The organism is Mycolicibacter terrae, assembly GCF_010727125.1.
Classification (GTDB): Bacteria; Actinomycetota; Actinomycetes; order Mycobacteriales; family Mycobacteriaceae; genus Mycobacterium; species Mycobacterium terrae.
In genome coordinates this window covers 4,171,978-4,401,648 of sequence record NZ_AP022564.1, presented here as the reverse complement: position 1 = coordinate 4,401,648, position 229,671 = coordinate 4,171,978, and the positions used below count along the sequence as shown (strand labels likewise).

Annotated in this window: 215 protein-coding genes, 3 tRNA genes and 5 pseudogenes (2 of these 223 cut by a window edge); 108 read left to right on the top strand and 115 right to left on the bottom strand. The window is 68.2% G+C overall.

The features are described 5' to 3' along the window. Positions 1-752: the 3' portion of a L,D-transpeptidase gene (locus G6N23_RS20830; protein WP_162291761.1), read on the top strand. The gene continues 16 nt to the left of window position 1, outside the view; 752 of the gene's 768 nt are visible here — the last part of the coding sequence; its start codon lies beyond the left edge, outside the window; its stop codon occupies positions 750-752. 30 nt (positions 753-782) lie between these two features. Here the strand turns inward: G6N23_RS20830 and G6N23_RS20825 are convergent, their stop codons facing one another. From G6N23_RS20825 to G6N23_RS20810, 4 genes are all read right to left on the bottom strand, one after another. Further along, positions 783-959: a hypothetical protein gene (locus tag G6N23_RS20825; RefSeq protein WP_157997556.1), complete on the bottom strand. Its 177-nt coding sequence runs from the start codon at positions 957-959 to the stop codon at positions 783-785. Positions 960-1,326: 367 nt separating this feature from the next. Continuing rightward, positions 1,327-4,848 (bottom strand): carboxylic acid reductase, encoded by a 3,522-nt coding sequence (gene car, locus G6N23_RS20820; protein WP_085260085.1) that lies wholly within the window; start codon positions 4,846-4,848, stop codon positions 1,327-1,329. A gap of 159 nt (positions 4,849-5,007) precedes the next feature. Further along, positions 5,008-7,074, bottom strand: a complete 2,067-nt coding sequence (locus G6N23_RS20815; RefSeq protein WP_095174084.1) for an SGNH/GDSL hydrolase family protein — start codon at positions 7,072-7,074, stop codon at positions 5,008-5,010. A gap of 146 nt (positions 7,075-7,220) precedes the next feature. Next, a complete protein-coding gene (locus tag G6N23_RS20810) occupies positions 7,221-8,015 on the bottom strand; it encodes a rhomboid family intramembrane serine protease (RefSeq protein ID WP_085260086.1) in 795 nt (264 codons plus the stop codon). 40 nt (positions 8,016-8,055) lie between these two features. On the opposite strand from G6N23_RS20810, the gene G6N23_RS20805 reads away from it, so the two are divergent. After that, the gene (locus G6N23_RS20805; protein WP_235687125.1) at positions 8,056-8,706 is read left to right on the top strand and encodes a class I SAM-dependent methyltransferase; all 651 of its coding nucleotides are present in this window, start codon (positions 8,056-8,058) and stop codon (positions 8,704-8,706) included. An 11-nt stretch (positions 8,707-8,717) separates the two neighbouring features. Further along, a complete protein-coding gene (locus tag G6N23_RS20800; protein ID WP_372508890.1) occupies positions 8,718-9,179 on the top strand; it encodes an Rv1352/Rv1906c domain-containing protein in 462 nt (153 codons plus the stop codon). Between the two features lie 35 nt (positions 9,180-9,214). On the opposite strand, the gene G6N23_RS20795 is transcribed toward G6N23_RS20800, so the two are convergent. The 4 genes from G6N23_RS20795 to G6N23_RS20780 form a co-directional block, all read right to left on the bottom strand. Beyond that, a complete protein-coding gene (locus G6N23_RS20795) occupies positions 9,215-9,568 on the bottom strand; it encodes a DUF732 domain-containing protein (protein WP_085260089.1) in 354 nt (117 codons plus the stop codon). After that, a complete protein-coding gene (locus G6N23_RS20790) occupies positions 9,565-10,923 on the bottom strand; it encodes a PPE family protein (protein ID WP_235653466.1) in 1,359 nt (452 codons plus the stop codon). Before G6N23_RS20790 ends, G6N23_RS20795 begins: the two co-directional genes overlap by 4 nt. Further along, entirely contained in the window at positions 10,920-12,179 is a 1,260-nt protein-coding gene (locus tag G6N23_RS20785) for a PPE family protein (protein WP_085260090.1), read from the bottom strand. The genes G6N23_RS20790 and G6N23_RS20785 overlap by 4 nt, the downstream gene beginning before the upstream one ends. A gap of 139 nt (positions 12,180-12,318) precedes the next feature. Further along, complete coding sequence (locus tag G6N23_RS20780; protein WP_234808533.1) at positions 12,319-12,936, bottom strand: TetR/AcrR family transcriptional regulator; 618 nt, start codon at positions 12,934-12,936, stop codon at positions 12,319-12,321. 123 nt (positions 12,937-13,059) lie between these two features. On the opposite strand from G6N23_RS20780, the gene G6N23_RS20775 reads away from it, so the two are divergent. The 4 genes from G6N23_RS20775 to G6N23_RS20760 all read left to right on the top strand — a co-directional run bounded on the left by G6N23_RS20775 (position 13,060) and on the right by G6N23_RS20760 (position 18,618). After that, positions 13,060-13,506, top strand: coding sequence for an MmpS family transport accessory protein (locus G6N23_RS20775; protein WP_234808534.1), 447 nt, complete (start codon positions 13,060-13,062; stop codon positions 13,504-13,506). Then, a complete protein-coding gene (locus G6N23_RS20770; RefSeq protein WP_085260092.1) occupies positions 13,503-16,457 on the top strand; it encodes an MMPL/RND family transporter in 2,955 nt (984 codons plus the stop codon). Before G6N23_RS20775 ends, G6N23_RS20770 begins: the two co-directional genes overlap by 4 nt. 84 nt (positions 16,458-16,541) lie before the next feature. Beyond that, complete coding sequence (locus G6N23_RS20765) at positions 16,542-17,954, top strand: NAD(P)/FAD-dependent oxidoreductase (RefSeq protein WP_095174085.1); 1,413 nt, start codon at positions 16,542-16,544, stop codon at positions 17,952-17,954. After that, entirely contained in the window at positions 17,947-18,618 is a 672-nt protein-coding gene (locus G6N23_RS20760; protein WP_085260094.1) for a maleylpyruvate isomerase family mycothiol-dependent enzyme, read from the top strand. Before G6N23_RS20765 ends, G6N23_RS20760 begins: the two co-directional genes overlap by 8 nt. Before the next feature lie 115 nt (positions 18,619-18,733). Here the strand turns inward: G6N23_RS20760 and G6N23_RS20755 are convergent, their stop codons facing one another. Beyond that, on the bottom strand, positions 18,734-19,576 hold the full coding sequence (locus G6N23_RS20755) for an LLM class flavin-dependent oxidoreductase (protein WP_085260095.1): 843 nt from the start codon (positions 19,574-19,576) through the stop codon (positions 18,734-18,736). A gap of 17 nt (positions 19,577-19,593) precedes the next feature. Further along, positions 19,594-21,051, bottom strand: a complete 1,458-nt coding sequence (locus G6N23_RS20750) for an aldehyde dehydrogenase family protein (protein ID WP_085260096.1) — start codon at positions 21,049-21,051, stop codon at positions 19,594-19,596. Between the two features lie 107 nt (positions 21,052-21,158). Between G6N23_RS20750 and G6N23_RS22195 the strand changes: the two are divergent. Together G6N23_RS22195 and G6N23_RS20740 are read left to right on the top strand one after the other, a co-directional pair. Beyond that, a pseudogene (locus G6N23_RS22195) lies at positions 21,159-21,412 on the top strand (SRPBCC family protein); the annotation flags it as partial. Further along, on the top strand, positions 21,412-22,032 hold the full coding sequence (locus tag G6N23_RS20740) for a TetR/AcrR family transcriptional regulator (RefSeq protein WP_085260097.1): 621 nt from the start codon (positions 21,412-21,414) through the stop codon (positions 22,030-22,032). The pseudogene G6N23_RS22195 and the gene G6N23_RS20740, both read left to right, overlap by 1 nt. Here the strand turns inward: G6N23_RS20740 and G6N23_RS20735 are convergent. Further along, positions 22,001-22,945 carry an oxidoreductase gene (locus tag G6N23_RS20735; protein ID WP_085260098.1) on the bottom strand — a complete coding sequence of 315 codons (945 nt, stop codon included), beginning with the start codon at positions 22,943-22,945 and terminating at the stop codon, positions 22,001-22,003. The two genes, G6N23_RS20740 and G6N23_RS20735, sit on opposite strands and share 32 nt — an antisense overlap. A gap of 51 nt (positions 22,946-22,996) precedes the next feature. On the opposite strand from G6N23_RS20735, the gene G6N23_RS20730 reads away from it, so the two are divergent. Further along, entirely contained in the window at positions 22,997-24,223 is a 1,227-nt protein-coding gene (locus G6N23_RS20730; protein WP_085260099.1) for a cytochrome P450, read from the top strand. A gap of 81 nt (positions 24,224-24,304) precedes the next feature. Here the strand turns inward: G6N23_RS20730 and G6N23_RS20725 are convergent, their stop codons facing one another. Both G6N23_RS20725 and G6N23_RS20720 read right to left on the bottom strand, forming a co-directional pair. Then, a complete protein-coding gene (locus G6N23_RS20725; protein WP_085260100.1) occupies positions 24,305-24,808 on the bottom strand; it encodes an SRPBCC family protein in 504 nt (167 codons plus the stop codon). A 37-nt stretch (positions 24,809-24,845) separates the two neighbouring features. Then, positions 24,846-26,609, bottom strand: a complete 1,764-nt coding sequence (locus tag G6N23_RS20720) for an N-acyl-D-amino-acid deacylase family protein (protein WP_085260101.1) — start codon at positions 26,607-26,609, stop codon at positions 24,846-24,848. 81 nt (positions 26,610-26,690) lie between these two features. On the opposite strand from G6N23_RS20720, the gene G6N23_RS20715 reads away from it, so the two are divergent. The 4 genes from G6N23_RS20715 to G6N23_RS20700 all read left to right on the top strand — a co-directional run bounded on the left by G6N23_RS20715 (position 26,691) and on the right by G6N23_RS20700 (position 31,577). Then, positions 26,691-27,293 carry a TetR/AcrR family transcriptional regulator gene (locus G6N23_RS20715; RefSeq protein WP_085260102.1) on the top strand — a complete coding sequence of 201 codons (603 nt, stop codon included), beginning with the start codon at positions 26,691-26,693 and terminating at the stop codon, positions 27,291-27,293. Then, on the top strand, positions 27,280-28,419 hold the full coding sequence (locus tag G6N23_RS20710) for an epoxide hydrolase family protein (protein WP_085260103.1): 1,140 nt from the start codon (positions 27,280-27,282) through the stop codon (positions 28,417-28,419). Before G6N23_RS20715 ends, G6N23_RS20710 begins: the two co-directional genes overlap by 14 nt. Positions 28,420-28,473: 54 nt before the next feature. Continuing rightward, positions 28,474-29,235: an SDR family NAD(P)-dependent oxidoreductase gene (locus G6N23_RS20705; RefSeq protein WP_197701535.1), complete on the top strand. Its 762-nt coding sequence runs from the start codon at positions 28,474-28,476 to the stop codon at positions 29,233-29,235. Positions 29,236-29,327: 92 nt separating this feature from the next. After that, positions 29,328-31,577, top strand: coding sequence for a molybdopterin-containing oxidoreductase family protein (locus G6N23_RS20700; protein WP_085260105.1), 2,250 nt, complete (start codon positions 29,328-29,330; stop codon positions 31,575-31,577). Here the strand turns inward: G6N23_RS20700 and G6N23_RS20695 are convergent. Genes G6N23_RS20695 through G6N23_RS20685 form a run of 3 tightly spaced genes read right to left on the bottom strand, consistent with a single transcriptional unit; the run spans position 31,471 to position 35,209 of the window. Next, positions 31,471-34,305 (bottom strand): MMPL/RND family transporter, encoded by a 2,835-nt coding sequence (locus G6N23_RS20695; protein WP_085260106.1) that lies wholly within the window; start codon positions 34,303-34,305, stop codon positions 31,471-31,473. The two genes, G6N23_RS20700 and G6N23_RS20695, sit on opposite strands and share 107 nt — an antisense overlap. Further along, a complete protein-coding gene (locus G6N23_RS20690) occupies positions 34,302-34,745 on the bottom strand; it encodes an MmpS family transport accessory protein (protein ID WP_085260107.1) in 444 nt (147 codons plus the stop codon). The genes G6N23_RS20695 and G6N23_RS20690 overlap by 4 nt, the downstream gene beginning before the upstream one ends. Then, complete coding sequence (locus tag G6N23_RS20685; RefSeq protein WP_085260108.1) at positions 34,742-35,209, bottom strand: hypothetical protein; 468 nt, start codon at positions 35,207-35,209, stop codon at positions 34,742-34,744. Before G6N23_RS20685 ends, G6N23_RS20690 begins: the two co-directional genes overlap by 4 nt. 147 nt (positions 35,210-35,356) lie before the next feature. Between G6N23_RS20685 and G6N23_RS20680 the strand changes: the two genes are divergently transcribed. From G6N23_RS20680 to G6N23_RS20670, 3 genes are all read left to right on the top strand, one after another. Beyond that, positions 35,357-35,935, top strand: a complete 579-nt coding sequence (locus tag G6N23_RS20680) for a TetR/AcrR family transcriptional regulator (protein ID WP_085260109.1) — start codon at positions 35,357-35,359, stop codon at positions 35,933-35,935. After that, positions 35,932-36,369, top strand: a complete 438-nt coding sequence (locus tag G6N23_RS20675; RefSeq protein WP_085260110.1) for an Rv1443c family protein — start codon at positions 35,932-35,934, stop codon at positions 36,367-36,369. The genes G6N23_RS20680 and G6N23_RS20675 overlap by 4 nt, the downstream gene beginning before the upstream one ends. 134 nt (positions 36,370-36,503) lie before the next feature. Beyond that, positions 36,504-37,685: an acyl-CoA dehydrogenase family protein gene (locus G6N23_RS20670; protein WP_085260111.1), complete on the top strand. Its 1,182-nt coding sequence runs from the start codon at positions 36,504-36,506 to the stop codon at positions 37,683-37,685. A gap of 12 nt (positions 37,686-37,697) precedes the next feature. On the opposite strand, the gene G6N23_RS20665 is transcribed toward G6N23_RS20670, so the two are convergent. The 5 genes from G6N23_RS20665 to G6N23_RS20645 are packed head-to-tail and all read right to left on the bottom strand — an operon-like array spanning position 37,698 to position 43,263. Beyond that, positions 37,698-38,972 carry an amidohydrolase family protein gene (locus G6N23_RS20665; RefSeq protein WP_085260112.1) on the bottom strand — a complete coding sequence of 425 codons (1,275 nt, stop codon included), beginning with the start codon at positions 38,970-38,972 and terminating at the stop codon, positions 37,698-37,700. A gap of 12 nt (positions 38,973-38,984) precedes the next feature. Continuing rightward, on the bottom strand, positions 38,985-40,313 hold the full coding sequence (locus G6N23_RS20660) for an amidohydrolase family protein (RefSeq protein WP_234808535.1): 1,329 nt from the start codon (positions 40,311-40,313) through the stop codon (positions 38,985-38,987). Continuing rightward, positions 40,267-41,481, bottom strand: a complete 1,215-nt coding sequence (locus tag G6N23_RS20655; RefSeq protein ID WP_085260114.1) for an amidohydrolase family protein — start codon at positions 41,479-41,481, stop codon at positions 40,267-40,269. The genes G6N23_RS20660 and G6N23_RS20655 overlap by 47 nt, the downstream gene beginning before the upstream one ends. 4 nt (positions 41,482-41,485) lie before the next feature. Continuing rightward, positions 41,486-42,289: an acetoacetate decarboxylase family protein gene (locus tag G6N23_RS20650; RefSeq protein ID WP_085260115.1), complete on the bottom strand. Its 804-nt coding sequence runs from the start codon at positions 42,287-42,289 to the stop codon at positions 41,486-41,488. Then, positions 42,286-43,263 (bottom strand): SDR family NAD(P)-dependent oxidoreductase, encoded by a 978-nt coding sequence (locus tag G6N23_RS20645; RefSeq protein ID WP_234808536.1) that lies wholly within the window; start codon positions 43,261-43,263, stop codon positions 42,286-42,288. Before G6N23_RS20645 ends, G6N23_RS20650 begins: the two co-directional genes overlap by 4 nt. 66 nt (positions 43,264-43,329) lie before the next feature. Here G6N23_RS20645 and G6N23_RS20640 point away from each other — a divergent pair, with 66 nt between their 5' ends. Next, positions 43,330-44,220: an IclR family transcriptional regulator gene (locus G6N23_RS20640; RefSeq protein WP_085260117.1), complete on the top strand. Its 891-nt coding sequence runs from the start codon at positions 43,330-43,332 to the stop codon at positions 44,218-44,220. Between the two features lies 1 nt (position 44,221). Here G6N23_RS20640 and G6N23_RS20635 read toward each other — a convergent pair whose 3' ends face one another. Next, positions 44,222-44,974 (bottom strand): SCO6745 family protein, encoded by a 753-nt coding sequence (locus tag G6N23_RS20635; protein WP_085260118.1) that lies wholly within the window; start codon positions 44,972-44,974, stop codon positions 44,222-44,224. Between the two features lie 139 nt (positions 44,975-45,113). Between G6N23_RS20635 and G6N23_RS20630 the strand changes: the two genes are divergently transcribed. The 5 genes from G6N23_RS20630 (at position 45,114) to G6N23_RS20610 (ending at position 52,069) form a co-directional block, all read left to right on the top strand. Then, the gene (locus tag G6N23_RS20630; protein WP_085260119.1) at positions 45,114-46,598 is read left to right on the top strand and encodes a cytochrome ubiquinol oxidase subunit I; all 1,485 of its coding nucleotides are present in this window, start codon (positions 45,114-45,116) and stop codon (positions 46,596-46,598) included. 28 nt (positions 46,599-46,626) lie between these two features. Next, positions 46,627-47,667 carry a cytochrome d ubiquinol oxidase subunit II gene (cydB, locus tag G6N23_RS20625; RefSeq protein WP_085260120.1) on the top strand — a complete coding sequence of 347 codons (1,041 nt, stop codon included), beginning with the start codon at positions 46,627-46,629 and terminating at the stop codon, positions 47,665-47,667. An 80-nt stretch (positions 47,668-47,747) separates the two neighbouring features. Further along, positions 47,748-49,337 (top strand): thiol reductant ABC exporter subunit CydD, encoded by a 1,590-nt coding sequence (gene cydD / locus G6N23_RS20620; protein ID WP_234808547.1) that lies wholly within the window; start codon positions 47,748-47,750, stop codon positions 49,335-49,337. Continuing rightward, positions 49,324-50,988: a thiol reductant ABC exporter subunit CydC gene (gene cydC, locus G6N23_RS20615; protein ID WP_085260122.1), complete on the top strand. Its 1,665-nt coding sequence runs from the start codon at positions 49,324-49,326 to the stop codon at positions 50,986-50,988. The genes cydD and cydC overlap by 14 nt, the downstream gene beginning before the upstream one ends. Before the next feature lie 52 nt (positions 50,989-51,040). Then, entirely contained in the window at positions 51,041-52,069 is a 1,029-nt protein-coding gene (locus tag G6N23_RS20610; protein ID WP_085260123.1) for a fused (3R)-hydroxyacyl-ACP dehydratase subunits HadA/HadB, read from the top strand. On the opposite strand, the gene G6N23_RS20605 is transcribed toward G6N23_RS20610, so the two are convergent. Continuing rightward, complete coding sequence (locus G6N23_RS20605) at positions 51,996-52,637, bottom strand: TetR family transcriptional regulator (protein ID WP_085260124.1); 642 nt, start codon at positions 52,635-52,637, stop codon at positions 51,996-51,998. The genes G6N23_RS20610 and G6N23_RS20605 overlap by 74 nt on opposite strands. Positions 52,638-52,693: 56 nt before the next feature. Here G6N23_RS20605 and G6N23_RS20600 point away from each other — a divergent pair, with 56 nt between their 5' ends. Continuing rightward, positions 52,694-53,188 carry a hypothetical protein gene (locus G6N23_RS20600; RefSeq protein WP_085260125.1) on the top strand — a complete coding sequence of 165 codons (495 nt, stop codon included), beginning with the start codon at positions 52,694-52,696 and terminating at the stop codon, positions 53,186-53,188. Then, positions 53,185-54,054, top strand: coding sequence for an alpha/beta fold hydrolase (locus G6N23_RS20595; RefSeq protein ID WP_085260192.1), 870 nt, complete (start codon positions 53,185-53,187; stop codon positions 54,052-54,054). Before G6N23_RS20600 ends, G6N23_RS20595 begins: the two co-directional genes overlap by 4 nt. Before the next feature lie 3 nt (positions 54,055-54,057). Here G6N23_RS20595 and G6N23_RS20590 read toward each other — a convergent pair whose 3' ends face one another. Then, on the bottom strand, positions 54,058-54,552 hold the full coding sequence (locus G6N23_RS20590) for a nuclear transport factor 2 family protein (RefSeq protein ID WP_085260126.1): 495 nt from the start codon (positions 54,550-54,552) through the stop codon (positions 54,058-54,060). Then, a complete protein-coding gene (locus G6N23_RS20585; protein ID WP_085260127.1) occupies positions 54,549-55,415 on the bottom strand; it encodes an LLM class F420-dependent oxidoreductase in 867 nt (288 codons plus the stop codon). The genes G6N23_RS20590 and G6N23_RS20585 overlap by 4 nt, the downstream gene beginning before the upstream one ends. Positions 55,416-55,532: 117 nt before the next feature. On the opposite strand from G6N23_RS20585, the gene G6N23_RS20580 reads away from it, so the two are divergent. Then, entirely contained in the window at positions 55,533-56,381 is an 849-nt protein-coding gene (locus G6N23_RS20580; RefSeq protein ID WP_085260128.1) for an SDR family NAD(P)-dependent oxidoreductase, read from the top strand. Further along, positions 56,362-56,976 carry a TetR/AcrR family transcriptional regulator gene (locus G6N23_RS20575; RefSeq protein ID WP_085260129.1) on the top strand — a complete coding sequence of 205 codons (615 nt, stop codon included), beginning with the start codon at positions 56,362-56,364 and terminating at the stop codon, positions 56,974-56,976. The genes G6N23_RS20580 and G6N23_RS20575 overlap by 20 nt, the downstream gene beginning before the upstream one ends. Before the next feature lie 162 nt (positions 56,977-57,138). On the opposite strand, the gene G6N23_RS20570 is transcribed toward G6N23_RS20575, so the two are convergent. From G6N23_RS20570 to G6N23_RS20540, 7 genes and pseudogenes are all read right to left on the bottom strand, one after another. Then, positions 57,139-57,876 (bottom strand): DUF1906 domain-containing protein, encoded by a 738-nt coding sequence (locus G6N23_RS20570; RefSeq protein ID WP_372508891.1) that lies wholly within the window; start codon positions 57,874-57,876, stop codon positions 57,139-57,141. A gap of 65 nt (positions 57,877-57,941) precedes the next feature. Continuing rightward, positions 57,942-58,538, bottom strand: a complete 597-nt coding sequence (locus G6N23_RS20565) for an HD family phosphohydrolase (protein WP_085260131.1) — start codon at positions 58,536-58,538, stop codon at positions 57,942-57,944. A gap of 43 nt (positions 58,539-58,581) precedes the next feature. Beyond that, a complete protein-coding gene (locus G6N23_RS20560) occupies positions 58,582-59,502 on the bottom strand; it encodes an LLM class F420-dependent oxidoreductase (protein WP_085260132.1) in 921 nt (306 codons plus the stop codon). A gap of 33 nt (positions 59,503-59,535) precedes the next feature. After that, a complete protein-coding gene (locus G6N23_RS20555; protein ID WP_085260133.1) occupies positions 59,536-60,357 on the bottom strand; it encodes an SDR family NAD(P)-dependent oxidoreductase in 822 nt (273 codons plus the stop codon). A 33-nt stretch (positions 60,358-60,390) separates the two neighbouring features. Then, positions 60,391-60,592: pseudogene (locus G6N23_RS20550) on the bottom strand (aldehyde dehydrogenase family protein); the annotation flags it as partial. A gap of 85 nt (positions 60,593-60,677) precedes the next feature. Next, the gene (locus G6N23_RS20545) at positions 60,678-61,661 is read right to left on the bottom strand and encodes an acyl-CoA thioesterase (protein WP_085260134.1); all 984 of its coding nucleotides are present in this window, start codon (positions 61,659-61,661) and stop codon (positions 60,678-60,680) included. 87 nt (positions 61,662-61,748) lie between these two features. Beyond that, positions 61,749-62,600: a carotenoid biosynthesis protein gene (locus G6N23_RS20540; protein WP_095174087.1), complete on the bottom strand. Its 852-nt coding sequence runs from the start codon at positions 62,598-62,600 to the stop codon at positions 61,749-61,751. Positions 62,601-62,675: 75 nt separating this feature from the next. Here G6N23_RS20540 and G6N23_RS20535 point away from each other — a divergent pair, with 75 nt between their 5' ends. Next, positions 62,676-63,473, top strand: coding sequence for a DUF1906 domain-containing protein (locus G6N23_RS20535; RefSeq protein ID WP_085260136.1), 798 nt, complete (start codon positions 62,676-62,678; stop codon positions 63,471-63,473). 47 nt (positions 63,474-63,520) lie between these two features. On the opposite strand, the gene msrA (G6N23_RS20530) is transcribed toward G6N23_RS20535, so the two are convergent. The 8 genes from msrA (G6N23_RS20530) to G6N23_RS20495 all read right to left on the bottom strand — a co-directional run bounded on the left by msrA (G6N23_RS20530) (position 63,521) and on the right by G6N23_RS20495 (position 69,734). After that, a complete protein-coding gene (gene msrA / locus G6N23_RS20530; protein WP_085260137.1) occupies positions 63,521-64,051 on the bottom strand; it encodes a peptide-methionine (S)-S-oxide reductase MsrA in 531 nt (176 codons plus the stop codon). Further along, positions 64,048-64,539: a peptide-methionine (R)-S-oxide reductase MsrB gene (gene msrB, locus G6N23_RS20525; protein WP_085260138.1), complete on the bottom strand. Its 492-nt coding sequence runs from the start codon at positions 64,537-64,539 to the stop codon at positions 64,048-64,050. Before msrB ends, msrA (G6N23_RS20530) begins: the two co-directional genes overlap by 4 nt. A 37-nt stretch (positions 64,540-64,576) precedes the next feature. Next, complete coding sequence (locus tag G6N23_RS20520) at positions 64,577-65,347, bottom strand: SDR family NAD(P)-dependent oxidoreductase (RefSeq protein WP_085260139.1); 771 nt, start codon at positions 65,345-65,347, stop codon at positions 64,577-64,579. 155 nt (positions 65,348-65,502) lie between these two features. Beyond that, positions 65,503-66,261, bottom strand: a complete 759-nt coding sequence (locus tag G6N23_RS20515) for an SDR family oxidoreductase (protein ID WP_085260140.1) — start codon at positions 66,259-66,261, stop codon at positions 65,503-65,505. A gap of 65 nt (positions 66,262-66,326) precedes the next feature. Further along, on the bottom strand, positions 66,327-66,485 hold the full coding sequence (locus tag G6N23_RS20510) for a hypothetical protein (RefSeq protein WP_157997557.1): 159 nt from the start codon (positions 66,483-66,485) through the stop codon (positions 66,327-66,329). Continuing rightward, positions 66,482-66,979 carry a YkgB family protein gene (locus G6N23_RS20505; RefSeq protein WP_085260141.1) on the bottom strand — a complete coding sequence of 166 codons (498 nt, stop codon included), beginning with the start codon at positions 66,977-66,979 and terminating at the stop codon, positions 66,482-66,484. The genes G6N23_RS20510 and G6N23_RS20505 overlap by 4 nt, the downstream gene beginning before the upstream one ends. Before the next feature lie 151 nt (positions 66,980-67,130). Then, positions 67,131-67,598, bottom strand: coding sequence for a DUF5709 domain-containing protein (locus G6N23_RS20500; protein WP_085260142.1), 468 nt, complete (start codon positions 67,596-67,598; stop codon positions 67,131-67,133). Positions 67,599-67,757: 159 nt separating this feature from the next. Next, the gene (locus G6N23_RS20495) at positions 67,758-69,734 is read right to left on the bottom strand and encodes a winged helix-turn-helix domain-containing protein (protein ID WP_234808548.1); all 1,977 of its coding nucleotides are present in this window, start codon (positions 69,732-69,734) and stop codon (positions 67,758-67,760) included. A 671-nt stretch (positions 69,735-70,405) separates the two neighbouring features. Between G6N23_RS20495 and G6N23_RS20490 the strand changes: the two genes are divergently transcribed. The 6 genes from G6N23_RS20490 to G6N23_RS20465 all read left to right on the top strand — a co-directional run bounded on the left by G6N23_RS20490 (position 70,406) and on the right by G6N23_RS20465 (position 76,760). Beyond that, positions 70,406-71,854 (top strand): MFS transporter, encoded by a 1,449-nt coding sequence (locus G6N23_RS20490; RefSeq protein ID WP_085260144.1) that lies wholly within the window; start codon positions 70,406-70,408, stop codon positions 71,852-71,854. A gap of 212 nt (positions 71,855-72,066) precedes the next feature. Next, the gene (locus tag G6N23_RS20485) at positions 72,067-72,987 is read left to right on the top strand and encodes an NADP-dependent oxidoreductase (protein ID WP_085260145.1); all 921 of its coding nucleotides are present in this window, start codon (positions 72,067-72,069) and stop codon (positions 72,985-72,987) included. Positions 72,988-73,028: 41 nt separating this feature from the next. Next, positions 73,029-73,463, top strand: coding sequence for a cupin domain-containing protein (locus G6N23_RS20480; RefSeq protein WP_085260146.1), 435 nt, complete (start codon positions 73,029-73,031; stop codon positions 73,461-73,463). A gap of 38 nt (positions 73,464-73,501) precedes the next feature. Further along, complete coding sequence (locus G6N23_RS20475; RefSeq protein ID WP_085260193.1) at positions 73,502-73,954, top strand: hypothetical protein; 453 nt, start codon at positions 73,502-73,504, stop codon at positions 73,952-73,954. Between the two features lie 328 nt (positions 73,955-74,282). After that, positions 74,283-74,936 carry a sigma-70 family RNA polymerase sigma factor gene (locus G6N23_RS20470; RefSeq protein WP_372508889.1) on the top strand — a complete coding sequence of 218 codons (654 nt, stop codon included), beginning with the start codon at positions 74,283-74,285 and terminating at the stop codon, positions 74,934-74,936. Positions 74,937-75,260: 324 nt separating this feature from the next. Continuing rightward, positions 75,261-76,760: a bifunctional phosphatase PAP2/diacylglycerol kinase family protein gene (locus tag G6N23_RS20465; protein ID WP_085260195.1), complete on the top strand. Its 1,500-nt coding sequence runs from the start codon at positions 75,261-75,263 to the stop codon at positions 76,758-76,760. A gap of 7 nt (positions 76,761-76,767) precedes the next feature. On the opposite strand, the gene G6N23_RS20460 is transcribed toward G6N23_RS20465, so the two are convergent. Next, a complete protein-coding gene (locus G6N23_RS20460) occupies positions 76,768-78,147 on the bottom strand; it encodes an acyl-CoA dehydrogenase family protein (RefSeq protein ID WP_085260148.1) in 1,380 nt (459 codons plus the stop codon). 129 nt (positions 78,148-78,276) lie between these two features. Then, a complete protein-coding gene (locus tag G6N23_RS20455; RefSeq protein ID WP_085260149.1) occupies positions 78,277-79,257 on the bottom strand; it encodes a PE-PPE domain-containing protein in 981 nt (326 codons plus the stop codon). A gap of 224 nt (positions 79,258-79,481) precedes the next feature. On the opposite strand from G6N23_RS20455, the gene G6N23_RS20450 reads away from it, so the two are divergent. The 3 genes from G6N23_RS20450 to G6N23_RS20440 are packed head-to-tail and all read left to right on the top strand — an operon-like array spanning position 79,482 to position 83,111. Continuing rightward, a complete protein-coding gene (locus G6N23_RS20450) occupies positions 79,482-80,462 on the top strand; it encodes a PE-PPE domain-containing protein (RefSeq protein WP_165758683.1) in 981 nt (326 codons plus the stop codon). 44 nt (positions 80,463-80,506) lie between these two features. Continuing rightward, positions 80,507-82,024 carry a serine hydrolase domain-containing protein gene (locus G6N23_RS20445; protein WP_173675053.1) on the top strand — a complete coding sequence of 506 codons (1,518 nt, stop codon included), beginning with the start codon at positions 80,507-80,509 and terminating at the stop codon, positions 82,022-82,024. A 58-nt stretch (positions 82,025-82,082) separates the two neighbouring features. Continuing rightward, positions 82,083-83,111: a CobW family GTP-binding protein gene (locus G6N23_RS20440; protein WP_085260151.1), complete on the top strand. Its 1,029-nt coding sequence runs from the start codon at positions 82,083-82,085 to the stop codon at positions 83,109-83,111. A 32-nt stretch (positions 83,112-83,143) separates the two neighbouring features. On the opposite strand, the gene G6N23_RS20435 is transcribed toward G6N23_RS20440, so the two are convergent. Next, entirely contained in the window at positions 83,144-84,082 is a 939-nt protein-coding gene (locus G6N23_RS20435; RefSeq protein ID WP_085260197.1) for an alpha/beta fold hydrolase, read from the bottom strand. A gap of 153 nt (positions 84,083-84,235) precedes the next feature. Here G6N23_RS20435 and G6N23_RS20430 point away from each other — a divergent pair, with 153 nt between their 5' ends. Both G6N23_RS20430 and G6N23_RS20425 read left to right on the top strand, forming a co-directional pair. Then, entirely contained in the window at positions 84,236-85,198 is a 963-nt protein-coding gene (locus G6N23_RS20430; RefSeq protein WP_085260152.1) for a PE-PPE domain-containing protein, read from the top strand. 563 nt (positions 85,199-85,761) lie between these two features. Then, a complete protein-coding gene (locus G6N23_RS20425) occupies positions 85,762-86,190 on the top strand; it encodes a Rid family hydrolase (protein WP_085260153.1) in 429 nt (142 codons plus the stop codon). A gap of 13 nt (positions 86,191-86,203) precedes the next feature. Here G6N23_RS20425 and G6N23_RS22650 read toward each other — a convergent pair whose 3' ends face one another. Continuing rightward, on the bottom strand, positions 86,204-87,511 hold the full coding sequence (locus G6N23_RS22650; RefSeq protein ID WP_095174091.1) for a PPE family protein: 1,308 nt from the start codon (positions 87,509-87,511) through the stop codon (positions 86,204-86,206). Positions 87,512-87,903: 392 nt separating this feature from the next. Here G6N23_RS22650 and G6N23_RS20415 point away from each other — a divergent pair, with 392 nt between their 5' ends. The 3 genes from G6N23_RS20415 (at position 87,904) to G6N23_RS20405 (ending at position 90,556) form a co-directional block, all read left to right on the top strand. Next, on the top strand, positions 87,904-88,743 hold the full coding sequence (locus G6N23_RS20415) for a Cof-type HAD-IIB family hydrolase (protein WP_085260154.1): 840 nt from the start codon (positions 87,904-87,906) through the stop codon (positions 88,741-88,743). Next, positions 88,740-89,303 carry a DUF421 domain-containing protein gene (locus G6N23_RS20410; protein WP_085260155.1) on the top strand — a complete coding sequence of 188 codons (564 nt, stop codon included), beginning with the start codon at positions 88,740-88,742 and terminating at the stop codon, positions 89,301-89,303. Before G6N23_RS20415 ends, G6N23_RS20410 begins: the two co-directional genes overlap by 4 nt. A gap of 311 nt (positions 89,304-89,614) precedes the next feature. Next, positions 89,615-90,556: a LysR family transcriptional regulator gene (locus G6N23_RS20405; protein WP_085260199.1), complete on the top strand. Its 942-nt coding sequence runs from the start codon at positions 89,615-89,617 to the stop codon at positions 90,554-90,556. Positions 90,557-90,619: 63 nt separating this feature from the next. Here the strand turns inward: G6N23_RS20405 and G6N23_RS20400 are convergent, their stop codons facing one another. The 12 genes and pseudogenes from G6N23_RS20400 to G6N23_RS20345 form a co-directional block, all read right to left on the bottom strand. After that, positions 90,620-91,024, bottom strand: a complete 405-nt coding sequence (locus G6N23_RS20400) for a GNAT family N-acetyltransferase (RefSeq protein WP_085260156.1) — start codon at positions 91,022-91,024, stop codon at positions 90,620-90,622. A gap of 63 nt (positions 91,025-91,087) precedes the next feature. Continuing rightward, positions 91,088-92,326, bottom strand: a complete 1,239-nt coding sequence (locus G6N23_RS20395; protein ID WP_085260157.1) for a thiolase family protein — start codon at positions 92,324-92,326, stop codon at positions 91,088-91,090. A gap of 540 nt (positions 92,327-92,866) precedes the next feature. After that, positions 92,867-94,243 (bottom strand): replicative DNA helicase, encoded by a 1,377-nt coding sequence (gene dnaB, locus G6N23_RS20390; protein ID WP_085260158.1) that lies wholly within the window; start codon positions 94,241-94,243, stop codon positions 92,867-92,869. Between the two features lie 484 nt (positions 94,244-94,727). Beyond that, a complete protein-coding gene (rplI, locus tag G6N23_RS20385; RefSeq protein ID WP_085260159.1) occupies positions 94,728-95,186 on the bottom strand; it encodes a 50S ribosomal protein L9 in 459 nt (152 codons plus the stop codon). Between the two features lie 32 nt (positions 95,187-95,218). Continuing rightward, a complete protein-coding gene (rpsR, locus tag G6N23_RS20380) occupies positions 95,219-95,473 on the bottom strand; it encodes a 30S ribosomal protein S18 (protein ID WP_019736050.1) in 255 nt (84 codons plus the stop codon). A gap of 32 nt (positions 95,474-95,505) precedes the next feature. Next, entirely contained in the window at positions 95,506-96,027 is a 522-nt protein-coding gene (locus G6N23_RS20375) for a single-stranded DNA-binding protein (protein ID WP_173675054.1), read from the bottom strand. 77 nt (positions 96,028-96,104) lie between these two features. Further along, positions 96,105-96,395 carry a 30S ribosomal protein S6 gene (rpsF, locus tag G6N23_RS20370; protein ID WP_085260160.1) on the bottom strand — a complete coding sequence of 97 codons (291 nt, stop codon included), beginning with the start codon at positions 96,393-96,395 and terminating at the stop codon, positions 96,105-96,107. An 86-nt stretch (positions 96,396-96,481) separates the two neighbouring features. Continuing rightward, positions 96,482-98,098, bottom strand: coding sequence for a glycosyltransferase family 87 protein (locus G6N23_RS22735; protein WP_085260161.1), 1,617 nt, complete (start codon positions 98,096-98,098; stop codon positions 96,482-96,484). Continuing rightward, positions 98,095-100,477 (bottom strand): annotated as a pseudogene (locus G6N23_RS22730) (transglycosylase domain-containing protein). The gene G6N23_RS22735 and the pseudogene G6N23_RS22730 overlap by 4 nt, the downstream one beginning before the upstream one ends. Continuing rightward, a complete protein-coding gene (locus tag G6N23_RS20355; protein WP_157997559.1) occupies positions 100,459-100,596 on the bottom strand; it encodes a hypothetical protein in 138 nt (45 codons plus the stop codon). Before G6N23_RS20355 ends, G6N23_RS22730 begins: the two are co-directional and overlap by 19 nt. 62 nt (positions 100,597-100,658) lie before the next feature. Then, complete coding sequence (locus G6N23_RS20350) at positions 100,659-103,229, bottom strand: transglycosylase domain-containing protein (RefSeq protein WP_372508888.1); 2,571 nt, start codon at positions 103,227-103,229, stop codon at positions 100,659-100,661. Next, on the bottom strand, positions 103,147-103,572 hold the full coding sequence (locus tag G6N23_RS20345; protein ID WP_041319268.1) for a DUF5318 family protein: 426 nt from the start codon (positions 103,570-103,572) through the stop codon (positions 103,147-103,149). Before G6N23_RS20345 ends, G6N23_RS20350 begins: the two co-directional genes overlap by 83 nt. 118 nt (positions 103,573-103,690) lie before the next feature. Here G6N23_RS20345 and G6N23_RS20340 point away from each other — a divergent pair, with 118 nt between their 5' ends. From G6N23_RS20340 to G6N23_RS20300, 9 genes are all read left to right on the top strand, one after another. After that, positions 103,691-104,527: a DUF1707 SHOCT-like domain-containing protein gene (locus G6N23_RS20340; RefSeq protein WP_085261234.1), complete on the top strand. Its 837-nt coding sequence runs from the start codon at positions 103,691-103,693 to the stop codon at positions 104,525-104,527. A gap of 128 nt (positions 104,528-104,655) precedes the next feature. Continuing rightward, positions 104,656-105,198, top strand: a complete 543-nt coding sequence (locus tag G6N23_RS20335; RefSeq protein ID WP_085261228.1) for a PadR family transcriptional regulator — start codon at positions 104,656-104,658, stop codon at positions 105,196-105,198. 75 nt (positions 105,199-105,273) lie between these two features. Then, a complete protein-coding gene (locus tag G6N23_RS20330; protein WP_085261227.1) occupies positions 105,274-106,365 on the top strand; it encodes an inositol-3-phosphate synthase in 1,092 nt (363 codons plus the stop codon). A gap of 40 nt (positions 106,366-106,405) precedes the next feature. Beyond that, positions 106,406-107,290, top strand: coding sequence for an Rv0045c family esterase (locus tag G6N23_RS20325; protein WP_085261233.1), 885 nt, complete (start codon positions 106,406-106,408; stop codon positions 107,288-107,290). Between the two features lie 5 nt (positions 107,291-107,295). After that, positions 107,296-108,090 (top strand): LLM class F420-dependent oxidoreductase, encoded by a 795-nt coding sequence (locus tag G6N23_RS20320; RefSeq protein ID WP_372508887.1) that lies wholly within the window; start codon positions 107,296-107,298, stop codon positions 108,088-108,090. 169 nt (positions 108,091-108,259) lie between these two features. Next, complete coding sequence (locus G6N23_RS20315; RefSeq protein ID WP_234808633.1) at positions 108,260-109,927, top strand: ABC transporter substrate-binding protein/permease; 1,668 nt, start codon at positions 108,260-108,262, stop codon at positions 109,925-109,927. Positions 109,928-109,938: 11 nt separating this feature from the next. Then, positions 109,939-110,670 (top strand): amino acid ABC transporter ATP-binding protein, encoded by a 732-nt coding sequence (locus G6N23_RS20310; RefSeq protein ID WP_085261225.1) that lies wholly within the window; start codon positions 109,939-109,941, stop codon positions 110,668-110,670. A gap of 56 nt (positions 110,671-110,726) precedes the next feature. Next, complete coding sequence (locus G6N23_RS20305) at positions 110,727-111,239, top strand: MarR family winged helix-turn-helix transcriptional regulator (protein ID WP_085261224.1); 513 nt, start codon at positions 110,727-110,729, stop codon at positions 111,237-111,239. Beyond that, complete coding sequence (locus tag G6N23_RS20300; protein WP_085261223.1) at positions 111,239-111,904, top strand: SDR family oxidoreductase; 666 nt, start codon at positions 111,239-111,241, stop codon at positions 111,902-111,904. The genes G6N23_RS20305 and G6N23_RS20300 overlap by 1 nt, the downstream gene beginning before the upstream one ends. Position 111,905: 1 nt before the next feature. Here G6N23_RS20300 and G6N23_RS20295 read toward each other — a convergent pair whose 3' ends face one another. Then, positions 111,906-113,042: an adenylate/guanylate cyclase domain-containing protein gene (locus tag G6N23_RS20295; protein ID WP_085261222.1), complete on the bottom strand. Its 1,137-nt coding sequence runs from the start codon at positions 113,040-113,042 to the stop codon at positions 111,906-111,908. Positions 113,043-113,062: 20 nt separating this feature from the next. Then, positions 113,063-115,948 carry a leucine--tRNA ligase gene (gene leuS, locus G6N23_RS20290; protein WP_085261221.1) on the bottom strand — a complete coding sequence of 962 codons (2,886 nt, stop codon included), beginning with the start codon at positions 115,946-115,948 and terminating at the stop codon, positions 113,063-113,065. Between the two features lie 185 nt (positions 115,949-116,133). Here leuS and G6N23_RS20285 point away from each other — a divergent pair, with 185 nt between their 5' ends. Both G6N23_RS20285 and G6N23_RS20280 read left to right on the top strand, forming a co-directional pair. Continuing rightward, positions 116,134-117,051 carry an LpqN/LpqT family lipoprotein gene (locus G6N23_RS20285; protein ID WP_085261231.1) on the top strand — a complete coding sequence of 306 codons (918 nt, stop codon included), beginning with the start codon at positions 116,134-116,136 and terminating at the stop codon, positions 117,049-117,051. A gap of 24 nt (positions 117,052-117,075) precedes the next feature. Continuing rightward, positions 117,076-117,513: a hypothetical protein gene (locus G6N23_RS20280; RefSeq protein ID WP_085261220.1), complete on the top strand. Its 438-nt coding sequence runs from the start codon at positions 117,076-117,078 to the stop codon at positions 117,511-117,513. Between the two features lie 25 nt (positions 117,514-117,538). On the opposite strand, the gene G6N23_RS20275 is transcribed toward G6N23_RS20280, so the two are convergent. After that, positions 117,539-118,144, bottom strand: a complete 606-nt coding sequence (locus G6N23_RS20275) for a YqgE/AlgH family protein (protein WP_085261219.1) — start codon at positions 118,142-118,144, stop codon at positions 117,539-117,541. 129 nt (positions 118,145-118,273) lie between these two features. Here G6N23_RS20275 and G6N23_RS20270 point away from each other — a divergent pair, with 129 nt between their 5' ends. Together G6N23_RS20270 and G6N23_RS20265 are read left to right on the top strand one after the other, a co-directional pair. Further along, on the top strand, positions 118,274-119,581 hold the full coding sequence (locus G6N23_RS20270; protein ID WP_095174095.1) for an MFS transporter: 1,308 nt from the start codon (positions 118,274-118,276) through the stop codon (positions 119,579-119,581). Continuing rightward, positions 119,568-120,341 carry a TIGR03084 family metal-binding protein gene (locus G6N23_RS20265; protein WP_085261217.1) on the top strand — a complete coding sequence of 258 codons (774 nt, stop codon included), beginning with the start codon at positions 119,568-119,570 and terminating at the stop codon, positions 120,339-120,341. The genes G6N23_RS20270 and G6N23_RS20265 overlap by 14 nt, the downstream gene beginning before the upstream one ends. An 89-nt stretch (positions 120,342-120,430) precedes the next feature. Here the strand turns inward: G6N23_RS20265 and G6N23_RS20260 are convergent, their stop codons facing one another. From G6N23_RS20260 to G6N23_RS20250, 3 genes are all read right to left on the bottom strand, one after another. Continuing rightward, positions 120,431-121,303: a PE-PPE domain-containing protein gene (locus G6N23_RS20260; protein WP_095174300.1), complete on the bottom strand. Its 873-nt coding sequence runs from the start codon at positions 121,301-121,303 to the stop codon at positions 120,431-120,433. Positions 121,304-121,642: 339 nt separating this feature from the next. After that, positions 121,643-122,173: a pullulanase gene (locus G6N23_RS20255; protein WP_085261216.1), complete on the bottom strand. Its 531-nt coding sequence runs from the start codon at positions 122,171-122,173 to the stop codon at positions 121,643-121,645. 25 nt (positions 122,174-122,198) lie between these two features. Then, positions 122,199-123,653 (bottom strand): CCA tRNA nucleotidyltransferase, encoded by a 1,455-nt coding sequence (locus G6N23_RS20250; RefSeq protein WP_085261215.1) that lies wholly within the window; start codon positions 123,651-123,653, stop codon positions 122,199-122,201. A 130-nt stretch (positions 123,654-123,783) separates the two neighbouring features. On the opposite strand from G6N23_RS20250, the gene G6N23_RS20245 reads away from it, so the two are divergent. The 8 genes from G6N23_RS20245 (at position 123,784) to G6N23_RS20210 (ending at position 134,401) form a co-directional block, all read left to right on the top strand. Continuing rightward, positions 123,784-124,581, top strand: coding sequence for an NUDIX hydrolase (locus G6N23_RS20245; protein ID WP_275991140.1), 798 nt, complete (start codon positions 123,784-123,786; stop codon positions 124,579-124,581). Positions 124,582-124,667: 86 nt separating this feature from the next. Further along, positions 124,668-127,001 (top strand): hypothetical protein, encoded by a 2,334-nt coding sequence (locus G6N23_RS20240; protein WP_170310056.1) that lies wholly within the window; start codon positions 124,668-124,670, stop codon positions 126,999-127,001. After that, the gene (murJ, locus tag G6N23_RS20235) at positions 126,998-130,396 is read left to right on the top strand and encodes a murein biosynthesis integral membrane protein MurJ (protein ID WP_085258883.1); all 3,399 of its coding nucleotides are present in this window, start codon (positions 126,998-127,000) and stop codon (positions 130,394-130,396) included. The genes G6N23_RS20240 and murJ overlap by 4 nt, the downstream gene beginning before the upstream one ends. A 65-nt stretch (positions 130,397-130,461) precedes the next feature. Next, complete coding sequence (gene sigM / locus G6N23_RS20230; RefSeq protein WP_085258882.1) at positions 130,462-131,082, top strand: RNA polymerase sigma factor SigM; 621 nt, start codon at positions 130,462-130,464, stop codon at positions 131,080-131,082. Positions 131,083-131,089: 7 nt separating this feature from the next. Continuing rightward, the gene (locus tag G6N23_RS20225; RefSeq protein ID WP_234808450.1) at positions 131,090-131,620 is read left to right on the top strand and encodes an RsmA family anti-sigma factor; all 531 of its coding nucleotides are present in this window, start codon (positions 131,090-131,092) and stop codon (positions 131,618-131,620) included. A gap of 81 nt (positions 131,621-131,701) precedes the next feature. Beyond that, positions 131,702-132,688, top strand: a complete 987-nt coding sequence (trxB, locus tag G6N23_RS20220; protein ID WP_234808449.1) for a thioredoxin-disulfide reductase — start codon at positions 131,702-131,704, stop codon at positions 132,686-132,688. Further along, entirely contained in the window at positions 132,685-133,023 is a 339-nt protein-coding gene (gene trxA, locus G6N23_RS20215) for a thioredoxin (protein WP_085258880.1), read from the top strand. Before trxB ends, trxA begins: the two co-directional genes overlap by 4 nt. Positions 133,024-133,180: 157 nt before the next feature. Continuing rightward, positions 133,181-134,401: an N-acetylmuramoyl-L-alanine amidase gene (locus G6N23_RS20210; protein ID WP_085258879.1), complete on the top strand. Its 1,221-nt coding sequence runs from the start codon at positions 133,181-133,183 to the stop codon at positions 134,399-134,401. Between the two features lie 52 nt (positions 134,402-134,453). Here G6N23_RS20210 and G6N23_RS20205 read toward each other — a convergent pair whose 3' ends face one another. The 9 genes and pseudogenes from G6N23_RS20205 to rpmH all read right to left on the bottom strand — a co-directional run bounded on the left by G6N23_RS20205 (position 134,454) and on the right by rpmH (position 140,866). After that, positions 134,454-135,236, bottom strand: coding sequence for an acetyltransferase (locus tag G6N23_RS20205; RefSeq protein ID WP_085258878.1), 783 nt, complete (start codon positions 135,234-135,236; stop codon positions 134,454-134,456). Positions 135,237-135,463: 227 nt separating this feature from the next. Continuing rightward, complete coding sequence (locus G6N23_RS20200; protein ID WP_085258877.1) at positions 135,464-136,474, bottom strand: ParB/RepB/Spo0J family partition protein; 1,011 nt, start codon at positions 136,472-136,474, stop codon at positions 135,464-135,466. A 28-nt stretch (positions 136,475-136,502) separates the two neighbouring features. Continuing rightward, a complete protein-coding gene (locus tag G6N23_RS20195; protein ID WP_372509017.1) occupies positions 136,503-137,615 on the bottom strand; it encodes a ParA family protein in 1,113 nt (370 codons plus the stop codon). Next, positions 137,501-138,220 (bottom strand): annotated as a pseudogene (gene rsmG, locus G6N23_RS20190) (16S rRNA (guanine(527)-N(7))-methyltransferase RsmG); the annotation flags it as partial. The pseudogene rsmG and the gene G6N23_RS20195, both read right to left, overlap by 115 nt. A gap of 70 nt (positions 138,221-138,290) precedes the next feature. Continuing rightward, a complete protein-coding gene (locus tag G6N23_RS20185; RefSeq protein WP_095174304.1) occupies positions 138,291-138,851 on the bottom strand; it encodes a Jag family protein in 561 nt (186 codons plus the stop codon). A 72-nt stretch (positions 138,852-138,923) separates the two neighbouring features. Beyond that, entirely contained in the window at positions 138,924-140,033 is a 1,110-nt protein-coding gene (gene yidC / locus G6N23_RS20180; RefSeq protein WP_085258874.1) for a membrane protein insertase YidC, read from the bottom strand. Next, on the bottom strand, positions 140,014-140,349 hold the full coding sequence (yidD, locus tag G6N23_RS20175) for a membrane protein insertion efficiency factor YidD (RefSeq protein ID WP_095174306.1): 336 nt from the start codon (positions 140,347-140,349) through the stop codon (positions 140,014-140,016). The genes yidC and yidD overlap by 20 nt, the downstream gene beginning before the upstream one ends. Then, the gene (rnpA, locus tag G6N23_RS20170) at positions 140,328-140,705 is read right to left on the bottom strand and encodes a ribonuclease P protein component (RefSeq protein WP_085258872.1); all 378 of its coding nucleotides are present in this window, start codon (positions 140,703-140,705) and stop codon (positions 140,328-140,330) included. The genes yidD and rnpA overlap by 22 nt, the downstream gene beginning before the upstream one ends. 17 nt (positions 140,706-140,722) lie before the next feature. Beyond that, entirely contained in the window at positions 140,723-140,866 is a 144-nt protein-coding gene (gene rpmH / locus G6N23_RS20165; RefSeq protein WP_019735309.1) for a 50S ribosomal protein L34, read from the bottom strand. 613 nt (positions 140,867-141,479) lie between these two features. Here rpmH and dnaA point away from each other — a divergent pair. From dnaA to G6N23_RS20120, 9 genes are all read left to right on the top strand, one after another. Continuing rightward, the gene (dnaA, locus tag G6N23_RS20160; protein ID WP_085258871.1) at positions 141,480-142,952 is read left to right on the top strand and encodes a chromosomal replication initiator protein DnaA; all 1,473 of its coding nucleotides are present in this window, start codon (positions 141,480-141,482) and stop codon (positions 142,950-142,952) included. A gap of 534 nt (positions 142,953-143,486) precedes the next feature. Further along, on the top strand, positions 143,487-144,683 hold the full coding sequence (gene dnaN / locus G6N23_RS20155; RefSeq protein WP_085258870.1) for a DNA polymerase III subunit beta: 1,197 nt from the start codon (positions 143,487-143,489) through the stop codon (positions 144,681-144,683). A 38-nt stretch (positions 144,684-144,721) separates the two neighbouring features. Beyond that, positions 144,722-145,882: a DNA replication/repair protein RecF gene (gene recF / locus G6N23_RS20150; protein ID WP_085258869.1), complete on the top strand. Its 1,161-nt coding sequence runs from the start codon at positions 144,722-144,724 to the stop codon at positions 145,880-145,882. Beyond that, positions 145,879-146,427 (top strand): DUF721 family protein, encoded by a 549-nt coding sequence (locus G6N23_RS20145; protein WP_085258868.1) that lies wholly within the window; start codon positions 145,879-145,881, stop codon positions 146,425-146,427. Before recF ends, G6N23_RS20145 begins: the two co-directional genes overlap by 4 nt. Before the next feature lie 254 nt (positions 146,428-146,681). After that, entirely contained in the window at positions 146,682-148,697 is a 2,016-nt protein-coding gene (gene gyrB / locus G6N23_RS20140) for a DNA topoisomerase (ATP-hydrolyzing) subunit B (RefSeq protein WP_085258867.1), read from the top strand. A gap of 42 nt (positions 148,698-148,739) precedes the next feature. Beyond that, positions 148,740-151,235: a DNA gyrase subunit A gene (gyrA, locus tag G6N23_RS20135; RefSeq protein ID WP_085258866.1), complete on the top strand. Its 2,496-nt coding sequence runs from the start codon at positions 148,740-148,742 to the stop codon at positions 151,233-151,235. A gap of 55 nt (positions 151,236-151,290) precedes the next feature. Next, positions 151,291-152,157, top strand: a complete 867-nt coding sequence (locus tag G6N23_RS20130) for a DUF3566 domain-containing protein (RefSeq protein WP_085258865.1) — start codon at positions 151,291-151,293, stop codon at positions 152,155-152,157. A 72-nt stretch (positions 152,158-152,229) separates the two neighbouring features. Beyond that, positions 152,230-152,303: transfer RNA gene (locus G6N23_RS20125), tRNA-Ile, on the top strand. Between the two features lie 13 nt (positions 152,304-152,316). Further along, a tRNA-Ala gene (locus G6N23_RS20120) sits at positions 152,317-152,389 on the top strand. Positions 152,390-152,397: 8 nt separating this feature from the next. On the opposite strand, the gene cwsA is transcribed toward G6N23_RS20120, so the two are convergent. Beyond that, positions 152,398-152,826 (bottom strand): cell wall synthesis protein CwsA, encoded by a 429-nt coding sequence (gene cwsA / locus G6N23_RS20115; RefSeq protein WP_085258887.1) that lies wholly within the window; start codon positions 152,824-152,826, stop codon positions 152,398-152,400. A 40-nt stretch (positions 152,827-152,866) separates the two neighbouring features. Between cwsA and G6N23_RS20110 the strand changes: the two genes are divergently transcribed. Continuing rightward, entirely contained in the window at positions 152,867-153,415 is a 549-nt protein-coding gene (locus tag G6N23_RS20110; RefSeq protein ID WP_095174099.1) for a peptidylprolyl isomerase, read from the top strand. A 10-nt stretch (positions 153,416-153,425) separates the two neighbouring features. On the opposite strand, the gene G6N23_RS20105 is transcribed toward G6N23_RS20110, so the two are convergent. Both G6N23_RS20105 and crgA read right to left on the bottom strand, forming a co-directional pair. Next, positions 153,426-153,770, bottom strand: a complete 345-nt coding sequence (locus G6N23_RS20105; protein ID WP_234808448.1) for a PH domain-containing protein — start codon at positions 153,768-153,770, stop codon at positions 153,426-153,428. Positions 153,771-154,006: 236 nt separating this feature from the next. Then, positions 154,007-154,288 (bottom strand): cell division protein CrgA, encoded by a 282-nt coding sequence (gene crgA / locus G6N23_RS20100; RefSeq protein ID WP_085258862.1) that lies wholly within the window; start codon positions 154,286-154,288, stop codon positions 154,007-154,009. Between the two features lie 92 nt (positions 154,289-154,380). Between crgA and G6N23_RS20095 the strand changes: the two genes are divergently transcribed. Further along, complete coding sequence (locus G6N23_RS20095; RefSeq protein ID WP_085258861.1) at positions 154,381-155,136, top strand: DUF881 domain-containing protein; 756 nt, start codon at positions 154,381-154,383, stop codon at positions 155,134-155,136. Between the two features lie 31 nt (positions 155,137-155,167). Beyond that, positions 155,168-155,884: an aminodeoxychorismate/anthranilate synthase component II gene (locus tag G6N23_RS20090; RefSeq protein ID WP_085258886.1), complete on the top strand. Its 717-nt coding sequence runs from the start codon at positions 155,168-155,170 to the stop codon at positions 155,882-155,884. A gap of 15 nt (positions 155,885-155,899) precedes the next feature. On the opposite strand, the gene pknB is transcribed toward G6N23_RS20090, so the two are convergent. The 7 genes from pknB to G6N23_RS20055 form a co-directional block, all read right to left on the bottom strand. Then, positions 155,900-157,774, bottom strand: a complete 1,875-nt coding sequence (gene pknB, locus G6N23_RS20085) for a Stk1 family PASTA domain-containing Ser/Thr kinase (protein ID WP_085258860.1) — start codon at positions 157,772-157,774, stop codon at positions 155,900-155,902. Next, a complete protein-coding gene (locus G6N23_RS20080; RefSeq protein ID WP_085258859.1) occupies positions 157,771-159,000 on the bottom strand; it encodes a protein kinase domain-containing protein in 1,230 nt (409 codons plus the stop codon). The genes pknB and G6N23_RS20080 overlap by 4 nt, the downstream gene beginning before the upstream one ends. Beyond that, positions 158,997-160,475: a D,D-transpeptidase PbpA gene (gene pbpA / locus G6N23_RS20075; protein WP_085258858.1), complete on the bottom strand. Its 1,479-nt coding sequence runs from the start codon at positions 160,473-160,475 to the stop codon at positions 158,997-158,999. The genes G6N23_RS20080 and pbpA overlap by 4 nt, the downstream gene beginning before the upstream one ends. Beyond that, a complete protein-coding gene (locus tag G6N23_RS20070) occupies positions 160,472-161,881 on the bottom strand; it encodes a peptidoglycan glycosyltransferase RodA (protein WP_085258857.1) in 1,410 nt (469 codons plus the stop codon). Before G6N23_RS20070 ends, pbpA begins: the two co-directional genes overlap by 4 nt. Further along, a complete protein-coding gene (locus G6N23_RS20065) occupies positions 161,878-163,344 on the bottom strand; it encodes a PP2C family protein-serine/threonine phosphatase (protein ID WP_085258856.1) in 1,467 nt (488 codons plus the stop codon). Before G6N23_RS20065 ends, G6N23_RS20070 begins: the two co-directional genes overlap by 4 nt. Continuing rightward, positions 163,341-163,808, bottom strand: coding sequence for an FHA domain-containing protein FhaB/FipA (locus G6N23_RS20060; RefSeq protein WP_085258855.1), 468 nt, complete (start codon positions 163,806-163,808; stop codon positions 163,341-163,343). The genes G6N23_RS20065 and G6N23_RS20060 overlap by 4 nt, the downstream gene beginning before the upstream one ends. Positions 163,809-163,950: 142 nt before the next feature. Beyond that, complete coding sequence (locus tag G6N23_RS20055) at positions 163,951-165,474, bottom strand: FHA domain-containing protein (protein ID WP_085258854.1); 1,524 nt, start codon at positions 165,472-165,474, stop codon at positions 163,951-163,953. Between the two features lie 247 nt (positions 165,475-165,721). On the opposite strand from G6N23_RS20055, the gene G6N23_RS20050 reads away from it, so the two are divergent. Continuing rightward, a tRNA-Leu gene (locus G6N23_RS20050) sits at positions 165,722-165,804 on the top strand. Positions 165,805-165,949: 145 nt separating this feature from the next. Here G6N23_RS20050 and G6N23_RS20045 read toward each other — a convergent pair. Continuing rightward, positions 165,950-166,669 (bottom strand): SDR family NAD(P)-dependent oxidoreductase, encoded by a 720-nt coding sequence (locus G6N23_RS20045; RefSeq protein ID WP_085258853.1) that lies wholly within the window; start codon positions 166,667-166,669, stop codon positions 165,950-165,952. A gap of 64 nt (positions 166,670-166,733) precedes the next feature. Continuing rightward, complete coding sequence (locus tag G6N23_RS20040; protein ID WP_085258852.1) at positions 166,734-167,345, bottom strand: TetR/AcrR family transcriptional regulator; 612 nt, start codon at positions 167,343-167,345, stop codon at positions 166,734-166,736. A 130-nt stretch (positions 167,346-167,475) separates the two neighbouring features. On the opposite strand from G6N23_RS20040, the gene G6N23_RS20035 reads away from it, so the two are divergent. From G6N23_RS20035 to G6N23_RS20015, 5 genes are read left to right on the top strand one after another with little or no spacing between them, the layout of a single operon-like run. Then, on the top strand, positions 167,476-168,840 hold the full coding sequence (locus tag G6N23_RS20035; protein ID WP_085258851.1) for a flavin-containing monooxygenase: 1,365 nt from the start codon (positions 167,476-167,478) through the stop codon (positions 168,838-168,840). After that, complete coding sequence (locus tag G6N23_RS20030; protein ID WP_085258850.1) at positions 168,837-169,757, top strand: alpha/beta hydrolase; 921 nt, start codon at positions 168,837-168,839, stop codon at positions 169,755-169,757. Before G6N23_RS20035 ends, G6N23_RS20030 begins: the two co-directional genes overlap by 4 nt. 9 nt (positions 169,758-169,766) lie before the next feature. Next, positions 169,767-171,374 carry a fatty-acid--CoA ligase FadD1 gene (gene fadD1 / locus G6N23_RS20025; RefSeq protein WP_085258849.1) on the top strand — a complete coding sequence of 536 codons (1,608 nt, stop codon included), beginning with the start codon at positions 169,767-169,769 and terminating at the stop codon, positions 171,372-171,374. Continuing rightward, positions 171,371-172,147: an SDR family NAD(P)-dependent oxidoreductase gene (locus G6N23_RS20020; protein WP_173674998.1), complete on the top strand. Its 777-nt coding sequence runs from the start codon at positions 171,371-171,373 to the stop codon at positions 172,145-172,147. Before fadD1 ends, G6N23_RS20020 begins: the two co-directional genes overlap by 4 nt. Positions 172,148-172,151: 4 nt before the next feature. Then, entirely contained in the window at positions 172,152-173,177 is a 1,026-nt protein-coding gene (locus G6N23_RS20015) for a zinc-binding dehydrogenase (protein WP_085258848.1), read from the top strand. 3 nt (positions 173,178-173,180) lie between these two features. Here G6N23_RS20015 and G6N23_RS20010 read toward each other — a convergent pair whose 3' ends face one another. Together G6N23_RS20010 and G6N23_RS20005 are read right to left on the bottom strand one after the other, a co-directional pair. Continuing rightward, a complete protein-coding gene (locus G6N23_RS20010) occupies positions 173,181-174,167 on the bottom strand; it encodes a pirin family protein (protein ID WP_085258847.1) in 987 nt (328 codons plus the stop codon). A gap of 48 nt (positions 174,168-174,215) precedes the next feature. After that, a complete protein-coding gene (locus G6N23_RS20005; RefSeq protein WP_085258846.1) occupies positions 174,216-174,632 on the bottom strand; it encodes a WhiB family transcriptional regulator in 417 nt (138 codons plus the stop codon). A 152-nt stretch (positions 174,633-174,784) separates the two neighbouring features. Here G6N23_RS20005 and G6N23_RS20000 point away from each other — a divergent pair, with 152 nt between their 5' ends. The 5 genes from G6N23_RS20000 (at position 174,785) to G6N23_RS19980 (ending at position 178,497) form a co-directional block, all read left to right on the top strand. Further along, positions 174,785-175,570 (top strand): helix-turn-helix domain-containing protein, encoded by a 786-nt coding sequence (locus G6N23_RS20000; RefSeq protein WP_085258845.1) that lies wholly within the window; start codon positions 174,785-174,787, stop codon positions 175,568-175,570. Continuing rightward, on the top strand, positions 175,557-176,387 hold the full coding sequence (locus G6N23_RS19995; protein ID WP_085258844.1) for a C40 family peptidase: 831 nt from the start codon (positions 175,557-175,559) through the stop codon (positions 176,385-176,387). The genes G6N23_RS20000 and G6N23_RS19995 overlap by 14 nt, the downstream gene beginning before the upstream one ends. Positions 176,388-176,510: 123 nt before the next feature. Further along, positions 176,511-177,809: a DUF4226 domain-containing protein gene (locus G6N23_RS19990; protein WP_085258843.1), complete on the top strand. Its 1,299-nt coding sequence runs from the start codon at positions 176,511-176,513 to the stop codon at positions 177,807-177,809. Between the two features lie 47 nt (positions 177,810-177,856). Next, the gene (locus G6N23_RS19985) at positions 177,857-178,171 is read left to right on the top strand and encodes a type VII secretion target (protein WP_085258842.1); all 315 of its coding nucleotides are present in this window, start codon (positions 177,857-177,859) and stop codon (positions 178,169-178,171) included. Further along, the gene (locus tag G6N23_RS19980; RefSeq protein WP_085258841.1) at positions 178,171-178,497 is read left to right on the top strand and encodes a DUF2694 family protein; all 327 of its coding nucleotides are present in this window, start codon (positions 178,171-178,173) and stop codon (positions 178,495-178,497) included. The genes G6N23_RS19985 and G6N23_RS19980 overlap by 1 nt, the downstream gene beginning before the upstream one ends. Here the strand turns inward: G6N23_RS19980 and G6N23_RS21495 are convergent. Beyond that, on the bottom strand, positions 178,494-178,652 hold the full coding sequence (locus G6N23_RS21495) for a hypothetical protein (RefSeq protein WP_170310053.1): 159 nt from the start codon (positions 178,650-178,652) through the stop codon (positions 178,494-178,496). The two genes, G6N23_RS19980 and G6N23_RS21495, sit on opposite strands and share 4 nt — an antisense overlap. Positions 178,653-178,796: 144 nt before the next feature. Between G6N23_RS21495 and G6N23_RS19975 the strand changes: the two genes are divergently transcribed. Together G6N23_RS19975 and G6N23_RS19970 are read left to right on the top strand one after the other, a co-directional pair. Next, positions 178,797-180,200, top strand: a complete 1,404-nt coding sequence (locus tag G6N23_RS19975) for a DUF5631 domain-containing protein (protein ID WP_085258840.1) — start codon at positions 178,797-178,799, stop codon at positions 180,198-180,200. Positions 180,201-180,249: 49 nt separating this feature from the next. Further along, positions 180,250-180,567 carry a DUF2710 family protein gene (locus G6N23_RS19970; RefSeq protein WP_085258839.1) on the top strand — a complete coding sequence of 106 codons (318 nt, stop codon included), beginning with the start codon at positions 180,250-180,252 and terminating at the stop codon, positions 180,565-180,567. Positions 180,568-180,586: 19 nt separating this feature from the next. Here the strand turns inward: G6N23_RS19970 and eccA are convergent, their stop codons facing one another. The 12 genes from eccA to eccB all read right to left on the bottom strand — a co-directional run bounded on the left by eccA (position 180,587) and on the right by eccB (position 197,494). Beyond that, on the bottom strand, positions 180,587-182,386 hold the full coding sequence (gene eccA / locus G6N23_RS19965; RefSeq protein WP_085258884.1) for a type VII secretion AAA-ATPase EccA: 1,800 nt from the start codon (positions 182,384-182,386) through the stop codon (positions 180,587-180,589). A gap of 102 nt (positions 182,387-182,488) precedes the next feature. Further along, positions 182,489-184,048 (bottom strand): type VII secretion protein EccE, encoded by a 1,560-nt coding sequence (eccE, locus tag G6N23_RS19960; protein ID WP_085258838.1) that lies wholly within the window; start codon positions 184,046-184,048, stop codon positions 182,489-182,491. Next, complete coding sequence (gene mycP / locus G6N23_RS19955; protein WP_095173653.1) at positions 184,045-185,727, bottom strand: type VII secretion-associated serine protease mycosin; 1,683 nt, start codon at positions 185,725-185,727, stop codon at positions 184,045-184,047. Before mycP ends, eccE begins: the two co-directional genes overlap by 4 nt. After that, complete coding sequence (eccD, locus tag G6N23_RS19950) at positions 185,712-187,310, bottom strand: type VII secretion integral membrane protein EccD (protein WP_085261210.1); 1,599 nt, start codon at positions 187,308-187,310, stop codon at positions 185,712-185,714. The genes mycP and eccD overlap by 16 nt, the downstream gene beginning before the upstream one ends. A gap of 5 nt (positions 187,311-187,315) precedes the next feature. Continuing rightward, positions 187,316-188,332, bottom strand: a complete 1,017-nt coding sequence (locus G6N23_RS19945; protein WP_095173655.1) for a MinD/ParA family ATP-binding protein — start codon at positions 188,330-188,332, stop codon at positions 187,316-187,318. 94 nt (positions 188,333-188,426) lie between these two features. Further along, on the bottom strand, positions 188,427-189,275 hold the full coding sequence (locus G6N23_RS19940; protein WP_085261212.1) for an ESX secretion-associated protein EspG: 849 nt from the start codon (positions 189,273-189,275) through the stop codon (positions 188,427-188,429). A 143-nt stretch (positions 189,276-189,418) separates the two neighbouring features. Continuing rightward, complete coding sequence (locus tag G6N23_RS19935) at positions 189,419-189,706, bottom strand: WXG100 family type VII secretion target (protein ID WP_019738416.1); 288 nt, start codon at positions 189,704-189,706, stop codon at positions 189,419-189,421. A gap of 41 nt (positions 189,707-189,747) precedes the next feature. Then, complete coding sequence (locus tag G6N23_RS19930; protein WP_085261213.1) at positions 189,748-190,065, bottom strand: WXG100 family type VII secretion target; 318 nt, start codon at positions 190,063-190,065, stop codon at positions 189,748-189,750. Positions 190,066-190,179: 114 nt separating this feature from the next. Next, positions 190,180-191,370: a PPE family protein gene (locus tag G6N23_RS19925; RefSeq protein ID WP_095173657.1), complete on the bottom strand. Its 1,191-nt coding sequence runs from the start codon at positions 191,368-191,370 to the stop codon at positions 190,180-190,182. Positions 191,371-191,373: 3 nt separating this feature from the next. Then, positions 191,374-191,676: a PE domain-containing protein gene (locus G6N23_RS19920; RefSeq protein WP_019737594.1), complete on the bottom strand. Its 303-nt coding sequence runs from the start codon at positions 191,674-191,676 to the stop codon at positions 191,374-191,376. Positions 191,677-191,778: 102 nt separating this feature from the next. Beyond that, positions 191,779-195,990, bottom strand: a complete 4,212-nt coding sequence (gene eccCa / locus G6N23_RS19915; RefSeq protein ID WP_085262289.1) for a type VII secretion protein EccCa — start codon at positions 195,988-195,990, stop codon at positions 191,779-191,781. A 4-nt stretch (positions 195,991-195,994) separates the two neighbouring features. After that, positions 195,995-197,494 carry a type VII secretion protein EccB gene (gene eccB, locus G6N23_RS19910; protein ID WP_085262288.1) on the bottom strand — a complete coding sequence of 500 codons (1,500 nt, stop codon included), beginning with the start codon at positions 197,492-197,494 and terminating at the stop codon, positions 195,995-195,997. 114 nt (positions 197,495-197,608) lie between these two features. Between eccB and G6N23_RS19905 the strand changes: the two genes are divergently transcribed. Next, positions 197,609-198,679 carry a DUF4226 domain-containing protein gene (locus tag G6N23_RS19905; protein ID WP_234808699.1) on the top strand — a complete coding sequence of 357 codons (1,071 nt, stop codon included), beginning with the start codon at positions 197,609-197,611 and terminating at the stop codon, positions 198,677-198,679. 92 nt (positions 198,680-198,771) lie between these two features. Beyond that, a complete protein-coding gene (locus tag G6N23_RS19900; protein WP_085262287.1) occupies positions 198,772-199,137 on the top strand; it encodes a hypothetical protein in 366 nt (121 codons plus the stop codon). 269 nt (positions 199,138-199,406) lie between these two features. Here G6N23_RS19900 and G6N23_RS19895 read toward each other — a convergent pair whose 3' ends face one another. Beyond that, complete coding sequence (locus G6N23_RS19895) at positions 199,407-200,372, bottom strand: hypothetical protein (protein ID WP_085262286.1); 966 nt, start codon at positions 200,370-200,372, stop codon at positions 199,407-199,409. Continuing rightward, positions 200,369-201,064, bottom strand: coding sequence for a DUF5631 domain-containing protein (locus tag G6N23_RS22175; protein ID WP_085262290.1), 696 nt, complete (start codon positions 201,062-201,064; stop codon positions 200,369-200,371). The genes G6N23_RS19895 and G6N23_RS22175 overlap by 4 nt, the downstream gene beginning before the upstream one ends. Positions 201,065-202,084: 1,020 nt before the next feature. Here G6N23_RS22175 and G6N23_RS22170 point away from each other — a divergent pair. Continuing rightward, a complete protein-coding gene (locus G6N23_RS22170) occupies positions 202,085-202,519 on the top strand; it encodes a hypothetical protein (RefSeq protein WP_133055501.1) in 435 nt (144 codons plus the stop codon). Between the two features lie 301 nt (positions 202,520-202,820). Here G6N23_RS22170 and G6N23_RS19880 read toward each other — a convergent pair whose 3' ends face one another. Beyond that, entirely contained in the window at positions 202,821-203,297 is a 477-nt protein-coding gene (locus G6N23_RS19880; RefSeq protein ID WP_085262291.1) for a hypothetical protein, read from the bottom strand. 460 nt (positions 203,298-203,757) lie between these two features. Here G6N23_RS19880 and G6N23_RS22755 point away from each other — a divergent pair. Together G6N23_RS22755 and G6N23_RS22160 are read left to right on the top strand one after the other, a co-directional pair. Then, positions 203,758-203,811 (top strand): annotated as a pseudogene (locus tag G6N23_RS22755) (hypothetical protein); the annotation flags it as partial. 434 nt (positions 203,812-204,245) lie between these two features. Then, entirely contained in the window at positions 204,246-204,764 is a 519-nt protein-coding gene (locus G6N23_RS22160) for a hypothetical protein (RefSeq protein ID WP_234808697.1), read from the top strand. On the opposite strand, the gene G6N23_RS19865 is transcribed toward G6N23_RS22160, so the two are convergent. Then, on the bottom strand, positions 204,747-205,736 hold the full coding sequence (locus tag G6N23_RS19865; protein ID WP_095173660.1) for an IS481 family transposase: 990 nt from the start codon (positions 205,734-205,736) through the stop codon (positions 204,747-204,749). The two genes, G6N23_RS22160 and G6N23_RS19865, sit on opposite strands and share 18 nt — an antisense overlap. A 193-nt stretch (positions 205,737-205,929) precedes the next feature. On the opposite strand from G6N23_RS19865, the gene G6N23_RS19860 reads away from it, so the two are divergent. Beyond that, the gene (locus G6N23_RS19860) at positions 205,930-206,073 is read left to right on the top strand and encodes a hypothetical protein (protein WP_157997497.1); all 144 of its coding nucleotides are present in this window, start codon (positions 205,930-205,932) and stop codon (positions 206,071-206,073) included. Between the two features lie 71 nt (positions 206,074-206,144). Here G6N23_RS19860 and G6N23_RS19855 read toward each other — a convergent pair whose 3' ends face one another. Continuing rightward, positions 206,145-206,498 (bottom strand): VOC family protein, encoded by a 354-nt coding sequence (locus G6N23_RS19855; protein ID WP_085259218.1) that lies wholly within the window; start codon positions 206,496-206,498, stop codon positions 206,145-206,147. A gap of 57 nt (positions 206,499-206,555) precedes the next feature. On the opposite strand from G6N23_RS19855, the gene G6N23_RS19850 reads away from it, so the two are divergent. Beyond that, positions 206,556-207,473: an alpha/beta fold hydrolase gene (locus tag G6N23_RS19850; protein WP_085259217.1), complete on the top strand. Its 918-nt coding sequence runs from the start codon at positions 206,556-206,558 to the stop codon at positions 207,471-207,473. Here G6N23_RS19850 and G6N23_RS19845 read toward each other — a convergent pair. Continuing rightward, positions 207,470-208,426: a dipeptidase gene (locus G6N23_RS19845; protein ID WP_085259216.1), complete on the bottom strand. Its 957-nt coding sequence runs from the start codon at positions 208,424-208,426 to the stop codon at positions 207,470-207,472. The genes G6N23_RS19850 and G6N23_RS19845 overlap by 4 nt on opposite strands. Positions 208,427-208,480: 54 nt before the next feature. Between G6N23_RS19845 and G6N23_RS19840 the strand changes: the two genes are divergently transcribed. After that, a complete protein-coding gene (locus G6N23_RS19840) occupies positions 208,481-209,086 on the top strand; it encodes a GNAT family N-acetyltransferase (RefSeq protein WP_085259215.1) in 606 nt (201 codons plus the stop codon). A 9-nt stretch (positions 209,087-209,095) separates the two neighbouring features. On the opposite strand, the gene G6N23_RS19835 is transcribed toward G6N23_RS19840, so the two are convergent. The 5 genes from G6N23_RS19835 to G6N23_RS19815 all read right to left on the bottom strand — a co-directional run bounded on the left by G6N23_RS19835 (position 209,096) and on the right by G6N23_RS19815 (position 215,091). Beyond that, positions 209,096-210,214 carry a nitronate monooxygenase gene (locus tag G6N23_RS19835; protein ID WP_085259214.1) on the bottom strand — a complete coding sequence of 373 codons (1,119 nt, stop codon included), beginning with the start codon at positions 210,212-210,214 and terminating at the stop codon, positions 209,096-209,098. 90 nt (positions 210,215-210,304) lie between these two features. Further along, positions 210,305-211,765, bottom strand: coding sequence for an alkaline phosphatase family protein (locus G6N23_RS19830; RefSeq protein WP_085259213.1), 1,461 nt, complete (start codon positions 211,763-211,765; stop codon positions 210,305-210,307). Positions 211,766-211,771: 6 nt separating this feature from the next. Beyond that, on the bottom strand, positions 211,772-213,175 hold the full coding sequence (locus G6N23_RS19825) for an alkaline phosphatase family protein (protein WP_085259212.1): 1,404 nt from the start codon (positions 213,173-213,175) through the stop codon (positions 211,772-211,774). Positions 213,176-213,336: 161 nt separating this feature from the next. Then, positions 213,337-214,380: a glycoside hydrolase family 183 protein gene (locus G6N23_RS19820; RefSeq protein ID WP_085259211.1), complete on the bottom strand. Its 1,044-nt coding sequence runs from the start codon at positions 214,378-214,380 to the stop codon at positions 213,337-213,339. A 3-nt stretch (positions 214,381-214,383) separates the two neighbouring features. Beyond that, positions 214,384-215,091 (bottom strand): TetR family transcriptional regulator, encoded by a 708-nt coding sequence (locus G6N23_RS19815; protein ID WP_085259210.1) that lies wholly within the window; start codon positions 215,089-215,091, stop codon positions 214,384-214,386. 69 nt (positions 215,092-215,160) lie between these two features. On the opposite strand from G6N23_RS19815, the gene G6N23_RS19810 reads away from it, so the two are divergent. Both G6N23_RS19810 and G6N23_RS19805 read left to right on the top strand, forming a co-directional pair. Further along, positions 215,161-216,216, top strand: a complete 1,056-nt coding sequence (locus G6N23_RS19810; RefSeq protein ID WP_085259209.1) for a ferredoxin reductase — start codon at positions 215,161-215,163, stop codon at positions 216,214-216,216. Between the two features lie 15 nt (positions 216,217-216,231). After that, positions 216,232-217,353 carry a fatty acid desaturase family protein gene (locus G6N23_RS19805; protein WP_085259208.1) on the top strand — a complete coding sequence of 374 codons (1,122 nt, stop codon included), beginning with the start codon at positions 216,232-216,234 and terminating at the stop codon, positions 217,351-217,353. A 13-nt stretch (positions 217,354-217,366) separates the two neighbouring features. Here G6N23_RS19805 and G6N23_RS19800 read toward each other — a convergent pair whose 3' ends face one another. Continuing rightward, positions 217,367-217,579, bottom strand: coding sequence for a TOBE domain-containing protein (locus tag G6N23_RS19800; protein ID WP_064856373.1), 213 nt, complete (start codon positions 217,577-217,579; stop codon positions 217,367-217,369). A 46-nt stretch (positions 217,580-217,625) separates the two neighbouring features. Next, positions 217,626-218,234 carry a TetR/AcrR family transcriptional regulator gene (locus tag G6N23_RS19795; RefSeq protein WP_085259207.1) on the bottom strand — a complete coding sequence of 203 codons (609 nt, stop codon included), beginning with the start codon at positions 218,232-218,234 and terminating at the stop codon, positions 217,626-217,628. A 108-nt stretch (positions 218,235-218,342) separates the two neighbouring features. Between G6N23_RS19795 and G6N23_RS19790 the strand changes: the two genes are divergently transcribed. Together G6N23_RS19790 and G6N23_RS19785 are read left to right on the top strand one after the other, a co-directional pair. After that, positions 218,343-219,683: a cytochrome P450 gene (locus G6N23_RS19790; protein WP_085259206.1), complete on the top strand. Its 1,341-nt coding sequence runs from the start codon at positions 218,343-218,345 to the stop codon at positions 219,681-219,683. 28 nt (positions 219,684-219,711) lie between these two features. Continuing rightward, entirely contained in the window at positions 219,712-220,158 is a 447-nt protein-coding gene (locus G6N23_RS19785; protein WP_085259205.1) for a PaaI family thioesterase, read from the top strand. A gap of 25 nt (positions 220,159-220,183) precedes the next feature. On the opposite strand, the gene msrA (G6N23_RS19780) is transcribed toward G6N23_RS19785, so the two are convergent. Both msrA (G6N23_RS19780) and G6N23_RS19775 read right to left on the bottom strand, forming a co-directional pair. Beyond that, the gene (gene msrA, locus G6N23_RS19780) at positions 220,184-220,687 is read right to left on the bottom strand and encodes a peptide-methionine (S)-S-oxide reductase MsrA (protein ID WP_085259204.1); all 504 of its coding nucleotides are present in this window, start codon (positions 220,685-220,687) and stop codon (positions 220,184-220,186) included. Positions 220,688-220,805: 118 nt separating this feature from the next. Next, complete coding sequence (locus G6N23_RS19775; protein ID WP_085259203.1) at positions 220,806-221,918, bottom strand: alpha/beta hydrolase; 1,113 nt, start codon at positions 221,916-221,918, stop codon at positions 220,806-220,808. Positions 221,919-222,103: 185 nt separating this feature from the next. Between G6N23_RS19775 and G6N23_RS19770 the strand changes: the two genes are divergently transcribed. From G6N23_RS19770 to G6N23_RS19760, 3 genes are read left to right on the top strand one after another with little or no spacing between them, the layout of a single operon-like run. Next, complete coding sequence (locus tag G6N23_RS19770; protein ID WP_085259202.1) at positions 222,104-222,610, top strand: nuclear transport factor 2 family protein; 507 nt, start codon at positions 222,104-222,106, stop codon at positions 222,608-222,610. Continuing rightward, on the top strand, positions 222,607-223,629 hold the full coding sequence (locus tag G6N23_RS19765; RefSeq protein ID WP_085259201.1) for an NAD-dependent epimerase/dehydratase family protein: 1,023 nt from the start codon (positions 222,607-222,609) through the stop codon (positions 223,627-223,629). Before G6N23_RS19770 ends, G6N23_RS19765 begins: the two co-directional genes overlap by 4 nt. After that, entirely contained in the window at positions 223,626-224,021 is a 396-nt protein-coding gene (locus G6N23_RS19760; RefSeq protein ID WP_085259200.1) for a DUF427 domain-containing protein, read from the top strand. Before G6N23_RS19765 ends, G6N23_RS19760 begins: the two co-directional genes overlap by 4 nt. Here G6N23_RS19760 and G6N23_RS19755 read toward each other — a convergent pair. Then, the gene (locus tag G6N23_RS19755) at positions 224,018-224,407 is read right to left on the bottom strand and encodes a nuclear transport factor 2 family protein (protein ID WP_085259199.1); all 390 of its coding nucleotides are present in this window, start codon (positions 224,405-224,407) and stop codon (positions 224,018-224,020) included. The genes G6N23_RS19760 and G6N23_RS19755 overlap by 4 nt on opposite strands. A gap of 64 nt (positions 224,408-224,471) precedes the next feature. On the opposite strand from G6N23_RS19755, the gene G6N23_RS19750 reads away from it, so the two are divergent. Next, positions 224,472-225,386, top strand: a complete 915-nt coding sequence (locus G6N23_RS19750; RefSeq protein WP_085259232.1) for a DNA-3-methyladenine glycosylase family protein — start codon at positions 224,472-224,474, stop codon at positions 225,384-225,386. On the opposite strand, the gene G6N23_RS19745 is transcribed toward G6N23_RS19750, so the two are convergent. Then, on the bottom strand, positions 225,373-225,963 hold the full coding sequence (locus G6N23_RS19745; protein ID WP_085259198.1) for a TetR/AcrR family transcriptional regulator: 591 nt from the start codon (positions 225,961-225,963) through the stop codon (positions 225,373-225,375). The two genes, G6N23_RS19750 and G6N23_RS19745, sit on opposite strands and share 14 nt — an antisense overlap. A 114-nt stretch (positions 225,964-226,077) precedes the next feature. Between G6N23_RS19745 and G6N23_RS19740 the strand changes: the two genes are divergently transcribed. The 4 genes from G6N23_RS19740 to G6N23_RS19725 form a co-directional block, all read left to right on the top strand. After that, on the top strand, positions 226,078-226,743 hold the full coding sequence (locus G6N23_RS19740; RefSeq protein ID WP_085259197.1) for a TetR/AcrR family transcriptional regulator: 666 nt from the start codon (positions 226,078-226,080) through the stop codon (positions 226,741-226,743). 63 nt (positions 226,744-226,806) lie between these two features. Further along, a complete protein-coding gene (locus G6N23_RS19735) occupies positions 226,807-227,742 on the top strand; it encodes a class I SAM-dependent methyltransferase (protein ID WP_085259196.1) in 936 nt (311 codons plus the stop codon). Between the two features lie 78 nt (positions 227,743-227,820). Continuing rightward, a complete protein-coding gene (locus tag G6N23_RS19730; RefSeq protein WP_085259195.1) occupies positions 227,821-229,203 on the top strand; it encodes an aldehyde dehydrogenase family protein in 1,383 nt (460 codons plus the stop codon). A 40-nt stretch (positions 229,204-229,243) separates the two neighbouring features. Beyond that, positions 229,244-229,671, top strand: the start of a protein-coding gene (locus G6N23_RS19725; RefSeq protein WP_085259194.1) for an SDR family oxidoreductase. The gene runs 436 nt beyond the window's last position; 428 of the gene's 864 nt are visible here — the first part of the coding sequence; it begins with the start codon at positions 229,244-229,246; the stop codon falls past the right edge of the window.

The window sequence follows — 229,671 nt, the reverse complement described above, 5'->3', positions numbered from 1 at the left end:
GGGGAATATTGGCGATGGCCGGCTCGGTGGCCCTGGTGATGGGGGCGTCCACCGGTATCAGCCAGGCGGCGCAGACAACGCCGGCACCGGGATTCGCCGTCGCGGCGATCGAGCCGGCGGCCGGTGCGGTGGTAGGGGTGGCCTACCCGGTGATCGTGCGGTTCGCCGGGCCGGTCAGCGACCGGGCGGCCGCTGAGCGCGGCATCCACATCGCCGAGTCCGGAAAGGCGTCGGGGACGTCCGCCGGCCATTTCGAGTGGGTCAGCGACGATGTCGTCCAGTGGGTTCCGGACGGCTACTGGTCACCGCACAGCAAGATCAGCGTGGACGCCCACGGCATGTCGACGGGATTCGAGACCGGTGACGCGGTGCTGGGGGTCGCCGACATCTCCGATCACACCTTCACCGTCAGCATCAACGGCGAGACCGTGCGGGTGATGCCGGCATCGATGGGCAAGCCCAAGCGCCCCACCCCGATCGGTTCGTTCACCGCATTGTCCAAAGAGCGCAACGTCAAGTTCGATTCGCGCACCATCGGCATCCCGCTCAATGACCCCGAGGGTTACCTGCTCGACGGCCAGTACGCGGTTCGGGTCACCTGGAGCGGTGTCTACGTGCATTCGGCGCCCTGGTCGGTGAACTCGCAGGGCTACTCGAACGTCAGCCACGGCTGCATCAACCTCAGCCCGGACAACGCGGCGTGGTACTTCGACACCGTGCACATGGGCGACCCGATCGTCGTACAGGCCTAGGCGATCCCTGGCTGCGGTGTTGCGCAGCGGTCAGCAGGCGCCCAGCACCGCCGTCGGCATGTGCGCCACGTAGCGTTCGGCACGCTGCTGCGGGCTCATCTCCAGCGGAGCGCCCAGGTGGCGCAACCGGCCGACCACGCGGCGGCTAGCCTGGCGGACCGCCGAGCCGTGAATCGTCGAAATACGGTGGGTGAGAACAAAAGCCATGATTTTCTCCTGCCGGGACGCCCGACACGACCCATCCGGGTCGGCGGAATTCGCGGTTCAGGCCGCGGCGGAGACGCCGGGGCCGGTGAGGGACAGACGAACCATCGAACACGGATACGGACCGTCGCTGGGACTCACTTCGCCCTCACCTCCTTCCGGCCAAGACATACGGGGATGTCGACACATTCCCCACCATGGTGGCATCGAATCCCGCGACCGTCAAACGCTGGTCGGATCGGGCACCGGATTGCGATTGCCCGATAGGCCACTGCCGCAACAGTTTCGGCCTGATTAATCGAAGGCAATCGTCACGCAACGCAAACGGTGACGGGCCGAAACAATCGGCCCGCCACCGTGACACGCGAGACTAGAGCAGCCCCAGCAGCTCCAGGTCGGTGACGTACTTGACGATCACTGCCGGCGTGACATGCGGAATGTCATGGTCAGCACCGATCTCGGCCGCCTGCACGGCCGCCCGGAAGCGATCGGTCGGTGCGATCGACCCGCAGATCGCCGGCTGCGGCTTCTGGTAGTTGTGCAGCAGCGGCAGCAGGGATGCCTGCCGCTGCCGCTCCGGCAGCGCGCGCAGGGTGGTCTCGAACCGCTGCAACCAATCGCCGTAGTCGGCGATCCGCCGAATCGGGTAGCCGGCCTCGATCAGCCAGTCCACGAACTCGTCCATGCCCACGCCGTCGTCGTAGGGGTTCATCACGTGGTAGGTGGCGAACCCGTGGCCCGCAGCGGCGGCCAACGTGGTGGACGCCTCGGCGATGAACTCCACCGGCAGCCCGTCGTAGTGGGACCGCGGCCGGTTGCCGTCGGCGTCCAGCTCGTAGAACGAACCGGGTGCGACACCGGCGGCGACCAGACTGAACATCATCCGGGTGAACATGTCCGGCAGGTTGAGCTGGCCGGCGTAGCCGGTGTCGGCCAGGATCATGTCGCAACGGAATACCGCGACCGGCAGGCCGCACAGGTCGTGCGCCTCGGCCAGCAGCACCTCGCCGGCCCACTTGCTGTTGCCGTAACCGTTGGCGTAACCGTCGTTGATCGCCCGCACCGGGCTCATCACCCGCACGTCGGCGTCCTCGGTGAAGCTGCCCGGCGGGATCTGGTCGCCGACACCGATGGTGGAGAAATAGGTGAACGGCTTGATCTTGCCGGTCAGTGCGACCCGGATCAGCTCGGCGGTGCCGACGGCGTTCGGCCCGAACAACTCGCTGTAGGGCAGCACGTGGTTGACCAGCGCCGCCGGGTCGACGATCACGTCGACGGTGTCGGCCAACCGCTGCCACACGTGTTGCTCCAAGCCGAGATTCGCCTCGCCCTTGTCGCCGGCGATGACTTCCAGGTGCTTGGCGGCCAATTCGGTGTAGCGGGCCAGCAGCTTCGCATCGCCACTGTCGAAGACACCGTCGAGGCGGCGGCGGGCATCCGCATCCGACTTCGCCCGCACCAGGCAGATGAGCTTGCCGCCCACCGGCGCCAACCGCTCCAACCACTCAAGCGCCAGGTAGCGCCCCAGGAAGCCGGTGGCCCCGGTCAGCAACACGGTGCGCACCTGCTCGGACGGGCCGGGCAGTGCCGGTGCCGCCGCCAGGGTGGCCTCGTCGAGGAACTTGTCCAGGGTCAGGTCGGCGACGGCCACCTCGACGGCATCCCGGCCGTGCACCGAGGCGAACGTCGGCCGCTTCGACCCGATCCGCTGCTCCTGCACGTACGCCGCGATCGACGCCAGATCGCTTGCCGGGCTGACGATCACGCCGACCGGGACGTCGACGTCGAAGATGTCGCGCAGCAGATTGCCGAAGGTCAGCGCCGACAGCGAGTCCCCACCCAGGTCGGTGAAGTGGGCGTCGGGGGCCAGGTCAGCGGCCGATGCGCCCAGCAGTGCGGCGGCGGCCCGGCTGATGGTCTCCAGCGCCGGACGCTGCGCACCGTGGTGACGCAGTTCGCTCAGCTCGTTGGCCTGCCCCTGCGTCAGCTCGGCGTAGAGCCGCTCGAGGCGACGACCGTAGTGCGCCTTCAGCTTCGGCCACGCCAGCTTGCGGATGCCGGTGAGCAAACCGTTCTCCAGGGTGAACGGTTCGGTCTCGACGAGGAAGTCGCGCGGCACCTCATAGGACTGCAGGCCGGCGTCCTTGGCCACCTGCTGCAGCGACTCGGTGATCGCCGCCTTGAGCTCGGCGGGAACATCGAAGCGCTGCTGTGCTTCTGAGGTGGGCACCACGACGGCCAGCAGGTAGGGCTGAGCACTGTTGCCGTAGACGTAGATCTGGCGCACCAGCGGGCTGTTGCCGAACTCCGCCTCCAGCTTCGCCAGGGTGACGAACTCGCCCTGGGCCAGCTTGAGCACGTTGTTGCGCCGGTCGACGTAGACCAACTGGTCGGGGCCGACCTCGGCGACGACGTCGCCGGTGCGGTAGTAGCCGTCGGCGTCGAACACCTCGGCGGTGATCTCCGGGCGCTTGTAGTAGCCCGGGAACAGGTTCTCGGTCTTGAGCAGCAGCTCGCCGCGCGGGTGCGGCTTGTCGGTGCCGAAATAGCCCAGTTCGGGCACGTCGACCAGCTTGTAGTCGAGCACCGGCGGCCGCTGCACGACGCCGTCGGAGAGCACCATGCCGGCTTCGGTGGAGCCGTAGCCGTTGAGCAGGTGCAGCCCGGTGAGCCGCTCCACCCAATTGCTCAGCTCGTCGGAGATGGGCGCGGAGCCGGTCATCGCGTAGATGCACCGCCCGCCGAGCAGATCGCGGTGCATCCGCGCCAGCACGTCGGCCTCGGCGGCCGGATCCCCGTCAAGACCGTCGACCTCACTCTGGAAGTGCTGGTAGAGCATCTCCCAGATCCGGGGCACGAAGTTCAGCTCGGTGGGCCGCACCAACGCCAGATCCTCCAGGAAAGTGGAGAGATCGCTACGGGCGCTGAAGTAGGCGGTGCCGCCGTTGCCGAGGGTGCCGTAGAGGATGCCGCGGCCCATGATGTGGCTCATCGGCATGAAGTTGAGCGTGATCGAGGCGGCGGTCGGGACGAACCAGTTCCTGGCCGACCGGACCCACATCCGCTCCACGTTGCTCTGCGGGTACATCGCACCCTTGGGTGCGCCGGTGCTGCCGGAGGTGTAGACCAGCAGGGCCAGCGGGTCGGTCCCCGCGCCGGAGTCGTGGGCGGGCAGGCCCGCCGGGTCCGCCGGGGACAGAGTCCGGCCGCGCGTGAGCATATCGGCCAGCGGCTCGACGGCGACCTCGAGGCGGGCCAGCTGCGCGCGGGCGCCGGCCAGTGCGTCGCGGTGATCGTCAACCTGCTCGTGGTAGTCGAAGACCACCAGGCGGGTGGGGGCCGGACCGGCCCGCACCAGCTCAACCGCGTCGGCCAGCGAGTCGACGCTGGCGGCGATGACACGGGGTTCGGTCTCGGTCACGATCGGGGTCAGGGCGCTGACCGCCGCGGAGGTCTGCAGCGGCACCGAGACCGCACCGATCTGGCCCAGTGCCACGTCGATGACGGTGTAGTCGACGCTGGTGAAACCCAGCACCGCGACCCGGTCTCCGGGCCGGACGGCCGCGGCGACGAGGGCGGCGGCCAGGGCACGGACCCGTTCGGCCAGCTCGGTGTAGGTGATGGTGTCGTAACGGGGCTGCAACTGCGCGACGGTGCGGCCGGTTGCCGGGTCGACGACGAAGTCGACGGCTCGCTGGCCCAGCGCGGGCCGGTCGGCGTAACCGGTCAGGATGGTCTGCACGAGCTGCGGCAGCCGGAGGCCGGGCTGGGCGGCGGCGTCGGCGACGGCTTGGTCGGGTTGGGCGGCGGCGAATTGGGGGTCGGTGGCGGCCAGTCCGGCAAAGCGGTGGGCCTGCTGGTCGTCTGAGTCAAATGCGGTAGCGGTAGTCATAAAAGGAACCTCTGAAGAAATAGCTCGGAGAAGTGGTTTTCAAGGGGCGCGACGCTGCGCTGATAAATACTACGTTAGCAAAACTAAATTAATTCCCGCATCCCTGAGCTGCTGTGACGTTGCCCTCAGCACGTGAGTCGAGCCGGTTTGCCGGCCGGGTCAGCTGATCGATTCCTCCAGCCACGGCAGCAGCCACTTCACCCCTTCGGGAGTGAGGTGAATGCCGTCGCTGCGCACCCTGATGCCGTCGACCTTGGCGGTGTAGGCGCCGTTCGGGCCGAGCTTCTTGTTCAAGTCCATCAGTGTCACGGCTTCGCGCCCGGCGACCACCCGGCGCAGCAGGGCGTTCCAGCGGTCGACGCGCTTGGGGTCGTCCTCGGGCCACAGGCTGCCGTCGGGCCGCTCCCCGTAACGGCTGTAGGGCACGGTCGTCACCACGACCCTGCTGCCGGCGGACTCCAGCACGTCGAGCGCGTGCCGCAGCTCCGCGGTCAGGTAGGCGTCGAACGTCGGGTCACCGATGCGGGTCCACTGGCCCTCGTTGACCCGGTCCACGGTCTCCCAGCGGCCGGCGAACAGCAGCACCACGTCGGGCTGGTCGGCTTTGACCTGTCGCGCCCACCGGGCCGGCCACCCGTCGCATTCGCGTCCCTGATCGATGGTCTTGCCGGCCCAGCGGTACGGCCCGGCCCGCACGATGCTGCAGCCGACGACGGTGTGGTCGATGAAGTCGTAGCCGGGGGTGGGCGGCAGGTAGTGCATCACGGTCCACCCGATCGAGTCGCCGAACACCGAGACGGTGCGCGGCCGATTGGGGTCGTGGCGCACCGGCGCCGGGCGCTTGCGACCCGGCGGCGACGGTGACACCGCCGCGGCCGCCGCCACATCCGGGGTCAGGCCGGTCTCGGCGGTGGGCCGCTCGACAACCGGGACCACGAACACCGTGACCGCCACCGCGGTGGCGCTCACGGCGGCCCCGAGCGGCAGCAGTGAGACCTGCGCCGGCCGCCAGCGGCGGATCGGCTCCTCGATCACCCACCAGGACACCGCGGCCAGCAACAGTGTCACGGCACATCGCACGACGAACAGCGGCCATCCCGACCACCCGGTGCGCTCGCCGTTGAGCACCAGAAAGACCGGCCAGTGCCACAGATACACGCCGTAGGAGATCGTCCCCAACCACACCAGTGGAGTCCAGGCCAGCGCCCGTCCCACCGGCCCGTCCTGGTGCAGCGCGACCGGCGCGATCACCGCGATCGCGGCGACGGCGACGATGGTCAGCAGGCCGCCCTGGAACTCCGCGGCGCTGCCGGTGGCGCGGTGCGACGCCATCGCCAGCACGGCCAGCCCGGCCAGCGGCAGCAGCCGGGCGACCCAGCGGCCCCGGCGGGAGCGCACCACCGACCAGCCGGCGGTCAAAGCGGGCCAATCCCCCACCAGCAGCGCGGCTGCGGCGGCGCCGATCAGCAGCGCCTGCGCACGGGTGTCGGTGCCGAAGTAGACGCGGTCGCGGGTGGCGCCGAAGGCGGGGGAAGCCAGTACCTCGGCTGCGGTCGCCGATGCCGCGGCCCCGGCGCTGGCCAGCAGAAAGACGGTCAGGCGCACCCCGCCGACGGTCGCCAGCCGGCCGCGGCGCCGGGCACGGAACGCCAGCAGCAGGGCGATCGCGATGAGAAGAAGGGGCCAGAGGAAGTAGTACTGCTCCTCGACGCCCAGCGACCAGGTGTGCTGCAGCGGCGACGGGGTGCCCGCCTCGGTGAAGTAGTCGGTGTGCTGGGCGACGAACCGCCAGTTGGCCACCCAGAAGAACGCGGCGACGGCGTCCTCACGCAGACCCACCACCGCGTCAGAGGGCAGCAACTCGTGGGCGATCGCGACGGTCAGCACCATCAGCACCAGGGCGGGCAGCAACCGTCGGCCGCGGCGGATCCAGAAGGCGCCGAGGTCGATCCGTCCGGTCCGGTGCAGCTCGTCGATCAGCAGCGAGGTGATCAAGAATCCGCTCAGGACGAAGAACAGGTCGACGCCGATGAACCCGCCCGACAACCCCGGGATGCCGCCGTGGTCGGCCAGCACCAGCGCGACGGCTATCGCGCGCAGGCCATCGAGGGCGTGAATGCCCGGCCGTCGCCGCTCCCGCCGAATCCGGTCCGCGGCGCGTGCCGTGGTCAACCGGGCGGCACGCGGGGCCGGCGCAACCCAGCGGGATTTGCCCGAGGTGCGCATCGAGGTGGCCCGGCGAGTCCGGCTCCCGTCCGGTCGACTCATCTCATCCTGGTCGCCGTTGGCGCCGATTGGTCGATCCTCTCGCTGGTGGACCACCGAAAGCTTAGGGGGCGAGCAGGCGTCGGTCCGGGAGGACACGCTCGAGGTCAGGAGACCAATTCGGCAGTGCGCCACCAGATCAGCGCAACGAACAGCACGAGCAGCGCGATGCTGGCCAGGGCTTGGATCCGGTTGCGGCGCGCCGGTGCGGGATACACGTAGGCGCAGGCCACCAGCAGCCCGGCGATCAGCCCGCCGACGTGCCCCTGCCAGCTGATCCGCGGGATGGTGAAGGTGAAGACCAGGTTGATTCCGATCACCGCGACAACCCAGCCGACGTCCATCCGCAGCCGTCGGCCGACGACCAGCGTCGCGCCGAACAAACCGAAGATGGCGCCCGAGGCGCCGGCGGTGGCGGTGTCCAACGGCGCCAGCAGATAGACCGCGACGGAGCCGCCCAGTGCGCTGAGCAGGTATAGGGCGATGAACCGTGCCCGGCCGAGCAGACCCTCCAACGAGGGCCCCACGACATACAGCGCCCACATGTTCAGCAGCAGGTGCATCGGGCCGTAGTGCAGGAACGCCGACGTCAGCAGCCGGTAGATCTGACCGTCGGCCACCGCCGGTGACCAGAGCACCAATTCGGAGTCCAGTCGGCCCGACGACATCTGCGCAATGAAGGCCAGCACGTTCAGCGCGATCAGCCCATAGCTGACCACCGGTGCCCCCGAGGCGCTCCGGACCAGCGGGCGGGTCCGGCGCTGAGCGGCGCCCTCCTGCGCACAGTCCACGCAGTGCTGCCCGACGGCGGCGCCGCGCATGCAGTCGCCGCAGATGTAGCGCCCACACCGGATGCAGCGCAGCGCGGTGGCCCGGTCGGGGTGCCGGTAGCAGACGGTCATGCCTACACCTTCTCATCGAACCGGCGGTAGATTTCACGCCGTGGCAACCCCGATCCCGCGTAGAGGCCTCAACGACGCGATCACCCGGTTCTGGAGCTGGGCAGCGCCCGCCTATGACGCCCACTACCTGCAACGTTGGGTCTACCGACCGGCCCAGGACGAGCTGATCGCCGCGCTGCGATCCCGTCAGCCGGCCCGGGTCGCCGACATCGCCTGCGGCACCGGCATCCTCGCCGACCGCATCGAACGCGAACTTCGGCCCGCCGCCGTCTACGGGGTGGACATGTCCGCCGGCATGCTCAACGAGGCCCGGGCGCGCTCGACGCGGGTGCAGTGGCTGACCGGACCCGCCGAACACCTCCCCTTCGAGGACGGGACGCTCGACGCGGTGGTGACCAGCTCGGCCTTCCACTTCTTCGACCAGCCGGCGGCGGTGGCGGAGTTCTATCGGGTGTTGGCGCCGGGCGGGCTGGCGGCGGTCACCGCGCTGAGCCCACGCCACCCCGTTCCGCTGCGCCGGCTGTTGGGCGGCCGCTGGAATCCGGCGCACCAGCCGACGCCGACCGAGATGCGCACGCTGTTCACCGGCGCCGGGTTCACCGTCGCCGACCAGCACCGGGTGGCTCGGCCGGCGTGGACGCTACTGGTGTCGGACCTGATCACGGTCGGCATCAAGCCGTCCGGTCGGTAACCTCGCGTGGTATGAGACCGATGAAGCCGGCCGGGACGGTGACCGCCATGCTGGCTGTCACGCTGGCCGCGGCGTGGACGGCCGGCGGGGTGGCCGGAGCCGAGCCGACTCCCCCGCCCACGCCCACGCCCAAACAGGTGATCGACACCGACGGCACCTTCGCCGTCGGGACCGACATCCTGCCGGGCACCTACCGCTCCGACGGGCCGCGGGATGGTAATGCCTGCTACTGGCGCCGGGTCAGCAGCGGCAAGACCGTCGACAGCGCGATGACCAAGAAGCCGCAGGTGGTGCTGATCGAGCCGACCGACACCGCATTCCGGACCGACCGCTGCGCCCCCTGGCAACTGACCGAATGCCCACCGACCTGTGCGCCGGTACCCCAGCAGTCGGCGGGCCTGCCCGACGTGCTGAAGGGCTTCGTGCCGCAGCCCCGGCCGGCCACTCCCTCGCCCGCTCCCAGCGGCGGGTAGCCGGCGAGGACTCGTTCAAGGCAGGTCGCGGGCCGTCATTTCTTGATGAGCTGGTGCGGGCAATAGGTGGTCGCCGCGATGGCGGCGAACTGCGCCGCGCCGTCGGTGGTGAAGCCCGGGTTGTTGGCTTTCAGGTCGGAGATCACCTGCAGGGCGGGTTCGCCCCGGTCGACGAGGCCGCAGACCGCGTGGGCGGCCTCGATGGCCTGACCGGAGTTGCTGTAGGTGATTCCGGCGGCAAGCAGCGATTGCAGGAAGGCGGCATTGTGGACAGCGCCGCCCGCATCTTGGGCGTCGGGGGCGGCGCCGGGTTCCGGGTCGGCGTTCCCGGGAGCGGCCCCGGCCAGGCAGAGGCCGACCGCAACGGCCAGCGCCGGTAGCGATCTCACGGGATTGCCGTCGTCGCGGCGACGGAGCCGGCGGCCCCGGAGGCCCCGGAGTCCCCGGGGGCCTTTTTCAGATGCACCGCGTGGAACCCGGGCTTCTTCGACAGTTCCTCGAGCAGGTCGTCGAGGCCGGCCTCGTCGATCTGCCAGTGCTGGACGCTGTCCTTCTGCTTCTGCAACTGGGCGATGACGCGGTCGAGCTGAACCGGGGCCTGACCTTTAGCGCTCTTGGCGGACCCGCCCCGGACATTGGCGCCGTTGATCAGCTGCGAACCGGGAGCACCCAGCGCCCCACCGGTCAATGCGCCCAATGCGGCCGGGTTCAGCAGACCGCTCGCCCCGGCCATCGGTGCCGCGGCGGTGCCGGCCGCCGGCAATGAGGTCGCGGCCAATCGGATGGCGGGGGTGGCGGTCGCCCAGCCCTGGGGCACCGACAGCGCACCGACCGAAGGCGCGGTGCCCACCCCGGCCGTGACAGCCCGGATCATCCCGGCGGAGGCCGCCGACTTCGCACCGCCGCGCAACCCGGCGCCCACGGCGTTCATCCCGTTCCCGCCCAGCCCCGCTATCTCTCTCCCGCCCAGCCCCGCTATGTCTCTCCCGCCCAGCCCCGCCCCGAGCGCGGACTTGGGGACCTCCGGCAACAGCGCCTGCGGCTTGTAGAACGTCTTGAACTGGACCATGCCGAAGTTGGGCGCACTCAGCACGAAGTTGCCGAGGCCGCCGAACTTCATAACTCCCCCGAGGGTGCTGAACAGGCCCTCGTAGATTGCGCCGATGTCGGACGCATCGCCGGCCGCGGCGATGCCCGGCTCGGCCGGGCCGGCCGAGTTGGTGGCCTGCGGCGGCGAGGCGAACGGCGTCAGCCTGGCGGCGGCCATGGCGGCGGCCTGGTAGGCGAACATCGCGCCGGCGTCCTGCGCCCACATCTGCGCGTACTGGGCGTCGGCGGCCGCGATCGCCGCGGTGTTCTGGCCGAAGGTGTTCGTCGCCAGCAGGGCTGCCCGAACGCTGCGGTTGGCCGCGATCACCGGCGGCGGCACCACCGCGGCCAGCGCCACCTCGAACGCGCTCGCCGCGGCCCCGGCCTGCACCGCCGCCTGGGTGGCCTGCGCGGCAGCGGTCGACATCCAGTCCACGAAGGGCGTCGCCGCGGCGATCATGGCCGTCGCCGAGGTGCCGACCCACGACTCGGCGGTCAGGGCGGTGAGCACCGCGCGGTAGGAGGTCGTCGCGGAGTGCAGCTCGGCGGCCAGCCCCTCCCACGCTGTGGCCGCGGCCAGCAACGATTCGGCGCCCGGGCCGGCATACACCTGGCCGGAGGTGACCTCGGGAGGTATCAGAGCGAAATCGATCACGGCGTGACTCCATCCTCGGGCACCGGGATGACCAGGATGGTGGCCGTGGTCAGGGCCTCGGTGTCGGGCGCCTTGTCGAGCACCCGGGCGGCGCCGCCCGCGACGGACTGCACCGCGGTGCCCCCGACGGCGCGGCCGGCCAGGCTCGACAGCGCCATCTCGTTGAACATCGCGCTCGATGAGCCCTCGACGGCGAACGCCGAGGCGCTGGAACCGACCGAGCTGCCCGACAGCACCGCCGGCAGAGCCTTGCCGGACGGCGCCGAGGTGGACCAGCTCGCCGGTACCGACAGCGACCCGACCAAACTCGCCTGCCCGGTGCTCGCCGCCACGGTGGTGGCCCCGGCGGTCAGTGGCGCCTGGTAGGAGATGTACCCACCCGAGAGCGGCCCCAGGGCACCGGTGATCGGGGCCGGACCGCCGAGCAGGCTGGCCACACCGGGCGGGTTCTGGGCCAAGCCCACGAGCTGCCCGGCGATCAGCCAGCCGCTGCCGAGGTTGGCGAGGTGACCCAGCGGCGAGTACGGCCCCACCAGATCGCCCAGAAACTTGGCGAAATCCTTGAGGCCGGACCCGATATCGGGCGCCGTCACCTGCGCCGGGGACGAGGTGAAGTCGCTCAGCGCCCGCGGCACCGCCGACAGCAGCTGCGAGACCTTCGACGGTGCGGCCGAGGCCGTCCGGGCCCCGGCCGCCTCAGCGGCGGTGACCAGCTGGGTCGAATCCGTGGTCACGTCGGCGGTTTCCGGAGCCGGGTCGAACACGCCGAGCTGGGTGGCGGCCGCCGCCGAGCCCGCGTAGCCGTACATGGCGGCGGCGTCCTGCGCCCACATCTCGGCGTAGAGGGCCTCGGTGGCCGCGATCGCCGGGGTGTTCTGGCCCAGCAGGTTCGTGGCGACCAGGCTCACCAGCAGACTGCGGTTGGCCTCGATCACCGGCGGCGGAACGTGGGCGGCGAAGGCGGCCTCGTACGCCGCTGCCGCCGAGGAGACCTGGACGGCGGCGTGCTCGACGCGCGTGGCGGTGACACCGATCCACTCCGCATACGGGGTGGCCGCCGTGGCCATCGCCATGGCGGACGGCCCGTGCCAGGTACCGGCCAGGTCGGCGATCACCGAACGGTAGGCCGCGGCCGCGGTGTGCAACTCGCCGGCCAGCGCCTGCCACGCGGCGGCGGCGGCCAGCAGCGGTCCGGGCCCTGCTCCGGAATACATCAGGCCGGAATGGACCTCCGGCGGCATCGCTCCAAAATCCATCTCACCGGCCTCTGCACGTGGACAATATGGCCAGCAAAGTGGCCAGGAGATGAATCTAGGGTGACTCGCTGGAAGGTGGTTGGGAGCATCCTGTGAGCGATTTGCCGCCGGGTGTGGGGGCGATCACATCTGTGCGGGCTCAGGTGGGGCCGGCGTCGGTCAGTAATAGGGTCGCGGCGTCGACCAGCGTTCGGATCACCTCGTCGGTGCTGAAGTCACTCAGCCACAGATTCGGGGCGTCGCTGCGGTGCAGCATGGCGACGCCGTGCAGTGCCACCGACAACGCGGCGGCGATCCGGTCGGAGTCCGGGTCCGAATCCGAAGCCGGTGCTTGTCCCCGGCAGGCCAGCAATCCCCGAGTCACCACGGCGAGCGCCTGGCGCGCGGCCGGCGGCGCGTGGCCGTCCTGGGTCATCAGGGCGTAGCGCAGCGGATGGCGTTGCGCGAACGACACGTACACCCGACAGCCGATCAGCAGGCGCTCGCGGGGATCGGTGGCCGCCTGAATGTGCTCGGCGATCTCCTCGGAAACCTGCACCCAACTCGACTCGGCGACGGCCTCGAGCACCCGGTCCCGGTCCTCGAAGTGCGCATAGACCGACGGCGCGGCGATACCCGCCTCCCGGGCGATGCGCCGCAGCGAGACCTCACCCTCACTGTCCGCGCCATCGATCACCCGGGCGGCCGCGGCCAGGATCTCCTCGCGCAGCAATGCGCCGTGACCTCGCATATTGCGCCGACGAGTGGTACTGGGCACGTGCTCATCCTAACGACCGTTAGTTCTGCGGCCACTGCGTGCTGGACAACATCGCCGACGCCGGTGTGAGCCGCCACAATTTAACTTTACAGGCGTTTCCTTATGGTCGTAAGGTTAGCGGCCATGAGCGCAATGCGAAAGCTCCGGGCGCCCCTGGAGCGGCTGTGGATCGTGCTGGTGATCGTCCCCGTCGCGGCGGTGGGCGCACTGGTCATCTACCGGTTCCATGGCATCTTCGGCGCCGATCAGTCGGCGGCAGCCGCCGGCGCGGGCGGCGAGATCGTGTCCACCGTCGCGAAGTACGTCACCTACGAGATCTACGGCCCCCACGCCACTTCGGGGATGGTCAGCTACGTCGACGAACGCGCCCAGCCGCGGGAGGCGACGTTCGACTCCCTGCCGTGGTCGCTGACGTTGACCACGACGCAGCCGAGCGTGTTCGCCAATGTCATGGCCCAGGGCGACGGCGACGAGCTGGGCTGCCGGATCACCGTCAACGGCGAACTACGCGACGAGCAGCGGACCGGCGGCCACAGCGCGGCGACCTTCTGCGTGGTGAAGGCCGCATGAGCGGCCAGCACAGCACGCCGCCCCCCGGAGCCAAGCCGCCGCTGTATCCGCGGCTGATCCGTGCCCTGGCCGTCCCGATCATCCTGTTCTGGCTCGCCGCGGCGGCCGCGACGAACCTGCTGGTGCCGCAGCTGGAGGTCGTCGGAGCGCGCAACGCCGTCTCGCTCTCGCCGCAGGATGCGCCGTCGGTGATCGCGATGAAGCACATCGGGGAGAAGTTCGGCGAGTTCAGCTCCGATTCGGTGCTGATGATCGTGCTGGAGAGCGACACCGAACTGGGCCAGGACGCCCACCGCTATTACGAGCGGCTGGTGGCGACCTTGCAGGCCGACACCGCGCACGTCGAGCACGTGCAGGACTTCTGGGGCGACCGGGTCACCTCGGCGGGATCGCAGAGCGAGGACGGCCGGGCCGCCTACGTGCAGGTGCACCTCGCGGGGAACCAGGGCTCGGCCCGGGGCGTCGAGTCGGTCGACGCGGTGCGCACGATCGTGGAGGACTCCGATCCCCCGCCCGGCCTGCGCTCCTACGTGACCGGCCAGGCCGCCCTGGTCGCCGACACCAACGAGGCCGGCGATGCCTCGATGATCAAGATGACCGGGATCACCCTGGCCGTCATCACGGTGATGCTGCTGGTGGTCTACCGCTCGATCGCCACCACCGTGATCGGACTGCTCGTGGTCGTCACCGAGATGAGCGTGGCCCGCGGGCTGATCGCGGTGCTGGCCAACTTCGGTGTCTTCGCGATCTCCACGTTCGTGGTCAGCATCCTGACCGCGCTGGCCATCGCGGCCGGAACCGACTATTGGATCTTCCTGATCGGGCGCTACCACGAGGCCCGCAGCGCCGGCGAGCATCCCGAAACCGCCCAGCGCACAACGCTGTCCAGCGTCAGTCACGTCATCCTGGGTTCCGGGCTGACGATCGCCGGTGCGATGCTGTGCCTGCATTTCACCCGGCTGAACTACTTCAACACGCTGGCGGTGCCGTGCGCGCTGGGTATGTTCACCATCCTGGCGATGGGGCTGACGTTCGCGCCGGCGGTGCTCGCGGTCAGCAGCCGGTTCGGCCTGCTCGATCCCAAGCGAACAACTCAGACCGGCGGCTGGCGCAAGGTCGGGACCGCCGTGGTGCGCTGGCCGGCACCGATCCTGGCCGCCGCCGCCGCCGTTGCCGCTGTCGGCGTTCTGGTGCTGCCGGGCTATCAGACCAGCTACGACAACCGGCACTACATCCCGTCCGACGTGCCGTCCAATATCGGCTACGCCGCAGCGGAGAAGCACTTCAGCGCGGCGCGGATGAACCCCGACATGCTGATGGTCGAAGCCGATCACGACATGCGCAACCCGCGCGACATGCTGGTGCTGGATCGCATCGCCCGCAACATCTTCCGGGTTCCCGGCATCGAACGGGTGCAGAGCATCACCCGTCCGCTCGGTCCGCCGATGGAACACGGCTCGGTGCCGTTCCAGATCAGCGCCCAAGGCGTCACGATGGCCGAGAACCTGCAGTTCCTCAAGGCCCGCCTCGACGACACCCAGACCATGGCCGATCAACTCTCCTCGATGGTCGCGGTGATGGATCGCCTGCACGGCCTGACCGTGCAGCTGTCCGACGCCACCCACGGCACCGACCAGGCCACCCATGACATGGAAGGAACCATGGCCGAGGTGCGCGACCGGATCGCTGACTTCGACGACCAAGTCCGGCCGCTGCGCAACTATTTCTATTGGGAACCGCACTGTTTCAACGTCGGTGTGTGCAACGCGTTCCGGTCGATGTTCGATGCCACCGACGGGTTCGACAAGCTGGCGGAGAACACCACCGCGCTCGCCGATCAGCTGGACCGGGTCGACGGCATCACCCCGGAGATCGCCGCCCAGATCCCACCGATGATCGCGATCACCACCAACATGCGCGATCTGATGCTGACCATGCACAGCAGCTTCAGCCAGGTGGTCACCCAGCTGGAGCAGATGACCGACACCGCCGCGGTGATGGGCCAGGTGTTCGACGACGCGAAGAACGACGATATGTTCTACCTGCCACCGGAAGCCTTCGACAGTCCCGACTTTCAACGCGGGATGGCGTTGATGATGTCACCGGACGGCCAGGCCGCACGCATCCTGATCACCCACGACAGCGATCCCGCGACGGTCGAGGGCATCTCGCACGTCGGCGCCGAACTGCAAGCCGCCAAGGAGGCCGTCAAGGGCACCCCGCTGGCCAAGGCGAAGTTCTACCTCGGCGGCACCGCGGCCACCTACTCCGACATCCAGACCGGTGCCCACTACGACCTGCTGATCGCGGCGATCGCCGCCATCGTGCTGATCTTCGTGGTGATGCTGCTGATCACCCGGGCACTGGTCGCCTCGATCGTGATCGTGGGAACCGTGGTGCTGTCACTGGCCTCCTCGTTCGGATTGTCGGTATTGTTGTGGCAGTACGTGTTCGGCATCGAGCTGCAGTGGCTGGTGATCGCGATGAGCGTGATCGTGCTGCTCGCGGTGGGCTCGGATTACAACCTGCTGGTGGTCTCCCGGATGAAGGAGGAGATCGGTGGCGGCGCCAAACCGGCCCTGAAGACGGGGCTGATCCGTGCGATGGGCGCCACCGGCAAGGTGGTGACGGCGGCCGGGATGGTGTTCGCGTTCACCATGATCGCGATGATCGCCAGCGACCTGCGTTCGGTCGGCCAGATCGGCACCACCATCGGGCTGGGCCTGCTGTTCGACACCTTCATCGTCCGCAGCCTCATCACCCCGTCGGTCGCGGCGCTGCTCGGGAGGTGGTTCTGGTGGCCGATCAACGTGCACCGGCGCCCGGCCCCCACCCGCGCCGATTCCCCCGTCTCCCCTGTCCCCACCGAGCGTGAAGCCAGCTTCACCCCCGGCGCCCAACCCGAAGGCTCCTTGACGTCCGCGCCGACAGCCCCGCTCCCGGCAGGCTAAGAATCTTACTGTTACGCCAAGATACTCTTATTTTTCTTAATTTGTCTGTATCGTGGGTCCCTTGCGTCGGGAGAGGGGCTTGCCTTGGGCGAAACGAAGTCGTCTGCGGTCGTGCTGGGAGCCGGGATGGCCGGGCTACTGGCGGCTCGGGTGGCAGCGGAGTTCTACGACTCCGTCACGGTGGTGGACCGCGACCGGCTGCCCGATCATCCGGCCCACCGACGGGGGGTGCCGCAGGGCCGGCACCTGCACAGTGTCCTGTCCCGCGGCACCGGCATCCTCGGTGAACTGTTTCCCGGAATCCTCGATGACTTCGCCGGCGCCGGCGCGGTGGTCATCGACGACGCCGACCTGTCCGGACGGTATGCCCGGATCGGCCGTCACGAGCTGAACCGGACCGGCAGGCTCGCCGATCCCGGGGCGCTGGCGATCTACAGCGCCAGCCGGCCGTTCGTGGAGTTTCACGTCCGGCAGCATGTCGACAGGCTCGGCAACGTCGCATTTCTCGACGGCCACGATGCGGTCGAGCCGGTGCACGACCGCAACATCGTCACCGGCGTGCGAATCAGGAATCAACGCAACCGCCTCACGCAGGTTCTGCACGCCGATCTCGTCGTCGACGCGACGGGCCGGGCGGCCCGGACCGCCGAGTTCCTGGCCGGCCACGGCTTCGGCAGCGTGCCCGAACAGCGCCTCGATGCCAATTGGGGCTACTCCAGCCAGTTGCTGCGCATCCCGCCGGACCGGCTCACCGACCGGATGGTCTTCGTCAACCCCGGCCGGCCCGCCCCGGTGTTGCTGCTGATGGCCTACGAGCACGACACCTGGATGCTGGCTATCGCCCGCTACGGCGACCATGGCGCTCCCCCAGCCGATTTCAGCGCGATGCTGGCCGCGGCCAAGCAGGTCCTGCCCGCTGGCATCATGGCCGGCTTGCGCGACGCCACACCGGCGGGCGACATCGCGGTTTCCCACGACACCGGTGCACTGTGGCACCGCTACGACCGGATGCCGCGCTTCCCCGCCGGTCTGGTGGTGATCGGCGACGGACTGTGCCGGCTCAACCCGCTGCACGGCCAAGGCATGACGGTGGCCGCGCTCGAGGCGCTCGCACTGCGCGACTGCCTGCGCGACGGCGGATCAGACCTGCCGCGGCGGTTCTTTCGGGCTGCCGCCGACGAAATCGCGCCGGTCTGGGCGGCGAACGTCGCCAACGATTCGTCATCGGATCGCCGGCACCCGGTACGCCACCGGCTGAGCGGGTGGTTCGCCGATGCGGCGGGCACGGCCGCCAGCCGCGACATCACCGTCACCGAGCGCTTCCTTCGGGTGCGCAACCTCGTCGACCCGCCCTCGGGGCTGCGTGATCCGGTACTGCTGTGGCGGATCCTGCGGGCCAACCTGCCGGGCGCGCGGCGTACCGCCCGATGTGCTTTGGCCCGAACACCATTGGGCACACTGGCTCCGGTACGCACTGCAGGAGGTTCCCATGCTTGACGCGATCTACCGTGCCGCCCGCGGCCGGATCGGGGTGTTGGCCGCCGAACTCGGCGACCACCAGCTGCGCACCCCGGTTCCGGCGACGCCCGGCTGGACGGTGCACGACGTGCTGGCCCACCTGGTCGGTGGTGCCGCCGACGCGTTGGCCGGCCGGCTCGACGGCGCGCCGGGGGATTCTTGGACCGCGCGGCACGTCGCCGAACGTCACGACCGCGCGGTCGACGAGCTGCTCGCCGAGTGGGAGCGCGCGGCCCCGGCGGTCGAATCGGGTCTGCCTGAGCAGTTCACCGGTCCGAATCTGGCCGCGGACGTCATCTGCCACGAAGCGGACCTGCACGAGGCACTGGGTTTGCCGCGAACCGACCGCGAACACTGGCAACCGTTCCTGGACGTGCTGGGAAACCTGCCCGGCCGGCGGCTGCGTGACACCGCCACCCTGGTGATCAGCGACGAGCTGGGGCAGCAATGGCGTTGCGGCTCGGGCGACTCCGTCACGATGGTGCGCGCCGACGGATATGAGCTGCTGCGCGGCTTGTTCAGCCGGCGCTCCCGCCGTCAGATCGCCGGATGGGACTGGTCCTCCGAACCATCGGCGCAACTCGTGGACGGCTTCGGCGTCTTCGGCCACCGCGACGACGACCAGCCGATCCCACGTACCTGACCTCACACGGCGCACGAGGTGAGCCGCGGCGGGGAGAACGTCAGGTCGCCGCACTCCTGCGAGCCTGGCGGCACCGCGCACGAAGGTGCGCCGGGAGATGGATTTGGTGGGGACGTCATTCCCCGAGTGCGGTAATCACTCTCTCACCGAATTCTGCGATCGTCTCCGGCGCAGCGAAATCGGAGAACCATACGTAGAACCGCTGTGCGCCCTGGCGGCGCAGGCCGGAGAAGTAGTCGACCAGTTCGTCCGCGCGGCCACAGACCAGTCCGGGGCCGAGCTGGCTGAACCGGCGATGCGCCTTGGCGGTCACCGTCTCGGCATCAGCGCTGTCCCCGATGAAGCCGACCATCTGCTGCACCGAAGCCCGCGCCGAGCCGACCTTGGGCAGCAGATCCGGTAGTTCGTCGACGTGGGTCGCCGGCAGATTCCACCAATCCGCATGGCGGGCCACCAATCCCAGCATCCGCGGGCCGCGCCCGGCCAGCAGCAGCGGGATCGGGTTGCTCGGCGTGGGCAGCTGGGTGTCGTCGCCACCGGCCCAGTAGCGCTTGACCGCGGTCACCGTCTGTTCCAGGGCGCTGACCCGCTGGCCGGCGGTCGGTGCACCGAGCCCGAAACGGGACAGCTCGTCGGGCATCGACCCCGATCCCAGACCGAGCTCGAAACGCCCACCGGAGGCCTCGGCCAGCGTCACCGCCTGCTTGGCCAGCACGGCCGGATGCCGGAACGCATCGCAGAGCACCAGATGTCCGATCCGCAGCCGCTCGGTACGGGCGGCGACCCAGGTGGCGATCGTCATCGCCTCCCAGATCGGGGCGTCCGGGTCCATCGGGGTTTCCAGGTGGTCGAGGAAGGCCACCCCGTGGAAGCCACTGGTCTCGGCGGTGCGCGCCCGCAGCACGATGTCGTCGATGTCCAGCCTGCTCTGCGGCAGGAACAGGAACCACTCGGCCATGGTGAGCGCCGTCGCCTCTACAGCGCCGTCCAGATGGACTTGGTCTTCAGGTAGGCGTCGATGCCCTCGTAACCGAACTCCTTGCCAACGCCGGACTGCTGGAAACCGCCGAACGGCACGTTGTGGTCGAACGTCAACTGGCAGTTCAGCCCCACCATGCCGGCGTTGAGCCGCTTGCCCAGGTTGTGCGCGCGGGCCACGTTCGTGGTCCATGCGGTGGCGGCCAGACCGTAGCTTGTGTCGTTGGCCATCGCCACGGCTTCGTCGTCGTCGTCGAACGGCAGGATCGTGACGACCGGACCGAAGATCTCCTCCCGATACAAGCGGCTGGTCGCGGGGTCGACGCCGGTGACCACGGTGGGCTTGACGAAGTAGCCCTTACGGTCCAGCCGGTAGCCGCCGCTGACGATCTCGACGCCTTCCTGCTTGCCCTGGTCGATGTAGCCCAGCACGCGGTCGAGTTGCTTCTGGCTGACCAGCGGGCTGATCATGGAGCCCTCGTCCTTGGGACCGCCCAACACCAGGTTGTCGCCGATCATCGCGATGCCGGCAACCACGCGTTCGTAGACGCTGCGCTCCACGAAGATTCGCGAGCCGCACACACAGCCCTGCCCGGAGTGCACGAAGATGCCCATCGAGGCCATCATGATCGCCATGTCCAAATCGGCGTCGGCGTAGATCAGCACCGGGGACTTGCCGCCCAGCTCGAGGGTGACCTTCTTCAGGTTGTCCGCCGAGTCACGCATGATCTGCTTGCCGACCTCGGTCGAGCCGGTGAAGGCGACCTTCTCCACGTCGGGGTGCGCGGTGATGGCGGCGCCGGCGGTGGCGCCGTAGCCGATCACGAAGTTGGCGACGCCGTCGGGCACCCCGGCTTCGGCGATCATCTTCTCCAGCAGCACCGCTGACAGCGGCGTCTCCTCGGCCGGTTTGATGACGCTCGAGCAGCCCGCCGCCAGAGCCGGCGCGATCTTGGCGCAGGCGTTGAACAGCGGGCCGTTCCACGGGTAGATCAAACCGACGACGCCGTACGGTTCCTTCTGGGTGTAGGTGTGGAAATTGGCGTGCGTGCTGTTGACGCCACCTTCCATCTGCACCTGGTAGCTGGTGCCGTTGAGCTTGGTGCACCAGCCGGCGTAGTAGCGGTAGAACTCCGCGCAGGTGGACACGATCATCTCGGTCTGGGCCGGCGGCATCCCGGCGTCCAGGGATTCCAGCTCGGCGAACTCCTGGGCGTGCTCGTCGATCAGATCGGCCAGCTTCCACAGCACCTTGGCGCGCTGGCGGGCCGGGATGTCGGTCCACACCCCGGACTGGTAGGCGGCCTTGGCGCGGGCGACGGCCTCGTCGACGGCTTCCGAGCCGGCGTCGCGGAACTCGGTGATCTGCTCCTCGGTGGCCGGGTCGATCACCGGGATCACCTCGCCGGTGCCGGGGCGCTTCGCCAGATCATCGATTACCGACTGCAGTGCCATGGTGGACCCTTCTAACGACAGCGGAGGTGTGCTGTGCATCTGCTTAGCACCCGGCGTGCGGTCGGGTCAACAGTGAGACATTCTATTCATCATCTGTAAAGGTGTCGGACGGTGAACGGATCTTCACCTGGCAACTCGCCATCGCGACGCGGCCGACGCTGTGGGTCGTCAGCTCGGTCGGGCGCCTCGGGCACGACCGCAACGGCAACGGCGGGATGGACGGGCGTATCACGGTCCAGTCGCACTTCACCCGGCCCGCTTCTTCCGAGCGGACAACCCGGCCAGGATCGACGACTACCACGCCGCGTCGATTACGGTTCCGGCTATGGATCGACGCCGACCCCGGCCGGGGAGGTTCTGATGCGTACCCGCGGTTGGGGCGGCGATGTGCCGGCCAGCGACGAGGAGGCGGTCGCGCGGATCCTCGAAGCGACCCGGCGCACCATCGACGAGCGCGGCGAGCAGACCAGCATCGCCGACGTGGCCCGCACTCTCGGCGTGACCCGCCAGACCGTCTACCGCTACTTCCCCAGCACCGAGGAGTTGTTGTCGGCCACCGCGATCGACGGGGTCGGGGACTTCCTCGATCAACTGGCCGCGGCGCTGGCGGGGATGACCGATCCCGGGGACGCGGTCGCAGAGGGTGTCGCGCTGACCCTGGAACGACTTCCCGACGACCCCTACGTCGGCCTGTTGCTGCGCGCTCAACAGCCCAGTGCCTTCGCCGTCACCGTGACCACCGACACCGGCCGCGCCTTCGGACACTCACTGCTCGAGCGACTGGACGTCGACTGGACCGGATTCGACAGCCAAGCCGTCGACGACATCATCGAGATGGTGCTGCGCACCTTGCAGTCGTTCATCCTGGCCCCACTGCCCGCTCCGGGGGAGGAGTTGCGGCGCCTGCTGCGCCGTTGGATCGCGCCGGCGGTGACCGCCGCGCGCGGCGCTAGGAAGGTTCGCGGGTCAGCGGGTAGGTGACGCCGGTGAGGTCTTCGGCGATGTTCCAGAGCCGCCGTTGCGCTTCGACGTCGTGGGCTCGCCGCGCGGCTTGGACCAGCACCGGCGGGCCGATCTGCTCGAAACGCCCACCGGGACCGTAGAACTGGCCGCCCGCGGCGGCCGGGTCGGTGGCCGCCCGCAACATCGGCAGCGCCCCGTCGGCGGGATCCTGGGTGAACCAGCCCGTCAGATACCGGAAGCGGCGGTTGAACACCCAACGGACCGACGGCGACTGCTCGCGCAGGATCCCCGTTCGGCAGCCGCCGGGGTGCGCGGCCAGCGAGATCGCCGTGCTGCCCGACGAATCCAGCCGTCGCTGCAGTTCGTAGGCGGCCATCAGCTGGGCGAGCTTGGACTGCGTGTAGGCCACCGCCGGGGTGAACGACTTCTCCAACTGCAAGTCGTCGAACGCGATCCGGCCGCCCCGGCTGGTTTTGCTGTTCACCGCGATGATTCGCCCCGCGGTGGACGCGAGAACGCAGTCGAGCAGCAGTCCCGTCAGAGCGAACGACCCGAGGAAGTTCGTGCCGAAGTCGCCCTCGAAGCCGTCGACGGTCACCTGCCGCGTCTGGTGCATGACACCGGCGTTGTTGACCAGGATGTCGATCACCGGATGGCCGGCCCGCAACTCCTGCGCGCAGGCACGCACCGATGCCAGGTCGCTGACATCCAGGTGAACCACGTCGATCCGCGCGTTCGGGACGGTCCGGAGTATGTCGTGGCGGGCCGCGGCGGCCGCGTCGACGTTGCGGCAGGCCAGCACGACGGTGGCCCCCAGCCTCGCCAGTCCACGGGCGACCTCCAGGCCGACACCGGTGTTGGCCCCGGTCACGACGGCTGTCCGGCCGCGCTGCGGCGAACCCTGCGCCAAGGTCCATTCGATGGCACTCACACGCCGAACAATAGACGGGACACCGTGATTTATGTGTATGGTCCTGACTTGATGCACGACGACATCGACCTGACCGACCTGGACCGATTCACTTCCGGTTTCCCACACCACGTGTTCGACGTGCTGCGCCGCGAATCTCCGGTCTGGTTCCATCCCGCCACGGCCCACTCCCCCGGCGGCGAGGGATTCTGGGTACTGAGCCGCTACGCCGATATCGTCGCCGCGGCCACCGACAACGAGACCTTCTCCTCAGAGACCGGCGGCGGGCGGGACGGTGGCGGCAGCACGCTGGAGGACATGCCGCTGGGTTTCGCCGTCGGCGCACTGCTGAACATGATGGACGATCCGCGGCACGCAAAATTCCGAAAGCTGCTGATGCCCAGCATGACTCCGCGGGCACTGCGCGGGATCGAGCAGGATCTGCGGCAGCGCGCGGTGACGATCGTGGACGCCGCGCTGACCAAGCGGGAATGCGACTTTCTGGTCGATGTCGCCGCCGAGCTGCCACTGCAGGCGGTCGCGGAGCTGGTGGGCGTCCCGCAGGAAGATCGCCATGAACTGATGAACTGGGCCAATGTCACCCTGGACTACGAGGATCGCGAAGTCGGCGAGGTCAACGACCGGTTGGTGCAGGCCCATACCCGGATGCACACCTATGGGGCCGAGCTTCTGGAACGCAAGCGCGCCCAGCCCGCCGATGACCTGTTGTCGGTGGTGACGCACGCGGTGATCGACGGTGAGCCGCTCACCGCCAACGAGCAGCAGATGTTTCTGAGCCTGATGATCGCCGCGGGCAGTGAGACGACGCGTAATTCGATCGCCATCGGCATGTCGGCGCTCAGCGCGCATCCCGAGGCGTGGGAACGCTTGCGGCGGGATCGGACACTGCTGCCGGTGGCTGTCGAGGAACTGCTGCGCTGGGCTTCGTCGACACCGTACAACCGGCGGACCGCCACCCGCGATGTGCAACTGCACGGCCGGCAGATCCGCGCCGGCGACAAGGTGAGCCTGTGGTGGGCCTCGGCGAACCGCGACGAGTCGGTCTTCGCTGATCCCTACGCCTTTGATATTTCCCGGAACCCGAACCCGCACTTGACGTTCGGTCGCGGTGTGCACTTCTGCCTCGGATCGACGCTGGCCCGCCTCGAGATGCGGGTGATCTTCGACGTGCTGCTCGATCGGGTGGGCGCCGTGACCTTGACCGGCCCGATCGAATACGTCCGCAGCAATAAGCACGCCGGTGTCCGGCACATGCCGGTCACCATCGAACCGCGCTAGCGATTCAGACGCCGAGCGTGCGTGTCTGCACACGACACGCCGACATCGGGCGTACAACGACGCACGCTCGCGTCCACGGTGTTACGCGCCCGGCGCAGTCGCGAACCGCCTGTCGGTGTAGCGGCGCAGGTTGGACAGGAAGCGGCGAAAAGCCAGGTTCATCAGCGGGCCGCTCAGCGGGGCGAACAGCTTTGCCGGGCCGGTCAGCCGGTTGGCCAGGGTCCAGGTGAGCCGGCAGCCCTGCGCCGTCGGTTCGATGCGGTAGTCCTCGACGAAGACCGCCAACGCTGAAGTCGAGCTCTCATTGAATCGAAATGCCATGTGCCGTGCCGGTTCCCATGCCAGGAATTCTTCGTTGCCGACGATGCCGCCGCGCATGTCGACGAGGCGGGTGGTGCCGACGCCGTGCGGCTCGGGGCTGGTCCAGGTCACGTTGGTGATGACGCTGGCCCAGCGCGGCCAGGCGTCGGCGTCGGCCAGCACCTCCCACACCTGCTCGGGAGTCACGGCCAGATCCACACTGTTGCTGAACCGTTGCGGCGCCTGGTCTATGAACCCGAGATCAACTCGCTCGCAGGGAAACATCCGGGACAACGGACTTCCTTTCTGTGCTTCTGGCGATTCAGCGCGCCCCGCGCACGAGGCGTCCCGGGCGGGCGCCGGTATCGGCGCCGTGGCGCCGGGTGACGGCACCGCTGACGATCGTGGCAACATACCCGCTCGCTCCCTGCAGCAGGCGCCGCCCGCCGGCGGGCAGGTCATAGGCCATCCGGGCCGGGTGCAGGCTCAGTGCTTGCATGTCGATCACGTTGATGTCGGCCTTCTTGCCGATCTCGATGACACCGCGATCGTTCAGCCCGAACAGCTGCGCGGTGTCCCGGCACTGCTTGCGCACCACATACTCCAGCGGCAGCTTCTCGCCGCGGTGCCGATCACGCGCCCAGTGGGTGAGCAGGAACGTGGGATAGGAGGCGTCGCAGATCAAACCGCAGTGCGCACCGCCATCGGAGAGTCCCAGCACCCCGGCGGGATGGGTGAGCATCTCGCGGATGGCGTCATGGTTGCCGTCGGCATAGTTGAAGAACGGCAACATCAGCATCGCGCCGGCGTCGTCCTCAAGCATCAGGTCATACAACGTCGACAGCGGATCCTCACCCCGCGCCGCGGCGATCGCGGCCACCGAGCGATCCGGTGTCGGCTCGTAGTCCGGCGGGTCTCCCAGGTCGTAGATGCGGTGCAGCGAGTGCTGCACCAGGGCGAACATGCCGTCGAACTGCAGGGAGGTGTCGACGGGGAGATCCTCTTCGGAAAGGATTGCGGCCTTGACGGCCGGCTCGGCAAGCCGCTGCGCCAGCTCATCTCGGCTGCACTGCTCCTTGAGCCGCCGGTAGGTCGGGCGGTGGGTGAAGCCGTGATGCCCGGGGAAGCCGAGCAGCATGCCGAACGGCCGGGCGGCGATCTGCGGATACAGCGCGCTGCCGGCCTGATGGGCGGCGGCGGAGATGTCGAGCTGTTCCCGCCACAGATTCGGGTCGGCGTCGACCTGGATCAATGCGAAGGACAGCGGGCGGTCGATCTCGGCGCCGAGGCGCTGCATCCACTCGAGCTCCTTCTTCGGCGCGATGATGTCCTCGCCGGCAGCCCCCTGCGGAGCCAGCTCGAACACCGCCTGACCCCCGGCCGCCATCGCCCGGCCCAGGCCGAACAGTTCGTCTTCGGCGGCGAACGTGCCCGGCACCGGCTCACCGTCCATCGCCCGGTGCGCCAGCGTCCGGGACGTCGAAAAGCCCAGTGCCCCGGCCTCGATCGCTTCCTGTACCAGTGCGCTCATCGCGGCGATATCGTCGGGTGTGGCCGGCTCGTTGCGCGCGCCGCGATCACCCATGGCGTAGGCGCGGATCGCCCCGTGCGCCACCTGACTGCCGACGTCGACGGCGAAGCTTTGGCGGTCGAGCGCATCCAGATACTCCGGATAGCTCTCCCACCCCCAGGTGATGCCTTCGGTCAGCGCGCTGCCCGGGATGTCCTCGACACCCTCCATCAACTTGATCAGCCACTCCTCGCGGCCCGGCCGGACCGGGGCGAACCCGACTCCGCAGTTGCCGCTGACCACCGTCGTCACGCCGTGCCCGCTGGACGGGTCCAGCAGGCTGTCCCAACTCACCTGCCCGTCGTAGTGGGTGTGGATGTCGACGAATCCCGGTGCGACGACGCGACCGGTGGCGTCGATCGTCTCGGCTGCGGCACCGGTCAGGCCGGGATCATCGGCTCCGGTGCGGCGCTGCAGCGCCACGATCTTCCCGTCCCGGATGCCGACATCGGCCGGGTACCGGTCGGCTCCGGTTCCGTCGACGACGGTGCCACCGGTGATCGCGAGGTCATACACAGCCGTCTCCTTCGATCGTGATACCGAACGCGCCCAGCAAAGTTGTTGATCAATTTGTACACATTTCGATAATGTGTGCAAGTGCCTGGCGAAGCAGGATCTCGAACTCTTCCATCGCCGCTGCTCACCGCGGCGACCGACACACTGCGCCACCTCGGGCCCCGTCGCTTCAGCCTCACCGCCGTCGCCGAGGCGGCGGGCGTGTCACGAGGCACGGTGCACAACATCTTGGGGACCCGTGACGCCGCCATAGCCGCGGCGCTCGACCACCTGTCGGCGGCGTTCATCGAGACCATGGCTGCCGAGGTCAACGAGCAGCAGACCCTGGCCGAGCAGGTCGCGGCCGCCGCGGTGCTGATTTCGGCGCACCGCCGCAGCTCGGCGGCCGAACCACGCGCGATCAATCAAAGCGTGCTGGTGCTGCTGCTGGAACACGGCGGCGAAGAGTTGATGCGGCGCTCCGTCGGGCTGTGGACGCCACTGGTCCGCGCCGCGCAACGTAGCGGCGAAGTCAGCGCCGCCCTCGACGCCGGCCGCGCCGGGGAATGGATCGTGCGGATGCTGTTCAGCTTCGAGTTGCTCCCGCCCATGCGGGTTAATCTGGACAGTCCCCGAGCGGTGCGTCGCTTCGTGTGCGAGCACATCGTCAACGGACTGAGCGGAGGCCACCGTGACCCATCCTGAACCATTGCTGCTCGCCGTCGACGATGCCGAGCTCGATGACCTGCGCCGTCGGCTCGCCGGGGCTCGCTGGCCGACCGAGATCGATGGAGCGAACTGGGATTACGGCACCGACCAGGGATTCCTCAAGTCTGTGGTCGACCACTGGCTGCATCACTACGACTGGCGCCGGGTCGAATCCGAGGTCAACGCGGTCGGCTCCTTCGTCACCGAGGCCGCCGGGCAGCGGGTGCATTTCCTGCATGCCCGATCGGAGGATTCGAACGCCATCCCGCTGGTGCTGACCCACGGCTGGCCTGGCTCGATCGTCGAGTTTCTCGACGTAATTCCGCTGCTGCGTCGACGATTCCACGTTGTGGCCGTCTCGATGCCCGGATACGGATTCTCCGGGCCCACCCGACAGCGCGGGGTCGACTCCGCAGCGGTGGCGGCTGCGGTCGCCGACGTGATGGCGCAACTGGGCTACCACCGCTATGTCGCCCAAGGCGGCGACTGGGGCGCCATCGTCACCCGCCACCTCGGCGAGCACTACTCCGACCGGGTCGCCGCCATCCACACGAACATGCTTTTCGCGTCACCCGATCACAACGACCCGGAGCTGCTGGCCGCGATGACCGAGACCGAACAGGCCGCGATTGTTGCCGCAGCACAACGGATGACCGACGGCATGGCCTACCTGAATCAGCAATCCACTCGCCCGCATTCGCTGGGGTTCGGCCTCGACGACTCGCCGGTGGGCCTGGCCGGCTGGATTCTGGAGAAATTTCACGCCTGGTGCGACACCCGGGATGGGATACCGATCAGCACCGATCGGCTCATCGACAACCTGATGTTCTACTGGCTGACCGCGACCGCTACCTCGGCGGCGCGGCTGTACTGCGAATCCGCCCGCGCCGGCAACGGTGCGCTGAGCAAGTGGGCCGGCCGAGTCGAGGTGCCCACCGGATACGCGGTGTACCCCTACGAGATCCTGCAGACACCGCGGGCCTGGGCCGCGCATCGCTACAACCTGGTCCACTACAGCGTCGCAGATCGTGGTGGGCACTTCGCCGCGTTCGAACAGCCCGCGATCTTCGCCGCCGACCTGGCGGCGTTCGCCGATGTGCTCCTGGAACGGCAGGTGTTTTAACCGAGCGCCGAGCTCCGGGGAGTGGTTTGATGCCCTATGCCTCGTTTGACGTCGTTGAGCCGTTCGGTTGCGGACAAGGTGGTCGTGGTGACCGGGGCCGCCAGCGGCATGGGCAGGGCAACCGCCCACCTGCTCGCCGATGAGGGCGCGGTGGTCGGTGTCGTCGACCGTGCCGCCGACGGGCTGGCGCGGGTGGCCGACGAGCTCCGCGACGCCGGCGCCCGGTTCCACGCCGTGGTCGCAGACGTCGGCACGGCCGAGGGCCCCGCAGCTGTCCTCGGCGAGATTCGTGAGTCTCTGGGCGCCATCGACGGTCTGGTCAACAACGCCGGGGTGAGCCTCCCCGCGCCGGTGGACAGCGACGACTTCGAGGGCGTGTGGGCCACCACGATGGCGATCAACCTGACCACCTACGCCCGGTTCGTCCGCGCCGCGCTGCCTGATCTGCGCCGGGAGGGCGCCGGACGGATCGTCAACGTGGCGTCCACCGAGGGTCTTGGCGCTACCGCCGGAATCGCGCCGTACACGGTCGCGAAACACGGCGTGATCGGTCTGACGCGGTCGCTTGCGGTGGAACTCGGCCCGACCGGGGTGACCGTCAACTGTGTGTGCCCGGGCCCGATCAACACCGGCATGACCGCCGCCATCCCGGACGAACAGAAGGCGGTCTTCGCTCGCCGGCGCACAGCGCTGCGCCGTTACGGGGAGCCCGAAGAGGTCGCGCATGCGACGCTGTCGCTGCTGTTACCGGCCGCCTCGTATATCACCGGAGCGATTCTCGTCGCCGACGGCGGACTCACGATCCGCAATGCGTGAAAGGCGTCTCGGGCCGAAGTGCTGCGCATGATAAGCACTGTGCTCATTCGTATTTGACGGACACGCGCCCGGTGCTCGGGCACCATGGCGGCATGGCAGCAACCCCGTCTTCGCGGACGGTGCACACCTTCTGCAGGTACTGCTTGGCCTCCTGCGGCTTGGAGGTGACGGTCGAGGATAACCAGGTCCGCAAGATCTCCGCCGACAAGCACAATCCGCACAGCTGGCACGACTTCTGCGCCAAGGGCCGCACCGCCAATGAGCTGGTAGAACATCCGCGCCGGATCCTGCGGCCGATGCGGCGGGTGGGCGACGCCTACGTCGAGGAGACCTGGGACGTGGCGATCCGCGACATCGCCGCGCGGATGAACGCGCTGCTCGACGCGGGCGGGCCCGACACGATCGGCACCTACTACGGCAACCCGTCCGGGCACTCGTCGTCGAACGTGGTGTTCATGAACGCCTGGATGGACGCCGTCGGCACCCGCAGCCGCTACGCCGTCGGCTCCGTCGATCAGAACGCGCTGCATGTGGTGGCCGAGGCGATGTACGGATCGGCACTGATGGTGCCGGTCTCCGACGTCGACAACTGCGACTACTTCCTGCTGGTCGGCACCAATCCAGCGGTGAGCGGCTGGAACTGGCTGGAGACGGTTCCCGACGGCTGGCGCCGCGCGCTGACCCGCCAACAGGGCGGCGCCACCATCGTGGTGGTCGATCCGTTTCGCACGGAGTCCGCGGAGAAGGCCGACGTTCACCTGGCGGTGCGGCCGGGTCAGGACTGGGCGCTGCTGCTGGCGATGGTGAAGGTGATCCTCGACGAGGGTCGCGAGCACCGGCGCGACTGCGCGGAGCTGGCGACCGGTGTCGCGGAGCTGCGTCGGCTGGTGGCCGGTGCGGATCTGGATGACTTGGCTGACCGGTGCGGGATCGACCGGGACCTGATCGAGCGCACCGCGCGGGATTTCGCCGCCGCCGCCGGCGCGATGGTGGTCACGCGCACCGGAGTCTCACAACACGCGGCGGGCGCCGTGGGCGAATGGCTCGGCCAGGTGCTCAACGTGATCACCGGCCGGATGGACCGCCCGGGCGGGCGTCGCTTCGAACCCGGCTATTTCGACGCACTGAAACTGGCCGAACTGGCCAAGACGAAGCCTCACGTCAGCCGGCTGGCAGGACGCGAGATGGTGGCCGGAGCGCATGCGTTGGCGGAATTGCCCGACGAGATCACCACACCGGGCCGCGGGCAGATCAAAGCAATGCTGATCAACTGCGGCAACCCGGTGGTGTCGGGCCCGGACGGGGCCAAACTCGACAAGGCGCTCGCCCAACTGGACCTGCTGGTCGTGATCGACCTCGTACAGCGCGAGAGTCACCGGCACGCGCACTGGCTGCTGCCCGCGGTGCACTGGCTCGAGCGCAACGACCTGCTGGCGTTCACCAGCAATATGCACGACCAACCGTTCGTCCAGTACGGCGCGAAGGTCATCGAGCCGCCGCCCGATGTCCGGCAGGAGTGGGAGATCTTCGTCGACCTCGCGATCGCGATGGGTAGACCACTGTTCGGGGCCAAGGGGCTCAACGGGTTCATCAAGGCGACACGGCGGGTGGCGGCGGTGACGGGTCGACCCGCGCTGGCGTTCGGTCCGCACTGGCTCGACCGCCTTATCGTACGGATGTCGCGGAAGGTCAACGGCCGCAGGATTACCTGGCGTGACCTGATGGCCCACCCGCACGGAATCGTGCTGGGTCCGCGGGAATTCGGCCACTTCAAGGACGCGTTGCGGACTGACGACAAAATGGTGCACGCGGCGCCGCCCGAGTTCCTGGCGCGGGCACGGGAATTGCTTGCCGAGCCGAATTCCTCCGCACCGGAGGGCTTCCCGTTCCAGCTGGGGAATCGGCGCAATCGGCATTCGATGAACTCCTGGCTCAACGAGCTGCCCGGACTGCACCGCTCCGGTAAACGCAACGACGTCCTGATCAACGCCGAGGACGCCGCCGCCGTCGGCATCGGCGAGGGTGACCGGGTGCGGGTGTTCTCCTCGGTCGGTGCGGTCGAACTGATGGCGACGCTGTCCGACCGACCGCGGCGCGGCCTGGTGATCATCGACCACGGCTGGGGCTCGCGGATCTTCGACCCGCGGGGTGGCCGGGCATCGGAGTCGTTCGGCGTCAACCGTAATCTGCTGGTCGACGGCGCGAGCCTCGATCCGCTGTCGCAGACGTCGCCGCTCAGTTCGTGCTACGTCGGGCTGGAACGGCTCGCAGCGGCCGCTGACGCACGATCGTCGGCCACCAGAACCACGGCCCGTAGATCCGCACCAGGCAGGGCACAATGAACGACCGCACGATCAAGGTGTCCAGCAGCAGTCCGATGCACACCGTGGAACCCAGCTGGCCAATGGTCCGCAGATCGCTGGTGAGCATGGCCAGCATGGTGAACGCGAACACCAGGCCCGCCGACGTCACCACGCCGCCGGTGCTACCCAGTGCCCGGATCAGGCCGGTATTCAACCCGGCGCCGAGTTCCTCTTTGAGCCGGGCGATCAGCAGCAGGTTGTAGTCCGAGCCGACCGCCACCAGGATGATGAACGTCAGCGGCAGAATCAGCCAATGCAGGTGCAGGCCGATCAGATGCTGCCAGATCAGCACCGACAACCCGAACGCCCCAGCGTAGGAGAACGCCACAGTGCCGGGAATCACCAACGCCGCCACCAGGCTTCGGGTGATGACCAGCATGATCAGGAAAATCAGCACGAAGGCCGCGATCGCGGCGATCAGCAGATCCGACCGGGCATACTGCGCGATGTCGGAGTTGTTCGAGCCGGAGCCGCCGATGTAGATCTTCGCCCCGGCCAGTGAGGTCTCCTTCAACGCGATCTTGATCGCGTCGGGGAACCTCTCGACATGCTCGATGCCCTCGGGCCCCATCGCGTTGCCCTCATGGGTGACGATGAATCGGGCGGCCTTGCCGTCCGGGGACATCATCAGCTGCATCCCGGTCTTGATGTCTTCGTTGTCGAACGCCGGCCGCGGTATATAGAAGAAGTCATCGCTGCGGGAGGCGTCGAAGTCATTGCCGACGTTGATCATGTCGTCGAAGGTCTGGTCGGTGTTGCTGGCCTGAATACTGCTGGGGCCGTAGGTGTTCACGATCAGCGCCCGCAGGGCGATCTGGTCCTCGGCCATGATGTTGAGCTGGGTGACCATCTGCGGCAGCAGGGTGTCGACCACCTCCAGGGACGACACCGCGTCTTTAATGTTCTCTGCCAGTTTGTCGACGCTGTCCATCATCTCCCACAGCGATCGGAACGCCCAGCAGACCGGGATGTCGTAACAGTGTGGCTCCCAATAGAAATAGCTGCGGATCGGCCTCATGAAGTCGTCCAGATTCGAGATGTTCTCATCCATCTGTTCGGTGAGTGCCTGCATCTGTTCCATCGTGAGGACCGTGGAATGCATCTCGTCGGCCAGCTTCTGGGTCAGCGCGATGGTGGTCTGCAGCACCTCGACGGTGTGCCCCATGATCTGCGCCTGCTGGTCGGTGTTGGCGTTCTGCTCCCGGGTGAACGGCAACTGCTGGCCGTTGGCGCTGCCCTGCACGGTGAACAGGTAGGGCAGCGACGCGTGTTCCAGCGCGCGGCCCATGGGCCTGGTGATGCTCTGCACCATCGCGACACCGGGCAGCCGGATCAGAGCTTTGGCCACCCGGTCCAGCGAGACGAAGTCTGCCGAGTTGCGCATGTCGTGATCCGACTCGACCATCAGCATCTCGGAGAACAGCTTGCTCCTGGCGAAGTGCCGATCTGCCGCGGCGAATCCCTGATTGGCAGCGGAATCGCGCGGCTGATAGGTGCGGTCGTCGAAGCTGACCTGATAGGTCGGCACGAAGACCGCCCCGGCCGTCACCACGGCGGCGCTGGCGGTCAGGATCGGCTTGGGCCAGCGCACCACGGAGGTGGCGATCCGGCGATACAGCCGCGCCTTGACCTGCTGGCGGGGATCGAACAGCCCGATCAGGCTGCCCACGCTCAGCACCGCGGGCCCGAGCGTCAGCGCCCCGGTGACCGTCAGCACCATGCTGATCGCCACCGCCGGCCCCATGGTGTTGAAGTAGTTCAGCCGCGCAAAGCTCAGGCAGAACGCGGCGCCGGCGATGGTGAGCCCGGAGCCCAGGATCACGTGCGACACCCCGCGGTAGGCGGTGTAGAACGCGTCCTCGCGGCTTTCGCCGTTCAGTCGCGCCTCGTGGTAGCGGCCCATCAGGAAGATGCCGTAATCGGTTCCGGCGCCCAGGGTCAACGCCACGACCAAGTTCACCGCGAACGACGACAGCTGGATGAAGCCGAAGTGCCCGAGGGTCGCGATGACCCCCTTGGCGGCCAGCATCAGGATCAACACCCCGAACAGCGGCACCAGCATGGTGACGTAGGACCGATACACCAGTAGCAGCATGAAGATGATCAGGAAGATCGTGGCGATCGTGATGTTGTTGAGGCTCCGGTTGGCGGTCGCCACGGTGTCGGCGGCCAGCGGCGCCGCACCACTGACATAGACACTCAGGCCGGGCGGCGGGTCAGAGCTGTCGACGGTGTGCCGTACCGCCTCGACCGACTCGTTGGCCTGCAGCTGGCCGATGTCGCCGGCCAGCCGCAGCAGCACATAGGCGGCCTTGCCGTCGAGGCTCTGGGCGCCGGCCGCGGTGATCGGCTTGCCCCAGGTGTCCATGACGTACTGGACGTGGTCGGTGTCGGCCTGCAGCGTGCGCACCAATGCGTCGTAGTAGAGGTGGTCGGCGTCCCCCAGCTGGTGATCGGCCTCCAGCACCAGCATCGTCATGCTGGTCGAGTCGGACTCCTGGAACTTCTCACCGATCGCCAGCATCGCCTCCTGCGAGGGCGCATAGGTCGGGACCATCGGACCGGCGAGTTCTTCTGCCACCCGCTCCACCTGTGGCACAAAGGTATTCGTCACCACGGCCAGCAGCGCCCAGAAGATGATGATCGGGATCGCCAGCAGGCGGACCAGCCGGGCCGCGAGCGGGCGGGTCGCGTGATGCCGGCTCATGCGGACTTCACCCGGCAGGTGATGTCGGCATTCGCCCGGGTGTTGGTGTGCTCGTCACGGACCACGTCATTGACCAGGATCCGGCAGCCGACGAAGTCGCCGCGCACCTGCGCCGAGATGCTGCCGGAGACCACCGTGAGCATCGTCGTCTCCTGATGTGTCCAGGGCAGGGCGTCCAACTCGACGGTGTGCGGGTGCCCGTCGATGTCGAGGTAGGAGAGCAAGGCACCTTCCCCTGCCGAGCCGAACACCTCGTAGGTGAGCTTCTTCGGGTTGAACTGTTCGGGAGCCTGGGGCGGATTGACCGTCAAAACCGGCCCCGGAGCCGACATCTGGTGAACCTTCCACATGCCCAGTGCCCCTACGCTGAGCGCGATCAGCGCGACCAGCGGCATCCAGACGCGCGCCAACAGCGGCCGGCGCGGCGAACGCTGACTCATTCGGTTTCCTCTTCGGCTTCGGCAGCCGCCGGCAGGTGCTTCTTCAGCTTCGCCGCCCGCAGTAGCTGAGCGGTCACGTTGAACGAGCCGAGCATCGGGATCACCCCGAGGAAGGTGCGCTGCGACGGGGTGGCGCCGTGCAGCTGCTCCAGGCTGCCCAGCACGTAGAAGCAGCCCAGCGAGAAGATCGCGGCGGGAATGCAGAAGGCCAGCGGAGATCGCTGATCGGTGATGACGCGGGTGGCGAACTCCAGCTCGTGGGCGGACAACGGCTCACGCGTGCGCACCTTGGTCAGCACCGCCTTTCGGGCGCCGAGTCCTTCGCTGATCGGCAGGGTCGGCCGATTCCGCAATCGCCGGATGTAGAGGAACACCCCGGTCGCGAACGACACCAGCGCCACGAAGGCGAGGACGGCCAGGTCGCCGAACAGCTGCCAGTTCGTGCCGAACACATTCCAATTCATCCCCGAGATCCGCCCCTGCCTGTGACCCCCACGGTGTACGTGACCGCAGCCGTTAGTGGACTTAAACATCCGACGCTGGAGACTATACGTCTATTAATCGGACGTCAATGTCCTATAAATGGACGTGTGTAGGGCTATCATCGTGGGATGGACGTCGACTGCCGGGAGCTGACCGGCGCGCAATCACGCACCCGAGCGGCGATCCTCGAGGCCACGGCATCCGTGCTCGCCCGAGACCGCACTGCCACGCTGCCCGAGATCGCCGCGGCCGCCCAGGTCGCGCGTTCGACCCTGCACCGCTATTTCGCCGACCGGGACCGGCTGATCTACGAGGCCACCCTGGATTCGATCCGCGTGATCGGCGACATCCTCACCGCCGCGGCCACCGCCGAGGGGCCAGCGGTCGATGCGATGCGCCGCGTGATCACCACTTTGGCCCCCGAGGGCGATCGGATCGTATTCCTCTTCGCCGACCCTGCGGTACTGCGGGACATCCCGGCCGAGCAGCTGCCGAACTCCGCACGGGTCCTCGACCTCATCCGCCGCGGCCAGCAAGAAGGCGCCTTCGATCCCGGGCTGCCCCCGGAATGGATTCGGATCGCGCTGTTCGGCCTGCTGGTCAAGGCCTGCAGTGAAGCGGCGCACGGCGCCGTGCCGCGCCACAGCATCGTGCCGTCGCTCATCCGCATCTTCGAGCGCGGCGTGGCGGCGGACTCGCCGTCATGAGCACCGTTGCGCTCAGCACCGAGCTGCCGATCTCAGCGCAGCGCGCCGCGGCCCTGGCGCGCAAACCGGCGTTGATGCAGTTCGTCCTCGCCCCGCTTCTCACCATGCCCGCGTTGAGGGCCCCCGACCGCCTCGAGGTGGGAACCAGCGCGTCGGCACGGTTGTGGTGGTTCGGCGTCCTGCCGGCCTGGACTCATCACATCGAGATCAAAGAGCTTGACGACCTGATGATCTACACCAACGAGCGCGGCGGTCCGGTGCGCACCTGGAACCACCGCCTCACCTTCACTCCCCTCGACGAGCATCGCTGCCGCTATACCGACGAGATCGAAACCGACGACGGCGTCAAGGGATTGGGCACCCGACTGTTCATCCGGGTGTTATTCGGCCACCGGCACCGCCGCTGGCGCACCCTCGCAGCCATCCTCGCTTGACCGATCCGCACCCACCACGGCGGGAGTGTCGATCACCCGACGTGGTGGCCTTTTCCAGACACCGATCGCCAACGGTGTCATCATCACCTGAAGCAGACCATCGGTTTTCAGTCCACAACGGTAAGGACGACGACATGGGCGAGCGGGTAATCGACCGGCTGATCGACATCGCCGACCAGTTGCGCGAGCAGGCCGGCGAGGCGGAGAAGATCGGCCGGCTGACCGATCAGACGGTCAAGGCGATGAAGGACGCGGGCTCGATCCGCCTGTTGCAGTCGGCCAAGCACGGCGGGTATCAGGCGCATCCTCGCGAGTGGGCCGAGACCGTGATGGCCACCGCGGCGCTGGACCCCTCGGCGGGCTGGGTCACCGGTGTGGTCGGCGTGCACCCCTACCAGCTGGCCTACGCCGATCCGCGGGTCGGGGAAGAGGTGTGGGCCGACGACGTCGACACCTGGATGGCCTCGCCGTATGCGCCGCAGGGGGTGGCCACGCCCGCAGATGGTGGCTACCTCTTCAACGGCCGGTGGCAGTTCAGTTCCGGCACCGACCACTGCGACTGGATCATTCTCGGCGCCATGCTCGGCGGTGCCGACGGTATCCCGGTCATGCCACCGGCCATTCTGCACATGATCCTGCCCCGCAGCGACTACGAGATCGTTGACGACTCCTGGGATGTGGTGGGGCTGCGCGGAACCGGCTCCAAGGACGTCATCGTCAAAGACGCGTTCGTCCCCAGCTACCGCACGATGGACGGCCTCAAGGTGATGGACGGCAGCGCCCAGCGGGACGCCGGCATGACCGACCCGCTGTATCTGATGCCGTGGTCGACGATGTTCCCGCTCGGCATCTCCTCGGCGGTCATCGGCATCGCCGAAGGTGCGCTGGCCGCACACCTGGACTATCAGCGGGCACGTGTCAGTGCCACCGGGACCGCGATCAAAGACGACCCCTACGTGATGTATGCGATCGGCGAGGCGGCCGCCGATATCAACGCCGCCCGTCAGGAACTGCTGGCCAACGCCGATCGGATCTATGACATGGTCGCCGCCGGCAAGGAGGTCGACTTCGCAGATCGCGCTGCGGGGCGCCGCACCCAGGTCCGTGCGGTGTGGCGTGCGGTGGGCGCCGTCGACCAGATTTTCGCCCGCTCCGGCGGCAATGCATTACGGATGGACAAACCGCTGCAACGGTATTGGCGCGACGCGCATGCCGGGCTCAACCACGCGATCCATGTGCCGGGAACCACCTTCCACGCCTCCGCGCTGAGTTCCCTGGGCATCGCGCCGGAGGGTCCCTTGCGGGCCATGATCTGAGCGCGGCGACACCTACTCGCGGGCCGGGGCCAACCGCTTGAGGGCCAGGCCACCCTCGAATGGCCGATAGCCGAACGCGGCCGGCGCTCGATAGCCGGTGTCGCCCAGCGGTGTTGCCACCTCGGTGACCGAAGGTCCGATTTCGGCGGCGACCGGCGCCAGGGCGTCAAGGTCGAAACGGTACAGGCGCCCCGCGTTTCCACCCAGGATCTTGCGGCATTCGTCCTCGGTCCGGTCGTGTAATGCCCAGCGGAGGGCCAGCTTGGAGTGCGGCGAGAAACCCTCTTCGTGCGGATAGTCGCTGCCCCACATGATGTGCTCGGCCCCCAGGTAATCGATCATCGCCGCGTCATAGGGGCCGAGCTCACTGGCCAAATAGCAGTTTCTCCGGGCGTATTCGCTGGGCATCAGCGACATTTCGTCGACCGATGACCCGCCGAACATCCCGTAGGTGCGATTGTTCGCCTCGGACTTCATCGTGGGCACCATGGCGTCGAGCACCATCAGTTGCTGCTGCACCCACAGGGTGCCCTGCTCGGTCGGTACGAATCGCAGTGTCGGGTACCGCTCGAAGACGCCGGCGAGAATCAGGTGGCTCAGCGTGCGCTGCGCCCACAGCGCCATCTCGGTGATCAGCACCGCGTTGGAGGCCGGCTGGTCCATCGGCATCTCGGGGCTGCCGGCTCCGGCGTGCTGCACCACGGTCAGGTCCAGTTCCGCGCAGAGTTCCCAGATCGGGTCATACCGGGTGTGAAACAGCGGGGCCACGTGCGGGTCCCCCGGCGATACTGGCGGAATCAGGACGCCGCCGAAGCACGCCTGCTCGGCGCCCCAACGAATCTCCTTGAGCGCCAGCTCGATGTCGTTGGGAAAGATCTGTATCAGGCCGCGTCGCCGGGCCGGCGCCAGCGCGCAGAAGTCGACCTGCCAACGATTGTGGGCCTGCACGCCGGCCCAGCGTTTCTCGAAGTCGGCGGGTGTCCGCGGCAGGCTGATGGTGATGTTGGGTGTGGTCGGGAAGAACGGCGGAACGGTGTTGGGCAGCAGCACCTCCGCAGCGACCCCGTCGGCGTCCATGTCCGCGATCCGCAGCTCGTGGTCCCAGTTCCGGTTGGCGGTGGCGACGATCAGGTCGTCGAACGGGCTGCTGTAGCTCTTGGCCCAGGCGTCGAACTCGTGGTGCAGCGCTGCGGGCAGATACGGTTTGTAGTCGTAGAGATCGGCTCCGGCGTGGGTATCGGTGGAGATGACGACGTACCGATCGATGGTGTCCCAGGTTCGGGTCATGGCACTCACTCCTCAGTTCTGTACTAGGTCGGGGATCGGCTCCGCGTCGGTCAGCCAGTGCCTCCCGGCCAGGCGGGCCGCTTCCCACTTGGGGATGCTCACCGCATCGTCCTGGCCGAGGTCCTCAGGCGTGGGCCCGATGCGCTCGGCCAGCGGGGCCAGGGCACCCAGGTCGAAGTGGTACAGCTCGGCCGCCGCCAGGCCCAGCATCTGGCGGGTCTCGTCAACCGGAATGTCCCAGAAGGAACGCCGCAGCCAATCACGGGTGTGCGGCCACGTCCCCTCCGGGTGAGGAAAGTCGTTGCCCCACAGCAGGTTGGAGACGCCGATCTCGTAACGTCGGGCCAGTTCCCGGCGCTCGGTGGTGGTGGCCCCGATGAAGCAGTTCCGGTCGAAGTAGGCCGACGGCGGCATCGTCAGGTCGCCCTCCATCTGGTGGCTCATCTTCTTGGCCGAATGCTCACGCAGAAACCGGGTGTCCATCAGCCAGAGCAGATCGTTGGCCCAGAACGCGCCGCATTCGGTGACGCCCCAGCGTAGGCCGGGAAAGCGCTCGAACACCCCCGACCACAACGCGAACCACAATGGCCGGGCGCCCCACCAGCGCACCTCGGTGACGTAGATGCCCAGGTGTCCGCCGTACTCCTCCTGCGGGGCGGGCCCGGAGTGGGTGTGCACGGGCATCTGCAGATCCTGGCAGGCCGCCCAGACCTTGTCGTAGCGCCGATCGTGGTAGGGCGGATAGCCGACCCAGCGTGCCGGGATCAGAATCCCGCCCCGCAGACCGGATTCCGCCGCGCGGGTGATCTCGGCGACCGCCGCGTCGACGTCCGCCAGGATCGGCACGACGGCGACCCCGGCCCGTCGCTCGGGGCTGTGGCTGCACAGTTCGGCCAGCCAGCGGTTGTGGGCCCGTGCTCCGGCCATGGCGCGCCCCGGGTCGAGGTCGCCGGACTGGCCCAGACCGGCCCCGAACGGGGCCCCGGCCACCCCGGTCACCGCATCGGCGTCGGGGAAGATGACCTCGCCGACCACCCCGTCGCCGTCGAGTTCCCGGTCCCGCAGCGCCACGTCCCATCCGCCGGCGATTCCCTCACCATGCTCAGAGAACCACTCCTGGGCGAACTCCTCGTCGATGAATCCGCCGGCCTGCGCCGCGGCGGTCTTCTCGGCCAGGTATGTCTCGAAGTCCTCGCGGTATTCGGGGTCGACGTATTCGCGGTAGCGCTCGGTCGGGAGTTCGGCGTGGGTGTCGGCGGAGATGATGAGATACGGGTCCACAATTAACCTTTCGCTACCAGGTACGGATCGGGTCGGGCTCGAAGACGGTGCTGCTCGCATCGGCGGGTACCTCGGCCAGCGGCTCGGAGACCTCGGCCACCGTCGGGCCGATTCGGTCGGTCAACGGCGCCAGGGCGGCCAGGTCGAAGCCGTAGACGGCCGCCGCGTTGCCGCCCACCATGGCCGCCACTTCGGCAGGCGGCACACGGGCGAAGGTGTGGCGCAACGCTTCCCTGGTGTAGGGGGCGGTTCCCTCATAGTGCGGGTAATCGCTTCCCCACATGATCTTCTCGACGCCGATGGCGTGGCGTTCGGCGCACTCGACGGGCCGCATGAAGCTGGCGCCGACATAGCACTGCCGGGACCAGTACTCGCTGGGCTGGTGGCTCAGCGAGCCGGCCGTGGGCCCGGCGAAGCGGGCGATCGCCGAGCCGGCTCGCGCGTACCGGGCGGCCGCGACGTCGAGCGAATCCAGCGTCGCCGGAATCCATCCCGCGCCCTGCTCGGTGAAGACCACGGTGAGGTCCGGGTGACGGTCCAGGGCGCCGCTGAAGATCAGGTGCCACAGCGCCCGATGCGCCCACCAGTGGGTCTCATACACCCACACCGCGAACGAGCTGCCCCACCCGTCGATCGGGGACGGTCCGGCGTTGCCGCCGTGATGATTGACCACTACCCCGGCCTCGTCGCAGGCCGCCCACAGCGGCGCCCAGTGCTCGGCGTAGAGCGGGGGGATGCCGGTACCGGGGGCGACCCCGGGCAGCAGCACACCGCCGCGCAGCCCGAGTTCGGCGATCTGCGCGATTTCGGCGACGGCTTGGTCGAGGTCGCCGAGCAGGATCTGGCCGACTCCGGCGCGCCGCTCGGGTGACAGGGAGCAGAAATCGGCCAGCCAGCGATTGTGTGCGCGCAGGCCGGCCCAGCGCAGTTCGAGCTCGCGGGCGGTCTCCGGCGGTGGAGCGGCCAGGCTCCCATGCGGAAAGAACGGCGGGACCGTGTTGGGGTAGACGACCTCGCCGGCGATGCCTTCGACGTCCAGGTCGGCGTTGCGGCGGTCGCTGTTCCAGTTGCGGTCGGCCTCGGGCTCGGTGAGGTCGCCGAACGGGTTCACGTATGCCTGTGCCCAGCTGTCGAATTCGTCGCGGTAGGCCGGATCGAGGTATTCACGGTAGTCCAGCAGATCGGCACCGGCGTGGCAGTCGGCCGAGATGACCGTGTAGCGGTCCATGCGCTTACGCCCGCATCGACTCGGGCCTGGGGGCGGCGAGCAGCGCCACATCGTCGTAGCGCTGGTGCACGTACGGCAGCAGCCATTCGGCCGGCACCCGCTGAGCTATCCTCCCCACCTGGACGGTGCGGCGGCGACACCAGGTGATCGACCGGATGTCCCGGATCACGATGTCGGCCACCGGATCCAGCGGCGACTCCCCCAGCGTGCAGGTGCCGTCGACGATCTCCAGTGACTCGTAGTGCCGGTGGTATTCGCCGTAGACGAGGTGGGGGTCGGTGATGCCGCTGCCGTCGGGGGCACGCAGGAACTTGAAGTAGAACTCGATGTTGACCTGATCGGGCGGCAACTCGCCCGGGCCCGTCACCCGGCCGTTCACCTGGATGAGGTGGTGGCCCAGCCGCTGCACGCCCGCGCTGATGTTCGCACCGTCGCGCTCCACCTCGATGTGGGCCAGTTTCTTGGGCTCGCCGAAGGTTTCGCGCCCGCCGGTGACGGATTGTTCGGTGGACTGGGGCATGAACAGCGGATAGTCGCCCTCGATACCGTCGTGCCGGGCGGTCACCGAGAACACCGCGGACCCGAACGGCGGTCTGCCCTCCAACCGGACCCGCTGCAGCTGGACACGCACCAGCGGTTCGGCGGCCGGCTCCAGCGGTCGGGGCAGCACGGCCGCGACGATCTCCGGATCGGTGAGGTAGGTGACGGTCACCGCCTCGGTGGCGATCGGCGCCGTGGTGGCATCTATCTCGTGGTCGACCCGCTCCTCGGGTGGACGAGGGCCATAGCGGACTGTGGTGGTACTCAACGCTTTCCTCCTTCTTCCCCCGCGTTCTGGGCATGCCGGCTCAGGACGTCGACCAGGTAGTCGGGCTCACCGCGACCGAGGATCGACGCCGCCTTGGCGGCCACGATCTGATCGGAGGCGGTGGGCGGGCCCATCATCCAGAAGCGATCCGCCTGGATGCCCTCCACGACCTGGTCGGCGACGGTTTCGAGCGGGGCGAACTCGACTTGCGCGCCGGCGGCCTCGAAGCGGGCCACCACACTGGCCAGGGTCGCCTCGGGTGTTCGGCGTCGCTGAGTCGCGGCGTAGCGCTGCGGGCGGTGCCGCCACGACTCCCAGATGCCGGTGTTCAAGAAGCCTCCCGGGAACAGGACGTGTGCGCGTACCCGCGTCCCGGTCATCTCCAGGTGGCTGTAGAGGCTCTCGGTCAGGCAGAGCACCGCGGCCTTGGTCATCGGGTAGACCGCTGTGGCCGGCCCGCCCATGGCGCCGCGGGCGATCGGCGCGAATCCGCCGTTACCCGAGCAGGTGTTGACGAGGTGTCCCTCGCCCTGCTCGAGCAGGATCGGCACGAAGGCCTTGATGCCGTGGACGACGCCCAGGACGTTGACGTCGATGCCCCAGCGCCAATCGGCCAGGTCGTGCTCCCACATATAGCCCTCGGACACCGCCCCGGTGCCGGCGTTGTTGCACACCACGTGCACCGCGCCGAAGCGAGCGAGCGCCTCGGCGGCCAGCGACTCGATCGAGGAGTAATCGGTGACGTCGGTGACCACCCCCACGGCCTCGATGCCCTCGTCCTGCAGGTCCCGGGTCGCCTCGTCCAGCGGTTCGGCGAGGACATCGGCGAGCACCACCTTCATGCCCTCGCGGCCGAACCGCCTGCCCAGGGCCCGGCCGATGCCACCGGCTCCTCCGGTCACCACCGCCGTCTTGCCTCGAAGCTGCGTCGCCGTCCCTGTTGCACCTGTGGCCTGCGTAGACATTGTGACCATCGTCACATGGTCGCGGATACCACCGCAAGGAGTCGCACTATGCGCCTACCGGGCTACGGTTCAGCTATGGCCCCGCGCCCCTCTCCGCAGACCGAACGGGTGGTGAACCTGTTCGATCACCTGGCGGGTCCGGGGAACAAGGGCATGACGCTGGCCGAGATCTCGCGCCGGTTGAGCGTCCACAAGGCCAGCTGCCACTCGATGCTGGCCGAACTGCTCCGGGCCGGCTGGCTGCTGCGCGACCCGGTTCGCAAGACCTACCACCTCGGCCCCGCCCTGGTTCGGCTCGGCCGAGAGGCGGCCGAGAGCTATCCGGCCCTGGTGTTGACCCGCTCGGCGATGGCCGAGCTGTCGGCGGCCACCGGCGCGCACTGCGTCGCCTTCTCGGTCAGCGATGACTACTCCACCGTCGTCGATCAGGTTCGCAGCCCTCAGGGCGGCGGTCACCCGATGCCCATCGGCACCCAGTTTCCGCACCGTCCGCCCTATGGGGCGTCGATCGCCGCCTGGTCCGGGGCGGGCGTCCGGGATCGGTGGCTCGCCGCCCTGCCCGCGGACGTGCGCGATCGCTACCGCCAGGCCCTGAGCGCCGCCGAACAACGTGGCTATGCGGTCGGGCTGCACATTCTGCCCGACCTACGCCTGCAGGAACTGGCGTTGATCGTGCGCAGCGCCGAGGTTCGTTCCACCCGCCTGAGCCAACTTGCGCAGGCCTTGACCGACGAACTGATCCACACCGAGGACTGGTTTCCGGTCAACCTGGCCCCCGACCGCACCTACGCCGTCAGCCACATCGACTCCCCCGTCCTGGGGCCGGGATCCCGCGTGGCGCTGATGCTGAGCCTGGTTCCCAGCGCCGATCCGATGAGCGGCGCCGCGATCACCCGGCTGGGGACGCAGCTGCATTCGGTGACCCGCGGGCTCAGTGCCGCCCTGGCCGCTGAACCGCCGGGCTAAGTCAGGCCGGAACGGCGGCCTGCAACGAGGCCAGCGCGTCGGTGCTCAACCGGGCCAGCTCCCCGGCTTCTTCGGCGGTCAGGGCGGCTGCGAACAGTTCCGCCATGCGGCGGTTGGTCTCCTGTTCGATCTGGTCGTAGCGATCCTTCTTGTCGGCGCCGTCGGCGAAAGGCTCGGGCCAGCCGAACATCGCGGCGTACTGCGGTCCCTTATTGAGCATGTGCGCCTCGATCGGGGCGATGCCGGAGATGGCGAGCGCGTTGAAATGCACGCCGGCCCGCAGTTCACGCAGGATGAACATCACCTGCAGCGCCCGTCCCGCAGCGTCGTCGGCCAGCGGCATCGCACGCCAGCCGGCGAACAGGGGCAGCCCCGCGATCGGTGAGGCTGCGATGACCTTCTCGCCCAGCGCGGCGATCCGATCCAGCCCCTGCGCACCGGACAGGTACTTACGCCCGAACTCGGCCGTCTGGGCCCAATACTGTTGCGCTGCAGCGGCAGCGCCGCGCACCGCGACGCCTTCGTCCCACATCGCGCCCAGCGCGGTCGGTTCGAACACGGCGAACACCGCACCGACGGCGGCACCCGTGGCCTCGCCCAGCACTCCGCCGCGTCCGGCGACGTACCCGGCCAGCGGGTTCTGATAGCCCGCGGCGATGCTGTCGGCGAAGGTCTCCGGGTGCAGCATGAACACCGCGACGGCCTGTTCCATCGCCGTTCCGGTGGCAGCTGCCGACGTCTCGATGTCGCTCATGGGTTCGGCTCCTTTTAGGAAAGTCTCGTCACGGGTCACCGCCCCGGATCCTAACTGCCTCGATATAGAGCTAGTACCGCCGCGCCATAACTACTACACTCTGTCGTAGCATCGGCTCCGCAGCTCCGGGAGATCGCCCATGGACGTCGTCGACGTATCGCGGTGGCAATTCGGGATCACCACCGTCTATCACTTCATCTTTGTGCCGCTGACCATCGGTTTGGCGCCCTTGGTCGCGGTCATGCAGACGGTGTGGGTGCTCACCGACAACGTCGCCTGGTATCGGCTGACGAAGTTCTTCGGCAAGCTGTTCCTGATCAACTTCGCCCTCGGGGTGGCCACCGGGATCGTGCAGGAATTCCAGTTCGGGATGAACTGGAGCGAATACTCGCGGTTCGTCGGCGACGTGTTCGGCGCTCCGCTGGCGATGGAGGGCCTGGCCGCGTTCTTCTTCGAATCCACGTTCATCGGCCTGTGGATCTTCGGCTGGGGCCGGTTGCCGCGGGCGGTGCATCTGTTGTGCATCTGGATCGTCGCCATCGCCACCAACGTGTCGGCGTTCTTCATCATCGCCGCCAATTCGTTCATGCAGCACCCCGTTGGCGCGCACTTCAATCCGGAGACCAACCGCGCCGAATTGGACAGCATCATGGCGCTTTTCACCAACAACACCGCCCAGGCCGCCCTGTCGCACGCGGTCGCCGGCGCATTTTTGACCGCAGGAACGTTCGTCGCCGCGGTGGGCGCCTGGTGGATGGTGCGGTCGCGGGCCGGGGTTGCGGCGGGCGGCGGTGGAGCGCAAGCCGCCGGTGTCGACGCGGCCACCATGTATCGCCCCGCGACCATCCTCGGGTGTTGGGTTGCGCTGATCGCCGCGGCCGGACTGTTCTTCACCGGCGACATTCAGGGCAAGCTGATGTTCGTCCAGCAGCCGATGAAGATGGCTTCGGCGGAGTCGTTGTGCGACACCGCCACCGACCCGGATTTCTCGATCCTGACCGTCGGCCGGCAGAACAACTGCGACCATCTGACCCGGGTGATCGAGGTGCCCTACGTGCTGCCGTTCTTAGCCGAGGGCCGGTTCAGCGGGGTTTCACTCGAGGGGGTCCGCGACATCCAGCAGCGCTACGAACAGCAGTTCGGGGCGGGTGACTATCGGCCGAACCTGTTCGTCACCTATTGGTCGTTCCGCGCGATGATCGGCCTGCTGCTGGTGCCGGTGGCGTTCGCGCTGGCCGCGCTGTGGCTGACCCGCCGCGGCCGGATCCCGAATCAACGCTGGTTCTCCTGGCTTGCGCTGCTGACCATCCCCACCCCGTTTTTGGCCAACAGCGCGGGCTGGGTGTTCACCGAGATGGGCCGCCAGCCCTGGGTCGTGGTCCCCAACCCGACCGGCGATCAGAACGTGCGGCTCACCGTCGCCGAAGGGGTGTCGGGCAATTCCGTCGGCGTGGTCGTCACCTCCCTGGTGATGTTCACGTTGGTCTACGCGGTGCTCGCGGTGATCTGGTTCTGGTTGATCAAGCGTTACGTCGTCGAAGGGCCGCAAGAACACGACGCCGAACCCGCGCCGCCGGCAGCGCCCGCCGACGACGAGGTCGCGCCCCTGTCATTCGCCTACTGAAGCCGCCGCAGCGAAAGGAGACCTCGCGATGGACCTACACCAGGTGTGGTTCGTACTGGTCGCGGTGCTGTTTCTCGGATTCTTCGTGCTGGAGGGCTTCGACTTCGGGGTGGGGATGCTGATGACGCCGTTCGGCCGGGTCAGCGCCGGCGATCCCGAGGCGCATCGGCGCGCGGCGCTGAACACCATCGGCCCGGTCTGGGACGGCAACGAGGTCTGGTTGATCACCGCCGGCGGCGCGATGTTCGCCGCGTTCCCGGGCTGGTATGCGACGGTGTTCTCCACGCTGTACCTGCCGTTGCTGGCGATCCTGTTCGGCATGATCGTGCGCGCCGTGGCGATCGAGTGGCGCGGCAAGGTCGACGATCCGAAGTGGCGGGCGTGGGCGGATTTCGGGATCGCCGCCGGGTCCTGGCTGCCCGCGATCCTGTGGGGGGTGGCGTTCGCGGCTCTGGTCCGTGGCCTTCCGGTGGACGCCGAACATCATGTTCGGTTGGCGTTTGGCGACGTGATCAACGCCTACACGCTGCTGGGCGGGCTGGCGACCGGCGGGCTGTTTCTGTTCTACGGCGCGGTGTTCACCGCCCTGAAGACCGCCGGCGCGATCCGTGACGATGCCCACCGCTTCGCGGGCCGGTTGGCGCTGCCGGTGACCGCATTGGTCGCCGCCTTCGGGGTGTGGACCCAGGTGGCCCACGGCGCCCGCTGGACCTGGCTGGTGCTGGGGCTCGCCCTCATCGCCCAACTGGTAGCGGTGCTTCTGGTGTGGCGCCGGGCATCCGACGGCTGGGCGTTCGCCTGCACCGCGCTGGTGGTTGCGGCGGTGGTGGTCTTGCTGTTCGGCGCCCTGTACCCGACCCTGTTGCCCTCCACCCTGGATCCGCAGTGGAGCCTGACGATCTACAACGCGTCGTCGACTCCCTACACGTTGAAGATCATGACCTGGGCGGCGGTGATCTTCGCCCCGCTGGCGATGGTGTACCAAGGCTGGACGTATTGGGTGTTCCGGCAACGTATCTCGGCAGAACAGATCCCGCCGTCCATCGGGTTGGCCAGGCAGGCGTCCTGACCGGCGGGACGTCCCGGGCCCCACTGGACCCGCGGCTGTGGCGGGCCTCGACGGAGGTGCGCCGCTTCCTGGCCGCCACGGTGGGCTGCGGCGTGGTGATTACGGGTTGCGCGATCGCCTCGGCGATCCTGCTGGCGCACATCGTGTCTCAGGTGATCACCGATCCATCCACCCGCAGCGTCGCACACTGGGTACCACTGCTGGCGGCGCTGGGACTGCTGTGGACGGCGCGCACCGTCGCACAGTGGGCACAGGCCCGCGTGGGTCAGCGCGGGGCCGGCGCGGTGATCGCCGAGCTGGCCGGGCAGGTGCTCGCCGCGGTCACCGCGCGCTCCCCTCGCCGGCTGGCCGCCGAACGCGACGCCGCGGCGGCCGTGGTCACTCGGGGGCTCGACGGGTTGCGCCCCTACTTCACCGCCTATCTGCCCGCGCTGCTGTCAGCAGCGGTCCTGACCCCGGCCACCGTGGTGGTGATCGCCTGCTACGACCGACGAGCGACCCTGCTCGTCGCGATCACCTTGCCGCTGATCCCGGCCTTCATGGTGCTGATCGGCCTGGCCACCGCGGACCGATCGGCGGCCGCCCTGGCGGCCATGACGACGCTGCAGGCGCGGCTGCTGGACCTGATCGCCGGAATCCCCACGTTGCGTGCGCTCGGCCGCGCCGCCGGGCCTGAGCACCGCATCGCCGAGTTGTCCGCCGCCCACCGCCGATCCACGATGGCCACTTTGCGGATCGCGTTCCTCTCGGCGCTGGTGCTCGAACTGCTGGCCACCCTCGGCGTGGCGGTGGTGGCCGTGAGCATCGGCCTGCGGCTGGTGTTCGGCGAGATGAGCCTGACCGCCGGCTTGACGGTATTGCTGCTGGTGCCCGACGTGTACTGGCCGCTGCGCCGCATCGGGGTGGAGTTTCACGCCGCCCAGGACGGGCGCGCCGCCGCGGAGAAGGCGTTCACGCTGATCGGTGAACCGATCCGGCGCACACCCGGACACCGGGTCGTGACGGCGCGCGGAGCGGAGATCCGCCTCGACCGGCTCAGCGTGGCCGGCCGGGACGGTGCCGCGCCCGCCGACCTGACCGCGGTGATCGAGCCCGGCCGCGTCACGGTGCTGACCGGTGCCAACGGCGCGGGAAAGAGCACGACGCTGGCGGCCGTCGCCGGGCTGACGGTGCCCACCGCGGGACGTGTCACGGTGTCCGGTACCGACATCGCCGATCTCGACCTGCCGGCGTGGTGGCGACAGCTGTCCTGGCTGCCGCAGCGTCCGGCACTCATCCCCGGCAGCGTCGCCGACAACCTTGCCCTGTTCGGGGAACTCGTCGATGCCCAGGCCGCCTGCGCGGCAGCCGGATTCGATGCAGTCGTCACCGAACTGCCCGACGGCCTGCACACCGGGTTGGGGCGCGGCGGTGTCGGGATGTCGTTGGGCCAGCGGCAGCGACTGGGGCTGGCGCGAGCGTTGGGGTCGGCGGCGCCGGTGCTGCTGCTCGATGAGCCGACCGCCCACCTGGACGCCGCTACCGAACAGCGGGTGCTGACGGCCCTGGTTCAGCGCGCCCGCGCCGGGTCGACCGTGGTCGTGGTCGCCCACCGCGCGCCGGTCCTGGCCATCGGCGATCGGGTGATCACGGTGCGCGCCCAGGCGGGTGAGGCCGATGCGGCGCGCTGATCTCCTACGGGCCGCCTGGGGGCTGCTGCGACCGCGGCTGCCCCGGCTGCTGCTGGCCGGGGCCCTGGGGGTGCTGTCGCTGTGCAGCGCGCTCGCGTTGGCCGGGGTCTCGGCCTGGCTGATCACCCGCGCCTGGCAGATGCCGCCGGTGCTGGACCTGACGGTCGCGGTGGTTGCGGTGCGGGCGCTTGCGATCTCCCGTGGCGTCTTGCACTACTGCGAGCGACTGGCCGGCCACGACGCTGCGCTGCACGCCGCAGGGACGGCGCGCGCGCAGATCTATCGGCGTCTGGCCCACGGGCCGGTGAGTGCCGCGGCCCGATTGCACACTGGCGAGCTGGTGACACGGGTGGGCGCCGATGTCGACACATTGGCCGATGTCCTGGTGCGCGCCCTGCTGCCGGTCGGGGTGGCGGCCGTGTTGGGCGTGATCGCCACGGCGGCGATCGCAGTGATCTCGCCGGCGGCGGCCGCGGTGTTGGCGGGTTCTCTGCTGGTCGCCGGGGTACTGGCGCCGTGGCTGTCGGCGCGGGCCGCCGCCGCGCAGGAAGACCTGGCCCGCCAACACCTTTCCGAGCGCGACGTCTCATCGATGTTGGCCCTCGACCACGCTCCCGAGCTGCGGATCGCCGGGCGCCTGCCCGGGGTCATCGCCGAATCGCAGCGCCGGCAACGGGCCTGGAGCACGGCGATGGACACCGCCGCGCGGCCGGCCGCCATGGCCGCCGCGATGCCCACCGCCGCCGTCGGGGTCAGCGTACTGGGCGCGCTGGTGGTCGGGATCGGGCTCGCCGACGCCGTCGCACCCACCACCCTGGCGATTCTGATGTTGTTGCCGCTGTCCGCGTTTGAGGCCACCACCGCCCTGCCGGCCGCCGCGATCCAGCTGACTCGTTCGCGGATCGCGGCGCAGCGACTGATTGACCTGGCCCCACCGGACGCATCCGTGGTGGCCGGCCCCGAGGCGGCGCTGGCTTCCGCAGCGACGCGGCGATTGTCGGTCGATGTGCGCTTCGGCCACCGCGAGGACCGCGCGATGCGGGTTGCGCTGGAACTGGCGCCCGGGGACCGGCTGGCGATCACCGGACCGAGCGGGGCCGGAAAGACCACGCTGCTGATGACCCTGGCCGGGCTGCTGGCGCCGCTGGAGGGCCGAGTGGAGGTGGACGGGATCGCGCTGCAGCGGCTTCCCGAGAACGAAGTACGGGCCGCTGTCGGCTTTTTCGCCGAAGACGCGCACGTCTTCGCCACCACTGTTCGGGACAACCTGCTGGTGGCGCGCGGGGACTGCCGCGACGACGAACTGGCCGACGTCCTGGACCGGGTCGGTCTCGGCCGGTGGCTGGCCGGCCTGCCCGACGGTCTGGCCACCATCTTGGCCGGCGGCGCCCAAGGCCTGTCGGCCGGCCAGCGCCGGCGCCTGCTGCTGGCGCGGGCAATGCTCTCACCCGCCCGGATCGTTTTGCTCGACGAGCCGACCGAACACCTCGACGCCGGCGACGCCGATGATCTGCTGCGCGCGCTGTTGCAGGTCCCCGGCCTGTTCGGCGCCGATCGCACGGTGGTGGTGGCCACCCACCACCTGCCCGCCGACAGCCCGTGCCGGCGCCTGAGCATTGCTGATGTGTCCCGCTCCGAGCCCGCGCGCTAGTGTGCTGTGGTCAGCCTCAGCAAACAAGCCGACAGAACGGTTGAGTCGATCCATGACCACAGCAGAGACATCGGCGCTGGAAGCACGGGTCGGCCACTACTACCAGATGGACGGCACCTATCTGGTGGGCCGGGAGAAGGTCCGCGAGTACGCCCGAGCGGTGCAGGATTACCACCCGTCGCACTGGGACGTGGCAGCCGCCGCTGAGATGGGCTACTCGGGGCTGGTGGCTCCCCTGACGTTCACCTCGGTCCCGGGGATGAACTGCAACCGGCGCATGTTCGAGTCGGTGGTCGTCGGATACGACACCTACATGCAGACCGAAGAGGTCTTCGAGCAGCACCGCCCGATCGTGGACGGCGACGAGCTGGAGATCGATGTCGAGCTGACCGCGGTGCGCCGGATCGCTGGCCGCGACCTGATCACCGTGACCAACACCTTCACCGACACCGCCGGCGAGCGGGTACACACCCTGCACACCACCGTCGTCGGGGTGACCGCCGAGGACATCGATCCGGCCGTCAAGACGGCCGTGCACAACGCGATGATGCACGACGTCAACATCCTCGGCATCGGTCAATCCGACGCCTCCTACCAGAAAACCCTGCGGCCCGGCGGTGACGCCCGGATCTCCGAGGGCGGCCTGACCCGCACCCCGGCGACCCCGTCCTTCGACGAGGTGAAGGTCGGCGACGTGCTGCCGGTACGCCACACCCGGCTAACCCGCGGCGACCTGGTGAACTACGCCGGCGTGGCCGGCGACGCCAACCCGATCCACTGGGACGAGGAGATCGCCAAGCTGGCCGGGCTGCCCGACGTGATCGCCCACGGCATGCTGACCATGGGCCTGGGCGCCGGCTTCGCCTCCGCCTGGACCGGCGACCCCGGGGCGATCACCCGCTATGCGGTGCGCTTGTCGGCGCCGGCGATCGTGTCGGCCAAGGAGGGCGCCGACATCGAGTTCAGCGGCAAGATCAAGTCGCTGGATCCCGAGACCCGCACCGGCGTCATCCTGGTCGCGGCGAAGTCCGGGGACCGGAAGATCTTCGGCCTGGCGACGCTGAACGTCCGCTTCCGCTAGCCAGCAGCCGGCGGGCGACGTCGGCGGCCAACTCCCCGGTGTCGGCGTCGGGGCCCTCCGCCGCGAAGCTGCGGCGCACCAGAGCCAGCGGCGCGTCGATGACGGCCAACCGCACCCGGTCGCGGTCGGCGGCCGGGAACCGCGCCAGGAATCCGGCCAGTGCCTCGGCCGCGCGCCGGTCCAGGGCATCGGCGTCGGCCACGACGGCGGCCGAGCAGTCGGTGCTGACGAAATCGGAGCGGCTGTAGCGGGCCAGCAGAGCGGCCGCTTCCTTGTGGTCGGCGCTCCAGCGCAGCACGTGGCGCGCGGCGGCCACGCCGATTTCAACCGGGTCACCGTCGGCGGCGAGCAGCGGCAGGAAATCCGCCTGGAAACGGCGCACCGGTGTCAGCCAGGCCTGGGCCAGCAGATCGTGTCGTGTGGGGAACCGGTGATACACCGACCCGCTGGGCGCCCCCACCGCCTGGGCCACCGCGGTGGCGGTGGCGGCACCCGGCCCGCCCGCAAGGATCAGCCCGATGGCCGCGTCGATGAAGTCGTCGGCGGTGAACTTACCTGGCATCGGCATGAAGTAGAGAGTACTCTCTAATAAATTAGCGATAGTTCTCTAGATTGGAGCGTGCGATGCGAGTCACCAATGTGCACAGCCGGGTGTTCGCCGCCGATAGCCTCGACCGGGTGGGCGCCTTGATAGACACCCTCGCCGGTGACGACGACCGGCTGTGGCCGCAGGAGAACTGGCCGGCGTTGCGGTTCGACCGGCCGCTGGGCGTCGGCGCGAAGGGCGGGCACGGTCCGATCCGCTACGGCGTCACCGACTACGAGCCGGCGCGGCGGATCCGGTTCGCCTTCAGCAAGCCCACCGGCCTCGACGGCTATCACGAGTGGCAGGCCCAACCGGTGCCCGCCGGCTACGAATTACGCCACAGCCTGGTCGCGACCACCGTGGGCTGGACCGGGCTGAGCTGGCCGTTCATCTGGCGGTGGCTGCATGACGCGCTGCTCGAGGACGCCCTGGACAAGGCGGCCGGCAACCTGGGCTGTGGCGGCCCGCGCAGCTCGTGGCCGGCCTATGTGCGGGTGCTGCGGTGGGCGGTGCGTCGCAGGGGGCGGCTGTGAGCGACCCGTTCGACAACCACACCGACCTCACTGTCTGCGGCGGGCCGGTGCGGTGCTACCGCGGCGGCGAGACCGGGCTGCCCCTGCTTCTGCTGCACGGAGCGATGCTCGACACCGCGCAGGGAGTATGGCGCCGGGTCGCCCCGGCACTGACGGCCGACTACCGGGTACACCTGATCGATCTGCCCCGCCACGGGGCCAGCCGGCCGTGGCAGGGTGTGCTCGACGACGCCTTCTTCCGCCGCTTCCTGCACGAACTGCTCGACACGCTCGAGCTGGGCCGGGCGGCGTTCATCGGACTGTCCCTGGGCGCCGGTATCGCCACCGGTTTCGCCGTGGCGCACCCCGAGCGGGTGAGCGCCCTGGTGGCGGCCGGGCCCGGCGGGCTCGATGCCAAACGCCCGGCGCAGTTCCTGACCTGGCTGGCTATGCGCACACCCGGGCTGCTGCGCGCCGGCTCCTGGTACCTCGCCCGTTTCCCCGCCGCGATCCGCCGGTCCATGATCGCCAATCTGGCTGCGGGCGAACGCACCCCGGATTTCGACGCGATCATCGCCGACGCGGTGCACGAGGCGCGCGCCAAGCACCGTTACGGCGAGAAGGTACTGGACGACTGGCAGATCCAGGCCTACGGTCCGGGCTCGATGCGGCTGAACCTGCTGCCGGAGCTGCCGGGACTATCCGTGCCGACGTTGTGGGTCCGCGGCGCCGACGACCCGCTGGTCGGCGCGGCCGAACTGGCGAAAGCCCATGCCGCCGCCCCGAATTCCCGGCTGGCCACCATCGCCGGCGCCGGGCACATCCTCACCTACGACCGGCCCGCGGAGTTCGTCCGGCTGGTACGGGGGTTTCTCGAGCCCGGGTAGGCCTCAGCGGATCCGTCCGGCGATTCCGTCGACGAACAGGGCGCGGCTGTCGGCGCTGCCGTCGAGGAGACGGGTGATCCGTTTGACGATCTGCCAGCGCCCGGATACCGCCGATTCCCGCCTGAGATGGAAATAGTTGGCGCCCCCACGTGCCACGTGGTAGCCGACCTCCCGCTTGACCAGCAACGTCGAGGCGCATACCGCGGTCGCGTCGTCGCCGTGGACGGTGACCACCGCCGGTCCCAGGAAATGCACACAGCCGCCGTTGATCAGCTCCTGGTGTCCCGATGAGCGCACCATCGCCGCGATGTGGTCGCGGCCCTGCATCAGCCAGTCTTCGACGTCATAGACCCCGTCGTCACACCACAGTGCGGCGGTAGCCTCGGGGTCGCCGGCGTCCACCAGTGGGCCGTAGGAGGCGATCAACCGCTCGATCGCGCGTTCGTCCTCGATCTGCTGCAGGCGGCGTTCGAGATCGATCAACCGTTGGCTGGTCATGGGTGCTCCGTTCCCGCGAGGTCGGTGAGCTGTGCAAGGGCCGCCAGTTGGTCGCGGAAGTGCGCCGAGGATCGTGCGGAGATCACGCAGCTGACATCGGTCGCCCCGGCTTCGGCCAGCCGGCCGATCTGGTCGGTGACCCGCTGCGGGGCGCCGATCGGGTCCAGCGGCCGGGTCGCCAGGACGACGGTGAAATCGTCTGGACGGTCCACGGAGTCAAGCAGTTTGGCGATCTCGGCCGTCGTGAGGCCGAACGGCGTCCAGCCGTCACCCAAGTCCACGGCGCGCCGAAGTGAGCGCCTGGTGCGCCCGCCCACCCAGATCGGCACCCGCGGCTGCACCGCACAGGGCTCCACGATCACCGAGTCGTAGCGATAGTAGGGGCCGTCATAGGCCGGTCGGCTGCTCGACAGTGACGCACGCAGCGCCTTCATCGCGTCGTCGGCGCGGGCGCCGCGATCACCCCAGGCGCAGTCGAGTAGCTCGAACTCCTCGCGCAGCGAACCGACACCCACGCCGAGGGTGAGCCGGCCGCGGCTGATCCGATCCAGGGTCCCGTAGCGCTTGGCGATCTCCAGCGGATGGTGGTAGCCCAGCACCAGAACGGAGGTCACCAGCCTGATCCGCGTGGTGCGGGCGGCAAGAAACGCCAAGGTGGCCAACGGATCCCAGTACGTCGCACCGCGAACGGCCGCCACCTCTTCCGGCACCGCCACATGTTCGGAGCAGGTGAGGTGTGCGAATCCGAGCTCATCTGCGGCCGTGGCTATCTCGGCGATGTCGTCGATGCCGCCGCGGGCCTCCCAGTCCGAAGCCGCGCCGGGGAGCTGAATAACCACCGGCGTGGACAGGCCGAAGCGCATCAACGGGCCCGGGGAACGTCGTACCGCAATGGCTTCATGCACTTTCCTTGCGCCGGGTGGCCGAGGTAGCCTCGTCCCATCAGAAACTAAAATGAATTTTAGTTACGGAGGTAGCCCTTGTCCAGCGGTGACCGGCCGGCCTGGCGGCCGCACTACGGGCCCTGGGCCCTGATCGCGGGCGGCTCGGAAGGCGTCGGCGCGGAGTTCGCACTGCTGCTGGCCGGTGCGGGGATCAACCTGGTGCTGATCGCCCGTAAGCAACAACCGCTGCAGCACACCGCCGATCGCTGCCGCGAACTCGGCGTACAGGTCCGCGAACTGGCCCTGGACCTGTCGCGGTCCAGCAGCGTCGAGCAGATCATCTCGGCCACAACGGATCTCGAAATCGGGCTGCTGATCTACAACGCGGGCGCCAATACTCACAGCGCGGAGTTCCTCGATGGCGACCTGGCCGCGTTCCAACAGGTGATCGACCTGAATGTGACGACGCCGCTGGCGCTGATTCATCACTTCGCCGGCCCGATGCGTGCTCGCCGCCGCGGCGGCGTACTGCTGATCGGCTCGCTCACCGGCTATCTGGGCTCAGCGCGGCACACCGTGTACGGCGGCGTGAAAGCGTTCACCCGGATCTATGCCGAGGGCCTCTGGCTTGAACTGCGTGACTACAACGTGCATGTTCTCGAACTCGTCCTCGGCGTCACCAGGACACCGGCCATGGGGCGGGCCGGGCTCAACTTCGACATTCCCGGGCTGCAGGTGTCCGATCCGGCCGATGTGGCCCGCGAAGGCCTCACCCAGCTCCCCGACGGGCCCGTGCGCGTCGTCTCCGAACACGCCGGGAACCCGGCCTTGCACGCCGGCCAGGATCGGGCCGACGCCGTGCTCGCCTCCCACCGGATGATGCAGAAGTTGCTTCGCGGCACACCGCCTGCCGCGCGAGGCTCCGATGCCCCGTCCGCCGAGTGATCGCGAGCCGGCAACCCCCCGGACACCCGCTCAGCACCAACGCTGTGAACGGATCCTCGCCACCGCGGCCAGACTCGGCGCCCGCGACGGGCTGGAAGCCGTCCGGATGCAGGACGTGGCGGATCAGTCGGCGGTATCGATCACCACTGTCTACCGCTACTACCCGACGAAGCACCATTTGTTCACGGCACTGCTGCTGCACTACACCCGCTCCGTGCAACCGCCGCACCCGCTGACCGGGTGCCCGGCTGCCGATGTCACCGACCTGATGGCGGGCATCTGCCGCAGCATGCTCACCCGGCCGCGGCTGGCCCGGGCGATGATCACCTCGGTCAATGCCCGGCGTGCCGAATCGAGTACCGCCGGCGACTTCAACCTGCGCGAGATCATCTTGTCCGTGGCCGGGATCGTCGAGCCGACATCGAAGGACACCCAGATCGCGCTGCTGGTCGAGCAGTGCGCCTACGGCATCTTGTCGTGGGCGGTGATGGGAGAGACCACACCCGCCCAGGCTGAGGCCGATATGCGCCGGGCGTGTGAGCTGCTGTTGGCGCCCTGGGCCGAGACGACCGGACGCCGGGTTAGGCGAGCATAGTTTGTTGACACAGGGCCCACAGCAAGCCCTCCGGGCATTCCACGGCGAACCGACTCGGGGGCGCGCCTTTATCTCTGACGAACCCGGTTGATACACGGCATATTTCGACAGTCAACGCACAGATCCGGATTTCTTGTCAGTCGTTCGTCCGGGAGCCGGCCGTCACCGGGCGAGATCCCACTGGCCGAAATCGGGCGCCAGGACGTCGTCCACATCGACGTGGACGTCGTCGATCATGAAGCCCGGGTCGGTTGCGGTGACGACTTCGCGCTGGAAGAGCACCGCCGCCGGTTCGCGATCACCGCCCGACCACGCCTTGGTCTGCCATGCCCACCGGTGGCCCGGGCTGGTCGAGCGCCCGATGACACCATCGGCGATCGCCCACCCGAGCTGGCGGGCACCGCCGTAGATTCCGGTGCGCTCGGTGCCCAGCACAGAATTGATGCCACGAAACCACTGCGCGGCCTGGCTTTTCCACGTCTGAGCGTCGATGTCTTCGTCGACGCTGAAGAAGATCGGCGCTGAGTCGGGGCCTCCGGCCGCGTTGTGCAGCCGCAACGCGGTGTGGGCGTCGGCCACTCCCCCGTCATAGCCGCGGGTGAAGTCCGACGGGGAGTTCACCCATCCGGGCTTGCCGAACTGGTAGCAGCTGACGACCTGCAGGCCGGCGTCGCGAAGCCGGTCCGCGTAATCGCGGGTGACCGGCTTGAAATCGAACGTGGCGCCCGGCCGTAACTCCGAGACGTAGACCAGGGCCCCGGCGAAGCCCGCGGCCTTGATCTGATCGGGCTGGACCAGCCGGTCGGCGAAATCGACGAGCCGCAGGCCCTCGCCGGCGGCCGTCGGGGTGCCGGTCATCGCCCCGAGGACGCCGGGGACGGCCAGCGCGGGCGTGAGCAGGGCGGTGTAGCGCAGGAATTCGCGGCGGGCGACCGATCGCGTCACAAGGAGAAGGGTAGCCGCCGTCAGCGGTCTTGTCCGGCATGCCCCGAGCGGGCCAGGGCGTTGCCGGGACGAAGGAAACCGGGCTGCTGCAACCGGCGGACTGCGCGCACGACACCCGAGGGGATCACCCGCCTGAAGAAGACGCCGGCGTCGAAGGCGCCGCGCACCTCGGTGACATAGGACCGCGGAAGGCCGAACCGGATCAGGCCCTGGCTCACGTCGACCAGGTCGGCACGGCGAACGGCTTCGACCAGCGGCGCATAGGGGCGAGATGGGCGGTAGCCGGCCAGCCGATGGTGCTGGGCGACGACGAGCGCCAACTCGTCCGACCACGCGTCGCGGCCGGTCTCCTGCAGCCACGCGTCCTGCGCTTCGATCGACGGCACCAGATAGTCGATCGTGTCGAACGCTGCCAGATCGTGAAATGCCGCGGCGATCGCGAGTTTCTCGTCACGGTCGGGGGCGTCCGGTGTCAGTGCGCGGGCGAAATTGAAGATCCGGTACACGTGGGCTTTGTAGGCGTCCCAACCGATGTCGTCACCGCCGGCTCGGTGGCGGTGCGACTCGAGGATCTCCTCGGCCAGCGGCACACTGCGGATGATCTCCGGCACGGTCATGACGCCACACTATCGTCGGCACGGCGGGCCTGACAGCGGGGCGCTACGCCTGCTGGATCACCGATTCGCCGAAGTGCTCTATCGCCTCGATCGCCTGGCTGAGGCCGTCGCCGGGGACGGCGACCTGGACCCAGGTGACCCCCACATCGGCAAGACGGCCCAGGCCGTCCAGGTAGGCGTGTGCATTGAAGTCGTCGTCGCCGGGGCGGCCCCCGGCAAGGTTGGAGAAGCAGATGTCGATGGCCGCCCATTCCCGGCCCGCCTCCTCGCAGCGCCGTCGCAGATCCTGAATGCCTGCGGCCAACGCGTCGACGGAGTCCATGGCGGCGGTGCGCGCGGTGCCGGCCAGGGCCGCCGGCGCCGCGAAGGGCGCCCACCCGTCGCCGCGGGTGGCGACCCGTTGCCGCGCCTTGCCGGTGTTTCCGCCGATCCAGATCGGTGGATGCGGGCTGGTGGCCGGGCGTGGGTGGGCGGTGATCCCCCTGGCCCGGAAGTGCCTGCCCTGAAACGAGACGTCGTCGCCGGTCCAGATGGCTCGGATGACGTCCAGACCCTCCTCGACCAGCTCGGTGCGTTCATCGAAATCGACGCCCAGGGCCGCGAATTCGCCCTTGAGATAGCCCACGCCGACCGCCAGGGTGAACCTGCCGCCGGACAGCAGGTCCAGGGTCGCGCCCGCTTTCGCCACCACGAACGGGTTGCGGTAGGGAAGGACGACGATGTTCGGAATGAACCGAAGCGTGCGGGTGTGCGCGGCTGCGAACCCCATCGCCACGAAGGGGTCCAGACTGTCGTGGCCGCCGGCGTCGAGCCATCGCTGCGTCGGCGCCGGGTGGTCGGTGAAGCCCATGGCGTCGAACCCCGCGGCTTCGGCGGCCCGCGCGACGGCGGTCACACCCTGCGGGGATACCAGTTCCGGGTCGCATGGATGCGTGATGATCGGGTAGGTGAAGGCGAAACGCATACGGGATCCTTTCGGCCCTGAAAGGGTGGGCGGCTAGGTGGTGGTCGACCGCGGCGGTCCGAGTATGTAGCCGCTGCCGTCCGGGTGGTGATACCACCCGCCCGCTGCGTGCGTTCCGCCGTCGACGTGAAGCGTCTGCCCGGTGACGTAGGTGCTCAGCCCGCCAGCCAGAAACACCGCGGCTCCGGCCATCTCGTCCACATGACCGGTACGGCCCATCGGGATCATCCGTTCGGCGTTGGCCAGCATCTCGGTCGAGCCGATGCGCTCGATGCCTTCGGTGAGCGTGAGATCCGGTGCCAGGCAGTTGACCCGGATGCCGTGCGGAGCGAGTTCCAGTGCGGCCGTTTTGGTGAAGTTGATGACGCCCGCCTTGGCCGCTGCGTAGGCGGCGTAGCCGGGCGCAGCGCGGGCGCCCTCGATGCTGGCGATGTTGATGATGCTCCCGGGCGCGCGGTGCTGCACCAGTGTCTGGGCGACGCGCTGCGTGCAGAGCAGGACATGGGTGAGGTTGGAACGGATCAGGGTGTCCCACCCCTTTGGGGCGGTGTCCAGCAGCGGGGCCGAGAACGCCCCGCCAGCGTTGTTGACCAGAACCGTCGGCAGCCCCACCTCGGCCACGGTTCTGGCGAGCGCCGTATCGACCTGATCGGCATCGCGGACATCGATGACACAGGCAAGTCCCCCGACCGCGGCGGCCGTGCTCTGCGCGGTCTGAGGGTCTTTCTCCCAGATCACGACCCGGGCACCGAATTCCGCGAAAGTCTCGGCTATGCCGCGGCCGATGCCGGCGCCCCCGCCGGTGATGACGGCTACTCGACCGTCAAGAGCCGACGCATCCTTCGGCAATGCCACGAACCACCTCCGAGTGTTGTCTCGACCAACCGGTCAGAGGCTGATGGAGACCGACTTGGTGTTGAAGTAGGCCTCCAGGCCCCTTGCGGCCGCGTTCCCCGCCCCAGCCGGATTGCTTGTGCCCGCAGATCGGCATGGACGGGTCGGCGGCGAGTGCGCAGTTCACCCAGATCTGGCCGCCGCGAAGCTGGTTCGCGACCCGATGGGCGCGGCTGAGGTTCTCGGTCCAGATGGCTCGGCGATCTGCTCCGCGGTCGAGGGGTTGAAGACCGGGATCATCCCGCCGGTCTCAACCGCCGGGGCGGTTTCGATGGTGCTACTCACTGGTGTTGATCCTTTCGGTGAATCCTGGCAGGCGCGGTCGAATTCGTCGTCGGCCGGACGAGCACTTCTTGGGCGGTGCTGGCCACGTGCCGGCCGGCGGCGTCGACGATCGTTCCCTGCACCAGGGCGCGATGCCCGCCGACGGCAACCGTCTGCAGGGTGTAGCAATGCCACCGGTCGAACTGCACCGGGCGGTGCAGCCAGATGGTGTGGTCGAGGGTCAGCCCCCGGTGCGTGGCATAGCCGACACGTTGCGGGTGGGAGCGCAAGGCCATGTCCACCAGCAGGTAGTCGCTGGCGTAGGCCAGCAGCGCGGCGTGCTCCTGCGGACCGGCGTCGACCGTGCGCGGCAAGCGAATCCAGTGAGTGCGCTGCCCGGGCGCCTGTGCACCACCGAGGAAGATGGGCGCTTCACCGATGCGCATCTCCAGCGGGGGCGGCCGGTCGATCCAGGTCCGTCCCGGACCGGCCAGTCCAGCCCGGGCGTACTGCGCCCAGTGCTGCAGCAGCGGAACGGATTCCGGTGGTGTGGCCGGGCCCGCCGCGGTATGGACGTCGGCACTCGCGGCGTTGGCGTCGAAGGACACCGTCGCTGTCACCAGCGCATTGCCGTCTTGTTCGATGACGACGTGGCGCACCGACATCGAGCGCCCGTCGCGGGTGCGCTCGACAATGATGTCCAGGGGTGCGGTGAAGTCACCGAGACGCAGGAACGACGCGTGGATCGAATGCGGGATGAGCTCGGCGACGGTGGCCGCGGCCGCCGCCATCGCCTGGGCGACGAGTTGGCCGCCGAAGATCCGGCCGAAGCGGACCGCTTCGTTGCCGGCCCGGAATCGGTCGGCGCCGACCGGCTGCGGCGTGAGCACCTGTAGCAGCTCATCGAGGGCGCCGAGCGTGCCCCGTTCCAGCGGGCTGCCCGACCCGCGAAGGGGACCACTGAAATCGGACTGGGCGGTGGCCTCAGGCGGCGACGACATGAGCCTCCTCGACGGACTGCCGACCGGGAACCGGCGTCGTCATCTGAGTTAAGTCAACCGCTTGACTTATGTCAAGGGCGGGTCGTCTCAGTCGTCGGCACTGCCCGGATACAGCCGCGCCACGCTGATCGCCACGACGAGGCCCATCGTGAACCATGACATCGCGCAGCAGGTCGCGTAGATGTCAGACAGCGGAATGACCCTGCCGCCCTGCAGCGTCGCCGTGGCATCACCGACGCGAAGCATCTCAAGGTTGACCTGCAGCGCGAGTCCGAACCAGATGACGACCGGCATCAGCAGTGTCGATCGGGGCGAGGCAACGGACTCCCGCCGCCACCGCCGTTCCACCAACGAGAACAGCTGGAACATCACCCATCCGGTGAACAGCCACCCGAAGTAGTTACTCAAGGGAACGCCGAGGGCGCCACTGGGCGACCCGTAGGAATACAGGCCGCGGGCGTAGGCCGCGATCGGGTCGATCACCAGGTCATATCCGCCGAGGATGAGCGTGGCGACGATGGGAGTCACGACCACGAAGGCCCGGTGGCCGCGGTTCTCGCCCACGATCACCCGGGCCAGAACCCATGCCAGCCAGGCCAGCACCACCCAGCCGAACACGACCGTGAACGGAACCCCGAGCGCGCGCGGTCCTTCGAAGTGATGAACGTAGGAGCCGAAGGGGAAACCGGTTGCGACACTGCACGCCTCGAAGCCGAATGCCACGGTCACCGCAACAGCGAAATAACCGATGGCCCCGACCGGCCGGTACAGCGTCAGGGTGTGCAGCACGACGAACGCTGCCAGCGCGGCACCGTAAACCGCTTCGGCCACAGTCTGTATCGGCGAGCCGGCGCTCAGGGCCGCTGTCACAGTCGCGGCGAACCAGACCGCGACCAGACACCAGCCGGCCACAGCCCGCCCTCGAGTGCGTGTCGACATCGCCGCATCGTAACGGTGTCGCTTCCCCGGCGTGGGCAACATGATTAACAGTAGCCACATTGTTAACATCGGGCGATGCAGGACCCTCCGGTGACTCGTCGCCTGTCACACCCGGTTTCCCGGCGCGATGTGCTGCGGTACGCATCCGCCGCGGCGCTGGCCGGGGTGGGCGCCGCATCCGCTGCCGGCACGCCGACCGCCTCGGCCGCCGCGCCGACGCTGATCGACTACGCCATGCGCCAGATCCCGGCGCAGGACATCCGGGCCGCCGGCCATGCCGGGGTGATCAACTACGTCTCGACGTCACGTCCCGGCTCGAACTTCGGCGCCAAACCGATCACCCGCCCCTATGCCGAGTCGCTGACCGCCGCGGGACTGGTGATCGTCAGCAACTACCAGTACGGCAAGCCGGGTGGCACAGCGCCATCGGACTTCACCCGCGGCTACGCCGGCGGCGTCTCCGATGCGCAGACCGCCTGGAATCTGCACACCGCAGCCGGGGGCGGCCGCAATGCGCCGATCTTCTTCAGTGTCGACGACGACATCAACCGTGATACTTGGAACAACGTTGCACTGCAGTGGTTTCGCGGCATCAACTCGGTGATCGGGGTGCAGCGCACCGGGGTCTACGGGGGCGTCAACGTCTGCCAGTGGGCTGCAGCCGACGGTGTCATCGGAAACTCACGCACCCCCGGGCACCGCTGGGCCTGGCAGACCCGCTCCTGGTCGCGCGGGCAGCGATTTCCCGGAGCGGTCCTCTTCCAGCGCATCGTGAGCACCGCGTCGACCCCGGGGCCGGTGGTCGGCGGGATCGAGGTCGACGTCAACGACGTGCTGGCCCAGGACTGCGGGCAGTGGAACTTCCATCAGTGAAGCGGCGGTACCCGGGGTGATCGCCGGGCCGGCCGTCGTCCCCGGTCTCAGCTGGCCGGCGTCACCGTGGAGTCACTGCTGCGGGGCAGCTTCCAGTCCGGTCGCACGTAGTGACACGTATAACCCGCGGGGTAGCGCTGCAGGTAGTCCTGGTGTTCGGGCTCTGCCTCCCAGAACTCCCCGGCTGGAGTGACTTCGGTGACCACCTCGCCCGGCCACCGTCCCGACCTGTCGACATCGCCGATGGTTTCCAGCGCGATCCGCTTCTGCTCCTCATCGAGGTAGAAGATCGCCGAGCGATAGCTGGCGCCGACGTCGTTGCCCTGGCGGTTCCTGGTCGTCGGGTCGTGGATCTGGAAGAAGAACTCCAGCAGGCTCCGGTAGTCGGTCTGGTCCGGCCGGAAGGTGATCTCGATCGCCTCGGCATGGCCGGGATGGTTGCGGTAGGTCGGGTGCGCATTCCGGCCCCCGGTGTAGCCGACCCGGGTGGAGACCACCCCGGGCTGCTTGCGGATCAGGTCCTGCATGCCCCAGAAGCACCCCCCGGCCAAGATGGCCACCTCGTCGCGGGCGGTCATTTCTGCTGCTCCCCGGCCTCTACCGCGTCACTTGACGCCGGAGTCGGTTCGCCGAACAGGCTCAGGTACTGCCCGTAGCCATCGGCGGCAAGGTCATCACGGTGGATGAACCGCAGGGCTGCCGAATTGATGCAGTAGCGCAAACCGGTTTCGCCCGGTCCGTCGGTGAATACGTGGCCCAAGTGGCTGTCGGCCCGAGTGGAACGCACCTCGATTCGCTCCACCAAGTGGCTCCGGTCGACTTTTTCCACGACGTTGTTCGCGTCGATGGGCCTGGTGAAGCTGGGCCAGCCGGTGCCGCTGTCGAACTTGTCGAGTGAGGCGAACAGCGGCTCACCGGAGACGACGTCCACGTAGATACCGGGCTCCCTGTTGGCCCAGTACTCCCCGGAGAATGCCCGCTCGGTCCCGTTCTCCTGGGTGACGTAGTACTGCTTGGGGTTCAGCGCCTCGAGTGCGGCAGGTTTCTTGGTGTAGTCGTGTGACACAGTTCCTCCTTGGTTGGGTGCTCGGCCGATCGGCCGGCTAATTGCGGCCCGCCATGATGCCGCCATCGACGTTGAGAATCGCGCCGGTCACCCAGCTGGCTTGGTCGGAGAGCAGATAGGTGACGGCGTTGGCGACGTCGACGGGGGTGCCCACTCGCCCCAGTGGGTGCAGCGGAGCGAATGTCGCCAGGGTGGCGTCGATCTCGTCCTTGGGTAGGAACTTTTCGTAGAGTGGCGTCTTGACGACGGCCGGTGCCACCGCGTTGACACGAATGTTGTGCTCGGCCAACTCGATAGCGAGGTTATGGGTGAGCGCATGCAGCCCCGCTTTTTGCATCGAGTACACCGACGACGGCGTCACTCCGATTGCCTGGTGCGCCCACATGCTGCCGATATTGACGATGGAGCCGCCCTCGCCCTTGGCGACCATGCCGGCAACGACGGTCTGGGTGAGGAAGAACAGTGCGTGGTTGAGCTCCATGTAGGAGTCGTAGACCTGCGAGTCGTAGGTGAGAAATGGTTTCGGGATGAAGAATCCTGCCGCATTGACGAGAAGTGTCGCGTCACTGTGCTCTTCGGAGAGCACACGCTGCACGTCGGCGACCGCAGCGCGATCCGTGAGCTCGGCGGTAATCCCGCGGACCACCCCGCGCCGGCCGGTCAGCGCGGCGACGGTCTCACCGACCCGGGTCTCGGAGCGTCCGATGATCACCGCGCTGCCGCCGTGGTCGACAACGTCGTTCGCGACCTGCCGGCCCATTCCCGAACTGCCCCCGACGACAACGACTTTCTTAGCCTCGAAATGCATGTCCGGCCTTCCTATCCTGATCTCATCTGACAGCCGGCGTGTCGGGCCGTCGTTATCCGAATTCGAGTCGGCCCAAAACGGGCGCTACTCGAGATTGCCGCCGATCCGGGTGACGTGTCATCACCCCGGCGCCGCGTTCACCCGGGTGATCGGCCCTAAGCGCTGTGGTCGGCGCGTGCGTCGAGCCAGTCGGAGTATCGGGTGCTGAAGATGGTGGCGTGCTCATCGGGGGCGAGACTGTGATCGTCGATCACCGCCCCGAAGTACGGTGCCCGGGCGTCGGCGACGACCCGGCGCCGATCACCGATGACAGCAAGGCCCTTGCGCGCAAAGTCGTCCATGGCGATCTTGTCGGGCCCGGCGATCTCGCTCACCGCGTTGCTCGGACGCGCAACGGCGGCGCGGGCCACGGCGGTAGCGACGTCGTCGGCGGCGATCGGCCGAAACACCGCCGGCGGCAACAGGACGATCTCGCCATCCGTCGCGGAATCGGCCAAGGCGACCGCGAACTCATAGAACGGTGTCGCCCGCACGATCGAATAGGGCCGGCCCGACTCCTTGATCAGCTTCTCCTGGGCCGCCTTTGCCGTGTTGTATCCACTGTCGGGCATGACCTCCGCACCGACCACAGACAATGCGACGTGGTGTCCGACTCCTGCTTCCCGCTCGGCAGCGAGGAGATTGGCGGTCGCGGTCGTGAAGAAGTGCATCACCGGCTCGTCGTCGAACAATGGTGAATCGGCCACGTCCACCAATACATCGGCGCCGGAGACGACGTCGGCCAGGCCCTCACCGGAGAGGGTGTCCACTCCTGTGCGACGTGACGCGGCGATCACGTCGTGTCGCTGTCCGCTGAGCGTGGACACCACCTTCGAGCCGATCAGCCCATGGCCGCCGATAACTACGATCTTCATGATGAGCCTTCCCCTGATTCGGTTGATCGGTGACTTCGCAGCCGCCATTCGGCTACCGAGGCCGCCTACAAGTTGATCGCATCCCCGGCCAGGGCGTGAAAGCATTCCTGCAGCCCTTCGCCCAGCGTGGGGATGGGTGTGGACGTTTCGCGCCGGCTCGGTGATCCGCCGGAGCCTGCGCCGAGGACGATCAGGTCGTAATGGTCACGGGATGGCGATGTCATCTCTGCGCTCGGGTTGCCTCTATGGCGTCCGCCAGCAGCCACAACGCTAAGCCGAGGAGTGCGATGTCCTTCATCAGGAACTCACCGTCGGCAGACAGAACGGGGAAACCACCGGCAGACGCCTCACCGGTGCCGGGCGTGGTGATCATGAAGCTCAGCGTGGTCACGAAGAACAGCGACGCGAATATGCCGCCCACCACCGCGGCCTTCGGCAACCACGGCTTGAGGGCCAGCAGGGTGGCGGTGATCAGCTCTACGGACCCGTTCAGCCGGCCGAAGGCGTCGACCGAGATGACGTGGTACATCCAACTCATGAGCGGGCTATTGGCCACCCAATGTGAAATACCCTGGGCTTCATACGAAGTGAACTTCATCGCACCGAACCAGGCGAGCACTGCGACCAGTCCGTACCGCGCGATGTATGCGGCCACACGGGTCGGTTGATCTTGTATGGGCGTGCCAATCAACAGTGGCGTGGCCCCCTCGTGTGACATCGGATCTCCATTCTGCGTGTAAAGGTGCTACCCACCATCGGTGCACGACGGGTGAGTTGTCCTCATCCCTGCTCGGAATTCACCCGGGTGAGGTGCCGACGAGTAGGCAGATTCGTGGTTGCGCCTTCTCCGAACACGCACGGTTGCCAGGTCATTGCAGCTCCCACCCCCAGCCGCGGACATCCTCGTCGGAAACGATGTGCATGGCGGCCTCTTCCGCCGAGGCGGCTCCGCCGTCAATGCCGACGTCGTGGGCGAGGTACTCCGCAGCCGGGTCCGTCGGGTCGAAGTCGAAGGAGACGAGCCGGCCTGCCCGCATGTCGCCGACCTGGTCGTCGATCGCCTCGCCATCGCTGTCGGCGCTATCACCGATGCCATCGCCGTCCCACTGGTCGGTCACCTCGGGCAGCTCACGGGCAAGTCGGCGCGCCAGGCTTTCATGGGTTCGCGCTTCCCGGGCGGTGAGTCCCCAGGCCTGAAGTTCACGCGGGCGTTCCGGGGGTGAGTAGCCTTCGTCCAGGTCGATGCCCGTCTGTTCCGAATCCGTGCTTTCCTCCGGTTCGAGCAGATGAGCCTGCACGTCGTCGAACTCAGACATATCCATCGGCGCTACCTCCATATCCGCAACCGCGAGGCCCTTGCGTGTTGGCGCCGCCGCGCACTCGGCTCTCCGCTATGAGGGTGCCGCCGGACGGGGTGAGTCGTCATCACCCCCGCGGTCCGTTCGCCCGGGTGATTGAGATGAGCATCGGCACCTGGCGGTGGTCAGACCGGCGAACTACAACAGACCGAGCTCGCGCGCTCGACTGACCGCCGCGCCGCGGCGCTCGACGCCGAGCTTGCGATACACGGCACGCTGGTGGGTCTTGACCGTATTGAGCGAGATGTAGAGCCGCACACCGATCTCCCGCCGCGACAGCCGGGTGGCGAGCAGGCGAAGGACCTCGAGTTCCTTGGGGGTCAGCTCCTCACCGACCGCGCAGCCCGCGTTACGGGAGCTCACCGCGAGTCCCGCCCTCCGCTCGGCCGAAGCGAGCGCGGCCGACGCTGTGCCGGCATCGGTGCAACCGCGCACCAGCGTGCGGGCCTCTTGGAGGATGACTTTCGCGGACTGGTGGTCGCCGAGATACTCGAAGACCTCCGCTTTGACCAGCAGCGCTTTAGCCACCTCGAGGGCCGCCCCGCCCTGGCGGGCCGACAGGAGTGCCATATCGGCGGCGGTTACCGCGGCCGTCCCGTCACCGCGCATGGCTAGCAGGCGGGCCACGGCAAGTGAGACCATCGCGTCGACCAGGTGCTCCCCGTCCGCCAGGTCCCGAGCGCTGCCGGAAGCGCGGCGGATCTGACGTTCGGCATCAGCGGGCTGACCGTCTTCGGCCGAGATCAGCGCCGAATAGCCCAATGAGTAGCTACGGGCACGACGATCACCCGCCTTCTCGGAAACCTGCGCTGCCAGTCGGAAAGCCGCCTGCGCTTCGTCAGTGCTACCCGAAAAGTACAGCGCGGACCCATAGATGCTGTGAGCGCTTGGTCGGGCCAGCGGGGCGTCGCCGAGATCCAGTTCGATCGCCCGGCGAGCCCCTTCGAGCGCGGCCGTGACGTCAGCCGCCTTGAACGCGTGAACCGCCCGTAGCACCACGACTTGAGCGCTGAGGGCGCCGTCATCGGCCGAGGCCGCGGCCTCTACCGCGTCGATCCACTCGGCGCCGTCGTCGAGGTGACCCGTGCTCAGGGCAAGCCAGGCCCGGGCCACGCTCAGCCGCGGGTCCTGTAGGACCGTCCCGTCGGGAAGCAGATCGAGCCAGCCGGCGACGGTCGAAAGCCCGCCCCCGTTGAACTCATTGACCCAGTCGTCGGCGATCAAATCCGCGCCGCGGGTGATCTCGCCGGCAGCGACCAGGTGCCGCACCGCTTCATCGACGAGGCCCTCGGTCTCGAACCAGTTCGCGGCGCGCCGGTGCAAGTCGGCGACGAGATCGGGTTCAAGGCGATGCAACTCCGCCCGCAGCAAATCTCCGAACAGCTGGTGATAGCGATACCAGCAACGCGACATGTCCAACGGCACCACAAACAAGTTCTCGCGCTCGATCTTCTCCAGGACCGAGGCCGAACCCGACGTCTGCAGGATCGCGTCGCACAGTGCACCGCTGAGGCGTCCCAGGACCGAGGTGCGGAGCAGAAAGCTGCGCAGTTGCGGAGGCTGACCCTCGAGCACCTCGGCCATCAGATAGTCGACGATATGCCGGTTATCGCCGGCGAAGTTCTTGATGAACGCGGCGGAATCAGCGCGCCCGACAAGTGAGAGTGCGGCAAGGTAGAGTCCGGCAACCCAGCCTTCCGTGCGCCGGTGCAGCAGGTGGATATCGGCGTCGGGCAGGTCCAGCCCGAGCATCTCGTTGAGTAGATGGTTCGCCTCGGCAGCCCCGAACCGCAGATCGTCGGCCCGCACCTCGGCGAGATCGCCGCTGGCCCTCAGTCGAGCCAACGGCAGATTCGGGTCGGATCGGGAGGCCACTACCAGCTGGAGATTCGCCGGCATCCGGCTGATGACGAAGGACAACTGCTCGTGAACCGCTCGGTTCGACACCAGGTGGTAATCGTCGAGAATGAGCACGATCGGGTCAGGGACCGCCTCCAGATCGTTCAGCAGGGTGGGCAGGACGACCTGAACGGCATCGGCGCCCATCGCCAGGAGTTCGACCGCACGAGTCCCGACGTCGGAACTGATCTTCTGCAGCGCGGCGACCACGTACATCCAGAACCACACCGGGTCGTTGTCGGAGGGATCAAGCGACAGCCAGCCGAACCGCTGGTTCCTGCCCGCCTCCGCGGCCCACTGGGCGAGCAATGTCGTCTTGCCCCAGCCTGCCGGCGCACTCAACAACGTGAGCTTACGGCGGTGTCCTGCCGACAGCGCACCGAGCAGCGCAGCCCGGTGGACCAACCGCGACCCCGCGGTCGGGACATGCACTTTGGTGTCGAGCAGGACTGCTCGGGCGGCTTCTCCGGGATCGCCGTCGTTGTGTTCGGTTGGGTCGGTCACGTCCGAACTCCTCGAATCCGTTGAACCCAAGGGCAAGACCGCAAGACCGGCATTGCGGCACCGTTCGTGGGCGGCATCTCGACAGCCCCGTTGTTCTCTACCGGCCCCCGCACGCTGGTTCTGCGACATCCCCCGGTGCGGACACCGGCGATACCCGGGGTGTCGTCCCCTGTTCTCGTCGTCGCCGGCGCTGGCAGTCAGTGTAGGCGCACCCCCCGCCCCACTCGCAGCAAATCCCGACGGCGACGCTCGGCAACTCACCCGGGTGAATCAGGTGTCGGGGTGATGACGACGCACGCCGCGTAGGTGGAAGCTGCCCTGAGCGGCCGGCGGTCGAACCACCGACCCGCCGGCGACGGAAGGCCTGAGAAGAGACGGCACTGATGAGCACGTTGCGTGACTCGGCACCCACCAGCCGTGCGATGACGGTCGCAGTGTTGGTGTCCATGGTCGCGTTCCTCGACTCCACCGTGATCAACCTGGCCTTACCGGCCATCGAGCGTGATATCGGTGGCGGCCTGGCTCTGCAGCAATGGATCATCGACGGGTACCTGCTGACGATGGCGGCGGCGATTCTGCCCGGCGGGTCGATCTCGGATGTGTTCGGACGTGTTCCGGTAATACGGTTCGGGCTGTTGGCTTTCGGGGCGGGCTTGGTGATGGCTGCCGCCGCTGCTTCACCGGCGATGCTGATCACCGCGCGCCTGATTCAGGGGTTGGGAGCGGCGTTCCTGGTTCCGGGCTCGCTGGCCCTGATCGACACGGTGTTTGACAAAGCGCGCCAGTCTGAGGCGATCGGGGTATGGACCGGATGGACGGGAACCGCCTTTGCGCTGGGGCCCCTGCTGGGCGGAATGGCCGTTGATCTCCTGGGCTGGCGTTGGATTTTCGTGTTGTCAGCGGCCCCCGTGGCGATCGGCTATGCGCTGACGTTCTGGCTCTGCCCGATGCCGGGGCGGGTTCCGGGCGCCCGTATCGACATCGCCGGGATGTGCCTGTCGGCGCTGGGACTGGCGGCGATCGTGTATGCGCTCATCGAATCGCAGCACTACGGATGGACCGACCCGATGGTCGTCACACCATCGGTAATCGGGATTGCGGCGCTGGCCGGTTTTGTGAAGGGACAACGGCGCAGCGCTTCTCCGATGCTTCCCTTGCCGCTGTTCGCCTTTCGCAACTTCGCTGCCACCAACCTCGCCACCGCGTTTGTCTACGGGGCGTTGGTCCTGGGCTCGCTTGCCATCGTCCTGTACACCCAAGAGATCGGCGGGTACTCAGCCACCGCGACCGGCGTTGCCACTCTGCCGATCCCGGCACTGTCCTTCGTGTTCGCCCGTCATGTCGGCCTTGTCGCCGAGCGGGTGGGTCCTCGGGTGTTTCTGATCGGCGGCCCGACCTTGGCGGGCATCGGGCTATTGCTGATTCATCCGAAAGCCGCTGGATTTCACGCAATCACCGACCTGCTTCCCGGGATGATCGTGCTGGCGGCCGGGCTTGTCGCGACCATCACGCCGCTGACCTCGGTGGCGCTGGCCTCGGTGCCGGCCGAATACGGCGGTTTGGCGTCGGCGATCAACAACGCCGTCTCACGACTGGCGGCGCTGATGGCGGTCGCATCCATGGGCCTGATCGGTGCGGGTACGGTGAGCGCCGCCGGGTTCGCCCACGTGTTGGAGGCGAGCGCCGCGCTGTTCGGCCTCGGCGCGTTGTGCGCTGCGCTCTGGATAACCAATCCGCCTGCCGGGTACCGCCCGGTGCCTTGCGACGTCGCGGCGCTGTGCCGCGACCGCCCGGGTGTGCAACCGGCCCTGACCGCCGGGCCCGCCCGCTGACGCCCTCGAATTCACCCGGGTGAACCACACCGCGGGGTGATGACGACTCACCCCGCACCGGTAAATGCTGGCTCGACAGATGGCGAACGCAGGTAGCCGCATCAGGTGTCCAGGCGAGCGGCTTGACCACAGCAGCCGCGGCGGCACAAGCGATGCCGAGCCATCAACGTCGACGAGTCGTTCAAGGTCAACAACTTCAGGGAGGATCTGCCATGCAAGCCATCACTGTGAAGGACCGCGACGCCGGCGTTGCCGGATTGACGCTGACCGACATGCCCTATCCCGAGGCGGCCGACAGCGAGGTCATCGTGCGGGTACACGCCGCGGGTTTCACCCCCGGTGAGCTCGAGTGGCCGCACACCTGGACCGACCGCGCCGGTCGTGACCGGACACCGAGCATTCCAGGCCATGAACTGTCCGGTGTCGTGGTCGAGTTGGGCTACGGGACCACCGGCTTGGGCATAGGCCAACGGGTATTCGGCCTCACCGACTGGGCCCGCAACGGATCACTCGCGGAGTACACCGCTGTCGAAGCCCGTAACCTCGCGCCGCTGCCGGTCGACATCGACCACACCGTGGCAGCGGCCCTGCCGATCTCCGGATTGGCCGCCTGGCAGGGCCTGTTCGATCACGGCCGTCTGGCGGCGGGGCAAACAGTCCTGGTCCATGGCGCCGCGGGGGGCGTTGGGTCGGTTGCGGTGCAACTCGCTCGCGAGGTGGGCGCACACGTCATCGGCACCGGCCGTACCGCGGATCGCGAGCGGGCGCTTTCGCTCGGCGCCCATGACTTTCTCGACTTGGAGAACGAAAACCTCGACGACGCCGGCGAAGTCGACGTGGTGTTCGACGTGATCGGCGGAGAGATCCTCGCCCGCTCGGCCGCTCTGGTTCGCGCCGGCGGAACGCTCGTCACCATCGCCGAACCGCCCGAGACCCGGCCGAAGGACGGGCGGGCCATCTTCTTCCTTGTCGAAGCCGATCGCGCCAGGCTTTCAGACCTCGCCGCGCGGGTACGCGATGGGCGCCTCACACCGGTGGTGGGTGCCGTGCTGCCACTCACCGAAACCCCCGCCGCATTCGCGCCCGAAAAGCGCATCCACGGCAAGACCATCCTGCGCGTCGTCCAAGACTGAAAAGGAACCTGATCGTGACTGTGATGCGAGTCGGCAGCACAATGGGCCGAACAGTCGGACTTGCCGTCCTGATCGCCGGCACGCTGGTCACGCCGGTGACTCGGGCCGACCCGGCTCCGCAGAGCCCAGAGGAACAACCCGTGGTGCGCACGGTTTTCGATCGCCCCACCAACGTTGCGGGCAAATCGCTCGAAGCAGTGACGGTCAGCTATCCGCCCGGGGCGAAGAGTGCGGGTCACCACCACGCGGGATCGGCGTTCATCATGGCTTACGTGATCTCCGGCGCGGTCCGGAGTCAACTCGAGGGCGAACCCGCTCACGTTTATCAGGCCGGCGAGACGTGGAGTGAATCGCCCGGGGCGCACCACACCGTCAGCGAGAACGCCAGCGCCACCGAACCCGCGGAATTGCTCGCGGTCTTTCTGGTCGATACCGGCGACCGCCCGCTCACCACGGACGACTCGACGCAAAGATGAGTGACCGCGCCGGGGGTGGAACTTCGTTGCGAGTGCACGTGCATAGACCCGATTCGATCGGAGTTGTCCGGCTGGCACTGCGCGTGTCACTCGCGGCGGCCTTTCTGTCTGCCGTCGCCGACAGATTCGGCCTTTGGGAGCTGTTCGGGCAAGGCAATTGGGGAAGCATGGGCCCTTTCACCGACTACACGCATGAGCTTGTCCCCTTCGCCTCCGGATCGCTATTGACCGTCATCGCGTGGGCTGCCACGTTCACCGAAGCGATCCTGGGCCTGCTGCTCCTGGCCGGCGCCTGGCCGCAACTCGTCGGTGGAGCAACGTGTTTGGTGCTCACCATATTTGGAACGGCTATGGCGCTGTCGGCCGGCTTCGAGGCCCCGCTCAGCTACAGCGTCTTCTCCGCAGCGAGCGCGGCCGCGGCCTACGCGGTACTCGGCGGGGCATCGTCGCCCGGCGGCACGGCTGAAGCCTCCCGCCGGGGGCGCGCCTGAAGCTCACCCAGGTGAATTGACCTGCCGGGTGATGACCGCTCACCCCGCAGCGGTGAATGCTGGCGAGCAGATGAGGATCGGAGAGACCGATGGAGCCTACGAGGTACCGGATCTGCGTCCGGGGTCGCGTCTCGGAGCGACTCGGGTCGGCGTTCGAAGGGATGCAACTGGAGTCCGGTGCGACGGAGACGGGATTCTTTGGCGAAATCCGCGACCAGTCACAGCTGTTCGGTCTTCTCGACCGGGTCCGGGATCTGGGGCTCGAACTCGTCAGTGTGCAACCGCAACCGGCGGCCGACCCGCCGATCGCTATCAGGGAGGCGACGAGTTGACCGGAAATTCACTGTGTCAACCGGAGCCGGCAGTACGGGAACCGGACGCTGCTGGATGCGGAGATACCAGAACGGCTCCGGTGGTCGGCGCGGAGTTTGAACGCGATGTGGTCCCACTGTTTGATCTGCTCTACCGGCATGCTTTTCGGATGACCTCCAACCATGCCGATGCGGAGGATCTGCTGCAGGAGACGGCAATCAAAGCCTACGCGGGCCTGAACTCATTCCTGCCGGGGACCAACCTCAAGGCATGGCTGTTCCGGATCATGATCAACACCTATATCGGTGACTACCGAAAGAAAAAGCGCCAACCCGTGCACGTTTCGGCAGAGGTGATCACCGGGCGACGACTGGTCAGTGCCGCCGGCCGGCCGGCGGCGTTACGGTCAGCCGAAGATTTGGCGCTCGACCTACTACCGGACCCGCAGATAAAGGCGGCGATGGAAGACCTACCGGAGCAGTTTCGGGTGGCCGTCTACTTTGCCGACATCGTGGGATATTCCTACAAGGAGATCGCCGCGATGCTGGACATCCGGCAAGGAACGGTGAGTTCAAGGATCAACCGCGGCCGCCGCCAGCTGCGCGACCTGCTGGCCGACTCACGCGGCGCGCGGCGAAGTTCGGGGACCCGACGTCGCGGGATTGACTAGGCGCCTGTCGACAAAAACAGTGCCAGGGTCAATAGCACGACGCACGCGACGCACGTCCAGACTCCCAGGGCCGCTGACGCCATAGTTCTGTTCCAATCTGTGGTGAGTTTCTGGGCGACGGCCGCGCCGCGCGGTCTGCGCAGGTGGACGGCCATGCCGCGATCGCCCCTAAGTTAGCCGCACGGCTTCGTCGGCGTCAACAAGGCGGTCCGGCTGCGAAAGCCGTGCCGACGTTGCCGGCTGTGCGTTTCCCCGCCGGTAAACGGGTATAGGGCTACCGCACGGCACCTGCAGTGGCGCCGGATGGACGGAGGTGGGCAGGTGATGACGCCATTGCGGCGCCGACGTACCGGGTTCGTTCGCATCACCGAAGGCCTCGGCAAGCTCGACGCCGAGGTGTTCACGGCGATTGCGCACTCCCCCAGCCGGCTGCTCGACACCACGATGCCGGCACTGACCCGCGCCGCCGACCACTCGAAACTCTGGCTTGCGCTGGCGGCGGCCATGGCCATGACCGGCCGCCCGGCGGCCCAGCGCGCCGCCGCGCGCGGAGTGGTCAGCCTGGCGGTCACCAGCCTGGTGACCAACCAGCTGGTCAAGCGGATCCGGCCCCGCGCGCGCCCCGACATCATGCTGGTACCCCTGCTACGCCGCGCTCACCGGCTGCCGCTGTCGAACTCGTTGCCGTCCGGCCACTCCGCCAGCGCGGCAGCCTTCGCCACCGGGGTGGGATTGGAGAGCCCCCTGCTGGGCCTGCCCGTTGCCGGGCTGGCCGGTCTGGTCGGCCTGTCCCGGGTCGCCACCGGCGCCCACTACCCCGGCGATGTGCTCGCCGGGCTGGGTATCGGTGCCTCGATCGCGGTGTTCGGGGCCCGACTGGTACCGCCGATCGCGTCCCCGCCGCCGCCGCACACCACCGCCCTGCGGGTCGCCTGCCCCGCGCGTCCCGACGGCGCCGGCGTGACATTGGTGGTCAACACCCGGTCCGGCGGCGGGAGCGCCGGTGAGGTCGCCGAGCAGGTGCGCCACGCGCTGCCGGCCGTCGCCGTCGTCGAACTCGGCCCCGACGACGACGTGGCCGAAGCCCTGCGCCGGGCGGCCGACTCCGCTGAGGTGCTCGCGATCGCCGGCGGTGACGGGTCGGTGGCAGCGGCGGCCGGCGTCGCGGTGGAACGCGGTCTGCCGCTGGCGGTGTTTCCCGGCGGCACGCTGAATCACTTCGCCAAGGACATCGGCTGCGACGCCACCGCGAAAACCGTCCGGGCCATTGCCGAAGGCAGCCTGTCGCGGGTGGACGTGGTGCGGTTCAACGATGAGACGACCGTGGTCAACACGGCCAGCATCGGCGCTTACCCGACGTTCGTTCGCCGTCGGGAGCGGTTGGAGCACAAGCTCGGCAAGCCGCTGGCCAGCGCCTACGCCATGTTGATGACGCTGCGCCGGGAACGGCCGGTGCGCATCTCCTACGACGGCAAGACCCTGCAGACGTCGCTGTTCTTCCTCGGCAACTCGGAGTATCTGCCGGCCGGTTTCGCTCCGGCCGTACGGCACCGGATGGACGACGGGCTGTTGGACGTGCGGATCCTGGAAGCCGGCCGGCCGTGGTCCACGCTGCGGATCCTCGCGGCCCTGCTGACCGGGCGGCTGCAGCGCAGCCGGCTTTATCACGAGCTTCGGGTTCCGCAATTCCGGTTCACCAGCACCGAGGGTCCGGTCCCGATCGCGTGCGACGGGGAAGTCGACAACGCGTGCACGGAGGCGGAGTTCACCGTGTGCTACCGCGCGTTGCAGGTGTTTCGGCCGATGCCCTCGGGCGCGCGCTGATGATCGGTTATTTCGGTGGCCGCAGTATTTTCATGGCTGCCCGCAGCACCGGCGCGGGGACGCGGTCCTGCATTGCCAGCGCTCGGGCGGCTGCCCGGGTGCGCAGCGGCGTGCCGCGACCGAACATCCGGTTCAGCGGTCCGCCGGACGGCTCGATCTCGACGTGCAGTGGCGGAGTGCCGACCGCGGCGCCCAGCGCCTGGGCGATCACCATCCGCTGAATCTCGCTGGTGCCTTCGAAGATGGTGTACAGCTTGGCGTCTCGGTACCACTTCTCCACCGGGTGGTCGGTGATGTAGCCCCATCCGCCCAGGGTCTGCACGGCTCGCTCGGTGACTCGCACCGCCACCTCGCTGGCGGCCAGCTTGGCCATCGATCCCTCGCCGCGGCTGAACGCGATCCCGCTGGCCGCCATCCACGACGCCCGCCAGGTCAGCAGCCGCGCGGCGTCGATCGCGGTGGCCAGCTCGGCCAGCGGGAACGCGATGCCCTGGTTGTCGATGATCGGGCCGCCGAAGGCCTCCCGGCGGGTGGCGTAGTCGGTCGCGTATTCCAGTGCGGCGCGGGCGATGCCGATCGCCTGGGCGGCGACCATCGGCCGGGTCTGTTCGAAGGTGCCCAGTGTTGCCGAACCGGATGGCGCGGCGCCGGAAAGGACTTCGCGGGCTTTGGCGAGTTTGTGGTCGAGCTTGTCCTGACCGCCGAGCAGATTGTCCGCCGGGACGCGGACCCCGTCGAACCGCAGTTCGGCGGTGTGGGACGCCCGGCAGCCCAGCTTGTCGAGTTTGCGGACCAATTCCAGGCCCGGGATGCCGCCGGGCACGATGAACAGCGCCTGACCGCGGTGGCCCAGTTCCGGGTCCACGACGGCGTTGACCACGTGCACGTTGGCGATGCCGCCGTTGCCGATCCACATCTTGTGGCCGTCGATGATCCAGTCGTCGCCGTCGCGGCGGGCGGTGGTGCGCAGGTTACGGACGTCGCTGCCGCCTTCGGGCTCGGAGATCGCCAGGGCCGCGAGTTTGAGATCGCCCGGCGTACCGAAACATTCCGGTGCCCACTGCAGCATCTGTTCGGCGGTGGCGGCCTGCCCGATCGCCGACAGCGCCAACGCCGGCATCACGATCGCGAGCCCGATGCCGGCGCAGCCCCAGAACAGCTCTTCCATGAACATCGGCAACGACAGCCCCGTCGAGTCGCCGATCAGGTCGCGGTAGAACAACGGGCTGTAGAAGCCCTGCACGGCGGCCTCCTCCAGGACCGGCCAGGGGAAGTCTTGGCGCTGGTCGTAGTCGAGTGCGACCGGCCGGATCACCGACTCGGCGAATTGGTGGATGCGACGGGCAAGGTCGTGCTGAGCCGCCGTCGGCGTGAGGTCGAAGCCCATGGACCGGTCCCCTAAGCCGTCAAGGTCGGCGTCCACATCGCCGGCCCGAACACCTGGGATTACCGCTTCGTCGAGGCGTCAAACGCATCGAACGCGCCCGGCCGGGCGGGAGCGCCCGGCCCGGATCGCTCAGGCCGCCGGGAACCAGTAGTCAAGCGTGTCTTCGACCCCACCCCAGTCGATGCCCATCCAGTCGGTGAAGAAGCTCTCGATGTTGCCGAACGCGTTGTAGACAAAGGCCACAATCGAATTGAACAGGGCGTCAAACCCGGCGCTGTCGAGCAATCCGTTGCCGAACGCGTTGAGCCAGGTACTGAATTGGTCGATGTCACCGGAGATGTCGATGTTGGTGATCATGCCGTCGTCGGTCCCGGTGTGGTCGGCGACCTGATCCGGGGTGAGCCCCAGATACATGACGTGCTCGTAGAACAGGCCAAGCACGGAGTTGGAGCTGGCGTCGGCGACGGGATCACCCGGGAAGGTGTAGATGGTTGTCGGGAACGCGTCGTTGGGGGTCTGGTTGCCGTTCAGTATCGGCATGTCGAAGAGCCGGTCCCAGAGTGTGTCGCTCGTGTTATTCGGCCAGGAGCCGTTCGCATCGGACGGGTCGCCGATGAACACGAAGTGCAGCGCCTGCGGGTCGACGCCGTCGTGGGCCAGCTGCGCCATGGCGATCGAACCGGCCGTGGCGCCCTGCGAGTAACCGAACACCCACAGCGGGTTATCGGCGTCGTAGGCGCTCGGGTTGGCATCGAGTTCGGCGTGTACGGCGCGGACGATCTCGGCCGCCCCGACGAAACTGCTGTGGCCCTGCAGGATGAGCTGCGGGGTGGTCAGCACCTGCAACGGGGAATCGCAGTCGCCGACGCCGATCACGCACACCGTCGGATCGTCTCCGGCGTCGAATCCCAGTGGCTGCAGGAACAGGTCGGCTGCGGTCTGAGCGAACGTCGCTGACGGCGTCGGCAGCATGGTTCCGCCGACGAAGATCGCGGTGTCGGACAGCAGGGTGAAACGTGCGAGCGTCGTGTGGATGGCCGGAGTTCCGGCGACGCCGGCGGCGATGACGCTGGCAGCGGCGATGGGAGCGAAAGCTTTGGTTACGTTCATTCCGACACACCTAGGGCTTATGTAAGAGCTGGGTCGACCGAACTGGAAGAGCTGATAATGCCATTCTCGTGGGAGGAGAGTCAATGAAGATGCCGCGGTGTGCCCGCTGGCCAGCACCATTCTCGCTGACCGTCCATTGACTTCCGCCGAGCGCGCCTGCCATGATCGCCCTCAGGTAATTTTTAGTTTCCGATAGCCGGTAGGCCGGTGGTGGAGGAACTCCCGTGATACTGACCAAGGCCTTCGCCCCGATCGCGATCGCCGGCACCGTGGCAGGCGGCGTGTACGCCGCTCCGGCGGCACACGCCACGCAGATCGACGTGAGCCTGCTTGCCGGCACGGCGTTCTTCGTCGGCCCGACGATCTTGTCGACGCCGTCGCCGACATTCGCCCAGACCGCGGCCGACCTCTTCCTGCAACCCTTGGGCTTCGACGGCGGCGACGACCCGGCCTCGTGCGTGGTCGGCGCCGACGTGTGCGACGCGCCGCTGCGGATCCTGTCGACTCCGGCCCTCATCCAGCAGGGCCACAGCAGTTTCGTCGGCGCAGCCGAGATCGTGCGGGCGGTGCACGCCGAGCTCAACGCAAACCCGGACGCCTACGACGCCGAGAACCCGCTGTTTGTGTTCGGGTGGTCGCAGGGCGCCACAGCCGGTTCGATCGCCATGGCCCAGCTGGCCCACGACGGCGTCGATCCGAATGTGCTGCATTTCGTGTTCATCGGCAATCCGGTCGGGGCGGACACCGCGTCGCCGGATACGGGTGGCGGCTCATCTCCCGACTTCTTCGACACCGCCCTGCTCAACGGCGTCCAGACCCCGAACGACGCGTTCGCGGTAACCGACTACACGATCCCCGGCGACCCGGTCACCGACCCGACGTCCACCTCCGAGTTGGGTTTGTTCTACGAGCACATGATGTATCTGGGTCTCACGCCCGACCAGGTGGCCGACCACGTGGCGACCACCGACGGGATGATCACCGACATCGACATCGCCGGTGATTTCGACCAGTTCGGTGCCTGGCTCAACGCGTGGCCGCACGGGCTGGTCGACAGCGGCTGGTGGGAAGGCCTGTTCTACTCGGTGGTGGCCTTCTTCTACAGCGCCTTCGGCAACATCGAGAACTTCTTCGGCGACTGGATGGGCATCCCCTGGAGCGGGGTCGAGGACACCCTCGACTTCTGGTTCCCGGCGGACGGCTAGCGCGTCGGTCGTGGCACTCCTGACAGCTCGTTACCGTCGATGCTGTGACAGTGTCGAGATCGCGCATCACCCGGTCCTGCGCCGTGGGAGTCGTCGCGTTCGCGCTGGCGACGGCCCCGTCGTGTAGCCACCCGGCGCCCCCGCCACCGCCGGCCGGCATTCCGTCCGCCACGGTGCCCGTCACAGCTCGTGAGGATGTGCCCCACCTACCTCGCGAGGAGCTGGTCGCGCCGGTTTCTGCGCTGATGAACGACGCGATCGCGGTTCCCCGACTGCCGGGTGCGGTGGTCCGGATCGGGCACGCCGGCACGATCGCCTTCAGCCGGGCCTTCGGCGCGCGCAAACTCGACGGCGAACCCGGGCTCGACGGCTCGCCCTCGCCGGCCGAACCGATGACCGAGGACACGATCTTCGACATCGCGTCGTTGACGAAGTGCCTCGCGACGGCCGTCGCCGTCTTGCAGCTGTACGAACAGGGCCGGGTCGAGATCGACGAACCGGTGCAGACCTACCTGCCGGAGTTCAACGAGGCAGGCGACCCCCGACGCGCCCAGGTGACATTACGCATGCTGCTCACCCACACCTCGGGCATCGGGGGCGATCTGAGCCACCAGGGCCCGTGGGGCCTGAGCGAGGCCGACAAGGCCGGCGGTGTTCAGCGCGCACTGACCGCACCGCTGGAATTCGGCCCCGGCGAGATATTCCACTACTCGGACATCGGCTTCATCATCCTGGGCACGCTGGTCGAGACGGTGACCGGCCAACCGTTGGACACCTACGTGCAGGACAACATCTTTGCTCCGCTGGGCATGACCGACACCCGTTACCTTCCCGCCGCCAAAGCCTGTGGACCCCACCAGATCCGCGGTACTGCCATCGCATGGGACGCGAGCGCATCCCCGGACGGCGAGTGCCCGGCGGGCAGCTGGAGCACCGACCTGTTGGCCAGCATCGCTCCGACGGCACATGACGAAGACACCCCCGGGATCAACCCCGACTACGACCAACTGCTGCGCGGCGCCGTGCAGGACCCGACGGCGCGGCGCATGGGAGGGGTGGCCGGCAGCGCTGGAGTGTTCTCGACCGCCGGCGATATCGGCAGGTACGCCCAGGCGTTACTCGATCGGCTCGCGGGGCGCCCGAGCCCGTTTCCGCTGCGGCGATCGACCCTGGAGTTGATGACGACTCCCCAGCAACCCGGGCACGAAGGCACACAGGTCGCGGCCGCGAACGCCGCTGCGCAACAAGCGAATGCAACCACGCCCAATACGATCGATCCACTGCTGGCCGCGAACTACCCGGCGATCAGCGGCCAGGATCTCCGAGGCTTCGGCTGGGACATCGATACGCCGCACTCCCGGCCGCGCGGGTTGATCTTTCCGATCGGCAGCTTCGGGCACACCGGGTTCACCGGCGTGACGCTGTGGATCGACCCGGGCTCGGACACCTATGTGATCGTTCTCGCGAACGTCATCCATCAGCGTGGCGGCCCGCCCATCGCCGGGCTCAGCGGCGATGTGGCCACCGTGACCGGCCGGGCGCTGCATCTGTACGGCAACTGAAGTGCCGGCTTGCACCCCGCGGTCACGCACTGGCGCGGGTACCGCCGATAATGGCCGGGTGGCCGACCGCAACACGCCCGCCATCCCCGTCATCGCGCTGACGGGGTATCTCGGGGCGGGCAAGACCACACTGCTCAACCATGTGCTGCGCGCACCGGGTGCACGAATCGGGGTCGTTATCAACGACTTCGGCGAACTCAACGTCGACGCCGGCCTGGTCACGGGCCAGGTCGATGAGCCGGTGTCCATCGCCGGAGGATGTATCTGCTGTCTGCCCGACGAGGGCGGGCTCGATGATGCGCTGGAGAAGCTGGCCGACCCGAAGCTGGCGCTCGACGCGATCATCATCGAGGCCAGTGGGGTGGCCGAACCCAGCGCGATATCCCGCATGATTCGGTTCAGCGGAGTGGAGCGGATACGCCACGGTGGTGTTGTCGACGTCATCGACGCGGCGGAACACTTCGACACCGTCGACACCGGGAACGCTCCCCCGCTGCGCTACGGCGCGGCCTCTCTGGTCGTGGTCAACAAGTTGGATCGGATCGCCGGGCACGCCCGCTCAGAGGCCCTTGCCCGGGTGGAAGCCCGTGTGCGCGAACTGAACCCCGACGCCTACGTGGTAGGCGCGGTGGCTGGACGCGTGGACCCCCGATTGCTCTACGACGTCAGCGACGGCGGGGAGTCCGGGCAGATGTCGTTTCGGGAGCTGCTTCTCGACGAGGCTGTTGGCGGTCACGATGAGCACCACGACCATGTGCACGCCACGGCGGTCACCGTCGGGGGTGACGGCGCCGTTGACCCCGGACCGCTCATCGACCTGCTGGAGCAGCCGCCGCAAGGCGTCTACCGGATCAAAGGCACCGTCGCGATCGGCAAGCGTCACTACCTGGTCAACGTCGTCGGCACGTCGGTGCACGTGGCGACCGCGCCTGCGAGCTCAGGGGACAGCCATCTCGTCGCGATCGGCACGCACCTCGACACCGAGGACGTTCGCGCGCGGCTCGAGGAAGTGCTGCGCCCGGCCCGGGAGAAGGTGGCCGCCGCCGGGATGCGGCGGTTGCAGCGGCTGCGGCGGGCCAGCATCTAGGTCTTCGTTGCTCCGCCGCTGCTGCGGGCTCTTTAAACCTGTGCGGGTCCGATGAATTCGACGCCCGCGCGAATCGCAGGGCGGTGCCGCAAGATTCGGAAATGCGCCAGCCGGCCGAGTCCCTGCGTCGTCATCAAGTCGGCGCCCGGCCAGGACGCGACGACGCGTTCACTGGTCTCATAGGGTGTCTCGGGGTCGTCGGGGTCGTGGATGAGCAGCAGCGGCGGGTAACCGGTCTTCTGGGCGATCCGAACCATGTTGGTGTCCTCCAGCGACATGCCGATTCGGCGTTCCAGGCGTCGATGCAGGCCGGCGCGGATCCGTCGCCCGAAGTTGTGGCGCGCGGCGAACAGATCAAGGTAGATCGGGAACTCGCCCATCGGCGCGAGGAACACCAAACGTCCGACCGTCGCGCCCCACGACGCCGCGAAGGCGGTCGCGTTGGCCCCGAGGGAGTGGGCGACAACCGCGCGGGCCGGTCCGTGTGTCCGGATCATGGCGGCGACCGCTTCGGCGCACTCGATGGCGGTGGTGCGGCCGGGTGCGAGCGCGCCCGGATCGGACTCGTTGTGGCTGGGCAGGTCGAACGCAATCACGCGATGTCCGGATTCGACGAGAGGTTTGATGAACATGCCGAGGTGCGGGCGGCGCCCGCCCCAGCCGTGCACCAGATAGACCAGCGGTCCCTCACCCCAGGCCTCGCCCACGACCCGGTGCCCGTTCCAGTGCGCTTCCAGCGGCTGACCGGGCGGAACACCGGGCGGCATCCGCAGGCTCGACTCCATGACCGGTGGGGTGCACCACAACTCCGTCGCCCACCGCGACCCGATTGCCGGTGCGACTCGCTCCAGTAACCAGAAGGCCTGGCGCACCCGCGGGGCGACCGGCGGTTGGACACCGGAGCCCTCCACATCGAGAACGACCGGGTTGGCAGGATCGTGGCCGTCCGGGCGGGCGCGATCTCGGTGCAGCTTTCGTCGACCGGGTGGGCGGTTCGTTGAGTCCGGCACAACATCGAGGTTAACGAGGTGATGCAGCTGCCACCTTCTGGCCCGGCGCCATCGACTTCCGCGGCCACCCCTGCCATGATCGTCCTCAGCTGATTTTTAGTGAAAGGACAGGGGATGTTTGCCCACGTCACTGCCGTTGGCATCCTCGTTGGCGCCACTGCCGCGCCGATCGCCCAAGCCGCTGACGTCCAGGTGGCCCTGTTGTCTGCAGACGGTCCGCTCTCGGGCAGCCAGGCGGCGATCATCATCGGGGGAACCGTGGAGCCCACCCCATCTGTCGATTTCGCGCGGGCCGCCGAGACGCTGTATCTCAATGCACTGGGTTTCAACGACGGCGCGACCGGCTCCACGGTCTGTTACATGGACGGCACCGACCCGTGTAGCGCGGCATTGCAGGTGCTGACCACCCCACAATTGCTGCAACAGGGCCACAGCACTCTTACCGGCGCGTCGAATCTGGTTCTGGCCGTGGAGAATGCGCTCGCCGCGAACCCAGACGCGTACAGCGCCGAGCACCCATTGACGGTGTTCGGGTACTCGCAGGGCGCTGCGGTCGGCTCAGTCGCGATGACCCGGCTCGCCGAAGCCGGTGTCCCCAGCGAGCTGCTGCACTTCGTGTTCATCGGCAACCCCGCCGTGGCGGACGGAATTTGGCCCAACGTGCTAGCCAGCCTGGATGCGGTGTTCGGTCCGGATATCACGAACATGATCATCAAGTTTTTTGATCTGGAAGACGTCCTTGGCCTGATGACCCCGAATGATCTGTACCCGGCGACCATCTACTCGATCGACAATGACTTCGCCTCGGACTGGCAAGGGAACTTCGACACCTGGGGCCTGCTGGGCGAGCTCGTGCCCGGCCTCATACGGCACGGCGAGTACTTGGGGCTGACGCCCGAGCAGATCGCGGACGCGACCACATCGGTCGACGGTTACCTGACATACGTCGACATCTCCGATGACATCGACAACATCGGTGCGGCGGTCAATGCCATTGCGAATGGGGGGATCCTGAGCAGTGGACTGTTCCAGGCTCTGTATGACTCGCTGGTGTTCGCGCTGACCGGTTCGTACTGAGGGAGAACCATCCGAAGGCGCGCGGACGAGAACGCGGCCCCACTGCAGGTAGCTCGCTGCGCACATTTCCCCGTGCGAAACCGCGTCGTTAGCCGGTGAAACCTTCGCCCGATGCCGAACGGTCATGATGGGTGCAGGTCAGCGCGATCTGCAGATTGCCGGCGACATAGTGCCCATCAACGCTCACCAGTCACAGTCATGCGGGGCAACCCAACCTCGGCATATCGGATAGTGATTACGACGTTAGCGCACCCGGTCGCCGCTGTGGAGCACCGATTTCATAGCCGTTTCCCTTGCTAGTTCCGGTCCCCCGGTGAGTTACCCGGGTGATCGGCTGCAACAGAACGCAAGACGTGCGTGCGCGTCGAGGACCAGTATTTGTCGCGGCAATGGCGGCACATTCCACTGGCCAAAGACGTGAGGTTTTATCGCGCCATCGCTCGTAGGCTTGAAAGCACTGTCGGCTCCGGTCGGATCGTGGACGCCGCCGGCGAACGTGGTTCTCATACCGCCAGATCTCAGTGATCTTCGCTCCGACAGACAACGACGAGAGGCCTACCCGCATGTCCAAGCTCGAATTCTTCGACACCCCCGGGTACGGGCAGATCGCCCGTACCCGCAACCGCTACAGCCAAGCACTACGCATCGGTGATCGAGTGGAGATCTCCGGCCAGGGCGGCTGGGACGCTGATTTCACCTTGACGACGACATCTCTGAAGGACGAGATCGCCAAGGCGTGTGACAACGTCGAAAACACCCTGGCCGAGGCGGGCGCCAGCTGGCGCGACGTTGTCAACGTCCACTCTTACCACGTCCCCACCGCGGTGGATTCCATTGGTGATGACCATATGTCGGAGATGGTCGCCCAATTCCGCAAGCGGCTCGGTGACATCGCTCCGTTGTGGACCGCGGTGGGTGTCGAGGCACTTGCGCTACCCGAACAGCATATTGAGATCGAGGTCGTCGCCATCGTCCGATCCGACAGCGAATAGGCACTGCGCTCCGCTATCCAGCGGCTGGCGGACGGCCCATTACGGCCGGGCGGCCGCTGGATGTGGTGCCGCCCAAGGCACGTTCGATCAGGCTCAGCAGTGCCATCTCGGTCAGCGGGCTTCCCGGCGTGGCCACGGAGCTTTCAGCACCGGGACTGGGACCAGTGGATCTGGCGGCAGCGCCCACGGCTCGCCCGGCCACACTCGCCAGTGCTATCTCGCTCAACAGGCTTCCCGGACCGGCTGCCAAACCGGCCGAGCCGGCGCCGAGGCCCGTCGCTGACAAGGCTGCGGCCACCGTCTTGACCGCCGGGGCCGTTGTGGCCCAGGTCTGCGGCACCGACAGCCCGCCCAACGAGGGCGCCTGGCCCAGCCCCGCCGACACCGTCCGTCCGCCACCCGAACTGACGCCTGCGGGGCCCATCGCCCTCGTTTCGAAGTCGTCGATTCGGCTCAGAATCTGATCCCCTACGTCGACGATGCGAAGGCGCGTGTCCTGACCGGTGGTGCTGGCCAGCGAGGCGGACGCCCAAGCCGCAGATGTGATACCCGTGCCCACACCGCTCAACGGCGTGCCCAACGGGGTAACCCCCAGGACGCCCAACACATCCAGGAGTCCGGGAACTCCGCCCGCGGCCGGGACGGCCGACGGTACTGATTCCAGTGGTGTTGACAACATCTTCAGCGCCGTGGGCATTGCGGAGATCAGCTGCGAAAGCGCCGGCTCGGCGTTTGCCGCTGCCGAGGTGGTAGTGGCCTCGGCCGTTGCGGCGGCTTGGGCGGCCAGCCCACCCGGATTGGCGCCCGCAGGTGGTGGGGAAAACGGTGTCAGCGTTGCGGCGGCCGCCGACGCCCCCGCGTAGCCGTACATGACAGCGGCATCCTGCGCCCACATCTGGACGTACTGGCTCTCGGTAGCGGCAATCGCGGGTGCGTTCTGCCCGAACAGGTTCGTTGCCACCAGCGTCGTCAACAAACTGCGGTTGGCCGCGATCAGCGGTGGTGGCACCGTCGCCGCGAACGCCGCCTCATAGGCCGCCGCGGCCATTCTGGCCCGGGTTGCTGTCTGCTCGGCCTGGGCGGCAGCGACACTCAGCCACGCGACATACGGGGCAGCCGCAGCCGCCATCGACGCCGACGACGCGCCCAGCCACGGCCCGTCGGTCAACCCCGACACCACAGACCGATAGGAGCCGGCCGCGGAATGCAACTCGTCAGCCAGCGCGTCCCAGGCCACCGCGGCGGCGAGCATCGGCTCCGACCCGGGGCCGGAGTACATCAATGCCGAAGTGATTTCCGGCGCCACCATGGCGAAATCCACTGCTACATGTCTCCGTAGCCGGCAGCGATGCCGTTACCGGCGGGGATTGGCCGCACTTCCGGTTGAGCCATAACGAACGGCACGATCTTCCCTCCTGAGCCAGATTTGCCACCGTCGCGTGTTCGAGCCGTGAGATGCGCGCCCGCACCGAACTCTTCAACGCGTCAGCACTGGCGACGCACTGCCGTCGCCCATTCACCGTTTTTCTCGGTGCCATAACCGGTTCGAATAGGGCGACGTCAACTCCACTGGTTGACGTGTTGCCTTGCGGGCCTGAGTCAGACGCACCTTTCACCCGGGTGAATCAGCTCCGAAGGTGATGCGATTTCACCCGGGCCGGCGACAGGCTTTCACCGAAGCGTTGCGGGCCTGCTGCTGCGCTGAAAGGTGACATGACTCCTTCTTCCCATCCGATCCGATTGCTGCTCGCCGATGTCGACGGCACCCTGGTGACCGGTGACAAGGTTCTCACCGAGCGCTCCGTCGCCACCGTCGCCGCGCTGCGCGATGCCGGGATACTCTTCGCCATAACCAGCGGCCGCCCGCCGCGTGGGATGTCGACGCTCATCGAAACACTCGATCTCACAACGCCGGTCGCCGCGTTCAACGGTGCACTGTTCGTCCGCCCCGACATGTCGGTGATCGAACAACGTCTCATCCCGGACGATGTGACAGCGGCCGTGATCGAGCTACTGAACGTCCAGGGCATGGGCGTGTGGGCCTATCGCGACATGGACTGGTTGGTGCCGGATATACAGGGCGCTCACGTCGCCCACGAGGCCTCGACGGTCGGTTTTGAACCGACGCTCGTGGACAAAATTGAGTCGATCACACAGGGGGTGTCCAAAGTGGTTGGGGTCAGCGACGACTACGACGCAGTGCAGAAGGCGGCGGCCCGGGTGCGCAAGCGTTTCGGCGATCACGTGTCGGCTGCCAGATCCCAGCCCTACTACCTCGACGTCACCAATCCGCGTGCCAATAAGGGCGCTGTTGTCAGTTACCTGTCCGCCACCTACGACATCGCTCCCGAACAGATCGCCACGATCGGCGACATGCCGAACGACGTCCGCATGTTCGAGCAGTCAGGACTCAGCATCGCGATGGGCAACGCGAGCGACGAGGTCAAACGTGCGGCGCGTTGTGTCACCACGACAAACGAAGATGACGGCTTTGCGAACGCCGTGGAGCGCTTCATTCTCGGCCGTGACCACTGCGTCGCTGAAATCATATGACCCACTACATTTCTGATGCCCTTATCGGCGATGGCCATGCCATGGTCGATGCGATTGTGAAGGCGTCGGCGCTGTTCCTGACGGCGACCGTGCTGTTCCGGTTCACCGAGCGGCGCACCTTGGCCGAGTTCGCACCGTTCGACTGGATCGCTGCCGTGGCCGCGGGCGCGATCGTGGGTCGCTCTGCGACCGCCACCGACACCTCATGGCTCGCCGCAACGGCCGCGCTGATGAGCTTGCTGTTGACCCACGCTGCTGTGGCCAGGATACGGTTGATTCCCGGGCTCCAGAAGTTCATCGATCCACCGGTGCAGGTGCTGATCCGAGATGGCCGCATCGAACGGCGCAACCTGCGACGCTGCGGCCTCAGCACAACCGACCTACAAGCGGTACTGCGCCAGCACGGACACTGCGGCATCGACGACGTTCACCTGGCCGTCTTCGAGTCGAAAGGAGCGATCTCGATCGTGCCGTCGTCTCACGGCCAGATGCCCTTTGATGCGGGTTGCGCTGCGGATGCATCGACGCAAATCACCCGGGTGAACTACCGGAGCGGATGACGACAACCCACCCGACCGTCACCGAGGGTGGGGTTATGGTCCATACGACGACGCCGGTCCTCAACGGCTCCGCACATCGTGCCTCGTGATCAGTGCGGAGGGCTAAGGTGACTGAGCAAGGCGTACCGAAGGCCGACTCACACGGCGCCCACGCGCGTAGCCGGGCCGGCCTCGCCGCCGTACCAACAGGGTTGAGCGCCGGCGTACCACCGCGCACCGCCCGCAGGAGTCCCTCGCAATCAGTGATCGGGGCCGGCAAACCCGAACGCACGGCGGGTAACCCAGCATTCGCCCTGCAGGCGGTTGAGATCGTGGATCGGACTGGTTCCGTAGGGCGCAGCCACGCGGTTCTCACACTTGCCAGGCTGGAAGCCTTCATCGCCGTGGTCGAAGAGGGCACGGTTTCAGCCGCCGGGCGCCGGCTCTACCTCAGCCAGCCGGCTGTGTCACAGACGGTCAACGCTCTGGAGCGCCAACTCGGTGTGCAATTGCTGTTGCGCAGTAACACCGGTGTCCGTACCACCGCAGCCGGAATGGCTCTGCTGGCAGAGGCGCGCGCCATCCTGACGCGCCACGACCAGATGGTGCGCACGGTGACCGCCGCCGCGGTCGACTCCTCCGGTGTCATCCGGTTGGGCATACCCGATGAACTGCCCACGGGACTACTTCGTGCTGTCGCCCGATTCGCCACCGAGCATCCGGGCATGCGCGTGATGCCGCGTCACCTACCGATGACGGCACAACTGGACCACTTGCGCCGCGGGAATCTGGACGTTTCGTTGATGCGCGAGCACCCCGCCGGGAACGAGTTCGACACCATGTTGGTGGCCCGGGAGAACCTCGGCATCATTCTGGCCGGTGACCTCGCCGCTAAACTCTCTGGGCCCGAAGGTATCCGCCTCAACTCGCTGGCCGGGCTGCAATGGATCGGCTTGCCACGCTCGGGTAGTCCCGCCTGGTACGACGAACTGGCCGCGACACTGCGTAGCCACGGCATCGACACCGGCAGTCACCCCGACGGCGAAAAGTTCGTGATCCCCTCCGTCACCCTTACCGCACTCAGTGCCGGCCAGGCGTTTGCGTTCGCGTCGCAGGAGTGGTCCCAGCCTCTCCCCGAGACGGTGGTGTGGCGTCGGCTAGCCGACTACCCCGTGGTGCGCCGCACCTGGGCGGTGTGGCCGGCCGAATGCCGTAATCGCGACGTCGCCCAGTTGATTGCCGGCTTCGATTGGTGCCCGACGGATCCGGCCTAGCCGCCGTCGGCTTGTGTGCCGATGCAGTCCGAGCATCGAGCGGTGAAGACGATGGCTTACTGCCTAAGGCTCGATGCTGTCCGGAGCCGATGGCGTCGCGGGCCGCGACGACGGGCGGAGCAATACCCGATATTGGTCGGTGACCAGGTCCTGATATTCGGGATGATGCACAATGTAGTCCGCTGTGATCTTGCATCGCGGGATGACCGTGTGCCCGGCACCGCGGACCAATGAGAGCACACCATCGATCATCGCCGAGGAGACACCCCGGTCACGCCACTGTGCATCGACTTGGGTGGCCATCAACACGATGTGGTCGCGGTAGCGGCGGTAAGGCTGCCGACCGATCACCTGACCGCCCACGGCCGCCTCGAAGTGAGCGAGTCGGGCGTTATCGGTGATGATCATCTGTAGTCCCTCGCGGGCACTGCGTTCGACAGTGCCCATCGGCGCCGGCGATTCACCCATAATCACGTATTCCTTCCTCGTGGCCTCACGATTGGCCGATCCAGTGCGTCGATGGCCTGACGGTTATCGCGCCTCAGGGTTTTCCAGCACTACCGCCACCGCCTGCCCGGAGCCGATGCACACTCCGATCACGCCGTAGCGCGCGCCGCGCTCCCGAAGCTCGAGGGACACCGTCAACAGATACCGCGCCCCGGTCGCACCGAACGGGTGCCCGATCGCCACCGCACCACCGTTGGGTGTGAGTTTGTCGTCGGGCACGAAGAAGCCGTCGAGTTGATTGGGTAACTCGCGCAACACCCCCAGGGCTTGCGCACTGAACGCCTCGTGGATCTCCCAGATATCGATCTGTTCGGGGGTCAAGCCGGCGCGGCGGATCGCCGCAGGCATCGCCCACGCCGGGGCGATACCCATGATGAGTGGGTCGATCCCGTACACGGCGCTGGAGACCACCCTGGCCAACGGTCGTACGCCTAATTCGGCCGCACGCTCCTTCGAGCCGATCAGTACCGCGCTCGCACCGTCACTCAAGGGCGTGGAGTTCCCCGCCGTCATCTGGGTCGTCCCCGGTTGGGCGGGAAGTGCCGCCAACCCCTCAGCGGTGGTGTCGTCCCGAATGAACTCATCATGCTCGACCACATGCGCCGCTGTCTTCCTGGTCGCCGCGACGGGCACCGGCATGATCTCGGTGGCCAGTCTCCCGCGGTCCCGAGCGGCCCGGGCATTGCGCTGTGAGCGCAGCGCAAACTCGTCAATCTCTGGTCGGCACAACGAATAGCGATTCGCGACGTTCTGCGCGGTCTCGATCATGCCGATGTAGGCGTTGCGTGCCAGCAACGCCGGATTCGGCGGGCCACCGGCACCACTCCACATGGTGTCGAGCATGAACACCGGACCCCGTGGGCTGAAAGCCGCGTCGCCTTTCATCAGCGCCCAACCCGACCGCGACATCGATTCGACCCCACACGCGATGCCCAGGCCCAGATCGCCCGCCTTGACGGCGTGGGCGATACTCACCGCAGCACTCAACGAGGAGCCGCAGAACCGATTCACGGTCGCGCCCGCGACGGTGTCCGGGAATCCCGCGGCAAGCACGGCCCATCGTGCGATGTCACCCATACCCTCGTGGGCCGTGTTCACGCACCCGGCGAGGACATCTTCGACCGCATCCGGTGGAACGCCCACCCGTACACATGCACCCTTGAGCGTCATTCCCAACAGGTCGTCGGGACGGATCGCCGACAACGCGCCGCCGTACCGGGCAAACGGAGTGCGCACTCCGCCGAGGACGTACGCCTCACTCATCAGGACACCTTCCACCGAAGCGACCGCGGACCGGCCAAAATCTGCTGCCCGCCCAGGCTGCCGCGGCACCGGGTGAATCGTCATCACCCCCAAACGCAACTCGCCCGGGTGATTTTCCTGAAAGCCATGCCAGGCGCGCCGAGGTGCACTCAGTCACGTGTGACCGCACGGCGTTGTTTCGTCACGTGGCTGCCGCCCACACTCGATACCGTTCTCGCGTTGTCCGGCGTTGGCGCGCCGGATCCGGTTACGACAAGCGGCCCTCGCGGGCGGCGCCTGGCGCTGGCCGAATCTGCGTCATCGGCGTCGTGTGGGCGACCTGTGCGCTATTCCTGGCGTCTCCGCGGGTGCGCAAGGGACGCCGTAGGTTTTCGCAAGATCGACGCGGTCGGGGCTTTGGCCCGGCGGACTTAAGCCCTCCAGGAAGTCTGTGTCCGGCTCGCAAAGGACTTGCTCGACCCAGACCTTTTGCGCAGCAAGTAATTCCAGTGGGTGGTTATCGACCTCCGCATACCCTCACCCGCATGAGGACTGTGGTCCCTAGTGCGCCATGTTCGTAAACCGCGACAAGTGCAACTGGTGTGCCACGGTGACGGTCTTCGTCGGGCCGTTACGGTGTTTGGCCAGAATGAGATCCGCCTCGCCGCCGCGCGGGTCGTCACGTTCAAACGCATCGGGCCGGTGCAGCAGGATCACCATATCGCTATCCTGTTCGATCGCACCCGACTCACGTAGGTCGGCCAGCATCGGCTTCTTGTCGGTGCGCTGCTCGGGACCGCGGTTGAGCTGGCTGAGTGCGACTACCGGCAACTCCAGCTCCTTCGCCAAAAGCTTTAGTTGCCTTGAGAATTCCGACACCTCTTGCTGGCGCGACTCGACCTTCTTGCCGGAGGTCATCAGCTGCAAGTAGTCGACCACCACCAGTCGCAGGTCGGCCTTCTGCTTGAGCCGGCGCGCCTTGGCGCGGATCTCCATCATGGTCAGGTTCGGTGAATCGTCGATATACAGTGGCGCTTCACTGATTTCGCTCATCCGCCGGGCCAGCCGGGTCCAGTCGTCGTCGGTCATCCGGCCCGAGCGCATGTCGCCGAGTTTGATCTTCGCCTCGGCCGAGAGGAGCCTCATGACGATTTCGGTCTTGCTCATTTCCAGCGAGAAGATGACGCTGGGCAGCCGATGTTTGATCGAGCACGACCGCATGAAATCCAAGGCCAGAGTCGACTTGCCCATACCCGGCCTCGCCGCAATCACGACCATCTGCCCCGGGTGCAGCCCGTTGGTCACCTCGTCGAGGTCGGTGAAGCCCGTCGGCACGCCGCGCGCCACCCCGCCATGCGAGGCGATCGCGTCGATCTCGTCCATGGTGGGCTGCAGCAGGTCTTCGAGCGGGACGAAGTCCTCGGAGAGCCGGCGGTCGGCGACGTCGTAGATCTCGGCCTGGGCCCGGTCGACGATCTCGGCCACGTCGGCGCCCTCCGCGCCGGCATAGCCGTACTGCACCACCCGGGTACCGGCCTCCACCAGCCGCCGCAGCAGCGCCTTCTCGGCGACGATGCCGGCGTAGTAGCCGGCGTTGGCCGCGGTCGGCACCGTGGAGATCAGGGTGTGCAGATACGGGGCACCACCCACCCGGCGCAGCAGGCCGCGGCGGTCGAGTTCGGCGGCCACCGTCACCGGGTCGGCCGGCTCGCCGCGGCCGTAGAGATCCAGGATCGCGTCGTAGATGTTCTGGTGCACCGGGCGGTAGAAGTCACCGGGGCGCACCCGCTCCAACACGTCGGCGATCGCGTCCTTGCTCAGCAGCATGCCTCCGAGCACCGACTGTTCGGCGGCAAGGTCCTGGGGCGGCTGGCGTCCGACATCCTCGCGGGGCGGCTCCTCCAATTCGGAGTGCCCGCGATCGTCGACCACTGCCATACGCCCCACCTCCTCAGCACGATCGAACGCCTGTTCGACGTTGATACCCTCGGCATGCTAGCCGTGAGCACCGACACCCCCGTCGCGTCGTGCCGGGTTGACGCTAGGCGTTGCTGACGGCCGTACCAAACGGGCTTGTTCACAAAGGTGTGGAACAAGTGTGCACACCGGTCCCCCAGTTGTTTGGGATGGTGGGGAAGACCTGTGGATTGTTCTACGACGGTGGAACATCGCCGCAGGTCAATGCACCACACCACGGCGTTTTCGCTGTGGAGGACAATCTCTTCGGCGTGTCGTCCCAGGTTGCCATCTTGGGCGTGTTGTGTTGCCGGCAGGTGGACGGTCTTCCACATCCGCGTGAATACGCCCAAGTCACTCGCGGGGCCAAAAGTTAGCCAGAGTTAACCGAAGTTAACCGGGCCCGGGCACAGCAAAGCCCCGGCGGAGCCGACCAGGGCGCCGCCGGGGCTGTGCGGGTAGACGCTTAGTTCGCCGCCGCGACGTCGAGCGTGACGTCGACGTCCACGTCGGGGTGCAGGTGCACCGAAACCGGGTGGCTGCCGACGGCCTTGATGTGCGCCTTAGGCAACCGGATGATCCGCCGGTCGAGGTTGGGCCCGCCTGCCTTCTTGATCGCAGCAACCACGTCGGCGGCGGTCACCGAACCGAACAGCTTGCCCGAGTCCGCGGCGGTCTTCACCGGCAGCGTGACCGTGCCCAGCGCCTCGAGGGCCGCCTTGAGCTCCTTGGCGTGGTCGAGGTCGCGCACCTGCTTGGTCTCGCGGGCCCGGCGGATGTCGTCGGCCTGCTTCTGCGCCCCCCGCGAGGCGATGATCGCCAGCCCCCGCGGGAGCAGGTAGTTGCGGCCGTATCCGTCCTTGACCTCAACGGTGTCTCCGGCCGCCCCGAGGTGGTCCACCTCAGCGGTCAAAATCAGCTTCATCGTTTCGTACTTTCTGGGATTTCAGTGGGCGGCTAGCGCGCCGACGAGGTGAAGGGCAGCAACGCGACCTCGCGGGCGTTCTTCACCGCGAGCGCGATGTCGCGCTGGTGCTGGACGCAGTTGCCGGTCACGCGGCGGGCGCGGATCTTGCCCCGCTCACTGATGTAGGTGCGCAGCAGTGAGGTGTCCTTGTAGTCGATCACCTGCTTCTTGTTGGAGCAGAACGCGCACTTGCGCGTCTTGATCGGCTTCTCGGGAGCCGGACGCCGCTTGTTGGATTTCGCCATTATCTATCTCTTTCGTGCAGTGGTTCGTTGGTCTAAAAGGGCGGTTCGTCGTCGGCGCCACCGAAGGAGCCGGACGCCGGAGCACTGCCCCACGGGTCCTCCGCGGGAGCGCCGCCGGACTGGGCCGCCGCGGGCCCGGACGCTGTCGCGCCGCCGCCCCCGCCGAAGCCGCCTCCGCCGCCGCCGCGGCTGACCTTGTTGATCTTGGCGGTGGCGTACCGCAACGAGGGGCCGATCTCGTCGACCTCCACCTCGTAGACGGTGCGCTTCTCGCCCTCGCGGGTTTCGAAGGACCGCTGCCGCAGCCGACCGGTGACGATCACCCGCGATCCGCGGGTGAGGCTCTCGGCGACGTTCTCTGCGGCCTCGCGCCAGATGTTGCACCGCAGGAACAGCGCGTCGCCGTCCTTCCACTCACCGCTCTGCCGGTCATAGACCCGCGGGGTGGACGCCACCGTGAAGTTGGCGACCGCCGCCCCCGACGGGGTGAACCGCAGATCCGGGTCCGCGGTCAGGTTTCCGACGACGGTGATCGTGGTGTCACCAATAGCCACGGGGCCCTCCTAGGATCGGTGTCGGCGCTTGATGCTGCATTCGCAGGATGAGCCTACGCAACGGCGGCGACAGCCTGCTACGACTTGTCGGTCCGCATCACCTTGGTGCGCAGCACCGCCTCGTTCAGGCCGAGCTGACGGTCGAGTTCGGACACGGTCGCCGGGGCGGCCTTGACGTCGATGACCGCGTAGATGCCCTCGGCATGCTTGGCGATCTCGTAGGCCAGGCGCCGCTTGCCCCAGATGTCGACCTTGTCGACCGTTCCGCCGTCCTTGCGGATGACGTTCAAGAACGTCTCCAGGGACGGGGCGACGGTGCGCTCGTCGAGAGTGGGGTCAAGGATGACCATGATTTCGTATGGACGCATGGGAACCTCATCACCTCCTATGGTCGTAGTGCGGCCGTGGATGTGACCACGGCAGGAGGGTCGCCTGCGTCGGCAACCCGGCTAGGCTACCGGAGGCTGGGCTGCGACGTGAAATCGACCGGAGCGGGTGCGGGCCGCAATCGCGCCGGCAGCCACCGCGGCGGCGCATCCGGGGCCCGGTCGAACACCCCGCCGGCGGGGTCGTCGATCCCCCGCTCGCGCACCAGATCCCGCTCCGGGCGGTAGATCTGCCGGATCACCAGCGCGCACAGCCCCACTACCGCCAGATCGCGCACCAGCACCGTGGTGGTGAACCACTGCTCGGGCAGGCTGCGATCCGGGACGCTGTAGAGGTAGTACATCCGCGGCACCCACACCAGCGCGTCGACGGTCATCCAGGCCAGCAGCAAGCGGCGGTGCGGCACGGCCAGCACGGCCAGCGGCACCAGCCACAGCGAGAACTGCGGACTCCACACCTTGTTGGTCAGTAGGAAGGCGGCCACCAGCAGGAAGGCCAACTGGGCCAGGCGCGGCCGCCGCGGCGCCGTCAGCGCGATATAGCCGATCCCGGCGCAGCACAGCGCGAACAACGTGGCGACCACGATGTTGAGCACCGTCGGGGGCTGCCACAACCCGAGGTCGCCGTCGAACCCGCGCCAGCCGGTCAACGACTTCACCACGTTGTACAGCGAATCCATGTCGTCGCCGCGGCGGGAGTTCAGCCGGAAGAACTCGCTCCAGCCCCGCGGGGCCAACACCAGAACCGGCAGGTTCACCGCCACCCAGCTCAGCGCCGTCGCCACCGCGGTGCGCTTGACCTCACCCAGCCGGCCGGTGCGCAGCCCCAGCAGGAGCAGCGGGAACAACAGCAGCACAGGGTACAGCTTGGCCGCGGTGCCCACCCCGAGCAGCACCCCGGCGGCCACCGGCCGGCGTCGCGCCCAGGCCAGCAGCCCGCACCCGGCGAACGCGGTGGCCAGCGCGTCGAAGTTGGTGAAGATCTGGAAGATGACCAGCGGTGAGCCCGCCACCAGCGCCGCATCCCAGACCCGCCTCCCGGCCAGCCCGGCGGTGGACCACACCGTCGCCAGCCAGGCCAGGGCCAGCCCCAGCGCGACGATGTCGAAGAAGACCACCACCTCGGCGACCCCGCTCAACGCCGGGATCTTCACCACCTTGCTGATCGCCGTGTAGGTCTTGGCCAGGGCCATCGCCGAGTACTGGTAGAGCCCGGTCACCACCGGATACTCCATATAGCGCTTCGCCGGCTGCCCGTCGTAGCGGATCTGCTCTTTGCCCGTGGAGTCCTTCTCCACCCAGCTGGACTTGTAGGGGAACTTGCCCTGGTTCAGCAACTCCGCGGTGTAGAGCGGCACCACGTCGGAGTAGCACAGCTGGAAGTAGGCGCGCTCGTTGTCCCAGTTGGCCACCCGCTGGTCGGGTCCGCCGCTGCCGACGCTCTGCAGGCACGGCGACTTGGTCGTCCAGCCCAGGGCCAACAACACCACGGCGATCAAAAACATCACCCGCAGCGGCGTCATGAACCTGCTGCGCCCGATGAGCGCGTGCCGGCCCACCGGCCCGCCGACGGTGTTCGACAGTGCGTGCACGAGGACGTCGCTGCGGCTGGGCAGGTCGCGGTCGTCGGCGCTGCGCAGATCAGCGGCCAACGGCTGCGGCGAGCAGACCGGGCGTTCTGTCACGGGAGCGCCTCCGGCACCGGCGGGGGCGCCGGCTCCGGCGGTGGCGGCGGCGGTGGCGGAGGTGGTGGCGGCGGCGGCGGGAACATCTCCGGTATCGGGAAGGGTGGCGGCGGAGGCGGTTCCTGCGGCTCGTCCTGTGGCGGCGGCGAATACCAGTCCATCGGCGGGGCGGCGCCACAGACGGCACCCCGCCGAACCGCCGATCTCGGTGGGCTTGGGGAACTGAAGCACCGGGCTGCCCGACAGCGCACCGTCCATGCCGGCCTTCCATATCTGAGCCGGCAGGCCTGCGCCGTACACCGGCCCGCCCCACTTGTTCGTCAGCGGCTCATCTCCCTTTTCGGTGCCGACCCAGACCGCGGTCGACAGGGTCGGCGTGTAGCCGACCATCCAGGCGTCCCGGTTGGCTCCGGTGTTGCCGAGCTGGGTGGTGCCGGTCTTGGCGGCGGCAGGCCGCCCGCCGGCCAGGTCGTGCCCACCCGACCAACTGGGGATCGCCTTCATGGCGTCGGTGACATTGTCGGCCACCGCCTTGGGGATGCGCTGTTCGCCGGTGTCCCGGTCGGTGGCGCTGACGTCGAAGAGTACCCGCCCGTCCGGTCCGGTGACCTTCTCGATGAAGTGCGTCGGGTGGTAGATCCCCGAGTTGGCCAGGGTGGCGTACGCCGACGCCATGTCGATCACCCTGGTCTGGTACTGGCCCAGCACGATGCCGTTCTCCGGCGGCCCGCCGAGGCCGTCCTCGGACAGCGTGTGCTCGACACCGGGGAAGCTCTCGGCGATTCCGGCCCGGTGCGCGGCGTCGGCGACGTCGCGCGGGCCGTGCTTGAGCTTGAGCATCAGCCGGTAGTAGGCCGTGTTGAGCGAGCGCTTGAGCGCCTCGGCGATGTTGCAGACCCCGCAGCTGGCGCCGCCGACATTGCTGATCTTGGTCCGACCGACCGTCAACGGGGCGCTGTCGACCTGGTAGCCCAGGCCGATGCCCTGCTCCAACGCGGCGACCAGTGCGAACACCTTGAACGACGACCCGGTCTGCAGCCCGGCCTGGGCGAAGTCGAAACCGCCCCCGTCCGCGCCACCGTAATAGGCCAGCACCGCGCCGCTGCGCGGGTCGATGGAGACCACCGCGGTGCGCAGGGCCGGTTTCTGCCCGGCCATGACGGTGCCCACCGCCTTCTCCATCGCCCGCTGCGCTTTCATGTCGATGGTGGTGGTGATCCGCAGGCCCTGCATGTTCAGTGTCTGCTCGTCGATGTTGAACAGGTCGAGCAATTCGGCGATGACCCGGCGCTGAATCAGCCCGTTGGGCCCGGAGGCCTGGTCGGCGTTCCGCGCCTGATCCGGGGGGATCGTCGCGGGGAAACTCTGCCTGGCCCGCTCGGCGAGCGACAAGGACCCGGTCGTCACCATCCCGTCGAGCACCCAGTTCCACCGGTCGACGGCCCGTTCGGGGTTGATCGCGGGATCCAGGGCGGACGGCCGCTGGATCACCGCCGCCAACAGGGCGCCTTCGGAGATGGTGAGTTCCTCGACGGGCTTGTCGAAGTACGCCCGTGCCGCCGCGGCGATCCCGTAGGTGGTGCGGCCGAAGTAGATGATGTTGAGGTAGGCCTCCAGTACCTCGTCTTTGGGCCACGACTGCGACATCTTCGTGGCGATGACGAGTTCTTTGCCCTTGCGGACCACACCGGCGACACCGGCCCGCTCGGATCCGACCAGCGCGTTCTTGACGTACTGCTGGGTGATCGTCGAACCACCCTGGAGATCACCGCCGAGCAGGTTGTTCTTGACCGCCCGGAACAACCCCGAGAAGGAGTAGCCGGAGTTGGTGTAGAAGTCGCGGTCCTCGGCGGCAAGCACCGCGTCGCGGACATGGACCGGTACCTGGCTGAGCTTGATGTCGACCCGGTTTCCTTCCGGCGGAACGATTCTCGCCAGCTCGGTGCCGTCGGCAGCGACGATGGTCGACACCTGATCGGTGTGGATGTCGCCGGGATTGGGGATCTCGACCGTGCGGTAGGCCATACCGAAGGTGACCACCGGCGCCACCAGCATCGCCGCGGTGGCGGCGTAGAGGCCGCGCCGGATCCACGCCCAGTTCACCCGCCGCCGCGGGCGGCGCCGGTCTTCGGCATCGGCGGCGGGCGGCGAATCGGTTGGGGCGTCCGGTTTTTCGCTGTCCGCGCGCAACCTTTCCAGCGCCGCCCGGACCATTTCGATCGGGTCTCGCAGATCCGGTTCTCCGTCGGGAGCACCTTCCGCCGCTTCCGCGGGAGGATCTGCCGGTGAGGCCTCCGGCGACTGCATCGGCTGTTCTGCTGTAGCGCTGTTGGTACCCGGCGCCGTCGGGCCCGAGCTGCTCACCGGCGGTGCGAGCATCCCCGCAGGTAGAGATCGACCATCGCGCCGACCGGCACCGCGGTGGGGCCGCAACCCCACTCGGCGAACGGCGAGGCGCCGTCCAGCCCGTCATCTCCCATGCGTCGCTGCAGTCGCATGCTCACCAGGGTACGTCTGCTGCGGCCGGCGGCGCGCTGAAACGAGCCGGGAAAAGCGCAGGCTACGGGGCCGGGACCACCGGTTCGCCCGGCGCGGGCGCGGGATGCTCGGGCGCCACCGGCGACTGTGGTTCCTGGGCCGAGGACGGTGGCTGCGGCGGTGACGGTACGGCCGAGATCGTGGTGGGCGGACCGATCGGGATGGTGATGCCCGGCGCGATCTCGATCGTCGGCTGGATGACGGTCTCCGAGGGCTCCGTCGGCGGCCCCGGCTCCTCCGGTGGGGGCGGTGGCGGTGCGGCCGGGACACCGGCGTAGCCACCGATCTCTGTGGGCGTCGGGAAGGATTCGTTGGACGTGCCCCGCAAGGCGCCGTCCATGGTCGCCTTCCAGATGTCGGCCGGAATGCCCGCGCCGTAGACCGGGCCGCCCCACTGATTCACCAGTGGCTCGTCGCCCCCGGTGGTGCCGACCCACACCGCGGTCGACAACGACGGCGTGTAGCCGACCATCCAGCCGTCGCGGTTGGCCCCGGTGTCACCCAGCTGGGTGGTACCGGTCTTGGCCGCCGAGGGTCGTCCGCCGGCCAGGTTGTGCCCGCGCGACCAGCCGGCGATGGGTTGCATGGCCGCAGTGACGTTGTCGGCGACCGCCTTGGGGAGGCGCTGCTCGCCGGTGTCTTCGGAGGTCTGCGCGTCGAACAGCACCTGTCCCTCGGCGTTGACCACCTTCGCCACGAAGTGCGGCGGGTGGTAGACGCCCGAGGCCGCCAGCGTCGCGTACGCCGAGGCCATGTCGATCACCCTGGTCTGGTACTGCCCCAGGACGACACCACCTTCGGGCGGCCCGCCGTCTTGGGAAAGGGTATGCGGCACACCGGGGAAACTCTTGGCGACGCCGGCCTGGTGCGCCGCGTCGGCGACATCCTGCGCCCCGTTCTTGAGCTTGAGCATCAGCCGGTAGTAGGCGGTGTTCAGTGAGCGCTTGAGCGCCTCGGCGATGTTGCAGACCCCGCAGCTCTCACCCTCGGAGTTGGTGATCTTGATCCGGCCGTTCTCGATGGTCAGCGGCGAACTGTCGATCTGATAGCCCAGACCGATGCCCTGCTCCAGCGCGGCCACCAGCGCGAACACCTTGAACGACGACCCGGTCTGCAGGCCCGCCTGGGCGAAGTCGAACCCGGTGGCGTCCGAGCCCCCGTAGTAGGCGCGCACCGCGCCGTCACGCGGATCGATGGAGACCACCGCCGAGCGCATGTTGGGGATCTGGTCTTTGAGGTAGGTCTGGACCGCGTCTTCGGCGGCGCTCTGCGCCTGCGGGTCGATAGTGGTGGTGATCTGCAGACCCTGGGTGTTCAGGGTCTGCTCGTCGATGTCGAACAGCTCGAGCAGCTCCTTGGTGACCTGCCGCTGGATCAGGCCGTTGGGCCCGGTGGTGATGTTCTGCGAGCGGGCCAGCTCGGGCGGCACGGTCTCCGGAAATTGTTGGGCGGCACGCTCACCGGCCGTCAGCGCGCCGGTCTCCACCATGCCGTCGAGAACCCAGTTCCACCGGTCGATCGCGCCCTCGCGATCGACGGCGGGATCCAGGGTGGACGGTCGCTGAATCAACGCGGCCAGCAGGGCGCCCTCGGCGACGTCGAGCTGCTCGACGGGCTTGTCGAAATAGGCCTTGGACGCCGCCGCGATCCCGTAGGCGCTGCGGCCGAAGTAGATGATGTTCAGGTAGGCCTGCAGCACGTCGTCCTTGCGCCACGCGCTGGACATCTTGGTGGCGATCACGAGTTCTTTTGCCTTGCGGACCAATCCGCCCACACCGGCCCGCTCGGACCCGACCAGGGCGTTCTTGACGTACTGCTGGGTGATCGTCGAGCCGCCCTGGGTGTCACCGCCGAAGAGGTTGTTCTTGATCGCGCGGGCGAAGCCCGACACCGAGAAGCCCGGGTTGGAGTAGAAGTCGCGGTCCTCGGCGGCCAGCACCGCCTCACGGACATACACCGGCACCTGATTGATGTCGATGTCGACGCGATTGCCTTCCGGGGGAATGATTTTGGCCAGCTCCGAACCGTCGTTGGCCAGGATCGTCGACACTTGGTTCGTCCGGATGTCGCCGGGTGAGGGCACATCGGTGATGGAGTAGGCCATCGCGAAGGTGATGATCGGCAGCAGCAGCATCACCGCGGCGGCGATGTAGAGCCCCCGCCGGATCCACCGCCAGTTGGGCTGGTGCCGGCGCAGCCAGTCCAGCGGGTCCGGCGCCGCGGACCGGTCGGTGTGCTCGATGCGGCCGGAGCGCCGCAGCGGCGCCTCGGGCGGCTCCTCCGGTGGTGGCCGCCGCGGAATGCGTCCGCTCAGCGTCTGCTCGCGTTGCCGCGGCGCGCCGTCGAGGGCCGCTTTCACGGCGTCGATCGGGTCCCGCAGGTCGGCGGTCACGGCGTCGTCGACCGCGGGGATGATCGTGGTCTGCCGGTCATCGGGCGCAGCCGGGCCGCGACGAGCGCCGACGTCGGAAGGCCCGGCCGAGGTAGCCTCCGGCCGGTCGTCGCGGTGTTTACTCACTGGCGGTACGGGCTCCGCTGCGTGCCGTCCGCCGACCGCGGGATCCCTTCGGCGGGCGCGCGAGGCCCAGCACATACGACTTCACCAGATGATTCCAGCTGCAGGTCCGGCACACCTCGACCACGTGCACCGAGAACTCCGGATACCGGGTGGCCAGCAGGACCAGTTCCTCGGCGGAACGCGCCGAACCCGAGACCGCCCCCAAGTCGTCGCCGTAAACCCACGAGACCAGGGTGAGCTGCTCCTTGCGGCAGATCGGGCAGACCACCGCACTGGGCTTGCCGTGGAACTTGGCCGCCCGGAGCAGATACGGGTTGGCGTCGCACACCTCGGACACCCCGGTACGCCCGGAGTAGACCTCGGCCAGCAGGGAACGGCGCCGAAGCGCGTAGTCCACCACCTGTCGCTGCAATCGCACGGTGACCAGAGTACGTCGGGTCCGCGCGGGCGGGTGTGATGAACGCCCCCATCCCGCACCGACCGGCGGATTTCCGGACCAGCGCAGGCGTTGAGCTTCTAGCATCATCGCCGTGGCGATGCGGCAGACGTCCGGAACCCGGGCCAAGGACAGCGACCGCGATGACACCTGCCGGGTTCTCGACGCCGGCCTGGCCGAGGGCCAACTGTCATCCGAGGAACACCGGGAACGGATCAGTGCGGCCACCCGGGCAGTCACCATGGGCGAGCTGCGCGACCTGATCACCGATCTGCAGACCGGCAATGCACCGGTACAGCTGCCGACACTGGTCAAACCGCTGCGCCTGGGCAGTCGTGGAATCGCGGTGGGGGCGCTGGTCGCCACGGGCCTGCTGGGGATCGGTATCGGCTGGGGTCTGTACGGCAACACGAGCTCCCCGTTCAACTTCACCTCCGACCCCGGCGCCAAACCCGACGGCGTCGCCCCGGTGGTGCTCACCCCGCCGCGACAGCTGCATTCGCTGGGCGGGCTGACCGGCCTGCTGGAGCAGGCTCGCCAGAAATTCGGTGACACCATGGGGTACCGGCTGGTCATCTACCCGGAATACGCGTCGCTGACCCGACCCGATCCCACCGAGGAGCGCCGCGAACTGAACTACACCTACCGCGGCGGCTGGGACGATCCGTCGACCTCGGCCAAGAGCAGCGATGCCCTTGCGGTCGATCTGGGCCGGTTCGACCCGAAGGCCGCGGTCGGCATCCTGCGCGGGGCGCCCGAAACGCTCGGGATCAAGCCCTCCGACGTCAAATCCACCTACCTGATCATCGAACCGGCCCGGGATCCTACGGCCCCCGGTGAGTTGTCGCTGTCGGTCTACGTCTCCAGCGATTATGGCGGCGGCTACATCGCGTTCGCCGGCGACGGCGCCGTCAAGCGCATCAGTTACCCGTCCTGACCGCCGGATTCCTCCGGCAGTCCCAGCTGGGCGAACACCAGGCCACTTGGGTTTGGTTATATCGGCGCGATACTATGGCGCGAACCGTCGAACGGTCGTAGCTGAAAATCATCACGGGAGGTGAATCGGTGCTTGAGCTTGCCATACTCGGCTTGCTGCTCGAGTCTCCGATGCACGGCTACGAGTTGCGCAAGCGGTTGACCGGTCTGCTGGGCGCGTTCCGGGCGTTCTCCTACGGCTCGCTGTATCCGGCGCTGCGGCGCATGCAGACGGCCGGGCTGATCGCCGAGGACGCTGCACCGGCGGGGACCCCGGTGCGCCGGGCCCGGCGGGTGTACCGGCTGACCGACGCCGGCCGTCAGCGCTTCACCGAGCTGGTGGCCGACACCGGACCGCAGAACTACACCGACGACGGCTTCGGGGTCCACCTGGCTTTCTTCAACCGCACCCCCGCCGAGGCGCGGATGCGGATCCTGGAAGGCCGCCGCCGCCAGGTGGAGGAACGCCGGGAGGGCCTGCGCAACGCCGTGACGCGGGCCAGCAACTCGTTGGACCGCTATACCCGCCAACTGCACCAGCTCGGGCTGGAATCCAGTGAGCGGGAGGTCAAGTGGCTCAACGAGTTGATCGCCGCCGAACGCGTCTCGCAGGGCCGGGCCGAACAATCTTGAGCCTGCACGGCGCGGGTGTCAGGACAACACAAACAGCACGTCAGCAGTGACAGCAGAAGAAGGAGAACGTCGGAAATGACTGAGCAAACGACGGATGTGCGGGTCGCCATTGTCGGCGTCGGTAACTGCGCCTCCTCGCTGGTCCAGGGCGTGCAGTACTACCAGAACGCCGACGACAGTTCGACGGTGCCCGGTCTGATGCACGTGCGATTCGGTCCGTATCACGTCCGCGACGTGAAGTTCGTCGCCGCGTTCGACGTGGACGCCAAGAAGGTCGGCTTCGACCTGTCCGAAGCCATCTTCGCCTCGGAGAACAACACCATCAAGATCGCCGACGTGCCGCCGACCAACGTGGTGGTGCAGCGCGGCCCGACCCTCGACGGCATCGGTAAGTACTACGCCGAGACCATCGAGGTCTCCGACGCCGACGCCGTCGACGTGGTCGCGACACTGCGCGAGGCCAAGGTCGACGTGCTGGTCTCCTACCTGCCGGTGGGTTCGGACGAGGCCGACAAGTTCTACGCCCAGTGCGCCATCGACGCCGGCGTTGCGTTCGTCAACGCGCTGCCGGTATTCATCGCCTCGGACCCGGTGTGGGCCAAGAAGTTCGCCGACGCCGGCGTGCCGATCGTCGGCGACGACATCAAGAGCCAGGTCGGCGCCACCATCACCCACCGGGTGATGGCCAAGCTGTTCGAGGACCGTGGCGTCACGCTGGACCGCACCTACCAGCTCAACGTCGGCGGCAACATGGACTTCAAGAACATGCTCGAGCGCGAGCGCCTGGAATCCAAGAAGGTGTCCAAGACCCAGGCCGTGACCTCCAACCTGACCGGCTCGCTGGCCGGCAAGATCGAGGACAAGAACGTCCACATCGGACCGAGCGACCACGTCGCCTGGCTGGATGACCGCAAGTGGGCCTACGTGCGGCTGGAGGGCCGCGCCTTCGGCGACGCGCCGCTGAACCTGGAGTACAAGCTCGAGGTGTGGGACTCCCCGAACTCGGCCGGCATCATCATCGACGCGGTGCGGGCCGCCAAGATCGCCAAGGACCGCGGCATCGGCGGACCGATCATCCCGGCCTCGGCGTACCTGATGAAGAGCCCGCCCAAGCAGCTTCCCGACGACGTCGCCCGGGCCGAGCTCGAGCAGTTCATCACCGGCTAAACGCTCACTCTGCGCCGTGGACGCAGTGCCGGTGCCCGAGATGACCGACGACGAACTGGCCGGGCTGTCGGAGTTCGCGCTACTGGCCGGCAACGCCGAACAGGCCGGTGTCGCTGCTCCGCTGCCCGCCGTGCAGCGCATCCAGGCCGGAGACGTCAGCGCGCTGCGCTGGGGGACCGCGCCGCCGCGGGTGGTGTTCCTGCACGGTGGTGCGCAGAACGCCCACACCTGGGACACCGTCGTGCTCGGCTTGGGGCAACCCGCGCTGGCCGTGGACCTGCCGGGTCACGGCCGGTCGGCCTGGCGCGACGACGGCGACTACTCCCCGCAGCGCAACGCCGCCGCCCTGGCACCGGTGCTGCGCGAGCTGGCACCGGCCGCTGAGTTGGTGGTGGGGATGTCGTTGGGCGGGCTGACCGCGATCCGGTTGGCGGCCACCGCTTCGGAGCTGGTCCGCCGGCTGGTGCTCGTCGACGTGACTCCTTCGGCGCTGCAACGGCATTCACAGATGAGCGCCGCCGACCGCGGGACGGTGGCGTTGGCCCAGGGTGATCGGACGTTCGACGACTTCACCTCGATGCTGACCCTGACCACGATGGCCGCGCCGCACCGGGATCCAGAATCCCTGCGGCGCGGCGTGTTCCACAACAGCCGACGCCTGCCCGACGGCCGCTGGACCTGGCGTTACGACAACATCCGCACCGTCGGGGAATTCAGCGAGCTGTGGAGCGACGTCTCGGCGATCACCGCACCGACCAGCTTGATCCGCGGCGCTGATTCGGCGTTCGTCTCCGCAGACGACGTCGCCGAGTACGCCCGCCGCTCGCCGGGCCTGACCACCCACGTGGTGGCCGGCTCCGGGCATTCGGTGCAAAGCGATCAGCCTCGTGCGCTGGTCGAGCTGCTGCGCCGGACGCTACCGTGACTGACGTGAAGCCCATCCGGATTGCCGTGCAACTGCAGCCCCAGCACGCCCCGCAATATGGCCCGATCCGTGACGCGGTCCGGCGCTGTGAAGACCTCGGCGTCGACATCGCCTTCAACTGGGACCATTTCTTCCCGCTCTACGGCGACCGCGACGGGCCGCACTTCGAGTGCTGGACCATGCTGGCCGCCTGGGCCGAACAGACCTCGCGGATCGAGATCGGTGCCCTGGTGTCGTGTAACTCCTATCGCAACCCCGAGCTGCTCGCCGACATGGCCCGCACCGTCGATCACATCGGCGACGGCCGGCTGATCCTGGGTATCGGCTCGGGCTGGAAACATCGCGACTACCGCGAGTACGGCTACGAGTTCGGGACCGCCGGCACCCGGCTCGACGATCTGGCGTCCGCGCTGCCGCGGATCAAAACCCGGCTGGCCCAGCTCAATCCGCCGCCCACCCGGGCACTGCCGATGCTGATCGGCGGCGGCGGTGAGCGCAAGACGCTGCGCCTGGTCGCCGAGCACGCCGACATGTGGCACAGCTTCGCCGACGCCGAGGAGTATCCGCACAAGGCAGCGGTACTGGCCGAGCACTGCGCTGTGGTGGGGCGCGACCCGGCCACGATCGAACATTCGGCCGCTCTCGGCGGCGACCAGACCCGCGGCACCGTGGCCGAACTGCTCGCCGAGGCCGAGGCGTTGACCGCCCTCGGGGTGAGCCTGCTGACCATCGGCGCCAGCGGCCCCGACTATGACCTGACCGCTGCCGAGGCGCTGTGCCGATGGCGCGACCAGAATTAGCCGCCCGCGGGCTCGCGCACGTTAGCGTTGAGTAGTGAGGTCCCGCGCGCACCGGGTAGCACTACTGGGCAGAAAGCTGTCGGGGTTGATCGCCGTGTGGGTGATCGTGGGCAGCTTGGCAACGGCCCCACCGGCGGTCGCGGGACCCGACCTGTGTTCCCCGCCGGGCATGGAGGGCGCAGTCGTGTTGCCCGCCAAACTGGCCACGGCCAAGCGTCCGCGCGAGGACAAATACACCACGGCCGGCGTCGAACCGTTGAGCTCGATCGACGTGACCAAGCTGGGCCTGGCCGCCCCCGGTGTGCTGACCGTCGGAACCCTGACCGAGAGCCCGCCGACGAACTGCATCACCGCCTCGGGCCGCTACAGCGGGTTCGACAATGAGCTGCTGCGGGCCATCGCCAAGAAGCTGGGGCTGCGGATCCACTTCGTCGGCACCGACTTCTTCGGGCTACTGGCCCAAGTGGACTCGGGCCGCTTCGACGTCGGCTCGGCGTCGATCAACGCCACCGATGAGCGCCGCCGCACCGTTGGCTTCACCAACGGCTACGACTTCGGTTACATGGCACTGGTGGTCCCGGCCGGCTCGGGGATCACCGGTTTCGACAGCCTGACCGGTGCGCGGCGTATCGCGGTGGTGCAGGGCACCGTGGAGGACGCCTACGTCGTCGACACCCTGGAGTTGGAGCCGGTGCGGTTCCCCGACTCGATCACGCTGTACGCCAGCCTGAAAAGCCGGCAGGTCGACGCGTGGGTGGCGCCCTCGCTGACCGCGATCAACCTGCTGCGCCCCGGTGATCCGGCCCAGATCGTCGGCTACACCTTCAGCCCGGCCGGCTTCGAGGCTTACGCGGTGGCCAAGGGGAACCGGGCGCTGATATCGGCGTTGAACTCGGGTCTGGACGCGGTGATCGCCGACGGCACCTGGCCGCAGCTCTACACCGACTGGGTGCCCCGGCCGCTGCCACCGGACTGGCAGCCGGGCTCCAAGTCCGCGGCCACCCCGCACCTGCCGGATTTTGTGGCGATCGCCGCGCGCCACCATAAGGCCGAGTCGACGCCCTATGAACCCAAATCGACGCTGGTGCAGCTGCGCGACTCCTTCTTCGACTGGCAGCTCTACCGCGAAGCCCTCCCGGACCTGCTCAAGACCGGCCTGCCCAACACCCTGTTGTTGACCGTCAGCGGCGGCATCATCGGTTTGGTAGCCGGGCTGGGTCTGGCCGTCGCCGGGATTTCCCGCACCCGGTGGCTGCGCTGGCCGGCCCGGGTCTACACCGACATTTTCCGCGGCCTGCCCGAGGTGCTGATCATCCTGCTCATCGGTCTGGCGGTCGGGCCGCTGGTGAGCGGCGTGACCCACAACAACCCGTACCCACTGGGCATCGCGGCGCTGGGGCTGACCGCCGCGGCCTACATCGGGGAGATCCTGCGTTCGGGCATCCAGAGCGTGGAGTCCGGCCAGCTGGAGGCATCCCGGGCACTGGGGTTCGGCTACCCCGACACGATGCGCCTGGTGGTAATACCCCAGGGCATCCGGCGGGTGCTGCCGGCGCTGGTCAACCAGTTCATCGCGTTGCTGAAAGCCTCTGCGCTGCTGTACTTTCTGGGTCTGGTCGCCGGCCAGCGCGAGCTGTTCCAGGTGGGCCGTGACTTCAACGCCCAGACCGGCAGCCTGTCCCCGCTGGTGGCGGCCGGCGTCTTGTACCTGGCGTTGACCATCCCGCTGACGCACCTGGTGAACGTCGTCGACCACCGGCTCCGGCGCGGACGGCCCGCCGAGGCCGACGATTCCGTCGAGCTGAGCCCGGCCATCTCCAGTCAGGAGATGACGTGACAGCAGCCTCAATGCGTGAACCGGTGTCATTGGAGGCCAAGGGGATTCACTTGTCCTTCGGCAAGCAGACCGTGTTGCGGGGAGTCGACCTCGACGTGCCGGCAGGCAGCACGGCGGCGGTGATCGGGCCGTCCGGCTCGGGGAAGTCGACGATGCTGCGCACGTTGAACCGGCTGCACGAGCCCGACGGCGGCGACATCCTGCTGGGCGGCCGGTCGGTGCTGGCCGACGATCCCGACGAGCTGCGCCAGCGGATCGGCATGGTGTTCCAGCATTTCAATCTCTTTCCGCACCGCAGCGTGCTGGACAACATCGCCCTGGCCCCGCGCAAGCTGCGCGGAATGTCGCACGACGCCGCGCGCGAGCTCGCGCTGAGCCTGCTGGACCGGGTCGGGCTGCGGAACAAGGCGGCGGCGCGTCCCGCGGCGCTCTCCGGCGGGCAGCAGCAGCGGGTGGCGATCGCTCGGGCACTGGCGATGCAGCCGCAGGTGATGCTCTTCGACGAGGCGACCTCGGCGCTGGACCCGGAGTTGGTAAAGGGGATCCTGGCGCTGATCGCCGAACTCGGCGCCGACGGCATGACGATGGTGGTGGTCACCCATGAGATGGCCTTTGCCCGGTCGGCGTCGGACACCGTGGTGTTCATGGATCGCGGGAAGGTGGTGGAATCGGGTCCGCCCGAGCAGATCTTCGACGACGCCGAGACCGAGCGACTGCAGAAGTTCTTGTCCCAGGTGTTGTGACAGCAACCTGCGCGACCTGTCCCCCTTACTAGAAGCACAGGTTAGACTGGCGAACTATGGCGGAGAGCAAAGCCGATACGCCGCAGGTGACGGCGATCGCAGAGGGCTTGCATCGTTCGCTGTCCAAGCTGTTCTCGATACTCCGGCGCGGTGAAATCAGTGGCGGCGAGAAAACCGGCGAGTTGACCTTGGCTCAGCTGTCGATCCTGATCACGCTGCTGGATCGCGGCCCGATCCGGATGACTGAACTGGCTGCCCATGAGCGGGTGCGCACACCGACCACGACGGTGGCGATCCGCCGTCTTGAGAAGATCGGTCTGGTCAAACGCAGCCGGGACCCGTCGGACCTGCGGGCGGTGCTGGTCGACATCACCGAAGAAGGCCTGGCCAGTCACCGCCAGTCACTGGCCAACCGGCACGCGGCGCTGGCGGCGATGCTGAGCAGGCTCAGCCAGGAGGACTTGGAAACCCTGACCAGGGCGCTGGAACCACTGGAGCGACTGGCCAACTGGGGTGCGGCCGGTGTGTCCGCGGACGACGGGCCGGACTGCCCGCTGGATTGCGGTTGATGCCGACCGCCCTGATCACCGGCGCCGGCGGCGGGATCGGTTCGGCGATAGCTGCGGCCCTGGCCCCCACCCACACGTTGCTGCTGGCCGGCCGGCCCTCGGCGCACCTGGACGCCGTGGCCGAGCGGCTCGGCGCCACCACCTGGCCGCTGGACCTCGCCGACGCCGAGGCGATCGAGTCGGCCACCGAGGTCGTCGACCAGCTCGATGTGCTGGTGCACAACGCCGGGGTGATGCTGCCCGGGGCGGCCGGGGAGTCCTATATCGAAGAGTGGCGGGCAACCTTCGAGGTCAACGTGTTCGGCGCGGTAGCGCTGACGCTGGCACTGCTGCCCGCGCTGCGGCAGGCCCGCGGGCACGTGGTGTTCATCAACTCCGGTGCCGGGCAACGGGTCTCAGCGGGAATGGCCTCGTATTCGGCGAGCAAATTCGCGCTTCGGGCGTTCGCCGATTCACTGCGCAACGACGAGCCCGCCCTGCGGGTCACCACGGTCTACCCCGGCCGCGTCGACACCGGCATGCAGCAGGACCTGGTCGCCTACGAGGGCGGTGAGTACGACCCGGGCCGCTTCCTGCATCCCGACACCGTCGCCGAGGTGGTGGCCGCCGCCGTACGCACCCCGGCCGAGGCGCAGCTTCAGGAAGTGGTGCTCCGCCCGCGCTGATCTAACGGCTCTCCGGTCGGCGCACCCGGAACAGCTCGGTCTCGCCCTCGACACCCTTGAGTGCGCGAGCTCCGACAAAGGACCAGGCGTATCCCGGTGCATCGCCGATAGCCGCACGGGCTTCGCCCTCCAGCAAGATCGTTCCCGGCTCGGCGACATTGGTGACCCGGCTCGCAACGTTGACCGGACTGCCGAACCAATCTCGGGCTCTGCTCACCGCCCACCCCGAGGCGATGCCGATCCGCAGCTTCGGGAGAGTTTCGTCTGCCGCTGCCGTCTCGAGCAGCGTCAGCGTCGTATCGAGCAGCTTCACCGCGTCCGACGAAACCAACATCACGGCATCGCCGATCGTCTTTACCAGCCGTACCGGCGGATTGACCACTTCGCGAGCCAATTCGGCAAGGCGCTCAACGAGTCCCACCAGTTCCTCCGGTGGTATAGCCTCCCCCAACTGGGTGAACTCGACCATGTCGGCGAAGGCCACTGCGAGCTGCCGCGCCCCGGGAAGCGCCACCCCGGCCGCCCGCTCTCTGGCGTTGACCTCCTCGCCCTCCAGCACGCGCCGCAGCTGAACAAACAAGATGTCCCGGATCATCGGTCCCAGCAACGGGATAACAGCTCGTACCATCTCCTCGTGGGCCTTCGCGACCTCGAGTTCAGTCATACCCGGCCGCATGATCGCCGATATCGTGCTGTACCGGAATGCCGGAACAGCGCGGGAAATACCGTCGGAGAGCCGGCGGATCATCAGTAACACCTGACCCGGGTCAAGTCCGACCTCAATGAGTTGCTGCAGGCGCAGAGCGGCGTCGGCGTCGGCCTGCAGTAGCAGGGCGCCGTCGGGATCGTCCGGCCGGGGCAGCCCCAGCGCGCGCTCGATGCCCTGCAGAAGGGCCAAATCGATTCCGTGGGTGGCGCTCACGTCGCGTTCTGACACATACCTGGCGTCGTCACCCAATTCACGGTGCGCGGGCATCAGCATCGGGGCGACCTCGGCCCTGATCTGTTCCAAACCGAAGCCCTGCTCCAACAGCCATGTCACCAGCTCGGCCCGCTCTTCGCTGGCGCTCTCATCGAGACCGTCGAGCAGGCCCAGCTCCGCCAATACCTTTCGGAATGAGTCGGCGTCCGCCCACATGATGTCGCCCTGAACCGGTCTCAGACCACCAGGTTCACCAGCCGACCGGGCACCACGATCACCTTCTTCGGCGCAGCGCCGGCCAGGAACGCTTGCACCTTCTCGTCGGCCAGGGCGGCGGCCTTGATCGCGTCGGTGTCGGCGTCGGCGGCCACCGTGACCAGCCCCCGCTTCTTGCCGTTGACCTGCACCGGGTAGTCGGCGGTGTCGGCGACCAGATAGGCCGGGTCGGCCACCGGGAAGGGGCCGTGCGCCAGCGAGGAATCGTGGCCGAGCCGCTGCCACAGCTCCTCGGCCAGGTGCGGGGCCAGCGGTGCAAGCATCAGTGCCAGCGGCTCGGCGGCCGAGCGCGGAACCCCGTCCCGGTGCTGTTTGGTCAGGTGATTGGTGTACTCGATCAGTTTGGCCGCCGCGGTGTTGTTGCGCAGTGCCGCATAGTCTTCCGACACCCCGACGATGGTGCGGTGCAGCAGCCGCAGCGTCTCGGTGTCCGGCTCGGTGTCGAGCACCCGGCTCGCGCCGGTCTCCTCGTCGACGACCAGTCGCCAAACCCGCTGCAGAAAGCGGTGCGCGCCCACGACATCCTTTGTGGCCCACGGTCGCGACATCTCCAGCGGGCCCATCGACATCTCGTAGACCCGCAGGGTGTCTGCACCGTAGCTGTCGCAGATCTCGTCCGGCGACACCGAATTCTTCAGGCTCTTGCCCATCTTCCCGAATTCGGCGAACACCTCGATCTCACCATCGGCTCCCGGATAGAAGTACTTGCCGTCCCGCTCCACGACATCAGCGGCCGGCACATACGATCCGCGTTCGTCGGTGTAGGCGGCCGCCTGGATGTAGCCCTGGTTGACCAGCCGCCGGTAGGGCTCGCGCGAGCTGACATGCCCGAGGTCGTAGAGCACCTTGTGCCAGAACCGGCAATACAGCAGGTGCAGCACCGCGTGCTCGACGCCGCCGACGTAGACGTCCACCCCGCCCGGATCATCGGGCCCGTGCTCGGCCGCCCGCGGCCCCATCCAATAGGCCTCGTTCTCCGGAGCGCAGAACCGCTCGGTGTTGTGCGGGTCCGCGTAGCGAAGTTCGTACCACGAGCTGCCGGCCCACTGCGGCATGACGTTGGTGTCACGGGTGTAGGGCCGCAGTCCGTCGCCGAGATCCAGCTCGACATGCACCCAGTCGGTCGCCTTGGCCAGCGGCGGTGAGGGCTCACTGGATGCGTCGTCGGGGTCGAACAGCACCGGCGAATAGTCGCCGACGTCGGGCAGTTCGACCGGCAGCGCAGCCGAGTCCAGCGGATGCGGACGGCCGTCACTGTCGTAGACGATCGGGAACGGCTCTCCCCAGTACCGCTGCCGGGCGAAAAGCCAGTCCCGCAGCTTGTATTCGATGCGCGCCCAACCGCGGCCGTCGGCCTCCAATCGCTGGGTCATCGCCTTCTTGGCATCGGCGACGGTCATGCCGTCCAGGGGGCCGGAATTGACCAGGGTCCCCTCGCCGGCATAGGCGGCTTCCGAGATATCCCCGCCGGCAATGACTTCCAATACCGGGAGGCCGAATTCTGCGGCGAACTCCCAGTCCCGCTGATCGTGTCCCGGCACGGCCATGATGGCTCCGGTGCCGTAGCCGGCCAGCACATAGTCGGCGATGAAGATCGGCACCTGCTGGCCGTTGGCCGGGTTGGTTGCGTAGCTACCCAGGAACACACCGGTTTTGGTCTTGTTCTCCTGGCGTTCCAGATCGGATTTCGCCGCGATCGCCTTGCGGTAGTCAGCGACGGCCGCCGCAGGTGTGGCGGCGCCGAACGTCCAGCGCTGATCCACCTCATCGGGCCAGCCGGCCGCGGTCAGCCGGTCGACCAGGTCATGCTCGGGTGCGAGCACCAGGTAACTGGCGCCGAACAGGGTGTCCGGGCGGGTGGTGAACACCTCGATGTCCACCGCGGCGCCGTCGGTGGTGTCGGCGCCGAACAGCGCCGCCGCGCCCGTGGAACGGCCGATCCAGTTGCGCTGCATGGTTTTGACCTTCTCCGGCCAGTCCAGCACGTCGAGATCGTCAAGCAGCCTGTCGGAATAGGCGGTGATCCGCATCATCCACTGGCGCAACCGCTTCCGGAACACCGGAAAATTCCCGCGGTCACTGCGCCCGTCGGCGGTGACCTCTTCGTTGGCCAGTACCGTGCCCAGCCCCGGGCACCAGTTGACCATCGAATCGGAGCGGTAGACCAGCCGATGGCCATCGACGACGTCGGCTCTCTCCCCCGCGGACAACCGGGCCCAGTCCCGTCCGTCGTCGAGGGTGCGCGTGCCGGAGTCGAATTCGGCGATCAGCTCCGCGATCGGGCGGGCCCTGCTCGCGCTCGCGTCGAACCAGGCGTTGTAGATCTGCAGGAAGATCCACTGCGTCCACTTGTAGAAGTCGACATCGGTGGTGGAGAAGCTGCGCCGGTTGTCGTGGCCGAGCCCGAGGCGCCGCAGCTGTCGCCGGAAGTTCTCGATGTTGGCCTCGGTGCGGATACGCGGATGGGTGCCGGTCTGCACCGCGTACTGCTCGGCGGGCAGGCCGAACGCGTCGAAGCCCAGGGCGTGCAGAACGTTGTGGCCGGTCATCCGGAAGTAGCGGGCGTAGACATCGGTGGCGATATAGCCGAGCGGGTGCCCGACATGCAGGCCGTCACCGGACGGGTAGGGGAACATGTCCTGGACGAACATCTTGTCGGCCGGCACCTCGGAGCCGTCCGCCGGTGCCAGCGAGCCGACCGGGTTGGCGACGTTGAAGGTCCCCGCCTGCTCCCAGTGCTGCTGCCAGGCGCCTTCGATACGCCCGGCCAGTGCCGCGGTATAGCGGTGGCGGGGCGCTTGGTCGCCGGGTTCGCTGGATCCCTGGGTGGTCGGGGCTTGGTTCACCTCAACAGGGTAAAGGGCGGGGTTTGCCGGCCCGCTCGCCACAGCTTGATATCGGTTGCGTTGCAGGCCGATGAGGGCTTCGTTCCAGGTCGGTTGCGGCGCTGGCGGGACGCACTCGGGCTGGTTACCGTCAATTCACGGCCGGGGCGCCCGTGCCCGGCCCGTCCCGGAAGGACCTTGAGGAGATGACGAACACCGTTCGCCGCTGGCGGCTCCTGGTCGGCTTCGCGGCTGTCACGGCGGCGGGCTTCGGTGGCCCGGTGGGAATCCCGGCCGCCCTGGGCGACCCGCTGATGCCGACGCCCCCCAACCCCTACGGCCCGGCCGCCCAACCGGCGGCTCAACCGGCCGCCCAACCTGCCTCAGTGCCGGTGGCGCCTCCGCTCGCGGCGATACCGCGAGCGGCAGCACCCGTGCCTGCCCTGCCCGGTCCGGCCGTCGTACCGGGTTCTGCGGTGCCCGGTTCTCCGGTGCCTGCAGCGGCGCCGAGCGCCCTGGTTCCGGCCACCTCCGGAACATTGCGGGACTACTTCGCCGCCAAGAACGTGGCGCTGGAGCCGCAACAGGCCGCGGGCTTCACCGCGCTCAACATCACCCTGCCGATGCCGGTGGGCTGGACCCACGTTCCCGACCCCAACGTGCCCGATGCGTTCGCTGTCATCGCCGACCGGCGGGGCGGGTCGCTCTACACCCCCAACGCGCAGGTGGTCGTCTACCGCCTGGTCGGGCAGTTCGATCCCAAAGAAGCCATCACCCACGGGTTCGTCGACAGCCAGCAGTTGATGGCCTGGCAGACCACCAATGCCTCGCTGGCCGATTTCAACGGCTTCCCGTCCTCGGTGATCGAGGGCACCTACCGCGACGCCGACATGACGCTGAACACCTCCCGGCGCCACGTGATCGTGCCGGCGGATGACGGCGCCTACCTGGTGTCGTTGACCGTCACCACCGGCGCCGGACGCGCCGTGGGCAATGCCCCGGCGACCGACGCGATCGTGAACGGATTCCGCGTGGTGCGCCCGGGCGTCGCCCCTCTGCCCGACGCACCGCACGGTCCCGCGGTGCCCGCCCCCGCCCAGCCCCGGGCGGGCACCGCGGGCTGACCGGCCCCTCGTATCCTTGAGCCCATGCTGATCATGGGTGTGTTGTGCCTGATTGCCGCAGTCGTGTCCCTGGTGTTCGGAGTGCGGACGCTGGCGCGCCCGCTGACCGGCGACCCTGAGCAACTGGTGCTGCGCGCGGTGGCACCCGCCCAGATCGCCGTCGGGGTGATCCTGGCGGTCGGCGGCACACTGGTGCTGGCCGGTCCGCCCGCGGTGGCGCTGCTGGCGCTGATCGTCTCGATCAGCGGCGCGCTGGCCATTCTGGCCGCGGGCGCCTGGCAGGGGGCCCGCTACGCGGCGCGGCAGTCCGCGGCGGCCGAGTCGGGCGGCTGCGGGTCCGGCTGCGGCTGCGGCGACGGCGCCCCGGTCGAGGACGCGGGTTGCGGCCCGGGCTGCGGTTGCCTGGACAGCGCACCGGCGGAGCCGGCATCGGGCTGCGGTAGCGGTTGCGGTTGCGCGTAACCGCCCTCAGGGCGGGGATCGCCGCTTAGTTGCGGCTGATATCGATCGGGTGGGTGGCCAGCAGAGCCGTGGGCCACGGTTGGCGCCGCAGCGCCCTGCCCCACAGATCCACCCGCGGCGGCACCAGCACGTCGGACGGCAGCGCCGACAGCACGATCCAGTCGTCGCGCTCGATCTCGCCCTCGAGCTGGCCGATGGTCCAGCCTGCGTAGCCGGCGAAGATCCGCACCCCCTCGACGTGGGGCGCGATCGTCTCCGGCTCCGCGTCGAGGTCGACCATCACCAATCGACCGTCGATGTGGCGCAAGCCGGGCACGCTGTTGGGGTCCGCCCCGACCCGCAGCAGGCCGACGCACAGGGCCGCGTCGCGTTTTACCGGGCCGCCGATGAACATCGTCTTGGGCTTGGCGGCCAGCTCGGACCACTGCGGCAGCACGTTGTAGACCGCAGTCTCGCTCGGTCGGTTGAGCACCACCCCCAGCGTGCCACCGTCGTTGTGCTCGACCACGTAGATCACGGTGCGGCGAAAGGTGGGTTCGAGCAGGTCGGTGTTGGCCAGGAGCAGCGTGCCGGCCCTGACCCGATGCGCGGCGGGCGCGACATAGTCCTCGGGGTCTTCGGGTTGCGCCACCCTCCCATAATGTCACCCGAGTCCCGTGATCGTGGCCAGCTGCGCCGAACGCCAAGCCGACTCGAAGATTTGTACTCTGGGTTGGGGCCGGTGCCGTATCGCCGCCCGAGTCCGGAAGTAGGTCTTTTGGTGGACACCCGCGCACCCGCGTCACTGTGGCGGTCGGCGCGTGGCCTGCCGGAATTCTGGCGGCTGCTGGAACTGCGGGCCGCAAGCCAATTCGGCGACGGCCTGTTTCAGGCCGGCTTGGCCGGCGCACTGCTGTTCAACCCGGATCGGGCCGCCGCGCCGTGGGCGATCGCCGGGGCGTTCGCGGTGCTGTTCCTGCCGTATTCGGTGTTGGGCCCGTTCGCCGGCGCGCTGCTGGACCGTTGGGACCGGCGGCTGGTGCTGGTGGTGGCCAATGTCGCCCGGCTGCTGCTGGTGCTCGGGATCGCCGCGCTGTTGGCGACCGGGACCGGTGACCTGCCGGTGCTGTGCGCGGCCCTGGTCGCCAACGGGTTCACCCGGTTCATCGCCTCCGGGCTGTCGGCGGCACTGCCGCATGTGGTGCCGCGCGACCAGGTGGTCACGATGAACGCGCTCGCGATCGCGACCGGCGCGGTGGCCGCCTTCCTGGGTGCCAATTTCATGCTGGTGCCGCGCTGGCTGGTCGGCGCCGACGATCGGGGCGCGGCATCGATCATCGCCGCGGTCGCGGTCCCGGTCACGATCGCGCTGGTGCTCTCGCTGCGCTTCCCCGCCCGGGTGCTCGGCCCCGACGACACCAAACGCGCCATCCACGGATCGGTGCTTTATGCGGTGACGACGGGCTGGCTGCACGGTATCCGGACGGTGCGGGCCCGGCCCACCGTCGCGGCAACCCTGTCCGGGCTGGCCGCGCACCGCATGGCGTTCGGCATCAACACCCTGCTGGTGCTGGTGATGGTGCGCCATGTCGGCGAGCATTCGGTGGCCGGCCTGGGCACCACGGCGTTGTTCGTCGCGTCGGCCGGCGCCGGTTCCTTTCTGGCCACGGTGCTCACCCCGCCGGCGGTGCGCCGCTGGGGCCGCTACGCCACCGCGAACGGGGCGTTGGCGGCGGCGGCGGTAATACAGCTCGCCGCGATCGGCCTGTACCTGCCGGTGCTCGTGTTGTGCGGATTCCTGCTCGGGGTGGCCGGGCAGGTCGTCAAACTGTGCGCCGACACCGCCATGCAGATCGACGTCGACGACGCCCTGCGCGGGCATGTCTTCGCGGTGCAGGATTCGCTGTTCTGGGCGGCGTTCATCCTTGCGGTGGCCGGCACCGCGGCGGTGGTACCCCCCGACGGGCAGGCGCCGTCGCTGATCGTGGCCGGGACACTGCTGTATCTGGCCGGCCTGGCCGGGCACAGCCTGATCGGGCGGCAGCGGGATCCGGTGGGCGGCATACAGTACGGGCATGGCAGAAACTGAACCGATCGTCGCGGATCTGAGTGCCGAAAGCGACGACCTGGACACCCTGGTGGCGCCGCTCACCGACGGTCAGTGGGGTGCGCCCACGCCGGCGGCAGGCTGGACCATCGCCCATCAGATCGCTCACCTGCTGTGGACCGACCGGCTCTCGCTGACCGCCATCACCGACGAGGCCGGCTTCGCCGACGAGCTCGCGGCGGCGATGGGCGACCCGACCGGGTTCGTCGACGCCGGCGCCGCCGAACTGGCGAAATTGGCGCCGGCCGAGCTGCTGGCCGATTGGCGCTCGACCCGGGCACGGCTGCATGAGGCCCTGCTGGGCGTGCCCGACGGCCGCAAACTGCCGTGGTTCGGTCCGCCGATGAGCGCGGCGTCGATGGCTACCGCCCGGCTGATGGAGACCTGGGCACACGGCCTGGACGTCGCCGACGCGCTCGGGATCCGACGGACCGCCACCGCGCGGCTGCGGTCGATCGCCCACCTGGGGGTGCGGACCCGCGACTATGCCTTTGCGGTGCACAACCTGACGCCGCCGGCCGAGCCGTTTCACGTGGAGCTACACGCCCCCGGCGGCGGGATCTGGGCGTGGGGCCCGGTCAACGCCGAGCAGCGGGTGACCGGGTCTGCCGAGCATTTCTGCTTCCTGGTCACCCAGCGTCGTGCGCTGGCGGATCTGGACGTCGCGGCACACGGTGACGATGCGCAGCGCTGGCTGGAGATCGCTCAAGCCTTCGCGGGGCCTCCCGGCCGGGGGCGATGAGCGCGCCAGCGCGAAGAGAGACCCGGCCAAACCGACACCACCGGGGGCGATGAGCGCGCCAGCGCGAAGAGAGACCCGGGGCAGCGGGCTCAGAACCAGGCGATGACTCCGCCCACGATCATGTCGAGCGAGTTCATCAACGCCTGGAACATGTTCACGTCGGCAGTGTCGATCATGTGGTACGTCGTGTTTCCGATCACCTCGTCGGTCGCGGAGCTGATCTCCTCCGGCGACAAGCCCAGGTACGCCAGGTGGTCGCTGAACATACCGCCCATTTGGGCGCCGTTATCCCAGTTCGCGAATCCGTCGCTTGAGAGGGAGTAAACATCGGTCGTGTAGAGGTCACTCGGGGTCACCAGGCCGATGACCGAGTCGATGTGCATCATCTCGGCGAACTGATAGACCATTTTGATCACGTCGTCATGCCATGACTCCGGGAAGTAGCTGAGCAACGTGGGCAGGAACCCGCTCAGGAATCCACCCTCGGCCGCACTGTCCCCCACCATGACGAAATGCAGTGCATCCAAGGGGATTCCCTGCTCGGCGAGTTGCTGCTCAGCCAGCCCCGCCGCCACGTTGGCCTGCGAGTAGCCAAAGATGTAGAGCGGGTCGTCGGAGTCGAAGCTGCCGTCTCCGCCGTCCCACCTCTCCAGGATCGCTTTGACCAGGATGTCGGTGGCGCCGCTGATGCTCGCGTTCAGGTCGGAGGTCTCGGGCACCTGCAGGAAGGTCGCGGTGCCGTCGCTGGGGAATCCGTTCGGCTCCAGATACAAACTCTTGCTCAGGTCGAGCCAGTCCTGGTTCATCGCCGGGATCATCACCAAGGCTTCGGCGGCCAGCGCGTAGTCGAGGATGTGGCGGTCGGCGCCAGGGGTCAGAGCCGAACAGTTCGCCTCTGCCAGCGCCATCGGTGCCACGACTATCGGCGCCGCCAGCAGCGCCCCCACCGTTCTCGTCTTCACAGGCACTTCCCCGACATTGTGATGCTGATTCACACCTGTTTCTAAGAGCCAGCAGTATGTACCGGCACAGTCATTAACTTAGCTCGGACCAAGGACAATGTCCACTCAAGCGTCCCCGAGCAGCAAAATCCGGTCGAATTCCCACAAAAATGGGGGGTCGTCTCACATATCCGTTCGCCCGTAGCCGTTTCGGGGCGCCGGGCGGGAGCTCCCCACCGGCCGGATCGGCGTTGTGGAGTTGTCGCACGCCGGCCATCACAGCCGACCGTGTGACCGAGTATCCGCGCCCGGGCTGCTGCTTTCAACGGCGTGCGCCGCAGACGGGCTGCGTTTCCGGCCTCACAAGGTGGCGGCCCCGTCCGCGGAGCCGTCGCCGTCGGAGTCGGTGAGCTTGACGTCCCAGCGCCCGTCACCGTCGGTGTCGACGTAGGCCGCGCCGTAACCACCCGTGTCATTGCCTATCAGTACCCGGTCTGCACGCCCGTCACCCTCGGAGTCGAGCAGCCTGTCGTCGACACGTCCATCTCCGTCGAAGTCGACCAGCGGCCCGCCGGTGTGCTCGACATCGTCGAGCCCCTGCCAGCGCAGCCCGCCGGATCGGTCCGCTGAGCCCGCCGCAACGCCGTGCCCCCAGGTACCGGAACCGTCGTCGGCGAAGTAGGCCTCCGGGGTGCCGTCGTCGTCGAGGTCGAGCGCCAAGTGGTCGGCCACCCCGTCGCCGTCGAGGTCTACCAGCGCGTCGTCGCGCAGCCCATCCCCGTCGAAATCGAGGCTGATCGCATCTGCGAGCCCGTCGCCGTCGAGATCGAGGTCGGGTGGGCCGGTCCACATCGTCGCAGCGCCGTCACCATCGCCCAGGCAGTAGTCCATACCCGGATCAGACGCGACGGCGTCGCTATTGGTTCCGCTGTGCCTGCCACCACGCCAGCAGCTCGGCCGTCGCCTCCTCGCGCGACAACGGCCCCCGCTCCAAGCGCAGCTCCTTGAGATAGCTCCAGGCGCGACCCACCTGCGGGCCGGCCGGGATATCAAGCAGCGTCATGATCTCGTTGCCGTCCAGGTCCGGCCGCACCCGCTGCAGGTCCTCCTGCTCGGCCAACACCGCGATGCGTGCTTCGAGCTGGTCGTAGCTGGCCTGCAGGCGCGCGGCCCGCCGCTTGTTGCGGGTCGTGCAGTCGGCGCGTACCAGTTTGTGCAGCCGGCCCAGCAGCGGTCCGGCATCGGTGACATAGCGGCGCACCGCCGAGTCGGTCCATTTGCCGTCGCCGTAGCCGTGGAACCGCAGGTGCAGATAGACCAGCTGTGAGACGTCGTCGACCATCTGCTTGGAGTAGCGCAGCGCGCGCATCCGCTTGCGGACCATCTTCGCGCCCACCACCTCGTGGTGGTGAAAACTCACCCTGCCGTCGGCCTCGTGGCGCCGGGTGTCCGGCTTGCCGATGTCGTGCAACAGCGCCGCCCAGCGCAACACCAGATCGGGGCCACCCTCGGGAGGGGGATCCTCGAGGTCGATCGCCTGCCGCAGCACGGTCAGGGAATGCTGGTAGACGTCCTTGTGCTGGTGATGCTCGTCGATCGCCATCCGCATCGCGCCGACCTCGGGCAGCACCACATCACCCATCCCGCTGTCCACCACCAGGTCGATACCGGCGGCCGGGTCGGCTCCCAGCAGCAGCTTGTCCAGTTCGGCGGCCACCCGCTCGGGGGTGATGCGGGACAGCTCCGCGGCCATCTCCTCGATCGCGGCGCGTACCCGTGGCGCCACGGTGAAACCGAGTTGGGAAACGAACCGGGCGGCGCGCAGCATCCGCAACGGATCGTCGCCGAAGGAGTCCTGCGGCGCCGTCGGGGTGTCCAGCACCCCGGCTCGCAACGCCGCCAGGCCGCCCAGCGGGTCGAGGAACTCCCCCGGGCCGGCTGCGGTGACGCGGACCGCCATCGCGTTGGCCGTGAAATCGCGGCGCATCAGATCCGCGTCGAGCGAATCACCAAAGCGCACTTCGGGATTGCGCGAAACCCGGTCGTACTGGTCGGCCCGGAAGGTGGTGATCTCCAGCCGTTGCCCAGCCAGGGTGGCGCCGACGGTGCCGTATTCGATCCCGGTGTCCCACATCGCCTCGGCCCGGCCCCGCAGAATGTGCTGCACCTGCTCGGGTCGGGCGTCGGTGGTGAAATCCAGGTCCGGCGCCGGCCGACCCAGCAGGGCGTCGCGAACCGATCCGCCGACCAGGTACAGCTGGTGGCCGGCCGCATCGAACATGGCGCCGAGATCACGCAGCAGCTCGGCGTGCCGGTTCAGCACGACGGCCGCCGCTGTCAGCAGGTCGACGTCCTGATGGGCTTCGGGCACGTTCGATGAGCCTAGCGGTGGTCGCAAGCGCGGCGAAGCCGGGCGCGGCGGGCCACCGCCATCAACCCCGCGGTGGTCGCAAGCGCGGCGAAGCCGGGCGCGACGGCCGCGCCCGACCCGGCGAGGGAGGCTGGTTGGCCCGTTCGTGCCAGCTACTATCGCATGGGTGTCGGCCGACGGCGGAGAAGCCAATTCGGGACGGCGCCGCAGGCGGCGCCGCGGTCGACGCACGTCAGGTCCGAAAACCAGCCACACGGAAGCCGCCGCAACCGACGGCGGCGGCGGTGCGGCGGCACCCGGCCGCTCGGCACAGAGCCGGCCCCGCAGCGCACGGCATGGACCGGAGCGGCTGCGCACCGTGCACGAGACGTCCGCCGGAGGCCTGGTCGTCGACGGCATCGACGGGCCGCGGGAGGATCAGGTCGCCGCGCTGATCGGGCGCATCGACCGCCGGGGCAGGCTGTTGTGGTCGCTGCCCAAGGGCCATATCGAGGTCGGTGAGACCGCCGAGCAGACCGCGATCCGCGAGGTCGCCGAGGAAACCGGCGTCCAGGGCGACGTGCTGGCCGCGCTGGGCAGCATCGACTACTGGTTCGTCACCGACGGCCGCCGGGTCCACAAGACCGTGCACCACTACCTGCTGCGGTTCTCCAGCGGAGAACTGTGCGACGACGACGTGGAGGTCGCCGAGGTGGCTTGGGTGCCGATCCGGGAGCTGCCGTCCCGGTTGGCCTACGCCGACGAACGCCGACTGGCCGTGGTCGCCGACGAACTGATCGACCGGCTGCAGACCGACGGCCCGGCCGCATTGCCGCCGCTGCCGGTGACCGCGCCCTGGCGACGGCCCCAGACCCATTCCCGCACCCGCCACTCTCGACCCGGCGAGCCGGCACCGGACCGGGAGAACGGTCGCGGGCTGGACCCGTGATCCGCACCCGACGCAGCGGTCGGGGTAGCTTGCCGCCCTTGTCAGCGCCCCGAACGGCCCCTCTGGCGGTGGTGGCCGCCTTCCTGATGGCCCTCGGCGTGGTGCTCGGCTCCGCCGCCGCCCCGCCCGCCACCGCCGGCGAGCCCGGCGCGGCACCGTTCGTCCAGATCCGTATCGACCAGGTCACCCCGGAGGTCGTCACCACCTCCAGCGTCCCGGTCGTCACCATCGCCGGCACCGTCAGCAATGTCGGCGACCGGCCGGTGCGCGATGTGATGGTGCGCCTTGAACAGGCCGGCGCCGTAGCATCGTCGGCCGGCCTGCGCACCAATCTCAGCGGCGCCAACGACCAGTACCGGCCGGTGGGCACGTTCAGCACGGTCGCGACCGAACTGCAACGCGGGCAGGAAGCCCGCTTCACCGTGTCGGCCGCGTTGCGCTCGTCGAGCCAACCGGCGCTGAACATCGAACGGCCCGGCATCTATCCCCTGCTGGTCAACGTCAACGGCACACCGGACTACGGCGAGCCGGCCCGCCTCGACGACGCCCGTTTCCTGCTGCCGGTGACCGGCCTGCCGAGAACCGAGACTGACTCCGATCCGCTGGCCGGCGCCGTCGCGCCGGACACCTCCCAGCCGGTGCAGCTCACCATGCTGTGGCCGCTGGCCGACCGGCCCCGGCTGACTCCCGGGGCGCCCGGCGGCACGCTGCCGGTTCGGCTCAGCGACGATGACCTGGCGAGTTCGCTAGCCCCGGGGGGCCGACTGGATGCCCTGCTGTCCGCCGCCGAGTTCGCCACCAGCCCGACCGTCGACGGTGGCGGGGTCGTCAACCGGGCGCTGTGCCTGGCGGTCGACCCCGACCTGTTGGTCACGGTCAACGCGATGACCGGGGGCTACGTCGTCGCCGACTCCCCCGACGGCGCCGCCTCCCACCCGGGCACCGGCCGGGAGGCCGCCGCGACCTGGTTGGAGCGGCTGCGCCGGCTGGCGCGCCACACCTGTGTCACCGCGATCCCCTACGCGCAGGTCGATCTCGACGCGCTGTCCCGCGTGGGTGACCCGAAACTCGAGGCGATCGCGGTGAGCCGGCCCGCCGACATCGTCGACCGGATCCTGCGGGTGTCCTCGGTCCGCGGCGCCGTGGTGCTCGGCGACGGGAAACTCACGGCCGGCGCGGCGAACCTGATCAGCGCACAGGGCTCAGAGGGCGTAACGGTGGTGATCACCGCCGGCGACTGTTCGGCCCAGAACTCCGTCACCGGCGCGTCGGCCACCGCCGACGTGACCCCGCGGCGGCTGTCCCAGCGATTGGTGGCTGCACCGTATGACCCCGCCGTGGGCGCGGCACTGGCGGCGATGGGCACCGATCCGGTGGCACCGACCTACCTGGACGGCTCCCTGGCGGTCCGGTTGCACCACGACTCCGCCCTGGCCCGTCGCCAAGACGCCCTCGGGTCGATGCTGTGGCGGGGGCTGGAGCCCCCGGAGAGTCCCGACGCACCGCGTAACGAGATTCTGATGCCGCCGGCCTACTGGAAGCCTCGGGCCGACGACGCCCAGGCCGTGCTGACCGCGGTGGCCACCGCACTGCGGTCCGGGCTGGCGGTAGCCCGCCCGCTCGGCGCGGTGATCACCGAGGCCCAAGGTGTCACCGCCGCCCCGGCGCATCCGCTGCCGGCCGAGCAGGCGGGCGGATTCGGCCCCGAGATCATCGCCGCCGTCGCAGGCGACATCGGCCGGCTGTGGGGGTTGACGTCCGCGCTGACCGCCGACGCCCGCACCGGCCTGACCGGCGACCAGTACACCGCTCCGCTGGCCGAGGACATGCTGCGCGCACTGAGTCAGTCGGAGCCGCTCGACGTGCGCGGCGGCGTGGCGGGCCGGCGGCTGGCGGTCGTCGGCGGCACCATCGCGGATCTGATCGGCGCGGTCACCATCGTCAACCCGGCCGGCTCCTACACTCTGGCCACCGAACACAGCCCGCTGCCGCTGGCCCTGCGCAACGACTTGGCGGTGCCCATCCGGGTCCGCCTGCACGTCGACGCCCCGCCCGGCATGACGGTGGCCGATATGGGGGATCTGGAGCTGCCGCCGGGTTACCTGCCGCTGCGGGTTCCGGTGGAGGTGCGGGTCAACCAGCACTTCGTCGTCGACGTGGCCCTGCAGACCCCCGACGGGCTGCCGCTGGGCGAGTCTGCGCGGTTGTCGGTGCATTCGAACGCCTACGGCATGGTGCTGTTCCTGATCACCATGGCGGCGGCTGCGGCGCTGACGTTGCTGACCGGGCGTCGGCTGTGGCACCGCTTCCGCGGCCAGCCCGACCGCGCCGACTTGGACCGCCCGCCCCCACCCGGCCCGGACCGCCCCCGCCCGCCGGCGGCTGCCGCGGGCCGGCCCGACCGGGGCGCGGGCCGGTGAACGCACCGGCGCCGCAGCCCGCGCGTCCGGAGCTGACCGACGCCGCGGTGGTGTCGCGGTCGTGGGGCATGGCGCTGGCCACCCTGGTCAGCCGCGTCACCGGGTTCATCCGCATCGTGCTGCTGGCCGCGATTCTGGGTGCGGCGTTGTCGAGCGCCTTCTCGGTGGCCAACCAGCTGCCGAACCAGATCGCCGCGCTGGTGCTGGAGGCCACGTTCACCGCGATCTTCGTGCCGGTGCTGGCCCGCGCCGAACGCGACGACCCCGATGGCGGCACGGCGTTCGTGCGTCGCCTGGTCACGCTGGCGACGGCGCTGCTGCTGGCTACCACCGTGGTCTCGGTGGCGGCGGCGCCGCTGCTGGTCAAGTTGATGTTGGGCGGCGATCCGCAGGTCAACGAACCGCTGACCACAGCATTCGCGTATCTGCTTCTGCCGCAGGTGATCTGCTACGGGCTGTCCTCGGTGTTCATGGCAATCCTGAACACCCGCAACATCTTCGGGGCGCCGGCGTGGGCGCCGGTGGTCAACAACGTCGTCGCGATCGCCACGCTGGTGGTCTATCTGCTGGTGCCCGGTGAACTGTCGGTCGACCCGGTACGGATGGGCAACGCCAAGCTGCTGGTGCTGGGCCTGGGCACCACGGCAGGCGTCGTCGCCCAGACCGCGGTCCTTTTGGTGGCGATCCGGCGGGAGCGGATCAGCCTGCGCCCGCTGTGGGGTATTGACAACCGGCTCAAGCGGTTCGGCATGATGGCCGCCGCGATGGTGCTCTACGTACTGATCAGCCAGGTCGGCCTGGTGGTGACCAACCAGATCGCCGCCACCTCGGCCGCGTCCGGCCCGGCGATCTACTACTACGCCTGGCTGCTGTTGCAGTTGCCGTTCGGAATGATCGGGGTGACGGTGCTGACGGTGGTGATGCCGCGACTGAGCCGTAACGCGGCCGCCGGCGACGACCCCGCGGTGCTCGCCGATCTGTCGCTGGCCACCCGGCTGATGATGATCACCCTGATCCCGATCGTGGCGGTGATGACCCTCGGCGGCCCGGCGATCGGCAGCGCACTGTTCGCCTACGGCAACTTCGGCGACGTCGACGCCGGATATCTCGGCGTCGCGGTCGCCATGTCGGCGTTCACCCTGCTGCCCTACGCCATGGTGCTGCTGCAGCTGCGGGTCTTCTACGCCCGCGAACAGCCGTGGATACCGATCGGGATGATCGTGGTGATCACCGCGGTGAAGATCGCCGCGTCGGTGCTCGCCCCGCACCTGACTGACAACCCCGAACTGGTGGCCGCCTACCTCGGCCTGGCCAACGGCCTGGGTTTCCTCGCCGGCGCAGCCGTCGGCCATGTGCTGTTGCGCCGCGCGCTGCGCCCGGTCGGCGGGCACCTGCTGGGGTCCGATGTGGTCCGCACCATCCTGGTCACGGTGACGGCGTCGCTGCTGGCCGGCCTGATCGCCGAGGTGCTCGACCGGGTGCTGGGCCTGCGCGGTCTGACCTATCACGGTGCGGCCGGGTCGATGCTGCGCCTGTTGGTGCTGGCGGTGGTGATGTTGCCGATCATCGGGGCGGTGATGGTGCGCGCCCAGGTGCCCGAAGCGGCGGCGGCGGCGGCCGCGGTGCGCCGCAGGCTCGGGGCGCACCGCCGCCAGATCGGCGCCGCAAACCCGCCGTCCCCCGATCCCCTCGTCCCGTACTCTGATCACAACCGTTTGCCCACATCGGGCGGGGACGTGACGAACGCTTCCGCCCGGCAGAAACCCCCGGCGCACATCGCCGGTGGCTGGACACCGAAAGGTACGGAGGTGGCCGACAAACCTTCGGAGGGTCCCGCGGCGCGCGCGGCGTCGCAATCGGTTGCTCCGCCGCAATCCCAGCGGCCCGCCGGCGGCCCGGCCACCACCGAACCGGCCGCTGATGCTCGGGCCGGGGATCAGCTGACACCGGGCCTGAGTATCGCCGGCGGCCGCTACCGGCTGCTGGTGCGTCACGGCGGCACCGGCGTATTGCAGTTCTGGCAGGCCCTGGACACCGCGCTGGACCGGCAGGTGGCGCTGACATTCGTCGACCCGGACCAGACCATGCCCGAAGAGCAGCTCACCGGCATCTTGTCGCGCACCCAGCGGCTCAGCCAGATCGACCTGCCCGGGATCGCCCGGGTGCTCGACGTGGTGCGGATCGGCGCCGGCGGACTCGTCGTGTCCGAATGGGTCCGCGGTGCCTCCCTGCCGGAGGTGGCCGGAACCGCGCCGTCGCCGATCGGCGCGGCCCGCGCGATGCGGGCCCTGGCCGGCGCCGCCGAGGCCGCCCACCACACCGGCGTCGCCCTGTCCATCGACCACCCCACCCGGGTCCGGGTCAGCATCGAAGGCGACGTCACCCTGGCCTTCCCGGCGACCCTGCCCGACGCCCAGCCCGAGGACGACATCCGGGGTATCGGCGCCACCTTGTATGCGCTGCTGGTCAACCGGTGGCCCCTGGATGCCGGCGCCGACAGCGGGCTCGCCCCGGCCGACCGCGACGCCGCCGGCAGTCCGGTCAAACCCGACGCGGTCAACCCCGACATCCCCTTCCAGATCTCCGCGGCCGCCAGTCACGCAATCCAGTCGGACGGGGGCATCCGCGGCGCCTCCACATTGTCGAACCTGCTGCAGCAGGCCACCGCGCTGCACGAACAGACCGAGCTGCTGGGCCCCGTCGACGACGAGCCGCCCGCGCCGCGCCGAGAACCGCGCCCGCTGGATGCCGAGATGCGCGCGGAGCGGCGCCGCCGGGTGATGATCGGTGCCGGGATCGGCGGTGCCGTCATCCTGGTCGCGCTGCTGGTGTTGGCCTCGGTGCTCAACCGGATCTTCGGCGATGTCAACGGGCTGGACAAGACGGAGCTGGGCTTGAGCAGCCCGTCGGCGTCGTCCTCCCAGTCGGGCTCCGCCACGCCCGGCAGCACTGTGAAACCGGTACAGGCGACGGTCTTCTCGCCCGGCGGCGAGGCCGACCGGCCCCAGGACGCCGGGCTTGCCATCGACGGCAACCCGGCCACCTTCTGGTCGACGGACACCTATTCGGACTCGGTGCCGTTCCCCAACTTCAAGAGCGGTGTCGGGTTGGTGCTACAGCTGTCCAAGCCGACGGTGATCGGCAGCGTCGGGATCAACGTCTCCAGCACCGGGACCCGGGTGGAACTGCGCTCCTCCGCGACCCCGAAGCCGACCCGGTTGGAGGACACCACACTGCTGGCGCCCGCCAAGGCGCTGCAGCCCGGTGCCAACACGATCTCGGCCGACTCGTCGTCGCCGACATCCAACCTGCTGGTGTGGATCACCACGATGGGCAGCACCGGCGGGGAGAGCCGCACCCAGATCTCCGAGATCACCGTGCAGGCGGCGTCGTGAGCACCCTGGCGAGACCTGTGCACAGCTGAAGTGCCGCCGCGCCGCCGGCTGGTTAGTGTCCGCCCATGGGGCACCCTGACCGCAGCGACGCCGAACTCCTGGCCGCGCACGTCGCCGGTGACCGCTTCGCCTTCGGCGAGCTCTACGACCGCCATCAGCGCCGGCTGCGCCGGCTGGCCCGGCTCACCACCGGTTGCCCGGAAGACGCCGAAGACGCCCTGCAGGAGGCGATGCTCTCGGCACATCGGGGCGCCGGGTCGTTTCGCCACAACGCCGCCGTCGGCAGCTGGCTGCACCGTATCGTGGTCAATGCCTGCCTGGATCGGCTGCGCCACAGCAGGATTCAGCCCACTGAGCCGCTCGGCGAGGATCCCGCCGTCGGCGATCGCACCGCCGAGGTGGAGACCGCGCTGGAAGTGCATGCCGCGCTGCGCCGGTTGCCGGTAGAACAACGTGCCGCAGTGGTGGCCGTCGACATGCACGGCTACTCGGTCGCCGATGCCGCCGGCGCTCTCGGGGTGCCGCAGGGCACGGTCAAAAGCCGCTGCGCCCGCGGCCGGGCCCGGCTCGCGGTACTGCTGGGCCGAGATCACCCCGGTGCCGCCGGCAGCGTCGCGCCGGGTGGGCGACGGATAACCTTGGCATCGAACGGTGCCATGCGAAGTCGGGTCGACGACTGCGCATAGCCAGGATGTGAGCGGAAGCAGCGGCACGGCCATGGATGCGGGTGATCGGGAAGAAGACCGGGACGGCGCTGGACGCCCCGCCCATTCGAGCCGTCCCCTGCCCCGGCTCAACCGGATCGCCGCTGTGGCCGGGAGTGCGGCCGCACTGCTCGCGGTCGGGTTGGGCACGGCGGCCTTGATCCGCTTCCCCGGCGACACCCCCAGCGGCCCGCGGTCCTTCGACGCCATCACGGTGGAGTCCGAACCGACGCCGGTGCTGCCGCTGACCGAACCCGAGGTGCTCGAGTTGCTGGACCGCACCCCCGAATACGGGGCGCTGACCGACCCCGGCCGCCGGATCGGCTGCCTGGCCGGCCTGGGCTATCCCGCCTCCACCCGCGTCCTGGGTGCCCGCGAGATCACCGTCAACGGTCATCCCGGGGTCGTGCTGCTGCTGCCCGGCGACTCGACCGGCACGATCGTCGCGCTGGCGGTGGCCCCCACCTGCAATTCCGCCGACACCGGGCTGCTGGCCGACACGACCGTTCGCCGTCCGTAGCGGTTCCCCGGAACAATCGCCGCCTACGCTGACGTTGATAGCGCTGTTACCGATCCGAGCGGAAAGGCTCTGATGTCCTCGATGCCTGAGACACCGACCGTCCACGATGTGATCATCATTGGTTCCGGCCCCGCCGGTTACACCGCTGCGATCTACGCCGCGCGTGCGCAACTGGCCCCGCTGGTGTTCGAGGGGACCTCGTTCGGCGGGGCGCTGATGACCACCACCGAGGTGGAGAACTACCCCGGTTTCCGCAACGGCATCAACGGGCCCGACCTGATGGACGAGATGCGTGAGCAGGCGCTGCGCTTCGGCGCCGACCTGCGCCTGGAAGACGTCGAATCGGTGGACCTCGACGGCCCGGTCAAGTCCGTCGTCACTGCCGAAGGCGAGACGCACCGGGCGCGGGCGGTCATCCTGGCCATGGGCGCCGCCGCCCGCTACCTGAACATCCCCGGCGAGCAGGAACTGCTCGGCCGCGGCGTGAGCTCGTGCGCCACCTGCGACGGATTCTTCTTCCGAGACCAGGACATCGCCGTCATCGGCGGCGGCGACTCCGCGATGGAGGAGGCCACCTTCTTGACCCGGTTCGCCCGCAGCGTGACCCTGGTGCACCGCCGCGAGGAGTTCCGCGCCTCGAAGATCATGCTCAACCGGGCGCGCGAGAACGACAAGATCCGGTTCCTGACCAACGCCGTCCCGGTCGCGGTGGAGGGGCAGGACACGGTGACCGGACTGCGGGTACGCGACACCGTGACCGGCGCCGAGACCACACTGCCGGTGACCGGGGTGTTCGTCGCGATCGGCCACGACCCGCGCTCGGAACTGGTGCGCGGAGCGGTCCAGGTCGACCCCGACGGCTACGTGCTGGTCCAGCAGCCCAGCTCGCGCACCTCCTTGGAGGGGGTGTTCGCCGCCGGTGACCTGGTGGACCGGACCTACCGCCAGGCGATCACCGCGGCCGGCACCGGCTGTACGGCCGCCATCGACGCCGAGCGCTGGCTGGCAGACACAGCCGACGCCTCGCAGGACACCGTTACCGAAACCTTGATGGGAGCACCCCAGTGACTGACACGACCGACCACAACACGGTGACCGTCTCCGACGCCACCTTCGCCGCCGACGTACTGGCCAGCAGTAAGCCGGTGCTGGTGGACTTCTGGGCAACCTGGTGCGGCCCCTGCAAGATGGTGGCCCCGGTGCTCGAGGAGATCGCCGCCGAGCAGGCCGGCCAACTCACCGTCGCCAAGCTCGACGTGGACGCCAACCCCGAGACCGCGCGCGAGTTCAGTGTGGTCTCGATCCCGACGCTGATCTTGTTCAAGGACGGTCAGCCGGTCAAGCGGATCGTCGGCGCCAAGGGCAAGGCGGCGCTGCTGCGCGAGCTCTCGGACGTCAGCTAGCCGCCGGTTGGCGGGCGCGTCGGCCGACTCCGGCACGCAACTTTCTGGCCTCGTCGTTTTCAGAAAATCGGCCCGCGTCTGAGACAATGCTGCCTAATCTGCTGGCGACCGCCAGCGATGTTTTCGCTGCCAGCAGCGACGACCGGAGGGCTCAGTGATGTCGGGTCGGCACCGTGGCGCAGACGACGCGCTGCGCCGTGGCGACCGCAGCGGTGCCGTCATCGAGATCCGTGCGGCGCTGGCCGCGTTGGGCCTGGTGGACAGCCCGGACGCCGATCTGACCACCGGCAAACATGTCGCGCTGGATGTGTTCGACGACGACCTGGACCAGGCCGTGCGTGCCTTCCAGCAGCAGCGCGGACTGCTCGTCGACGGCATCATCGGTGAGGCCACCTACCGGGCGCTCAAAGAGGCGTCCTACCGGCTGGGCGCGCGGATCCTCAATCACCAGTTCGGCGCACCGATGTACGGCGATGACGTGGCGACTTTGCAAGCCCGCCTGCAGGATCTGGGTTTCTACACCGGAATGGTCGACGGCTACTTCGGCATCCAGACCCACAATGCGCTGATGTCCTACCAACGTGAGTACGGTCTGTACGCCGACGGCATCTGCGGGCCGGAGACGTTGCGTTCCTTGAACTTCCTGGCCTCGCGGGTGACCGGCGGTTCACCGCACGCGATCCGCGAAGAAGAGTTGGTGCGTCGCTCGGGACCCCGGTTGTCCGGCAAGCGGATAGTCATCGATCCGGGCCGTGGCGGCAGTGACCACGGGCTGATCACCCAGACGCCGTCGGGCCCGATCAGTGAAGCAGACATCTTGTGGGACTTGGCAAGTCGTCTTGAAGGCCGGATGACGGCGATTGGGATGGAGACGTTCCTGTCCCGTCCGAACGGCCGCAGCCCGTCGGATGCCGAACGCGCCGCCACCGCGAATGCCGTCGGCGCCGACCTGATGATCAGCCTGCGCTGCGCGACCCACACCAGCCCGGCCGCTAACGGGGTGGCGTCATTTCACTTCGGCAACTCCCACGGGTCGGTGTCCACCATCGGCCGTAACCTCGCCGACTTCATTCAACGAGAAATCGTGGCCCGCACCGGATTACAGGACTGCCGCGCCCACGGCCGGACCTGGGATCTGCTGCGCCTGACCCGAATGCCCACCGTCGAGGTCGATGTCGGCTACATCACCAGCCCACGTGATCGCGGGATGCTGATCTACCCCGCCACCCGCGACGCCATCGCCGAGGGGATGCTGGCCGCGGTTAAGCGGCTTTACCTGCTCGGCAAGAACGACCGGCCCACCGGCACGTTCACGTTCGCCGAATTGCTCGCTCATGAGCTGTCTGTCGAACGCACCGGCCGGCTCGGCGGCGGTTAGCAAGGCTCGACGAAGGAGAGCCGACGCTGAACCGCCGCATCCAACCCAGCGGTTAGCAAGGCTCGACGCTGGACCGCCGGATCATCCGAGGTTCCTGCCCACCGTCCGCTGACGCCGAAGCCGCCGAGGCGCCCGCCCCGACCGGCTGCTCGAGCTGCGGGCTCTCCAGCAGCCGCTCCAGCGCCGCCTCCACCTCCGCCTTCCAGCCCAGGCCCTTGTCGAGCTCCAGGCGCAGCCGGGGAAAGTACCGGTGCGGTGCCACCACGGTGAACCCGACGTCGGTCAAGAAGTCAGCTCCGATGATGCAGTGCTCCACCGAGCAGTCGCCGACGGCGTCGAGCACCGGTGCGACCTCCGGCGGCACCTTGCCCGGGTCCAGCAACTCCCCGATCGCCGCGGTCCTCCCGAAGGCCTCCAGCGCCCGGACTCCACGGCGGACCAGTTCCTCGACCGCACTGGCGATCAATTCCCGCGGCAAGCCGTCGGCCATCGGAGCCGGTTCGACGCCCATCGACGTCAGCAGCACCGCGTCGGCGGACACCGGTGCCGTCGGGAACAGGCGCGCCCGCGGGACCGCTCGCGGCGGAGCGTAGAGCACATAGCCCAGGCACGGCGAATCCCCGATGCCGGGAGCCGACGGGGTGGCGACCTGGCCGCAGCATCCCCATTCCAGCATCACCATCGACAGCCAGGCTTCCTTCTCGAACTCCGGATCCGAGAGGTGATCGTCGCGGCCGAGGGTCGCCGGATCCACCTCCCAGAAGACGCACCGACGTGCGTGCTTGGGAAGCTGATCGAAGCACTCGAGCTTCAGCGGTGCGATTCGGACAGACACTGAACTCCCGGTCGTCTCAACCCGTGCTGCCGCCGGCGACGGCCCCTTAAGGATAAGAGGGTTGAGCCGCCGGATGCCACCATCGGCGCCGGCCGGCGCTCCGGTTCCCCCGAAATGCGAAAATCGTTGTCGGTCAGCATGTTTCGCATCTATCGTGACCGGGGAGACGCTCTACCGTCACAGTGACGTAATTACCGCCGGTCATAGGTCGTGGCGCTGCACCGGTGTCAGGCCGTTGTGGAGTCCATCAGCGCGACGATGCGCTGCAAGTCGTCGACGGACCCGAATTCGACCACAATCTTGCCTTTGCGCTTGCCGACACTCACCGTGACGCGGGTGTCGAAGGCGGTCGACAGCCGCTCCGCGACGTCCTGGAGCCCGGGCATCTGGATCGGCTTGCGCCGGGGAGCCACGGGCGTTGAGGTGTCACCGCGGTTGGCCAGGGTGACCGCCTCCTCGGTCGCGCGGACCGACAACCCCTCCGCGACGATCCGCGCCGCCAGCTCCTCCTGCGCCTCGGTGCCGCCCTCCAGCGACAGCAGGGCGCGAGCATGGCCGGCCGACAAGACCCCGGCAGCCACCCTGCGCTGAACCGCGATCGGCAGCCGCAGCAACCGGATCATGTTGGTCACCAGCGGCCGGGACCGGCCGATGCGGGTGGCCAACTCGTCGTGGGTCACCCCGAACTCGTCGAGCAGTTGTTGGTAGGCCGCCGCCTCTTCCAACGGGTTGAGCTGTACCCGATGGATGTTCTCCAGCAGAGCGTCGCGCAGCAGATTGTCGTCGTCGGTCTCCCGGACGATCGCCGGGATGGTCTCCAGGCCCGCCTGCTGAGAGGCCCGCCAGCGGCGCTCCCCCATCACCAACTGGTAGCGCGGGGCGCCGGGCGCCGCCCCCGGCAGTTCCCGCACCACGATCGGCTGCATCAACCCGAACTCCCGGATCGAGTGCACCAACTCGGCCAGCGCCTCGTCGTCGAAGACCTGGCGGGGCTGGCGGGGGTTGGGCTCGATCGCGGCCGGGCTGATCTCCCGGTAGACCGCCCCCACGTCGGCGGCAGGAGCAACCGGGCCGGCGCTCCCCCGGCCCAGCACGACATCGGCCGCGGCGTCACCCATCCGCGGGCCCATGCCGGCTCCGCGCTCCGCGGTGGACTCGGCTCCCTCGCCGGGCCCGGTCGGGATCAGCGATGCCAGGCCGCGGCCCAAGCCGCCCTTCCTGCGCGACGGTCCGGTCATTTACGTTCCTTCTTGTTAACGGTGGACATCAGCGCCGCCCCTCCTGCGCACCGGCCGCGTCCCGTTCGACGAGTTCACGGCTGGCGTCCAAGTAGCTCATCGCTCCGCGCGACCCCGGGTCGTAGTCGATGATCGTCATGCTGTAACCCGGTGCCTCCGACACTTTGACGCTGCGCGGGATCACCGTCCGGAGAACGCGGTCACCGAAGTACCGCCGGACCTCGTCGGCGACTTGGTCGGCAAGCTTGGTGCGCCCGTCGTACATCGTCAGCAGCACGGTGGTCACCTCCAGGCGCGGGTTGAGGTGAGCTTTCACCATCTCGATGTTGCGCATCAACTGGGACACGCCTTCCAGCGCGTAGTACTCGCACTGGATCGGGATCATCACCTCCGGCGCCGCGACCAACGCGTTCACCGTGAGCAGGCCAAGTGACGGCGGGCAGTCGATGAAGACGTAGTCGAAGTCGGAGCCGTCGAGTTCGGCCAGCGCATTTCGCAGCCGGTTCTCCCGCGCCACCATGCTCACCAACTCGATCTCGGCACCGGCCAAGTCGATGGTGGCCGGGATGCAGAACAGTCGCTCGTTATGCGGACTCTGGCGGAGCGCGGCCTGGACCGGCATCTCCCCGATCAACACCTCGTACGACGACGGGGTGCCGGATTGGCGATCGGCGATACCGAGCGCGGTGCTGGCGTTGCCCTGGGGATCCAGGTCGATCACCAGGGTCTTGATCCCCTGCACCGCCAGCGCGGCTGCGAGGTTGACGGCCGTGGTGGTCTTGCCCACCCCGCCCTTCTGGTTGGCCACGGTGAACACCCGGCGCCGTTTCGGGCGCGGTAGGCGGTTGTGGGTGTGGAGCACCTGCATGGCGCGTTCGGCCGCCGCGCCGATCGGGGTGTCGAACTCCGACGATGTTTCACGTGAAACCGGGACTGCCGATGTTTCACGTGAAACCGCGCCGGGTTGCCGATCGGCGTGCTTGGCTGACGCCGGTGACGCGGGGCCGACTGATCTGCTCATGTCGGCCTCCCGGTGGGCCGTCGCACCGGGCCCGCCGAGCGGCGCGCCCGCGCCGTCTTGGGCTCCGCCCGCAGTGCCCTCACCACGGTCGCGGGCGGGGTTAAATAGTCCACGCCACATCTCACCACCCTCACGTCGTTCGCGCCTAGTCCGATCATCACATTGCGGTGCTCATCCACCTCGGCCTGTGCCCGCTCGCCCTTCATCGCCAACATCCGCCCGCCGGTCCGGAGCAGCGGCAGGCTCCACCGGCTGATCTTGTCCAGGCTGGCCACCGCCCGGGACACGACGGCGTCACACTCCCCGACCTCGTCGCGCACCGCCCGGTCTTCGGCACGGCCGCGGACCACCGTCAGATGGTCGAGCCCGAGTTCGTCGACCGCTTCGCGGAGAAACGCGCTGCGTCGAAGCAACGGCTCCACGAGCACCAGGTGCAGATCCGGCCGGGCGATGGCCAACGGTATCCCCGGCAGCCCGGCGCCGCTGCCGATATCGGCAACCCGCTCTCCCGGGTCGAGCAGCTCACCGACCGCCGCGCAGTTGAGTAGGTGCCGTTCCCAGAGCCGGTCGACTTCCCGGGGCCCCAGGAGGCCACGCTCCACACCGGGCCCGGCCAAGAGTTCCGCATAGCGTCGAGCGGTCGCGAGCTGGTCGCCGAAGACGTCGGCTGCGGCCCGTGGCGGCGCGGGCGCCGGTGCTCCCTCGACATGTTTCACGTGAAACATTCCTCCGGCTTCCCGGGCACGGGGCCGCGGTGGGGAATTACGCGGATGTAATTCCTCGCGGTGAATCCCGTCAGTCCCGCCGAACCACGACGCGGCGCGATGGCTCGACGCCCTGACTCTCGCTGTACACACCGGCGACGGCAGCCACCGCATCGTGGACGATCTTACGTTCGAACGGGCTCATCGGAGCCAGTTCCTCGTCGGTCCCGCTCTCCAGCACCCGGCGGGCCACCTCGTCGCCCAGCGCGGTCAGGTCGTCGCGGCGCCGGCGTCGCCACCCGGCAATGTCCAGCATCAGCCGGCTGCGCTCGCCGGTCTTCTGGTGCACCGCCAACCGCGTCAGTTCCTGCAACGCGTCGAGCACCTCGCCCTTGCGGCCCACCAGCTTGGTGAGGTCGTTGCCGCCGTCGATGCTGACGATCGCCCGCCGGCCCTCGACGTCGAGATCGATGTCGCCATCGAAGTCCAACAGGTCGAGCAACTCCTCCAGATAATCGCCGGCGATCTCCCCCTCGGCGACCAGTCGCTCTTCGAGGTCGGGCGCGGGTGCCGCGGCGGGCGCGGCCCCCTCCGCCTCCATCTCCTCAGCAGAGTCCACGGCCTCGCTCTCGGTGGTCTCTGCGTCGTTCATGTCGGTCGTGTCGGTCATATCGTCTCCCTCCGTGCCCGGCGGCTCACGCGCCGGTTGGCTTGTCGCGGTAAGTCACCGCTTGCGTTTCTTCGGCTTCGCGCCGGCGCCGGGGCGGCCGCCCCGGGGCGCGGGCCGACCCGGGCTCCGTTTGGCCGCATCGGCCTTCGCCGGCTGGCTCGCTTCAGGCTCGGCCGAATCGGCGAGCGGCGCCTCGGTTTCATCGGTGGCCGAGGTGTCGGCCTCCGCCGTGGCCGTGCGGCCGGCCCGCTTGGGCTTGGCGCCGGGCGCCGGGGCGTTGGCCGCTCGTCGGCGCAGTGCCTCCTCCTTCTTCGCCTCGTCCTCCTTGGCGATCAGGCCGAAGACGTAGTGCTGCTGCGCGAACGTCCAGATGTTGTTGGAGAACCAGTACAAGATGATCGCCAGGGGCAGGAACGGTCCGCCGACGACCACGCCCAGCGGGAACACGTACAGCGCCAGCTTGTTCATCATCGCGGTCTGCGGGTTGGCCGCCGCTTCCGGACTCTGCCGTGCCACCGAGGCCCGACTGTTGAAGTAGGTCGCGATGCCGGCCGCGATCATGATGGGAACGCCGACCGCGATCACCGACACCCGGTTGAACTCGGCGAAGGCATCCAACCCGGTCCGTTGGATCATCGTCGCGCCCAGCGGAGCACCCAAGAGGTTGGCGTCCAAGAAGTTGCCCACGTCGGTGGCGCTGAAGAAGTAGTTACCCAGCTGCCGGTTCAGGTCCGGCGAGAGCCCCAGCTGACCGATCCCGGTGCTGGTGCGGTTGAACGAACGCAGCACATGGAACAGGCCCAGGAACACCGGGATCTGCGCCAGCATCGGCAAGCACCCCAGGATCGGGTTGAAGCCGTGTTCGCGCTGCAGCTTCTGCATCTCGAGTGCCATGCGTTGACGGTCTTTGCCGTACTTCTTCTGCAGCGCCTTGATCTGCGGCTGCAGTTCCTGCATCTGCCGGGTGGTCCGGATCTGCTTGACGAAGGGCTTGTAGAGCAGGGCACGCAGTGTGAATACCAAAAACGTCACCGACAAGGCCCAGGTGAAGAAGCTCGCCGGGCCGAGTAGAAGGCCAAATGCCTTGTACCACAACCACATAATGCCCGACACCGGGTAGTACACGTAGTCCAGACTCCGGGGATCAAAGGCCACGTCGTTCATCCTCCGCTCGGTTGTCCGAGGCGTTCCCGGACGGACAGTCGCATCCAGCGCCGCCCCGGGACCGCTCCGGTATCGGGTCCCAGCCGCCTTGATGCCACGGCCCACACTTTGCCAGGCGCACGGCTGCCAGCCATCCGCCCCGGATCAGTCCATACTCGCTCAAGGCATCCACCGCGTATTGGCTGCACGTCGGCATGAAGCGGCAACTGGGCAATCGCAGCGGCGAGACCATGTGCCGATAGAGCTGAATGACGAAGATCAACCCTCGAACCGGCGCCGCCGCAACACCGTGGGTCACCGCGCCGCACCCCCGGATCGGTGCACCGACCACAACCCGGAACGCAACTGTTCCCGCAGCGCATCCGACTTCGCAGCGCTACTGCCGGGCCGTGCCCGGATCACCACCTGTTCGCCCGACCCCAGATCCCCGAGCATCTCGCGGGCCACGTGGCGCAGACGACGGGCGACCTGGTGCCGTTCGACAGCCGAACCCACCGACTTGGCGATGATCAGGCCGACTTGCGGCGGCGCGCATTCGTCGAAGGTGTCGGTTCGCCGGTCACAGCTCGTTCGGCTATAGACGATGACATCGGGCTGAACCGCCCTTCGGCCCTGTCTGACCGTCGCACCGAAATCCGCCGAGCGTCTCATCCGGAACTGAGCCGGGAGCACCGCGGTGCTGCCTGTGCTCAAGCAGTCAGCGAGCGACGGCCCTTGCGACGCCGGCCCGAGACGATGGCGCGGCCAGCGCGCGTACGCATCCGCAGGCGAAACCCGTGCACCCGGGCCCGACGTCGGTTGTTGGGCTGGAAGGTCCGCTTGCCCTTGGCCACGGCACACTCTCCTTGTTGCGTCTTGCGTCGCGTCTGCCCGACACACCGGAACACCGTTGTGCCTGCCGCACGCGACGCACTCGGTAAGCTCGGTGAACTTCTGCGTCTTGCTGGTAACCGGCGCGGTCTCCGGCCGAGAGCCGGTCGCTGCCGTATCGCCGACGTTCGGGCGACTGTTCGAGGGTACTGATGCAGGTTCGCCGGGTCAAACCCTGGCACTGTCCCTGCCGGCGGTGCCCTGCCGGGCCGGTCCGGACCGCGTCGGGAAGCGGCCCATCATTCACACTGGTCACACCCGCCACGGACGTTCCGGTGGCGCCTATTTTTACTCGATTCATCTCGGTGAAAGGAGTAGTCGCCCGCCCGGAAACCTGTTAACTTGCTTGCCAGCGCCGTTTCGCGACTGGAGCGGATCCCGGCCGTAATCGAAGAGGACGAAGCGGCCTGCGCTTCAGGTATCGCCGGACTGTCTGGAGTGGCCGTTGCCGAGCAACTGGCCCGGAGGGCCTCACCGGGGTACACGCACCTCATCCACACCTGTGGATAACTGTGTGGATAGCATGTCACCGCACGAGATCCGTGCATCACGACTTCGAGCCAGGGGGATGAGTCATTGACCGATGACTCCGCGTCGGCATTCCTCACCCTGTGGGACGAGGTGGTCGCAGAACTCAACGGCGAAGCCCCCGCCCCCGACGCGTCAGCTGCGGTCCTGACACCCCAGCAGAAGGCCTGGCTCAACCTGGTACACCCGCTGGCGATAGTCGAAGGCTTCGCGCTGCTCGCGGTCCCGAGCAGCTTCGTCCAGAACGAGATCGAACGGCACCTGCGCACCCAGATCACCGCTGCCCTCAGCCGGCGCCTCGGACACGACATCGAACTCGGGGTGCGCATCGCCCCCGCGCCCGCCGACGACGGATCCGCCTCGTCCGATAACCCGGCCCCGGCCCGCGCGGGCGAGGACGAAGACGACGAAGACGACACCCCCGACGTGGAATACGACTGGCCCAATTACTTCACCGAGCGCCCCAGTGACGATTCGGCGACCGCCGACGGCGCCAGCCTCAACCGGCGCTACACCTTCGACACGTTCGTCATCGGTACCTCCAACCGGTTCGCCCACGCCGCCGCCCTGGCCATCGCCGAGGCGCCAGCCCGCGCATACAACCCCCTGTTCATCTGGGGTGAGTCCGGTCTGGGTAAAACCCACCTGCTGCACGCGGCCGGCAACTACACCCAACGGCTCTTCCCCGGGATGCGCGTCAAGTACGTCTCCACCGAAGAGTTCACCAACGACTTCATCAACTCGCTGCGCGACGACCGCAAGGTCGCGTTCAAGCGCAGCTACCGCGACATCGATGTCCTGCTGGTCGACGACATCCAGTTCATCGAGGGCAAAGAAGGTATCCAGGAGGAGTTCTTCCATACCTTCAACACCCTGCACAACGCCAACAAGCAGATCGTGATCACCTCCGATCGGGCGCCCAAACAACTTGCCACACTGGAAGATCGACTGCGGACCCGGTTCGAGTGGGGTCTGATCACCGACGTCCAGCCGCCTGACCTGGAGACCCGGATCGCGATTCTGCGCAAGAAGGCGCAGATGGAGCGTCTCGACGTGCCCGGCGACGTGTTGGAGTTGATCGCCACCAGCATCGAACGCAACATCCGTGAACTCGAGGGCGCGTTGATCCGGGTCACGGCCTTCGCCTCGCTCAACAAGACCCCGATCGACCGGTCACTGGCCGAGATCGTCCTGCGTGACCTGATCGCCGATGCCAGCACGATGCAGATCAGCGCGGCGATCATCATGGCGGTCATCGCCGAATACTTCGACACCAGCGTCGAGGAACTCCGCGGCCCGGGCAAGACCCGCCCGCTGGCCCAGTCCCGCCAGATCGCCATGTACCTGTGTCGCGAGCTGACCGACCTGTCGCTCCCCAAGATCGGCCAGGCCTTCGGCCGCGATCACACCACGGTGATGTACGCCGAACGCAAAATCCGTGGCGAGATGGCCGAACGTCGCGAGGTCTTCGATCAGGTCAAAGAGCTCACCACCCGGATCCGGCAACGCGCCAAGCGCTGACCACCGCGTGCCCGGCGCGACAATCTTGCAAAAAACTTCCGACACACTCGCATCACCTGTTGCGCCCACCGCCTGTGGATACCGCTGCGGACAACCTGTCCATGAACCGATGACGAACCGGCCAGGGATACACAGCGGCCGTTCCATACACAGCCGACCCAGCCCGCCCCGGCGTGTTACTCACCGTTGCTCCCCAACCCCCTGCCCCCGCTCAACAGCGCCGATGCACCACTGTGCCCACCATGCACAGGACTTATTACTAATACTGAGATCCCTTCATCGATTCTCTCTAAAAGCAGGCCGTTGGGGATTCCCGTCGCAGGGGGCTGTTCACAACCCCCGGGCTTCCGCTTCCCGCAGGGTCGGTGCGGCCCCACGGTTGTCGTCGATTAACTTTCAAGACGGGCTTCGAGGCTCTACGGTTGGTGACCTACCGCCCTGCGCTTTGTCGGAGGGCGTTGCACGGCCGCAGGTGGGGGATGTTCACCGGTCGCCGCGGGGTAGAGCTCGATATCGGGGTGACGAGAGGACGCTATGGACGCGGCGACCACAAACGCGGGTCTGACCGACTTGAGATTCCGCTTGGACCGGGACGACTTCGCCGATGCGGTGGCGTGGGTCGCGAAATCCTTGCCGGCCCGTCCCACCGTGCCATTGCTGGCCGGGGTGCTGCTGACCGGTTCCGACAACGGGCTGACGGTCTCCGGGTTCGATTACGAGGTTTCCGCCGAGGTTCAGCTCGCTGCCGAGATCGCTTCTCCGGGAAGTGTTTTGGTGTCCGGACGGCTGCTGTCGGATATCACCCGGGCGCTTCCCGCCAAGCCGGTCGAGGTCCAGGTGGAGGCAACCCGGGCGTCGTTGACGTGCGGTAACTCCCGGTTCTCGTTGCCGACCATGACGGTCGAGGACTACCCGACGCTACCGACGCTGCCCGACGAGACCGGCGTGTTGCCCGCAGACTTGTTCGCCGAGGCGATCAGCCAGGTCGCGGTGGCCGCCGGCCGGGATGACACATTGCCGATGTTGACCGGAATCCGGGTCGAAATATCCGGCAATACAGTGGTTTTGGCGGCCACCGATCGTTTTCGGCTGGCAGTACGTGAATTGACCTGGTCGTCCGCGCCGGGCACCGAAGCCGCCGTGCTGGTGCCGGCCAAAACGCTCGCCGAAGCCGCCAAGGCCGGCGGCGACGGGACCGAGGTCCACCTGGCGCTGGGCGCGGGACCGGCGGTCGGCAGCGAAGGCCTGCTGGGGATCACCAGCGGAGGCAAACGCAGCACCACCCGGCTGTTGGACGCCGAATTCCCGAAATTCCGCCAATTGCTGCCCAGTGAGCATCTTGCGGTCGCCACCATCGGTGTGGCGGAGCTGACCGAGGCCATCAAACGTGTCGCCCTGGTCGCCGATCGGGGTGCTCAGGTGCGCATGGAGTTGTCCGAGGGAACCCTGCGGTTGTCCGCCGGCGCGGAGGATGTCGGCCGGGCCGAGGAGGATCTGGCGGTGGACTTCGTCGGCGAGCCGCTGACCATCGCGTTCAACCCGACGTATCTGACCGACGGCCTGGGCTCGTTGCACAGCGAGAAGGTTTCGATGGGGTTTACCGATCCCAAGAAGCCCGCTGTGCTGCGACCGGCCGGTGACGACGACCCGGTGCTGAGCGGCGCCGGCCCGTTCCCGGCCGTACCCTCGGATTACGTCTACCTGTTGATGCCGGTCCGCCTGCCTGGCTGACCGGCTCGGCCCGCCACGACGGGAGGGGTGGTTTCGCGGTGTATGTCCGCCACCTGGGCCTGCGCGATTTCCGGTCCTGGGCGCACGTCGACCTCGAACTGGAACCGGGCGCCACGGTGATGGTCGGCCCCAACGGCTACGGTAAGACCAACCTTGTTGAGGCCCTGTGGTATTCGTCAACCCTGGGTTCGCATCGGGTGGCCACCGACGCCCCGCTGATCAGATCGGGCGCCGAGCGTGCGGTGGTGTCCACGATCGTCGTCAACGAGGGCCGCGAACTGGCAGTCGACCTGGAGATCGCGGCGGGACGCGCCAACAAAGTCCGGCTGAACCGATCTCCGGTGCGGCACGCCCGCGAGGTCGTCGGGGTGCTGCGTGCGGTGTTGTTCGCCCCGGAAGACTTGGCGCTGGTCCGCGGTGACCCCGGCGAGCGCCGCCGCTACCTCGACGAACTCGCCAGTGTGCGCCGGCCACGCGTCGCCGCGGTGCGCGCCGACTACGACAAGGTGTTGCGGCAGCGCACGGCGTTGCTGAAGAGTGCGCCGGGCGCGCTGCACCGCGGTGACCGGTCGGTGTTGGACACCCTCGACGTCTGGGACGCCCAATTGGCGGCGCACGGCGCGGATCTGATGGCCGCGCGGATCGATCTGGTCAATCAATTGGCACCCGAGGTGGAGAAGGCCTACCAACTGCTTGCGCCCGGCACCAGGAACGCAGCGGTGGCCTACCGGCCCAAATTGGAGATTCCTCCCGAGGACGTCAACGAAGGCCCGGCCCAACTACAGGAGGTGCTCCTGGCGGAATTGGCGCGCCGTCGGCGGGCCGAACTGGAACGCGGGGTCTGTCTGGTCGGCCCGCACCGTGACGAGTTGGAACTGCGGCTCGGCGACCGTCCGGTGAAAGGGTTTGCCAGCCACGGGGAATCGTGGTCGATGGCGTTGGCACTGCGATTGGCGGCGTATCAACTGCTGCGCAGTGAAGGCGCGGAGCCGGTGCTTTTGCTCGATGATGTGTTCGCCGAGTTGGACAGCGCTCGCCGACGCGCGCTCGCCGACGTCGCGGCCTCCGCGGAACAGGTGCTGATCACCGCCGCGGTCGCCGAGGACGTGCCGGCGGATTGGCAGGCCCGCCAGGTCCGCATCGCGGTGACCGAGGGCGACGACGGCAGGGTGTCGGAACTGATCGGGGGTGGCCAATGAGCGATTCCGATGTCGAACCGTCGGCGCACCTGGCCGGCATGGATCTGGTCCGGCGGACCTTGGCCGAGGCACGCGAGGCGGCGCGCAGCCAGGGCAAAGACGTCGGGCAGGGCCGGCGGGCGCCGCTGCGGCGCCGAACGCCGGGCAGCGGCACCGGCCGGCGCGCCTGGTCCGGGCCGGGACCCGACCGCCGCGACCCTCAGCCCCTGGGCGCCGCGACCAGCGACCTCGCGCAGGCGCGGGGGTGGTCGGCGCAGGTCGCCGAGGGCACCGTTCTGGGTCGATGGCGCGCGGTCGTCGGGGAGGACATCGCTTCGCACGCCACACCGACCAGGCTCGCCGAGGGAGTCTTGAGCGTGTCGGCGGAATCGACGGCGTGGGCCACCCAACTGCGGCTGGTGCAGGCTCAGTTGCTGGCGAAAATCGCCGCCGCGGTCGGCGAGGGGGTGGTGACGACGCTGAGGATCACCGGTCCGACCGCGCCGTCCTGGCGCAAGGGGCCGCTGCACGTCTCGGGGCGTGGGCCCCGAGACACCTACGGCTGATTTCGACCGGGACCCGCGGGTAGCCGGGTGACCCGCGCCTCAGCGGCGCTACGAGCCCGAAAATTGCTCCGGCCAGCGGCCGGACACATGGTTGACCGCGATATCCGCGCCACGGGTCAATCAGATGGGTGGAAACGCCCCGAGAAAATGCCCGCCGTCGGTTCCTCACGGTAGACTGTTGCGGTATCCCCCGCGCATCCCGTGATGTGGTGCGCCGACTGCTTGCTTGTGACCCTGAGGAGAGCTCCCCGACCGTGGCTGCCCAAAACAAATATGGTGCCGATTCGATCAAGGTTCTCGAAGGCCTCGAAGCCGTCCGTAAAAGACCCGGTATGTACATCGGCTCCACCGGTGAACGCGGGCTACACCACCTGATCTGGGAGGTCGTCGACAACGCCGTCGATGAGGCGATGGCCGGCTTCGCCAGCAAGGTGGAGGTGCGCATCCTCGAGGACGGCGGCGTGGAGGTCATCGACGACGGGCGCGGGATCCCGGTGGACACGCACTCCACCGGCGTCCCCACCGTCGATGTCGTCATGACCGTGCTACACGCCGGCGGAAAGTTCGAGGAAGGCGCCTACAGCGTCTCCGGCGGTCTGCACGGCGTCGGCGTCTCGGTGGTCAACGCGCTGTCCACCCGGCTGGAAGCCGACATCTTCCGGGACGGCTACGAGTGGTTCCAGACCTACGACAAATCCGTGCCCGGCACCCTGAAGAAGGGCGGCAAGAGCAACAAGTCCGGCACCACCATTCGATTCTGGGCCGACCCGGACGTCTTCGAGACCACCAACTACGACTTCGAAACCGTCGCGCGGCGCCTGCAGGAGATGGCCTTCCTCAACAAGGGCCTGACCATCGAGCTCACCGACGAGCGGGTGCGCACCGAAGAGGTCGTCGACGAGGTGGTCAGCGACACCGCCGAAGCGCCCAAATCCGCCGAGGACCAGGCGGCCGAAGCCCAGGCGCCGCACAAGGTCAAACACCGTGTCTTCCACTATCCGGGTGGCCTGCGTGACTTCGTGCAGCACATCAACCGCACCAAGACCGCGATCCACCCGACCATCATCGACTTCGACGGCAAGGGAACCGGCCACGAGGTCGAGATCGCCATGCAGTGGAACGGCGGTTATTCGGAGTCGGTGCACACCTTCGCCAACACCATCAACACCGCCGAGGGCGGCACCCACGAAGAGGGGTTCCGCTCGGCGCTGACCAGCGTGGTGAACAAGTACGCCAAAGACAAGAAGCTGCTCAAGGACAAGGACCCGAATCTCACCGGCGACGACATCCGCGAGGGGCTGGCGGCCGTCATCTCGGTGAAAGTGTCCCAGCCGCAGTTCGAGGGCCAGACCAAGACCAAACTGGGCAACACCGAGGTGAAATCGTTCGTACAGAAGGTCTGCAACGAACAGCTCAGCCACTGGTTCGAAGCCAACCCGGCCGAAGCCAAGACGATCATCAACAAGGCGGTGTCCTCGGCACAGGCCCGAATGGCGGCGCGGAAGGCCCGAGAACTGGTGCGCCGTAAGAGCGCAACCGATCTGGGCGGGCTGCCCGGCAAGTTGGCCGACTGCCGCTCCAACGATCCGAGCAAGTGCGAACTGTATGTGGTGGAAGGGGATTCAGCCGGCGGCTCGGCCAAGAGCGGCCGCGACTCGATGTTCCAGGCGATCCTGCCGTTGCGCGGCAAGATCATCAACGTCGAGAAGGCCCGGATCGACCGGGTGCTGAAGAACAACGAGGTCCAGGCGATCATCACCGCGCTGGGCACCGGGATCCACGACGAGTTCGACCTCGCCAAGCTGCGCTATCACAAGATCGTGCTGATGGCCGACGCCGACGTCGACGGTCAGCACATCTCCACGCTGCTGCTGACCCTGCTATTCCGTTTCATGAGGCCGCTGATTGAACACGGCCACGTCTTCCTGGCGCAGCCACCGCTGTACAAACTGAAGTGGCAGCGCGGAAACGAAGCCGAATTCGCCTACTCCGACCGCGAACGTGACGGTCTGCTCGAAGCGGGCCGGGCCGCCGGTAAGAAGATCAACATGGACGACGGCATCCAGCGGTACAAGGGTCTTGGCGAGATGGACGCCAAGGAGTTGTGGGAGACCACGATGGACCCCAGTGTGCGGGTGCTACGGCAGATCACCCTCGACGACGCCGCCGCGGCGGATGAGTTGTTCTCGATCCTGATGGGCGAGGACGTCGAGGCGCGGCGCAGTTTCATCACACGCAACGCCAAAGATGTTCGCTTCCTGGATGTTTAGCGACATCAGAGCCGCCCGACCGCTGACTAGGACGAGGAACAGATGACAGACACCACGCTGCCGCCCGGAGACGACTCGGTAGACCGGATCGAGCCGGTCGACATCCAGCACGAGATGCAGCGCAGCTACATCGACTACGCGATGAGCGTCATCGTGGGGCGCGCACTGCCCGAGGTGCGTGACGGTCTCAAGCCGGTGCACCGGCGGGTCCTCTATGCGATGTACGACTCGGGGTTCCGGCCGGACCGCAGCCACGCGAAATCAGCACGCTCGGTTGCCGAAACGATGGGCAACTACCACCCCCACGGCGACTCCTCGATCTACGACACCCTGGTGCGGATGGCCCAGCCGTGGTCGCTGCGCTATCCCCTGGTCGACGGCCAGGGCAACTTCGGTTCGCCTGGTAACGACCCAGCGGCCGCCATGCGTTACACCGAGGCCCGGCTGACCCCGCTGGCCATGGAGATGCTTCGCGAAATCGACGAGGAGACAGTCGATTTCGTTCCGAACTACGACGGTCGGGTGCAGGAGCCGACGGTGCTGCCCAGCCGGTTCCCGAACCTGCTGGCCAACGGCTCCGGCGGCATCGCGGTCGGCATGGCGACCAACATCCCGCCGCACAACCTGCGCGAACTGGCCGAAGCCGTCTTCTGGTGCCTGGAGAACTACGAGGCCGACGAAGAGGCGACCCTGGAAGCGATGATGGAGCGGGTCAAGGGCCCGGACTTCCCCACCTCCGGCCTGGTCGTCGGATCGCAGGGCATCAACGACGCCTACCGGACCGGACGCGGGTCCATCCGGATGCGCGGCGTCGTCGAGATCGAGGAGGACGCGCGCGGGCGGTCGCTGCTGGTCATCACCGAGCTGCCGTATCAGGTGAACCACGACAACTTCATCACGTCGGTCGCCGAGCAGGTGCGCGACGGAAAGTTGGTGGGTATCGCCAACATCGAGGACCAGAGCAGCGATCGGGTGGGCCTGCGCATCGTCGTGGAGATCAAGCGCGACGCGGTGGCCAAGGTGGTGCTGAACAACCTCTACAAGCACACCCAACTGCAGACCAGCTTCGGCGCCAACATGCTGTCCATCGTCGACGGGGTGCCACGCACGCTGCGGCTGGACCAGATGATCCGCCACTACGTCGCGCACCAGCTCGACGTCATCGTGCGGCGCACCACCTACCGGCTGCGCAAGGCCAACGAGCGGGCGCACATCCTGCGCGGTCTGGTCAAGGCCCTCGACGCCCTCGACGAGGTCATCGCGCTGATCCGGGCCTCGGAGACCGTCGACGTGGCACGCCAGGGCCTGATCGAGTTGCTCGACATCGATGAGATTCAGGCGCAAGCGATTCTGGACATGCAGCTGCGCCGGCTGGCCGCACTGGAACGCCAGAAGATCATCGACGACCTGGCCAAGATCGAGGCCGAGATCGCCGACCTGGAAGACATCCTGGCCAAGCCGGAACGCCAGCGCGCGATCGTGCGCGACGAGCTCGCCGAGATCGCCGACAAGTACGGCGACGACCGGCGGACCCGGATCATCGCCGCCGACGGCGAGGTCAGCGACGAGGACCTGATCGCCCGCGAGGACGTTGTCGTCACGATCACCGAGACCGGCTACGCCAAGCGCACCAAGACCGACCTGTACCGCAGCCAGAAGCGCGGCGGCAAGGGCGTGCAGGGCGCCGGCCTCAAGCAGGACGACATCGTGGCGCACTTCTTCGTCTGCTCGACGCACGACTGGATCCTGTTCTTCACCACGCAGGGCCGGGTGTACCGGGCCAAGGCCTACGACCTGCCGGAGGCGTTACGCACCGCACGCGGCCAGCACGTCGCCAACCTGCTGGCCTTCCAGCCCGAGGAACGCATCGCCCAGGTCATCCAGATCAAGAGTTACGAGGACGCGCCGTATCTGGTGCTGGCCACCCGCAACGGGCTGGTGAAGAAATCCCGGCTGACCGACTTCGACTCCAACCGCTCCGGCGGGATCGTCGCGATCAACCTGCGCGACGGGGACGAGTTGGTCGGCGCCATGTTGTGTTCGGCCGACGATGATCTGCTGCTGGTGTCGGCCCTCGGCCAGTCCATCCGGTTCTCGGCGACCGACGAGGCGTTGCGCCCGATGGGCCGCGCGACGTCGGGCGTTCAAGGCATGAGGTTCAACGCCGAGGACTACCTGCTGTCGCTGAACGTGGTCCGGGAGGATACGTATCTGCTGGTGGCCACCGCCGGCGGTTATGCCAAGCGCACCGCGATCGAGGAATACACGGTGCAGGGCCGCGGCGGCAAGGGCATCCTGACCGTCCAGTACGACAAACGCCGCGGGCGGTTGGTCGGGGCGCTGATCGTCGACGACGACAGCGAGATCTATGCCATCACCTCCGGCGGCGGCGTGATCCGCACCGCGGCGCGGCAGGTCCGCAAGGCCGGACGCCAGACCAAGGGGGTGCGGTTGATGAACTTGGGTGAGGGCGACACACTGATAGCGATCGCGCGGAACGCCGACGAAGAGCCGGCCGACGACGAGTCGAGTAGCTGAACCCGACGAGAAACCAGCCGCCGGGCGGCTCGGAGACACAGCGAAGGAGCCGTGGGTGAGCGCACCGAAGGAGCCGGGGCACCCGGGGAACGGCCCGGGTAAGGCCGAGACCCCGGGCAGCGGTTCGGCCGACGCGGCCGGTCAGCGGCCCACGGGCCGCCCCGGCCGGATCACCGAGACCGGGGAGGCGCCGCCCTGGCAACGCGGGAGCCAGACCAGACAGCCCGCGGCGGCGCGGCCCGCCGAACCGGCGCGCCCCGCCGAACCCAACACGGCTGGCCACTCCCCCGGGGTGGACGAGCGGCTTCGCCGCTTCGTCTCGGGCACCGCGGCACCCGGCGCCCCGCAGCCGGCGCCGGCGCCGGCACCGGCCCAGCCCGCCCAGCCCGCCAAGCCGGCGGTCCAGCAGCAGGTCAAGCAACAGGTCAAGCCGGCTCCGCAACCGGCCAAGCCGGCCCCGCCCGCGCCGTCCGAGGACGGCTACGGCAGTGAGCTGCCGGACCTGTCCGAACCGGCCCAGCGGCGTCCGGCAGCCCGGCGCATGCAGGTCTCGTCCGGACCGCGTGGTCCGGTGCGGGCCAGCATGCAGATCCGGCGGATCGACCCGTGGAGCGCGCTGAAGGTGTCGCTGCTGTTGTCGACGGCGCTGTTCTTCGTCTGGATGATCGCCGTCGCCGTGCTCTACGTCCTGCTGGGCGCGATGGGCGTCTGGAGCAAGCTGAACAGCAACGTTGGGGACCTGTTGACCAACAACAGTGCCGCGGAGCTGGTTTCGGGCAGTTCGATCTTCGGCGGTGCCGCCCTGATCGGGCTGGTGAACGTCGTCGTGCTGACCGCGATGGCCACCCTCGGCGTAGTGATCTACAACCTCAGCACCGACGTGGTCGGCGGTGTCGAGGTAACCCTGGCCGACCGGGACTGACCGGCAGCTCGGGCCATTTTGGCCGGGGGGCCTCGGGTGCGGTAATCTCGGCGCTCGGTCGTAGTCGACTACGGGCCTATAGCTCAGGCGGTTAGAGCGCTTCGCTGATAACGAAGAGGTCGGAGGTTCGAGTCCTCCTAGGCCCACGAGTCCCGATCAGGGGCCTTAGCTCAGTTGGTAGAGCGCTGCCTTTGCAAGGCAGATGTCAGGAGTTCGAATCTCCTAGGCTCCACAAGCTTGTCAGACCTTGTGCTGCGCCTCCACGCTGGGCGGCCGCGGCGAGGATTCCTCCGGCCGGCCAGAACGGCGGATCAGCACCACCGCCACTGCGCCCACCGCCAACGCCGCGCCGGCGGCCCCGGCGATCACCCAGGAACGGCGAATCCGGCGGCGTCGCGGCTCGCCGTAGGCCAGGACGTCCGGCAGCGCGGACACCACCTCTCCGGCGGCGGCCAACTCCCGCGCGGCCGCCTCGGCGGCCTCGGCCACGTGGTCGGCCAGCCGGCTCTCCCGGTAGCGCCGGCGCAGTTCCACGGCGCCGCGCTGCACCGCGGCCCCGCTCAGCCCGACGGCGCCGCGCGCCACGTCGACCGGCCCGCCCGCGGTGTGTGCCAGGCCCCGGGTCAGGCGTTCTCGGTGAGTCAGCTGGTTCTGGGTCGACAGGCGCATGGTCGCAACGCTACCCGTGACGCAGCGCACCCCGCCGCGAATGGCACACTGTGATCCCATGACCACCAGCCCCATCGCCACCGCAACCGCCACGCTGCACACCAACCGCGGCGACATCAAGATCGCGCTGTTCGGCAACCACGCCCCCAAGACCGTCGGCAACTTCGTCGGGCTGGCGCAGGGCACCAAGGAGTACTCGACCACCAACGCCTCCGGCGGCTCGTCCGGCCCGTTCTACGACGGCGCGGTGTTCCACCGGGTGATCGGCGGCTTCATGATCCAGGGCGGTGACCCGACCGGCACCGGCCGCGGCGGCCCCGGGTACAAGTTCGAGGACGAGTTCCACCCCGAGCTGGTCTTCGACAAGCCCTACCTGCTGGCGATGGCCAACGCCGGCCCCGGCACCAACGGTTCGCAGTTCTTCATCACGGTCGGCCAGACCCCGCACCTCAACCGCAAGCACACCATTTTCGGTGAGGTCGTCGACCCGGAGTCGCAGCGCGTCGTGGACGCCATCGCCACCACCGCGACCGACCGCTCCGACCGGCCCACCGAGCCCGTCGTCATCGAGTCGGTGACGGTCTCCTAGCGCCTCGAGGTCAACCCTGTGCGCGGCCGGTGTAACCGGCCGCTGCCAGGGCATCGAACACGTCGCGGGGATCGGTTCCGAGATCCCACCGGGACAGGATCAGCAGCGCGTCGTCGGCGGTCTCGATCTCCAGTAACCGGTGCGTGCGTCCGATCCGCTGGAACTCGGTGACGCGGACCCGGGTGAGGCTGCCGGGAGCCAGCAGCCGGGTGCGCCGCCAGTCGCGCACGGCCAGGCCCTGGGCGGTCAGCGCCAGCTTGGGCCGGGACCGCCAGGAGAAACCGGCAAACACCATCAGGCCGACTCCGGCAATACCGGCCAGAACACGTCCGGGCAGGTCTGTGGCGAGCGTCACAGCACTGATAGCTAACACTGCGCCGACAAGCGCGCAACCAGCGATTCCGCCCGCAGGAGGCGACCACTGTGTTTGCTGGCGCCGATACTCAGTCAATGCGACCTGGGGTTTTGCAGTTATCTACAGGGGTTGTCCACAATGGGGATGAATCACATCGTTGTGATTGGGCAATCGCTTGGTCTCCCAGCTGGCATCGCCGACGACGCGACATAACTGAAATCCGAGGGCAGAGCGGCTCAATGCCAGCGCATCGTGAGCAACAACCCGACGATCATGAAAGCAAACGCGATCGCGTAGTTCCACGGGCCCAGCTCGCTCATCCAGTTCAGCGCCGCCGGGGTGTCCAGCCCGGTGGCCGCCAGCTGATACACCATCAGCCACACCAGCCCGAAGAGCATCAGTCCCAGAAACAGCGCGACGAACCACATGCTCGACGGCCCGCCCTTGACCTTGACCGGGGTACGGCTGACCGCCGAGGGGGTGAAGCTGGTCTTCTTGCGAACCTTCGACTTGGGCATCAGTACCTCGGGACAGTGCGGCGGTGAAGCTGCGAGTATGGGTCGGTACGAGATTAACCCAGCCGGCCAACCAGCCGAGAATTGGAGAGCCGATGGAGGTCGCGTCCCCCGGCCGGCGCCGCTCACCATGGCGCGTAGGCGTACCCCTGGTGTGTCTGCTCGCCGGGCTGCTCTTGGCGGCCACCCACGGCGTCTCCGGCGGTAAGGAGATCCGCCGCGGCGACGCGCCCCGCCTGGTCGACCTGGTTCGCGCCACCCAATCCGCCGTGGAGGAGCTCACCGGCAAACGTGACGCGCTGGCCGCCGCCGTGGGATCGGTGCACGGTCGGGGGGCCGGCGCGGCGCTGTCGGCGATGCGCAACCGGGCCGACCAGATGGCCGAGGCCGCCGGCCTGGATGCGGTATACGGGCCGGGTCTGGTGGTGACCCTCACCGATGCCCAGCGCGACGCCAACGGCCGGTTCCCCCGGGATGCTTCCCCCGATGATCTGGTGGTGCACCAGCAGGACATCTCCGCGGTGCTCAATGCGGTGTGGAGCGCCGGCGCCGAAGCGGTCCAGATGCAGGACCAGCGGATCACCGCCGAGTCGGCGCCGCGGTGCGTCGGCAATACCCTGTTGCTGGGCGGCCGGACCTATAGCCCGCCCTATGTCATCACCGCGATCGGCGACCCGGCCGCGATGCAGGCCGCGCTGGCCGCCGCTCCCCTGGTCACGTTGTACAAGCAATACGTGATCCGGTTCGGCCTGGGCTACAGCGAACAGGTCAGCACCGGCCTGGAGGTGGTCGAGTCGCCCGGGCCCGCCCGGATGCGCTACGCCGTCCCGGCCGGCCCGGTCGACTACTGAGGCCCGCGGGCCGCGGCGGTAGCCTGTGAGCGTGCGGATTCTCGTCGTCGACAACTACGACAGCTTCGTGTTCAACCTGGTGCAGTACCTGGGCCAGCTGGGCGTCGAGGCTGCCGTCTGGCGCAACGACGACGCCCGCCTGGCCGACCCGGCCGCCCTGGACACAGTGGTGGCCGACTTCGACGGGGTGCTGCTCAGCCCCGGGCCGGGCACCCCGGAACGCGCCGGGGCATCGATCGCCCTGGTCGGCGCGTGCGCCGAGGCGCGCATCCCGGTGCTGGGAGTGTGCCTGGGCCATCAGGCGATCGGCGTCGCGTTCGGCGGCACCGTGGACCGGGCGCCGGAGCTGCTGCACGGTAAGACCAGCACCGTCTTTCACACCGACACCGGGGTGCTCAAGGGTCTGCCGGATCCCTTCACCGCCACTCGGTACCACTCGTTGACGATCCTGCCCGAAACGCTGCCCGCCGCCCTGGAGGTCACGGCGCGTACCCGCGGCGGGGTGATCATGGGGGTGCGGCACACCGAGCTGCCCATCCACGGGGTGCAGTTCCATCCGGAGTCCATCCTCACCGAAGGCGGGCACCGGATGCTGGCCAACTGGCTGGGCTTCTGCGGCTACCGGTGCGACGAGACCTTGGTGCGACGGCTGGAGGACGAGATCGCCGCCACGGTGCAGACCGCCCTCCCCGCAGATCGCGAGCCCGGCGGGGCGCCGGCGATAACACCGGTCCCGGCGATCAGCTGACGGCGGTGGGCCCGGCTACTGCCCGAACCGCAGGGTGATGTTGCCGTCGTTGTTGACGCCCTGGCCCGCCGCCGGGCTCTGATAGAGCACCCGGTTGTGGCCGGAGCCGCCGGCGTCGACGTCGGCACCCTTGATCAGCATGCCGGTCCAACCCAGCGCCCGGAGCTGCGGTTCGGCATCGGTCCAGAACATCCCGGTCACATCCGGCATGACGAACTGGTTGCCGCGGGACACCCGCAGCTCGATCACCGCGTCGACGGGGGCGGTCTCCCCGGTCGGCGGGTTGGTGGCGATCACCTCGCCGGCCGGGCGTGGGCTGTCGACCACCACCTCGGTGATCTTGGTGAAGCCGTAGACGGTCAGGTTTTTACTTGCCAGCTCCACGGTCTGCCCGGTCACGTCGGGGACGGGCTTGGTGGCCGGTCCGCTGCCGATCACGATCACGATCTCGTTGGTGATCGCGGTGGTCTGATTCGCCGGGGGGTTGGTGCCGAGCACCTTGTCCTTCAGTTCCGGGGTCGACGGCGAGTTGACCTGCTTGAACTTGCCGAATCCGGCGGCGGTCAGTTTCTTGACCGCGTCGGCGTAGCTCAGCGAGGCCACGTCGGGCAGCTGGCGTTGCTCGGGTCCGTAGGACACGTTGACGGTGATCTTGTCGCCCTTGTTGGCCGGGGCGCCGGCCGGCGGATCGGTGCTGATCACATGATCCGGCGGGACGTCGGAGTCGGCGCGCTGGTCGGTGCGCGTCTTGAAGCCCTTGTTCTGCAGTTCGGCGATCGCATCGACCGAAGCCCGACCGCGCACGTCGGGAACCTGGATCTGGTGGGTGCGGCCTCCGAAACTGTTGATCGACACCGTGACGATGACGGTCAGCACCGCCAGTACGATCGCGGCGGTCAACCACCGGCCCACCGAACCCGGCCGCTCGTGGCCGAAGTCGAGTTCCTGGCGCGGCAGCGGGTCGGTGCGGCCCGCGCCGCCGTCGCCCGGCCGGGCCGCCAGCATCGAGGCACGGTCGGCGTCGGTGAGCACCCGGGGGGCCTCGGGCTTCTCCCCGTTATGCACCCGCACCAGGTCGGTGCGCATCTCGGCGGCCGTCTGGTAGCGGTTGTCGGGGTTCTTCGCCAGCGCTTTGAGCACCACCGCGTCCAGGTCGGCGGGCAGGCCGGGTAGCCGGTGCGACGGCGGCACCGGGTCTTCGCGGACGTGCTGGTAGGCCACCGCCACTGGTGAGTCGCCGACGAAAGGTGCGTCGCCGGTGAGGATTTCATACAGCACGCAGCCCAGCGAGTACACATCCGAGCGGGCGTCGACGGTGTCGCCACGGGCCTGCTCGGGCGACAGATACTGGGCGGTGCCGATCACCGCCGCGGTCTGGGTGACGCTGTTGCCGGCGTCGGCGATGGCGCGGGCGATGCCGAAGTCCATCACCTTCACCGCGTTGTGCTTGTCGATCATGATGTTGGCCGGCTTGACGTCGCGGTGGATGATGCCGTGCTGGTGGCTGAAGTTCAGCGCCTGGCAGGCGTCGGCGATCACCTCGATGGCGCGGGTGGGCGGCATCGGGCCCTCGTTGTGCACGATGTCGCGCAGCGTGACGCCCTCGACGAGCTCCATCACGATGTAGGGCAACGGGCCGGCCGGGGTCTCGGCCTCGCCGGTGTCGTACACCGCGACGATCGCGGGGTGATTCAGCGCGGCCGCGTTCTGCGCCTCCCGCCGGAACCGCAGATAAAAGCTCGGGTCGCGGGCCAGGTCGGCACGAAGCACCTTGACGGCCACGTCGCGGTGCAGACGGGTGTCGACCGCGCGATGCACCTCCGACATTCCGCCGAAGCCGAGGATCTCGCCGAGCTCATAGCGGTCGGAGAGCCGCTGCGGGGTGGTCATCGCGCTTCCCGGGTCCAGGTCCAGCCGGAGGAGTGCGCGGGCGGCCCCGCGGGCTGTGACTCCGAGGTCGACGACTCGACCGGCCCACCGGTGTCGGTGACGGTGGCCGGCGCCAGCGAGCCGCCCGGGCTCTTGGCGTTGACCACGATCAGCACCGCGATGATGATCGCCAGCGTGCCCAGCACCCCGGCCGCCCACAGCAGCGCGCGCTGCCCGGCGGTGAAGGTGCGCCGCGGTGCTGGCGGGCGGTGGTTGCCGGTGCCGGTCCGGGCCCGTCGTGCCGCGGTGGCCCGGGCGGACACCGGTGGCGCGATCCGGGTCGCGGCCGTCGACGGGATCGCCGACGGCGCGGCACGGCCGGCCGGTAGCGATTGGCTGGGCCGCAGCGGCCGGCGACCGGAGCGCACCGCGGCGACCGCGTCGGCGAAGGGGCCGCCGCTGCGGTAGCGCATGCCGGGGTTCTTGGCCAGCGTGATCTCGATGAGTTCCCGCACGTTGGGCGGCAGTTCGGCCGGCAGCGGCGGGGGCGGCTCCTTGATGTGCTTCATGGCGACGGTCAGCGCGCCGTCACCGGTGAACGGGCGCCGCCCGCACAGGACTTCGTACCCGACGACACCCAGCGAGTACACATCGCTGGCCGCGGTGGCGTCCTGCCCGAGTGCCTGTTCGGGGGCGATGTACTGGGCGGTGCCCATCACCATTCCGGTCTGGGTGACCGGCGCGGCGTCGACGGCCTTGGCGATACCGAAGTCGGTGATCTTCACCTGACCGGTGGGCGTGATCATGATGTTGCCCGGTTTGACGTCGCGGTGCACCAGCCCGGTGCTGTGTGCCACCTGCAACGCCCGGCCGGTCTGCTCGAGCATGTCCAGGGCGTGCCGCAGCGACAGGCGCCCGGTCCGTTTGAGCACCGAGTTCAGCGGCTCGCCGTTGACCAGCTCCATCACCAGGAACGCGGTGCGGCCCTCGCCGTCCAGCTCGGTCTCGCCGTAGTCGTGCACGCTGGCGATGCCCGGGTGGTTGAGCATGGCGGTGTTGCGGGCCTCGGCGCGGAACCGTTCGATGAACTCCGGGTCGGAGGAGAACTCCGGCTTGAGCACCTTGACCGCGACCCGACGTCCCAGCCGGTTGTCGACGGCCTCCCACACCTGGCCCATGCCGCCGGTGGCGATGAGCCGCTGCAACCGGTAGCGGCCGGCCAGCGCCGCTCCGACCTGAGGACTCATGATCGCCCCTGCAGTGCCGCTTCGATGACGGCCCGGCCGATCGGTGCGGCCAGCGCGCCGCCGGTCGCCGCCAAGCGGTCGCCGCCGTCCTCCACGACGACGGCGACGGCCACCTTGGGGGCACTGGCCGGGGCGAAGGCGATGTACCACGCGTGCGGCGGAGTGTTCCGCGGATCGGGACCGTGCTCGGCGGTGCCGGTCTTCGACGCGATCTGTACGCCCGGGATGGCCCCCTCCTGCTGGGTCACTTTTTCGGCGTCGATCATCAGTTCCGTAAGCTTAGCCGCGACCTGCGAGGACACCGCACGGCGCACTTCGCGCGGTTGGGTCGTCGCGATGCCGGCCAAGTCCGGCCCCTCCAGCCCCTCGACCAGGTAGGGCTGCATCGTCAACCCGCCGTTGGCGATGCTCGCTGCGATCACCGCGTTCTTCAGCGGCGTCACCCCGACATCCTTCTGGCCGATGCTGGTCATCCCCAGTGCGGCGGCGTCGCGGATCGGGCCGACGGTGGACTCGGCGACCTGCAGCGGGATGGGTTCGGGCGTGACGTCCAGCCCGAACCCCTGGGCGGCGGCCCGCAGGGCGTCGGCGCCGGTGCGGAGACCGAGCTGGACGAAGGCGGTGTTGCAGGATCGGGCGAACGCCACCCGCAGCGGGACGGTCGCTTCGTTGCCTTCGCAGGTATTCCCGCCGAAGTTCTCCAGCGTCACGGTGCTGTCCGGCAGCGCGATGCGCGCCGCGTTGGTCAGCGGCTCGTTCTCGCCGACACCGGACTGCAGCGCCGCCGCGGTGGTGATCACCTTGAACGTCGAGCCCGGCGGGTAGGTCTCACTGATGGCGCGGTTGGTCAGCGGCGAGCGCGGGTCGTCGCGCAGCCGCTGCCAGGCCCGGCCCTGCTGCACCGAATCATGCGACGACAACTGGTTGGGGTCATACGACGGTGCCGACACCAGCGCCAGGACCTTGCCGGTGGACGGCTCCAAGGCCACCACCGCTCCGCGGCAGCCGCCGGAACAGCCCTTCTGCATCGCCTCCCAGCCGGCCTGCTGCACCCGCGGCCGGATGGTGGTCTCCACGGTGCCGCCGCGGGGGCTGCGGCCGGTGAAGAAGTCGGCCAGCCGCAGCCCGAACAGCCGGGGATCCGATCCGTTGAGCACGGTGTCCTCGGCGCGCTCCAAACCGCTGCTGGAATACCGCAGTGAGTAGAACCCGGTGATCGGCGCGTATACGGCCGGGTCGGGGTAGATGCGCTGGTATTTGATCCGGTCGCCGGTGGCCACCGAGTAGGCCAGCAGCTGCCCGGCGGCGGTGATCTGGCCGCGCTGGCGGGAGTACTCGTCGAGCAGCACCCGCTGATTGCGCGGGTCGGCGCGCAGCCCGTCGGCGGCGAAGACCTGGGTCAGCGTGGCGTTACCCAACAGCAGCACGATCAACGCCATCAGGGTCATCGTGACGCGGCGCAGGGAGGTGTTCATACGCGCTCGATCACCGCCGTGCCGGTATCGCCGATTGGGGAGGTGCGCTGCGGCTGGGTGCTCAGCGGGCGGCGGGCGGCGTGCGAGACACGCAGCACGATCGCCAGCAGCACATAGTTGGCCAGCAACGACGACCCGCCGTAGGACAGCCACGGCGTGGTGAGCCCGGTCAGCGGAATCAGCTTTGTGACGCCGCCGACCACGATGAACAGCTGGATGCCCAGGGTGGCGGCCAAGCCGGCCGCCAGCAACTTGCCGAAACTGTCGCGGACCGCGATCGCCGTGCGCATGCCGCGGACGATCACGATCGTGTACAGGATCAGCACGCCGGCCAGCCCGACCAGACCCAGTTCCTCGCCGAACGCGGCGATGATGAAGTCCGTCGACGCCGCGGGCACGTAGCCGGGCTGGCCGTTACCCAGCCCGGTCCCGAAGATGCCGCCGGTGGCGAAGCTGAACAGCGACTGCACCATCTGGTAGCCGGCGCCTTCGGGGTCGGCGAACGGGTCCAGCCAGGTCTGCACCCGCACCCGGACGTGGCTGAACATGAAGTACGCGGCGATGCTGCCGACGACGAACAGCAACATCCCGATCAGCATCCAGCTGAACCGGCGGGTGGCCAGGTACACCATCACCAGAAACGACGCATACAACAGCAGCGAGGTGCCCAGGTCCTTCTCGAACGCCATCACGCCGACCGAGATCACCCAGGCAGCCAGCAGCGGCGCCAGGTCGCGGGGGCGCGGCAGGTTCATTCCCAGTACGTGCTTTCCGGCGCTGGTGAACAGCTGGCGTTTGGAGACCAGCACCGCGGCGAAGAAGATCAGCAGCAGGATCTTGGAGAACTCGGCGGGCTGAATCGAAAAGCCGGGCAGGCGGATCCAGATCTTGGCGCCCTGGCGCTCCGACAGCGAGGCCGGCAACAGGCCGGGGATCACCAGCAGCACCAGGCCCACCAGCCCGCAGACGTAGCCGCTGCCGGCGAGCCGGCGGTGGTCCTTCAGCAACTCCAGGACCAGGGCGAAGACGATGACGCCGACCAGTGTCCACAGCATCTGCTCGCTGGCGCCGGGGCGGGTGCCGGCGCCGTCGAACGCGGCGCCCAGATCGATGCGGTGGATCATCACCAGTCCGAGGCCGTTGAGCAGGGCCACCACCGGCAGCAGCAGCGGGTCGGCGTAGCGCGCCGAGCGCCGGATGACCAGGTGGGCGAAGGCGAACAGCACCAGAAACGCCGTCCCGTAGCCGACCAGATCCCAGCGCAGGCCCTGTTCGTGACCGGCCTCGACGATCAGCATCGCCACCGCGATGATCGTGGTCGCGAAGCACAGCAGCAGGAGCTCGGCGTTGCGTCGGTCCGGCAGCACCGGGGTCAACGCCACCGGCGGCTGCGGCTGTGTGGTCATGAGGCCGCCCGGCAGTCGGTCCCCGGTTCTGGCGGGGCCGGCGGCAGGTTGGTCAGAGTGGGCAGATGTGGCACCCCGGAAGTCCGGGTCGGCTGGGGCGGGCCGGGCCGGGGACCGGTCGGGGCCGGGCCGGGATCCGGTGCGCGCGAGGGCGTCGAAGCGCTGTCGCCCGCCTTCCCGGCGGTGCTTCGCGCCGGGCACGGCGGCAGCAGGGAGTCACGGGCCAGGTTGCGCAGCTGGGTGATCGCGTCGTCGAGGGTGCCGGCGGGCAGGCCATTGCTGACCTGCTGGCGGGCCGGCAGCCGCAGATCCTGCAACGTCATCAGCCGGCAGGCCAGCTTGTCACCGGACTGACTGAAGCTGATCTGCACCAGATCGCCGCGGCTGTCGAGGCAGCCGAGCAGGTAGGGCTCCTGCAGCGGCAGCCCGAGGATCGAACCCTGCACGCCGCGCATGATCGCCACGGTGCCGCCGTAGGCGGTGACGTAATAGTTGGTGCGGATGATCGCGCGTCCGATCAGCAGCGCCGCGGCCAGCAGGATCAGCAGCAGCACTGCGACGATGATCTTGCGCCGCCGGGACCGGGGCGGTGCGGTCAGGGTTTCGATCCGCGGCAGCACCCGCTTGGCGACGGTCTTGCGCGGGGAGATCGCCGAGGCCCGTCCGGCGGCGGTGTTCAGGGCGGTCAGGTGGTCCTCGTCGTTGTCGGAGACCGCCCCGGCCAGGATCGGCTGGGTCTGGCCGTAGTCGACGTCGACGACGTCGGCCACCACCACCGTCACGTTGTCGGGTCCACCGCCGCGCAGCGCCAATTCGATCAGCCGCAGCGCGCTTTCATTGACGTCGGGAATCTCCAGCGCCTCATGGATGGTCTCGGTGCTCACCGGGTCGCTCAATCCGTCGGAGCACAGCAGGTAACGGTCGCCGGCCTGCGCCTCGCGCATGATCAGCGTCGGCTCCACCTCGTGGCCGGTCAGTGCCCGCATGATCAGGGACCGCTGCGGATGGCTGTGCGCCTCCTCCAAGGTGATGCGTCCCTCGTCGACCAGGGTCTGAACGAAGGTGTCGTCCTTGGTGATCTGGCTGAGCTCGCCGTCGCGCAGCAGATAGCCGCGCGAGTCGCCGATGTGGGCCAGTCCCAGCCGGGGGCCGGCGAACAGGATCGCGGTCAGCGTGGTGCCCATGCCCTCGAGTTCGGGGTGCTCCTCGACATAGGCCGCGATCGCCGAGTTACCTTCCTGCACCGCGGATTCCAACTTCGCCAGCAGGTCGCCGCCAGGCTCGTCGTCGTCGAGGTGGGCCAGCGCGGCGATCACCAGCTGCGACGCGACTTCGCCGGCCGCGTGCCCGCCCATGCCGTCGGCCAGGGCCAGCAGCCGGGCCCCGGCATACACGGAGTCCTCGTTGTTGGAGCGCACCAGGCCGCGGTCACTGCGGGCGGCGTACCGCAGAACCAGGCTCACCGGCGGAGCTCGATCGCGGTCTTGCCGATTCGTATCGGCGTCCCGATGGGAACCCGTACCGCTGTGGTCACCTTCACCCTGTCAAGGTAGGTGCCGTTGGTCGAGCCGAGGTCTTCGACATACCATTCCGAGCCTCGTTGAGATAGTCGGGCGTGCCGCGTGGAGGCGTAATCATCGGTGAGCACGAGAGTCGAGTCGTCGGCGCGGCCGATCAGAACCGGCTGGTCGCTGAGCGCGATCCGGGCCCCGGTCAACGGGCCCTCGGTCACCACCAGGTGCCGTGCTCCCGTGCGTTGCTGCCGCGAGGGCAGCAGCACGCCCCGGATCGACAGGCCGCGGCGAACCATCACCGCGCCGGTCGGTGCATAGATATCGGTCCGCAGTATCCGCAGTACCGACCAGATGAACAGCCACAGCAACGTCAAAAAACCGGCTCGCGTCAGCTGCAGCACCAGTCCCTGCATCCGGCGTCCTCTCCGTCCTTGCGCCGTCCATGTCGTGCTCACGGCGGAGCACTTCGGCTAAGTCACGATACTTGGACGTGGGTCGCCGTAGGGCAAAGCGGGAGGGCTTTGCTTCTCCCGGGGGCGTGTGCTCCGGTCGTACCTAGTGGACCCGGACGATGATCTCGGAGTGCCCGAGCCGGATCACGTCGCCGTCGGCCAGCTGCCATTCCTGAACGGGGGCGTTGTTCACCGTGGTGCCGTTGGTGGAGTTCAGGTCGGACAGCAGAGCGACCCGGCCGTCCCAGCGAATCTCCAGGTGACGGCGCGACACCCCGGTGTCCGGCAGCCGGAACTGGGCGTCTTGGCCGCGGCCCACCACGTTGGTGCCCTCGTGCAGCTGGTAGGTGCGGCCGCTGCCGTCATCGAGCTGCAGGGTGACCGAGGCCGGCGCCGAGTAGGCGCGCTGGCCGTAGCCGCCGCCCGGAGCGTCATAGCCACCGGCGGCCGGGGGCTGGCCGTAGTCGTAGCCCGCCTGCGCTTCGCCGTAGCCGCCCTGCGGGCCGTAGTCATAGCCGGCCGGGGCGCCCTGCGCTTCGCCGTAGCGGTAGTCGGGCTGACCGTAGTCCTGCCGACCGTAGGACGGCGCGCCCTGGTCGTAACCACCCTGGTCCGGGTAGGAGGGACGCTGTTCGGGCTGGGCTTCGGGATACCCGGCGTAGTCGTCGTGGCGGGCCGGGGGCCGCTCGTAATCGCCGTACCCGGGCTGGCCGCCGCCGGGGTAGGCCGGCGGAGGCTGTTGCTGCGGGTAGCCCGAGCCGTACCCGGCGGGGGCTCCGTAGCCGCTCGGCGGGCGCTGCTCGTAAGACGGCGGCGGGTAGCCGCCCTGGCCGCCGGGGTAGCCGCCCTGCTCGGGGTAACCACCTTGCTCGGGGTAACCACCCTGTTCGGGGTAACCGCCCTGTTCGGGGTAGCCCGCCTGCTCGGGCCGCCGCGGCGGGGCGTAACCCCCCGGGCCCCCCGGGCCGCCGGGGCCCTGGTCGGGGTAGCCGCCACCGCGCTGGTCCTGCTGGTAGGGCTCGGGCTCCGGGGCGTAGTGGCCACGGGGGTCCTGACCGCCGCGAGCGTCGTCAGCCGGCCGCCCGTAACGCGGGTCGTAGTAGTCGTCGCCGGGACGGTCCTGCTGCCCGTGGGCGCCGCGGTAGCTCGGGTCATCGGTCATCGGGGGCACTCCTGATTCTGCGGTAAACGCATGATCTGATTGTGGCGGGCGGGGTTCACTGACCGTGTGGTGGGGGCGAGCGTCCGGGTTGACAGCGCCCCGCGTGCGGACCTGACCGGTGCGCAGGCTCGGGGACTGTTCGAACCGGATAACCACATCACCATACGTTTGCCACCCCTGCTCGCCGATGTATCCGGCTAAATGCCGGGCGAAGGCCTTCGACGTCGAGCCCTGGTCGGCGCCCACATTGTTGTAGTCGTCCACACCGAGGGTAATGATGTATTCGTTGGGCGCCAAAAGCTGATTTCCGGCCAACGCCCGCACCCCCGCGGCGGCCTCCCGGCGCAACGCGGCCTCGACCTCCTCGGGGACGACTTCCCCACCGAAGACCCTGGCCATCGCATCCTCCACGGCGGATTCGAGCCTGCGCTCGATGCGCTGAACCAGCCCGCGCTGGCTGTCCATCAACTGCCGCCTCACTCGCCGCCGTCAATTCGTCGTGCCGGGGACGCGTCGCCGCGGCGTGTCGCTGCGCTGCATCGCCCTGGACATGGTATCGACCCGGTGTGCCGCCGCGGCACCCTTGTACGGCGGAGAATCGGATAAGAGCAGGTCACGATGGGGTCACGGCGGCCTGCACCACGGTGGGCCGCGGCTGCCAAACCGGTCGGAAGCACCCTCCTGGGGCCGTGATAGGCTCCCCCGGTCGCTCGGGCGAGTGGCGGAATGGCAGACGCGCTGGCTTCAGGTGCCAGTGTCCTTCGGGACGTGGGGGTTCAAGTCCCCCTTCGCCCACTTTTTGTGATGAGTCGCGTCATCAGTGACAGATAGAGCCCCGGCTTCGCCGGGGCTTTTCTGTTGGTGGGCCAAGCGTCGGACCGGATCCACCCCGGCACCACGGCGTTCGCCGGCGCCACCGGGCCCGGCGCCGCGCGCAGCGCTAGACCGCCGAACCGCCGCCGTCGACGTAGAGCGTCGATCCGGTGACGTAACTGGCGCGCGGCGAGGCCAGGAACAGCACCGCCTGGGCGATCTCCTCGGGGCCCGCGGTCCGCGCCAGCGGCAGTGTCGCCGCGATGTCGTCGATGACCTCCCCCAATGCCAGGGTGCCCGGCGTCCGCGTCGGCCCCGGCGAAACACTGTTGACGCGAACACCGTTGGCGCCGAACTCCGCGGCCCAGGTGCGGGTCAGCGACGCCAGCGCGGCCTTGGTGGCGCTGTAGACCGAGGTGCCCGGGAAGCCCTTGTAGGCGGCCGTGGAGGTGATGTTGATGATGCTGCCCCGACCGCGTTCGACCATGCCCCGTGCTACTTCGGCCACCAGGAAATAGGTGCCGCGCACGTTGGTGTCGAACATCTGCTGAAACGACGCGACGTCTTGCTCGAGCGTCGGTGCGACCGGGAACACCGCGGCGTTGTTGACCAGGATGTCGACCTCGCCAGCCTGCCCGACCAGCCGCGTGACCGCGTCCAGATCGCTCAGATCGGCCTGAACGAATGTCACCTTGCCGGCGATCTCGGCGACCGCTCGCGCGCCGCGCTCGCCATCGCGACCCGAGATCACCACCTCGGCGCCTTCGGCCGCCAGCAGACGCGCCGATTCGAGACCGATTCCAGCGGTGCCGCCGGTGACCAGGGCGACCTGATTGCGTAGTTCCATGGGTTGTTGCAACGCCAAGGCGGCGAAATTAATCCCCACCCGCCGATGCGTACTGCCTGCGAGCTCAGCCCGGCTGCGGTGATACCCGCAGCGCCGGCAGCACGTACCGCCGCAGATGCCGCCGCACCGCCGCCGGGTCGTCCGGGTCCATGTGATTACCCGGGACGCTGCCCAGACTGATCATCACCCGGGCGATCCATTCGCTGGCCTCGGGTAAGTCGGTGTCGCAGTGGATATCTCCGGTAGCGGCGGCGGACTCCAGGAACGGATACCAGAACGCCGCGAGGTCGGGCACCAAGCCGCGGACCCCTGCTCCGGCGCAGGCGGTGAACTCCTCGGGTTCGGCGGTGCGCAGGCGCATCAGCAGCGTGCCCGGGTCGTCGTAGGCACGGCGGCCGATCTGCACGCCGGCCACCAGCTGCTCCTCGAAACCCGGCAGCGTCGTGAGCTCCGCGCGCGATTGCGCCCAACTGGTCTCGACGAGCCGGATGATCGCGGCGCCCACGAGGGCGGGCTTGTCCGGGAAGTTCCGGTACAGCCAGGCGCGAGAGACCCCGGCGCGCTCGGCGACGTCGATCATCGTGGTGGCCCGAATCCCCTTGTCGGCCAGCAGTTGCTCGGTCGCGTCCAGGAGCCGATCGGTTGTCGACGACGCCGACCCCGGCTTTGCGTTCACGGACCACCTCCTGGTCGGTAAGCGTAACAAGGGAGTAGACAGATCCACGGATCTGTGTACTACTATTGCCACGCATAGCGTAGACACTCGTCTGAATCTGTCTACTCCCCCGACGGCCGGAGGCTCGCCCATGTCCGCACCACGCACCGCGATCATCGGTGCCGGCATCAGCGGCCTGACCGCCGGAAAGATGCTCTCCGACTACGCGATCGACTACACCTGCTTCGAATCCTCCGACCGGATCGGCGGCAATTGGGCCTTCGGCAATCCGAACGGGCACTCCAGCGCCTACCGGTCGCTGCACATCGACACCTCGAAGCATCAGCTGTCCTTCAAAGACTTTCCGATGCCTCCCCACTATCCGGACTTCCTGCACCACACGCTGGTCAAGGAGTACCTGGAGTCCTACGCAGAGGCATTCGAGCTCAAACGCAACATCGCGTTCAACACCGAGGTCGCCCACGCGCAGCGGCTGCCCGGCGGCGGGTGGGACCTGGAACTGGCCGGTGGTCAGCGCCGCCGCTTCGACCTGCTGGTGGTCGCCAACGGCCACCACTGGGATCCGCGCTTCCCGGACTTCCCGGGTGAATTCAGCGGTGACGCCCTGCACGCGCACCATTACATCGACCCGAAGACGCCACTGGAGTTCACCGGCAAGCGCATCCTGGTCGTCGGCCTGGGCAACAGCGCGGCCGACATCGCCGTGGAACTGTCGTCGAAGGCGCTGGACAACGACCTGACCCTGTCGACGCGCTCCGGCGCCTGGATCGTGCCGAAATACCTGGCCGGCAAGCCCGCCGACAAGTACTACCGCACCAGTCCCTATCTGCCGTTCTCCTGGCAGCGCAAGTTCGCCCAATGGGCCCAGCCGTTCATCGCCGGCCAGCCCGAGGAAGTCGGCCTGCCGACGCCTAATCACAAGTTCTTCGAGGCACACCCCACCCAATCGGTGGAGCTGCCGTTGCGGCTGGGCTCCGGCGATGTGGTCCCGAAGCCCGATATCAGCCGGTTGGACGGCGACACAGTGCATTTCACCGATGGCAGCAGCGGCGAATTCGACATCATCATCTACGCCACCGGCTACAACATCACCTTCCCGTTCTTCGACCCGGAGTTCATCAGTGCACCGGACAACCGGATCGATCTGTACAAGCGGATGTTCTACCCCGGCATCGACGACCTGGTGTTCGCCGGATTCGCCCAAGCCACCCCGACCCTGTTCCCCTTCGTGGAGGCCCAGGCCCGCCTGATCGGCGCCTACGCCGCGGGACGCTACCGGCTGCCGTCGGTCACCGAGATGCGCCGGGTCATCGACGCCGACATGCGCAAGTACACCGGTCACATGCTGGACAGGCCGCGGCACACCCAGCAACTGGACTACTTCCTCTACGAACACGACATGCGCACCTCCGAGATCCCCGGCGGCGTGCGGCGGGCCGCCGAACTCGGCGCACCGGTCTGGGCCGGGGTGGACAAGACGGGAGCCTCGGCGTGAGCACGGTCCGTTTCGACAGCGACGGCACCACGTGCGTCGGCCGGTTCTTCCCGGCGGTCGGTAATCACGCCGGCGACAACGGCGCCCCGGTGGTGGTGCTCGGCCACGGTTTCGGCGGCACGGTCGACTCGGGGCTGATCCCATTCGCCGAACGGTTGAGTGCAGCCGGATTCGCCGCGTTCGCCTTCGACTACCGTTATTTCGGGGCGTCGGAGGGCCAACCCCGGCAACGGATTTCGACCAAGGAACAAATCGCAGACTTCCGCGCCGCCTGCGCCGCGGCGGCCGGCCGGCCCGGTATCGATCCGCGGCGCCTCGTGGTCTGGGGCGTCTCGTTGGCCGGCGGTCACGTCTTCGAGGTGGCCGCCACCACGCCCGGGGTGGCGGCCGCCGTCGCGCTGACTCCGCTCGTCAGCGGCCCGGCTGCCGCCATCGCGGCGCTGCCGCACCACCGGCCATCGACGCTGCTGCGCTCGACGGTGACCGGCTGGCGCAGCGCGCTGGCCCAACGGACCGGCGGCCCCCCCGCGACAATCCCCCTGGTCGGTCGGCCCGGCGAGTTGGCCACCCTGACGGCCGAGGGCTACTACGAGGCGTACACCGCGATGGCCGGACCCACCTGGCGCAATGAGGTCGACGCCGGAGTCGGTATGCAGTTGGGCGGCTACCGCCCGGCCGCCAAGCACGCCGCGGCGATCAACTGCCCGATGCTGGTGCAGATCGCCGACTTCGACCGCGGCGCTCCCCCGCAGGCCGCGGCGAAGGCGGCGTTCGCCGCCCGCGCCGAAGTACGGCACTATCCGTGCGATCACTTCGACGTCTTCGCCGGCGGTGACTGGTTCGACCATGTCGTCGACCATCAGATCGCCTTCTTGGCCCGGCATCTGGCCGCGCCGACCGCTACCGTCACGGGTTAGGAGGGCGCCATGGCCGAGACGATGCAACAACTGCTCACCGAACGGGCTGACGCCGACGGGCCGGCCGTGCTCTACAACGACGCCCGCGGCGATCAGATCCGCTGGAGCTGGCGCGAATACATCGCCCGCGCGGCCCGGCACGCCGCCGCGGTGCTCGCTCGCGCCGACGTAGACCGCCCGGTGCACGTCGGTGCGCTGTTGGGCAACACGCCGGCGATGCTCACCGCGGTGGCCGGCGCCGCCCTGGGCGGTTATGTGCTCTGCGGGGTCAACGACACCCGGCGCGGATCGGCGCTGGCCGCCGACCTGCGCACCGCCGACGTACAACTGCTGCTGGTCGATGCCGAACACCACGCCATGCTCGAGGGCTTGGACCTGAGCGGGGTCACCGTCATCGATGTCGACGATCCGGCCTGGCGGCGGGCTTGCGACGGCGCCGGCGAGCTGACCCCGCACCGCCGGGTGCAGGCGGCCGACCCGTTCATGATGATCTTCACCTCGGGCACCAGCGGCGACCCGAAAGCCGTCCTGGTCAACCACCTGATGGTGCTGGTCGCCGGGCAGTCTCTCACCGAGAGGTTCGCGCTCGGGCCCGACGACGTCGTGTACCTGTCGATGCCGCTGTTTCACTCCAACGCGATCGCCGCCGGCTTCGGCCCCGCGGTGGCCGCCGGCGCGGCTATGGCGCCGGCGAAGTTCTCCGCCTCACGGTTCCTGGCCGATGTCCGCTGCTACGGCGCCACCTACATGAACTACGTCGGTAAGCCGCTCGCCTATGTCCTGGCCCACCCGGAGCAGCCCGACGACGCCGACAATCCCCTGCGGGTCGCCTTCGGCAACGAGGCATCCGAGCGCGACATCGGCGAATTCGCCCGGCGGTTCGGCGTTCAGGTGGTCGACGCTTTCGGATCGACCGAGAACGCCGTCACCATCACCCGCGACGAGGGCACCCCGCCCGGCTCGGTGGGCCGTGGATTCCCCGGTGTGGCGATCTACCAGAGCGATCCCGTCGCCGAATGCCCGCCCGCGATCTTCGACGAACACGGGATGCTGACCAACCCGGACGAGGCGATCGGGGAACTGGTCAACACGACCGGGGCGGGGTTCTTCTCGGGCTACTACAACAATGAGCTGGCCACCGCCGAGCGGATGCGCGGCGGCATGTACTGGTCGGGTGATCTCGCCTACGCCGACGCCGACGGCTGGATCTATCTGGCCGGCCGCACCGCGGACTGGATGCGGGTCGACGGTGAGAACCTCGCGGCCGCGCCGGTCGAACGCATCCTGATGCGTCACCCCGCCATCAACCAGGCCGCGGTGTACGCCGTCCCCGACGACGGTGCTGTCGGCGACCAGGTGATGGCCGCGCTGGTGCTGCGCGACGACGCCGAGCTGACTGACACCGAATTCTCCGATTTTCTTGCCGCCCAAGAGGATCTGTCCCCCAAGGCGTGGCCGCGCTACGTCCGGCTGACCCCGCGACTGCCCGCCACGGCCACCAACAAGATCCTCAAACGCGTGCTGGTGGCCGAAGGCAGCGATGTCGGCGCGGACGTCCTGTGGGTACGCCCCGACCGGCAACGCGAATACCTTGTGACGACCGGATCACCGGCATGACCGGGCGCGCACCGGTCGCCCTGATCGTCGGCGGCGCCTCCGGAATCGGGCTGGCCACCGCGCACGCACTGGCCGCTCGTGGCGATCATGTGGTGATCGCCGACATCAACGCCGAGGCAGCACGGCAGCGGGCCGCCGAGCTCGGGCAGGCGGCCGGCGCCGTGACCGCCGACGTGACCGACGAAGCCAGCGTCGCCGCAGCCTTCGCGGCCGCCTGCGAAGCCGGACCGCTGCGCACCGTGGTCAGTTGCGCGGGGATGTCGATCATCGGCGCGATCCCCGACATCGAGTTGGCCGGCTGGCAGGCCACCATCGACGTCTGCCTGACCGGCACCATGCTGGTGATCAAGCATGCGGCCCGCACCCTGGAGGACGGCGGCAGCATCGTCGCCGTCTCCTCGCTGAACGGCCGGCAACCGGGGACCGCGATGGCCGCCTACTGCAGCGCCAAGGCCGGCGTGCTGATGCTGATCCAGGTGGCCGCCCTGGAGTTGGCCGCCCGCGGCATCCGGGTCAACGCGGTCTCCCCCGGCCTGGTCGACACTCCCCTGGTCGCCGGTCTGGCGATGGTGCCCGGCCTCACCGACGAGTACATCGAGAACACCCCGCTCGGGCGGGCCGGAGTCCCCGACGACATCGCCGACGCGGTGGAATTCCTGACCTCGAAGCGAGCCACCTGGATCACCGGGTCCGCCTTCGACATCAACGGCGGCGCGCACCTGAAGCGCTACCCCGACGTGCTCGGCAAAGTGCAAGCGCTAACCGAAGGATGAACACATGCGCAGTGTCGTAATCGATGCGCCCGGTTCGGTCCGAGTCGACACCCGCCCCGACCCCGGGCTGCCCGGCGCCGACGGCGCCGTGGTCGCGGTGACCGCGACCGCGATCTGCGGCTCGGATCTGCACTTCTACGACGGCGACTACCCCATTGTCGACCCGGTGCCGCTGGGCCATGAGGCGATCGGCACCGTCGTCGAGGCCGGTCCCGAGGTGGCCACGGTGCGCGTCGGCGACCGGGTGATGGTGTCCTCGGTGGCTGGCTGTGGGCACTGCGCCGGGTGCGCCACCCGTGACCCGATCCGATGTCACTCCGGTCCGCAGATCTTCGGGTCGGGCGCCCTGGGCGGGGCGCAGTCCGAGCTGCTGGCCGTACCGGGAGCCGACTTTCAGCTCGCCCCCATACCCGACGGGCTCTGCGACGAGGAAGCGCTGCTGCTCACCGACAACCTCGCCACCGGATGGGCGGCGGCGTTGCGCGCCGACATACCGGTCGGAGGGACGGTGGCCGTGATCGGGTTGGGGGCAGTGGGGCTGTGCGCGGCGCGCAGCGCGCTGTTGCTCGGTGCGGCAACGGTTCTCGGCGTCGACCCGGTAGAGCAGCGACGCGAGCGGGCGGTAGCGATGGGGATCACCCCGGCGGAGCCGTCGACGACGGTCGCGGCGATGGAGCTGAGCGGCGGGCGCGGGGTGGACGCGGTGATCGATGCGGTCGGCTCCGACGTGACGATGTCGGACGCCCTCACGGCGGTCCGGGCCGGCGGAACGGTGTCAGTGGTCGGGGTGCATGACCTGCAGCCGTTTCCGTTCCCGGCCTTGCCGGCGCTGTTGCGCAGCGTCACGCTGCGGATGACCACCGCCCCGGTCCAGCAGACCTGGCCGCAGCTGATCCCCCTGCTGCAATCCGGCAGGCTCTCGGTGGCCGGGATCTTCACCACCGAGATGCCGCTGGACGCCGCGGCCGATGCCTACCGGGCTGTCGCCGCCCGATCCGGCGAGGTCGTGAAAGTGCTTCTCACGCCGTAGCGTTCACGGCCGCTGCGGCCCGCCTGGGCGCCGGGGCCGCAGCCGAACCGGTGGCAGGGGCGGTGCGGGCAGCCGATCCAGCCGACCCTGGTAGCCGCGGACCTCGCCGAAGCGCTCGTCGCCGTCTTGCCACCGGCGCCGGAACTCGACGATCTCCTCATGGCTGCGGCCGATGAAGTTCCACCACAGCACCAGTTCCTCACCGAACGGCACCCCGCCCAGCAGCAGCACCCGGGCGGGGGAGCCGGCGGCGTTGCGCAGCGCCAACACCGTACGGCCCGGGCCCTGGTAGCCCAACTCGCCGACACCCAGGGTGACCCCGCCCAGACTGACCGCACCCTGATCGCACAGCACGCCGTGCTCGAATGCCGGATCGACGTCGAGCGCGAGGTCGCTTCGTGGGTCCAGATCGACCTGGGCGCCCAGCAGGGGAGTGAAGGACGGAACGGGGGAGCGGTGCCCGGCCAGCTCGCCGAGAAACACCAGCACCGTGCCGCCGGGCAGGGAAACAGCTTCGGGCGCAAAGTGGTTGAAGTCGCGCCCGGCGAATCGTGCGGAGTCCGGCAGCGCCACCCACAGTTGTACCCCGTGCAGGAAGGGCGCCGATCGCGGGTCGACGGAGACCTCGGAGTGGCAGATGCCCGCGCCCGCGGTCATCAGGTTCAGCTCGCCGGGGCGAACCAGCGCGTGCACGCCTGCGCTGTCGCGGTGTTCGACCAGCCCACTGAACAGCCAGGTCGCCGTCTGCAGCCCGGTGTGCGGGTGCGGAGGAACGTCCATACCGCCGTCGCGGCCGAGGTCCTGCGGCCCGTAGTGGTCCACGAAGCACCAGGCGCCGATCAGCGAGCGGTCCCGCTGCGGCAGGGTGCGGCGCACCCGCATCGCGCGGGGTCCACCCAGCGGCACGTCACGCGGGGTCAGGACCGCAATCCCGTCGGCAGGGCCCGGGGCACAGGCGAATTCAGCCGAGGAGGCCTCCAGGTTGCTCAACCGCCCACCTCCGCGCCGCAGACCAGACCGCGCCGGTGACATTACCGGTCATGCTGCCGAGGGGGAGCCGATCCGGCCGGCGGGCAGGTGAAAGACGGCCGCTGTCACCGGCAGCCGCTCTTGCTCGTGGTTGGTCAACAGCGCCTGGTTGTCGGGGAGCTCGCGGCTGTTGATCTCACCGGCGGCGATCGCCCGCAGGACCGCGTGGGCGCGGGCGAGCTCGGCTCGCTTGCGGTACTGGCCGCCGGGGAGCTTCACGCCGGCCCATACGCCGTACTCCTCGCTGCGTTCGACGGCGAGTGCGGCGCATCGGCGTTGCTGTGCCAGCGGGCAGCGGCGCAGGCACAGCAGCCGCGCCTCGGTGGAGGACTGTTCGTAGGCCCGGGCCTTGGCGGCCCCGTCGGCGCCGTCGGCGTCGGGGTAGCCGAACCACAGTTCCGGGTTCGCGGAGCAGGGGGGTGCCATCGGGAGGACCTCCTCGTAGGAACGGAGCGGATAACGTAGATGGAAACGTATACGAACGAAGAGGACGAACGCAACAGAAAGTGGATAAAAACATATATGTAAGTCGCTGCGGCCGGGGCTGTGTAGTATCCGGACATGGTCGGGGCGCGACGGTGAGCCGCGAGTCAGCGGGCGCGGCCATTCGGGCACTGCGCGAGGCGCGGGACTGGTCGCTGGCCGACCTCGCCGCCGCCACCGGCGTCAGCATCATGGGCCTGAGCTATTTGGAGCGCGGTGCCCGCAAACCCCACAAAGGCACAGTTCAGAAGGTTGAAAATGGTCTCGGCCTGCCGCCGGGCACCTATTCTCGGCTGCTGGTCGCCGAAGATCCCGACGCCGAACTGGCCCAGCTGGTGTCCGCGAGCGGGCCCCGGCCATCGGCGGCCCGGGCCGGCACGGCCGTCGTCGTCGACCGCCACAGCGACACCGAAGTGCTCGAGGGGTACGCCGAGGCGCAGCTCGACGCGTTGCGTTCGGTGATCGCCAGATTGCCCTCGGAAGCATCAGACGAATACGAGACGTATATTCTTTCCGTGATCGCGCAGTGCGTGAAGGCGGAGATGCTGGCGGCGAGCTCCTGGCGGGTCGCCGTCAACGCCGGCGGAGACCACGCCGCCCGGCTCATGGGGCACCTGCAGGACCTGGAAGCCATCCGCAGCGACCTGCTGCAGCGGATGCCCGCCAGCCTGACCGCCCGGTTCGACGACGCATGTGCGCGGTCCTCGCTACCCGAGCCGGTGATCGCAGCACTGGTCGGTGTCGGCGTCGAGGAGCTGTGGGACATCCGCAACCGGGGAGTCATCCCGCCGGGCGCGCTGGCCCGAGTGCGGGCGTTCGTCGACGCGGCATCGGATTCGCCGGCGGGCGCTGACGGAGGAGGCAACGGTGATCGATGGTGACGTGGAGGTACTCAACCGCGCCCACCAGCTGTTCGCGGCCCGTTTGCAACCGGTCTCCCTGGATGCCGGACTGGATCGATATGTCGACCTGCTCGAACGAAGCGCGCAGTGGGAGACCGGCCCGGGCCACGACCGTTACCGCCGAGCGGTGCTCGCCCAGCGGGATCGGTTGGCGGCGAACGCCCGGACCGATGCCGCTGCAACGGCCGTGCTCGCCGCCGTGGTCGCCGACCACGCCCGGGCCGGCCAGCAGACCGGGGGCGTCGTGGCGGCGGCCCGCGCCGACGCGGCCGTCGACCCGGACACCCCGTTGGCTCAGCGGGAGGCGATGCGCCGACGGGCGGCACGGTTGCGCGCCCAGCGGGCCCACGTGCTGTCGGCCCGACGCCGCGCACAGGCGCATCAGGCGGGGCTGCGACGGCTCCGCTACCGCTCGAGGCACCGGGTGCCGGGCCCGGATCGGTTGCGGCTACCAAACACTCGCGCCGGAGCGGCGGTTCGCGCCGCGCTGTCGAGGTTGGGAAGGCCCTATGTCTGGGGCGCCACCGGGCCGGACCGATTCGACTGCTCGGGGCTGACCCAGTGGGCCTACGCCCAGGCCGGAGTGCCGCTGTCACGAACCACCTACACCCAGATTCACGACGGAATCCCGGTGCCGCGCTCCCAGATTCGCCCCGGCGATCTGGTGTTTCCCAGTACCGGCCACGTTCAGCTGGCGATCGGCGGCAACATGGTGGTTGAAGCCCCGCACGCGGGCGCGAGCGTGCAGATCAGTCCGCTGGGGGCCCATGTGGCGATCCGGCGTCCGCTGCCGTGATCGAGCTGTCCACACCGGGCCGGCGGGTGAATTGTCGGTCCATCGCGGCGTCGGTACAGTCACCGGGCATGGAGCGGTCAGCAGCTGAACAGCGGCCCGGCGCACCGGCGTTGGGCTGAGAACATGACGACCCGCGACGACGTGCTCGATGCGATCCGCAGGATCGAACGGGCCGGCGGCGGGGGCGAGGTGACGCGCATGGCGCAGGCGGGGCTTACCCTGCCACTGCCGGAGGCGGGCTACGACCGCATCCTGACCGGACTGGGATCGGTGCCGCCACCGCCGGGCGAGGAACAGCAGGGCCGTGCGGCGCGGGCGATGAAGACCGCCGAAGCCGCACTGGCGCGCCAGCTGTCGGCGACCGCGGAGTTCGACCGGCAGATCATCGAAGCGCTCCGGCATGCGCACAAGACCACCCTGGAGGGCCGCCGGCGCCTGGACGACCTGGAGACGGAAATTGCCGGCGCCGCACAAGCCTGGGATCTGGGCACCGCCGCCGGGGCGCGGGAATTCCAGCGATTCCTGATCGCCAAACTCGCCGAAATCGTCAGGGTGGTCGAAGAGGCCAACGATGACGACATGTCCAAACAGGCGTTGGCCATCGCGTTGACGGCGTTGTATGCGGGACAGGCCGACCGCGCCGGTCCCGCGCCCGTCGAGCCGACGCCCGGACCCGACGACGACCCGCCGGCGGCGGTGCCGTTCCCGCCGGACGGCGATGAGGATGCCTACCTCGATCCGCTGCCCGAAGGCGATCCGCAGGAGGGTTACCAGCTTTTGCCCCAGCGGCCCTCGGAGGCCCCCGCGATTCCGATGGTTCCCGGCCTCGGTGGTGACGGACCGGGGTTCGGTGCGATGCCCGCCGCCATTCCGGCAGGGTTTCCGCCGGCGGAATCGCTGTCCGGACCGGCCCTGGCCGATACATCCGGCGATGACGGGATCGAGCCGGAGCAGGCGGCGCCGTCCGACGACGCCACCGCCGAGGACGCGATGACCGACGGGGACACGCCGTCGGAGACCGCGCTCCCCGACGGTCCGGTCACCGTGACGCTGCCCGACGGCGCGACGACCACCGTCGCCGATGCGCGATTAGCCGCGGCGATGCAGGCCGCCGCCGATGGGACGCCCGTCGCAGAGGCGTTCCGCCGCCAACAGATTGACATCCCCCCGCCCGGAATCCCGGTGACGGCGCCGGTCGACCAGGCCCGGCTGCGGCCCGGTGACATCGGGGTGTTCACCGACCGCCATGCGGTGGCCGTGGGCGACGGCAAAGCACTGCTCGACGGACAGATCCACCTCGCCGGCAATCTGCGCGGGCCCGGATTCCTGGGCTGGCAGCACCTGCGAATCGGGGAGCCCACCGCGGCCGGTGAACCGGCTCCGACCCGGCTGGCGGCATATCTGCGCGGCCTGCGAGCTTGAAAATCCGCGTTCCACCCGTCATCGTCGACTAGCCAGGGAGGTAAGAGATGCCAGAGAAGATCCACGTCGATCAGGGCGTTCTGACCAATGCCGCCGGCAATCACCGGCAGGCATCGGAGTATCTGGCCACCGTCACGGCATCTCACGAGGGAATCCAGACGAGCCTGGGTGCGCTCGGACCGATCTACGGGGACTTTCGTCGGGCGGCCGGGGAGTTACTCGACGCCCGCAAGGACTGCTACGACGACCAGTCGAGCGAACATGGGCAAGTGTCGGACAATCTGAACCTGGCCGTGGCAACGTGGAACAAGCATGAAGAAGACGCGGCCAAGGCCTTCCGGCACCTCACCGATGGGCGCTGATGACTGAACCGAACCCGGCGTTCGACACCACGCATCCAAGTGGTGATGTGCTGTTCCGGTCCTGCCGCGGCGGTTATCTGCACAGTGTGGTGCTCACTGAGGAGGCCATGTCGGCCGACGCCCATCGCCTGGCCGAGGCCATCGTGTTGGCCGCGGACGTGTCGTTTCTCAAGGCGGCGTTGGAGATCCGCGGCGAGATCGTCACCACCGGGCACGCTCCCTCGGCGGCGGTGCCGACCCACGACGATCTCCGGGTTGCCACCGGGCGCCTGCTGAGCCACCAACTGCACGCCGGCCATCGGTCCGGTGAGGGTATCGGACGTTAAAGCACCCAGCGCCCGGCTGCATCGGCCCGCGGCGCGATGTCGGCGGGAGGATCAACCACCATGTCGCCGAACAGGTTCCGAGCGCGGGCCAGCAGGGCGAGTACTTCGCTCAGCTGCGCTGCACACCCGGTGGCGGGGGACCCGACGTCGGCCATGGACTGCACGCTACCGACCTGGTGTTGGGCTGACAATTCACGGCACGCACCGGTTGTGAATGATCGGCTGCCGGTGGTGCACGGCGGATTCGGCGGAGTCGAGATTCCGGCTGGGCGGCCCAGCGGCAACGGTAGGCTTGCGCGGTGGCAATCTTCGGTCGACGGTCGGCGCGCCAGCGCCTGCGGAGCGCGGCTCGGGAATCGCTCGCGATCCCGGCCTTCAGCGCTCCGGTGGACTGTAGCGCCTGGGTGCTCGGCGGCCTGTGGCCGGCCGAGCTGGCGACCATCACCCCGGAGACGGCCCCGCTCGCCGACTACCTGAACGCGGATCTGCAACGCATCGCCAGATCGGCGAACGAAAAGCTGCACGCGATCGGCCGATCCGACCTCGCCGGGCAGGCGCGACAGACCGCGGAGGCCAGGGTCATCAATGTCGCCCGGGCGTTCGCGGTCCTGCGGGTGGAATCGACGGTTCGCCAGCTCCACAAGGAGGCCCTGGAGTTCGGCACGGAATACGTCAGCCTCAATGCGGCTCCGGCGCCCGTCGAGCCCCCCGAGCAGCTTCCGCCCGCCCCGCCCGAACCCGAGCGGTTCCGCTCGCCCGAACCTCCCCGGGAGGGCGGCAAACGGCGCGCGAGATCGGCCCGCCACCGGATGCCCGAAGGCCTCGTCGTCGAGTCTCTCGATTTCGCGGAGCCGACGCCGACTCCGCCGCCGGTCGAAGTGGCTCCGCCACCGCCACCGATTCCCGAGGTCGCCGAGGTGTTCGGGGTGCCGCCCGTCGCTTCTGAGCCCGTCGCCATACCGCTGACGGAGGCGCGCGAAGACCTGACCGCCGTCATCCCGGTAGCCCCCGAGCCGGCCCCGGCGCCGCCTCCCCCGCAACCGATACAACCGGCGGTCACCGAGTCCAGCGAGCAGCGGCTGCAGCGCCTGCTGGCCTTTGTGGCCCGTCAGGAACCGGCGCTGCGCTGGGCCATCGGCACCTTCGCCGACGGAAGAACGTTGCTGGTCACCGATGTCGCCAACGGGTGGATCCCGTCGGGGATCGAGCTCCCGGCCGGGGTGCAGCTGCTCGAGCCGGGCCGGCGCACCGGGACGGCCACCGCGCTGCTGGGGACCCCGACGGAGTCGGCCTCCTACAGTCCCGGTGATCGTCTCGGCTGGGCAAGTGACTTCGGTGAGACGGACGCCTCGGTGCAGCCCCGGGAGCTGGCGCCCATCGAGGATCTCGGCTGGCAGCTCAGCGAGGCCACCCATTGGCGTGATGGGCTGCCGCGCATGGCCAACACCCTGGCCAGGGCCGGATCCACCGGAACCGGCGTGGTCGACGCCGAAATCGACCTTCTGCGGGTACATCTGGACACCCTGCGCTACCAGTTGTTGGCGCAGTATCCCGACACCGATACCGCCGTGGTGCTGAACTGCATGCTGCTGGCTGCGACCGAGGGCATCGCGACGGGGGATACGGTGTCGGCCAATTACCACTACAGCTGGTTCCGGACGCTCAGCGCGCCGCCGGCCGACCAGTGGGATCCGCAGAGCTGACGGCGAGGATGAATTGACGCTACTCACACCGGCTCGACATACTTAGCCAATGTCGGGGCCGGACAGCCGCGCGGAGCTCAGCGACAAGGACCTCGTTGAGTCCGTGCTGCGGGATCTTCGTGAGGCCGCCGAGAAGTGGGAAGCCCTGGTCGCCGAGGCCGAGAACACCACCTACAGCGTCGATCTCGGGGATGTCCGCGCTGTCGCGAATTCAGACGGCCGACTGCTGGAACTGACGCTGCATCCCTGTGTGGTGAGCGATTACACCTACAGCGAACTGGCGGATCGGCTCAACGTCGTCTTCGCCGCGCTGCGCGAAGAGGCCGAGTCCGATTTCGTGGCCAGATACCGCAGCAGCCCGATCTGACTCCAACTCCGACGACGCTCTACCAGCTGATCGCGGCCATCTCGCGTTTGGTGTCGCACACGGCACGGACGGCGTTGTCGATGTCGGCGGCGGTGATGGTCTTGAGGTCGTCGATCGTCACCTCGCGGCCGGCGCGTTTCTGCGCCGCCACCCTGGTGTCACGGGCCAGTTCGGCTTCCTCGATCACGTTCCTGGCGAACCGGCCGTTGTGCATGACATTGATGCCGTGCTCGCCGCGCGGGCTGACGTAGCCGCGGATCGTGGTAGCCATCTCCAGGAATCGCTGTCGCGCTTCTGGATTCAGTTCGGTGGCGCGGCTGGATCCGTACCGCTCACCGATCTCGACGATCTCTTCCGGCGAGTAGGACTCGAACCGGATCTTGCGGTTGAAGCGGCTCGCCAGGCCGGGGTTGACGGTGAGGAACTCGTCGACCTGGTCCTCATACCCGGCGGCGAGGAAGCAGAAGTCGAAGCGGTGTTTCTCCAGGGCGATCAGCAGCTGGTTGACGGCCTCCATGCCGATCATGTCCGGCGTCCCGTCCTGATGACGTTCCACCAACGAATAGAACTCGTCCATGAAAAGGATTCCGCCCAAGGCCTTTTCGATCAACTCGTTGGTCTTAGGGCCGGAGGAGCCGATATGCTCACCACAGAAGTCGGAACGGCGCACCTCGGTGATCTCCGGATTGCGGACGATGCCCATCCCCGCGTAGATCTTGCCCAGCGCCTCGGCTGTGGTCGTCTTGCCGGTGCCGGGCGGGCCGACCAGCAGCATGTGGTTGGTCTGGCCCTCCACCGGAAGGCCATGTTCCAAACGCATGGCCCGGATTTCGAGCTGGTCCTCCAAGGCCTTCACCGCGCGCTTCACCTCGGCCAACCCGACCTGCCTCTCCAGCTCGGCGCGGCCCTGCGCCAGCAGCTCGGCGCGGCGGTCCAGTGCGTTGTCTTCATCGAGTTCGGCCCTGCTCTTCGCCGAGCCGGCGTCCCAGCGGTCGGTGCGGCTGTCGATGATCTGTTCCTCGGTGACCACCAGGCGCAGATTCGGCTCGGCCAGCGCCGCTTTGGCCGGCTCGGTCAGCACGCCGTTGATGGCGGCCTTGGACAACCAGACCTGGGCTTTGTCCTCCTCGCCGAGCTGACGATGCACCATTCCGCGTACGTAGGCCAGATCCGCGGCCAGCAGTGGGATTTCGCTCGGGTTGATCGACGCGGTCAACACGCCGGCGGAGAAACGTTCCGAGGAGCGGGCCTGCCCGGCGATGTCGACGCGATCCAGCCAGTCCAACGCCACCCGGCCTTGGCCGAGATGCGCGGCCGCGTAGGCGGCCAGCGCGCAGACCGACGCGGTGACCGCGGGCATGACGATCGCCCGTTCGGGCAGCTCCTCGGCGGCTACCGTCAGCAGATCTGGCCAGCGCTGCGTGACGAACATCAGGTAGGCGCGGGCCAGTTGATGCCATTGGTGGTTGATCCAGCTGTCCAGCAGAGCCTTGTCGGCCAGCAGCGCGTCCGCCCGCTCGTATTCACCGGACACCGTCAGCGCCGAGGCCAACGCCAACCCCACATGCGAGGCGTCGGTCACCGTGATCGACAGGTAGGGCCCCAGCGGGATCTGGGCGGCCAGGTGCCGGCCCAGCCGGGTGGTCTCCTTGTGCAGCCAGTCGCTGTTGGCGTACAGCCGCTTGAGTGTGTCCAGGGCGGTGTCGCCGCAGGCGATGCGGCCCAGCCAGGCGTCGGCCATCGAAGGATCGGCTTCGGTCGCCGCCACGAACTCGGCCCTGGCTTCGGGGGAGCCGTACCGTCCGTCCATGCTCACCATGGCCCGGTCGAAATGCCGGCGGGCGGCCAGCAGGTCACTCAATGTCTGTCGTCCTCTGTCACATCTACGGGTTGTCGGGCTGACTGTCGGTCCGGCGGAGTGTCATCGTGACGACATCGGCGCCAGCGCCTCCGGGCTGCAGTACCGGTTTTCCGCCCGGAACAACTCCACCGTAGCCAGCCACGATTTTCCGCCCGCGGCAACCCGTACCGCGGTCCGGTCGAGCTGCTCGATGCAGACCTCGACCGCATCCGGTGGCGGGGGAGGCGTACCGGGAGGTGCCACGGTGATGACGGTGGCCGGTCGCGGTGACGGGGCGATCGGTCCGTCGACCACACTGACCGTGCTGCGTGGCGTCGGCCTCGACTCGCCGACCACCGACACTTCGGGCATCCGGACGCTGGCCCAGCGCGCCTTGTCCCGGGTGTGGACACAGACCCGCTCACCGGCCCCGGCGGCACGGATGATGATCCGTTTCGCGATCAGGTCTTCGGCGGCGATGAACACCCGGCTCAGCTCGCCGGAGTCGGTCAGCGGAACCATCAGCCGGTCGCCGTTGGCCAGCTTGCCGACCAGGACACCCGACGGGCCGATCTCGACGGGCAGGCTGGCCGGCAGCGGCCCCGGCCGCAGTCCGCGCAGCCGCGGGCGGGGAGCGCACATGTTGGCCTCGATGGCGGCGGCCTGCTCGCCGTTGAGCCGCCGCAGTACCACCGCCGGGGGCGTCGGTGCCGGCTGCGGAGTCTGCAGGGTGACGGTGGCCGTACACGTCGCATCCGGGAAGACGGTGATGTTTTGGACCACCTCGTCGACGGGCAGGGTCCACACCTGGGCCAGCAGTTGCGCGTTGATCTCGTGAGCCGGGTAGGCGTAGGTAGTTACCCAGCCGCCCTCGGTGCGCAGCGTTTTCCAGCGCTCGGCGTCGGTCAGCAGCAAAGGCCCACCGAGCCGGCGGTCCAGTTCGGCCAGATCACTTGCGGTGGCGACCCGCGCGCGTAGTCCCTGGCAACGCAGCAGGCCGGCGATCCGCTGGGCGACGGCGACCGCGGTGGCGCCCAGGGTGGTGCGCCAGCGCAGGGCGGTGGTGTTGTCGATGATCCGCAACCGCAGCAGCAGCCAGGTCTCGCGTTGGCCCGCATAGGGAGGCGTGCCGATCTCGGTGTCATAGACCCGCGGATAGTCGCCGGTGGTGGCGCGGCGTGCTCCGATGCTGATCACACTCATCGACTCCAGCACCAGCCCGAGCGCGTGCCGCAGCATCGGCAGCAGGGCGGCGACGTCGATGACGTTGTCGGTCTCCACGTTCACCGATCCGGTGGCGACCGTGGCGGTGTGTGCCCTGCCCAGCAGGTGAACGGCCACCACCGCCACGCCGTCTTGAATGCGGACCCCGCCCCCGGCGCGGTTGTTGGCCACCGTGATCGGGTCGGACCAGTCGGCCGCCGTCCGCCGCCGGAGCCGCAGCACCGCCCAGGACCACGCCGGCTGGCCCCACCAGGGCACCAGTACCAGCAGCACCGCGAGCGGCACGGCCACCGCGACACCGGCCAGACCGCCCAGCGCCCACCCCGCCAGACCGCTCAGCGTGATCGCCGCCGCGCACAGCAGCCGCCGGTTACTCGAGGCGCTGAACCCGGTCAACCGGACCTGGTCCTGACTCATTTGAGGGCCCTTCGGATCCGCGCGGTGACGGCGGCGGCCAGCACCGCGGCGGCGATCGCACCGAGGAATCCGAGGGCAACCGTCCGGGCCCGATGATCCGGCGGTGGCGGCGCGGCTGCCGGGGTGATGACGCGGCTCTGCGATCCCGGCGCCACCGCCTCACCCGGCGGCACGTTGAACGTCAGCGCCGCCACCGGGTCGACCAACCCGTAGCCCACCCGGTTGTCCACCCCGGCGGGCGGATTGTGCGCGGTCTGCACGATCCGGTTGATGACCTGGTGCGCGGTGAGCTGAGGATATTTGGCCCGCACCAGAGCGGCGACCCCGCTGACGTAGGCCGCGGAGAAACTGGTTCCCCAGAACGGCATGTTCTTCTCGCCGGCCCGGATCGGGGGGTAGGCGTTGACCGGTCCGCCGCCCTGCGGGGACAGCCCCATCACGTGGGTGGCGGGCGCGGCCACTCCCACCCATGGCCCGGACATGCTCTTGTCGATCGGCGCTCCGGTGGCGTCCACGCCGCCGACCGACAGCACGTAGTCGGAGAACCAGGATGGGCTGGAGATGACCTTGACCTGGTTCCAGTCGCGGGGGTCGCCGGGGTTCAGCGGGTCGAACATCGGGTTGTTGGCGCAGCCGGCTTCGCCGACGTTGCCGGCGGCCGTGACGATCACCGCGTCCTTGACGGTCGAGGCGTACCACAGCGCCGCCCCCAGGGCCCGCTGGTCGAGCCCGGCCGCCACCGAGACACACGAGGTCACCGAAATGTTGATCACCTTGGCGCCCATGTCGGCCGCGTGGACGACGGCTCGGGCCAGCGTGGCCAGCGTGCCGGCTTTGATCCGCTCGTCGTCGTAGCCGAACCGTTGCGGGTTGACCGGCTCGAAGGCCCGCGAGGACTGGCGGATCGAGATGATCCTGGCGTGCGGGGCGACTCCGACGACACCGTCCGGGGCGCCCGGCGGGGGCGGCGGGACCGCGGGTTCGTCCTCGGTCTGCGGGTCCGGCGGACCCGAGGCCGGCGCCATAAGGCCCTCTTCCGGCGGGGGCGGAGGTGGCGGGGGCGGCGGTGGCGCGGTCTGGGTGATCGTCACCGGAACCGGCGCCGGGGGAGGCGCCGGCGGGCCGGGAAGGTCAGCCGGCGGCGGCGGTTCGCCGATGCTCGGCGGCGGGCCGGCCGGTGCCGGGAAGGCGGGAACCTCCGGCATCGGCCGGGGCATCGGCAGCACACCCTGCGGGGCCGCGGCGATGATCGACGCGGCGATGGTGCCGTGGGCGTCGCAGTCCTGCAGTCCGCCCAGGCCCTCGGCTCCGCCCATGATGTAGTCGCCGCCGGCGACCGCAGGCAACCGCGGATTCGGTGTGACGCCGGTGTCGATGACCGCTACTGGAACCCCGTTGCCGGTGGAGTACTGCCACGCCGTGGCGATACCCAGCATGTCGAATCCGGGGGCGAGCTGTGCCACGTCGGGGTTGCTGACCGTGATCGGGACGCTGCAGGAGTTCGAGCGGCGCATCGGCTGATCGGGGCCGGGCGGCCCGTCGGGCGGCGCCATTGCGGGATCCACCGACGGGGGCTCGATCGCCCTGGCCATCGGGGGGACGTCGGCGAGGCCGGCCAGCAGCACCACGGCGGTCAGCGCGACGGCCCGGGTGCGCAGCCGACTCAGTTGCGCACCCACACGAACAGCCCTCCCAGCCAGGCGCCGAGCACCCCCACCACGATGAAGGCCAACACCTCCAGCCATTCGACGGCCAGCCGAATCCACGGGACGAACTTCGTCTCGGGCACCAGCAGACCCGCGGCCAGGCCCAGCGCGGCGAACACCGCCACCGCCGCGGCCGGCCATAGGAAACCGCCGGCGGTGTAACCGGGAGCCGCCAGGGCGTACTTGGTGATCCCGACCAGCACCGCGGCACACGCGCCGCCGACCAGGGCGATTGCCTGCACCCGGCCGGCGAACCCGCGGCCCTGGGTGATGAACAGCCCGGCCACCAGCCCGCACAATGCCACCGCGCCGCGCTGGTGGGTCGAGGCCGGTGCCAGCACCATCCACACCGCGATCGGCAGCGCCGCCGCGATCGCCACACACATACCGACCTGTACCGCGTTGATCAGCCGCGCCGACGCCGCGATCGCCGCCCCCCGCGCCGAGATGTCGACCAGGTCGTCCTCGTCGTCCTCGCCGTCCTCGGGGGCGACGGGGGAGACGGTGTCGATCGGCATGTTGGCGCGGCGAGCGAACAGGTCCCGCCCGGTGATCGAGCCGAAATACGGTGGCCGCACCCGCGCCACCCACAGCGCGATCGTCGGCGACATGCGCACCAGCATCAGCAGGCCGAGCAGCATGCAGATACCGATCACCTGGGCGGACACCGGATGCCACATCCGCACCGCCGCCACCGCCCCGCCGATTCCGCTTGCGGTGACGACCGCGGTGGCCACCGCGGCCTGCGAACGCAGCAGGACGCTGAGCGCGATCGCGCCCATCGCCAGAACCGTCACCCCGATCAACAGGTGAGGCGCGCCCAGCGATCCGGGGGCCGCGCACAGCGCCGCGCCGGAGAGCGCGATCACCGCCAGCCAGCCGAATCCGCTGAACAAGTCGGCGCGCGCGGGCCAGCTCCGTCGGACCACCGCGGCGCCCAGCGTCAGCAGGCCGCCGAGACCGGCCAGAACCACTGCAGGCGGCCAACTGTCACTGAACGTGCGGGCACGCACCGCCAACCCGAGGAGCACCAGAACCGCCATCGCCAGCAGGCCGATCGCGGTGTGCGCCGCGGTCACCGCCGTGACCGGCGCGAACATCCGGTCAACCTTGACATTGAGCAGTCGGGTGACGGTCTGCTCGTCGGCCTTGTGGCCGCACTCGGAGCACTGAATCTCGGGTTGGGCGCCGAGCCGGCGGGCCGTTGCAGCCAGCGCACTCGACAGCGACTCATATTGCGGCTCGAACGAGTCACCGCCGACCACCGGCACCAGGACCAGGGTGTCACCGTCCTGCACACCGAGGTCATCGAGGCTGCGGGTGATGTCCAACCGCACCCCGTTGACTTTATGCAGCTCGTAACTTCCCGGCGGAAGGGCGACGCCGTCGAACCCGTGGTGTTTCAAATCCTCGTCGAGTAGCTCGACCATTCCTTCGAAGAATTCTTCGACCGGAATCCCGGCAGGAAAGACCTGCGAGACGAGGTGTTTGTCATAGGCGACGCTGACCGCGCATCGTGCCGGAAACGCGACTTTAGCCGGTGTCGGGGTGCTCACCGCGACTACCGTTCAGTGTCCGGCACGAATTTATCGGCCAGACCGGCAGTTATTTCAAATAGCCGCAGCCGCGTCTTTTTCTTGACCTCATGGTGGACGTCGATTATTCCCCCCTTAGCCAGATGGGCGTCGTAGGGCATGACCTCCACTGTGGCGCCGGTTTTGCTGAACCGTTCGGTCAGATAGGCGACCGCGGCGCTGTCCTCGATGGGAGAGGAGTGGTTCAGGATCACCGTCGCACGCGACACCAGTTCGTGATAGCCCTGGGCGGCCAGATAGTCGACCGCGCGCAGCACCGGTCGGGACTTGTCGGCGGTGATCCCGGAAACGAAGACCAGCGTGTCGGTATTCTCCAGCACCGGCTTCATCACCGGGTGCTCCAGATCGGATGCGGTGTCGACGATGATGACGTTGTGGGTCCGGCGAAGCCGCGACAACACCCCGCTGAACATGGCCGGGACGAGTGGGCGAAGCTGATCGGAGGTGCGGTTGCCGGCCAGCACGTCCAAGCCGAGGGCATTTTGCCCGAGGTGTTCGCGGATATCGGAATATCCCTGTACATCGGTGTCGCTCAGAACGGCCGAGTAGTCCCCGGGCGGGTGCTCGTCGATGCGGTCCGACAGCGTCCCGAACCCCGGGACGGCGTCAATGGCGATCACATTTTCCGGGCGGCATTCGCGGAAGACACTTCCGATGGAGGCGGCCATGGTCGTCACACCGGTGCCGCCTTTCCCGGATACCAGTGTGATCACGTATTGCCGGCGGATATGTCGCCGAATTCTATTACGCAGGTCTCGGTAATGGCGTTCGCGTGGCGATTCGCCCGGATTGATCACCTTTGCCGACGCCACATATACCAGCTTGCGCCAGCCTGAACCGGGTGGAATCTTGCGCGGTGTCGCCAGGTCGGAAATGCGCATGGAGTCCGATACGGAATCCCGGTAGCGGTGGCCGCCAGCCGGATCCCGCCGCCCGGATGCGCCTTCGTCAGCCATATTGTGGCTATTCCATGGACTCGTCACGAGCGTGATGTTAACACGGTTACGGATACCTCGTTTACAATGTTTCTAACGACCGTCAGTAATATTTGATAATGGTGTCCAGACAAATTCACTGTTACACAACCCGCCGGTGTGAATGCCAGTCCGCGCCGGCCGGCAGCCGACGGATGAGCCGCAGGATCGCATTGGCGACGTCAGCTCGCGACCCGGGCGAGACGATCTGATAGCGCCGGCCCGCGTTGTCGATGTTCTCCACGCAGACCCGGCCGGCCGGGGTGTCGGAGATCAGCACCGCGGTGTCGCCGATGGCCATCCGGGCCAGATCCTCCGGCCCGGCACCGGGCTGGAGCGCGACGATGTTGGCCTGCCCGGACACCTCCGGATCGGCGGCCATCAGCAGAGTCTGCTGCTGGTCGATGTCGAGTCGCTGAGCCGCCAGGTACTTGCGGAGGCTGTCGGAGTCCCGCACCCGGTCGAGTAGTTCCTCGGTGTCCAGGGTGACCGGCCGCAGCGGGGCGGCCTCGGTGACACCGCACAACCGCTCGATCTGACCGACGACCAGGTCTCCGGCGGCCGCCTCGTCGGTCGCGGTGCCGGCCGGATACAGCCGGATCTCCTGGTCGTGTCGCTCCAGCACCACCCACCAGGACGCGAACCGGCTGATCGACACCCGCGTCATGTGTTGCGGGTCGCCGTAGGGACGTCCGGGGAAGTTCAGCTGCAGCAGCAGGGCGACGTCGCGGCGCATGATCACCGTCAGCCATTCCCGGATCATCAGATCGGCCTCGCCCTGGCCGTCGAGTGCACCGATCGCGGTCAATTCCTCGGCCACCGGATGCTGCAGGGCCCGCTCGGCGGTGTCGAGCCGAGGCAGCAGCGGCCGCAGGCCCAACTCCGGGCAGAGGGTTTCGATCCCGGTCACAGCCTGTAGTACCCACAGCCCGTCGAGGGTCGTCGTCAACATGTCAGTGCCGCCTCACCCGTGCGTCTTCAGCCTTGAACGCGAAATGGGGTATCTGCGCCTGTCGCGCAGACACCCCACTTCGTCATCGCTGTTTGGTCACCACCCCGCGATCGGCACTGCGATCCGGGCGCCCGCGGTGGTGGTCAGAAAAGGCTGTTGATCGTCTGGTCGGTCTGCATGGCCCCTTCCAGCACGGAGCCGATGGTCGAGCCGTGCTGGCCGATGGTCTCGATCAGGCCCTGCAGACCGGAGAGCATCTGCGCCTGTGCCTCGAAGAAACCGGTGGCGCCGTGGCCGGCGAAGTACTCGGTAAGCATCTGGGTGAGCTGGTGGGCGTCGGAGTGGATCTGGTCGAGGGTGCCGGCGCTGCTGATCACGCTGTGGGCTTGGTCGGAAACCGGACCGGGGTTATAGGTGATGCCGTCAGCCATGGGGATCGTTGTCCTTTCGAGTACGGGGGGTCAAGGAGGGCTCAGGCGGACTGTCCGCCGAACAGCGAGTGGAAGGCGTGCTCCGAGTGGGACTCGTGGGATTCCATCAGGGCAGCGGCCTGGTTGAGGCCCTCGGTCAGGCGGGTGCCGCCGATGAGGACTTTCTGCATGTCTTCGTGGATCTGGGCGGCCGTGGCATACGACGCCTTGGATCCGGCACCGTCCCAGGTCCCGGCACCCAAGATGTTCTCGTGGTCGGAGAGGTACTGGTTGGCGATCGCTTGAGCGTGTTCGATGTGTTGCCCCAACTTCGACGCGGTGTTCCGCATCAGTTCCGGCGTGACGACAATGGCTGCCATCGTTTCCTCCTTGGTTGTAGAGCAACCCCCCGGGTTCGGCGGGATGTGCCTTGCGGTAGTGTATGGGCTTCTCTGGAATGTGTCGATTCACCCTGTGGACGGCGAATGCCCAGCTCACAGCCGGTCATCGACCACTCGCACCGTGTTGGCCCGGTCGGAGGAACGACCGCCCTGACCTTTTCCGGCGGCCCCCGCGGCGTGCCCGATCGGCATTCCGCCCATCCCGCCGGCACTGGCGGTGGTCACCCGTTGGGACTCCACCGAACCCAGCGCGCCACTGGCCCGCAACCCCACCGGCCGGCCGCCGCCGGACTCGAACGCGCTGACGGGTCGGGTGAACGCCGACACCGGCGCGCCCGCCCCGCCGAAGCCCCCGCCCCCGACGCCGGCGCCCGGCGCGGCCGTCGCGTTGGCCAGCATCGCGGTGGCGGGAACCCCGCCGGCCCCAGCGGAATTGAGCGCGCCGCCGAGCATGCTCGGGTTCATGAACATGCCCATCATCGACTGCATCGGGCCCATCATGGTCTGCGGCACCTGGGTGAGCATCTGCGGCGCCTGCATGAGCGACGAGCCGATCTGCTGGACCGGTCCGAGCAGCGAACTCATCTGGTTGCCCATACCCTGTGCGGCGGAGGCGCCCTGCCCGGCGGTGTTACTCGCCGCCTGGGTTCCGGTGTAGGCCGCGCGCATGGCGCCGCCGGCCGCGGTTTGGGAGGCCGCTTCGCCGACCGCGCTGGCCGCCGCGGCCGGGGCAGCGGGTGAGGCTCCCATTCCGGCGACCGGGGCGGGAACGGTCAGACTGGACATCAGGGCGGTCAGGGTGGCCCCGTAGGACCCGCCCACCGCGCCGTTGTTCGGCCAGAAGATTCCGTAGTACTCGAACTCCAGCGACGTGATCCGGGGCGTCAACGCCCCGAGCACCGACGGGTTGATGCCGTAGTCGGTGGCCGTCTCGATTCGGTTCTCCTCGCACTCCTGGGCGGTGCGCATGCTTCCGTAGGCCAATTGGTAGGCCTCGACCGCGGCCGCGACGATCGGCGCTTTCATATCCACCCAGCCCGCCAGCCCGTGCAGGGCGACGTTCAACAGGGTGGCGTTGAGCGCCGAGCCGGCCGATCCGGCGCCGATCCAGCCGACGGAGGTCAGTGCGGTGTTGACCGCCGAGGCGATTCCCGACGCGTGGTGGGCCGCGCCCAGTGCCGTCCACGCCGCGCCGTTGGTCAGCATGGTGGCCACGCCCATGCCGGACTTGATCAACGTGTCATTGACCTCCGGTGGGCGGGCGGCCCATCCCGGGTCGGCCATCGGCTAGCCGCCGAGCGCGGCGGTGGCTGCCCGCAATGCCTCGGTGGCGCTGTAGACGCCGGCCGCGGTCGCCTGGGCACCGGAGAACAGCCCGCGTTGCGCGGAATGCTCGGCGACGATGCCCAGGTATTCGGTGCCGGATGCCAGTAGCGCGGCCTGGAAGGCGATCGAATCGGGGTCATTGCCCATCGGCAGGACACCGAGCAGTGCCGGGGTGGCCGAGGAAGCGGCCGCCGCGGTTTCCGCGGTGATCCCCGCTTCGACGCCCGAGGACGCCAGCACCGCTTCCGGTTCTACAGAGAACATCTTTCCTCCCGATGCCTCATCGCTGATATGCCGACGTTGGCAGGTCGGAGTAGATCGTAAACCGATTTCGGGTCCGGCGTCACTTCACCAAGTAAATACCGGTTACTGCTGTTCGAAATTGTGGATCATCGACGACGGCACGCCGACCAGCACACCTTCTACTCCGGAGTCGTCGGTGACCAGCAGACCGCGACCGGCCGGCAGGGCCTGGGCGCGTACCGTCCGGCTGACCTTGTTCTGCGGGTCGTTGTCCATGAACAGCGTCGGCACCTTGGCGCTGCGCTGCGTCTTCACCCACGGATCCATCTCCAGCTGGCCGAAGTTCGACGAGTTTCGGGTGGTGAACACGTGCAGGCCGATTTGGCGCCCGCGCTCCATCAGTTTCCACAGCGCCGCGCCCACCGGCGGCTTGGCGGGGTGGATCTGCGCGGGGCGCAGGTCCTGGACGTCGTCGATCAGGATGAAGTGACGGGGGCCCTCCCAGGGCTTGAGCGCCCGCAGTTCCTCCTGGCTCAGGCCCTTGGCGGGTAGCCGGGGGAGTAGGACCTGCTGGGCCAGCGTGGTCAGCACCTCGTCGATCTCGTCCTGGTCGTAGGCGTAGGCGTTGACGTAGCCGGGGCCCTGCAGGTCGCGAAGCGGCCCGGTCTTGGGGTCGATGATGGTGATCTGCGCCTGCTGGGGGGTGAAGCGTGCCATCACCGCCTCGCCGATCGCGGCCAGGGTGGCGCTCTTACCGCACAGCGCGCGGCCCAGGATCATCATGCCGGGGTGTTCGGCCAGCTCGAGTGGGACCGGCAGCAGGTCGTGCTGCTCACCGATCATGAACGCGATCGACGGGGCGGTCTGGGCGGGCGGGCGCTGGGCGACGTCGTAGGCCAGCACCTCCGACAGCGCCACCGCCGGCGGGAGCCGCTTGAGGGTGGCGTGCTTGGTCACCCCGGCGACCTCGGCGACCCGGGTGCCCAGGTCACGGGTCCCGATCCGGGTGCCGTCCACGGCGCTGAGCTCCGGCAGCCCGATGAGCATCTCGTGCAGGGATTCGGTGAGCCCGAAGCCGGGCCGGTTCACGGTGCGCTTGGCGGCGTCACGCGCGTCCAGCGAGGCGGTGCCCATCTCGTTCTCGCCGGGGTTCTGCAGCCGCAGTTGGATGCGTACGTCGGAGTTCTGCAGCAAGGTCTGGCGTTGGCCGTGAATCCAGCCCGATGCGCTGGTCATCAGGTGCACACCGTATTCCGGGCCGACGCCGCTGAGCGCGATGATCCGGTCGCCGAGGATGGTGTCGGCGGCGTAGAGATCGGAGAAGTCGTCGATGACCAGGAACACGTCCCCGTACGGGTCGCCCGGGTCGGTGCCGCCCAAGCCCTCGCCGCCGGATCCGAAGCGCCGCTCCCGGAACTCGTTGATGTCGATCTTGTCCCGCCGGAAGGTGTCCTGGCGGGCGCTGACCAGCGCGGCCATCGTCGCCACGGTGCGTTCCACGCCTTCGCGGTCGGCCGGTGAGACGATGTCGGCCACATGCGGCAGGGTCTCGGCGTAGCCCAGCGTGGCGCCGCCGACGCAGAAGAATGTCAGCCGGGCCGGGGTGTACATCAGCGCCGCCGAACACATCAGCGTCATCAGCGTCGTCGTCTTGCCGCGGCTCTTGGCGCCGACCACCATGACGTTGCTGCGCAGCACGTCGACGCAGTGCACCAGCTGCTGGGCGTCCTCGGGGATGTCCTTGATCGCCAGCGGCCACACCAGACCCGGGTTGCGTCCGTAGTCGGCGTCCCAGGGCTTGCCCCGGTACAGCGCGACCAGCGAGTCGACGGACTCAGAGACCTCCAGCGGGGGCAACCACGGCAGGTGGGGCGCCTTGCGGTCCGCGGCGACGAGCGACTCGCGCAGCACGTCGACGATCTTCTTCTTCTTGAAGCCGTCGGCATGCAGCAAGAACTCGTCGGGCTCGGCGTCGGTGGCCGACATGTCCTGCAGCGCTTGGGCGTCCGCCTCGTCCAGTGGCTGGTACTGCCAGGTGTAAAGGCGCGGTTTTGTCAACGTCATGTCGAGCGTCTTGGCCGTCGAGGCCTTGCGTTTAGGTACGACGAACGGCGCCGACAGGTAGAAGCAGCGGAAGGGTTCCAGATCCCGCGGCCCGACTTTGAGCAGCCCGAAGCCGTTCTCCTTCGACGGCAGGTGGTAGGCGGCGTCCGAGCCGATCACCTCACGGCTGTCGTCACCGGACTCGGCGCGCAGCGCGACCCGGAAGGCGATGTTGGACTTGACTTTCTGCAACGACGACAGGTCCAGTCGCTGACCGCCGAGCATGAAGAAGACGTTGGCCCCGCGGCCTTCCTGGCCGATGTGGATGATGAGGTCGATCCACTTGCCGTGGTTCTGGAACAGCTCCAGGTATTCGTCGATCACCACCAGCAGGATCGGCACCGGCTCCAGATCGCGTCCGGCCAGCCGGATCTCCTCATAGTCGTTGGCGTCACGCGCGCCGACGGAGTTGAACAGCCGGTAGCGCCGGGCGATCTCGCCGTCGATCGCCCGGCGCATCCGCTCGGCGAGGTGCCGGTCGTCCTTGCCGAGGTTGGACAGCGCCGCCGACACGTGCGGGATGCCGAGGATGTCCTGGGCGGCGGACTCGAACTTCATGTCGACGAAGATGACGTTGAAGGTCTCCGGCGAGTGTGTCAGCGCGATGCCGTACACCAGCGACAGGAAGAACTCCGACTTGCCCGAACCGCTGGTCCCGATCACCACCGAGTGGAAGCCGAAGCCGCCGAAGTCCTTGGCGCGCAGCACGACGTTCTGCAACTCGCCGTTGGGTTTGGCCCCCACCGGGATCTCAGCCCAGCGCTCGTCGCCGCGACTGCGCCGCTCGGCCCAGAGCCGGTCCACGTTCAGCTCGCGCGCGTCGTCGATTCCCAGCGCGCGCAGCAGTTCCAGCGCGCCGCTGCCCGAGTCGGTGACGTCCACGCTCGCCGTCGGCGACCAGCGCGCCATCGCGCGGGCGTAGCGGTAGGCGCGCGGCACCGACAGTTGATCGGCGTGCGCGAAGAACTTGCCGCCCGCGCGCAGCATCGGCGGGGCGGACGGATCGGCGCTGCGGCCGTTGCGGCGGTGGGCCGCGGACGGCTCCTCGGTGCGGCCGTGCCGAGCCGGATGGTCAATGATCTCGAAGGTCTCGTCGCGGGCGAACCCGACACCGGTACCGAGCCGGGAGGCCACCCGCAATACGGTGATGCCTTCTTTGCCGACCCGTCCGACCACGCTCTCCCACGCCTCGGGGCTGCCCGTGTTGTCGTCGACGATCACCCAGTGCGGGCCGAGATCGTGCCCGTCGCCGCCGGTCTCCAGTGCCGAGCCCATGGTCGTCGGGCTCGGCGCCGACGGTGGCCGCCACGCGCCGCGCTTGCCCTTCATATGCAGGTCGGCCCCGAGCGTCGACTCCAGTTCGGTGGGGGTGGTGAACACCAGCCGGCGCCATCCGCAGGCGTCGAACAGCTCGTCGTGCTGGTTGTGCGGCAGCCACACCATCCAGGACCACAGCTCGGGGTGGCGGGTCACCACCATCAACTTGACGTCGAGCGGATTGTGGAACACCGCCAGTGCACTGAGCACCGATCGCAGCAGGGAGCGGACCCGGTCGAGGTCCTCGCCGACGAAGCTGAACCCCGGGCGGGAGCGCAGGTTGACCACCTTGGCGATGTCACGGATCTTGCGCTGTTCGAGGATGAAGTCGCGCAGCGCCTGGCCGGTGACCGGCTCGAGCTCCTCATCGACCGGGATCTCCGGCCACTGCACCGATAACACCGAGTCCGGCGCGTGCTGCACACCGACGCCCACCCGGACGTCGAGGAAATCCGGATCGGAGCGCCGGCGCTCCCACATCTGCGGCCCGCCGATGACCGCGCCGAGCCCCTGCGGATTGGAGTGCACCATTTCCTGGGCGCTGCGCTGGCCGCAGACCGCCTTCTGGATCTCGTCGCGTTCGCCGTCGAGCGAGCGCAGATAGCTGCGCCGGTTCTTCTCCTGCTCGCCCCAGCTGATCTTGCGCGCCCGCCCGAACCGTCCGGAGAACATCAGCATGCCCAGACCGGCCATCCCCACCATCGGGAACATGCCCGACCCCAGGCTGCGCACACCGGAGACATACAGCATCACGATCGTGCCGATCAGCGCGACCACCAGTGCGGGAAGGCCGATCATCACCCACAGGTTGCGGGGTTCGCGTTCCGGCAGGGCGTCGGGCGCGCGCGGGGCGACCCGGACCGGTTTGGGTTCGGGAACCTGGAGGCGCACCGGAACGAACGCTCGTTTGGACATCGCCTCAGTGCCCTCCCGGGATGGCCTGCTGGTTATTGGGTGCCACCGGCATCACCGCGCCGGTGGACGCCACAGTGTCGCGGGCCAGCAGGGCGGCATGCCGCGACAGTTCCGGGCCGGCCGCGAAGGTGCGCAGCAGCGGCCACGGAGCCTGCTGCGCGGAGGCCGGGTCCAGTCCGAGGCCACGCAATGTCTCGTCCTCGGCGGCGATCCCGTACCGAACCCCGTTGGGGGACACCCAGAACAGGGTCTCGCGCGAATCCGACTCGAGCAGTGCGCTGGTCGACGTCACGAAATTGGTGGCGCCGGGCAACACCAGCACCTGGTTGGCCACCACCGATCCCGGCGTGCGATCGTCGCGCACCAACCGGACGATCCGGTTGTCCATGCCCGGCGACACCGGCAGGCCGCGGCCGTTGAACACGGTGATCCGGGCCTGACGATCGGTTGAGGCCTTCTCCCATCCGACGCACGTCGTCGGGTCGGCGGCGGTGTCGACGAACTTCAGCCGGCTGTTGGGGTAGTAGTCGACCGGCAGGGTGCCCACTTCGGGGATGTTGACCAGCTTGTCGGGGCTGATCACCAGCGGCGCCACCGATCCGAACGAGTTCGCGCTGCGGATCAGGTCGGCCACGAAGCTGGTGATCTTCTGGACCCCGTCGGGCACCAGCACGTAGAACTGGGAGCCGCCGCCGGCCGTGCGGGTCTCCAGCACCGCCCCGACCTGGGACCCCGGCACCCACTGCGACGGTGTGCCCGCCTGCGGGATCATCGGAACCCGCAGCGGTTCGGTGCTGGGCAGGGCGTCGAACAGTGCCCGCGACATCTCCACCGGAACCGTCGTCCCGGGGTCGATACCCAGGCTCAGGGTGATCGCCCGGTCGGCCGGGTCGACCTGGGATCGCTTGCCGCCCCAGATCACATAGGTGGCGCCCTGAAAGCGGGTCAGCACCGCGGCATCGGGAGCCAGCGGCGCCGCGCGGCCGGCGTGGCTCAGCGATCCCGCGATGGCCGTCACCACGGGCGGCTCGGCTCGGCGCGGTGACCCCGCGGTGTCGCACACCGCCCACGCCGACGGGGCGCCCGTACTGGCGATCAACGACGCCGGCGCGCCGGGGATACCGATCATCGGCCCCGTTGGGTACTTGGCGATCTCCGCGGGTTTGACCCAGGTGGGAAGCTCGGCGTTGCCGACCGCGAGTCGCGCCGAGGTCATGTTGAGGGCCGGATACAGCCGGCCGTCGATGCGGGCGTAGATCGCGCCGGAGTCACGGTCACCCACGATTGCCGATGTCCGCACGATTCCGGCCGGGCGCAGCACGTTCAGCAGCAGCATCCAGCCCATGCCGATGAAGATCAGCACGATGGACAGCACGATCGCGGCGGTCTGCTTGCGGTCGTCGTGCTTCATGCGCACCGAGAATTTGGTGGTGGCTGCGCGCAACCGACGGTTGTAGAACAGGTGACCGGAGTTCTGGTCCCGGTTCGACAGGCTCAGCGGCATGACCTGGCTGCTCCTTTGATCGACAACCGCACGCGACGACAATACTGGCGTCAGCCTGCGGTAACCAGTCATCAGCGGTGACGTGACGACGGTGATGCGGGTAGTTTTTGCGCTATGCCAGAGGTGATGGGGGCATTCGCCGACGCGGCGCGGGTGCGTGAAGGCCAACTGGTGCAGCGGTTGGCGACGTCGGTGGAGCTGGACCGCGCCTTCGAGGAGATCCTGCGCGGTGCTCACCAGTTCAACCTGCAGTCGCGGCAGCGCCTCGACGCGCTGGAAGCCGTGATCCGACAGGCTGCGTCCGCCTGGCCGGGCCTCGATACGCCGGTGGGCGCACGCCAGTTCCAGGCGTACCTGGCCGGCAAGACCCGCGAGATCCACAAGATCGTGGCCGACGCCGCGGCCGACAGCCAGCGCCGCGCGGCGCAGGTGCAGGCGCTGACCGGACGCTATCCGCTGGGTGGGGACCGAACTGTCCAATCGGTCGATGTCCCGCTACACGGCCCGCCACCGGTCGACCCGCTTGAACAGATCTTGACCAAGTACCAGGTGTCGGAGGATCCCGATGGCGAACGCGATTGGGAGCCGCCGTGGCCACTTAGTTTGGCCACCGACCCGGTGCACGTGACCGCGGGCGAGGCGCGCATGCTCGAGGACCTCTCGCCGTTTGCGCTGCGGGATCTGAACCAGATCAAAGAAGCCGCCGCAACTGAAGCCAAGGTGCGTTTCGCGCCCCAGAATGGCCCCAACGACACCGCCGACAACCACACCGACGCCTTCCGGCACGCATACTGGAATGCCTTGATGACGCAGCGATTCGGCGAGAACTGGACCCGCGACTTCGCGACTGCGCACGAACGGCTGCCCAACAACCCGGCCACCGCTGAGGCGATGGATCTGTACAACAACGAAATCGGACGAAGTATCGCAACGGCTAATCCGGGTGCAACTCCGGCGCAGCTGGCCGACCTAGTGCAACAGGCTGTCACCAGAGGCGACACTGTCGTGATCGCGCCCGGCGGCGAGAAGCTGGCCTGGAGCAACACCATTGCCTGGGGCGAGGCCGGCACGACGACGCAAGTGGCGGTACCGGGTCAGGCGTCAACACCAACCGGCGCCGGGCCCGGTGGGATCTACGACCCCGGCCAGCCTGGCGGCTACGGAACGTCGGCAGGAGGGTACTGACCGTGGTGAGCAGAGCAACGCCGATACGCAGTGCGCTTAGTGTCCTATTGCTGTGCATGTTGGTGACGAGTTGCGGGCTGACGAGGAAATCGATGGACATCGACTACAACAATCAACGGCTCAACAACGGCTTGGAAAGCCTTCTGCATCAAGGTAAGTCGGGCAGACTGAGCGACTTCACCTCGTGGCCCTGGGATGAGGTGCATCTGTTTCATGAATACACCGACCGGGAGTCCATCGAGAAAACTGTCGGCGCACCGGTGATCCGGTCGAATTTTTTTGAATCCAAAGCCAGTCTGTTGGTCTTCGAGGACCACGGGAAGCCGGTCAAGGCCGTCGGTGTCAGCGGCGACTACCTGCGGGGGCAGGACCATCGCGTGAGTTGGCCCAACGAGGTGATCGTGCAACCGTGGGGTGGAGGGTTTCTACAGCTGACGTTGCCACCGGCGGGCGAGTAGATCCCGCGAGTTCATCGGTCGGCCTAACACCACACGTCCCTGGCGAATAGACGACGCGGCGGCAACCACCAATCCTCGTGGCGTTGCCGCCGCGCGGTCACTTCGACGACGTTAGCCAGCGGGGACCGGTGGGTGCCGATGACGCGGTGACGTGATGACGCCGTCGCCGCTCAGGACGGCAAGACCTTTCTAGCTGTCTGCACCGCAGATCCTGCCAAGAAGGGTTGAAGCTGTTAGTGATTCAGCGCTTCCTGGGCTGGGCTGAGTCGCTACTTCGACGAGTCGTCCTTGTCGACGATGCGTTTCAGGGGCGTCAGACCGGTCGGGCCGGCATCCTTCGCGACGGACTTCGTCACCGGTACGTTCGGCGGGGCCGTGGTGCGGCCCTTGACGGGCTGGCCGTTGGGAACGCCGGGGGCGGCGATGCGCTTCTCGCCGGCTTTGTCGTCTTTGCCGCCCTTGCCGCCGGCACCGGCCGCGCCGGGCATCATCGGCATCATGCCGCCGCCGCCCGCACCGCCGGTTGCGGGCGTGCCGCCGGTGGGACCGGCCGCGCCGGTGCTCGCCAGCGAGCTGGCGGGGGTCGTCGGCGTGGAGGTTCCGGGCACCGGGGGCGGGCCGAGGTTACTGGCGGGGGTGGTGCCCATACCCAGCCCGCCGCCGCCACCTCCGCCGGTGCCGAAGTCACTGCCACCCAAGCCGGGCTCGGGACTGATGTCGGAGGCAAGCGTGGCGCCGGCCCCGCCGAGTCCGACCTTGCCCAGGGACTGCGCCGCGCTCATCAGCGGCGACAACGCACCCTGGCCGGCTTGCATCAAGCCCTGCGGCAGCTTGCTCACCGAGCCGAGTGCTCCGCTGAGTGCGCTGGTGATGCCCTGCATCGCCCCGGTCATGCCCTGCATCGCTTCGCCCATGGCTTCCTGGGAACCTTGCTGTGCCATGGTGGCGTCGCCCTGGGAGGCCACATCCTGGAACTTCGATACCGCGTCGGCTTCGTTGGTGGCGAATTTCCTGGCCGCGTCGGCGGCATGGCCGGTGCGATCGGCGTGATCTTCGGTCAGGTGGGTGTTTGTCTCCACCAGGTCCAAGTTGGTTGCGGCACCAAAGGCCGCCATCGTGGCGTCGACGGGGGACGTTCCGCCCGGGTGGACTGGACCCGGCGGGATCGGCACCGGCGGAAGGCCGGCCGCTATCGCCAGGTAGTCCAGCGGATTGACTTCGATCGGGTCTGTCATGGCGTAAACCCTCCGTGCGGTACCCCCACCGCCTGGTGCCACGCCAGGTGATAGTGGGCGAGTTCCTCGCTTCCCTCGATGAGGGCGTCGATGGCGGCCAACAGCATCCAGTCGGCGACATCCCTGGGAGCGTGCTCGGGATAGGCCGACACTACTCGCGTAGCGGTGTCGGCGACCACCTGCCGGAATAGCTCGACCTCGTTGTCGGCGACGCCGGATCTGCGGGCCATCGCTTGTGCGACGGTCTGCACGATGCGCGGCAGACGCGTGCTGGCCCCGGCGGCGTCGATCAAGGTCGGCCCCAGTTCGTCGAGCCGCTGGCCGTAGCGCGCCCGTTCCCCGCTCCCGGGAACCGGATCGCCCGGGTCGGCTTCGGTGATGTAGGTGTTGGGCTCATGAGTTGCCGCTGCAATCACCGCGCCCAGCAGGTCCATCGCGCTCGTGGAACGGCGGCGGTGCGCTGGATCAAGCAAAGCGACCCCCGGCGGCAGCTTGACAGTCGGGGGAATCCAGCCGCCGGCCAAATCGGTCACCACCACGATCGTGGTCTCGTCATCACGTAATCCGGCTGCCCAAGCCAGATTCGGAGCCTGACGGGCGACGGCGTCAACCTTGTGCTGCAAATCCTGGTGCTCGGCCAAGCGCTTGGCGGCGGTGCCAGCTCCCGCCCCGGCGGTTCCTCCGGCTGCCATACCGCCGGCCATCGCCGCCCCCGATTGCCCGCCGGCCGCTGGAGACGGTCTCCCCGGTGCGGGACGGTCTCCCGAGGATGCCACTGTGGTCCCACCCGAAGCGGGGGTAGTCGTGCTACCTGGCGCCGACGGTGTTGTCGGCGCCGCAGGCGCACCGGCAGGCGCTGCGGGGGCCCCCGTGGCTGCGCCCGCTGCCGGGCGCAGATCCGCCCCGTAGCCGGGCAACGGGCCCGATGCTGCGGCCGGACCCGCGCTGATGGGTGCCGATGACACGGGGGTCGGCCCGGCAGTCATGGGCGGCGACGCGGGAGTGGGCGCCGGCGTCGCGGCGCCCGCGGTTTGAGCTGTGGAAGCGGCCTCCGGGCTGGAGCTGGCCAGATGGCTGAGGTTGCCGAGCACGCCGCCCGCCATCGGCGTCGACGACGGCGACGGTGGAACCTGTGGAGCCGATGCCTGGGAAAGGCCGGAGCCATCCAGCCCGCCGTGCAGCGGACCGCCCGGGCCCCCGGGTCCACTCGGCATTCCCGAGGCGAATGCCTGGGTTGGGCCGCCACCTGCAAGGCCAGCTGGCGTAGCGGGTGTGCCGCTGCCTCCAGCGAGCCCTGGCGCGGAGGACGTTAGGGGTGACACCCCCGCGAGCCCACTACCTGATCCACCGCCACCGGAGGCCCCGAACCCCCCGCCTGGTGTGCCGCTGATGCCAGATCCTCCGCTACCGGCGCCGGCCGCGGCGCTGTCCAATCCCCGACTGGCGTTTCCGGCTGCGGGCCCGCTGCCCCCGTAGCTGATCCCTTCGTTGCTGCTGGTTCCTCGGCTGGCGTTTCCGGCTGCGGGCCCGCTGCTGGGGTTGCTGATCAGGCCGCTGCTACCGGCCCCGTGGCTGGCGCTTCCTGCTGCTGTTCCACCGTTTGTGTTGTTGCCGGTGGAGCCGTCGTTGCCGCCACCAGTTCCGGCGGCCCCCGCCGGAACGGTGACCGGGCCAGGTGCGCTCGCTGCGTCCGCCGGATTAGCCGTACCGCCTTGTCCTGCTGCCGGTCCTACGGCGCTCTCGCCACCGATTTTCGGTGGGATCGAGCCTGCGCCCGCCTGGCCGTCTCCGCCGTTTCCAAACGGGAACGGAAGTTCGTCGTCGCGGGCTCGCCCATCGGTGATTTCGACACCGGCCGCAGTGGCGACCATCTCATCGGCGGTCAGTGGTGGCCGGCGCGGCGGTGCCTCGAAATTAGCCCCATTTTTTTCGAGCCACTCGCGCGCCCCAGCATCGACACCCATTTTGGTGAACATCTGCTGGGTTGCATCAATGATCGCATTGTTGGCGGCCATCCCGGCCGTGGCGGCTTCGTCGTTAGCGTTATTGATCGCGTTGATCACCGCAGTGAGTTTCGCGGTCTCCGGCTCGTTTTTCGCAAGGATGTCTCTGATCGCTTGGTTGCCCTGCGAGGCGATGCCGCTTAACCGACTGCGAAGCTCAGTCACCGCATCGGCCACAGCGCCACTGGCGCTACTCTTGGCCCGACAGTGCTCTTGGGCGTCGAGCAGGCGCTCCTTTCCGACCCGAAAACGCTCCACCATGTCTTCGGCGGTACGGCCGTGGTTGCGAGATCCGAATTGTGTGCGTTGATTTTGCACGTGCTCGGCCTCACGTCCCTTGACGTCAGCCTGGTCAGACCAATACATCTTTCCCGCAGTCGGTTCGCTCGGTGGCGCGGGCCACCACGCCCCCACCAACAGTAGAGACCACTCGCCTGGCGGTAGATCAGTCACCGCAGAGTTCTTTCATCACGCGATCCTTGTCGTTCACGGCGTCCATCGCGGCCTGGAACTGCGCTTCTCCGGCTACGCCATTGGTTCCCATGACCGTCAGATCTTGGTATGCGAGGGCTAACGCACGTACATCAGTGCGAGCGTCCGTATCGAGCGCCGGATCCATGGCCGCAGTTTCAAGCATGACGGCTCCGTTGGTGAGAGAAATCCGCGCTAGCGCGGTGTTGTCCGGAATTTTGGTCTCGATCCCGACGCTACGAGCAGCAAGTTTGTATCTGTCACACATGGTTGTTTTAGCGGCGGCTCTTTGCGCCGCCGTGTAGGTGGAGGCGGTCGCAGACTTTGTCAGGGCTAAAAGGGCGGTGGTTAAAGCAGCAGCCGATAGCAACGTAGTTAGCGCCATGAGCGCAAATACCAAACGACGACGCGGCTGAACTGGGGGCGGCGCTGGCCAGGGCGGCGGTGTCATGGTCACCTTGCGGATGGTAGACCCGAATGCCACTTCTTCGCTTACGTCGTCGCCTCCGCTGCCCGCTACTGACGACTTAAAGTCGCCCAACTGGGCGGCGAGTGGCAAGTGTGGGTTAGGCCGCAGCTCAACTTGAAGGGAACCGCTGCCGCGTAGCCTCGCCAACTCACTAGATCTGAATTGCTGATGCGGGGGCGGCGGTTGCCTTTGCCGGGTGGCGGACGTCCTCGGTGCTTTCGCCGATGCGGCGCTGGACCGGGAAACCCAACTGGTCCAGCGACTGGCGGCAACGGCGGCGGCGGACAGCGAGTTTGAGTCGGTGTTGCGCGGTGCTGTCGAGCATAACCGCGCCTCGCGGCAGTGTCTCGACGCCATCGAGGCTGAGATCGAGTAGGCTGCCGCCAATTGGCGGGGACTCGAAACCCCGCGGCCGCTCGCCGCGGCCGCTCGGCAGTTCCAGCAATTCTTGGTCCACAAGGCCCGAGAAGTCCACAAGGTTGTCGCTGATGGCCTCGCTGACAGCCAGGCGCGGGCCGAAGCGCTGCACAAGCTCGGTGAGTCTTACGCAATCCGCGGCGATCTGCCCGCGGCGCCGCCAAGGGCGCCGACCGATGACTCCGACCGGCCTGGCGATAGCGGAATAGAACCGGGCGACATTGCACGGGCGGTTGGCGACGATCACGACAGCCTGGCAATACCCGTGGGATCCGCCGCCCCCACTGACTCGGCGCCGGGCGGCGCCTATTGGGATATCGACGGTCAATCGCCGTATCAAAGTGGACCGGGTGGTGGGCTGCCCATGGGGCCGATTGCGGCGCCGACGCCATGGCATCGCCATTTGTCGCCGGTGACCGGAGCCAGTTCGGGTCTGGACGAGGTGGTGGCACCGCGGCCAACGGCTGGGGAGTGCAGCCGAGCTGGACTCTGCAGGAGGCGTACCGGTTTCGAGTGGTCGCCGAGGGGTTCAACGGTGCGCCCGGCCATGTGTGGTGGGTGCAGCGCGACGGAAAGTGGTATCAAGCGAAGTGGATTGACTTCGACTTCGAGGCCGAGCACGTACGGGCCTTGGTGCCGCACATTGACGCCGAACGATACGGCGCGAAACCGTGGGGCATGAACAAGTGGAATCCGATCGGCATAAAAGACATACACAAGCTGCAGGTCAGCAATCCGCGGCTGTCACTGTTGTTGCCTACGACTGTCGGCGGTGCTTCCCGATGCGGGCGAACGCGCCGCGGGTGGTCTCGGGACCGTGATATGACAACGAGCCGGTACCGTCGCTGGGCCTTGGTAACCGTGGCATTTGTCGCGGTCGCCTGGGTGACGTCCGCCGGGGTATGGGCGTTTCGTCACCGCCGTGCATCATCAGCCGCCAGCGTCGACGACTGCGCTGTGGTGGCGCAGTTGGCCCAGCTGTGGCGGGCGGATTCGGAAGGCGCAATGGATGCGCTAGCTGTACTGACCTGAGAGGTTAGGTACGCGACTGGCGGGTGGTTGACCTTTGAGTGAGGTGTGGCCGCGGTGGTGATTGTAGTGGTGCACCCAGAGTGGGAATTCGGCGCAGCGTTCGGCGTCACTGGTGTAGAGCCGCACGTAGGCCCATTCGTCGGCCAGAGTGCGGTGAAACCTCTCGACCTTGCCGTTGGTCTGCGGCCGATACGGTCGGGTTCGGCGATGCTTGATGCCACCGAGGGCGTCACGGAATACGTGCGAGCGATAGCAGGAACCATTGTCAGTCAACACATTTCGCACGGTGAAGCCGCACTGAAGGAACCAAGCGTTGGCCCGTTTCCAGAAGTCCGCCGCAGTTTGTTTGCGTTCGTCAGCCAAAATCTCGGAGTACACCAGTCGGGAGTGAGCGTCCAGGGCGGTGTGCAGGAAGTGGTGTCCCCGCAGCGGATCGCCCCACTTGCTGCGACGGCCTGAACTTTTATCAGCTCGTGAGTTGTGATTGCCCTGGGTGCGACCGAGCATGCGCCAGCCGCCGCCAGCGGGGATCTTGCCGAGTTTCTTGACATCGACGTGCACCAGATCGCCCGGGGCTGCGGATGTCATCCGGCGGATGACGCGTCCGGTGGGGCGGTCCAACCAGCGCAGTCGGGCCAGCTTGTAGCGACTCAACACTTTGTGCACGGTGGAGACGTTGAGCCCGAGCAGATAGGCGATGCGGGCCGGGCCCCACCGTTTGATCACCCGGACTTTGATGATGCGCCGTTCGGTCCGCGTCGGAGTCTGGTTCGGGCTGCGGTGCGGGCGTGAGCTGCGATCAGCCATGCCGGCCGGACCCTGCTCGCGGTAGCGCCGAGCCCATCGCTGGGCGGTGGTTACCGCGACCTGGAACCGTTCGGCAGCTCTGCGCAACGACCACCCGTCCTCGACGATGCAACGAGCCAGGCGCAGACGACCGGTTTCTGACAAAGGGGCATTACGGTGGGACACGAAGACCTCCGAGATTGAGCAGTGCGTTCCTTAGACAGCTCGCACTTCACTCGGAGGTCTTCTTCATGTCACCACGCCACGCCGTACCTAACGTCCGTGGTCAGTACAGCTAGCCCGAGACGACGACAACTCACTCGCCGAACCCGACGGAACCGCCGCGCTGAGCGAGAAGGTGCGCGACGCAGCGCAATCGGTGTCCGATCCTGCAGTCAAGGAGGACCTGGACAGTTGGGCGGACGGCTTCGCCCTGCTGGCCCAGGTGATCCGAGGCGACGCGCAACGGTCCTCGCCAGAAGATCCACCCGGGGAATCTGACCGCATTCATCAAGCCGGGTGATCTGATCTATCTGACCGCGGACAAGCTACAAGCGGCCTGTCCCGAGGCGTTTCCGCCGCGACGTTGACCCCCTACCGCGCCAGCGGCTTATAAAACACCAGCCCGTTGCCCTTGTTGTCGTACACCACGGCCCGGCGCTCATGCGCATCGTCGTAGGGGCCCTTCACGATCCCACCGCCGCTGGCTTCGATGGCCTTCGCGGCGCCGTCGACGTCGTCGGTCTTGATGCCGACCACGACCTGGCCGTGGATGGGGTGATCGACCGCGGTCGCCAACGCCAGGGTCACGGATCCGCCGTCGAGGGCGGCGAAATGCGCGCCGTCGCGAAACTTCAGCGCCATGCCCAGGGTTTCGCTGTAGAACTTGATCGATTCATCCAGGTCGTCGGTGGACAAGACGATCATCCGAATGTCGTGGTCACTCACGGCTACCTCCTGTGGGTTCACTCTGGATCCAGGCTAAGCCCGGGATACCGTCAGCGGGTGGGTAAACGCCTTGCCGCCTTGGTCATCACGGTCGTCCTCGTTGCGTTGCTGGTCAATGCGGTGGTCACCGATCGCATCTCACGGTCCGCCGAGCCGTTCGCCGGTGGGCGGGTGCTCGAGTTGGCCGGGCCCGATGTGAACATCCGCGAATACAGCTCAGGCGGTGACCGCGCGGTGGTGCTGCTGCACGGGTATACCGCGTCGATCCAATGGTGGGAGGCGGTGGCACCGGCGCTGGCACACGGCACCCGGGTGATCGCGATCGACCTCGTCGGCCACGGCGGCTCCGAAGCACCGCGGGATCGCGCGGCCTACAGCGCCGACGGGCAGGCCGCAGCGGTGCACCAAGCTCTGGATGCGCTCGGTGTGCGCCACGCCGCGATCATCGGGCACTCGATGGGAGGGCTGGTGGCCACCGCGCTGGCCGAGAGCGCACCGCAGCTGGTGGAGCGGGTGGTGGTCTCCGATACCCCTGCCGCGCCGGGGATGGTCGCCCTGCCCGCGTTGGGCAACGCGGTGTGCTGGCCGGTGCTCGGCGCCGCTATGGATCGCTTGCGTGCCCTCGACGCCGTCGACAAGCCCTCGCTGCAAACCGGATTCGCCGCGGATTTCCCCGTTCCCGAGTTGGCGTACCGATCGTTGAAACGTATGACTCACAACGCCTTGTGCGACGCCAAGACCGCGGCCGCCATCAACGAGCAGCGCGCGGTGGCCGACCGGCTGGCAGGCTTGGGCAAGCCGGTGCTGGTGCTCTGGGGTGAGCATGACGTGCTGACCCCGACCCGGGCCAACGTTGACCGCTACCGGGCTGCGGGACTGCCGCCCGTCGTCATCGCCGGATCAGGGCACAGCCCGATAGTGGAGAAACCAGCCGAGTTCCTCAGTGCAATAGATGAATTCGTCCGCAGGGGCTAATCGCCCCAGGTCTGCCGGGCCACCCGGTGGAAATTCCCGCCGAGCACCGCGCGAACGTCGGCATCGGCCCAGCCGCGCGACGACAGGTGCTCGCCTAACCCCAGCCAGGTCTCCGGCGGCATCCACTGGATCGGCCCCCAGCGGGTGTAGCTGTCGTCGAACAACTGTGGGTTGGCGGCCAGCTCGTCGGTGAGCTCGGTGGGATCGAACGAGTAATCGGTACTGACCCCGACGTGCTCGATGCCCACCAGCTCGACCGCGTACTCCAGGTGACGGGTCATCGCCTCCAGCGTGGGAGTGTTGGGGCCCAGGAAGATTCCCACTCCGGTGATACCGACGACGCCGCCGGTGCCCGCGCATGCCCGAGCCTGATCGTCGGTGATGTTGCGGGGGTGCTCCCAGATCGCGGCCATGCAGGAGTGGCTGTAGATGACCGGCGTGGTTGACACCTCACACAGGTCCAGCCCGGTGCGGGCGCTGCAGTGCGAGCCGTCGGGAACCATGCCCACGGCGTTCATCTCGGCGACGATCGCGCGGCCCCACCCGGTGAGCCCGCCGTCGTTGGCATCCAGGCAGCCATGGCCGGCCCGGTTGGCGTGATTGTAGGTGGGCAGCAGGGTGCGCACCCCGTGCTCGGCCAGCACGGCCAGGTTGTCGAGATCGTCACCGAGGGGGTTGGAGTCCTCCAGGTCGAACACCACCGCGATGCCGCCGGCGCCGGTGATCGCCTCGACATCGGCCAGGCCGGCCGCCACCGCCAGGCCCGGATGGGCGTCGATCGCGCCCCGAAAGTGCCGCAGCAGCCCCATGGTGTCGGCGAACCGCTGCGGTGAATAGCCCGCATTCACCGACAGGACGGCGCCGCCGCGGCGCTGGTAGCGGGCCAGCGGTGCCACCTCGGTGCCGTCGCGCAGCGGCAGGCAGGTGTGCTGGTCCCACAGCAGGGTGCTCATAGCCGCTGATCTTGCTCGCTACGACGCCCGGATGCGACGCATTAATCTGACGGGATGGCTATCGATGTGCGGACCGCGCGCAAACCCGACATCACCCCGCTGGCCGCGACGTTGGGCCGCGCGTTCTACGACGATCCGGTGTCGATGTGGATGCTGCCCGACGACGCCGCGCGCACCGCGCAGATGACCACCTACTTCGCCACGTCCACCCGCTATCACCACCTGGCCGGTGGTGGCGTGGAGATAGCCAGCGACGGTTCCAACGTCGGAGCGGCCGCATTGTGGGACCCGCCGGGCCGCTGGAAGCAGTCGATATGGACGCAGGTGCTGATGGCGCCGGCCCTGATCCGGTCGTTCGGTCTGCGTGTTTCGCAAGGGCGGGCGGTCTCGGATCTGTTGGACGCCAACCACCCCGAGGAGCCGCACTGGTATCTGGCGGTGATCGGCAGTGATCCCTCGGTGCGCGGGCGCGGCTTCGGGCAAGCGGTCATGCAGCCTCGGCTGGACCGCTGCGACGCCGAGTACTGCCCGGCGTATCTGGAATCCAGCAAGCTCGAAAACGTGCCGTATTACGAGCGTTTCGGCTTCCGGGTGACCGGGGAGATCACGTTGCCGAATGGCGGCCCGACACTGTGGAAGATGTGGCGGGACCCGCGGTAGTGGCGATGGCTAGTCGCTGACGGAGTCACCGAGCCGTTCGGCGGCGGCGAGGTAGTCCTGCGCGAACTCGAACACCACATCGCGCGCCGGCCGCACCTTGTTCATCAGGCCCACGCCTTGGCCGACGAAATAGGTGGACAGCGCTTGCGCTCCCGGATGCCCGGACGCGGCCAGGATATCGACGCGGCGAAGTGCGGGTTCGGCCAGCATGGACTGCAGCGGCAGCGGCAAAGTCGGGTGGCCCTTCTCGTTGGGCCGCCACGCGTCGGTCCAGTCCGACACCAGCTGTCGGGCGGGCTTCCCGGTGCGTCCCGTGGAGCGGATGGTGTCGCGGGAGGACGCCGCGAGCATTTTCTGCTTGGTGTGCGGGGCGGTTTCGGCTTCGTCGGTGGTGAGCCACACCGAACCGGTCCATGCCCCGGCCGCGCCCATCGCCACGCAGGCCGCCATTTGCCGACCGGTCACGATGCCGCCCGCGGCCAGCACCGGGACGGCGTCGTCGATGGCGTCGATGACTTCGGGCACCAGTACCAGGGTGGAGACTTCGCCGCAGTGCCCGCCCGCCTCGGTGCCCTGGGCGACGATGAGGTCCACGCCGTGGGTCACCTGCTTGAGGGCGTGTTCCTTCGCGCCGACCAGGGCCGCGACCGGGATACCGTTGTCCTTTCCGGACTTGATCATGTAGTCCGGTGGCACACCGAGCGCATTGGCCATCAGGCGGATCGGATGGGTGACGGCAACCTCGAGTAGTTGTTCTCCGGTGCCGCCGGCGAGCATGGCCGGCCCCAGTCGGGGGGTGTCATCGAGCTCGATGTCGTGTTGCGCCAACAGCTCTGCGATAAAGCCCTTGTAGTCATCGGGGATCCGGTCGGCCAGCTGACGCCCGGACAGGTTCTCGCCCTTGCCCTCGAATTTGGCGGGCACGATGATATCGATGCCGTACGGCTTTCCCTTGACCTGCTCGTCGATCCAGCTCAACTCCAGATCCAATTGCTCAGGGGTGTAAGCGGTACCGCCGAGCACGCCGAAGCCGCCCGCGTTCGTCACCGCGGCCACGACATCGCGGCAGTGGCTGAAGGCGAAGAGCGGGAACTCGATGCCGTACTGCTCGCAGATTGGGGTCTTCACGTGTTCGCCGCTCCTTCGTTGGACAGGCCGCCGGCCGAATCATGGCCCGCGAGGGAAGTACCTGCCAGGACGGTAGCGCAGCGCAGCGGCTCAGCCCAGCAATGTGTCGAGGTCGACCAGTGCGGGCAGGTCGGAGTCTCCCAAGTCGGGAGCGACAACGGCGTGGTCGGCCAGCAAGGCCTCCAGTGAACCGGTGTACTCGGCAACACCCGGTAGGGGCAGCGGTGCATCGTTCGGCGCGATGACGCCCGCCCCGGTCAGGTATCCGACCGCTCTGCCCAGGTCGGTGGCCACGTCGGCCACCACTCCGCCGACGGTGTTGAGCACCCACTGGGCGCCTTGGGCCAGTCCGCTGATCAGGAAGATGTCCTGGTCGATGATCGTCTGCAGGTAGTTGCTGATGGGCGGCAGGAGATAACTTTCGATGAAGAAGCCGGCGCCGCCGGCCAGCGCGCGAAGGCTCAACATGATGTCGGTGCCGATGTTGGGGTAGCCGAAGCTGTTGATCGCATCGGTGAGGGCCTGCTTGAGGTCGACCGGCATGACGAAGCTGTCCAGAATCTCCGGGTCGCTCTGCATCGGGACACCGTCGAAGTCCGCTCGCATCGGAATCCCGAAGGCCTGCAGGATCGTCGGCGTGATGTCGACGGTCTGATAACTCAGGTTCTGGCCGCCGGCCTGCGCCTCGTTGCCGGCCAGCGAGAACATGATGAAGCTCGACGTCTCGTTGGGTGACTGGAAGCCGTGGCCGAGGCTGAAACCGGGCAGCGTCACGGTCTGCTGATGGCCGTGGTCGGTGACGGCGATGATCGTCCAGCGGTCGCCGGTGGCCGCCTCGGCCTGGGCGACCGCCTCCAGGATCTGCTTGAAGTTGGCCCCGACATTGATGACGGCTTGGGCGTACTCTTCCGAACCGCCGCTGAACGAGTGTCCGGCGTGGTCGACCTGCGACTGGTAGGCGAATATGAAGGTCGACAGGTCCGGGTTGTCCGTGGTGCTCAGGATTTTGGCGACGGTGGCTTCGGTGGCCAGCGCATCCATCTCCGCCGAGCTGGAGCCACCGGTGATGGCGATGATGTTGTCGGCGGGATAGCCACCGGTGGAAGCCATCTCGGTGAACAGGCCCCTGCCGGAGATGACGGTGGTGTCGATCTCCGGTTTGTTGTACTCGATCAGGTTGAACACCGACGGCCAGGTGGTGTACGGCTCGGGACGGTAGATGTTGCTGACCACCCCGTGCTTGTCGTCCCACACCCCGGTCAGGATCGTCGACCAGGACGGAGTGGACATCGTCTGGTGGCCGAGAATGCTGGTCGCGGCGGTGACGCCACGGTCCATCAGCATCTTGAATCCACTGTCGTCGCCTGAGGCGTACTCCAGGATCTTGTCCAGGTTGGTGCCGTCGGTGCCGAGCAGCAGCACGTGCTCGGCGGCAAGCATCCACTCGGCGCTGAGCGTGGACAGTCCCACCTGCGTCCCGACCGCCGCCCCCGTTCCGGCGACCAGGCCGGCAACGGTTGCGCCACACAGAAAGCGCTTGATTGTCGTCATGATGTGTCAGCCCAGCAGGGCATCGACGTCGAGCAGCAGGGGCAGATCGCTGTCGTGGAAGTCAAGGAGGCTGAAGTCGGCGCCTCCCGGCAGTGGCAGCGGCGCGTCGATCGGCTCGACGACACCCGCACCGAGCAGGTGCGAGATCGCCACGGCCATGGCATTGGTGGAGTCCACCACCAGTCCTCCGGTGAACTGGACGACCTGCTGGGTGAGTTCGGCCAGACCGCTGATCAGGAAGATGTCCTGGTCGATGATGGTCTGCAGGAATTTGGTGATCTCGGTGAGGCCGAGGTTGATCCCGTAGGGGATGCTGGCGATCACCGTGCGGATGGCCAGTTCGATGTCGTTGCCGATGTTGGGGTAGCCGAACATCGCGATCGCGTCGGTCAGTGCCTGCTTGAGGTCGACGGGCGCGACGATGCTGTTCAGGACGGACTGATCGGTCATCGAGACACCGTCGAAGTCCGAGCGCATCGGGATCCCGAACAGCGACAGGATCGTCGGCGTGATGTCGGCGATGGAGTAGTTCAGGTTCTGGCTGCCGTCCGTCGCGTCATGGCCGGCTTGATCGAAGATGACGAACTGCGTTGTCTCGTTGGGCGACTGGAAGCCGTGACCGAAGCCCAGCGACTGGGTGTGGCCGTGGTCGGTGGTGAGCATGATGGACCAGTCATCCCCGGTGATCGCCTTGACTTGTTCGATCGCGGCCAGGATCTGTTGGATGTTGGCGCCGAGATTGATGACTGCCTGCGAGTATTCCTCCGACCCGCCACCGAACGAGTGTCCGGCGGTATCGGCCTGCGACTGGTAGGAGAACAAGAAGCTCGAGATGTCGTCCGGGTTGTCCTTGGTCGCCATGATCTGGGCGATGGTGAGCGCAGTGACCAGCTCGTCGGAGTCGGCCGGGCTGCCCTCCGTCGGGACGAAGACGTTGTTGTCGGCCGAATACCCGCCCGCCGCGGCCAATTCGTTGAGGTAATGCCAGTTGCTGATGATCGTGGTGTCGATCTCCGGCTTGTGGTACTCGATCAGGTTGAACACCGACGGCCATTTGTCGTACGGCTCGGGCCGGAACAGGTTGTTGATCACCCCGTGCTTGTCGTCCCACACCCCGGTGAGAATCGTCGACCACGACGGCCCGGAGATCGTGGTGTGGTTGACCTCGGTGGCGGCCCCGGTGATGCCCTGGTCCATCGCCGTCTTGAAGCCGCTCGCGTCGTTGTAGGCGTATTCCAGGATCTTGGAGAGGTTCACCCCGTCGACGCCGATCAGCAGCACGTGCTCGGCCGCGAGTAGCCAATCGGCGTTCACCGCGGAATACCCCACCGGTACCCCGACCGCCGCGCCCGTCCCGGCAACCAGGCCGGCGACGACGCCACCACACAGGAACTTCCTGATCTTTGTCACGATCGACTTTCCTCCGCCGAAGTAGCACTAGAGATTGGCGGCGATACTAGCAAGTCCCCAGGGAAAACTCAGTTTCCTGTCCAATTTCGCTCATTCGACCAGTAAGTGACTGAGGATTCCGTGCGACCGCCCACGTCGTTGCTGCTGTTCATGGTCCCGAATCAGGGACGGTTGTCCACTAATGTCGCTCGGAACTGCATCACCCGGTACGGCCAGCCGCGCGCGGTGTTCCACTGCGAAACCATCAGGCCCACCCCGCCGGCGCGGTTCACCCGCGAACCCGGCAGTACGTACCCGCCGTAGAGCTGGGCCACCCGCCCGGCAGCGTGGTTCTCGTCGTCCCAGCTGCAACCGAGCAGTGGCAGTTGCAGCGGTGCGCCGGATACGTCAGCGGTGGGAGAGGCCAGCACCCGGTAGCCGAGGGCATAACGCGACGACACGAACCCGCCCAACACCCAGGTTCCGGCAGCCAGTCGCCGCAGCGACAGCTCGCCCCAGGTCTCACCGGGCGGGGTGATCGGCACCGGGGTTCGGCCCCAGGCCCGGTGGTCACCGCGATACCCCCAGCTCGAGTACTTGGCGGGGTCGGAGATGTCGGTGGGGCGCACCCGGCGCAGGATGATGCCCTTGTCGCGCTGAAACCCGGTCGAGACCACGTACACCCAGCCGTCGTCGGGATCGTAGTCCCAGGACCAGCATTGGGCATGCCCGCGATGCAGCTGTGCGGGGAACCGTGCCCCGGTATTGCGCCAGGAGACACCGTTGTCGGCGGACTGCCAGATCTCGGTCCAGGCCACGTTGCCGAAGCCACGGTTGACGATCGCGTGCAGGCAGAGCATCTGATCGACCCGCAGCAGATCCGACGGGATCACGGTACTGATCGAGCTGCGATCCAGCCGGCCCGCGGGCTGGCGGTGCCGGTAGTGCCACAGCTGGCGGGCGTAGTCGGGGTCGGGGCCGCCGGCCCGCTGGTAGCGCACCCGGTGGACGGCGTCGCCAGTGCCGATCAGGACCACCGGGGAACGCCAGTCGCCCTGGCCGACCCGCTCCCCGGCGAAAGTGTCACCGAACACCGACACCAGCGTGCCGTCGGGCGCCAGCACCGAGGAGCCCAGATCGGCACACGCCACGCCCCATCGGTCGGTGATGCCCGGGCCGGTGACGTCGGCCAGCTTGCCGGGGCCACTCCGCGCTGCGGGGCTCACTGCTCAGGGCTTGCTGCGCCAGCCGCCGGCCGCGAGGGCGATCATCCGGAGTTGTTTGACGGCAACGTGCTTGATCTCGGCGAGCGTGTCCGCATCCGGGGCCTCCTCGATGGCCTCGGCGTTGACGGTCATCGCATTGACGAACAGCCCCGCCAGGATGTTGAGATCTTCGGTGCTCCACCCGCTCAACGCCGGGAAGCGCGCCAGGTCGGTGGCCAGCTCGGAGGTGATCAACCGGATCTCGGTGCGAATCGCGTACCGCAGCACCGTCATACCGCTGAAGCGTTCCCGGTTGATGAAGCGCCAGTATTCCGGGCGGGAGGCGACGCTGTTGATCAGCACCTCGACGGACGACTCGATGATCCGGTTGGGGTCGACCCCACCGCTTCGGGCGTCGCGGAGCGTCTCCCGCAGCGCCCGGAACGACTCGTCGATGAGCACCAGACCCAGCGCATCCATCGACTCGAAATGCCGGTAGAAGGCGGCCGGCACGATGTTGGCCGCCCGCGTCACCTCGCGCAGGCTCAGTGCGCTGAAGCTGCGTTCGGCCAGCAGGGTCAGCGCCGCGCTGATGATGGCGCGGCGGGTGGCTTCTTTGCGTTCCTCGCGCGAGGGCCGCTCCGGCCGGTCGGGACGGGGCGGACGCTCGGTACGGGGTGGGCGCGACGGCCTCGTTCGCCCCGACCGTGAATTCGGCGTACGACTGTTCACCGGTGTGAAGCCTAGCACAACGAGCGAATACCCCTTGACAGGTCGTGAACAAGTGTTCACTGTGTACATATGTTCACTCAAACTTTGACGCGGCGGGTACTGGGCTCAAGCCTGCTCGACCTGCTCACCGGCCCCCACGGGGTCGACCGCTACACCGAACTGGTGTCGCCGACCTGGACCCGCAACGATGCCCGCGCCCGGGTGGTCGCCGTCCGCCGCGCCACCCCGCGCAGCGTGACCCTGCTGCTGGAACCCAACGACGCCTTCGCCGGGTTCAGGTCCGGCCAACACATCAACCTGTCCGTCGACATCGACGGAAGGCGGCGCACCCGGTGCTACTCGCCGGCCAGCGCCGAGGGGCAGCGGCTCATCGAGCTCACCATCGGCCGCCATGAGTCCGGCCTGGTCTCCGAGCACCTGTACCGCAACGCGCGGCCCGGCATGATCGTCGGGCTGGACAAGGTCGGCGGCGACTTCGTGCTGCCGGCGATCCGGCCGCGGCGCATCCTGCTGGTCTCGGGTGGCAGCGGAATCACCCCGGTGATGTCGATGCTGCGCACGCTGATCGCCGAACGCTATTCCGGCCGGGTCACGTTCATCCACTACGCCCGCACCCCCGAGGAGGCCTGCTACCGCGAGGAACTCGCCGCGATGCCGCGGGTGAAGGTGCTGCACGGCTACACCCGCGCACCCGAAGCCGGTGACCTGCAGGGCTACTTCGACGCCGAGCACCTGGCCGCGGCCATCCCGGAACCGGACGCGGTGTACGTGTGCGGCCCGCCGGCCTTGGTGGCGGCCGTGCGCGAGCAGCGGCCAGACGCCATCTCGGAGAGCTTCGTGCCGCCGGAGTTCACCGCTCCGGCCGAAGCGTCCGGGGGGCAGGTCACCTTCCTCGGCAGCACCATCTCGGTGGTCGACGACGGCCGGCCACTGCTGGAACAGGCCGAAGCAGCCGGCCTGCAGCCGGCCAGCGGATGCCGGATGGGCATCTGCCACAGCTGCACCTGCCGCAAAACCGGCGGCACGGTGCGAAACCTGATCACCGGAGCGATCTCCAGCGCCGAGAGCGAAGACATCCAGATCTGCGTGTCGGTGCCCGTCGGCGATGTCGACATCGACCTCTAGACAAAGGAGCCAACCATGACACAGTCAGTCCTCGCACCCGAGCGACCGCAGGCGAAGCAGTCGCCGGCAGAGCAGCCGCAGGTTCTCAAGCGCTCGGATTTGCCGCCGAACCTCGACGAGTTCGGCGCCGAGCTCGACGCGATCCGCCAAAGCGTCCTCGACGACCTCGGCGAACGCGACGCCGATTACATCCACCGGATCATCAAGGCCCAGCGCACGCTGGAGGTGGGTGGGCGCGCGTGTCTGTTCTTCAGCATCATCCCGCCGGCCTGGCTGGCCGGCACCATGATGCTGGGGCTGTCGAAGATCCTCGACAACATGGAGATCGGCCACAACGTCATGCACGGTCAGTACGACTGGATGGGCGAACCGGCGTTGTACGGCAAGGACTTCGAGTGGGACAACGCCTGCCCGGGCGACCAGTGGCGGCACTCGCACAACTACATGCACCACACCCACACCAATATCGTCGGGATGGACCGCGACGTCGGCTACGGCATTCTGCGGATGAGCGAGAAGCAGCCCTGGGAGCCCTACTATTTAGGCAACCCGCTCTACGCCTTTCTGCTGATGGTGTTGTTCCAGTACGGCGTCGCGGTGCACGAGCTGGAGGCCGAACGCATCCGATCCGGCGAGATCGGGCTCTCCGACAAACGTGAGATGCTGCGGGAGACCTGGCAGAAGGTCCGCCGGCAGACCCTCAAGGACTATGTGGCGTTCCCGCTGCTCGCGGGCCCGTTCGCGCCGCTGGTGTTCGCCGGCAACATGACCGCCAACCTGATGCGCAACATCTGGTCCTACACCATCATCTTCTGCGGGCACTTCCCCGACGGCACGCAGGAGTTCACCGTGGCGGAGACCGAGAACGAGTCACGGGGGATGTGGTACTACCGCCAGATCCTCGGTTCGGCGAACCTGACCGGCGGAAAGTGGTTCCACATCCTGACTGGCAACCTGTCGTTTCAGGTGGAGCACCACCTGTTCCCCGACCTGCCGGCGCACCGCTACGCCGAGATCGCTCCGCGGGTGCGTGAGGTTTGCGAACGCTACGGCGTCCCGTACAACACGGGCCCGCTGCTCAAACAGTTCGGCAGCGTGGTGCGCAAGATCTGCAAGCTGGCGCTGCCCTGGAATTAGGGCTCCTTGAGCGCTACTCGACGCCGATGGTGACTTCGGTCGATTTGATGAACACCGTCGCCGGCTGACCTACCTTGAGGTCGAGGTCCAGGGCGGCGTCGCGGGTGACCGACGAGGTGATCACCTGGTCGCCGCCGTCCAGACGGATCTTGACCACGGCCATCACCGCGCCGACGTCGAGGTCGGAGATGGTCCCGGTGAGTTGGTTGCGCGTCGACAGTTGCATGGCGGTCCTCCGGATTCTCCAATGCGCCCGATGGACCAACGGTAGTTCAGCGCCGTGGTCCAAGCAGTGCAATCGACGCGTCGACGGCGGGCTCGACGATGGCGCCGATGTCGGTGCCGTCTTCCACCGCCAGTGCAGTCAGCTCTCGCAGGCCACCCAGCAGGATCACCGCCAGCGCCGGACTCAACCGCGGCAGGTCGGCCCGACGGAACCCCGGACTGCCACTGAGCTCGACCAGCAGGTTCGACATCAGATCCAGGCCGCGCCGCTGGGCCGGGCGTGCCGCCTCACCCAGCGACGGCAGTTCCCGGATCCAGCTCAGCGTGATCGCGGGCCGGGATCGGATCTGGGCGACGTAGGCCTGCACCGCCTGGCGGATCTGGTCCTGCCAGTCGGCCTGCGGATCGACTGCGGTGCGAATCCGCTGGGCCAGTGCTTCGTTGTCGGCGCGCAGCAGTTCCAAGAAGCACTCCTCCTTGCTGGCGAAGCGATCGTAGAAGGTGCGCTTGGACGTGCGGGCGACGCGCACGATGTCGGCGACGGTGCTGGCCCGGTAGCCACGCTCGGCGATCGAGTCGGCCAGGCCGTCGAGCAGCCGGCGCCGGAACGGGTCGGCGGCATCCGTCATCTCGCCGTCGGCCGCCAGCGTCGTCATCCCCGCACCTCTCCCGTAGGCCCTTGCCAGTCCTTGGTACTTGAGAGTACCGTGTCCGACAAACGTTTGGTACGCATCGGTACCACAGATCGCCCCGGGAGGCATCGCATGACCCGCACGGTCGCCAGCAATCTCACTGACACCACCGACGCGCCTGCGATCAACCTGCCCCCGGGTCCCCGGACACCCAAGATCGTCTCGATCCTGCTCTTCACCCTGGCCCGGAGACAGATGGTGGCGCGGCTGACCCGCAAATACGGCCCCGCGTTCACGGTCACCAGCCCGGTCTTCGGGTCGACCGTCTTCGTCACCGAGCCGGACCTGGCCAAGCAGGTGTTTCTCGCCAGCCCGGAGGACCTGGGCAACATCCAGCCCAACCTGTCGCGGTTGCTGGGGCGCGGCTCGGTGTTCGCCCTCGACGGCGCCGAGCACCGGCGCAGGCGCAACCTGCTGAGCCCGCCGTTCCACGGCAAGAGCATTCGGGCCTACGAGCAGATCATCGTCGAGGAGACGCTGCGCGAGATCGCCGATTGGCCGATAGCGAAGCCCTTCGAAACGCTGGTGCCGATGAACCGGATCACCCTCAACGTGATCCTGCGGGCGATCTTCGGCGCCGAAGGCGCTGAACTGGACCAGTTGCGGGTGGGTCTGCCGAAGTGGGTGACGCTGGGCTCCCGGCTGGTGGCACTGCCGGTCCCGGTGCGCGACTACGGACGGTTCACCCCGTGGGGCAGGCTGGCCGCGTGGCGCGAACAGTACGAGGTCATCCTGGACAAGCTGATCGAGGACGTGCGTGCCGATCCGAACTTCGAGAACCGCACCGACGTGCTGACCCTGTTGCTGAACAGCACCTACGACGACGGCACGGCGATGACCCGCCAGGAGATCGGCGACGAACTGCTGACCTTTCTGGCGGCCGGCCATGAGACCACCGCCTCGACCATGGCCTGGGTGTTCGAGCGGCTGAGCCGCCACCCGGAGCTGCTCAACGAGCTGACCGCCGAGGCCGACACCGACCAGAACACGTTGCGCCGGGCCACCATTCGGGAAGTCCAGCGGGTGCGCACCGTGATCGACTTCGCCGGCCGGCACGTCTACGCGCCCAGCGTCCAGATCGGCGAATGGGTAATTCCCCGCGGGCACGGGGTGATCGTCGCAATCAACCAGATACACCAGAACCCCACCGCCTTCGAGGATCCGGACCGACTCGACCCCAAGCGCTACCTCGACGGGAACCCGTCGGCATTCGAATGGCTGCCCTACGGCGGCGGCAGCCGGCGCTGCCCGGGCTCGGCGTTCGCCAACCTCGAGATGGACCTGGTGCTGCGAACCGTGTTGCGGCACTTGACTATCGAACCCACCAGGGCGCCGGGGGAGAAGTACCATTCCCGGGGAGTGGCATTCACGCCGAAGAACGGCGGACGGATCACCGTGCACCGCCGGGGCTGATGGGGCTCACCGCTTAGGATCAGCACACATGAGCACACCCGAAATGATGAACGGTGCGTTGGAGCACACCATCCCGGTCGCGCACCGGATGGGGGTGCGGATCCTCGAGGCCGGGCCGGGCCACGCGGTGGCCGGTGTGCCGGTCGAGGGCAACGGAAACCACTTCGGCGTGATCTACGCCGGGGTGCAGTTCACCGTGGCCGAGATCCTGGGCGGGGTGATCGCGATGAGCACGTTCGACGCGGCCAAGTACTTCCCGCTGGTGAAGAACGTGGACATCTCGTTCGTCGGGATGGCCCGCTCGGAGCTGCGCGCCGAGGCCCGTCTCGATGAGGCGACCATCGCGCGGGTCCAAGCCGAGGCCGCCGAACGCGGCAAGGCTGACTACACCCTGGAAGCCGTGGTCACCGACGCCGACGGCAACACCGTCGCCACCACCCGCGGGCTGTATCAGCTCCGGGCCCACAGCAAGTAATTTTTCGGCTCTCCGTTGAGAGTCGCTACGACTGGCGCTGCAGCTGCCAGTCCGGCCGGATGTAGTGGCAGGTGTAACCGCCGGGGAACCGCTCCAGGTAGTCCTGGTGCTCGGGCTCGGCCTCCCAGAAGTCACCGGCCGGGCTGACCTCGGTCACCACCTTGCCCGGCCAGCGCCCGGACGCCTCCACGTCGGCGATGGTGTCCACCGCGATCTGGCGCTGCTCGTCGTCGAGGTAGAAGATCGCCGAACGGTAGCTGGCCCCGACGTCATTGCCCTGCCGGTTGCGGGTCGTCGGGTCGTGGATGGCGAAGAAGAACTCCAACAGGCTGCGGTAGTCGGTCGCGGCCGGGTCATAGGTGATCTCGATGGCCTCGGCGTGGGTGCCGTGATTGCGGTAGGTGGCGTTCGGTACGTCACCGCCGGTGTAACCGACTCTGGTGGAGACCACGCCGGGTTGCCTGCGGATCAGGTCCTGCATGCCCCAAAAGCAGCCGCCGGCCAGGATCGCTCTCTGGTAATTGGTCATGCCCCCGATTATCCGCAGGATGCCGGCGGATAGGAGCAATAGCTGGTCAGCACCGCGCTGGGCTCTCGGTGTGGCGGCGGTTGCGCGGTGAACTCTGGGAAACGGTCGAGCACGGACATCAGGTGCGTTCGGCAATCCAGGACGCCACCAGATCGGCGCAGACGGTCCGGCTGCCCGCCGGCTGCTGCAGGTAGTGGTCGCCGGCGATGAAATGCAGTTGTTTGTCGGTACTGCCCAGTGAGTCGTGGATGTGGTGGGCGTCGCTGGGGAACACGCCGGTGTCGGCGGTGCCCTGGATCACCAAGGAGGGCAGCGTGATCCGGGCCAAATGCGGGGCGCCCTGGCAGAACGACGTCTGCAGGCTCCACATCGACAGCCAGGTCCGCAGCGTGCAGTGTGCGGCGATGTTGTACGGCGCCCGGTTGGCGCGCCGGGGATCACCCAGGTAGCACTGGTTCAGCGGGCGGTCCGACGGGTCCAGCGATCCGTCCAGGTAGCGCGGGTCGGCCCAGACCCGGTGTACCGAGAAGGAGCGGTCGTAGGTCCCGGCCGCCTTCAGCCGTTGCAGCTCGGCCTGCGCCCACGAGGTGATCCGATCGTTGCGGTCGCGCTGGGCCTGGCGGTAGCGGGCGAGGAACTCCGGGGTGTAGGGCGGCGCGTTGTGCTCGGCGTACATGTCCAGGGTTGGGTCGCAGGACAGCGGGTCGGACTCGTCGGTCACCGACGGGTCCATCCAGGCGGTCAGCACCTCCGGGCGCCCGGCGTGCGCCTGGGTGGAGACGTACAGGTCGGCGGCCGGCAGCGCGTTGACCGCATCGGGCACCGGGCCGCCGCCGACCGCGGTGATGTGCGGGTCGACGGCCTGGGACTGGTAGGCGGCCATCAGCGACCCGCCCCCGGAGTTGCCGAGCAGCACCACCACCTCGACACCGGCCTGTTCGCGCAGCCACTGCACCCCGGCGGCGATGTCGAGCAGCGCGTGTTCGAGCAGGAACAGTGACTCGCCGCTGCGGAACCGGGTGTTCCAGCCCAGAAAGCCGTAGCCGCGTTCGGCAAGCAGTGGCGCAAGGTAGTGCTCGGCGAAGTCGACGTTGTAGTGGCTGGCGATGATCGCCACCTTCGGCGCGACGCCGGACGGGGACCAGTACAGCCCCTGTGCGGGGTGATAGCCGGCGGGGTTCACCCCTGCCGATGCCGAAGTGAGCGAAACGAATTCGCGCGTCACCGCCACTGCACTACTCCTTTGATCAGGTTCCGTCAGCACGCCGGCTCACCGAGCGGTACCAGGTGTCGGTGAGCGTCTTGATTGCCGCATTGTCGTCGAGTTCGCGGTCCGTGACACTGATCCGAATGTAAACCCGGATTCGAATCCGGTCGCCCTCGACAACTTCGATAGAACGTGTTCTAGTTCTTCGCATGACGAATCCGCAGTTCAGCCGCGCGGAGCTCGCGGCAGCATTCGAGACCTTCGAGCAGACCGTCGCCCGTGCCGCCGAGACCAAGGACTGGGACGCCTGGGTCGGCCACTACACCCCCGACGTCGAGTACGTCGAGCACGCCATGGGCACCATGCACGGCCGCGAGGAGGTGCGCCGCTGGATCCGCAAGACGATGTCGACCTTCCCGGGCAGCTACATGACCGCGTTCCCGGCACTGTGGACCGTCATCGATGAAGACGGCGGGCGCATCATCTGCGAACTCGACAACCCGATGCGCGACCCGGGCGACGGCACCATCATCAGCGCCACCAACATCTCGATCGTCACCTACGCCGGCGACGGCCTGTGGAGCCGCCAGGAGGACATCTACAACCCGCTGCGCTTCGTCGCCGCGAGCATGAAATGGTGCCGCAAGGCGCAGGAACTCGGCACCCTCGATGAGGAGGCGGCGACCTGGATGCAGCAGTTCGGAGGTGATGCGTGAACGCCCGCCCCAAGCTCGTCATCGGCGCCAACGGATTTCTCGGCTCGCACGTCACCCGCCGACTCGTCGATGCCGGAGAGGACGTGCGGGTCATGGTGCGCCGCGGCGCCAACACCATCGGGATCGACGACCTCGACGTCACCCGGTTCCACGGTGATGTGTTCGACTCCGCCACGCTGCGCGAGGCGATGACCGGCTGCGAGGACGTCTACTACTGCGTGGTCGACACCCGGGCGTGGCTGCGTGATCCGGCGCCGTTGTTCCGTACCAACGTCGAAGGCCTGCGCAACGTCCTCGACGTGGCGATCGAAGAGCCGATCGCGGCCGCCCTGCGCCGGTTCGTGTTCACCAGCAGCTACGTGACCGTCGGCCGCCGCCGCGGGCACGTCGCCACCGAGGCCGACCAGATCAATCGTCGCCGGCTCACCCCCTACGTACGCTCCCGGGTGCAGGCCGAAGACCTGGTGCTGCGTTATGCCGCCGACGGCCTGCCGGCGGTGGCGATGTGCGTGTCGAGCACCTACGGCGATGGTGACTGGGGCCGCACCCCGCACGGCGCGTTCATCGCCGGCGCCGTCTACGGCAAACTGCCGTTCGTGATGGACGGCATCCGCCTGGAGGCCGTCGGCGTCGACGACGCGGCGCAGGCGCTGATCCTGGCCGCCGCGCACGGCCGCAACGGGGAGCGCTACCTGATCTCCGAGCGGATGATCACCAACGCCGAGATCATCCGGATCGCCGCCGATGAGGCCGGCGTGCCGCCGCCGGCGCGGTCGATCCCGGTGCCGGCGCTGTATGGCCTGGGGGCGCTGGGCGCGCTGAAGGCCCGCCTGGGCGGCAAGGACGCCGAGCTGTCGCTGAAATCCGTTCGGATGATGCGCGCGGAGTTCGAAGTCGACCACAGCAAGGCGGTGCGTGAGCTGGGCTGGCAGCCACGGCCCGTGGAGGAATCGATCCGGGAGGCGGCGCGTTTCTGGATGAAACTGCGTGATGCCAGGAAGCGAGGAACCGCCGCATGACCCAACGAGACTCGAGCGGACGGCCGGTTCTCACCCCGACCGCCGAATACCCGATCAGCGTGACCCCGACCGGCCGGCACGTCACGGTGCGCATCGGCGGCGAAGTCATCGCCGACACCGACGACGCCCTGACACTGCAGGAATCGGCTCATCCTGCGGTGCAGTACATTCCGCTGACCGATGTTCGGCGCGAGATGTTGACCCGGACCGCGACGAGCAGCTACTGCCCGTTCAAGGGCGACGCCGCCTACTACACGGTGACCACCGCGGCCGGGGAGACCGTCGCCGATGCGATCTGGACCTACGAGCAGCCGTTCCCCGCGGTCGGCGCGATCGCCGGACACATCGCCTTCTACCCGGACAAGGCCGATATCAGCATCGCCGGAACCTAAATCCCCAGCACCTCCGCGGCGAACCGCGTCTCGGTGTACTCGCGCACCGACACGATCCGGCCGTCGTGGGTGTCGACGATGAACACCAGGGGGCTGTCGTAGTGGGCGCCTTCCGCGGCGACGCAGTCGCCGTGCGCCTCGATCACCACCGTCTCACCCTCGTTGATGCAGCGGGTCAGATCCAGGGTCACCCGCAGGCCACGGCGGCGCTCCTGCACCTGCTGGCGCAACGCGTCCGCGTCGATCGCCTCCCGGGTCAGGATGCTCCAGTAGGTGAAATCGTCGCTGACCAGGGTGAAAATGTCGTCCAGGTCGTCGTCGCCACAGATGCCCTGCAGGAACATCCACGCCAATTCCGCCTGCGGATCGTCGAAGGGGGTGGACACCCCCTCATGGTGGCGTGGCGAAGCGAAGCGGTCAACGTGGGAACAACGACCCTATGATCACCTCATCGACAGTTCCCTTCGCCGCACCGTCACATTCCCCGGCCCGGCCAGCCCGGCGTTGACGTTGGCGCCGCTGCGTCGCGGCCCCGGCGATCCCTGCTTGCAGATCATCGACGGCGCCATCTGGCGGGCCAGCCTGATGCCCAGCGGGCCGGTGACGGCGCGGATCAGCCGGGCGGCGTCCCGCGCGGTGGACTGCGAGGCGTGGGGCGCCGGCGCCGCCGAGTTTCTCGACGGCGTGCCGGGACTGCTGGGCGCTGACGACGACGCGGCGGACTTCGCGCCGACCGAGCCGACGGTGGCCGCCGCGCACCAGCGGTTGCCGCACCTTCGGCTGGGCCGCACTCATCGGGTGCTCGAAGCGCTCATCCCCGCCGTACTCGAACAGCGGGTGCCGGGCACCGACGCGTTCCGGGCCTGGCGGGTGCTGGTCACCGAGTTCGGCGCAGCGGCGCCCGGCCCGGCGCCGGCGCGGATGCGGGTGCCACCGTCGGCCGAGGTGTGGCGGACCATCCCGTCGTGGAAGTTCCACCGCGCCAACGTCGACGGCGGCCGGGCCCGCACCGTCGTCGGCTGCGCGCAGCGGGCGGCGTCGCTGGAACGGCTGGCCGGCCGGCCGGCAGCGGAGGCGCGGGCGGCACTGATGTCGCTGCCCGGCGTCGGCGTGTGGACCGCGGCCGAGACGGCGCAGCGTGCCTTCGGCGACGCCGACGCGCTGTCGGTCGGCGACTACCACATCGCCAAGATGATCGGCTGGACGCTGTTGGGCCATCCGATCGACGACGACGCCATGATCGAACTGCTGGAGCCCATGCGACCCCACCGGCACCGGGTGGTGCGACTCCTGATCGAAAGCGGGCTGGCCGTCGAACCGCGGCGCGGACCGCGGCTGGCGGTGCAGCGCATCAGCTCGCTGTGAACGGCCGTCCGGGGGCCGCGGAGTTCGCGGTGGCGAAGCGACCCGAGTCGAGTGCGTCGAGCAGCTGGCCGGATATCCACTCGATCGCAGCGCTGTCGCGCGGCAGCAGCGCCTGCTCGTAACCGATCAGCAGGTACATCCCCCAGCTGGCGAACAGCTGCGCCTGACGCTCGTCGCCCAGCACCTGCAACGCCGACTCGTAGAGGATGTCGAAGCGTTGCCGGTCCACCTCGGTCTGCACCGCCTGCACGGCCGGATCCGCGGAACTCCAGGCCCGGATCGCGGCCTCCGCCCCGTGCGGGAGCGCCAAACCGATCTGGATCAGGCTGTCGAGACGTTCACGTGGGTCGGGCAGGGCCCGCACGAACTCCACGTGCTGGACGGTGCGGACCTCGAGCCAGTGCTGAATCAGGTCGCGGGTGTAGACCGGCCAACTGGTGAAGTAGTGGTAGAAGGAGCCCGTCGTCACCCCGAGTCGGTTGCACACCTCGGCCAGTTTCAGGCCGCCGTAGCCCAGTTCGGACAGCACTTCGAGACCCGTCTCGAAATATGCCTGTCGGGAAAGGACCGCGCCCATAAGTCGACTTTAGTTCGCCGGGTCGCCGGTGGGTACTCATCTGGAGATGCAGAAGTGAATGATCGTAATATGGAATTTACCGACGGGTAACAGCTCCGGTGACAGAATTCCTCAATGGAGGAAGTCACGCTACATCGGCTCGGGCGTCCCCGCGGCGCCCGGTCGAACGTGACCAGGGAACGCATCGTGGTCGCCGCCAGCGGCGTGTTCGGGGAGTTCGGCTACCACGCGACGACGTTTCAGGCCGTCGCGGCCCGCGCGCATCTGACCCGGCCGGCGATCAACCACTACTTCGCGAACAAGCAACTGCTCTACCAGGCGGTCCTCAACCGCAACGAATCGATCCTCGACAACGCCGTCGAGCGGGCGCGTACCGAAAACAGCCTGATCGCGCGACTGTCGTCGGTCATCTACGCGTTCGCCCAGCTCGGCGAGGAGGACCGCACGGCCGCGGCTTTTGCGGTCACCGCGGTGCTGGACGCGCAGCGCGACCCGGAACTGCGGCTACTGGTCGGCGATCTGCAGGGGCCCACCCGGCGATTCCTCACCGAGTCGCTCACCGAGGCCATCGATCGCGGAGAACTCGCCACCTCCGCGACGGTCGCCGACCTGACCGAGACGCTGCTGGCGGTGTTGTGGGGGATCGGTTTCTACATCGCCGCACTCGGCGACCGCGACGAGTCGGCCGCGGTGATCGCCAGCGTGCAGGCCCTGTTGGCGAACCGACTCTGGCGGATTCAGCTGCCGATCTCACCGGCCGCCGCCGGAAGTAGTGAATAGGCAGCCTAACTTTTTTCGGTAGCATGGCTTGCGACACCGAACGGCAAGCAAGCGAGGTAACCGATGAGCTCACTGCGTACCCATGACGACACCTGGGACATCGCCACCAGCGTCGGCTCGACGGCGGTGATGGTGGCCGCTGCCCGTGCGGTTGAGAGCGACAGCCCGGAGCCGCTGATCTCCGACCCGTACGCCCGACTTCTGGTCGCCAACGCCGGCACCGGCGTATGGGAGACCCTGCTCGACGAGGCGCTGACAGACAAGTTGGAGTCCGTCGACCCCGAGATCGCCGCCGTCTACCACCACATGCGCAGCTACCAGGCGGTCCGGACGCACTTCTTCGACGCCTACTTCGCCGAGGCGGTCGACGCCGGTATCCGCCAGGTGGTGATCCTGGCCTCCGGGCTGGACTCGCGGGCCTACCGGCTGGACTGGCCGGCGGGCACCACGGTCTATGAGATCGACCAGCCGAAAGTACTGGCCTACAAGGAGACGACGCTGGCGGCCCACAACGTGACGCCGACAGCGCAGCGGCGCGCGGTGGCCATCGACCTGCGACAGGACTGGCCCGCCGCGTTGACCGCCGCGGGCTTCGATCCGGCGGCCCCGACGGCGTGGCTGGCCGAGGGGCTGCTGATGTACCTGCCGGCCGACGGCCAGGACCGGCTGTTCGACCAGATCACCGCCCTCAGTGCGCCCGGGAGCCGGATCGCGGCGGAGACCGCGGCCAACCACGCCGACGAGCGGCGCCAGGAGATGGCGGAGCGGTTCAAGAAGGTCGCCGAGCAGATCGGCCTGGAGCAGACCGTGGATGTGCAGGATCTGATCTACCACGACGAGGACCGCGCGGCGGTGACGGAATGGCTCAACGGGCACGGCTGGCGTGCCACCGCACAGCACTCGATCGACGAGATGCGCCGCCTGGACCGGTGGGTGAACGTGCCCATGGGCGACGACGCGGAGGCGTTCGCGGAGTTCGTCACCGCGGTGCGCACCTGACCAGGCGGATCTGACCGGCGGTCACTTCTTACGCCGATCGTGCGGCATGACCGCCCGGTCAGCGGTAGGAATGGGACCATGACCACAACTACAACTACCGGCGTGGCCGATGTCGTTGCCAGACTGCGCGACACCTTCGCCACCGGGCGGACCCGCGATGTGCAGTGGCGACGCACCCAGCTGCAGCGCCTCGAGCAGATGATGAACGAGAACGAGACGCAGATCGCCACGGCGTTGGCCGCCGACCTCGACCGCAAGCCGTTCGAGGCCTGGCTGGCCGACAGTGCCGGCACCGCGGCCGAGGCCCGCTACGCGGCCAAGCACGTCAAGAAGTGGATGCGGCGCAAGTACCGCCTCCTCGAGCTCGCCCAGCTTCCCGGCCGCGGCTGGGTGGAGTACGAGCCGTACGGCACAGTGCTGATCATCGGCGCCTGGAACTTCCCGTTCTATCTGACGCTGGGGCCACTGGTGGGGGCGATCGCCGCGGGAAACACGGTGGCGCTGAAGCCATCCGAGATCGCCCCGGCGTCCTCGCGGCTGATGGCCGAGTTGGTGCCGCGCTACCTGGACACCGACGCGATCGTGGTGGTCGAGGGTGACGGAGTGGTCAGCCAGGCGTTGATCGCGCAGGGCTTCGACCGGGTGATGTTCACCGGTGGGACCGAGATCGGGCGCAAGATCATGGCCGGCGCAGCCGAGCATCTGACCCCGGTGACGCTGGAACTGGGCGGCAAGAGTCCGTGCATCGTGGCCGCCGACGCCGACGTCGATGTCGCGGCCAAGCGGATCGCCTGGACCAAACTGCTGAACTCGGGCCAGACCTGCGTCGCCCCGGATTATGTGCTGGCCGACATCACGATCCGCGATGAGCTGGTCGCCAGGATCGGCCAGGCCATCACCGACTTCCGGGCGCAAGAGCCGCACGGGATGCGTATCGTCAATGAGCGTCAATTCGACCGTCTCACAAACTATTTGGCCAATACCCGCGGCACGGTGGCGCTCGGCGGCGGCTCGGACGCCACGACACTGCGGATCGAACCGACCGTGGTCGTCGACCCCGACCCGGCCGAGGCGTTGATGACCGACGAGATCTTCGGGCCCATCCTGCCGGTGATCTCGGTCGGCTCCGTCGACGACGCGATTCGTTACGTCAACGCCCGGCCCAAGCCGCTGGCGGCCTACCTGTTCACCAAGGCCCGTGCGGTGCGCGAGAAGGTGATCGCCCAGGTGCCCTCGGGCGGCATGCTGGTCAACCACCTGGTGTTCCAGGTGTCGACCGCCAAGCTGCCCTTCGGTGGGGTCGGACCGTCCGGGATGGGGGCCTACCACGGCCGGTGGGGTTTCGAGGAGTTCAGCCACCGCAAGACCGTGCTGACCAAGCCGACCCGACCCGACATGGCGAGCCTGATCTATCCCCCGTATACAGATAAGGCCTGGAAGTTGGCGCGCCGGTTGTTCTAGGCCTGTTTCAGCGCGGCGATCGAATCGAGGAAGGAAGCTCATGCCCGGAGTGCAGGATCGTGTTGTCGTCGTCACCGGAGCCGGTGGAGGCTTGGGCCGTGAATACGCCCTGACCCTGGCCCGTGAGGGGGCCAGTGTGGTGGTCAACGATCTCGGGGGTGCCCGCGACGGCACCGGAGCCGGGCACAATATGGCCGACCACGTGGTCGCTGAGATCAAAGAGGCCGGCGGCCGGGCCGTCGCCAACTACGACAGCGTCGCCGACGCCGACGGCGCGGCCAACATCATCAAGACCGCGATCGACGAGTTCGGCAAGGTCGACGGCGTGGTCAGTAACGCCGGCATCCTGCGTGACGGCACCTTCCACAAGATGACCTTCGAGAACTGGAACGCCGTGCTGCAGGTGCACCTCTACGGCGGGTACAACGTGGTCCGGGCGGCGTGGCCGCACTTCCGCGAGCAGAGCTA

Bases quoted from the DNA above. Each gene is read 5' to 3' on its own strand.
- G6N23_RS20825 (WP_157997556.1), bottom strand. From the start codon at position 959: ATGGCTTTTGTTCTCACCCACCGTATTTCGACGATTCACGGCTCGGCG.
- car (WP_085260085.1), bottom strand. From the start codon at position 4,848: ATGACTACCGCTACCGCATTTGACTCAGACGACCAGCAGGCCCACCGC.
- G6N23_RS20815 (WP_095174084.1), bottom strand. From the start codon at position 7,074: ATGCGCACCTCGGGCAAATCCCGCTGGGTTGCGCCGGCCCCGCGTGCC.
- G6N23_RS20810 (WP_085260086.1), bottom strand. From the start codon at position 8,015: ATGACCGTCTGCTACCGGCACCCCGACCGGGCCACCGCGCTGCGCTGC.
- G6N23_RS20800 (WP_372508890.1), top strand. From the start codon at position 8,718: ATGAGACCGATGAAGCCGGCCGGGACGGTGACCGCCATGCTGGCTGTC.
- G6N23_RS20785 (WP_085260090.1), bottom strand. From the start codon at position 12,179: ATGGATTTTGGAGCGATGCCGCCGGAGGTCCATTCCGGCCTGATGTAT.
- G6N23_RS20775 (WP_234808534.1), top strand. From the start codon at position 13,060: ATGAGCGCAATGCGAAAGCTCCGGGCGCCCCTGGAGCGGCTGTGGATC.
- G6N23_RS20770 (WP_085260092.1), top strand. From the start codon at position 13,503: ATGAGCGGCCAGCACAGCACGCCGCCCCCCGGAGCCAAGCCGCCGCTG.
- G6N23_RS20760 (WP_085260094.1), top strand. From the start codon at position 17,947: ATGCTTGACGCGATCTACCGTGCCGCCCGCGGCCGGATCGGGGTGTTG.
- G6N23_RS20755 (WP_085260095.1), bottom strand. From the start codon at position 19,576: ATGGCCGAGTGGTTCCTGTTCCTGCCGCAGAGCAGGCTGGACATCGAC.
- G6N23_RS20750 (WP_085260096.1), bottom strand. From the start codon at position 21,051: ATGGCACTGCAGTCGGTAATCGATGATCTGGCGAAGCGCCCCGGCACC.
- G6N23_RS20740 (WP_085260097.1), top strand. From the start codon at position 21,412: ATGCGTACCCGCGGTTGGGGCGGCGATGTGCCGGCCAGCGACGAGGAG.
- G6N23_RS20730 (WP_085260099.1), top strand. From the start codon at position 22,997: ATGCACGACGACATCGACCTGACCGACCTGGACCGATTCACTTCCGGT.
- G6N23_RS20725 (WP_085260100.1), bottom strand. From the start codon at position 24,808: ATGTTTCCCTGCGAGCGAGTTGATCTCGGGTTCATAGACCAGGCGCCG.
- G6N23_RS20700 (WP_085260105.1), top strand. From the start codon at position 29,328: ATGGCAGCAACCCCGTCTTCGCGGACGGTGCACACCTTCTGCAGGTAC.
- G6N23_RS20695 (WP_085260106.1), bottom strand. From the start codon at position 34,305: ATGAGCCGGCATCACGCGACCCGCCCGCTCGCGGCCCGGCTGGTCCGC.
- G6N23_RS20690 (WP_085260107.1), bottom strand. From the start codon at position 34,745: ATGAGTCAGCGTTCGCCGCGCCGGCCGCTGTTGGCGCGCGTCTGGATG.
- G6N23_RS20685 (WP_085260108.1), bottom strand. From the start codon at position 35,209: ATGAATTGGAATGTGTTCGGCACGAACTGGCAGCTGTTCGGCGACCTG.
- G6N23_RS20680 (WP_085260109.1), top strand. From the start codon at position 35,357: ATGGACGTCGACTGCCGGGAGCTGACCGGCGCGCAATCACGCACCCGA.
- G6N23_RS20675 (WP_085260110.1), top strand. From the start codon at position 35,932: ATGAGCACCGTTGCGCTCAGCACCGAGCTGCCGATCTCAGCGCAGCGC.
- G6N23_RS20670 (WP_085260111.1), top strand. From the start codon at position 36,504: ATGGGCGAGCGGGTAATCGACCGGCTGATCGACATCGCCGACCAGTTG.
- G6N23_RS20665 (WP_085260112.1), bottom strand. From the start codon at position 38,972: ATGACCCGAACCTGGGACACCATCGATCGGTACGTCGTCATCTCCACC.
- G6N23_RS20660 (WP_234808535.1), bottom strand. From the start codon at position 40,313: ATGCGAGCAGCACCGTCTTCGAGCCCGACCCGATCCGTACCTGGTAGC.
- G6N23_RS20655 (WP_085260114.1), bottom strand. From the start codon at position 41,481: ATGGACCGCTACACGGTCATCTCGGCCGACTGCCACGCCGGTGCCGAT.
- G6N23_RS20645 (WP_234808536.1), bottom strand. From the start codon at position 43,263: ATGGTCACAATGTCTACGCAGGCCACAGGTGCAACAGGGACGGCGACG.
- G6N23_RS20640 (WP_085260117.1), top strand. From the start codon at position 43,330: ATGGCCCCGCGCCCCTCTCCGCAGACCGAACGGGTGGTGAACCTGTTC.
- G6N23_RS20635 (WP_085260118.1), bottom strand. From the start codon at position 44,974: ATGAGCGACATCGAGACGTCGGCAGCTGCCACCGGAACGGCGATGGAA.
- G6N23_RS20630 (WP_085260119.1), top strand. From the start codon at position 45,114: ATGGACGTCGTCGACGTATCGCGGTGGCAATTCGGGATCACCACCGTC.
- cydB (WP_085260120.1), top strand. From the start codon at position 46,627: ATGGACCTACACCAGGTGTGGTTCGTACTGGTCGCGGTGCTGTTTCTC.
- cydC (WP_085260122.1), top strand. From the start codon at position 49,324: ATGCGGCGCGCTGATCTCCTACGGGCCGCCTGGGGGCTGCTGCGACCG.
- G6N23_RS20610 (WP_085260123.1), top strand. From the start codon at position 51,041: ATGACCACAGCAGAGACATCGGCGCTGGAAGCACGGGTCGGCCACTAC.
- G6N23_RS20605 (WP_085260124.1), bottom strand. From the start codon at position 52,637: ATGCCGATGCCAGGTAAGTTCACCGCCGACGACTTCATCGACGCGGCC.
- G6N23_RS20600 (WP_085260125.1), top strand. From the start codon at position 52,694: ATGCGAGTCACCAATGTGCACAGCCGGGTGTTCGCCGCCGATAGCCTC.
- G6N23_RS20590 (WP_085260126.1), bottom strand. From the start codon at position 54,552: ATGACCAGCCAACGGTTGATCGATCTCGAACGCCGCCTGCAGCAGATC.
- G6N23_RS20585 (WP_085260127.1), bottom strand. From the start codon at position 55,415: ATGCGCTTCGGCCTGTCCACGCCGGTGGTTATTCAGCTCCCCGGCGCG.
- G6N23_RS20575 (WP_085260129.1), top strand. From the start codon at position 56,362: ATGCCCCGTCCGCCGAGTGATCGCGAGCCGGCAACCCCCCGGACACCC.
- G6N23_RS20565 (WP_085260131.1), bottom strand. From the start codon at position 58,538: ATGACCGTGCCGGAGATCATCCGCAGTGTGCCGCTGGCCGAGGAGATC.
- G6N23_RS20560 (WP_085260132.1), bottom strand. From the start codon at position 59,502: ATGCGTTTCGCCTTCACCTACCCGATCATCACGCATCCATGCGACCCG.
- G6N23_RS20545 (WP_085260134.1), bottom strand. From the start codon at position 61,661: ATGTCGTCGCCGCCTGAGGCCACCGCCCAGTCCGATTTCAGTGGTCCC.
- G6N23_RS20540 (WP_095174087.1), bottom strand. From the start codon at position 62,600: ATGTCGACACGCACTCGAGGGCGGGCTGTGGCCGGCTGGTGTCTGGTC.
- G6N23_RS20535 (WP_085260136.1), top strand. From the start codon at position 62,676: ATGCAGGACCCTCCGGTGACTCGTCGCCTGTCACACCCGGTTTCCCGG.
- msrA (WP_085260137.1), bottom strand. From the start codon at position 64,051: ATGACCGCCCGCGACGAGGTGGCCATCTTGGCCGGGGGGTGCTTCTGG.
- G6N23_RS20520 (WP_085260139.1), bottom strand. From the start codon at position 65,347: ATGCATTTCGAGGCTAAGAAAGTCGTTGTCGTCGGGGGCAGTTCGGGA.
- G6N23_RS20515 (WP_085260140.1), bottom strand. From the start codon at position 66,261: ATGAAGATCGTAGTTATCGGCGGCCATGGGCTGATCGGCTCGAAGGTG.
- G6N23_RS20510 (WP_157997557.1), bottom strand. From the start codon at position 66,485: ATGACATCGCCATCCCGTGACCATTACGACCTGATCGTCCTCGGCGCA.
- G6N23_RS20505 (WP_085260141.1), bottom strand. From the start codon at position 66,979: ATGTCACACGAGGGGGCCACGCCACTGTTGATTGGCACGCCCATACAA.
- G6N23_RS20500 (WP_085260142.1), bottom strand. From the start codon at position 67,598: ATGGAGGTAGCGCCGATGGATATGTCTGAGTTCGACGACGTGCAGGCT.
- G6N23_RS20495 (WP_234808548.1), bottom strand. From the start codon at position 69,734: ATGTACGTGGTCGCCGCGCTGCAGAAGATCAGTTCCGACGTCGGGACT.
- G6N23_RS20490 (WP_085260144.1), top strand. From the start codon at position 70,406: ATGAGCACGTTGCGTGACTCGGCACCCACCAGCCGTGCGATGACGGTC.
- G6N23_RS20485 (WP_085260145.1), top strand. From the start codon at position 72,067: ATGCAAGCCATCACTGTGAAGGACCGCGACGCCGGCGTTGCCGGATTG.
- G6N23_RS20480 (WP_085260146.1), top strand. From the start codon at position 73,029: ATGGGCCGAACAGTCGGACTTGCCGTCCTGATCGCCGGCACGCTGGTC.
- G6N23_RS20465 (WP_085260195.1), top strand. From the start codon at position 75,261: ATGACGCCATTGCGGCGCCGACGTACCGGGTTCGTTCGCATCACCGAA.
- G6N23_RS20460 (WP_085260148.1), bottom strand. From the start codon at position 78,147: ATGGGCTTCGACCTCACGCCGACGGCGGCTCAGCACGACCTTGCCCGT.
- G6N23_RS20455 (WP_085260149.1), bottom strand. From the start codon at position 79,257: ATGAACGTAACCAAAGCTTTCGCTCCCATCGCCGCTGCCAGCGTCATC.
- G6N23_RS20430 (WP_085260152.1), top strand. From the start codon at position 84,236: ATGTTTGCCCACGTCACTGCCGTTGGCATCCTCGTTGGCGCCACTGCC.
- G6N23_RS20425 (WP_085260153.1), top strand. From the start codon at position 85,762: ATGTCCAAGCTCGAATTCTTCGACACCCCCGGGTACGGGCAGATCGCC.
- G6N23_RS20415 (WP_085260154.1), top strand. From the start codon at position 87,904: ATGACTCCTTCTTCCCATCCGATCCGATTGCTGCTCGCCGATGTCGAC.
- G6N23_RS20410 (WP_085260155.1), top strand. From the start codon at position 88,740: ATGACCCACTACATTTCTGATGCCCTTATCGGCGATGGCCATGCCATG.
- G6N23_RS20400 (WP_085260156.1), bottom strand. From the start codon at position 91,024: ATGGGTGAATCGCCGGCGCCGATGGGCACTGTCGAACGCAGTGCCCGC.
- G6N23_RS20395 (WP_085260157.1), bottom strand. From the start codon at position 92,326: ATGAGTGAGGCGTACGTCCTCGGCGGAGTGCGCACTCCGTTTGCCCGG.
- dnaB (WP_085260158.1), bottom strand. From the start codon at position 94,243: ATGGCAGTGGTCGACGATCGCGGGCACTCCGAATTGGAGGAGCCGCCC.
- rplI (WP_085260159.1), bottom strand. From the start codon at position 95,186: ATGAAGCTGATTTTGACCGCTGAGGTGGACCACCTCGGGGCGGCCGGA.
- rpsR (WP_019736050.1), bottom strand. From the start codon at position 95,473: ATGGCGAAATCCAACAAGCGGCGTCCGGCTCCCGAGAAGCCGATCAAG.
- rpsF (WP_085260160.1), bottom strand. From the start codon at position 96,395: ATGCGTCCATACGAAATCATGGTCATCCTTGACCCCACTCTCGACGAG.
- G6N23_RS20355 (WP_157997559.1), bottom strand. From the start codon at position 100,596: ATGCGACTGCAGCGACGCATGGGAGATGACGGGCTGGACGGCGCCTCG.
- G6N23_RS20350 (WP_372508888.1), bottom strand. From the start codon at position 103,229: ATGTGCTGGGCCTCGCGCGCCCGCCGAAGGGATCCCGCGGTCGGCGGA.
- G6N23_RS20340 (WP_085261234.1), top strand. From the start codon at position 103,691: ATGCGGCAGACGTCCGGAACCCGGGCCAAGGACAGCGACCGCGATGAC.
- G6N23_RS20330 (WP_085261227.1), top strand. From the start codon at position 105,274: ATGACTGAGCAAACGACGGATGTGCGGGTCGCCATTGTCGGCGTCGGT.
- G6N23_RS20325 (WP_085261233.1), top strand. From the start codon at position 106,406: ATGACCGACGACGAACTGGCCGGGCTGTCGGAGTTCGCGCTACTGGCC.
- G6N23_RS20315 (WP_234808633.1), top strand. From the start codon at position 108,260: ATGGAGGGCGCAGTCGTGTTGCCCGCCAAACTGGCCACGGCCAAGCGT.
- G6N23_RS20310 (WP_085261225.1), top strand. From the start codon at position 109,939: ATGCGTGAACCGGTGTCATTGGAGGCCAAGGGGATTCACTTGTCCTTC.
- G6N23_RS20305 (WP_085261224.1), top strand. From the start codon at position 110,727: ATGGCGGAGAGCAAAGCCGATACGCCGCAGGTGACGGCGATCGCAGAG.
- G6N23_RS20300 (WP_085261223.1), top strand. From the start codon at position 111,239: ATGCCGACCGCCCTGATCACCGGCGCCGGCGGCGGGATCGGTTCGGCG.
- G6N23_RS20295 (WP_085261222.1), bottom strand. From the start codon at position 113,042: ATGTGGGCGGACGCCGACTCATTCCGAAAGGTATTGGCGGAGCTGGGC.
- G6N23_RS20285 (WP_085261231.1), top strand. From the start codon at position 116,134: ATGACGAACACCGTTCGCCGCTGGCGGCTCCTGGTCGGCTTCGCGGCT.
- G6N23_RS20280 (WP_085261220.1), top strand. From the start codon at position 117,076: ATGCTGATCATGGGTGTGTTGTGCCTGATTGCCGCAGTCGTGTCCCTG.
- G6N23_RS20265 (WP_085261217.1), top strand. From the start codon at position 119,568: ATGGCAGAAACTGAACCGATCGTCGCGGATCTGAGTGCCGAAAGCGAC.
- G6N23_RS20255 (WP_085261216.1), bottom strand. From the start codon at position 122,173: ATGGACTACTGCCTGGGCGATGGTGACGGCGCTGCGACGATGTGGACC.
- G6N23_RS20240 (WP_170310056.1), top strand. From the start codon at position 124,668: ATGGCCCTCGGCGTGGTGCTCGGCTCCGCCGCCGCCCCGCCCGCCACC.
- sigM (WP_085258882.1), top strand. From the start codon at position 130,462: ATGGGGCACCCTGACCGCAGCGACGCCGAACTCCTGGCCGCGCACGTC.
- trxB (WP_234808449.1), top strand. From the start codon at position 131,702: ATGCCTGAGACACCGACCGTCCACGATGTGATCATCATTGGTTCCGGC.
- G6N23_RS20210 (WP_085258879.1), top strand. From the start codon at position 133,181: ATGTCGGGTCGGCACCGTGGCGCAGACGACGCGCTGCGCCGTGGCGAC.
- G6N23_RS20200 (WP_085258877.1), bottom strand. From the start codon at position 136,474: ATGACCGGACCGTCGCGCAGGAAGGGCGGCTTGGGCCGCGGCCTGGCA.
- G6N23_RS20195 (WP_372509017.1), bottom strand. From the start codon at position 137,615: ATGTGGCGTGGACTATTTAACCCCGCCCGCGACCGTGGTGAGGGCACT.
- G6N23_RS20185 (WP_095174304.1), bottom strand. From the start codon at position 138,851: ATGAACGACGCAGAGACCACCGAGAGCGAGGCCGTGGACTCTGCTGAG.
- yidC (WP_085258874.1), bottom strand. From the start codon at position 140,033: ATGAACGACGTGGCCTTTGATCCCCGGAGTCTGGACTACGTGTACTAC.
- dnaN (WP_085258870.1), top strand. From the start codon at position 143,487: ATGGACGCGGCGACCACAAACGCGGGTCTGACCGACTTGAGATTCCGC.
- G6N23_RS20145 (WP_085258868.1), top strand. From the start codon at position 145,879: ATGAGCGATTCCGATGTCGAACCGTCGGCGCACCTGGCCGGCATGGAT.
- gyrA (WP_085258866.1), top strand. From the start codon at position 148,740: ATGACAGACACCACGCTGCCGCCCGGAGACGACTCGGTAGACCGGATC.
- cwsA (WP_085258887.1), bottom strand. From the start codon at position 152,826: ATGCGCCTGTCGACCCAGAACCAGCTGACTCACCGAGAACGCCTGACC.
- G6N23_RS20110 (WP_095174099.1), top strand. From the start codon at position 152,867: ATGGCACACTGTGATCCCATGACCACCAGCCCCATCGCCACCGCAACC.
- crgA (WP_085258862.1), bottom strand. From the start codon at position 154,288: ATGCCCAAGTCGAAGGTTCGCAAGAAGACCAGCTTCACCCCCTCGGCG.
- G6N23_RS20095 (WP_085258861.1), top strand. From the start codon at position 154,381: ATGGAGGTCGCGTCCCCCGGCCGGCGCCGCTCACCATGGCGCGTAGGC.
- pknB (WP_085258860.1), bottom strand. From the start codon at position 157,774: ATGACCACCCCGCAGCGGCTCTCCGACCGCTATGAGCTCGGCGAGATC.
- G6N23_RS20080 (WP_085258859.1), bottom strand. From the start codon at position 159,000: ATGAGTCCTCAGGTCGGAGCGGCGCTGGCCGGCCGCTACCGGTTGCAG.
- pbpA (WP_085258858.1), bottom strand. From the start codon at position 160,475: ATGAACACCTCCCTGCGCCGCGTCACGATGACCCTGATGGCGTTGATC.
- G6N23_RS20070 (WP_085258857.1), bottom strand. From the start codon at position 161,881: ATGACCACACAGCCGCAGCCGCCGGTGGCGTTGACCCCGGTGCTGCCG.
- G6N23_RS20060 (WP_085258855.1), bottom strand. From the start codon at position 163,808: ATGCAGGGACTGGTGCTGCAGCTGACGCGAGCCGGTTTTTTGACGTTG.
- G6N23_RS20055 (WP_085258854.1), bottom strand. From the start codon at position 165,474: ATGGACAGCCAGCGCGGGCTGGTTCAGCGCATCGAGCGCAGGCTCGAA.
- G6N23_RS20045 (WP_085258853.1), bottom strand. From the start codon at position 166,669: ATGGAACTACGCAATCAGGTCGCCCTGGTCACCGGCGGCACCGCTGGA.
- G6N23_RS20035 (WP_085258851.1), top strand. From the start codon at position 167,476: ATGTCCGCACCACGCACCGCGATCATCGGTGCCGGCATCAGCGGCCTG.
- fadD1 (WP_085258849.1), top strand. From the start codon at position 169,767: ATGGCCGAGACGATGCAACAACTGCTCACCGAACGGGCTGACGCCGAC.
- G6N23_RS20020 (WP_173674998.1), top strand. From the start codon at position 171,371: ATGACCGGGCGCGCACCGGTCGCCCTGATCGTCGGCGGCGCCTCCGGA.
- G6N23_RS20015 (WP_085258848.1), top strand. From the start codon at position 172,152: ATGCGCAGTGTCGTAATCGATGCGCCCGGTTCGGTCCGAGTCGACACC.
- G6N23_RS20005 (WP_085258846.1), bottom strand. From the start codon at position 174,632: ATGGCACCCCCCTGCTCCGCGAACCCGGAACTGTGGTTCGGCTACCCC.
- G6N23_RS19990 (WP_085258843.1), top strand. From the start codon at position 176,511: ATGACGACCCGCGACGACGTGCTCGATGCGATCCGCAGGATCGAACGG.
- G6N23_RS19985 (WP_085258842.1), top strand. From the start codon at position 177,857: ATGCCAGAGAAGATCCACGTCGATCAGGGCGTTCTGACCAATGCCGCC.
- G6N23_RS19980 (WP_085258841.1), top strand. From the start codon at position 178,171: ATGACTGAACCGAACCCGGCGTTCGACACCACGCATCCAAGTGGTGAT.
- G6N23_RS21495 (WP_170310053.1), bottom strand. From the start codon at position 178,652: ATGGCCGACGTCGGGTCCCCCGCCACCGGGTGTGCAGCGCAGCTGAGC.
- G6N23_RS19970 (WP_085258839.1), top strand. From the start codon at position 180,250: ATGTCGGGGCCGGACAGCCGCGCGGAGCTCAGCGACAAGGACCTCGTT.
- eccA (WP_085258884.1), bottom strand. From the start codon at position 182,386: ATGGTGAGCATGGACGGACGGTACGGCTCCCCCGAAGCCAGGGCCGAG.
- eccE (WP_085258838.1), bottom strand. From the start codon at position 184,048: ATGAGTCAGGACCAGGTCCGGTTGACCGGGTTCAGCGCCTCGAGTAAC.
- G6N23_RS19940 (WP_085261212.1), bottom strand. From the start codon at position 189,275: ATGTTGACGACGACCCTCGACGGGCTGTGGGTACTACAGGCTGTGACC.
- G6N23_RS19935 (WP_019738416.1), bottom strand. From the start codon at position 189,706: ATGGCTGACGGCATCACCTATAACCCCGGTCCGGTTTCCGACCAAGCC.
- G6N23_RS19930 (WP_085261213.1), bottom strand. From the start codon at position 190,065: ATGGCAGCCATTGTCGTCACGCCGGAACTGATGCGGAACACCGCGTCG.
- G6N23_RS19925 (WP_095173657.1), bottom strand. From the start codon at position 191,370: ATGGCCGACCCGGGATGGGCCGCCCGCCCACCGGAGGTCAATGACACG.
- G6N23_RS19920 (WP_019737594.1), bottom strand. From the start codon at position 191,676: ATGTTCTCTGTAGAACCGGAAGCGGTGCTGGCGTCCTCGGGCGTCGAA.
- eccCa (WP_085262289.1), bottom strand. From the start codon at position 195,990: ATGTCCAAACGAGCGTTCGTTCCGGTGCGCCTCCAGGTTCCCGAACCC.
- eccB (WP_085262288.1), bottom strand. From the start codon at position 197,494: ATGCCGCTGAGCCTGTCGAACCGGGACCAGAACTCCGGTCACCTGTTC.
- G6N23_RS19905 (WP_234808699.1), top strand. From the start codon at position 197,609: ATGCCAGAGGTGATGGGGGCATTCGCCGACGCGGCGCGGGTGCGTGAA.
- G6N23_RS19900 (WP_085262287.1), top strand. From the start codon at position 198,772: ATGGACATCGACTACAACAATCAACGGCTCAACAACGGCTTGGAAAGC.
- G6N23_RS19895 (WP_085262286.1), bottom strand. From the start codon at position 200,372: ATGACAGACCCGATCGAAGTCAATCCGCTGGACTACCTGGCGATAGCG.
- G6N23_RS22175 (WP_085262290.1), bottom strand. From the start codon at position 201,064: ATGGCAGCCGGAGGAACCGCCGGGGCGGGAGCTGGCACCGCCGCCAAG.
- G6N23_RS19880 (WP_085262291.1), bottom strand. From the start codon at position 203,297: ATGACACCGCCGCCCTGGCCAGCGCCGCCCCCAGTTCAGCCGCGTCGT.
- G6N23_RS19845 (WP_085259216.1), bottom strand. From the start codon at position 208,426: ATGAGCACCCTGCTGTGGGACCAGCACACCTGCCTGCCGCTGCGCGAC.
- G6N23_RS19840 (WP_085259215.1), top strand. From the start codon at position 208,481: ATGGCTATCGATGTGCGGACCGCGCGCAAACCCGACATCACCCCGCTG.
- G6N23_RS19830 (WP_085259213.1), bottom strand. From the start codon at position 211,765: ATGACGACAATCAAGCGCTTTCTGTGTGGCGCAACCGTTGCCGGCCTG.
- G6N23_RS19810 (WP_085259209.1), top strand. From the start codon at position 215,161: ATGTTCACTCAAACTTTGACGCGGCGGGTACTGGGCTCAAGCCTGCTC.
- G6N23_RS19805 (WP_085259208.1), top strand. From the start codon at position 216,232: ATGACACAGTCAGTCCTCGCACCCGAGCGACCGCAGGCGAAGCAGTCG.
- G6N23_RS19800 (WP_064856373.1), bottom strand. From the start codon at position 217,579: ATGCAACTGTCGACGCGCAACCAACTCACCGGGACCATCTCCGACCTC.
- G6N23_RS19795 (WP_085259207.1), bottom strand. From the start codon at position 218,234: ATGACGACGCTGGCGGCCGACGGCGAGATGACGGATGCCGCCGACCCG.
- G6N23_RS19790 (WP_085259206.1), top strand. From the start codon at position 218,343: ATGACCCGCACGGTCGCCAGCAATCTCACTGACACCACCGACGCGCCT.
- G6N23_RS19785 (WP_085259205.1), top strand. From the start codon at position 219,712: ATGAGCACACCCGAAATGATGAACGGTGCGTTGGAGCACACCATCCCG.
- msrA (WP_085259204.1), bottom strand. From the start codon at position 220,687: ATGACCAATTACCAGAGAGCGATCCTGGCCGGCGGCTGCTTTTGGGGC.
- G6N23_RS19770 (WP_085259202.1), top strand. From the start codon at position 222,104: ATGACGAATCCGCAGTTCAGCCGCGCGGAGCTCGCGGCAGCATTCGAG.
- G6N23_RS19760 (WP_085259200.1), top strand. From the start codon at position 223,626: ATGACCCAACGAGACTCGAGCGGACGGCCGGTTCTCACCCCGACCGCC.
- G6N23_RS19745 (WP_085259198.1), bottom strand. From the start codon at position 225,963: ATGGGCGCGGTCCTTTCCCGACAGGCATATTTCGAGACGGGTCTCGAA.
- G6N23_RS19740 (WP_085259197.1), top strand. From the start codon at position 226,078: ATGGAGGAAGTCACGCTACATCGGCTCGGGCGTCCCCGCGGCGCCCGG.
- G6N23_RS19735 (WP_085259196.1), top strand. From the start codon at position 226,807: ATGAGCTCACTGCGTACCCATGACGACACCTGGGACATCGCCACCAGC.
- G6N23_RS19730 (WP_085259195.1), top strand. From the start codon at position 227,821: ATGACCACAACTACAACTACCGGCGTGGCCGATGTCGTTGCCAGACTG.